This window comes from Mycobacterium intracellulare ATCC 13950 (genome assembly GCF_000277125.1).
Lineage (GTDB): Bacteria > Actinomycetota > Actinomycetes > Mycobacteriales > Mycobacteriaceae > Mycobacterium > Mycobacterium intracellulare.
The window spans coordinates 3,320,252-3,550,937 of record NC_016946.1 but is presented as its reverse complement, the minus strand read 5'-3'; the positions used below and the strand labels follow the sequence as shown (position 1 = coordinate 3,550,937).

At 67.8% G+C, this 230,686-nt stretch carries 203 protein-coding genes and 3 pseudogenes (2 of these 206 cut by a window edge); 130 read left to right on the top strand and 76 right to left on the bottom strand.

Going from position 1 to position 230,686, the window contains the following annotated elements; all coding sequences use genetic code 11:
• From secF to OCU_RS40940, 4 genes are all read left to right on the top strand, one after another.
• Positions 1 to 389, top strand: partial view of a protein translocase subunit SecF gene (gene secF / locus OCU_RS40955; protein WP_009955490.1) — the 3' portion only. It extends 910 nt beyond the left edge of the window; only the last 389 of its 1,299 coding nucleotides appear in the window; its start codon lies beyond the left edge, outside the window; its stop codon occupies positions 387 to 389.
• Between the two features lie 5 nt (positions 390 to 394).
• Positions 395 to 2,086, top strand: coding sequence for an ABC transporter substrate-binding protein (locus tag OCU_RS40950; protein ID WP_014380513.1), 1,692 nt, complete (start codon positions 395 to 397; stop codon positions 2,084 to 2,086).
• Between the two features lie 7 nt (positions 2,087 to 2,093).
• Entirely contained in the window at positions 2,094 to 2,636 is a 543-nt protein-coding gene (locus OCU_RS40945) for an adenine phosphoribosyltransferase (protein ID WP_029384615.1), read from the top strand.
• Between the two features lie 201 nt (positions 2,637 to 2,837).
• Entirely contained in the window at positions 2,838 to 5,150 is a 2,313-nt protein-coding gene (locus OCU_RS40940) for a RelA/SpoT family protein (protein WP_373368571.1), read from the top strand.
• 12 nt (positions 5,151 to 5,162) lie between these two features.
• Here OCU_RS40940 and OCU_RS40935 read toward each other — a convergent pair whose 3' ends face one another.
• Positions 5,163 to 6,053, bottom strand: a complete 891-nt coding sequence (locus tag OCU_RS40935) for a peptidylprolyl isomerase (protein WP_009954372.1) — start codon at positions 6,051 to 6,053, stop codon at positions 5,163 to 5,165.
• A 115-nt stretch (positions 6,054 to 6,168) separates the two neighbouring features.
• Between OCU_RS40935 and OCU_RS40930 the strand changes: the two genes are divergently transcribed.
• Genes OCU_RS40930 through OCU_RS40920 form a run of 3 tightly spaced genes read left to right on the top strand, consistent with a single transcriptional unit; the run spans position 6,169 to position 9,654 of the window.
• On the top strand, positions 6,169 to 6,825 hold the full coding sequence (locus OCU_RS40930; protein ID WP_009954373.1) for an MBL fold metallo-hydrolase: 657 nt from the start codon (positions 6,169 to 6,171) through the stop codon (positions 6,823 to 6,825).
• Between the two features lie 3 nt (positions 6,826 to 6,828).
• Positions 6,829 to 8,091: a histidine--tRNA ligase gene (hisS, locus tag OCU_RS40925; RefSeq protein WP_008258300.1), complete on the top strand. Its 1,263-nt coding sequence runs from the start codon at positions 6,829 to 6,831 to the stop codon at positions 8,089 to 8,091.
• A gap of 54 nt (positions 8,092 to 8,145) precedes the next feature.
• Positions 8,146 to 9,654, top strand: coding sequence for an HNH endonuclease signature motif containing protein (locus tag OCU_RS40920; RefSeq protein ID WP_014380511.1), 1,509 nt, complete (start codon positions 8,146 to 8,148; stop codon positions 9,652 to 9,654).
• A 28-nt stretch (positions 9,655 to 9,682) separates the two neighbouring features.
• On the opposite strand, the gene OCU_RS40915 is transcribed toward OCU_RS40920, so the two are convergent.
• The 3 genes from OCU_RS40915 to OCU_RS40905 all read right to left on the bottom strand — a co-directional run bounded on the left by OCU_RS40915 (position 9,683) and on the right by OCU_RS40905 (position 10,795).
• Complete coding sequence (locus OCU_RS40915) at positions 9,683 to 9,907, bottom strand: hypothetical protein (protein WP_008258295.1); 225 nt, start codon at positions 9,905 to 9,907, stop codon at positions 9,683 to 9,685.
• Positions 9,908 to 9,930: 23 nt separating this feature from the next.
• Positions 9,931 to 10,425 (bottom strand): SRPBCC family protein, encoded by a 495-nt coding sequence (locus OCU_RS40910; RefSeq protein ID WP_008258294.1) that lies wholly within the window; start codon positions 10,423 to 10,425, stop codon positions 9,931 to 9,933.
• A 70-nt stretch (positions 10,426 to 10,495) separates the two neighbouring features.
• On the bottom strand, positions 10,496 to 10,795 hold the full coding sequence (locus tag OCU_RS40905) for a glycosyltransferase family protein (protein ID WP_008258293.1): 300 nt from the start codon (positions 10,793 to 10,795) through the stop codon (positions 10,496 to 10,498).
• Positions 10,796 to 10,936: 141 nt separating this feature from the next.
• On the opposite strand from OCU_RS40905, the gene OCU_RS40900 reads away from it, so the two are divergent.
• Positions 10,937 to 11,962 (top strand): Rv2578c family radical SAM protein, encoded by a 1,026-nt coding sequence (locus tag OCU_RS40900; RefSeq protein WP_008258292.1) that lies wholly within the window; start codon positions 10,937 to 10,939, stop codon positions 11,960 to 11,962.
• 1 nt (position 11,963) lies between these two features.
• Here the strand turns inward: OCU_RS40900 and OCU_RS40895 are convergent, their stop codons facing one another.
• Positions 11,964 to 13,562 carry a purple acid phosphatase family protein gene (locus OCU_RS40895; RefSeq protein WP_176476842.1) on the bottom strand — a complete coding sequence of 533 codons (1,599 nt, stop codon included), beginning with the start codon at positions 13,560 to 13,562 and terminating at the stop codon, positions 11,964 to 11,966.
• 83 nt (positions 13,563 to 13,645) lie between these two features.
• On the opposite strand from OCU_RS40895, the gene OCU_RS40890 reads away from it, so the two are divergent.
• On the top strand, positions 13,646 to 14,089 hold the full coding sequence (locus OCU_RS40890; RefSeq protein ID WP_008258290.1) for a hypothetical protein: 444 nt from the start codon (positions 13,646 to 13,648) through the stop codon (positions 14,087 to 14,089).
• Here the strand turns inward: OCU_RS40890 and OCU_RS40885 are convergent.
• The gene (locus OCU_RS40885; RefSeq protein ID WP_008258289.1) at positions 14,064 to 14,588 is read right to left on the bottom strand and encodes a helix-turn-helix domain-containing protein; all 525 of its coding nucleotides are present in this window, start codon (positions 14,586 to 14,588) and stop codon (positions 14,064 to 14,066) included. The genes OCU_RS40890 and OCU_RS40885 overlap by 26 nt on opposite strands.
• Before the next feature lie 71 nt (positions 14,589 to 14,659).
• Here OCU_RS40885 and OCU_RS40880 point away from each other — a divergent pair, with 71 nt between their 5' ends.
• Positions 14,660 to 15,457 carry an aldolase gene (locus OCU_RS40880; protein ID WP_014380510.1) on the top strand — a complete coding sequence of 266 codons (798 nt, stop codon included), beginning with the start codon at positions 14,660 to 14,662 and terminating at the stop codon, positions 15,455 to 15,457.
• 36 nt (positions 15,458 to 15,493) lie between these two features.
• Positions 15,494 to 16,375, top strand: a complete 882-nt coding sequence (locus tag OCU_RS40875; RefSeq protein ID WP_009957662.1) for a dihydrodipicolinate synthase family protein — start codon at positions 15,494 to 15,496, stop codon at positions 16,373 to 16,375.
• A 110-nt stretch (positions 16,376 to 16,485) separates the two neighbouring features.
• Here the strand turns inward: OCU_RS40875 and ypfJ are convergent, their stop codons facing one another.
• Genes ypfJ through OCU_RS40860 form a run of 3 tightly spaced genes read right to left on the bottom strand, consistent with a single transcriptional unit; the run spans position 16,486 to position 18,768 of the window.
• Complete coding sequence (gene ypfJ, locus OCU_RS40870; protein ID WP_009957661.1) at positions 16,486 to 17,364, bottom strand: KPN_02809 family neutral zinc metallopeptidase; 879 nt, start codon at positions 17,362 to 17,364, stop codon at positions 16,486 to 16,488.
• 9 nt (positions 17,365 to 17,373) lie between these two features.
• Positions 17,374 to 17,871 (bottom strand): SRPBCC family protein, encoded by a 498-nt coding sequence (locus OCU_RS40865; RefSeq protein WP_008258281.1) that lies wholly within the window; start codon positions 17,869 to 17,871, stop codon positions 17,374 to 17,376.
• A 9-nt stretch (positions 17,872 to 17,880) separates the two neighbouring features.
• Positions 17,881 to 18,768, bottom strand: coding sequence for an oxidoreductase (locus OCU_RS40860; protein WP_193375154.1), 888 nt, complete (start codon positions 18,766 to 18,768; stop codon positions 17,881 to 17,883).
• Between the two features lie 62 nt (positions 18,769 to 18,830).
• On the opposite strand from OCU_RS40860, the gene aspS reads away from it, so the two are divergent.
• From aspS to OCU_RS40845, 3 genes are read left to right on the top strand one after another with little or no spacing between them, the layout of a single operon-like run.
• The gene (gene aspS, locus OCU_RS40855; RefSeq protein ID WP_009957659.1) at positions 18,831 to 20,606 is read left to right on the top strand and encodes an aspartate--tRNA ligase; all 1,776 of its coding nucleotides are present in this window, start codon (positions 18,831 to 18,833) and stop codon (positions 20,604 to 20,606) included.
• Complete coding sequence (locus OCU_RS40850) at positions 20,603 to 21,037, top strand: nitroreductase family deazaflavin-dependent oxidoreductase (RefSeq protein WP_014380508.1); 435 nt, start codon at positions 20,603 to 20,605, stop codon at positions 21,035 to 21,037. Before aspS ends, OCU_RS40850 begins: the two co-directional genes overlap by 4 nt.
• A gap of 3 nt (positions 21,038 to 21,040) precedes the next feature.
• Positions 21,041 to 22,108 (top strand): FUSC family protein, encoded by a 1,068-nt coding sequence (locus OCU_RS40845; RefSeq protein WP_014380507.1) that lies wholly within the window; start codon positions 21,041 to 21,043, stop codon positions 22,106 to 22,108.
• 3 nt (positions 22,109 to 22,111) lie between these two features.
• On the opposite strand, the gene OCU_RS40840 is transcribed toward OCU_RS40845, so the two are convergent.
• On the bottom strand, positions 22,112 to 22,501 hold the full coding sequence (locus OCU_RS40840; RefSeq protein ID WP_014380506.1) for an MmcQ/YjbR family DNA-binding protein: 390 nt from the start codon (positions 22,499 to 22,501) through the stop codon (positions 22,112 to 22,114).
• 98 nt (positions 22,502 to 22,599) lie between these two features.
• Between OCU_RS40840 and OCU_RS40835 the strand changes: the two genes are divergently transcribed.
• Genes OCU_RS40835 through OCU_RS40825 form a run of 3 tightly spaced genes read left to right on the top strand, consistent with a single transcriptional unit; the run spans position 22,600 to position 25,276 of the window.
• Positions 22,600 to 23,541 carry a transglutaminase family protein gene (locus OCU_RS40835; protein ID WP_014380505.1) on the top strand — a complete coding sequence of 314 codons (942 nt, stop codon included), beginning with the start codon at positions 22,600 to 22,602 and terminating at the stop codon, positions 23,539 to 23,541.
• Positions 23,534 to 24,589 carry a zinc-binding metallopeptidase family protein gene (locus tag OCU_RS40830; RefSeq protein WP_009955931.1) on the top strand — a complete coding sequence of 352 codons (1,056 nt, stop codon included), beginning with the start codon at positions 23,534 to 23,536 and terminating at the stop codon, positions 24,587 to 24,589. The genes OCU_RS40835 and OCU_RS40830 overlap by 8 nt, the downstream gene beginning before the upstream one ends.
• A gap of 15 nt (positions 24,590 to 24,604) precedes the next feature.
• Positions 24,605 to 25,276 (top strand): DUF6629 family protein, encoded by a 672-nt coding sequence (locus tag OCU_RS40825; protein WP_008258266.1) that lies wholly within the window; start codon positions 24,605 to 24,607, stop codon positions 25,274 to 25,276.
• On the opposite strand, the gene OCU_RS40820 is transcribed toward OCU_RS40825, so the two are convergent.
• Complete coding sequence (locus tag OCU_RS40820) at positions 25,273 to 27,924, bottom strand: circularly permuted type 2 ATP-grasp protein (RefSeq protein ID WP_014380503.1); 2,652 nt, start codon at positions 27,922 to 27,924, stop codon at positions 25,273 to 25,275. The two genes, OCU_RS40825 and OCU_RS40820, sit on opposite strands and share 4 nt — an antisense overlap.
• A gap of 66 nt (positions 27,925 to 27,990) precedes the next feature.
• Positions 27,991 to 28,950, bottom strand: a complete 960-nt coding sequence (locus OCU_RS40815) for a membrane protein (RefSeq protein WP_014382845.1) — start codon at positions 28,948 to 28,950, stop codon at positions 27,991 to 27,993.
• A gap of 118 nt (positions 28,951 to 29,068) precedes the next feature.
• On the opposite strand from OCU_RS40815, the gene OCU_RS40810 reads away from it, so the two are divergent.
• A complete protein-coding gene (locus tag OCU_RS40810; protein ID WP_038536736.1) occupies positions 29,069 to 30,433 on the top strand; it encodes a replication-associated recombination protein A in 1,365 nt (454 codons plus the stop codon).
• The gene (locus tag OCU_RS40805; RefSeq protein WP_009955916.1) at positions 30,430 to 30,765 is read left to right on the top strand and encodes a hypothetical protein; all 336 of its coding nucleotides are present in this window, start codon (positions 30,430 to 30,432) and stop codon (positions 30,763 to 30,765) included. The genes OCU_RS40810 and OCU_RS40805 overlap by 4 nt, the downstream gene beginning before the upstream one ends.
• Before the next feature lie 13 nt (positions 30,766 to 30,778).
• Here the strand turns inward: OCU_RS40805 and OCU_RS40800 are convergent, their stop codons facing one another.
• On the bottom strand, positions 30,779 to 31,402 hold the full coding sequence (locus OCU_RS40800) for a hypothetical protein (RefSeq protein WP_008258260.1): 624 nt from the start codon (positions 31,400 to 31,402) through the stop codon (positions 30,779 to 30,781).
• 152 nt (positions 31,403 to 31,554) lie between these two features.
• Complete coding sequence (locus tag OCU_RS40795; protein ID WP_014382843.1) at positions 31,555 to 32,175, bottom strand: putative quinol monooxygenase; 621 nt, start codon at positions 32,173 to 32,175, stop codon at positions 31,555 to 31,557.
• Between the two features lie 164 nt (positions 32,176 to 32,339).
• Between OCU_RS40795 and OCU_RS40790 the strand changes: the two genes are divergently transcribed.
• From OCU_RS40790 to OCU_RS40765, 6 genes are all read left to right on the top strand, one after another.
• A complete protein-coding gene (locus OCU_RS40790) occupies positions 32,340 to 32,729 on the top strand; it encodes a secondary thiamine-phosphate synthase enzyme YjbQ (protein ID WP_008258256.1) in 390 nt (129 codons plus the stop codon).
• Between the two features lie 131 nt (positions 32,730 to 32,860).
• A complete protein-coding gene (alaS, locus tag OCU_RS40785; protein ID WP_009955913.1) occupies positions 32,861 to 35,575 on the top strand; it encodes an alanine--tRNA ligase in 2,715 nt (904 codons plus the stop codon).
• Positions 35,576 to 36,088, top strand: a complete 513-nt coding sequence (gene ruvX / locus OCU_RS40780) for a Holliday junction resolvase RuvX (RefSeq protein WP_008258252.1) — start codon at positions 35,576 to 35,578, stop codon at positions 36,086 to 36,088. It begins immediately after the preceding gene.
• Entirely contained in the window at positions 36,081 to 37,325 is a 1,245-nt protein-coding gene (gene mltG / locus OCU_RS40775) for an endolytic transglycosylase MltG (RefSeq protein WP_008258249.1), read from the top strand. Before ruvX ends, mltG begins: the two co-directional genes overlap by 8 nt.
• Positions 37,326 to 37,404: 79 nt before the next feature.
• Positions 37,405 to 38,190 carry a shikimate dehydrogenase gene (locus tag OCU_RS40770; protein ID WP_029385085.1) on the top strand — a complete coding sequence of 262 codons (786 nt, stop codon included), beginning with the start codon at positions 37,405 to 37,407 and terminating at the stop codon, positions 38,188 to 38,190.
• 10 nt (positions 38,191 to 38,200) lie between these two features.
• The gene (locus OCU_RS40765; RefSeq protein WP_009955909.1) at positions 38,201 to 38,638 is read left to right on the top strand and encodes a prepilin peptidase; all 438 of its coding nucleotides are present in this window, start codon (positions 38,201 to 38,203) and stop codon (positions 38,636 to 38,638) included.
• 5 nt (positions 38,639 to 38,643) lie between these two features.
• Here the strand turns inward: OCU_RS40765 and OCU_RS40760 are convergent, their stop codons facing one another.
• Positions 38,644 to 39,717 (bottom strand): LLM class flavin-dependent oxidoreductase, encoded by a 1,074-nt coding sequence (locus tag OCU_RS40760; RefSeq protein ID WP_009955908.1) that lies wholly within the window; start codon positions 39,715 to 39,717, stop codon positions 38,644 to 38,646.
• Between the two features lie 163 nt (positions 39,718 to 39,880).
• Here OCU_RS40760 and aroC point away from each other — a divergent pair, with 163 nt between their 5' ends.
• From aroC to aroQ, 4 genes are read left to right on the top strand one after another with little or no spacing between them, the layout of a single operon-like run.
• Positions 39,881 to 41,086, top strand: coding sequence for a chorismate synthase (aroC, locus tag OCU_RS40755; RefSeq protein ID WP_008258240.1), 1,206 nt, complete (start codon positions 39,881 to 39,883; stop codon positions 41,084 to 41,086).
• Positions 41,086 to 41,610, top strand: a complete 525-nt coding sequence (locus tag OCU_RS40750) for a shikimate kinase (RefSeq protein WP_008258238.1) — start codon at positions 41,086 to 41,088, stop codon at positions 41,608 to 41,610. The genes aroC and OCU_RS40750 overlap by 1 nt, the downstream gene beginning before the upstream one ends.
• On the top strand, positions 41,607 to 42,701 hold the full coding sequence (aroB, locus tag OCU_RS40745; protein ID WP_014380499.1) for a 3-dehydroquinate synthase: 1,095 nt from the start codon (positions 41,607 to 41,609) through the stop codon (positions 42,699 to 42,701). The genes OCU_RS40750 and aroB overlap by 4 nt, the downstream gene beginning before the upstream one ends.
• The gene (aroQ, locus tag OCU_RS40740) at positions 42,698 to 43,132 is read left to right on the top strand and encodes a type II 3-dehydroquinate dehydratase (RefSeq protein ID WP_014380498.1); all 435 of its coding nucleotides are present in this window, start codon (positions 42,698 to 42,700) and stop codon (positions 43,130 to 43,132) included. The genes aroB and aroQ overlap by 4 nt, the downstream gene beginning before the upstream one ends.
• Here aroQ and OCU_RS40735 read toward each other — a convergent pair.
• Positions 43,129 to 43,815 (bottom strand): B-4DMT family transporter, encoded by a 687-nt coding sequence (locus OCU_RS40735; RefSeq protein WP_009955904.1) that lies wholly within the window; start codon positions 43,813 to 43,815, stop codon positions 43,129 to 43,131. The genes aroQ and OCU_RS40735 overlap by 4 nt on opposite strands.
• 33 nt (positions 43,816 to 43,848) lie before the next feature.
• On the opposite strand from OCU_RS40735, the gene OCU_RS40730 reads away from it, so the two are divergent.
• The 12 genes from OCU_RS40730 (at position 43,849) to OCU_RS40680 (ending at position 56,642) form a co-directional block, all read left to right on the top strand.
• Positions 43,849 to 44,958, top strand: a complete 1,110-nt coding sequence (locus tag OCU_RS40730) for a M24 family metallopeptidase (protein WP_041787077.1) — start codon at positions 43,849 to 43,851, stop codon at positions 44,956 to 44,958.
• Between the two features lie 35 nt (positions 44,959 to 44,993).
• Entirely contained in the window at positions 44,994 to 45,218 is a 225-nt protein-coding gene (locus tag OCU_RS51120; RefSeq protein WP_142305272.1) for a hypothetical protein, read from the top strand.
• A 127-nt stretch (positions 45,219 to 45,345) separates the two neighbouring features.
• Positions 45,346 to 45,909, top strand: coding sequence for an elongation factor P (efp, locus tag OCU_RS40725; RefSeq protein ID WP_007171952.1), 564 nt, complete (start codon positions 45,346 to 45,348; stop codon positions 45,907 to 45,909).
• Positions 45,906 to 46,415: a transcription antitermination factor NusB gene (gene nusB, locus OCU_RS40720; RefSeq protein WP_008258232.1), complete on the top strand. Its 510-nt coding sequence runs from the start codon at positions 45,906 to 45,908 to the stop codon at positions 46,413 to 46,415. The genes efp and nusB overlap by 4 nt, the downstream gene beginning before the upstream one ends.
• Positions 46,412 to 46,795 (top strand): hypothetical protein, encoded by a 384-nt coding sequence (locus tag OCU_RS40715; RefSeq protein ID WP_014380495.1) that lies wholly within the window; start codon positions 46,412 to 46,414, stop codon positions 46,793 to 46,795. Before nusB ends, OCU_RS40715 begins: the two co-directional genes overlap by 4 nt.
• 95 nt (positions 46,796 to 46,890) lie before the next feature.
• The gene (locus OCU_RS40710) at positions 46,891 to 49,743 is read left to right on the top strand and encodes an aminotransferase class I/II-fold pyridoxal phosphate-dependent enzyme (protein ID WP_014380494.1); all 2,853 of its coding nucleotides are present in this window, start codon (positions 46,891 to 46,893) and stop codon (positions 49,741 to 49,743) included.
• Between the two features lie 188 nt (positions 49,744 to 49,931).
• Positions 49,932 to 50,690, top strand: coding sequence for a GntR family transcriptional regulator (locus OCU_RS40705; protein WP_014380492.1), 759 nt, complete (start codon positions 49,932 to 49,934; stop codon positions 50,688 to 50,690).
• Positions 50,687 to 50,917, top strand: coding sequence for a 4Fe-4S dicluster domain-containing protein (locus OCU_RS40700; protein ID WP_014380491.1), 231 nt, complete (start codon positions 50,687 to 50,689; stop codon positions 50,915 to 50,917). The genes OCU_RS40705 and OCU_RS40700 overlap by 4 nt, the downstream gene beginning before the upstream one ends.
• 25 nt (positions 50,918 to 50,942) lie before the next feature.
• Positions 50,943 to 52,331 carry an ABC transporter substrate-binding protein gene (locus OCU_RS40695; protein ID WP_014382839.1) on the top strand — a complete coding sequence of 463 codons (1,389 nt, stop codon included), beginning with the start codon at positions 50,943 to 50,945 and terminating at the stop codon, positions 52,329 to 52,331.
• A complete protein-coding gene (locus tag OCU_RS40690; RefSeq protein ID WP_026071322.1) occupies positions 52,328 to 53,185 on the top strand; it encodes an ABC transporter permease in 858 nt (285 codons plus the stop codon). Before OCU_RS40695 ends, OCU_RS40690 begins: the two co-directional genes overlap by 4 nt.
• Complete coding sequence (locus OCU_RS40685; protein WP_008258209.1) at positions 53,182 to 53,931, top strand: ABC transporter ATP-binding protein; 750 nt, start codon at positions 53,182 to 53,184, stop codon at positions 53,929 to 53,931. The genes OCU_RS40690 and OCU_RS40685 overlap by 4 nt, the downstream gene beginning before the upstream one ends.
• Positions 53,928 to 56,642 (top strand): fumarate reductase/succinate dehydrogenase flavoprotein subunit, encoded by a 2,715-nt coding sequence (locus OCU_RS40680; RefSeq protein ID WP_014380490.1) that lies wholly within the window; start codon positions 53,928 to 53,930, stop codon positions 56,640 to 56,642. The genes OCU_RS40685 and OCU_RS40680 overlap by 4 nt, the downstream gene beginning before the upstream one ends.
• Here the strand turns inward: OCU_RS40680 and OCU_RS40675 are convergent, their stop codons facing one another.
• Complete coding sequence (locus tag OCU_RS40675; RefSeq protein WP_009951758.1) at positions 56,643 to 57,182, bottom strand: GNAT family N-acetyltransferase; 540 nt, start codon at positions 57,180 to 57,182, stop codon at positions 56,643 to 56,645.
• A 13-nt stretch (positions 57,183 to 57,195) separates the two neighbouring features.
• Positions 57,196 to 58,410, bottom strand: a complete 1,215-nt coding sequence (locus OCU_RS40670) for a serine hydrolase domain-containing protein (protein WP_014380489.1) — start codon at positions 58,408 to 58,410, stop codon at positions 57,196 to 57,198.
• A 453-nt stretch (positions 58,411 to 58,863) separates the two neighbouring features.
• Between OCU_RS40670 and pyrR the strand changes: the two genes are divergently transcribed.
• From pyrR to pyrF, 7 genes are read left to right on the top strand one after another with little or no spacing between them, the layout of a single operon-like run.
• Positions 58,864 to 59,436 carry a bifunctional pyr operon transcriptional regulator/uracil phosphoribosyltransferase PyrR gene (gene pyrR / locus OCU_RS40665; protein WP_009951738.1) on the top strand — a complete coding sequence of 191 codons (573 nt, stop codon included), beginning with the start codon at positions 58,864 to 58,866 and terminating at the stop codon, positions 59,434 to 59,436.
• On the top strand, positions 59,433 to 60,392 hold the full coding sequence (locus OCU_RS40660) for an aspartate carbamoyltransferase catalytic subunit (protein WP_009951741.1): 960 nt from the start codon (positions 59,433 to 59,435) through the stop codon (positions 60,390 to 60,392). The genes pyrR and OCU_RS40660 overlap by 4 nt, the downstream gene beginning before the upstream one ends.
• Positions 60,389 to 61,681, top strand: coding sequence for a dihydroorotase (locus OCU_RS40655; RefSeq protein WP_009951742.1), 1,293 nt, complete (start codon positions 60,389 to 60,391; stop codon positions 61,679 to 61,681). The genes OCU_RS40660 and OCU_RS40655 overlap by 4 nt, the downstream gene beginning before the upstream one ends.
• A complete protein-coding gene (locus OCU_RS40650; protein ID WP_014380487.1) occupies positions 61,678 to 62,193 on the top strand; it encodes a PH-like domain-containing protein in 516 nt (171 codons plus the stop codon). Before OCU_RS40655 ends, OCU_RS40650 begins: the two co-directional genes overlap by 4 nt.
• Positions 62,190 to 63,326, top strand: coding sequence for a glutamine-hydrolyzing carbamoyl-phosphate synthase small subunit (gene carA / locus OCU_RS40645; protein ID WP_020415577.1), 1,137 nt, complete (start codon positions 62,190 to 62,192; stop codon positions 63,324 to 63,326). Before OCU_RS40650 ends, carA begins: the two co-directional genes overlap by 4 nt.
• A complete protein-coding gene (carB, locus tag OCU_RS40640; protein WP_009951745.1) occupies positions 63,326 to 66,691 on the top strand; it encodes a carbamoyl-phosphate synthase large subunit in 3,366 nt (1,121 codons plus the stop codon). The genes carA and carB overlap by 1 nt, the downstream gene beginning before the upstream one ends.
• Positions 66,688 to 67,512: an orotidine-5'-phosphate decarboxylase gene (gene pyrF, locus OCU_RS40635; RefSeq protein ID WP_008258199.1), complete on the top strand. Its 825-nt coding sequence runs from the start codon at positions 66,688 to 66,690 to the stop codon at positions 67,510 to 67,512. Before carB ends, pyrF begins: the two co-directional genes overlap by 4 nt.
• A gap of 56 nt (positions 67,513 to 67,568) precedes the next feature.
• Here the strand turns inward: pyrF and OCU_RS40630 are convergent, their stop codons facing one another.
• Positions 67,569 to 67,991: a TOBE domain-containing protein gene (locus tag OCU_RS40630; RefSeq protein WP_008258197.1), complete on the bottom strand. Its 423-nt coding sequence runs from the start codon at positions 67,989 to 67,991 to the stop codon at positions 67,569 to 67,571.
• A gap of 634 nt (positions 67,992 to 68,625) precedes the next feature.
• Here OCU_RS40630 and mihF point away from each other — a divergent pair.
• The 5 genes from mihF to metK all read left to right on the top strand — a co-directional run bounded on the left by mihF (position 68,626) and on the right by metK (position 72,690).
• Complete coding sequence (mihF, locus tag OCU_RS40625) at positions 68,626 to 68,940, top strand: integration host factor, actinobacterial type (RefSeq protein WP_007171927.1); 315 nt, start codon at positions 68,626 to 68,628, stop codon at positions 68,938 to 68,940.
• 88 nt (positions 68,941 to 69,028) lie between these two features.
• The gene (gene gmk, locus OCU_RS40620; protein ID WP_085981088.1) at positions 69,029 to 69,700 is read left to right on the top strand and encodes a guanylate kinase; all 672 of its coding nucleotides are present in this window, start codon (positions 69,029 to 69,031) and stop codon (positions 69,698 to 69,700) included.
• 73 nt (positions 69,701 to 69,773) lie between these two features.
• Positions 69,774 to 70,100, top strand: a complete 327-nt coding sequence (gene rpoZ / locus OCU_RS40615; protein ID WP_008258195.1) for a DNA-directed RNA polymerase subunit omega — start codon at positions 69,774 to 69,776, stop codon at positions 70,098 to 70,100.
• Positions 70,101 to 70,121: 21 nt separating this feature from the next.
• Entirely contained in the window at positions 70,122 to 71,384 is a 1,263-nt protein-coding gene (gene coaBC, locus OCU_RS40610; protein WP_008258194.1) for a bifunctional phosphopantothenoylcysteine decarboxylase/phosphopantothenate--cysteine ligase CoaBC, read from the top strand.
• Between the two features lie 94 nt (positions 71,385 to 71,478).
• Complete coding sequence (metK, locus tag OCU_RS40605; RefSeq protein ID WP_008258192.1) at positions 71,479 to 72,690, top strand: methionine adenosyltransferase; 1,212 nt, start codon at positions 71,479 to 71,481, stop codon at positions 72,688 to 72,690.
• A gap of 75 nt (positions 72,691 to 72,765) precedes the next feature.
• Here the strand turns inward: metK and OCU_RS40600 are convergent, their stop codons facing one another.
• Genes OCU_RS40600 through OCU_RS40590 form a run of 3 tightly spaced genes read right to left on the bottom strand, consistent with a single transcriptional unit; the run spans position 72,766 to position 75,852 of the window.
• Positions 72,766 to 73,332 carry a pyridoxamine 5'-phosphate oxidase family protein gene (locus tag OCU_RS40600; RefSeq protein WP_008258191.1) on the bottom strand — a complete coding sequence of 189 codons (567 nt, stop codon included), beginning with the start codon at positions 73,330 to 73,332 and terminating at the stop codon, positions 72,766 to 72,768.
• Between the two features lie 20 nt (positions 73,333 to 73,352).
• Positions 73,353 to 74,840, bottom strand: a complete 1,488-nt coding sequence (locus OCU_RS40595; RefSeq protein ID WP_036429282.1) for a flavin-containing monooxygenase — start codon at positions 74,838 to 74,840, stop codon at positions 73,353 to 73,355.
• A gap of 46 nt (positions 74,841 to 74,886) precedes the next feature.
• Positions 74,887 to 75,852 carry an alpha/beta hydrolase gene (locus OCU_RS40590; RefSeq protein ID WP_009955076.1) on the bottom strand — a complete coding sequence of 322 codons (966 nt, stop codon included), beginning with the start codon at positions 75,850 to 75,852 and terminating at the stop codon, positions 74,887 to 74,889.
• Here OCU_RS40590 and OCU_RS40585 point away from each other — a divergent pair.
• The 3 genes from OCU_RS40585 (at position 75,851) to OCU_RS40575 (ending at position 79,328) form a co-directional block, all read left to right on the top strand.
• Positions 75,851 to 76,621, top strand: coding sequence for a lysoplasmalogenase (locus tag OCU_RS40585; protein ID WP_036429014.1), 771 nt, complete (start codon positions 75,851 to 75,853; stop codon positions 76,619 to 76,621). The two genes, OCU_RS40590 and OCU_RS40585, sit on opposite strands and share 2 nt — an antisense overlap.
• 80 nt (positions 76,622 to 76,701) lie before the next feature.
• The gene (locus OCU_RS40580; protein ID WP_014380483.1) at positions 76,702 to 78,714 is read left to right on the top strand and encodes a primosomal protein N'; all 2,013 of its coding nucleotides are present in this window, start codon (positions 76,702 to 76,704) and stop codon (positions 78,712 to 78,714) included.
• 128 nt (positions 78,715 to 78,842) lie between these two features.
• Complete coding sequence (locus OCU_RS40575; RefSeq protein WP_008258186.1) at positions 78,843 to 79,328, top strand: MarR family winged helix-turn-helix transcriptional regulator; 486 nt, start codon at positions 78,843 to 78,845, stop codon at positions 79,326 to 79,328.
• Between the two features lie 18 nt (positions 79,329 to 79,346).
• Here OCU_RS40575 and OCU_RS40570 read toward each other — a convergent pair whose 3' ends face one another.
• Positions 79,347 to 80,174: a class I SAM-dependent methyltransferase gene (locus tag OCU_RS40570; protein WP_041787076.1), complete on the bottom strand. Its 828-nt coding sequence runs from the start codon at positions 80,172 to 80,174 to the stop codon at positions 79,347 to 79,349.
• Between the two features lie 176 nt (positions 80,175 to 80,350).
• Here OCU_RS40570 and fmt point away from each other — a divergent pair, with 176 nt between their 5' ends.
• From fmt to ribD, 4 genes are all read left to right on the top strand, one after another.
• Positions 80,351 to 81,289 (top strand): methionyl-tRNA formyltransferase, encoded by a 939-nt coding sequence (gene fmt / locus OCU_RS40565; RefSeq protein ID WP_014380481.1) that lies wholly within the window; start codon positions 80,351 to 80,353, stop codon positions 81,287 to 81,289.
• Positions 81,286 to 82,755 (top strand): 16S rRNA m5C967 methyltransferase, encoded by a 1,470-nt coding sequence (locus OCU_RS40560; RefSeq protein WP_014380480.1) that lies wholly within the window; start codon positions 81,286 to 81,288, stop codon positions 82,753 to 82,755. Before fmt ends, OCU_RS40560 begins: the two co-directional genes overlap by 4 nt.
• A gap of 152 nt (positions 82,756 to 82,907) precedes the next feature.
• Positions 82,908 to 83,615 (top strand): ribulose-phosphate 3-epimerase, encoded by a 708-nt coding sequence (rpe, locus tag OCU_RS40555; protein WP_085977606.1) that lies wholly within the window; start codon positions 82,908 to 82,910, stop codon positions 83,613 to 83,615.
• Positions 83,612 to 84,637: a bifunctional diaminohydroxyphosphoribosylaminopyrimidine deaminase/5-amino-6-(5-phosphoribosylamino)uracil reductase RibD gene (ribD, locus tag OCU_RS40550; protein WP_014380478.1), complete on the top strand. Its 1,026-nt coding sequence runs from the start codon at positions 83,612 to 83,614 to the stop codon at positions 84,635 to 84,637. The genes rpe and ribD overlap by 4 nt, the downstream gene beginning before the upstream one ends.
• Here the strand turns inward: ribD and OCU_RS40545 are convergent.
• Together OCU_RS40545 and OCU_RS40540 are read right to left on the bottom strand one after the other, a co-directional pair.
• Positions 84,634 to 86,190, bottom strand: a complete 1,557-nt coding sequence (locus OCU_RS40545; protein ID WP_008258179.1) for an MFS transporter — start codon at positions 86,188 to 86,190, stop codon at positions 84,634 to 84,636. The genes ribD and OCU_RS40545 overlap by 4 nt on opposite strands.
• Positions 86,187 to 86,894 (bottom strand): LppX_LprAFG lipoprotein, encoded by a 708-nt coding sequence (locus tag OCU_RS40540; protein ID WP_008258177.1) that lies wholly within the window; start codon positions 86,892 to 86,894, stop codon positions 86,187 to 86,189. Before OCU_RS40540 ends, OCU_RS40545 begins: the two co-directional genes overlap by 4 nt.
• 118 nt (positions 86,895 to 87,012) lie before the next feature.
• On the opposite strand from OCU_RS40540, the gene OCU_RS40535 reads away from it, so the two are divergent.
• From OCU_RS40535 to OCU_RS40520, 4 genes are all read left to right on the top strand, one after another.
• Positions 87,013 to 87,612, top strand: coding sequence for a riboflavin synthase (locus tag OCU_RS40535; protein WP_014380477.1), 600 nt, complete (start codon positions 87,013 to 87,015; stop codon positions 87,610 to 87,612).
• A 123-nt stretch (positions 87,613 to 87,735) separates the two neighbouring features.
• Positions 87,736 to 89,013, top strand: a complete 1,278-nt coding sequence (locus OCU_RS40530) for a bifunctional 3,4-dihydroxy-2-butanone-4-phosphate synthase/GTP cyclohydrolase II (protein ID WP_008258174.1) — start codon at positions 87,736 to 87,738, stop codon at positions 89,011 to 89,013.
• Between the two features lie 49 nt (positions 89,014 to 89,062).
• A complete protein-coding gene (ribH, locus tag OCU_RS40525; RefSeq protein WP_008258173.1) occupies positions 89,063 to 89,545 on the top strand; it encodes a 6,7-dimethyl-8-ribityllumazine synthase in 483 nt (160 codons plus the stop codon).
• Positions 89,542 to 90,012: a PH domain-containing protein gene (locus tag OCU_RS40520; RefSeq protein ID WP_014385263.1), complete on the top strand. Its 471-nt coding sequence runs from the start codon at positions 89,542 to 89,544 to the stop codon at positions 90,010 to 90,012. The genes ribH and OCU_RS40520 overlap by 4 nt, the downstream gene beginning before the upstream one ends.
• Positions 90,013 to 90,104: 92 nt before the next feature.
• Here OCU_RS40520 and OCU_RS40515 read toward each other — a convergent pair whose 3' ends face one another.
• From OCU_RS40515 to OCU_RS40505, 3 genes are all read right to left on the bottom strand, one after another.
• A complete protein-coding gene (locus OCU_RS40515) occupies positions 90,105 to 90,443 on the bottom strand; it encodes a hemophore-related protein (protein WP_014380474.1) in 339 nt (112 codons plus the stop codon).
• 103 nt (positions 90,444 to 90,546) lie between these two features.
• Complete coding sequence (locus OCU_RS40510; protein WP_014380473.1) at positions 90,547 to 92,019, bottom strand: PPE family protein; 1,473 nt, start codon at positions 92,017 to 92,019, stop codon at positions 90,547 to 90,549.
• Between the two features lie 184 nt (positions 92,020 to 92,203).
• Positions 92,204 to 93,376, bottom strand: coding sequence for a cupin domain-containing protein (locus OCU_RS40505; protein WP_014380472.1), 1,173 nt, complete (start codon positions 93,374 to 93,376; stop codon positions 92,204 to 92,206).
• Between the two features lie 104 nt (positions 93,377 to 93,480).
• On the opposite strand from OCU_RS40505, the gene uvrC reads away from it, so the two are divergent.
• The 5 genes from uvrC to OCU_RS40480 are packed head-to-tail and all read left to right on the top strand — an operon-like array spanning position 93,481 to position 99,844.
• The gene (gene uvrC, locus OCU_RS40500; RefSeq protein ID WP_014380471.1) at positions 93,481 to 95,436 is read left to right on the top strand and encodes an excinuclease ABC subunit UvrC; all 1,956 of its coding nucleotides are present in this window, start codon (positions 93,481 to 93,483) and stop codon (positions 95,434 to 95,436) included.
• On the top strand, positions 95,433 to 96,344 hold the full coding sequence (rapZ, locus tag OCU_RS40495; protein WP_008258167.1) for an RNase adapter RapZ: 912 nt from the start codon (positions 95,433 to 95,435) through the stop codon (positions 96,342 to 96,344). Before uvrC ends, rapZ begins: the two co-directional genes overlap by 4 nt.
• On the top strand, positions 96,341 to 97,417 hold the full coding sequence (locus OCU_RS40490; protein ID WP_009956168.1) for a YvcK family protein: 1,077 nt from the start codon (positions 96,341 to 96,343) through the stop codon (positions 97,415 to 97,417). The genes rapZ and OCU_RS40490 overlap by 4 nt, the downstream gene beginning before the upstream one ends.
• Entirely contained in the window at positions 97,414 to 98,391 is a 978-nt protein-coding gene (gene whiA, locus OCU_RS40485) for a DNA-binding protein WhiA (protein ID WP_026071328.1), read from the top strand. The genes OCU_RS40490 and whiA overlap by 4 nt, the downstream gene beginning before the upstream one ends.
• Positions 98,392 to 98,443: 52 nt before the next feature.
• Positions 98,444 to 99,844 (top strand): WS/DGAT/MGAT family O-acyltransferase, encoded by a 1,401-nt coding sequence (locus OCU_RS40480; RefSeq protein ID WP_009954040.1) that lies wholly within the window; start codon positions 98,444 to 98,446, stop codon positions 99,842 to 99,844.
• Between the two features lie 124 nt (positions 99,845 to 99,968).
• Here the strand turns inward: OCU_RS40480 and OCU_RS40475 are convergent, their stop codons facing one another.
• The 4 genes from OCU_RS40475 to OCU_RS40460 all read right to left on the bottom strand — a co-directional run bounded on the left by OCU_RS40475 (position 99,969) and on the right by OCU_RS40460 (position 105,302).
• A complete protein-coding gene (locus tag OCU_RS40475; protein WP_014380470.1) occupies positions 99,969 to 101,366 on the bottom strand; it encodes an HNH endonuclease signature motif containing protein in 1,398 nt (465 codons plus the stop codon).
• A gap of 232 nt (positions 101,367 to 101,598) precedes the next feature.
• Positions 101,599 to 102,870, bottom strand: coding sequence for an alpha/beta hydrolase (locus tag OCU_RS40470; RefSeq protein ID WP_014380469.1), 1,272 nt, complete (start codon positions 102,868 to 102,870; stop codon positions 101,599 to 101,601).
• On the bottom strand, positions 102,870 to 104,489 hold the full coding sequence (fadD12, locus tag OCU_RS40465) for an acyl-CoA ligase FadD12 (protein ID WP_014380468.1): 1,620 nt from the start codon (positions 104,487 to 104,489) through the stop codon (positions 102,870 to 102,872). The genes OCU_RS40470 and fadD12 overlap by 1 nt, the downstream gene beginning before the upstream one ends.
• Positions 104,490 to 104,492: 3 nt before the next feature.
• Positions 104,493 to 105,302 (bottom strand): lysophospholipid acyltransferase family protein, encoded by an 810-nt coding sequence (locus tag OCU_RS40460; protein WP_014380467.1) that lies wholly within the window; start codon positions 105,300 to 105,302, stop codon positions 104,493 to 104,495.
• A 179-nt stretch (positions 105,303 to 105,481) separates the two neighbouring features.
• Between OCU_RS40460 and OCU_RS40455 the strand changes: the two genes are divergently transcribed.
• Positions 105,482 to 107,227, top strand: coding sequence for a DUF3556 domain-containing protein (locus OCU_RS40455; RefSeq protein WP_014380466.1), 1,746 nt, complete (start codon positions 105,482 to 105,484; stop codon positions 107,225 to 107,227).
• Positions 107,220 to 108,647, top strand: coding sequence for a phytoene desaturase family protein (locus tag OCU_RS40450; protein WP_014380465.1), 1,428 nt, complete (start codon positions 107,220 to 107,222; stop codon positions 108,645 to 108,647). Before OCU_RS40455 ends, OCU_RS40450 begins: the two co-directional genes overlap by 8 nt.
• Before the next feature lie 380 nt (positions 108,648 to 109,027).
• Here OCU_RS40450 and OCU_RS51705 read toward each other — a convergent pair whose 3' ends face one another.
• The 4 genes from OCU_RS51705 to OCU_RS40430 all read right to left on the bottom strand — a co-directional run bounded on the left by OCU_RS51705 (position 109,028) and on the right by OCU_RS40430 (position 112,709).
• The gene (locus tag OCU_RS51705; RefSeq protein ID WP_225332077.1) at positions 109,028 to 109,408 is read right to left on the bottom strand and encodes an HPF/RaiA family ribosome-associated protein; all 381 of its coding nucleotides are present in this window, start codon (positions 109,406 to 109,408) and stop codon (positions 109,028 to 109,030) included.
• A gap of 259 nt (positions 109,409 to 109,667) precedes the next feature.
• Positions 109,668 to 111,194, bottom strand: coding sequence for a wax ester/triacylglycerol synthase family O-acyltransferase (locus OCU_RS40440; RefSeq protein ID WP_233425199.1), 1,527 nt, complete (start codon positions 111,192 to 111,194; stop codon positions 109,668 to 109,670).
• Positions 111,195 to 111,570: 376 nt separating this feature from the next.
• Positions 111,571 to 111,753: a DUF6307 family protein gene (locus OCU_RS40435; RefSeq protein WP_009951901.1), complete on the bottom strand. Its 183-nt coding sequence runs from the start codon at positions 111,751 to 111,753 to the stop codon at positions 111,571 to 111,573.
• Positions 111,754 to 111,917: 164 nt separating this feature from the next.
• Complete coding sequence (locus tag OCU_RS40430; protein ID WP_014380463.1) at positions 111,918 to 112,709, bottom strand: TetR/AcrR family transcriptional regulator; 792 nt, start codon at positions 112,707 to 112,709, stop codon at positions 111,918 to 111,920.
• 320 nt (positions 112,710 to 113,029) lie between these two features.
• Between OCU_RS40430 and gap the strand changes: the two genes are divergently transcribed.
• From gap to OCU_RS40400, 6 genes are all read left to right on the top strand, one after another.
• Positions 113,030 to 114,049: a type I glyceraldehyde-3-phosphate dehydrogenase gene (gene gap, locus OCU_RS40425; RefSeq protein WP_009951905.1), complete on the top strand. Its 1,020-nt coding sequence runs from the start codon at positions 113,030 to 113,032 to the stop codon at positions 114,047 to 114,049.
• A 3-nt stretch (positions 114,050 to 114,052) separates the two neighbouring features.
• Entirely contained in the window at positions 114,053 to 115,288 is a 1,236-nt protein-coding gene (locus tag OCU_RS40420; protein ID WP_014380462.1) for a phosphoglycerate kinase, read from the top strand.
• Entirely contained in the window at positions 115,285 to 116,070 is a 786-nt protein-coding gene (gene tpiA, locus OCU_RS40415) for a triose-phosphate isomerase (RefSeq protein WP_014380461.1), read from the top strand. Before OCU_RS40420 ends, tpiA begins: the two co-directional genes overlap by 4 nt.
• A 30-nt stretch (positions 116,071 to 116,100) precedes the next feature.
• A complete protein-coding gene (secG, locus tag OCU_RS40410) occupies positions 116,101 to 116,334 on the top strand; it encodes a preprotein translocase subunit SecG (protein WP_008258126.1) in 234 nt (77 codons plus the stop codon).
• Between the two features lie 38 nt (positions 116,335 to 116,372).
• Positions 116,373 to 119,189, top strand: coding sequence for a phosphoenolpyruvate carboxylase (gene ppc, locus OCU_RS40405; RefSeq protein WP_014380460.1), 2,817 nt, complete (start codon positions 116,373 to 116,375; stop codon positions 119,187 to 119,189).
• 130 nt (positions 119,190 to 119,319) lie between these two features.
• A complete protein-coding gene (locus tag OCU_RS40400) occupies positions 119,320 to 120,309 on the top strand; it encodes an aldo/keto reductase (RefSeq protein WP_009951912.1) in 990 nt (329 codons plus the stop codon).
• A gap of 14 nt (positions 120,310 to 120,323) precedes the next feature.
• Here OCU_RS40400 and OCU_RS40395 read toward each other — a convergent pair whose 3' ends face one another.
• Genes OCU_RS40395 through tkt form a run of 7 tightly spaced genes read right to left on the bottom strand, consistent with a single transcriptional unit; the run spans position 120,324 to position 128,152 of the window.
• Positions 120,324 to 121,253 carry a histone deacetylase family protein gene (locus tag OCU_RS40395; RefSeq protein ID WP_014380459.1) on the bottom strand — a complete coding sequence of 310 codons (930 nt, stop codon included), beginning with the start codon at positions 121,251 to 121,253 and terminating at the stop codon, positions 120,324 to 120,326.
• 13 nt (positions 121,254 to 121,266) lie between these two features.
• Positions 121,267 to 121,665, bottom strand: coding sequence for a hypothetical protein (locus OCU_RS40390; RefSeq protein ID WP_009955772.1), 399 nt, complete (start codon positions 121,663 to 121,665; stop codon positions 121,267 to 121,269).
• 45 nt (positions 121,666 to 121,710) lie between these two features.
• A complete protein-coding gene (pgl, locus tag OCU_RS40385; RefSeq protein ID WP_009955770.1) occupies positions 121,711 to 122,466 on the bottom strand; it encodes a 6-phosphogluconolactonase in 756 nt (251 codons plus the stop codon).
• Positions 122,463 to 123,374 carry a glucose-6-phosphate dehydrogenase assembly protein OpcA gene (gene opcA, locus OCU_RS40380; protein WP_008258116.1) on the bottom strand — a complete coding sequence of 304 codons (912 nt, stop codon included), beginning with the start codon at positions 123,372 to 123,374 and terminating at the stop codon, positions 122,463 to 122,465. The genes pgl and opcA overlap by 4 nt, the downstream gene beginning before the upstream one ends.
• The gene (gene zwf, locus OCU_RS40375) at positions 123,374 to 124,918 is read right to left on the bottom strand and encodes a glucose-6-phosphate dehydrogenase (RefSeq protein WP_009955768.1); all 1,545 of its coding nucleotides are present in this window, start codon (positions 124,916 to 124,918) and stop codon (positions 123,374 to 123,376) included. Before zwf ends, opcA begins: the two co-directional genes overlap by 1 nt.
• The gene (gene tal / locus OCU_RS40370; protein WP_041787075.1) at positions 124,915 to 126,036 is read right to left on the bottom strand and encodes a transaldolase; all 1,122 of its coding nucleotides are present in this window, start codon (positions 126,034 to 126,036) and stop codon (positions 124,915 to 124,917) included. Before tal ends, zwf begins: the two co-directional genes overlap by 4 nt.
• Positions 126,037 to 126,052: 16 nt before the next feature.
• Complete coding sequence (gene tkt / locus OCU_RS40365) at positions 126,053 to 128,152, bottom strand: transketolase (RefSeq protein WP_014380456.1); 2,100 nt, start codon at positions 128,150 to 128,152, stop codon at positions 126,053 to 126,055.
• A gap of 255 nt (positions 128,153 to 128,407) precedes the next feature.
• Between tkt and OCU_RS40360 the strand changes: the two genes are divergently transcribed.
• Positions 128,408 to 129,334 carry a heme o synthase gene (locus OCU_RS40360; RefSeq protein WP_008258105.1) on the top strand — a complete coding sequence of 309 codons (927 nt, stop codon included), beginning with the start codon at positions 128,408 to 128,410 and terminating at the stop codon, positions 129,332 to 129,334.
• Positions 129,335 to 129,685: 351 nt separating this feature from the next.
• Here the strand turns inward: OCU_RS40360 and OCU_RS40355 are convergent, their stop codons facing one another.
• Positions 129,686 to 130,660, bottom strand: a complete 975-nt coding sequence (locus OCU_RS40355) for a quinone oxidoreductase family protein (protein ID WP_014380454.1) — start codon at positions 130,658 to 130,660, stop codon at positions 129,686 to 129,688.
• Positions 130,661 to 130,679: 19 nt separating this feature from the next.
• Here OCU_RS40355 and OCU_RS40350 point away from each other — a divergent pair, with 19 nt between their 5' ends.
• A complete protein-coding gene (locus OCU_RS40350) occupies positions 130,680 to 131,330 on the top strand; it encodes an ATP-grasp domain-containing protein (RefSeq protein ID WP_020188574.1) in 651 nt (216 codons plus the stop codon).
• On the opposite strand, the gene OCU_RS40345 is transcribed toward OCU_RS40350, so the two are convergent.
• The 4 genes from OCU_RS40345 to mptB all read right to left on the bottom strand — a co-directional run bounded on the left by OCU_RS40345 (position 131,280) and on the right by mptB (position 135,769).
• Positions 131,280 to 132,233, bottom strand: a complete 954-nt coding sequence (locus OCU_RS40345) for a COX15/CtaA family protein (protein WP_014380453.1) — start codon at positions 132,231 to 132,233, stop codon at positions 131,280 to 131,282. The two genes, OCU_RS40350 and OCU_RS40345, sit on opposite strands and share 51 nt — an antisense overlap.
• 62 nt (positions 132,234 to 132,295) lie before the next feature.
• Positions 132,296 to 133,072, bottom strand: coding sequence for an ABC transporter permease (locus OCU_RS40340; RefSeq protein WP_014380452.1), 777 nt, complete (start codon positions 133,070 to 133,072; stop codon positions 132,296 to 132,298).
• Positions 133,069 to 134,004 carry an ABC transporter ATP-binding protein gene (locus tag OCU_RS40335; RefSeq protein WP_014380451.1) on the bottom strand — a complete coding sequence of 312 codons (936 nt, stop codon included), beginning with the start codon at positions 134,002 to 134,004 and terminating at the stop codon, positions 133,069 to 133,071. Before OCU_RS40335 ends, OCU_RS40340 begins: the two co-directional genes overlap by 4 nt.
• A gap of 61 nt (positions 134,005 to 134,065) precedes the next feature.
• Positions 134,066 to 135,769 carry a polyprenol phosphomannose-dependent alpha 1,6 mannosyltransferase MptB gene (mptB, locus tag OCU_RS40330; RefSeq protein WP_014385239.1) on the bottom strand — a complete coding sequence of 568 codons (1,704 nt, stop codon included), beginning with the start codon at positions 135,767 to 135,769 and terminating at the stop codon, positions 134,066 to 134,068.
• Between the two features lie 96 nt (positions 135,770 to 135,865).
• Between mptB and OCU_RS40325 the strand changes: the two genes are divergently transcribed.
• The 9 genes from OCU_RS40325 to OCU_RS40285 all read left to right on the top strand — a co-directional run bounded on the left by OCU_RS40325 (position 135,866) and on the right by OCU_RS40285 (position 145,913).
• Positions 135,866 to 136,639 (top strand): helix-turn-helix transcriptional regulator, encoded by a 774-nt coding sequence (locus OCU_RS40325; protein ID WP_009955755.1) that lies wholly within the window; start codon positions 135,866 to 135,868, stop codon positions 136,637 to 136,639.
• Positions 136,636 to 138,084 carry a Fe-S cluster assembly protein SufB gene (sufB, locus tag OCU_RS40320; protein ID WP_009955754.1) on the top strand — a complete coding sequence of 483 codons (1,449 nt, stop codon included), beginning with the start codon at positions 136,636 to 136,638 and terminating at the stop codon, positions 138,082 to 138,084. Before OCU_RS40325 ends, sufB begins: the two co-directional genes overlap by 4 nt.
• Positions 138,084 to 139,268 (top strand): Fe-S cluster assembly protein SufD, encoded by a 1,185-nt coding sequence (gene sufD / locus OCU_RS40315; protein WP_009955753.1) that lies wholly within the window; start codon positions 138,084 to 138,086, stop codon positions 139,266 to 139,268. Before sufB ends, sufD begins: the two co-directional genes overlap by 1 nt.
• On the top strand, positions 139,268 to 140,041 hold the full coding sequence (gene sufC, locus OCU_RS40310) for a Fe-S cluster assembly ATPase SufC (RefSeq protein ID WP_009955752.1): 774 nt from the start codon (positions 139,268 to 139,270) through the stop codon (positions 140,039 to 140,041). Before sufD ends, sufC begins: the two co-directional genes overlap by 1 nt.
• 1 nt (position 140,042) lies before the next feature.
• Complete coding sequence (locus OCU_RS40305; protein WP_009955751.1) at positions 140,043 to 141,359, top strand: cysteine desulfurase; 1,317 nt, start codon at positions 140,043 to 140,045, stop codon at positions 141,357 to 141,359.
• Positions 141,356 to 141,856, top strand: coding sequence for a Fe-S cluster assembly sulfur transfer protein SufU (sufU, locus tag OCU_RS40300; protein WP_009955750.1), 501 nt, complete (start codon positions 141,356 to 141,358; stop codon positions 141,854 to 141,856). The genes OCU_RS40305 and sufU overlap by 4 nt, the downstream gene beginning before the upstream one ends.
• Positions 141,831 to 142,178 (top strand): metal-sulfur cluster assembly factor, encoded by a 348-nt coding sequence (locus tag OCU_RS40295; protein WP_008258091.1) that lies wholly within the window; start codon positions 141,831 to 141,833, stop codon positions 142,176 to 142,178. The genes sufU and OCU_RS40295 overlap by 26 nt, the downstream gene beginning before the upstream one ends.
• Before the next feature lie 367 nt (positions 142,179 to 142,545).
• Positions 142,546 to 142,971 (top strand): MmpS family transport accessory protein, encoded by a 426-nt coding sequence (locus OCU_RS40290; RefSeq protein WP_008258012.1) that lies wholly within the window; start codon positions 142,546 to 142,548, stop codon positions 142,969 to 142,971.
• Positions 142,968 to 145,913 (top strand): MMPL/RND family transporter, encoded by a 2,946-nt coding sequence (locus OCU_RS40285; protein WP_009955747.1) that lies wholly within the window; start codon positions 142,968 to 142,970, stop codon positions 145,911 to 145,913. Before OCU_RS40290 ends, OCU_RS40285 begins: the two co-directional genes overlap by 4 nt.
• A 20-nt stretch (positions 145,914 to 145,933) precedes the next feature.
• On the opposite strand, the gene OCU_RS40280 is transcribed toward OCU_RS40285, so the two are convergent.
• The 4 genes from OCU_RS40280 to OCU_RS40260 all read right to left on the bottom strand — a co-directional run bounded on the left by OCU_RS40280 (position 145,934) and on the right by OCU_RS40260 (position 150,005).
• A complete protein-coding gene (locus OCU_RS40280; RefSeq protein ID WP_009955746.1) occupies positions 145,934 to 146,152 on the bottom strand; it encodes a hypothetical protein in 219 nt (72 codons plus the stop codon).
• 298 nt (positions 146,153 to 146,450) lie between these two features.
• Positions 146,451 to 147,188 carry a DUF5666 domain-containing protein gene (locus OCU_RS40275; protein WP_014380449.1) on the bottom strand — a complete coding sequence of 246 codons (738 nt, stop codon included), beginning with the start codon at positions 147,186 to 147,188 and terminating at the stop codon, positions 146,451 to 146,453.
• A 125-nt stretch (positions 147,189 to 147,313) separates the two neighbouring features.
• Positions 147,314 to 148,102: a DUF5666 domain-containing protein gene (locus tag OCU_RS40270; protein WP_026071332.1), complete on the bottom strand. Its 789-nt coding sequence runs from the start codon at positions 148,100 to 148,102 to the stop codon at positions 147,314 to 147,316.
• Between the two features lie 73 nt (positions 148,103 to 148,175).
• Entirely contained in the window at positions 148,176 to 150,005 is a 1,830-nt protein-coding gene (locus tag OCU_RS40260) for an acyl-CoA dehydrogenase (RefSeq protein ID WP_009953260.1), read from the bottom strand.
• A 145-nt stretch (positions 150,006 to 150,150) separates the two neighbouring features.
• Here OCU_RS40260 and trxA point away from each other — a divergent pair, with 145 nt between their 5' ends.
• From trxA to OCU_RS40240, 4 genes are all read left to right on the top strand, one after another.
• Complete coding sequence (trxA, locus tag OCU_RS40255; RefSeq protein ID WP_009953261.1) at positions 150,151 to 150,504, top strand: thioredoxin; 354 nt, start codon at positions 150,151 to 150,153, stop codon at positions 150,502 to 150,504.
• Between the two features lie 43 nt (positions 150,505 to 150,547).
• Positions 150,548 to 151,357 (top strand): enoyl-CoA hydratase, encoded by an 810-nt coding sequence (locus tag OCU_RS40250; protein WP_008257990.1) that lies wholly within the window; start codon positions 150,548 to 150,550, stop codon positions 151,355 to 151,357.
• Positions 151,358 to 151,384: 27 nt separating this feature from the next.
• Positions 151,385 to 153,022, top strand: a complete 1,638-nt coding sequence (locus tag OCU_RS40245) for an ABC-F family ATP-binding cassette domain-containing protein (RefSeq protein ID WP_014380445.1) — start codon at positions 151,385 to 151,387, stop codon at positions 153,020 to 153,022.
• 183 nt (positions 153,023 to 153,205) lie between these two features.
• Positions 153,206 to 153,403 carry a helix-turn-helix domain-containing protein gene (locus OCU_RS40240; RefSeq protein ID WP_008257988.1) on the top strand — a complete coding sequence of 66 codons (198 nt, stop codon included), beginning with the start codon at positions 153,206 to 153,208 and terminating at the stop codon, positions 153,401 to 153,403.
• Here OCU_RS40240 and OCU_RS40235 read toward each other — a convergent pair.
• Together OCU_RS40235 and acnA are read right to left on the bottom strand one after the other, a co-directional pair.
• A complete protein-coding gene (locus tag OCU_RS40235; protein WP_014380444.1) occupies positions 153,400 to 153,975 on the bottom strand; it encodes a TetR/AcrR family transcriptional regulator in 576 nt (191 codons plus the stop codon). The genes OCU_RS40240 and OCU_RS40235 overlap by 4 nt on opposite strands.
• A 22-nt stretch (positions 153,976 to 153,997) precedes the next feature.
• Positions 153,998 to 156,835: an aconitate hydratase AcnA gene (acnA, locus tag OCU_RS40230; protein ID WP_041787074.1), complete on the bottom strand. Its 2,838-nt coding sequence runs from the start codon at positions 156,833 to 156,835 to the stop codon at positions 153,998 to 154,000.
• A 259-nt stretch (positions 156,836 to 157,094) separates the two neighbouring features.
• Between acnA and OCU_RS40225 the strand changes: the two genes are divergently transcribed.
• From OCU_RS40225 to OCU_RS40200, 6 genes are all read left to right on the top strand, one after another.
• A complete protein-coding gene (locus tag OCU_RS40225) occupies positions 157,095 to 157,667 on the top strand; it encodes an Rv1476 family membrane protein (RefSeq protein ID WP_014380442.1) in 573 nt (190 codons plus the stop codon).
• 202 nt (positions 157,668 to 157,869) lie between these two features.
• Positions 157,870 to 159,306, top strand: coding sequence for an NlpC/P60 family peptidoglycan endopeptidase RipA (gene ripA / locus OCU_RS40220; protein ID WP_044059217.1), 1,437 nt, complete (start codon positions 157,870 to 157,872; stop codon positions 159,304 to 159,306).
• A 25-nt stretch (positions 159,307 to 159,331) separates the two neighbouring features.
• Entirely contained in the window at positions 159,332 to 160,066 is a 735-nt protein-coding gene (gene ripB, locus OCU_RS40215) for an NlpC/P60 family peptidoglycan endopeptidase RipB (protein WP_008257972.1), read from the top strand.
• Positions 160,067 to 160,188: 122 nt separating this feature from the next.
• Complete coding sequence (gene moxR1 / locus OCU_RS40210; protein ID WP_008257970.1) at positions 160,189 to 161,322, top strand: chaperone MoxR1; 1,134 nt, start codon at positions 160,189 to 160,191, stop codon at positions 161,320 to 161,322.
• 38 nt (positions 161,323 to 161,360) lie between these two features.
• Positions 161,361 to 162,272, top strand: a complete 912-nt coding sequence (locus OCU_RS40205) for a DUF58 domain-containing protein (RefSeq protein WP_014380439.1) — start codon at positions 161,361 to 161,363, stop codon at positions 162,270 to 162,272.
• A 7-nt stretch (positions 162,273 to 162,279) separates the two neighbouring features.
• Positions 162,280 to 163,287, top strand: a complete 1,008-nt coding sequence (locus tag OCU_RS40200) for a VWA domain-containing protein (protein WP_008257965.1) — start codon at positions 162,280 to 162,282, stop codon at positions 163,285 to 163,287.
• Between the two features lie 69 nt (positions 163,288 to 163,356).
• Here the strand turns inward: OCU_RS40200 and OCU_RS40195 are convergent.
• Positions 163,357 to 164,197: pseudogene (locus OCU_RS40195) on the bottom strand (hypothetical protein).
• Between the two features lie 148 nt (positions 164,198 to 164,345).
• Here OCU_RS40195 and fabG1 point away from each other — a divergent pair.
• The 3 genes and pseudogenes from fabG1 to OCU_RS40180 all read left to right on the top strand — a co-directional run.
• On the top strand, positions 164,346 to 165,113 hold the full coding sequence (fabG1, locus tag OCU_RS40190) for a 3-oxoacyl-ACP reductase FabG1 (RefSeq protein ID WP_009953266.1): 768 nt from the start codon (positions 164,346 to 164,348) through the stop codon (positions 165,111 to 165,113).
• A gap of 34 nt (positions 165,114 to 165,147) precedes the next feature.
• Positions 165,148 to 165,957, top strand: a complete 810-nt coding sequence (gene inhA / locus OCU_RS40185) for an NADH-dependent enoyl-ACP reductase InhA (protein ID WP_009953267.1) — start codon at positions 165,148 to 165,150, stop codon at positions 165,955 to 165,957.
• Positions 165,958 to 165,963: 6 nt separating this feature from the next.
• A pseudogene (locus OCU_RS40180) lies at positions 165,964 to 167,011 on the top strand (ferrochelatase); the annotation flags it as partial.
• Here the strand turns inward: OCU_RS40180 and OCU_RS40175 are convergent.
• A complete protein-coding gene (locus OCU_RS40175; RefSeq protein WP_008257954.1) occupies positions 166,983 to 167,927 on the bottom strand; it encodes a hypothetical protein in 945 nt (314 codons plus the stop codon). The pseudogene OCU_RS40180 and the gene OCU_RS40175 overlap by 29 nt on opposite strands.
• Positions 167,928 to 167,983: 56 nt before the next feature.
• Between OCU_RS40175 and OCU_RS40170 the strand changes: the two genes are divergently transcribed.
• From OCU_RS40170 to OCU_RS40160, 3 genes are read left to right on the top strand one after another with little or no spacing between them, the layout of a single operon-like run.
• Positions 167,984 to 168,418, top strand: a complete 435-nt coding sequence (locus OCU_RS40170; protein ID WP_008257952.1) for an NfeD family protein — start codon at positions 167,984 to 167,986, stop codon at positions 168,416 to 168,418.
• 35 nt (positions 168,419 to 168,453) lie between these two features.
• Positions 168,454 to 169,584, top strand: coding sequence for an SPFH domain-containing protein (locus tag OCU_RS40165; protein WP_008257951.1), 1,131 nt, complete (start codon positions 168,454 to 168,456; stop codon positions 169,582 to 169,584).
• A gap of 9 nt (positions 169,585 to 169,593) precedes the next feature.
• Entirely contained in the window at positions 169,594 to 169,950 is a 357-nt protein-coding gene (locus OCU_RS40160) for a DoxX family protein (RefSeq protein ID WP_008257948.1), read from the top strand.
• Here the strand turns inward: OCU_RS40160 and OCU_RS40155 are convergent.
• Positions 169,947 to 170,441, bottom strand: a complete 495-nt coding sequence (locus OCU_RS40155) for a nitroreductase family deazaflavin-dependent oxidoreductase (protein ID WP_036459205.1) — start codon at positions 170,439 to 170,441, stop codon at positions 169,947 to 169,949. The two genes, OCU_RS40160 and OCU_RS40155, sit on opposite strands and share 4 nt — an antisense overlap.
• Before the next feature lie 7 nt (positions 170,442 to 170,448).
• Positions 170,449 to 170,865, bottom strand: a complete 417-nt coding sequence (locus OCU_RS40150) for a hypothetical protein (protein ID WP_014380435.1) — start codon at positions 170,863 to 170,865, stop codon at positions 170,449 to 170,451.
• 255 nt (positions 170,866 to 171,120) lie between these two features.
• Between OCU_RS40150 and OCU_RS40145 the strand changes: the two genes are divergently transcribed.
• The gene (locus tag OCU_RS40145; RefSeq protein WP_014380434.1) at positions 171,121 to 171,852 is read left to right on the top strand and encodes a response regulator transcription factor; all 732 of its coding nucleotides are present in this window, start codon (positions 171,121 to 171,123) and stop codon (positions 171,850 to 171,852) included.
• The gene (locus OCU_RS40140; protein WP_014380433.1) at positions 171,849 to 173,330 is read left to right on the top strand and encodes a sensor histidine kinase; all 1,482 of its coding nucleotides are present in this window, start codon (positions 171,849 to 171,851) and stop codon (positions 173,328 to 173,330) included. The genes OCU_RS40145 and OCU_RS40140 overlap by 4 nt, the downstream gene beginning before the upstream one ends.
• A gap of 105 nt (positions 173,331 to 173,435) precedes the next feature.
• Here OCU_RS40140 and OCU_RS40135 read toward each other — a convergent pair whose 3' ends face one another.
• Both OCU_RS40135 and OCU_RS50550 read right to left on the bottom strand, forming a co-directional pair.
• Positions 173,436 to 183,716: a non-ribosomal peptide synthetase gene (locus tag OCU_RS40135; RefSeq protein ID WP_014380432.1), complete on the bottom strand. Its 10,281-nt coding sequence runs from the start codon at positions 183,714 to 183,716 to the stop codon at positions 173,436 to 173,438.
• Between the two features lie 33 nt (positions 183,717 to 183,749).
• Complete coding sequence (locus OCU_RS50550; protein ID WP_009953281.1) at positions 183,750 to 183,947, bottom strand: MbtH family NRPS accessory protein; 198 nt, start codon at positions 183,945 to 183,947, stop codon at positions 183,750 to 183,752.
• A 243-nt stretch (positions 183,948 to 184,190) separates the two neighbouring features.
• Between OCU_RS50550 and OCU_RS51525 the strand changes: the two genes are divergently transcribed.
• Entirely contained in the window at positions 184,191 to 184,964 is a 774-nt protein-coding gene (locus OCU_RS51525; protein WP_193375006.1) for a 1-aminocyclopropane-1-carboxylate synthase, read from the top strand.
• Positions 184,965 to 185,550: 586 nt separating this feature from the next.
• The gene (locus OCU_RS40125) at positions 185,551 to 186,567 is read left to right on the top strand and encodes a fatty acid desaturase (protein ID WP_014380428.1); all 1,017 of its coding nucleotides are present in this window, start codon (positions 185,551 to 185,553) and stop codon (positions 186,565 to 186,567) included.
• Positions 186,568 to 186,613: 46 nt separating this feature from the next.
• Here OCU_RS40125 and OCU_RS40120 read toward each other — a convergent pair whose 3' ends face one another.
• The gene (locus OCU_RS40120; RefSeq protein ID WP_041787072.1) at positions 186,614 to 187,597 is read right to left on the bottom strand and encodes a chymotrypsin family serine protease; all 984 of its coding nucleotides are present in this window, start codon (positions 187,595 to 187,597) and stop codon (positions 186,614 to 186,616) included.
• A 49-nt stretch (positions 187,598 to 187,646) separates the two neighbouring features.
• Positions 187,647 to 188,414, bottom strand: coding sequence for a TVP38/TMEM64 family protein (locus OCU_RS40115; RefSeq protein WP_008257927.1), 768 nt, complete (start codon positions 188,412 to 188,414; stop codon positions 187,647 to 187,649).
• Between the two features lie 180 nt (positions 188,415 to 188,594).
• On the opposite strand from OCU_RS40115, the gene mutA reads away from it, so the two are divergent.
• The 14 genes and pseudogenes from mutA (at position 188,595) to OCU_RS40045 (ending at position 207,173) form a co-directional block, all read left to right on the top strand.
• The gene (gene mutA, locus OCU_RS40110) at positions 188,595 to 190,472 is read left to right on the top strand and encodes a methylmalonyl-CoA mutase small subunit (RefSeq protein WP_041787071.1); all 1,878 of its coding nucleotides are present in this window, start codon (positions 188,595 to 188,597) and stop codon (positions 190,470 to 190,472) included.
• A gap of 6 nt (positions 190,473 to 190,478) precedes the next feature.
• Positions 190,479 to 192,728 (top strand): methylmalonyl-CoA mutase, encoded by a 2,250-nt coding sequence (gene scpA, locus OCU_RS40105; protein ID WP_009953287.1) that lies wholly within the window; start codon positions 190,479 to 190,481, stop codon positions 192,726 to 192,728.
• A gap of 76 nt (positions 192,729 to 192,804) precedes the next feature.
• Positions 192,805 to 193,787, top strand: a pseudogene (meaB, locus tag OCU_RS40100) (methylmalonyl Co-A mutase-associated GTPase MeaB).
• A gap of 54 nt (positions 193,788 to 193,841) precedes the next feature.
• Positions 193,842 to 195,128 carry an esterase/beta-lactamase LipL gene (gene lipL, locus OCU_RS40095; RefSeq protein ID WP_008257920.1) on the top strand — a complete coding sequence of 429 codons (1,287 nt, stop codon included), beginning with the start codon at positions 193,842 to 193,844 and terminating at the stop codon, positions 195,126 to 195,128.
• Positions 195,129 to 195,493: 365 nt separating this feature from the next.
• Positions 195,494 to 196,576 carry an acyltransferase family protein gene (locus OCU_RS40090; protein WP_008257918.1) on the top strand — a complete coding sequence of 361 codons (1,083 nt, stop codon included), beginning with the start codon at positions 195,494 to 195,496 and terminating at the stop codon, positions 196,574 to 196,576.
• A gap of 323 nt (positions 196,577 to 196,899) precedes the next feature.
• The gene (locus OCU_RS40085) at positions 196,900 to 197,814 is read left to right on the top strand and encodes a sulfotransferase family protein (protein ID WP_014380423.1); all 915 of its coding nucleotides are present in this window, start codon (positions 196,900 to 196,902) and stop codon (positions 197,812 to 197,814) included.
• A gap of 360 nt (positions 197,815 to 198,174) precedes the next feature.
• Complete coding sequence (locus tag OCU_RS40080; RefSeq protein WP_014380422.1) at positions 198,175 to 199,167, top strand: sulfotransferase family protein; 993 nt, start codon at positions 198,175 to 198,177, stop codon at positions 199,165 to 199,167.
• A gap of 181 nt (positions 199,168 to 199,348) precedes the next feature.
• Positions 199,349 to 200,455, top strand: coding sequence for an NAD-dependent epimerase/dehydratase family protein (locus tag OCU_RS40075; RefSeq protein ID WP_014380421.1), 1,107 nt, complete (start codon positions 199,349 to 199,351; stop codon positions 200,453 to 200,455).
• 153 nt (positions 200,456 to 200,608) lie between these two features.
• Positions 200,609 to 201,415: a TylF/MycF/NovP-related O-methyltransferase gene (locus tag OCU_RS40070; RefSeq protein ID WP_026071337.1), complete on the top strand. Its 807-nt coding sequence runs from the start codon at positions 200,609 to 200,611 to the stop codon at positions 201,413 to 201,415.
• 92 nt (positions 201,416 to 201,507) lie between these two features.
• Positions 201,508 to 202,776 carry a glycosyltransferase gene (locus OCU_RS40065; protein ID WP_009953297.1) on the top strand — a complete coding sequence of 423 codons (1,269 nt, stop codon included), beginning with the start codon at positions 201,508 to 201,510 and terminating at the stop codon, positions 202,774 to 202,776.
• Between the two features lie 413 nt (positions 202,777 to 203,189).
• Positions 203,190 to 204,476, top strand: a complete 1,287-nt coding sequence (locus tag OCU_RS40060; protein ID WP_080587937.1) for a glycosyltransferase — start codon at positions 203,190 to 203,192, stop codon at positions 204,474 to 204,476.
• A gap of 95 nt (positions 204,477 to 204,571) precedes the next feature.
• A complete protein-coding gene (locus tag OCU_RS40055; RefSeq protein WP_009953300.1) occupies positions 204,572 to 205,378 on the top strand; it encodes a TylF/MycF/NovP-related O-methyltransferase in 807 nt (268 codons plus the stop codon).
• Between the two features lie 115 nt (positions 205,379 to 205,493).
• A complete protein-coding gene (locus OCU_RS40050) occupies positions 205,494 to 206,297 on the top strand; it encodes a class I SAM-dependent methyltransferase (RefSeq protein WP_014380418.1) in 804 nt (267 codons plus the stop codon).
• Between the two features lie 96 nt (positions 206,298 to 206,393).
• A complete protein-coding gene (locus tag OCU_RS40045; RefSeq protein WP_014380417.1) occupies positions 206,394 to 207,173 on the top strand; it encodes an SDR family NAD(P)-dependent oxidoreductase in 780 nt (259 codons plus the stop codon).
• Between the two features lie 7 nt (positions 207,174 to 207,180).
• Here OCU_RS40045 and OCU_RS40040 read toward each other — a convergent pair whose 3' ends face one another.
• From OCU_RS40040 to OCU_RS40030, 3 genes are all read right to left on the bottom strand, one after another.
• Positions 207,181 to 208,437 (bottom strand): glycosyltransferase, encoded by a 1,257-nt coding sequence (locus OCU_RS40040; protein ID WP_014380416.1) that lies wholly within the window; start codon positions 208,435 to 208,437, stop codon positions 207,181 to 207,183.
• A 258-nt stretch (positions 208,438 to 208,695) separates the two neighbouring features.
• Complete coding sequence (locus OCU_RS40035) at positions 208,696 to 209,781, bottom strand: glycosyltransferase family 4 protein (protein WP_014380415.1); 1,086 nt, start codon at positions 209,779 to 209,781, stop codon at positions 208,696 to 208,698.
• Positions 209,778 to 210,830: a GDP-mannose 4,6-dehydratase gene (locus OCU_RS40030; RefSeq protein ID WP_231119622.1), complete on the bottom strand. Its 1,053-nt coding sequence runs from the start codon at positions 210,828 to 210,830 to the stop codon at positions 209,778 to 209,780. Before OCU_RS40030 ends, OCU_RS40035 begins: the two co-directional genes overlap by 4 nt.
• Before the next feature lie 654 nt (positions 210,831 to 211,484).
• Here OCU_RS40030 and OCU_RS51905 point away from each other — a divergent pair.
• Complete coding sequence (locus OCU_RS51905; protein ID WP_196771122.1) at positions 211,485 to 211,697, top strand: CmcI family methyltransferase; 213 nt, start codon at positions 211,485 to 211,487, stop codon at positions 211,695 to 211,697.
• Between the two features lie 43 nt (positions 211,698 to 211,740).
• On the top strand, positions 211,741 to 212,610 hold the full coding sequence (locus OCU_RS50545) for a glycosyltransferase family 2 protein (RefSeq protein WP_231119623.1): 870 nt from the start codon (positions 211,741 to 211,743) through the stop codon (positions 212,608 to 212,610).
• A gap of 123 nt (positions 212,611 to 212,733) precedes the next feature.
• On the opposite strand, the gene OCU_RS40020 is transcribed toward OCU_RS50545, so the two are convergent.
• Entirely contained in the window at positions 212,734 to 213,525 is a 792-nt protein-coding gene (locus tag OCU_RS40020; RefSeq protein ID WP_014380411.1) for a cephalosporin hydroxylase family protein, read from the bottom strand.
• A 458-nt stretch (positions 213,526 to 213,983) separates the two neighbouring features.
• Between OCU_RS40020 and OCU_RS51700 the strand changes: the two genes are divergently transcribed.
• Positions 213,984 to 214,754 carry a formyltransferase family protein gene (locus OCU_RS51700; RefSeq protein ID WP_020188582.1) on the top strand — a complete coding sequence of 257 codons (771 nt, stop codon included), beginning with the start codon at positions 213,984 to 213,986 and terminating at the stop codon, positions 214,752 to 214,754.
• Positions 214,755 to 214,806: 52 nt separating this feature from the next.
• Here the strand turns inward: OCU_RS51700 and OCU_RS40010 are convergent, their stop codons facing one another.
• The 5 genes from OCU_RS40010 to rfbF are packed head-to-tail and all read right to left on the bottom strand — an operon-like array spanning position 214,807 to position 219,530.
• On the bottom strand, positions 214,807 to 215,916 hold the full coding sequence (locus tag OCU_RS40010; protein WP_014380408.1) for a DegT/DnrJ/EryC1/StrS family aminotransferase: 1,110 nt from the start codon (positions 215,914 to 215,916) through the stop codon (positions 214,807 to 214,809).
• Positions 215,913 to 217,115, bottom strand: a complete 1,203-nt coding sequence (locus OCU_RS40005; protein ID WP_014380407.1) for a class I SAM-dependent methyltransferase — start codon at positions 217,113 to 217,115, stop codon at positions 215,913 to 215,915. Before OCU_RS40005 ends, OCU_RS40010 begins: the two co-directional genes overlap by 4 nt.
• A 17-nt stretch (positions 217,116 to 217,132) precedes the next feature.
• Positions 217,133 to 217,696: a dTDP-4-dehydrorhamnose 3,5-epimerase family protein gene (locus OCU_RS40000; protein ID WP_231119624.1), complete on the bottom strand. Its 564-nt coding sequence runs from the start codon at positions 217,694 to 217,696 to the stop codon at positions 217,133 to 217,135.
• A complete protein-coding gene (gene rfbG / locus OCU_RS39995) occupies positions 217,681 to 218,769 on the bottom strand; it encodes a CDP-glucose 4,6-dehydratase (protein ID WP_231119625.1) in 1,089 nt (362 codons plus the stop codon). Before rfbG ends, OCU_RS40000 begins: the two co-directional genes overlap by 16 nt.
• Positions 218,757 to 219,530, bottom strand: coding sequence for a glucose-1-phosphate cytidylyltransferase (gene rfbF, locus OCU_RS39990; protein WP_026071340.1), 774 nt, complete (start codon positions 219,528 to 219,530; stop codon positions 218,757 to 218,759). Before rfbF ends, rfbG begins: the two co-directional genes overlap by 13 nt.
• A gap of 211 nt (positions 219,531 to 219,741) precedes the next feature.
• Here rfbF and OCU_RS39985 point away from each other — a divergent pair, with 211 nt between their 5' ends.
• The 5 genes from OCU_RS39985 (at position 219,742) to OCU_RS39965 (ending at position 224,593) form a co-directional block, all read left to right on the top strand.
• Positions 219,742 to 220,632 (top strand): hypothetical protein, encoded by an 891-nt coding sequence (locus OCU_RS39985; protein ID WP_014380403.1) that lies wholly within the window; start codon positions 219,742 to 219,744, stop codon positions 220,630 to 220,632.
• Between the two features lie 258 nt (positions 220,633 to 220,890).
• Positions 220,891 to 221,913 (top strand): GDP-mannose 4,6-dehydratase, encoded by a 1,023-nt coding sequence (gene gmd / locus OCU_RS39980; protein WP_014380402.1) that lies wholly within the window; start codon positions 220,891 to 220,893, stop codon positions 221,911 to 221,913.
• A 7-nt stretch (positions 221,914 to 221,920) separates the two neighbouring features.
• A complete protein-coding gene (locus tag OCU_RS39975) occupies positions 221,921 to 222,883 on the top strand; it encodes a GDP-L-fucose synthase family protein (RefSeq protein WP_026071341.1) in 963 nt (320 codons plus the stop codon).
• Positions 222,884 to 222,968: 85 nt separating this feature from the next.
• Positions 222,969 to 223,700 carry an FkbM family methyltransferase gene (locus OCU_RS39970; RefSeq protein WP_014380400.1) on the top strand — a complete coding sequence of 244 codons (732 nt, stop codon included), beginning with the start codon at positions 222,969 to 222,971 and terminating at the stop codon, positions 223,698 to 223,700.
• A gap of 95 nt (positions 223,701 to 223,795) precedes the next feature.
• Positions 223,796 to 224,593 (top strand): glycosyltransferase family 2 protein, encoded by a 798-nt coding sequence (locus OCU_RS39965; RefSeq protein WP_014380399.1) that lies wholly within the window; start codon positions 223,796 to 223,798, stop codon positions 224,591 to 224,593.
• Positions 224,594 to 224,647: 54 nt separating this feature from the next.
• Here the strand turns inward: OCU_RS39965 and OCU_RS39960 are convergent, their stop codons facing one another.
• The 5 genes from OCU_RS39960 to OCU_RS39940 all read right to left on the bottom strand — a co-directional run.
• Entirely contained in the window at positions 224,648 to 225,439 is a 792-nt protein-coding gene (locus OCU_RS39960; protein ID WP_080587935.1) for an ABC transporter permease, read from the bottom strand.
• On the bottom strand, positions 225,439 to 226,179 hold the full coding sequence (locus OCU_RS39955; protein ID WP_014380397.1) for an ABC transporter permease: 741 nt from the start codon (positions 226,177 to 226,179) through the stop codon (positions 225,439 to 225,441). Before OCU_RS39955 ends, OCU_RS39960 begins: the two co-directional genes overlap by 1 nt.
• A complete protein-coding gene (locus tag OCU_RS39950; RefSeq protein ID WP_026071342.1) occupies positions 226,176 to 227,123 on the bottom strand; it encodes a daunorubicin resistance protein DrrA family ABC transporter ATP-binding protein in 948 nt (315 codons plus the stop codon). The genes OCU_RS39955 and OCU_RS39950 overlap by 4 nt, the downstream gene beginning before the upstream one ends.
• Before the next feature lie 173 nt (positions 227,124 to 227,296).
• Positions 227,297 to 230,212, bottom strand: coding sequence for an MMPL/RND family transporter (locus OCU_RS39945; RefSeq protein WP_014380395.1), 2,916 nt, complete (start codon positions 230,210 to 230,212; stop codon positions 227,297 to 227,299).
• Positions 230,213 to 230,301: 89 nt separating this feature from the next.
• A protein-coding gene (locus OCU_RS39940) for an MMPL/RND family transporter (protein ID WP_009953332.1) crosses the window boundary here: on the bottom strand, positions 230,302 to 230,686 show its final stretch. 2,510 nt of this gene lie beyond the right edge of the window; only the last 385 of its 2,895 coding nucleotides appear in the window; its start codon lies off the right edge, out of view — the gene reads right to left on this strand; the stop codon is at positions 230,302 to 230,304.

Here is a 230,686-nt window from a genome sequence, read left to right as displayed (position 1 = left end):
TGGCGGTGTGGCTGCTGGGTGTCGGCACCCTGAAGGACCTGGCGCTGGTGCAGTTGATCGGCATCATCGTCGGCACCTACTCCTCGATCTTCTTCGCCACGCCGCTGCTGGTCAGCATGCGGGAACGCACCGAGTTGGTGCGCACCCACACCCGCCGCGTCCTGCGGCGGCGCGCCGGCGGTGCGCGCGCGGGTGCCGAGAACGCGCCGGACGCCGACGACGTCGCCGACGTCCCCGACGAGGATGCCAAGGCCGACGCCGCCGAATCGGCGTCGAGGCCGTCGGGGCCGTCCAAGCCCGCACCGAGCAAGCCTGCGCCGGGGGCCCGTCCCGTGCGGCCGACCGGGACTCGTCGTCCCACCGGCAAGCGGAACGTCGGCCGGCGGTAGACGCGATGGCCACCAGGTACCGGGGAACTGGGGCCGATGGCGCGCTAACCGGCCGGCACAATATCGCGCTGTGGATCAGCGCCGGGCTGGCGGTGGCGCTGGTCGCGGGTTTCGTGGTGACCGCGTGCGCCGGTAGCGCCGCCTCCGAGCTCGATTACGTGGTCGACGGCCCGCTGAGCACCTACAACACCAACACCGTCGCCGGCGCCGCCTCGGCCGGCGCGCAGGCCTTCGCCCGCACGCTCACCGGGTTCAGCTACCACGGGCCGGGCGGGCAGATCGTCGCCGACCGCGACTTCGGCACCGTTTCGGTGGTCGGCGGCACGCCGCTGGTGCTCGACTACCAGATCGCCGACAACGCCGTCTACTCCGACGGCAAGCCGTTGACCTGCGACGACATCGTGCTCGCGTGGGCGGCCCAGTCCGGCCGCTTCCCGGAATTCGATGCGGCCACTCAGGGCGGCTATATCGACATCGCCAACGTCGAGTGCATCCCCGGGCAGAAGAAGGCGCGGGTGTCGTTCGTCCCGGACCGCGGCGTCGTCGACTACAACCAGCTGTTCACCGCGACCTCGCTGATGCCCTCGCACGTCATCGCCGACCAGCTCAACGTCGACGTGACCGCGGCGCTGCTCAGCCACAACGCGCCGCTGGTGCAGCAGATCGCGAAGCTGTGGAACACCATCTGGGACCTCAAACCCGGTGTCGACCTCAAGCGCTTTCCGTCGTCGGGGCCCTACAAGATCGGGTCCGTCCTGGAGGGCGGGGCGGTGGTGCTCGTCGCCAACGACCGGTGGTGGGGGCCGCGGGCCATCACCAAGCGGATCACGGTGTGGCCGCAGGGGCCCGACATCCAGGACCGGGTCAACAACCGCACCGTCGACGTGGTCGACGTCGCCGCGGGCTCGTCGGGAACGCTGGCCACGCCCGACAACTACGAGCGCTCGGATGCCCCGTCCGACGGCATCGAGCAGCTGTTCTTCGCCCCGCAGGGGCCGCTGGCGGCGCCCAAGGCGCGCCGGGCCGTCGCGCTGTGCACGCCGCGCGACGCGCTGGCCCACGACGCGGGGACGCCGATCGCCAATTCACGCCTCAGCCCGGCCGGTGACGACGCCGTCACCGCGGCCGACGGGGCCGCCGAAGCCGGCCCGTTCGGCAAGGCGGATCCGGTCGCCGCGCGCAACGCGCTGGGCGGTGCGCCGCTGGCGTTGCGGATCGGCTACCAGGGGCCCAACGCGCGGCTCGCGGTCAACGTGGGCGTCATCACCAAATCGTGCGCCGCGGCCGGGATCACGGTCACCGGCGTCACGCTGGACAGCTCGGGCCCGCGGGCGTTGCGGGACGGGAAGATCGACGCGTTGCTGGCCAGCACCGGCGGCGCGACCGGCAGCGGTTCGACGGGGTCCTCGGCGCTGGACGCGTACGCCCTGCACACCGGCAACGGCAACAACCTGTCCGGATACAGCAATCCCCAGGTTGACAGCGCGATCGGGGCGCTGGCGGTGTCCGCCGATGCCGCCGAGCGCGTCAGGCTGCTGGCCGAAACCGCGCCGATCCTGTGGGGCGACATGCCCACCCTGCCGCTGTACCGGCAGCAGCGCACGTTGCTGATGTCCAAGAAGATGTACGCGGTGAGCAACAACCCGACCCGGTGGGGCGTGGGCTGGAACATGGACCGATGGGCCCTGGTGCAGTGAGGTTGCCGTGACGGACGTCGGCGGGCGGACGCCCGTGGCGGAGCTCATCGCGTCGCTGACGCGCAAGGTGGCCGACTTCCCCAAGCCCGGGATCCAGTTCAAGGACCTCACCCCGGTGTTCGCCGACGCGACGGCGATGACGGCGATCACCGGAGCGGTGGCCGAGCTCGCGTCCGGCGCCGATCTGGTGGCCGGCATCGAGGCCCGGGGGTTTTTGGTGGCCGCGGCCGTCGCCGACCGGCTAAGCACGGGCGTGTTGGCCATCCGCAAGGCCGGGAAGTTGCCGCCGCCGGTACACGCCGAGCGGTACGACCTGGAATACGGCACCGCCACGCTGGAGATCCCCGGCGAGGGCATTGACCTGCGCGGACGCAACGTGGTGATCGTCGACGACGTGCTGGCCACCGGCGGCACCCTGGCGGCGTCGGCCCGGCTGCTCGAGCGCGCCGGGGCGAACGTGGTGGCGGCGGCGGTGCTGTTCGAACTCGGTGGGTTGGGCGGCCGGGACGCGGTCGCGCCGCTGCCGGTGCACAGCCTGATGTGCGAGTAGCGCTCTCGCCTCCGGCGGCGGTGCGCGCCGCGACGGGGGTACCTCCCGGCCGCGGAGCGGCGACGGGGACGGCGCGAGCAGGAGCCGGGTCATCGGATCGAGAGGACGTATCCTCGAATTCGGAGGTGACCACACGTGGCGGATGACAACAGCGCGTCCCAGGCGCTCGACGCGCCCACCAAAGTCACGGAGCCGCCGGCCATCACGCAGCCCATGGAGGCGCCGGAGCCGCCGACCGAGTCCCTGAAGACGTCCAGCAGCGCGTCGCGGCGGGTCCGGGCGCGGCTGGCCCGGCGGATGACCGCGCAGCGCAGCACGCTCAACCCGGTGCTCGAACCGCTGGTGGCGGTGCACCGGGAGATCTACCCGAAGGCGAACGTGTCGATGCTGCAGCGCGCCTTCGAGGTCGCCGACCAGCGCCACGCCACCCAGTTGCGCCACTCGGGCGACCCGTACATCACCCACCCGCTGGCCGTCGCCACCATCCTGGCCGAATTGGGCATGGACACCACGACTTTGGTGGCCGCGCTGCTGCACGACACCGTCGAGGACACCGGCTACACCCTGGACGCCTTGAGCGAGGAATTCGGCGAAGAGGTCGGCCATCTCGTCGACGGTGTGACCAAGCTGGATCGGGTGGTGCTGGGCAGCGCCGCCGAGGGCGAGACGATCCGCAAGATGATCACCGCGATGGCGCGCGATCCCCGCGTGCTGGTGATCAAGGTGGCCGACCGGCTGCACAACATGCGCACCATGCGGTTCCTGCCGCCGGAGAAGCAGGCCCGCAAGGCGCGCGAGACGCTGGAAGTCATTGCGCCCCTTGCGCATCGGCTGGGCATGGCCAGCGTCAAGTGGGAGCTGGAAGACCTGTCGTTCGCGATCCTGCATCCCAAGAAGTACGAGGAGATCGTCCGGCTGGTCGCCGGGCGCGCGCCGTCGCGCGACACCTACCTGGCCAAGGTCCGCGCCGAGATCGTCAGCACGCTGGGCGCGTCGAAGATCAAGGCGACGGTGGAGGGCCGCCCCAAGCACTACTGGTCGATCTACCAGAAGATGATCGTCAAAGGCCGCGACTTCGACGACATCCACGACCTCGTCGGCATCCGCATCCTGTGCGACGAGATCCGGGACTGCTATGCCGCTGTGGGCGTGGTGCATTCGCTGTGGCAGCCGATGGCCGGCCGGTTCAAGGACTACATCGCCCAGCCCCGGTACGGCGTGTACCAGTCACTGCACACCACGGTCGTCGGCCCCGAGGGCAAGCCGCTGGAGGTGCAGATCCGCACCCGCGACATGCACCGCACCGCCGAGTACGGCATCGCCGCGCACTGGCGCTACAAGGAGGCCAAGGGGCGCAATGGCGTTCCGCATCCGCACGCCGCCGCCGAGATCGACGACATGGCGTGGATGCGCCAGTTGCTCGATTGGCAACGGGAGGCCGCCGACCCCGGCGAATTCCTCGAATCGTTGCGGTATGACCTTGCGGTACAAGAGATCTTCGTCTTCACCCCCAAGGGCGACGTCATCACCCTGCCGACCGGCTCCACGCCGGTGGACTTCGCCTACGCCGTGCACACCGAGGTCGGCCACCGCTGCATCGGCGCCCGGGTCAACGGGCGGCTGGTGGCTCTGGAACGCAAGCTGGAAAACGGGGAAGTCGTAGAGGTTTTCACGTCGAAGGCGGCCACCGCCGGGCCGTCGCGGGACTGGCAGCAGTTCGTGGTGTCGCCGCGCGCCAAGGCCAAGATCCGGCAGTGGTTCGCCAAGGAGCGCCGCGAGGAGGCGCTGGAGGCCGGTAAGGACGCGATGGCACGCGAGGTGCGTCGCGGGGGACTTCCGTTGCAGCGCTTGGTCAATGGCGAGACCCTGTCGGCGGTGGCCCGCGAGCTGCACTACCTCGACGTGTCCGCCCTCTACACGGCGATCGGTGAGGGGCACGTGTCGGCCCGCCACGTCGTGCAGCGGCTGCTGGCCGAACTCGGCGGCATCGACCAGGCCGAAGAAGACCTCGCCGAACGGTCCACCCCGACGACCATGCTGCGGCGCCCGCGCAGCAGCGACGACGTCGGGGTCTCGGTCCCGGGTGCCCCGGGCGTGCTGACCAAGCTGGCGAAGTGCTGCACGCCGGTGCCCGGCGACCAGATCATGGGGTTCGTCACCCGCGGCGGCGGGGTCAGCGTGCACCGCACCGACTGCACCAACGCCGCCTCGCTGCAGCAGCAGTCCGAGCGCATCATCGAGGTGCACTGGGCGCCGTCGCCGTCGTCGGTGTTCCTGGTGGCCATTCAGGTCGAGGCGCTCGACCGGCACCGGCTGCTGTCGGACGTCACGCGCGTGCTGGCCGATGAGAAGGTCAACATCCTGTCCGCGTCTGTGACCACGTCCGGTGATCGAGTTGCCATCAGCCGGTTCACCTTTGAGATGGGTGACCCCAAGCACCTCGGCCACCTGCTGAACGTGGTGCGCAACGTCGAGGGCGTGTACGACGTCTACCGCGTGACGTCGGCGGCCTGAGCCCGCTCGGACTCAGTCGAGCAGCACCGAGGTGATGGTGACCTCGGTCGCGGGTGCCCCGTCCTCGCCGCCGCCGGCGACGCCGGCCTTGGCGATCTTGTCCAGGGTGGCGAGCCCGTCGGGCTGGATGGTGCCGAACACGGTGTATTGCGGCGGCAGCTGGGAGTCCTTGTAGACCATGAAGAATTGGCTGCCGTTGGTGCCGGGCCCGGCGTTGGCCATGGCCAGGGTGCCGCGCGGGTAGAGGACGGGCTCCTGCGCCTTGGGGTCGTTCGGCGGGTACTGGTCGGTGGGGTATTCGTTGGCGAATTGGTAGCCCGGGCCGCCCGTGCCTTCGCCCTTGGGGTCGCCGCACTGCAAGACGCCCAGCCCCGGTGAGGTGGTCAGCCGGTGGCATTTGGTGTTGTCGAAGTATTTCTGGCCGACCAGGCTCGCGAAACTGTTGACGGTGCAAGGTGATTCGTTGTTGGCCAGCATCAGGCCGATGTGGCCCTGGTTGGTCACCATGCTGACGCTCACCTGCGCCGGATCGGTCGGCACCTTGCCGGTGCGCGGCGGCTTGACCTGCTTGGCCGCGGGCTCCGGTGTTGCCGGGTATTGACAGTTGGCGCCGACTTCGGCCGACGGCTTGAACGCCGGCAACGGCGGGGCGGACGGCGCGGGCCCGGCGGGCGTCGTGCTTTCCGGCGAGCTGCTGCTGGTCGTCGTCGCCGCGGTGTTGCTCTTGTGTTCGTGCTTGGTGTTGACGATCGTCAGGACCACCGCCACGACCACGGCCACGGCCACGATCGAGCCGGCCGCGATCAACACGATCCGGCGCGTCTTGGCTTGCTTCGCGCGCCGCTCCAGCTGGCGTTCGAGCTTGCGCTTGGCGTTGGCACGTCGTTGTTCGTTGGTCGGCACGGCCGCTATGCCTCCATGATTGGATCGGAGCCCCATAAACCCGTGAGGTGGCCAGCTCAGGCTAATGTGGGCGCCGCGACTCGTGTCAAGTGGGCCCCATGGGAAAATGGGATCCGTGTTGATCACCGGATTTCCCGCCGGCATGTTGCAGTGCAACTGCTACGTGCTGGCTGAGCGGCCGGGAACGGACGCCGTCATCGTGGATCCGGGTCAGCGGGCGATGGCCCCGCTGCGGCGCATCCTGGACGAGAACCGGCTGACGCCGGCGGCGGTGCTGCTGACCCATGGGCACATCGACCACATGTGGTCGGCGCAGAAGGTTTCCGACACCTACGGGTGCCCGACCTACATCCATCCCGAGGACAGGTTCATGCTCAAAGACCCGATCTACGGCCTGGGCCCACGGCTGGCGCAGCTGGTGGCGGGCGCCTTCTGGCGGGAGCCCAAGCAGGTCGTCGAGCTCGACCGCGACGGCGACAAGCTCGACCTGGGCAGCGTGACGGTCAACGTCGACCACACCCCCGGGCACACGCGCGGATCGGTGGTGTTCCGGGTGACCGGGGACAAGGACTTGGTGTTCACCGGCGACACGCTGTTCGAGCGGTCGGTCGGGCGCACCGATCTGTTCGGCGGCAGCGGGCGCGACCTGCTGACCTCGATCGTCGACAAACTCCTGGTGCTCGACGACGCGACGGTGGTGCTGCCGGGGCACGGCAACGCCACCACCATCGGCGCCGAGCGGCGCCTCAACCCCTTCCTCGAAGGCCTGTAACCGGTGGCGGAATTTTCTGCGCCCAAGGGCGTGCCCGACTACGTCCCGCCGGACTCGGCCCAGTTCGTCGCGGTGCGCGACGGACTGCTCGGGGCCGCCCGCCGCGCCGGTTACGGCGATATCGAGCTGCCCATCTTCGAGGACACCGCGCTGTTCGCGCGCGGCGTGGGCGAGTCCACCGACGTGGTGTCCAAGGAGATGTACACGTTCGCCGACCGCGGCGATCGTTCGGTGACGCTGCGGCCCGAGGGGACCGCCGGCGTGGTCCGCGCCGTCATCGAACACGGATTGGACCGCGGCGCGTTGCCCGTCAAACTCTGTTACGCGGGACCGTTTTTCCGCTACGAACGCCCGCAGGCCGGCCGCTATCGCCAGCTGCAACAGGTCGGCGTGGAGGCGATCGGCGTCGACGACCCGGCCCTGGACGCCGAGGTCATCGCCGTGGCCGACGCGGGTTTTCGCTCCCTGGGGCTCGACGGCTTCCGGCTGGAGATCACCTCGCTCGGCGACGACAGCTGCCGACCGGCGTATCGAGAACTGTTGCAGGAGTTCCTGTTTGGGCTCTCGCTTGACGACGAGACGCGCCGGCGCGCCGAGATCAACCCGCTGCGCGTCCTCGACGACAAGCGACCCGAGGTGCGGGCCATGACGGCCGATGCGCCGGTGCTGCTCGACCACCTGTCCGATGCGGCCAAGCAGCACTTCGACACCGTCCTGGCGCATCTGGACGCGCTCGGGGTGCCCTACGTCATCAACCCGCGCATGGTGCGCGGGCTGGACTACTACACCAAGACCACGTTCGAGTTCGTGCACGACGGGCTGGGCGCGCAGTCGGGCATCGGCGGCGGGGGCCGCTACGACGGCCTGATGCGCGAGCTCGGCGGACAAGACCTGTCCGGCATCGGATTTGGGCTCGGCGTGGACCGCACGCTGCTGGCGCTGCGGGCCGAGGGCAAGAGCGTGGGGACGGCGGCGCGCTGCGAGGTCTTCGGGGTGCCGTTGAGCGAGCAGGCCAAGCTGCGGCTGGCGGTGCTGGCCGGTCAACTGCGGTCCGCCGGGGTGCGCGTCGACCTGGCCTACGGCGACCGCGGGCTCAAGGGCGCGATGCGCGCGGCCGACCGGTCGGGCGCCCGGGTCGCCCTGGTGCTGGGCGACCGCGATATCGAGGCCGGCACGGTCGGGGTGAAGGACCTCGGGACGGGGGAGCAGTCGGCCGTCGCTTCGGAGACCGTTGTCGCCGACGTGCTTGCGCGGCTGGGCCGGTAGCCCGTTTCGGGCCTGGTAGGCGGTTTGTCGGTTGCCTGTGGCATAGTCGAACGTATGTTCGATGAGGTGCGGCGGCGTGCGGTGATCGCGGAGCTTGATGAGCTCGTTGAGCGTTGTCATCCGTCGTCGACGCGGGAGTCGGCGGCGTTGTTGGAGCACCTCGGGGTTGTGGCGCGGGTGGAGAATCGGGCGGCCGCGGCGCAGTTGGTGGCGATCGGGGAGTTGTTTGCCTACCGGCTCTCGCGCTGTGCGGAGACCGAGGAGTGGGCGGTGGACACCGAGGCGGCGGTGGCCGCCGAGGTGGGCGCGCAGTTGCGGATCGGCCAGGGCCTGGCCGCGAGCCGGGTGCGCTACGCCCGCGCGATGCGCGAACGCCTGCCGAAAGTGGGGGCGGTGTTTGCCGCCGGGGATATCGATTACCGGATGTTTCAGACCATCGTGTTCCGCACCGATTTGATCGTCGACCTCGAGGTGTTGCGTTCGGTGGACGCGGTGTTGGCGGCCAATGTGGGCCGGTGGCCGTCGTTGAGTCAGGGCCGGTTGGCCGCCCAGGTCGACAAGGTCGTGGCCAAAGCTGATGTGGATGCGGTGCGGCGGCGCCAGGAGCGCGCGGCCGGCCGGCAGGTGTGGATGGCCGACATGGGCGATGGCCTGGCCCATCTGGAAGCCACCCTGTACGCCCCGGACGCCCACGCGCTGGATCGGCGCCTGGATGGGTTGGCGGCCACGGTGTGTGCGCATGACCCACGGACTCGGGAGCAGCGCCGCGCTGATGCATTGGGGGCGTTGGCCGCCGACGCCGATCGGCTGGGGTGTCGCTGCGGGCGCGCGGATTGTGCGGCCGGGGGGCGGGCCGCGGGCCCGGTGACTGTCCATGTGATCGGCGAACACGCCACCCTGGCCGGCGCCGGCGCCACGCCGGGTGCCGAGATCGGCGCGGAGGGATTGATCCCGCCGGAGGTGCTCGCCGAGCTGGCGGCCTCGGCCACACTGGTGCCGTTGACCCATCCCGGCGACGCGCCACCCGAGGCGGGGTATGTGCCCTCGCGGGCGCTGGCCGATTTTGTGCGGTGTCGGGATCTGACGTGTCGCTGGCCCGGCTGTGATCGCCCGGCTACCGCCTGCGATGTGGACCACACCATCCCCTACGCCGCCGGTGGGCCCACGCATGCGTCGAATCTCAAGGCGCTGTGCCGTACGCATCATTTGGTGAAAACGTTTTGGGGCTGGCAGGAAAAGCAGCTGCCCGATGGCACGCTGATCTTCACCTCCCCGGCCGGGCACACCTATGTGACCACCCCGGGCAGCGCGCTGTTGTTTCCCAGCTTGTGCGCGGCCACCGGCGCGATCGCGGCCCCCGAAGCCGACCCACCCCCGAACCACTGCGCCCAGCGCACCGCGATGATGCCCCAACGCCGCCGCACCCGCACCCAAGACCGCGCCACCCGCATCGCAGCAGAACGCAAACACAACCGAACGGCTCGCCTGGCTGAAAGGCCTTCGTACGCTTGGTATTCCGAATCGACTCACGCCGTGGGGGACGGGGAGCCGCCGCCCTTCTAGCGCGCCGGCGCGGGCCGGCGCGGCCCGGTCATTTCTTGCTGGGAATGACGATCACCACGATCAGGGTGAGGATGGAGAAGAACAGTCCAAGGATTCCCCATCCCAGCGGATTGCGGCCCTTCATCATGGCGATGACGCCGCAGACTATTGCGGCGATGATGCTGCCGATCGCGACGAAAATCCCTTTGATGCCACGCAGAATGAAGCCGGCGGCGACGGGGTCCGAACTCGCCAGAACCATCGAATGCAACATGTCGGTCCCTCCTGCCGCCGGGCTTACAGCACGATTCCCCGCGGATAACCGCGGCGGACGGTGCGGTCGAGAATTCCCAGGGTCGCCCGCAGCGCGCCCTCGGACAGGATCGGGAAAATCCCGGCTTCCCGCCACTTGGGGTCGATGTCCGACCAGTCGTAGAACGAGGTGACCACGGTGGCCGAGGCGTCTTCGGTCGGCGCGAGCGCGTAGCCGTACACATGGCCGATCGGTGGCTGGATCTGACCGAGCACCGTCCACGCGATCAGGCGGTCCTGCTCGAACTGCTTGATCTCGACGGTGACGTCGTACTTGCCCAGTTGCGGAAAGTCGTTCAACGACTCGCGATCCATGTGCACGACGAAGCGGTCACCGACGCCGCGCACCGGATCGCCGTCGGCATCCTGGAGCATCCCGGACGAATCGATCGCCACGTGGCCCTGCGGGTCGCACAGCACGGCGAATATGTCCGACGCCGGTGCGGCGATGGTGCGGGAAGTCTCGATGCGTTCGGTCATAACTCCTCGCGGCTGACGTCCGGGGCGACGATCCGCAGCTTAGCCCCGCGCGGTAGGCGGCAGAAGCGGGCTAATGCGGTGAGTTGACCAGATAACACTGCACGCGGCGAACGGCGTCGTCCCGGTTGACGCCCATGTTCACCAGCCTCTCAACCACTTCGGCGGCCGGCACACCCGAAATGATGTCGTGGTCGATCACATGGACGCTGGGGAACCACACGTCTGCACTCACGCCCGGCGGCGGGGGCTTGGTGTCGCCTCCGACGCATTGGGCATAACCGACGGCGCCGGTTTCCGCGCCGGCCGGCGACGCCCCAATCAGCACAACGACGGGAATGCCAACCGCCGCCGCGACATGGATCAAACGCATGCGTGCAACACCCCGCCTTCGGTTCGGTCACCCGAAAATAATCTGGTTTGCTACCGCGCACAAGGCCGGGCTTCGGCGGCGCAGCGGGGCGGATGGGCCATGGCACTTGACTGTATCTCGAACTGATGTTCGAATAGCGGGATGCGGTGGGCAAGCCAGGCCGTCGCGGTCAACGGGAAACCGGTCGAGGACGGGGCGCTGCCGGGGCTGCAACGCATCGGCTTCGTCCGCAGCGTGCGCTCGCCGCAGTTCGACGGCATCACCTTTCACGAGGTGCTGTGCAAGTCCGCGCTGAACAAGGTGCCCAACGCGTCGGCCCTGCCGTTCCGCTATACGGTCAACGGCTACCGCGGCTGCTCGCACGCCTGCCGGTACTGCTTCGCCCGGCCCACCCACGAATACCTGGAGTTGGACTGCGGCAACGACTTTGACACCCAGGTCGTCGTCAAGACCAACGTGGCCGAGGTGCTGCGTCGCGAGCTGCGCAGGCCGTCGTGGCAGCGCGAGACCGTCGCCCTGGGCACCAACACCGATCCCTACCAGCGGGCCGAGGGGCGCTACGCGTTGATGCCCGGCATCATCGGCGCCCTGGCCGAATCGGGCACCCCGCTCTCGATCCTGACCAAGGGCACCCTGCTGCGCCGCGACCTGCCGCTGATCGCCGACGCCGCGGCGCAGGTCCCGGTGTCGGTCGCGGTGTCGCTGGCGGTCGGGGATGCCGAGCTGCACCGCGACGTCGAGCCCGGCACGCCCACGCCACAGGCGCGGCTCGGCCTGATCGGCGCGATCACCGCCGCCGGGCTGAACTGCCACGTGATGGTCGCGCCGGTGCTGCCGTATCTCACCGATTCCGCCGAGCATCTCGACGCGCTGCTCGGCCAGATCGCGGCCGCCGGCGCCGGCAGCGTGACGGTTTTCGGCCTGCACCTGCGCAGCTCGACCCGCGGATGGTTCATGTCGTGGCTGGCGCGCTCGCATCCCGAACTGGTCGGCCGCTATCGCGAGCTGTACCGGCGGGGCGCCTACCTGCCGCAGGGTTATCGCGACATGCTACGCGAGCGCGCCGCCCCGCTGATCGCCAAGTACCGGCTCGCCGGCGATCATCGCCCGTTCTCCCAAGCGGTTTCGGCCGAAACGCCGCAACCCGTTCAGGAGACGTTGTTTTGAGCTAGCTTTTGTCGCGGCGCGGCTTGGTCAGGGTGAATTCGTCGATCACGACCATGTCGCCCAGCGGGCCCCGCAACGCGTAATGCGTCGCCTTGATCGAGGTATTGCCGCCGGGGCGGCCCGGGTCGACGTCGAAAGCCGCGAAGCCGTAAGGGTTGTCGCGGTCGCGGAACGCCGACCACGGCGCGTCCTCGAGGACGTAGATCGGCGCCTTGCGCCGCAGCCCGGGGTCGAACGCCCCCACGCCGGTGACCACCCGGCACCGGGGTTCGGGAAAGAACATTGCGTTGCTCGGCGCCGAGGTGCCGCCGCCGCCGATGACCAGATGCACCGTGCCCCGGGTGGAGTCGATGAGATCGCTTCGGGTGTCGACGGGGATCGGCGTGCGGGTGTCGGTCCCCAGCGCGCCCCGCACGGGATGCGAGCGTTCGTAGTGGTGCTCGTGGCCGCACAACACCAGGTCCACCTGGTACTGGTCGAACAGCGGCAGCCATTCCTCCCGGATGCCCAGGTCGGCCCCGTTGGTCTTGTCGGCGGTGGAGATCGCCGTCTGGTGCATGCACACGACCACCCAGTCGATATTCGGGTCGCTCCGGGACGCGGCGAGTTCGCTTGCCAGCCAGCGCCTTTGCTCTCCGCCGGAGTAGCCGTGCACGTAGGAGTTGCCACCGTCCTGGTAGGCCACATCGTCGTTGGCCAGGCTGATCACCCGCACCGATCCGGCGGTGAACGAGTACCACAGGCCGCGGGTCTGGGGGCTGGACCCGGAATCGGGCACCGCGAAGTAGGTCTGATAAGCGCCGTAACCGATCGGCCCGTTGCCCAATTCGTTCTCGTGGTTGCCGGCCGCCGGCATCCAGGGCCGGTGGCGGGCCGAGCGGGTGTTGTTGTCGAACCAGTTCGACCAGGTCCGGATCCGGTTCTGGGCCAGGTTGGCGTAGCACAGGTCGCCGTTGACCAGGTTGAACAGCGGGCCGAGGCGCTCGATGGCGATGGTGGTGTCGGCGGCCGCCGGCGAGCCGATGTTGTCGGTCGCATAGCGGCCGTCGGGCATCTTGGCCAGAGCCGGCGTGGACTGGTCGCCGAAGCTGGTGAACCGCAAGGGCTTTCGGCCCGACGGCGCCGTTCGTACGGTGCCCTGTTCCGGTTCGGCTCCGTCGTGCACCGCGGCGTACACGTAGTCGGTGTCCGGGGTCAGGTCGGTCAGCCGGGCGTGGTTGACTCGAACTTCGGTGCCCGACTTGGCGTCCCGGTACGTGCGGGTCTCGGCGGCCACGGTGCGGCCGAAGCCGGATGTCGGCGTACCGAGCAGGACGCGCGGATTGCGGACGGCGTCGGTGGTGTGCCAGGACACCACCACCTCGGTGGCGGCGTCCCTGCCGAATTGCAGGTGCAGCCCGCCGATCGGTGGCGCGCCGTTGCGGTCGGACTGCAGCCAGGCCGCGGGCCCGCGGGGGCCGGCGGGCTGCGACCACAGCAGCGCGGCGCCGCCCACCCCGACGCCGCCGAGAACCGCGGAGGCCGCACTCGATGTGAGTAACCGGCGGCGGCTGATGCCGGCATGTTCCGAATCGTCGCTCACTCCTGCTTCATACCGCAGCCGCGCGACCTGAAGGTGAACGCCCCGCGTGGTAGAGGCCGTTTCCCGGATACGGCGGTAACGGATTCGGTAGCGTTTGAGATATGACGAACGTGCGAATAGCGACCACGGGGATCGCGGCGGCGACGTTTGCCGCGGCCGCTGCGATGATTGCGACGCCCGCCACCTCCCACGCGGATCCCGCCGGCCACCAGGTGACGTACACGATCACCGCCACCGGCAACCTGACCGGCAACGTCAGGTACATGAACAGCGATCCGCCCAGCCAGGCGGCCTTCAACTCGAACTCGTCGCAGTTCCTGAACACCGTGCAGACGGCGTTCACCGCCGGGCAGCCGCTCGTCTACAACGCCACCCTGGCCGACCCCAACCAGTGGGCGTTCGTCAACGCCAGCGGTGGATGCCACTGGCCGGACTGCGACTCGTCGAACATGCCGCAGATTCAGTGCCAGATCGCGGTGGACGGCCAGGTCGTGGTGACCCAGAGCGCCACCACCGGAGTCACCTGCTCGACGCGTCCCTGGTAGCCACGACGACGACCTCGGCGGGTTCGGCGCCGACGGCCCGGACCTGGTGGCCGATCGAGGCGTCGAAATAGGCGCTGTCGCCGGGCCCGAGGGTGAACGTCTGATCCCCGTAGTCGAGCTCGACGGTCCCGGCGTGCACGAACAGGAATTCCTGACCCGTGTGCTCGGGATGGGGGTCGTCGGCCGGCCTCTCGGTCGGGCGAACCACGAACGGCGACATCGACTTTCCCAGCACCGACGAGGCCAGCACCCGGTAGCGCTCACCCTCCGCACTGGCGGCCCGTTCGACGGTGATCTTCTCGTGGGCCGCCTCCTCGGAGAACAGCCGCCCGACGTCGACGTCCAGCGCCTTGGCGACCTTGAGGGCGACCGCGATCGACGGCGTGCTGCGCCGGCGTTCGATCTTGGACAGGTAGCTCTTGGTCAGCCCGGTCTGCTGGGCGAGGGCCTCGAGAGTGAGGCCGCGTTGCTTGCGGACCGCGCGCAGCAGTGCCGTCACCGGCCGCCCCTCTCATGACATAAGGTTTCCTATAGTGATACTATCGTGTCATATCGCCGAGGGAGCCCGTTATGGCCAGCACGTTCACCGATTCGAAATCCGACTTGATGCGCCGCGCGGCCGAGCAGTTGACGACCCTTCAATCCAAGGACGCCGCCGATGCGCCGCTGACCACCCGCCAGAAGCTCGCCCTGACGTGCCGCGCCCTGTTCGACGCCGGGCACGATTCCGGGTTGGCCGGGCAGATCACCGCCCGCGCCGAGCGGGACGGCACCTACTACACCCAGCGGCTCGGTCTGGGCTTCGACGAGATCACCGACGCCAACCTGCTTTTGGTCGACGAGGACCTCAACGTCCTTGAGGGAGACGGAATCGCCAACCCCGCCAACCGCTTTCACAGCTGGATCTATCGCGCCCGCCCCGATGTGCAATGCATCGTGCACACGCACGCGTTCCACGTGGCCGCGCTGTCGATGCTGGAAGTTCCGCTGATCGTGTCCCACATGGACACCACGCCGCTCTACGGCGACTGCGCGTTCCTGGAGAAATGGCCCGGCGTGCCGGTCGGCAACGAGGAGGGGGAGATCATCTCCGCCGCGCTGGGGGACAAGAAGGCGGTCCTGCTGGCCCACCACGGCCACGTCATCGCCGGCGCCAGCGTCGAGGAGGCGTGCTCGTTGGGCATCCTCATCGAGCGCGCCGCGAAACTGCAGCTGGCCGCGATGGCCGCCGGCACCGTCAAAGAGCTACCCGAGGAGCTGGCCCGCGAGGCCCACGACTGGACACTGTCGCCGCAGCGCAGCCGCGCCAACTTCGCCTACTACGCCCGCCGGGCCCTGGCCCGGCACCCGGACGCGCTGACCAGCTAACCCGTTATCCGCCAACCGAATCCGAGGAGCCCGCCTGTGGCGCAAACGTCCGAGCCCAAGATCCACGGCATCATCGCCTACCCGGTAACGCCGTTCTCTGGGGACGGCATCGACACGAAACGCCTTGCGGCGCTGGTCGATCGGCTGGTGTCGGCCGGCGTTCATGCGATCGCACCGCTGGGCAGCACCGGCGAACTCGCCTATCTCGACGAACCCGAATTCGACACCGTGGTCGACACCACCATCGCCACCGTCGCGGGCCGGGTGCCGGTGGTGGTCGGTGTGTCGGATGTGACCACCGCCAAGACCATTCGGCGCGCCACCTACGCGCAGCAGGCCGGGGCCGACGCCGTGATGATCCTGCCGGTGTCCTACTGGAAGCTGACCGAGCGGGAGATCTTCCAGCACTACCGCAGCATCAGCGATGCCATCTCGATCCCGATCATGGCCTACAACAACCCGGCCACCAGCGGCGTCGACATGCCGCCCGAGTTGCTGGTGCGCATGTTCGAATCCATCGACAACGTGACCATGGTCAAGGAGTCCACCGGCGACCTGACCCGCATGCAGCGCATCGCCGAACTGTCCGGCAATCGGCTGCCCTTCTACAACGGCAGCAACCCGCTGGTGCTCGACGCGCTGAAGGCCGGGGCGTCCGGATGGTGCACGGCCGCACCGTGTTTGCGGCCGCAGCCCTGCATCGACCTCTACGAGGCGGTGCGCGCGAACGACCTCGACACGGCGCAGAAGCTCTATGACGACCTCAAGCCGCTGCTCACCTTCATCGTCGCGGGCGGGCTGGCCACCACCGTCAAGGCCGGCCTGGAGCTGCTCGACTTCCCGGTCGGGGATCCGCGCGCGCCACTGTTGCCGCTCGACGAGGCCGGCCGGGGCGAACTGAAAGGCCTACTGGCTTAGCCCGATTGGGCTACTCCTCCTCACCCCGCTGCGCGGGCTGCATCGTCGTAGGGCTAACCCGATTGCCCTACTCCTCCTCACCCCGCTGTGCGGGCTGCATCGTCGTAGGGCTAACCCAAGTCGGGTGCGGAGAAGGTGTCGCACTGCTTCGGATCACCGGTCTGATAGCCGACGGTGAACCAATGCTGCCGCTGCTCGGCCGAGCCGTGGGTCCAGCTTTCGCTGTTGACGCGCCCGGTCGCCTGTTTCTGGATGCGGTCGTCGCCGACCGATGCGGCGGCCGATAGCGCGTCGCGAATGTCCTCGTCGGTCAACGGATTCAGGAACGGCGTGCCGTCCTTCTGGTTGACCGTCGCTGCGTAGTGCGCCCAGATGCCGGCGTAGCAGTCGGCCTGCAGCTCGGTGCGCACGCCGTTGCCGCCGGCGCCCTTGGCCCCCTGCTGGGCGCGGCCCAGGTCGCCCTGCAGCTGCTGCACGTGATGACCGTATTCGTGGGCGACGACGTATTCCTGCGCGAAAGCGCCGTTGCTGGAATGCAGCTGCTTGACGAGCACATCCTGAAAGAAGCTGGTGTCGAAGTACGCCGTCTGGTCGGCCGGGCAGTAGAACGGCCCGACGTCGGTGGTGGCCGGTCCGCAACCGGTGCTCACCTGGTCGCTGAACAGGCGCACATGGGGGCGGGTGTAACCCGGCATCAGCTGATGCCACACCGCGTCCACCGAATTGCCGGTGGCGACCACGCGGCATTGCACGTACTTGTTGGCGTCGGCGCCGGTCTTGCACTGGCTCAGGTCGAAACCGGGCGCGGAATAGCCGCCGGTGTTGGTCTGCGGCTGGTTCATCACGCGACCGGGGTCGACGCCCAGAAACAGCGCCCCGAGCAGGATGATCAGCCCGAGGCCGCCGCCCCCGACGGCCATCCCCATCCCGCCACCGCCGGACGACGATGCTGCGCTGGTGTCGATCTGCATGCCCTCGTTGAAGGTCATGACACGCTCCTAAGGTTGCCGGGTCGCAAGGGAGTCGGTGTAGCTACGCAGGTTGCGCAGGTATCGGCGCAGGGCCAGGTTCAGCAGCGGCCCGACCACGACCATCGCCAGCTTCGCCGGGCCGGCCGGCTTCTGGGCCATGGTCCACGTCAGCCGGCAGCCGCCCGGGATGGCCTCGACGCGGTAGTCCTCGGCGAAGGCCGCCACGGACTTGGTCGAGCATTCATTGAAACGAAAAGCCATGTGCGTGAAGGGTTCCCACGCGAGGAATTCCTCGTTGCCGACGATGCCGCCGCGCATCTCCACGACGCGGGTGGTGCCGACGCCGCGGGGCTCGGGGCTGGTCCAGGTCACCTTCGTGATCACCTTCGCCCAGCGCGGCCAGGATGCCGCGTCGGAGAGCACCTCGAACAGCTGCTCGGGGGTGATGGCCAGGTCGACGCTGTTGCGGAACGCAAATGGCGCCGATTCGATGAAGTTCACGTCGACGCGCTCGCAGGGGAACATGAAATTAATCTAGCCGGGCCCGTCGCTCGCCGCGGCCAACAACGGCACCACGACGTCGCTGATCGGTGTGGCCAGGCCGTGGGCCCGGGCCTTGCGGATGATCACGCCGTTGCGGACGTCCCATTCCATCGGCCGGTGGTTTTCCGCGTCCGTCAGGATCGACGTGCCCATGTCCTCTGGGGCGTTGCGGAACAGGTCGGTCAGCTCGTCGGCGATGCCGTCGGGAAGCCGGGCGCCCTCGGCCCGCGCGACGGCCAGGCATTCGGCGAGGTAGCGGCGCGACAGCGCGGCCACGTCGTCGCGGCGAAACATCCCCGACCGCCGGCGCGACAGCGCCATGAACCCGGCCAGCGCGTTGGTGAGTAGCTTGCGCCAGCCCGCGGTGATGATGTCGGGGTCGCAGTCCACCCGGCAGCCGGCGCCGCGCAGCAGTTCGGCGACCGTCTCCGCCGAGGGCCCGCTGGGCAGCACCAGGGCCGCCTCGCCGCGCAGCCGCACCCAGCCGTCGGGCTGGGTCTCGGCCGAGTACCAGACGATGCCGGGGATGACGGGGGATCGCGGGCAGTGCGGCTGCACGTGCTCGACCTGCTCCACACCGTTTTGCAGCACGACGACGATGGTGTGGACGTCGCAGAGCCGGGTCAGCCAGCCGGCCGCCTGGTTGTTCTGGGTGGCCTTGACGGCCAGCAGCACCACGTCGACCGGGCCGGAAACCTCGTCGGGATCGGTGTGCACCGGGCCGGGGACGACGATCGGGTCGGCGCCGTCGGGCCGCAGTTCGATGCTCTCGCGCGGGGTGCGGCCGCACACTACGACCGAATGTCCGGCCCGCGACAGCAGCGCGGCGACCGTCGTACCGACGGCGCCCGGACCGACGAGTGCGATGTTTGTGGCGATACGAGCGAAACTACACCGCCCCTTAGACTGATCTGTCGTCCAACGTAAAGGGGAGTGTTTTTGTGCTGCGCAGCCACGCCGCCGGGTCGCTGAGGAGTAGCGACGCCGGGCAGCAGGTGACGCTAGCGGGCTGGGTGGCCCGCCGCCGCGACCACGGCGGCGTCATCTTCATCGACCTGCGCGACGCCTCCGGGATCACCCAGGTGGTGTTCCGCGCCGAAGACGTGCTGGCCCAGGCGCACCGGCTGCGCGCCGAGTTCTGCGTCGCGGTCTCCGGCGTGGTCGAGATCCGCCCGGAGGGCAACGCCAACCCCGAGATCGCGACCGGTGAGATCGAGGTCAATGCGACCGCGCTGACCGTGCTGGGGGAGAGCGCGCCCCTGCCGTTCCAGCTCGACGAGCCCGCCGGCGAGGAACTGCGGCTGAAGTACCGCTACCTGGATTTGCGGCGCGACGGTCCGGCGGAGGCAATTCGGTTGCGCTCCAAGGTGAATGCGGCCGCGCGTGCGGTGCTGGCGCAGCACGATTTCGTCGAGATCGAAACGCCGACGATCACCCGCTCGACCCCGGAGGGCGCGCGCGACTTTTTGGTGCCGGCCCGGCTGCACCCCGGCTCGTTCTACGCCCTGCCGCAGAGCCCCCAGCTGTTCAAGCAGCTGCTGATGGTGGCCGGGATGGAGCGCTACTACCAGATCGCCCGCTGCTACCGCGACGAGGACTTCCGCGCCGACCGCCAGCCGGAGTTCACCCAGCTCGACATGGAGATGAGCTTCGTGGACGCCGAGGACATCCTCGCCATCTCCGAGGAGATCCTCTCGGCGCTGTGGGCGCTGATCGGGTACCAGATCCCGACGCCCATCCCGCGGATCAGCTACGCCGAGGCGATGCGCCGGTTCGGCTCCGACAAGCCCGACATGCGATTCGGACTCGAGCTCGTCGACTGCACAGAGTTCTTCAAAGACACCACATTTCGCGTCTTCCAGGCACCCTACGTCGGTGCGGTGGTGATGCCGGGCGGCGCGTCGCAGCCCCGCCGGACGCTGGACGGCTGGCAGGAATGGGCCAAGCAGCGCGGCCACCGCGGGCTGGCCTACGTGCTGATCGCCGACGACGGCACGCTGGGCGGCCCGGTCGCCAAGAACCTGTCCGACGCCGAGCGCGACGGCCTGGCCGCGCACGTGGGGGCCGAGCCGGGGGACTGCGTCTTCTTCTCGGCGGGCCCGCCGAAGCCGTCGCGGGCCCTGCTGGGGGCGGCGCGCGGTGAGATCGCGCACCGGCTGGGCATGATCGATCCGGACGCCTGGGCGTTCGTCTGGGTGGTCGACCCGCCGCTGTTCGAACCCGCCGACGACGCGACCGCGGCCGGCGACGTGGCCGTCGGCTCCGGGGCGTGGACCGCCGTGCATCACGCGTTCACCTCGCCGAAGCCCGGGCATGAGGACGCGATCGACACCGATCCGGGCAACGTGCTCGCCGACGCCTACGACATCGTCTGCAACGGCAACGAGATCGGCGGCGGCTCGATCCGTATCCACCGCCGCGACATCCAGGAGCGGGTGTTCGCGGTGATGGGGCTCGACCACGCCGAGGCCGAGGAGAAGTTCGGATTCCTGTTGGAGGCGTTCACCTTTGGCGCGCCCCCGCACGGCGGGATCGCGTTCGGCTGGGACCGGATCAACGCCCTGCTGTCGGGGGTCGACTCCATCCGCGAGGTGATCGCGTTCCCGAAGACCGGTGGCGGCGTCGACCCGCTCACCGATGCGCCGGCGCCGATCACCGCGCAGCAGCGCAAGGAGTCCGGAATAGACGCCAAGCCCGAAAAGGTTGACCGGGCATGACCGAACACCTGCCGGACACCGACACTATTAATGCCTTCAACCGGGCCATCGTCGACGAGTTCCGCGTCAACGGCGGCAAGGTCGGCGGCCAGTTCGAGGGCGCCAACCTGCTGCTGCTGCACACGACCGGCGCCAAGTCCGGCCAGCCCCGGGTGTCCCCCCTGGCGTACTTCGACATCGACGGCAAGCTCATCGTCATCGGCTCCTTCGCCGGGGCCCCGGTCAGCCCGGCCTGGGTGCACAATTTGCGGGCCAACCCGAGCGCCCGCGTCGAGGTCGGAACGGACGCGTTCGACGTGACCGCGCGCGAGCTGCCGACCGACGAGCGTGACGATCTCTTCGACAAGGTCACCGCCGCGGCGCCCGGGTTCGCCGAGTACCAGGCCAAGACCAGCAGGGTGATTCCGCTGTTCGAGTTAATCCGGAACTAGCCGGTGGGCGCTTCGCGGCCGGCGGTGCCCTCGAGGGTCCTCGCCGCCGCGCGCGCGGGCGGCAAGCGGTTGCGCGCGGTCTGGTTCAACCTGGTGCAGACGTCGGCGGCCGCGGGCGTGTCCTGGTACCTGACCCACGATGTCCTCGGCCACCCGCAACCGTTCTTCGCGCCGATCGCCGCCGCGGTGTCGTTGTCGACCAGCAACGTGCTCCGCGCACAGCGCGCCATCCAGATGATGATCGGGGTGACCCTCGGCATCGGGCTGGGCTCGGCGGTCCAGGGCCTGCTCGGGCCCGGCGCGGTGCCCATCGCGATCGCCGCGTTCATCGCGCTCGGCGCCGCGGTGTTCATCGGGGGCGGCTTCATCGGGCACGGGATGATGTTCGCGAACCAGACCATCGTGTCGGCGATCCTGGTGCTGGCCCTCTACCACGGCGGCGTCGGGCTGGAACGCATCTTCGACGCGCTGATCGGCGGCGCGGTGGCCATCGTCTTCGCCGTGCTGCTGTTTCCCGCCGACCCGCTGGCACTGCTGCGCGGCGCGCGCGTCGGCGTGCTGGCGGTGCTGCACGACGTCTTGGCGCGCGCCGCCGACGTCGCCGCCGGGCGCAAAGCCGCCGCGCCCGACTGGCCGCTGACGGCCGTCGACCGGGTGCACGAACAGCTCAGCGGCCTGCTCGAGGCGCGCACCACCGCCCGCCACGTCGTCGCCATCGCCCCGCGCCGATGGGGCCTGCGCGACGCCGTGCGCGCCTCCGATCACCAGGCCGTGCACGTGGCCCTGCTGGCCGGCTCGGTGCTGCAGCTGGCCCGCGCCGTCGCCCCCGCCCCCGACGTCGGCCCCGAGCCCCCGGCCCCGCACGTGCCCGCGGTGCTGGTCGTGCTCGCCGCCGCGACCGCGCTCGCCGACCGCGACGCCGCCGGCGCCTGCGCATACACCGCGTCGGCCCGCCATCACGCGTCGCAGTTGCCGTCGGGCGCCGGCGCGAAAACCCAGGCGATCCTCGCCGACGCCGTCGGCGCCTGCATCGACGACCTGCAACGGGTCATCGACCTCCGGCCCGTGTGAGCCTCACCGCGAGTCGGCCAAGAACTCCTGCACCAATTTCCGCGGCGCCTGCGTCAGCCACGCCTCGGTGATCAGCTCCTGGAGGTCGCGCACCGAGATCTCGGCGAGGTTGACCAGCACGGCGGGGTAGCCGTCGAAATGCGGAGTGGTGAAGTAGGTTTGCGGCTCGTCGTCGATCAGCGCGAACTTGACTCCCTCGTCGGACACCCGAACGCCGAGGATGTCGCCGCGCGGCGGCTCCGGGCCGTAGCGGGCCAGGGCCTCGCGTTCCGAGGGCCGCAGCGGCCGCTCCCAGGCCAGCAATTTCTTGCCGACCCGCCAGTCGTGCGGCGACGGCTCGGAGGTGAGGGCCAGCTCGCCGACGATGCGGGCGACCTCGTCCCAGGTGGCCACTCCTCGATTGTGCTCCCGTTTCCGGCCCGTTGCCGTCATATCGGCAAACCGCCGCCGCCGGCAGTCCGTAGCGGCCCGGTGTGTGATGTGATCAGCCTGTGTCTGAAGCAGACGCCGGGTCCGCCCGCCGGCATCGAGTCACCCACCGCACCGAATACCGCTACTCCGACGTCGTGACCAGCTCGTACGGCCGCGGGTTTTTGACCCCGCGCGACTCGCTGCGGCAACGCCGCGTCGCCCATCGGCTGATCATCGAGCCCGCCCCCGCCGACAGCTCCACCAGCACGGACACCTACGGGAACATCAGCTCCTACTTCCACGTGACCGAGCCGCACAGCGTCTTGAAGGTGGTCAGCGATTCGGTCGTCGACGTCTATCCGCCGGCGCCGGGCCTGTACGCCGCCGGGGCGGCCGTGCAGCCGTGGGAGGACGCCCGGCCGGCGGGACGGATCGGGGCGCTGGCCGCCGAGTTCACCCTGGACCTGGATCCGCCCGAGATCACCGACGAGGTCCGCGAGTACGCGGCGCCCAGCTTCACGCCCGGACGCCCGCTGATCGAGGTGCTGCGGGATCTGGCGTCCCGGATCTTCACCGACTTCACCTACCGGTCGGGGTCGACGACGATTTCGACCGGCGTCGCCGAGGTTCTGGCGGCCCGGGAGGGGGTATGTCAAGACTTTGCCAGGCTGGCGATCGCCTGCCTGCGCGCCAACGGTTTGGCGGCCAGTTACGTGTCCGGCTACCTGGCCACCGACCCGCCGCCCGGAAAGGATCGGATGATCGGCATCGACGCCACGCACGCCTGGGCCGCGGTGTGGACTCCGCAGGACCCCGGCCAATTCGAGTGGCTGGGGCTCGATCCCACCAACGACCAGATGATCGACGAGCGCTACATCGTGGTGGGCCGCGGCCGCGACTACGCGGATGTCCCGCCGCTGCGCGGCATCATCTACACCGACTCCGAGCACAGCGTGATCGACGTCGCCGTCGACGTGGTGCCCTATTCAGACCCCATCGAAGGCGACTTCTCGCATGCGTGACTTCACCTGCCCCAACTGTGGCCAGCGCCTGACGTTCGAGAACTCGACGTGCCTGAATTGCGGTAGCGCGCTGGGCTTTTCGCTCGAACAGATGGCGTTGCTGGTGATCTCCGACGGCGAGGCCACCGAGCACGCCGGCGTCGTGCCCGCCAGCGAGTACCAGCTGTGCGCGAATCTTCAGGTGGCCGAATGCAATTGGCTGGTGCCGGTCAACACCCCGCGATTGTTGTGCGCGTCGTGCGCGCTGACCGCCGAGCGGCCCAACGACGCCGACGCGGTCGGCCTGGCCGAGTTCGCCCGGGCCGAGGCGGCCAAACGACGGCTGATCGCCGAGCTGCACGAGCTGAAGCTGCCGATCGTCGGGCGGGACAAGGATCCCGACTACGGGCTGGCCTTCCGGCTGCTGTCCAGCGCACACGAAAACGTGATGACCGGGCACCAGAACGGGGTCATCACAATCGATTTGGCCGAGGGTGACGACGTGCACCGCGAGCAGCTGCGGGTCGAGATGGACGAACCGTACCGGACCCTGCTGGGCCACTTCCGCCACGAGATCGGGCATTACTACTACTACCGGTTGATCGCCCCGTACCGCGACCGCCTGGAGCGGTTCAACGAGCTCTTCGGCGACCCCGACGCCGACTACCAGGCGGCGCTCGACCGCCACTACAGCGAGGGCGCGCCCGACGGCTGGCAGGACCACTTCGTGTCGTCCTACGCCACCATGCATGCGAGCGAGGACTGGGCCGAGACGTTCGCCCACTACCTGCACATCCGGGACGCGCTGGACACCTCGGCGTGGTGCGGGCTGGCGGCGGCGTCGGCCACCTTCGACCGCCCCGCGTTGGGGCCCAGCGCATTTCAGACGATCATCGACATGTGGCTGCCGTTGTCGTGGTCACTGAACATGGTGAACCGGTCGATGGGGCACGACGACCTGTACCCGTTCGTGTTGCCGGCCGCGGTGCTGGAGAAGATGAAGTTCATCCACACCGTCGTCGACGAGGCAACGTCGGAGTCCCGGGGACCCGCGTCCGTGGCGGGTTAGCCGATGTGCTTCTCGATGACGGCGGATCTGGTGGTGGGCGCCGCCCTCGTGCCCGTCGCCGTGGCGACCCTGCGCGAGGTGAAGCACTGGCGCGAAGTGCCCTTCGCCCTGCTGCCGACGGTGTTCTCGGTCCATCAGTTCATCGAGGCGGCGGTGTGGCCCAACGACGTCGTCTCCCCGGGGATGAAACACCTGGCGATGCTCGCCTACGTCTTCATCGCGCTGCCGCTGCTTCCCGCGCTGGTTCCGTGGGCGATCCTGGCGCTGGAACCGAGCGGCGCCCGGCTCCGGGTGGCGCCGTTTGCGGTGCTGGGCACCGTCGTGTCGGTCTATCTCGCCGTCGTCGTGCTCACCGACCCGGTCACGGTGACGATGGGTCCCCATGCGCTGCAGTACCAGACCGGCGTTCGGGGCGGCTACGTGTGGGCGGCGCTCTACGTCATCGCCGTCATCGGGCCCGCGGTGATGTCGGGCTATCGCTCCATCGTGGTGTTCGGGATAGCGAACCTGGTGGGGCTGAGCGTGGTTGCCGTCCTCTACGTGCACGCGTTCGCGTCGCTGTGGTGCATCTACGCCGCGACGCTCTCGGTCCTGGCGCTGGTGCACATGGTGCGGCGCCGGCGCCTGCCCGACCCGCACCGCTACCACGGCGTCGCCGCGGAGCGGGAGGCATCGCCGACCGGCTAGGCGGGCATCACCCGGCGCACGTCGGGACCCCAAAGTGGTTGCATCCCACCGGGTAAGGCCAGCTGCGTGGTGGTGATGACGTCGGCCAGGTTGCGCAGCTCGGCGTGGACCGCGCCGAGCAGGTCCGCCAACTCGGCGCGCCGCCCGTCGTCGCCGACCCGTTCCAGCGCCGCGGGATGGGATCGGCGCAGCAGGGTGCCTATCTCGTCCACCAGACGTTCCGGGCGCGACGACCCCGACGAGCCGGGCAGGTCCCCGAGATCGGTGCGCAGCCGGTCCAATTGGTACAGCAGCGATCTCGGGTTCTGCGCGTCGAACAGCATCAGCTCGACCATGGCGGAGACGCTGACCTTGCCCGCGGTGCGGCGCCGGTAGATGACCGAAGACTCGCACGCCACCAGGGTGGATTCGATGACGGTCTGTTCGGCCGCGGCCCCGCGCACCACGGTCAGCGTCGCCCGCAGCAACGCGGTCAGCCACAGGCCGCGTTCGATGCGCTTGCCGATGTCCATCATCGTCCAGCCCACGTCGCGCACCATGGACTCGGCGGCCACCCCCGACAGGGTCAGCATCCCGGCCAGGGTCTGGGCCTGCGCCCGGGTCAGCGCGGCGTCGGCCTCGGCGAGCGAGTCCGGCGGCTCGCTGTCGAGCGCCAGCGCGCGCTCCACCGCGGCCAGCACCATCCACGTGTCGTTGGACATCTGGTCGCGCACCGCGCGGGCGGCCAGCGCCAGGCCTTCCACCGACTGCACCAGGGAGCCGGGGCGGTGCGGGTCGACGGTGAGCGACCACAGCGTCGAGGGGGCGACGGCGATCATCTCGGCGTGGTCGCCGCCGCCGTCGGCCGCGGTGTCGGTTCCGGTGATGCGGCCCAGCGCGGCCATCAGCACCGGCACGCACTCGCTTTCCTCGCTGTGCTGGTGGTGCCGGTACACGTGGAACCTGTCGCGGGCGACGATGAGCAACCGCGCCATGCTTTCGGCGCGCTCGCCGTAGCGGCCGATCCAGAAGAGGTCGGACAACACGCGCGGGGAACTGACGGCCCAGGTGCCCGCGGCCGTCTTCGCCGGCGGTTCCACGCTCGGCGGGCTGACCGCCTCGGCCCGCGCCCGCTCGGTGGGCCGGATCCAGACATCCTTTGCCGCAACGGTTTTCAACGCGTAGGCGGCGTCCCCGGGCGCCAGCACGTAGCCGATGCCGCCGATCATCGGCGCGTAACCGCCCCGCTGGGCGACGGTGAACAAGCGGATGCCGACGCCCGCCGAGGACAACGCTCCGGCGTGATCGGTGGGTGCTGACGAGAACTGCGGCAGCTCCTGGCCGACCCACTGCCACGGCGCCGCCTCGACCTGGGCCGCCAACCGCGCCAGCTGCGGCGACGACAGCGCCGGTCCGACAAGGGTTTTCGCGCCGACCGTCGACCTCACCAGCAGGGACCCCACGTTCGCCAGCAAGTGCGAACGCTCGGAGGCGATGCCGCCCCAGTAGGCCGGCGGGCTGGGCAGCAGCAGGGTCTCCGACAGCAGGTGCTCGGCCATGGCGGGCAGGAAACGCTGCAGCCCAGGGTTTTCCAGGACCCCGCTGCCCAGCGTGTTGACGACGGTCACCGTGCCGCGGTGTTGTGCCTCCACCAGACCGGCCACCCCGAGGCGCGAATCGGCGCGCAGATCCAGCGGGTCCGTGTAGTCGGCGTCGACCCGGCGCAGTACCACGTCGACGCGCTTCAGGGTGCCCAGCGAGCGCATCCACAACATGCCCTCGCGCACCACCAGGTCCGCGCTCTCGACCAGGGGGAAGCCCAGCAGGGTGGCCAGATAGGCCTGATCGAAAGCGGTTTCGGAGTAGATGCCCGGGGACAGGACCACCACCACCGGGTCCTGGGCATCGTCGGGTGCTGCGTCGATCAGCGCCAGCCGCAGCGCCTGGGCGAACGGCGTGGTCGGCCGCGGCGCGATGCGTTCGTAGAGGTCGGGAACGGCGTGCGCGACCACGCGCCGGTCGGCCAGCGCGTAGCCGGCCCCCGAGGGCGCCTGGGTCCGGTCGCCGTTGACGACGAAGGCGCCGTCGGGACGCCGGCTGACGTCACAGGCGTGCATGAAAAGCTGGTGGCGCCCGGGGATCTCGATGCCGTTGGCGGCACGGACGTAGCCGGGGTGGGCGAACAGCAGCTCAGGCGGAAGGACACCGTCGGTGAGTAGGCTGCGCGGCCCGTACAGGTCGGCGAGCACGGCGTCGAGCACCCGGGACCGCTGCAGCAGCCCCGCCTCGAGCACCTCCCAGTCGGCCGCGGACAGCACGAGCGGCAGCGTGTCCAGCTGCCAGGGCCTCGGCTCCTGGCCACGGCCGCCGGGCGCGACGTCGGTGTAGGTGATGCCGTCGTTGTCGATCAGCCCGCGCACCACCGAGCGCAGCCGGTCCAGCCCCGCGCGGCCGCGCTCCGCGATCGCGTCGGCCACCTCGGCCCACGCCGGGCGCACGTTGCCGTCGGGGTCGACGAATTCGTCGTAGCCGCTCGCCGGGCCGCGCCGCAGATCGAAGAGCGCTTGCTGAGCGCGGGCGGCCCGGTAGGCGGCCAGCAACCGGTCCGCGTCGTAGCGGCCGCCGGCCGGGGTCGCACCGGTGCCGAATGTCATGTCCGCAAACGCCATTACTGCTGCACGGTACGCACGCGGCGCAAGCCTCCGATGCCCGGCGCGCCGAATTCGCGCCGAGTGTTACGCCGGCGCCGGACCCGGCGGAGGCCCGGGCTGGTAACCCGCCTGCTGCGGCGCGACCACCTGTCCGCCGGAGAACTTGCGGTAGGCGTAGATCCCGATCAGGGAGGCGACCGGGGCCGCCACCAACAGCCCGACCCCGCACGCGAGCGCGCCCACCACGAACAGCGCCACCTCGACCAGCCACACCAGCAGCGCGTTGCCGAAGTTTGCGGTGACGGTGGAGAAGCTGGAGGTCAGCGCCTTGATGGGCTGCTCCGATCGATCGATGGCGAACGGGATGGTGAACTGGGCGAAAATGCCCAGGATCAGGCCCGGCAAGAAGCACAGCGCCGAGGCGATCGAGGTGAGGATGCCGACCAGCAGCGCGGCCAGGAACACCATGCCGAAGTTGCGCGGCTTGAAGAACGAACCGACGGTCACCGGGCGCCCGTCGGCCAGATCCAGGCAGCCGGACAGGAAGGCGGCTTGGGCGAACGCGCCCACCAGGTAGGCGACGAGGTAGCCGAGGATGAGCAGCGTCATCCCGCCGCCGTTGAGGTTCGCCGTGAAGGTGAAGTAGTCGTCGTCGGAGCCGGTCGTCGTCGTGCCCACGCTTTGGCTCAGGCCGACCAGGGCCGAGGCGACGCCGATCAGGATCCCGTACACCAAGGCCGGAACGATCAGTGCCACAGGGTTTTTGGAGAAGGCGTTCCAGGCCCAGCCGAACGCGTCACCGATGCTGAAGGCCGGCGCGGGTGGGCCGCCGTACCCGGGCGGCGGGGCGCCGTACCCGGGCGGGGGGCCGTAGCCGGGCGGCGGCCCGTAACCCGGGGGAGGCGCGCCATATCCGGGGGGCGGGCCGTAACCCGGGGGCGGCGGGGGAGGCGTGCCGTAACCGGGCGGTGGCGGGTAGCCGGGGGGATCCTGGCCCCCGCCCTGAGGGTCCGGCGGGCCTGGATATTCGGGGGGTTGGCTCATGTCCGTCCTTGCTGTCCTGGGAGGAACGCGCGCTGAACTTGGCAAACCGGAACTTAGCAAAGATGCGGCCGGTGCGCGCGGATCGCCGGGGCCGCAGCGGACGTCCGTCCCTCGTGGTATGCCTGAATCCGTGTCCGACGGTCTGTTTGACCTGCCCGGCGCGCCGCTGCCAGACGATCACGGCTTGGGCGCGTCGAGCGGCTCACCGCTGGCCGTCCGCATGCGCCCGGCGTCGCTGGACGAGGTGGTCGGGCAGGACCACCTGCTGGCGCCCGGCTCGCCCCTGCGCCGCCTCGTCGAGGGCTCCGGCGTGGCGTCGGCCATCCTGTACGGGCCGCCGGGCAGCGGCAAGACCACGCTGGCCGCGCTGATCTCACAGGCGACCGGGCGCCGGTTCGAGGCGCTGTCGGCGTTGTCGGCCGGTGTGAAAGACGTTCGGGCGGTGATAGAAAAGGCCCGAACCGCGCTCCTCCATGGCGAGCAGACGGTGCTGTTCATCGACGAGGTGCACCGGTTCTCCAAGACCCAGCAGGACGCGCTGCTGTCGGCCGTGGAGAACCGGGTGGTGCTGCTGGTGGCGGCGACCACGGAGAACCCGTCCTTCTCGGTGGTGGCGCCGCTGCTGTCCCGCTCGCTGATCCTGCAGTTGCGGGCGCTGAGCGCCGACGACATCCGCACCGTCGTGCAGCGCGCGATCGACGACCCACGCGGCCTGGGCGGGCAGGTCGCGGTCGCGCCCGACGCCGTCGACCTCCTGGTGCGGCTGGCCGCCGGTGACGCCCGCCGCGCGCTGACGGCGCTGGAGGTCGCCGCCGAGGCGGTGCCGCCCGACGGCGAGCTGACCGTCACCGCCATCGAGCAGTCCCTCGACGAAGCCGCCGTGCGTTACGACCGCGACGGCGACCAGCACTACGACGTCATCAGCGCGTTCATCAAGTCGGTGCGCGGCTCGGACGTCGACGCCGCGCTGCACTACCTGGCCCGCATGCTCGTCGCCGGGGAGGACCCTCGGTTCGTCGCGCGCCGGCTGATGATCCTGGCCAGCGAGGACATCGGCATGGCCGACCCGACCGCGCTGCAGGTCGCGGTCGCGGCCGCGCAGACGGTCGCGCTGATCGGCATGCCCGAGGCGCAACTCACCTTGGCGCACTGCACGATTCACCTGGCCACCGCGCCGAAATCCAACGCCGTCACCACCGCGCTGGGCGCGGCGATGGCCGACATCAGGGCCGGCAAGGCCGGCCGCGTGCCGCCCCACCTGCGCGACGGACACTATTCGGGGGCTGAGGCCTTGGGCCATGCGCAGGGCTACAAATACTCCCACGACCAGCCGGATGGTGTTGCGGCGCAACAATACCCACCCGACGAGCTGGTGGGCGTCGACTACTACCGGCCCACCGCCCGAGGCTTCGAGCGCGACATGGCGGGCCGACTGGAGCGGCTGCGCGCGATCATCCGCCGGAAGCGGGGTGACAAGGGATGAAAACCTTCAGCGACGAGGAGATGGGCCAACTGCTGCCCACCGCCAAGCAATACAGCGTCGTCATCCTCAAGCGCGGCCCGAGGTTCGGGGACGAGTCGTCGGCGCAGATCATCTGGGAGCACGGCCGGCGCAACTTCGGACTGCGTGACGACGGCGTGCTCGCGGTGGTGCTGCCGGTCACCGACGAGTCCGACGTCTGCGGCATCGGCGTTTTCGCCGCGACCGTCGACGAGACCGCTGCCATCATGGCCGACGACCCGGGGGTGGCGGCGGGGGTGTTCGTCTACCAGGTGCACGCCTGCCGCGGATTCCCCGGCGACGCGCTGCCCTGACCCGCGTGCGCTCTCAGACCAGCTCGGGCACCCGAAGGTGGGCGATCGCCAGCTCGAATTCCCCGACGTCGATCACCTCGGCCCCCAGTTCGCGCACCCGCCGGCTGCGCAGCTCGGTGGCGCGGTCGCGGTTGCGGGCCATCGCGTCCATCGAGTCGAACGTCGAGCAGGTCACCGCCCGGCGGCAGCTGGGGTGGTCGACCAGCAGGCTGGCGCTGCAGAACCCGTCCAGGTTCTCCATCTCGGGTAGCACCGCCATCCGGTAGAAGTCCAGGGATCTGCTCAGCTGGTCCGGCACCACCTTGAGCCAGGTGGCGCGCACGCACGCGCCCTGGCGGGAGGGGTGGTCGCGGTGCAGCAGGGCGATGTCCCATTCCTCCACCCGCGCGCTGCCGTCGAACATCAGCGCGGCCCGGTCACGGATGGGCGCGACCCGCTCGGCGCTGCCGCGCATGGCCTCCACCGTCTCCCACGAACTGGTGGCGATGCAGGTGCCGGACTGCCGGTCGACCAACAGCGACAACCCCAACCACCCGTCGATCTCCTTGAGGGCGGGCATGACGACGTCGCGAACATGCGCAATTCCGATGTCGACCGAAAGGGGTTGCGCCTGGATGGTGGTAGAGCGTGCGTACACGGTCGACCCCTTCTCTGTCGGGGCGGCACCCCGGTGGCGCCACCGGTCCCACCAGTTACCTTCCTCCTGCCGGCAACTCGCCGCAATGCTTTCGGGACGCGGATCGGCGACCGGCCGAATGCCTGGTTCGGCCGGTCCACCGCCCCTCTCGATCAGACCAGCTCGGGCACCCGCAGGTGCGCCAGCGCCAGCTCGAACTCGCATTCATCGAGTTCCTCGGCGCGCGCCTCTTGCATCGAGGAGCTCTTCAGCGCGGTTGCCTGCTCCCTGTTCCGCTCCATCGCGTCGATGCTGTCGAACGTCGCCGAGGACACGCCACGCCCGGAGGCGCGGTCGATCAGCAGGCTCGCACTGCAGAACCCGTCGAGGCCCTCGAGCTGGGGCAGGACGGACGACTTGTAGTACTCGATGCCTTGGTCCATGGTCTCCGGCGGCACCATGACCCACGTCGCACGCACGCCCGCACCGTCGGGCGCGTGGTGGTCGCGATGCAGCACCGCGATCTCCCACTGCTCGACGTCCGTCGTGCCCCCGAACATTTCCGCCGCCCGATCGCGGATTCCGGTCACGGCTTCACCGCTGGCGCGCATGGCTTCGTCGCTCTCCCAGGCGCTGGTGGCGATGCACCGGCCGGAGCGACGGTCGACCAAAAGGGATACTCCGATGCAGCCCGGCATGCCTTGCAGCGCGGGCATGACCTCATCGCGAACATGCGCTATCCCGGCGTCGATCGACGAGGGTTGCGCCTGAATTGTGGTAGAGCGTGCGTACACGATCCACCCCCTCTTTGTTCGGGGCAGCGCCCCGGTGGCGCCACCGGTCATGAACCACCTTCCTCCTGCGGGTTACGCGCCGCAATGCCCAAATGTGGTCGCGCTCACAAACGATTGGCTGGTCGCGACGCGCGCGCCGTAGGCTGGTTCGGATGCATACCGATGTGCTGGACGTGGACACCTCCCGCCGCCGCATCGTCGACCTCACCGAGGCGGTGCGCGGCTTCTGCTGGTCGCGCGGGGACGGTCTGTGCAACGTGTTCATCCCGCACGCCACGGCGGGGGTGGCCATCATCGAGACGGGCGCCGGCTCCGACGACGACCTGGTCGACACGCTGGAACGGCTGCTGCCGCGCGACGACCGTTACCGGCACGCGCACGGCTCCGAGGGGCACGGCGCCGACCACGTGATGCCCGCGCTCGTCGCGCCGTCGGTGACGGTTCCGGTCTCCGGCGGGGAGCCGATGCTGGGCACCTGGCAGAGCATCGTGCTGGTCGACCTGAACCGCGACAACCCGCAACGCTCGGTCCGGCTGAGCTTTTTGGAGGGTTAGCGGCCCGATAGCCGACGCCACCGAGCAGGTACTGTGAGCGGTCGAAATGCGTCGTTAGACGGGCTTCCCATACCCCGGCGAATAGGCTGGGAACAAGACGTCGAAGTAAGAGAAAGAAGCGGACTGAAAAAGTGCAGACACACGAGATCAGGAAACGGTTTCTTGATCATTTCGTGAAGGCGGGCCACACCGAGGTGCCGAGCGCATCGGTGATCCTCGACGACCCCAACCTGCTGTTCGTCAACGCGGGCATGGTCCAGTTCGTGCCCTACTTCCTGGGCGCGCGCACACCGGAGTACCCGACCGCCACCAGCATCCAGAAGTGCATCCGCACCCCCGACATCGACGAGGTCGGGATCACCACCCGGCACAACACGTTCTTCCAGATGGCCGGGAATTTCTCGTTCGGCGACTACTTCAAGCGCCGCGCCATCGAACTGGCGTGGACCCTGCTGACCAACAGCGTCGAGCAGGGCGGCTACGGCCTGGATCCCGAACGCATCTGGGCGACGGTCTATTTCGACGACGACGAGGCCGTGCAGCTGTGGAAGGAGATCGCCGGGCTGCCCGACGAGCGCATCCAGCGCCGCGGCATGGCCGACAACTACTGGTCGATGGGCATCCCCGGGCCGTGCGGCCCGTCCTCGGAGATCTATTACGACCGGGGACCCGAATTCGGGGTCGAGGGCGGCCCGATCGCCAACGAGGACCGCTACATCGAGATCTGGAACCTCGTGTTCATGCAGAACGAGCGCGGGGAGGGGACCGGCAAGGAGGACTTCGAGATCCTCGGGCCGTTGCCCCGCAAGAACATTGACACCGGCATGGGTGTGGAGCGGGTCGCGTTCATCCTGCAGGGCGTGCACAACGTCTACGAGACCGACCTGTTGCGCCCGGTCATCGACGCCGTGGCCGCGCGGGCCCCGCGCGGATACGGCTTGTCAGGTCCAGAAGGCAACCACGACGACGACGTGCGCTACCGGGTCATCGCCGACCACAGCCGCACCGCGGCCATCCTGATCGGCGACGGTGTCACGCCGGGCAACGACGGCCGCGGCTATGTGCTGCGCCGGCTGCTGCGCCGGGTGATCCGCTCGGCCAAGCTGCTCGACATCGAGGGCCCCATCGTCGGCGACCTGATGGCCACCGTGCGCGACGCGATGGGCCCGTCGTATCCCGAACTCGTCGCCGATTTCGACCGGATCAGGCGCATCGCCGTCGCCGAGGAGACCGCGTTCAACCGCACGCTGGCGGCGGGATCGAAACTGTTCGACGAGGTCGCCGGCACCACCAAAGCCTCAGGCGCGAAGGCGATTTCGGGATCGGACGCCTTCACCCTGCACGACACCTACGGGTTCCCGATCGAGCTCACGCTGGAGATGGCGTCCGAGGCCGGCCTGCAGGTGGACGAGGTCGGGTTCCGGGAGCTGATGGCCGAACAGCGCCGCCGCGCCAAGGCCGACGCCGCCGCCCGCAAGCACGCGCACGCGGACCTGAGCGCGTACCGCGAACTGGTCGACGCCGGCCCCACCGAATTCACCGGCTTCGACGAATTGACGTCCGAGGCAAAGCTTTTGGGAATCTTCGTCGACGGCAAGCGGGTGCCGGTGGTCACGCACGGCACCGAGGGGGTCGACCGCGTCGAACTCGTGCTGGACCGCACCCCGCTCTACGCCGAGGCCGGCGGCCAGATCGCCGACGAGGGCACCATCAGCGGGACGGGCGCCAGCGGGAGCGCCCGCGCCGCGGTCACCGACGTGCAGAAGATCGCCAAAACCCTGTGGGTGCACCGGGTCAACGTCGAGTCCGGGGAATTCGTGGAGGGCGACACCGTCATCGCGGCCGTCGACCCGCAATGGCGGCGGGGCGCCACCCAGGGCCACTCGGGAACCCACATGGTGCACGCGGCGCTGCGACAAGTGTTGGGCCCCAACGCCGTTCAGGCCGGATCGCTGAACCGGCCGGGCTACCTGCGCTTCGACTTCAACTGGCAGGGCGCCCTGTCCGACGAACAGCGCACCCAGATCGAAGAGGTGACCAACCAGGCCGTGCAGGCCGACTTCGAGGTGCACACGTTCACCGAGCAACTCGAAAAGGCCAAGGCCATGGGGGCGATCGCGATGTTCGGCGAACGCTATCCCGACGAGGTGCGGGTGGTGGAGATCGGCGGGCCCTTCTCGCTGGAGCTGTGCGGCGGGACCCACGTGCACAACTCCGCGCAGATCGGGCCGGTCACGATCCTGGGCGAATCCTCGGTCGGCTCCGGGGTGCGCCGGGTCGAGGCCTACGTCGGGCTGGAGTCCTTCCGGCACCTGGCCAAGGAACGCGCGCTGATGGCCGGGCTGGCGTCGTCGCTCAAGGTGCCGTCCGACGAGGTGCCCGCCCGGGTGGCCAACCTGGTGGAGCGGCTCAAGGCGGCGGAGAAGGAGCTCGAACGCGCCCGGTTGGCCGGCGCGAAGGCCGCCGCCACCGACGCCGCGGCCGGCGCGGAGCGCATCGGTAACGTCCGGGTGGTGGCGCAACGGATGACCGGCGGGATGACGGCGGGCGATCTGCGCTCCCTGGTCGGTGACATCCGCGGCAAGCTGGGCGGCGATCCCGCGGTGGTCGCGCTGATCGCCGACGGCGAGGGCGGAAGCGTGCCGTATGCGGTCGCGGCCAATCCGGCCGCCCAGGACCTCGGGCTTCGCGCCAACGACCTGGTCAAGAAGCTGGCCGCGGCGGTCGACGGCCGCGGCGGCGGAAAGGCCGACCTGGCGCAGGGCTCCGGCAAGGACCCGACCGGCATCGACGCCGCCCTCGCCGCAATCCGCTCGGAGATCACCGCGATAGCGCGGGTCGGTTGAGTGGTTTCCGCACAGCACCGCGCGCCCGACCGGCCCGGCGATCCTGACCAGGACCCCGGGCGGGGCCGGCGGCTCGGCGTCGACGTGGGCAGCGTCCGCATCGGCGTGGCCTGCAGCGACCCCGACGCCATCCTGGCCACCCCGGTGGAAACCGTGCGCCGCGACCGCTCCGGCAAACACCTGCGCCGCCTGGCGGCGCTGGCCGCCGAACTCGAGGCCGTCGAGGTGGTCGTCGGGCTGCCGCGCACGCTGGCCGACCGCACCGGTCCCTCGGCGATCGACGCGATCGAGCTGGCGGACGCGCTGGCCGACCGCGTCGCACCCACGCCGGTGCGGCTGGCCGACGAGCGACTGACCACGGTGAGCGCGCAGCGATCGCTGCGCGCGGCCGGGGTGCGGGCCAAAGAGCAGCGTGCGGTGATCGACCAGGCGGCGGCGGTGGCCATCCTGCAGAGTTGGCTGGATCAGCGCCGCGCGACCCTGACCGGGCCCGGGGAGCGTGCCGATGGTTGACAGCGCACGGCGTGAACGCGCCGAACCCGAGGCCGTGGGTCCGCCCCGGCGCAGGTCGAGCCGCACCGCCCGCAATCGGGCGGAGCGGGGCCGCCGGCGCCGGCGCACCGCCCTGCGCACCGCGCTGGCGCTGGTGGCGGTCATCGTGGTGGCGGGTGTTTTCGCCGGCGGCAAGCTGTGGCACGCCGTGTTCGGTCCCGGTGACGACTACACCGGAAACGGCAAGCGCGACATCGTGATTCAGATCAAGGACGGCGACTCGACCACCATGGTCGGGGAGACGCTGCAGAACGAGCACGTGATCAAGACCGTCCGCGCGTTCGTCAACGCCGCGCACGGCAACAGCAAGATCTCCTCGATCCAGCCCGGTTTCTACCGGATGCGCACCGAGATCCCGGCCGCCAACGCCGTCACGCGGCTAGCCGACCCCGACAGCCGGGTGGGCCGGCTGGTCATCCCGGAGGGCCGGCAGCTCGACGACACCACCGACATGAAGACCAACGTGGTCAACCCCGGCATCTTCACCCTGATCTCGCGGGCCACCTGCGTGGATTTCGACGGGAGTAAGCGGTGCGTCTCCGTGGAGGACCTGCGCGCGGCCGCCACCAACAGTTCTCCCTTGGCGTTGGCGGTGCCGCCCTGGGCCACCGAACCCGTCGGTGAGCTCGGCAAGGACCACCGCCGCATCGAGGGGCTGATCGCGCCGGGGACCTTCAACGTCGATCCGTCCGCGCCGCCCGAGACCATCCTGTCGAACCTGATCGGCGCCGGGGCGGTGGAGTACATGAAGTCCGGGCTGGTCGACACCGCCCAGGCCATGGGCCTGTCGCCCTACGACATCCTGGTGGTGGCGTCGCTGGTGCAGCAGGAGGCCAGGTCGCAGGACTTCGCGAAGGTTGCCCGCGTCATCTACAACCGGCTGCACGCCCACCACACGCTGGAGTTCGACTCGACCGTCAACTACCCGCTGGACCGCCGGGAGGTGGCCACCACCGACGGCGACCGGGCCCAGAAGACGCCGTGGAACACCTACGTGTCCCAGGGCCTGCCGGCCACCGCGATCTGTTCGCCCGGTGTCGACGCGCTCAACGCCGCCGAGCACCCCGAACCCGGCGACTGGTTGTACTTCGTCACCATCGACGGCCAGGGGACGACGCTGTTCACCAAGGATTATCAGCAGCACCTGGCCAACATCGAGCTGGCTAAGCACAACGGTGTCCTCGATTCCGCCCGCTGACGGCGATCGCAAGCGCGGCGAAGCCGGGCGCAGCGGGTCGCCGCTCGGTCAAGCCAGCGGCGCACCCCGGAAGGCGGCGGTGCTCGGCAAACCCATCGCCCACTCGAAATCCCCGCAGCTGCACCTGGCGGCCTACCGCGCGCTGGGCCTGACCGGCTGGACCTACGACCGCATCGAATGCGACGCCGACCAGCTGCCCGGGGTGGTCGGCGGGCTCGGCCCCGAATGGGTCGGGGTGTCGGTGACCATGCCGGGCAAGTTCGCCGCCCTGGCGTTCGCCGACGAGCGCACCGAGCGTGCCGAGCGGGTGGGGTCGGCCAACACCCTGGTGCGCACCCCGGCGGGCTGGCGGGCCGACAACACCGACATCGACGGGGTGGCGGGTGCGCTCGGGTCGACGGCCTCTGGATGGGCGCTGGTCTGTGGATCGGGCGGCACCGCGCCGGCGGCCGTCGCCGGCCTGGCGCAACTGGGCGTCGGCGGCATCACCGTCGTGGCCCGCAATCCCGGCAAGGCGGCCCGGCTGGTGGAGCTGGGACACGCGATGGGCGTCGCGACGCGGTTCTGCGACCTCGACGGCGGCGGGCTGGCCGACGAGGTCGCTTCCGCCGACGTGCTGGTCAGCACCATTCCCGCGGACGTGGCCGCCCGCTACGCCGGCACGTTCGCCGGCATCGGTGTGCTGCTCGACGCCGTCTACGACCCGTGGCCGACGCCGCTGGCCGCCGCGGTGAGCGCCGCGGGGGGCCGGGTGATCAGCGGCGTGCAGATGCTGCTGCACCAGGCCTTCGCGCAGGTCGAACAGTTCACTGGGCTGCCGGCGCCCCGCGAGGCCATGGCTTGCGCCCTGGAGGCATCGGATTAGCCTGCCGCGCATGCGGATTGCGGCGGGGTGCCTGGTGCTGGCCTGGTTGGCGGCGTTGGGCTGCTACGACATCCACCAACGGCGCTTGCCCAACGCGCTGACCCTGACCGGCGCCGCGGCGATCCTGGCGGGGGCGGGGGTGGCCGGGCGTGGCTGGTCGGCGCTGGCCGGGGCCGCGGCGTTGACCGCGATCTATCTGCTGGTCCACTGGGTGGCGCCGGGCGGGATGGGGGCCGGCGACGTCAAGCTGGCCATCGGCGTGGGCGCGCTGACCGGTTGTGGCGGCGCCGGCGTGTGGTTCCTGGCGGCGTTCGGTGCCCCGCTGCTGACCGTGCTGGTCGGGATGGTCGCCCGGATTCGCGGCGGCGCTCGGGGCGGCCGCACGGTGCCGCACGGGCCGTCGATGTGTCTGGCCAGCGCGGCGGGCATCGGCCTGTCGCTGCTCTGACGCCTTCAGTTGCCGACGACGGCGGGGCGCAGCAGCGGCAACAGCTCGTCGCCGAGCCGGACCGTCTCCGACTTGTACGGGGTGTCCGACAACACGAAATGGCTGACCCCCAGGTCGGCGTACTTGCGCAGCGCGGCGGCGACTTCGGCGGCCGACCCGACCAGCCACGTCGTCCCGGCGCCTTCCCCGCCGTACTTGCTCGGCGTCGTATACAGACAGGAATCGAGCACCTCACCGCGCGCGGCGAGGTCGGACAGCCGCCGCTGGCCCGCGGATCCCTTCGGGTCGTGCAGCAGCTGCATGGTGGGCGTTCCGGCCAGGGTGGCGACCTTGGCCTCGGCGTCGCGCCAGGCCTGCTCGGAGGTGTCGCGCACCAGCGTGGTGACCCGGAGACCGAATTCCAGCGGCGCGTGCTCGCGACCGAGCTTGGCGGACAACGACTTCAGCCGGTCGATGCGTTCGGCGATCCCGTCCAGCGGCTCCCCCCAGAACAGTTGGACGTCGGCGTCGGTCGCGGCGACCTGCTCGGCGGCCGCCGATGCCCCACCGAAGTACAGCGTCGGGTGCCGGCCCTCGGCCGCGCCGAGCGGGCGCGGCTGCAGGCTCGAGTGTTCGACGGTGTAGAACTCGCCGCGGTGGGTGACGTCGTCCTCGCGCCACAACCGGCGCAGCAACCGGATGAATTCGCGCGTGCGGTCGTAGCGGCGTGACTTGTCGACCTCGGCGTCGCCGTAGGCGGCCGGATCGTCGGCGCCGCTGACGATGTTGACCAGCAGCCGGCCGTCGTTGAGCCGGTCGAGGGTGGCCGCCGCGCTGGCGAAATGCGCCGGATGCCAATACCCGGGACGGACCGCCACCAGCGGCGCGAAGTGGTTGGTGCGCGCGGCGATTGCGGTCGCGACCGTGAAGGTGTCCGGACGTCCCCAGCCGGTGCCGATCAGCGCGCCGTCCCAGCCGTGTTGCTCGGCGCGCTGCGCCAGTTCGACGGAATAGTCGAGGCTTCCCCAGCCGTCGACGGTGTCGTCGCCGCGATGGCCGGGCTCGACGGTATTCGGTATGTACCAAAGAAATTGACCCACCAGACAAGATGCTGGCACACGACCGCGGCGGCCCGGCCCGGCCGCCGACCGAATCGCGTGGTCACCCCTGGAATCAGGGCGGATGAAAGTCCCCGCATCGGTTCCCCGCGGCCGCGGGCTGCGCGAATCGGCTTTCGGAAGCCGCCATGGGAAGATGGGACGCGTGTTGCGTTGGATCACCGCCGGGGAGTCGCATGGCCGTGCGCTGGTGGCCGTGCTCGAAGGCATGGTCGCCGGCGTGGAGGTCACCTCCCTGGACATTTCGGAGCAGTTGGCCCGCCGCCGGCTCGGTTACGGCCGCGGGGCCCGGATGGCGTTCGAGCGGGACGCGGTGAGCGTGCTGTCCGGGGTGCGCCACGGCGTCACCCTGGGCGGGCCCATCGCCGTCGAGATCGGCAATACCGAATGGCCGAAGTGGGAGACCGTGATGGCTCCCGACCCGGTCGACCCCGGCGAGCTGGCCGACAGCGCGCGCAACGCCCCGCTGACCCGGCCGCGGCCCGGCCACGCCGACTACGCGGGCATGCTCAAGTACGGCTTCGACGACGCCCGGCCGGTCCTGGAACGGGCCAGCGCCCGGGAGACCGCGGCCCGCGTCGCCGCGGCGACCGTCGCCCGGTCGTTCCTGCGCCAGGCGCTGGGCGTCGAGGTGCTCTCGCACGTGATCGCGATCGGCCCGTCGGCGCCCTACGAGGGCCCGCCGCCGGGCCCGGGGGACCTGGCCGCGATCGACGCCAGCCCGGTCCGCGCGTACGACGAGGCAGCCGAAAAGGCGATGATCGCCGAGATCGAAGCGGCCAAGAAGGACGGCGACACCCTCGGCGGTGTGGTCGAGGTGGTCGCCCTGGGCCTGCCCGTCGGGCTGGGCTCGTTCACCAGCGGCGACAACCGGCTCGACAGCCAGCTCGCCGCCGCCGTCATGGGCATCCAGGCGATCAAGGGCGTCGAGATCGGCGACGGATTCGAGACCGCGCGCCGCCGCGGCAGCCGTGCCCACGACGAGATGTACCCGGGCCCCGACGGCGTGGTCCGCTCGACCAACCGCGCCGGCGGGCTCGAAGGCGGCATGACCAACGGCCAGCCGCTGCGCGTGCGCGCGGCGATGAAGCCGATTTCCACCGTCCCGCGCGCGCTGGCCACCGTCGACATGGCGACCGGCGACGAAGCCGTCGCGATCCACCAGCGCTCGGACGTGTGCGCGGTGCCCGCCGCCGGCGTGGTGGTCGAGGCCATGGTCGCGCTGGTGCTGGCCCGCGCCGCACTGCAGAAATTCGGCGGCGATTCGCTGGCCGAAACCCGCCGCAACGTCGAGGCCTATCGCAGGGCGGTCGCCGAGCGGGAATCGCCGGCCGCCCGGGGCACGGCGTGATGGCGCCCAAAGCGGTCCTGATCGGGTTGCCGGGGTCGGGCAAGTCCACCATCGGGCGCCGGCTCGCCAAGGCGCTCGACGTCGGCTTCCTCGACACCGACGCGGCGATCGAGCAGCGGACCGGGCGGCGCATCGACGAGATCTTCGCGACCGACGGCGAACGGGAATTCCGGCGCATCGAAGAGGACGTGGTGCGCGCCGCGCTGGCCGACCACGACGGCGTGCTGTCGTTGGGCGGCGGCGCCGTCACCAGCCCCGGCGTCCGCGAGGCGCTCGCCGGCCACACCGTCGTCTACCTGGAGATCAGCGCCACCGAAGGCGTCCGGCGCACCGGCGGCAACACGGTGCGCCCGCTGCTGGCCGGGCCCGACCGCGCCGACAAATACCGCGCGCTGATGGCCGAACGCAGTCCGCTGTATCGCCGGGCGGCGACCATCCGCGTCGACACCAACCGCCGCAACCCCGGCGCGGTGGTCCGCTACATCGTCTCGCGGTTGCAGGCACCGGCGGGGGCGGCCACGTGAGGGCACATGATGACCCGGTCACCATCGAGGTGGCCGTCGACCCGCCGTACCCGGTGATCATCGGCACCGGCCTGCTGACGGAGCTCGAGGAGCTGCTCTGCGACCGGCACAAGGTGGCCATCGTGCACCAACCGGTCCTGGCCGAGACCGCCGAGCTGATCCGAAGCCGGTTGACGGACAAGGGCGTTGACGCCCACCGCATCGAGATCCCGGACGCCGAGGACGGCAAGGATCTGCCGGTCGTGGGCTTCCTGTGGGAAGTGTTGGGCCGCATCGGGATCGGGCGCAAGGACGCGTTGGTCAGCCTCGGGGGCGGCGCGGCCACCGACGTCGCCGGTTTCGCGGCGGCCACCTGGTTGCGCGGCGTCGACATCGTGCACGTGCCCACGACGCTGCTGGGCATGGTCGACGCGGCCGTCGGCGGCAAGACCGGCATCAACACCGACGCGGGGAAGAACCTGGTCGGGTCGTTCCACCAGCCGCGCGCGGTCCTCGTCGATCTGGCGACGCTGCAAACGTTGCCGCACAACGAACTCGTCGCCGGGATGGCCGAAATCGTCAAGGCGGGCTTCATCGCCGATCCGGTGATCCTCGACCTCATCGAGGCCGACCCGAAAGCCGCCGTGGACCCTTCCGGTGAGGTGCTCGCGGAGCTGATCCGCCGCGCGATCGCGGTCAAGGCGGAGGTCGTCGCCGCCGACGAGAAGGAGTCCGAGCTGCGCGAGATCCTCAACTACGGGCACACATTGGGGCACGCGATCGAACGCCGGGAGCGCTACGAGTGGCGGCACGGCGCGGCGGTATCGGTGGGGCTGGTCTTCGCCGCGGAACTGGCCCGCCTCGCCGGGCGCCTCGACGACGCCACCGCGCAGCGCCACCGCACCATCCTGTCCGCGCTCGGCCTGCCGGTCAGCTACGACGCCGACGCGTTGCCTCAGTTGCTGGAATACATGGCGGGGGACAAGAAGTCGCGCGCCGGGGTGCTGCGGTTCGTCGTCCTCGACGGGCTGGCCAAACCGGGCCGGCTGGCCGGGCCCGACCCGTCGCTGTTGGCGGCGGCGTACGCCGGACTCGCGGAGGCGCAATCATGACCACCACGGTGAACGTGATCAACGGTCCCAACCTGGGCCGGCTCGGCCGGCGCGAGCCCGACGTGTACGGCGACACCACGCACGAGCAGCTGGCGGCGCTGATCGAGCGGGAAGCCGCTGGCCTCGGCCTCAAAGCCGTTGTGCGACAAAGCGACAACGAGGCGCAGCTACTGGACTGGATCCACGCGGCGGCCGACGTGAGCGAACCGGTGATCCTCAACGCCGGCGGCCTCACCCACACCTCGGTGGCGCTGCGCGACGCGTGCGCGGAATTGAGCGCGCCGCTGATCGAGGTGCACATCTCGAATGTGCATGCGCGCGAAGAGTTTCGGCGGCACTCCTACCTCAGCCCGGTCGCGACCGGAGTGATCGTGGGGCTGGGCGTGCAGGGCTATCTGCTCGCCCTGCGTTACTTGGCCGCCGTCGACTAGTCCTTTTTCGGCTCCTCGCGGGCCGACGGGATGACCTCGGTCTTCGGGTCGTCCTCGGTCTTGGCGATCGTCTCGGTGGGGGATTCCTCCGTGGGCATCGTCTCCGTGGGCCCCTCGCGCTCGGCGGTGGCGACAGCGGAGGTCCGCTCTTCGGTCTGGGCGCCGGCCGCGGGAATCTCACCGGTGGGCGCGTCGTCGGCGCGCACCGCCGAGAACACGTCGGTGTCGGCGCGTTCCTCGTCAGTGCCGGGCCGGCGCGGCGGGGGATTGCGGTCCACCCGCCAGCGGCCGATGGTCACGCCGATGATGCCGGGCAGGAAGACGCACAACGCGGTGAACGCCGCGAACGTCGTCACCTCGTTGATCAGCCCACCGGTGTACAGGCCGGTGTACACCAGCGCGATCAGCCAGGAGACGGCGCCACTGAGCAGGCCCGCGACCAGGCCGGCCAGCAGCCAGGTCATCGCCAGGTCGCCGCGGCGGTCCGGATCGGGGTTGGCGATGGCGTCGGCCCGGCCGTCCAGAACCCCCCACACGGCGACCCCGATGACGAACAGCAGCAGCAGCACCACGCTGAACAAACCCGCCTGGGTCTGCCACGCGTTGATCAGCGCACCTTGGAACAATCGAACGACGACCATCGCCGCGGCGTACACCAATCCGCGCAGCATCCAGTTACTCATGGCCCAAAAGCGTAGCGAGTACCGTCAAGACCCGTGACACATTCACAGCGTCGAGACAGGCTCAGAGCGCGGCTGCAGACCAGCGGATTGGATGCGCTGCTGGTCACGGACCTGGTCAACGTCCGTTATCTCTCCGGATTCACCGGGTCCAACGGCGCGTTGCTGGTGTTCGCCGACGATCGAAGCCCCCTGCTGGCGACCGACGGCCGGTACCGCACCCAGGCCGCCGAGCAGGCGCCGGACTTGGAGGTCGCCATCGAGCGCGCGCTGGGGCGCTACCTGGTCGGGCAGGCCGCCGCGGCGGGCGCGCGAAAGCTGGGTTTCGAAAGCAACGTGGTGACCGTCGACGGATTCGACGCCCTGACCGGCGAGCTGAACGACCGGAAGGCGCCCACCGAACTGGTGAAGGCCGCCGGAACCGTCGAGGCGTTGCGCGAGGTCAAGGACGCCGGTGAGGTCGCCCTGCTGCGCCTGGCCTGCGAGGCGGCCGACGCCGCGCTCACCGACCTGGTGGCGCGCGGCGGGCTGCGGCCCGGCCGCACCGAACGCGAGGTCAGCCGGGAGCTCGAGGCCCTGATGCTCGACCACGGCGCCGACGCGATCTCGTTCGAGACCATCGTGGCCGCGGGGCCGAACTCGGCGATCCCGCATCATCGCCCCACCGACGCCGCGCTGGCGGCCGGTGATTTCGTCAAGATCGACTTCGGCGCGCTGGTCGGCGGCTACCACTCCGACATGACCCGCACGTTCGTGCTCGGCAAGGCCGCCGACTGGCAGCTGGAGATCTACCAATTGGTCGCCGACTCCCAGCGGGCCGGCCGGGAGGCGCTGCGCGCCGGCGCCGACCTGCGCGGGGTGGACGCCGCGGCCCGCCAGGTGATCGCCGACGCCGGCTACGGCGAGCAGTTCAGCCACAGCCTGGGCCATGGCGTGGGTCTGGAGATCCACGAGGCGCCGGGCATCGGCGCCACGTCCACCGGCACCTTGCTGGGCGAGTCCGTGGTGACCGTGGAACCCGGCGTCTACCTGCCCGGCCGCGGCGGCGTCCGCATCGAGGACACCCTGGTGGTGCCGGAAGAGGGCCGCGCGCAGGCCCCGGAACTGCTGACCAAATTCCCCAAGGAGCTGGCCGTTCTCTCCTAGCCCGGGGGGTTGCGCGCCCGAGTAAGGTCGGGGGCGTGAACGGGGTGGCACGGGGGTTGGCGCGCCTGCGGGATTTCCGGTGGGACATGTACGCCCAGCCCCTACGCGAGACACGGCTGGAGATGGACATCGTCTATTTCGCCGTGCGGCTGCCGTTCGCCAGCGGGGTGACGCTGCGCGTCCCGCTGTTGACGATGATCAAGCCGTTGGCGTCGCCCGAGGAACCATCCCGGGTCGACGGACAACACGCCCACCGCTGACACGTTCCACCCGTCAGCGCCCCCGACCCCGGGCCGCGGGCCCGCGCCGGCGAGCACTCTAAACTGGCCGACAAGTCACAGACAGTTCCCTAGACGACTGTCCATCCCCGAGGAGACGTACCGAACCGTGGCAAGCACTGCCGATTTCAAGAATGGACTGGTGCTGGTGATCGACGGCCAGCTGTGGCAGATCGTCGAGTTCCAGCACGTCAAACCCGGCAAGGGCCCGGCGTTCGTGCGCACCAAGCTGAAGAATGTGCTCTCGGGCAAGGTCGTCGACAAGACGTACAACGCCGGGGTGAAGGTGGAAACCGCGACCGTGGACCGGCGCGACACCACCTACCTGTACCGCGACGGCTCGGACTTCGTGTTCATGGACAGCCAGGACTACGAGCAGCATCCGCTGCCGGAGTCGCTGGTCGGCGACGCCGCCCGGTTCCTGCTCGAGGGTCTGCCGGTGCAGGTGGCGTTCCACAACGGGGCGCCGCTCTACATCGAGCTGCCGGTGTCGGTCGAGATGGAGGTCACCCACACCGAGCCCGGCCTGCAGGGCGACCGGTCCAGCGCCGGCACCAAACCCGCCACCGTGGAAACCGGGGCCGAGATTCAGGTGCCGCTGTTCATCAACACCGGGGACAAGCTGAAGGTGGACACCCGCGACGGCAGCTACCTGGGACGTGTCAACGCGTGAGCCGGCCCGTTAAAGGGCGACATCAGGCTCGCAAGCGCGCCGTCGACCTGTTGTTCGAAGCCGAGGCGCGCGGATTGAGCCCCGCGGAGGTGGTCGACGTCCGCACCGGGCTCGCCGAGGCGAACCCCGAAATCGCGCCCCTGCAGCCGTATACGGCGGCGGTGGCGCGGGGCGTCGGCGAACACGCCGCACACGTCGACGACCTGATCAGCTCGCATCTGCAGGGCTGGACGCTGGACCGGCTGCCCGCCGTGGACCGCGCCATCCTGCGGGTCGCGGTGTGGGAGCTCCTCTACGCCGACGACGTGCCGGAGCCGGTCGCCGTCGACGAGGCCGTTCAGCTGGCCAAGGAGCTGTCCACCGACGACTCGCCGGGCTTCGTCAACGGGGTGCTCGGCCACGTCATGCTGGTGACCCCGCAGATCAGGGCGGCCGCCCAGGCCGTTCGCGGCGCGGCGGGTTCAGACGCCCCCGGCACAGCGGAGGACCACGGACCGCAGCCATGAGCCGGTTGGAGCTGCGCCTGGTCGTTGCGGCCGTGCTGGCCGCGGCGGTGGTGGTGGGTGCCGTGGTGTGCGCCGCCTACGGGTGGACCATCGTCGCCTCGGTGCTCTCGATCTTCGCGCTGGGGGTGGGCGCCTGGCTGTATCACTGCGTCGAACGGGTGGCCGTCGCCCGCCGCATCAGCACGGTGCGTTCGGCGGCCCGGCCGCTGCAGCCGCTGCTGCCGGTGATGGCCGCGATCATGGGCCTGACGCAGGGCGTGGTGCGAGCGCTCAGCGACGTCACCGACCTGCCGGCCCGTAGCCGGGAGCTGCCCGTGCTGCGGTGGGCGGACGCCCGGGCAAACCGGCGGATGATCGAAGGTGACGAGCCGGATCGCTGATCAAGCTCAGGTGAAACGGCCACGGTCGGGGCGCGGCGGGTTGACAATACGAGTTGGACTGCAGCGGCGGCGATCCGAGAAGAACAGGTGAGGTCATGATCCGATACAGCACCCAGCCGCGACGACTTCGAGTCTCCGCGCTGGCGGCGGTGGCCAACCCGTCCTACGCCCGGGTCGACACCTGGAACCTGCTCGACGACGCGTGCCGCCACCTCGCCGAGGTGGATCTGGCCGGCTTGGACAAAACCCACGACGTGGCCCGGGTGAAGCGTTTGATGGACCGCATCGCCGCCTACGAGCGCTACTGGCTGTACCCGGGCGCGGAAAACCTGGCGGTCTTCCGCGCGCACCTGGAGAGCCTGTCCACGGTGCGGCTCACCGAAGAGGTCTCCCTGGCCGTGCGGCTGCTGAGCGAATACGGCGACCGCGCAGGCCTTTTCGACACCTCGGCGCCGCTGGATGACCAGGAGCTGGTGGCGCAGGCCAAACAGCAGCACTTCTACACCGTGTTGCTCGCCGACGACGCCCCCAGCACGGCGCCGGACAGCCTGGCCGAATGCCTGCGGGCGCTGCGTTGCCCGTCCGACGACGTGCAGTTCGAGATCCTGGTCGTCCCCAGCGTCGAGGACGCGATCACCGCCGTCGCTTTGAACGGGGAGATCCAGGCCGCGATCATCCGCGACGACCTGCCGCTGCGCTCGCGTGACCGGCTGCCGCTGATGAACACGCTGCTCGGGCCCAACGAGGACGCGGACGGCGTCATCCCCGACCGCGCCAACGACTGGGTGGAGTGCGGCGAATGGATCAGGGAGCTGCGGCCCCACATCGACCTGTACCTGCTCACCGACGAGTCGATCGCGGCGGGCGACGACAGCGAGCCCGACGTCTACGACCGGACGTTCTACCGGCTCAACGACGTCACCGATCTGCACAGCACGGTGCTCGCCGGGCTGCGAAACCGTTATGCCACACCGTTTTTCGACGCGTTGCGGGCGTATGCGGCGGCGCCGGTCGGCCAGTTCCACGCGCTGCCCGTCGCGCGCGGCGCCAGCATCTTCAACTCCAGGTCGCTGCAGGACATGGGGGAGTTCTACGGCCGCAACATCTTCATGGCCGAAACCTCCACCACCTCCGGCGGTCTGGACTCGCTGCTCGACCCGCACGGCAACATCAAGAAGGCGATGGACAAGGCCGCGAAAACGTGGAACGCCGACCACACCTACTTCGTCACCAACGGGACGTCGACCGCCAACAAGATCGTCGTGCAGTCGCTGACCCGGCCCGGCGACATCGTGCTGATCGACCGCAATTGCCACAAGTCGCACCACTACGGGCTGGTGCTGGCCGGCGCCTACCCGCTCTACCTGGACGCCTATCCGTTGCCGCAGTTCGCGATCTACGGGGCGGTGTCGCTGCGCACCATCAAGCAGACGCTGCTGGACCTGGAGGCGGCGGGACAACTGGACCGCGTGCGGATGCTGCTGCTGACCAACTGCACGTTCGACGGCGTCGTCTACAACCCGCTGCAGGTCATGCAGGAGGTGCTGGCGATCAAGCCGGACATCTGCTTTCTGTGGGACGAGGCGTGGTACGCCTTCGCGACGGCGGTGCCGTGGGCGCGGCAGCGGACCGCGATGGTGGCCGCCGAACGCCTCGAGCACATGCTGGCATCGCCGGAATACGTTGAGGAATACCGGAAATGGGCCGCGTCGATGGACGGGGTCGACCGGTCGGAGTGGATCGAGCGTGAGCTGATGCCCGATCCGGCGAGCGCGCGGGTCCGCGTCTACGCGACGCACTCCACGCACAAATCGCTGTCGGCGCTGCGGCAGGCGTCGATGATCCACGTCCGTGACGAGGATTTCAACGCGCTCACCCGCGACGCGTTCGGGGAGGCGTTTTTGACCCACACGTCGACCTCACCGAACCAGCAGCTGCTCGCGTCGCTGGACCTGGCCCGCCGCCAGGTCGACATCGAGGGTTTCCAACTCGTCCGGCAGGTCTACGACATGGCGCTGGTCTTCCGGCACCGGGTCCGCAAGGACCGGCTGATCAGCAAGTGGTTCCGCATCCTCGACGAATCCGATTTGGTGCCCGAGGAATTCCGGGAGTCGTCGGTCAGTTCGTACCGCGAGGTCAGGCAGGGCGCGCTGGCCGAATGGAACGAGGCATGGCGCTCCGACCAGTTCGTGCTGGACGCGACGCGCGTAACCTTGTTCGTCGGCGCGACCGGGATGAACGGTTACGACTTCCGCGAGAAGATCCTGATGGAGCGGTTCGGCATCCAGATCAACAAGACGTCGATCAACAGCGTGTTGTTGATCTTCACGATCGGCGTCACCTGGTCGAGCGTGCACTACCTGCTCGACGTGTTGCGGAGGGTGGCAATCGATTTCGACCGCACCGAAAAGGCGGCGAGCGTGGCGGACCGGGCGCTGCAGCAACGCCACGTCGAGGAGATCACCGAGGACCTGCCGCACCTGCCCGACTTCAGCGAGTTCGACGTCGCGTTCCGGCCCGTCGACGAATGCAACTTCGGCGACATGCGGTCGGCGTTCTACGCCGGATACGAAGAGGCCGATCGCGAGCACGTGCTGATCGGCATGGCCGGCCGGCGGCTGGCCGAGGGCAAGACGCTGGTGTCGACGACGTTCGTGGTGCCCTACCCGCCGGGCTTCCCGGTGCTGGTGCCCGGCCAGGTGGTCTCCAAGGAGATCGTCTACTTCCTGGCCCAGCTCGACGTCAAGGAAATCCACGGCTACAACCCCGATTTGGGGCTGTCGGTCTTCACCGAGACGGCGCTGGCGCGCATGGAAGCGCAACGCAACGCCGCGGCGGCCGCGGTGGGCTCGGTGACCGCGGCGTTCGAGCTGCCCGCAGACGCCTCCGGCATGAACGGGGCGCGCAACGGCGCCCCGGCGGTGCCGTCGGTCGCCGACAACACCTGACGCGCGCGTCGGGTTCTGCTCATCCAGATCGCAACACCGGCGGATCGCCGCAGGTGGCGCAATGGCGCGTCGGTCCGAGGTTTTTGCTGGTCGGGCGCGAACGGGACCCGGCGCAATGCGGCTGGGCGCCGTCGCCGACGCTGCCCGGCGGCCCGGAAAGGGCCCCTGAGCTGCGTTAGCGTGGCGGCGTGGCGCAACCAGTACCCGTCGGGGATGTTCAAGGCTCGCGGGCCAGCCGCGCCCGCCGGGTCGCCGACGTGTTGCGCCAGCAGATCCACGCCGATGCCTACCCGGACGGCCTGCCGGCCGAACTCGATCTGGCCGCCGAGTTCTCGGTCTCGCGCAACACCGTTCGCGAAGCGCTGACCGTCCTCAAGCACGAGGGGCTGATCGACCGCGGGCCCAGGGTCGGCACCCACGTCGCGCAGCGCAAGTACGCCCACGGGCTCGACGCGCTGCTGGGCCTGAAGGAAACGTTCAAGGATCTCGGCGAGGTGCGCAACGAGGTGCGGGCGGCCATGCCGGTCACCGCGCCGCCGTCGGTGGCCCGCCGGTTGCGGCTGAAACCGGGGGAGCGGGCGGTGTTCGTCGAGCGGCTGCGCTACCTCGGGGACCTGCCGCTCAGCCTGGACCTCACCTACCTCGCCCCGGACATCGGCAGGCAGGTGTTGAACCATCCCCTGGAAACCGACGACCTGTTCGCGCTCATCGAGGAGGTCAGCGGGCAGCGGCTGGGCTCGGCGGCGCTGGCGCTCGAGGCCATCCCCGCCGACGCGCACTCGGCGGCCACGCTGCAGGTGCCCGACGGCGCGGCGCTGCTGATGCTGGAGCGCCTCACCAGCCTCGCCGACGGCACCCCCGTCGACCTCGAGTACATCCGGATGCGCGGCGACCGAATCACCATGCGCGGCAATCTTGTCCGAGCCGAAACGAGGAGCAACCCATGACGCTGATCAACGACACGCGCGCGGACGTGCCGGTGACGATCGACGAGTCGCTGTGCATCGACGGCTGCACGCTGTGCGTGGAGGTCTGCCCGCTCGACGCGCTGGCCATCAACCCCGACACCGGCAAGGCCTTCATGCATGTCGACGAATGCTGGTACTGCGGCCCCTGCGCGGCCCGCTGTCCGACCGGCGCCGTCACCGTCAACATGCCCTATCTCCTTCGCTGAAAAGCGTTTATCCCCAGGATCTTCGATGAGACGACACGCCGTCTGGCCGGCGTCGGTGATGATCGCGATCGCCGCGTTCACCTCCGGGTGCTCGCTGGAATCCCTGTCGCAGTCATCCGGCGTGGTCAACGTGGTGGTGGGATACCAGTCCAAGACCATCAACACCGTCACCGCGGGCACGCTGCTGCGCGCACAGGGCTACCTCGAACACCGCCTTGCCGACATCACCACCCGCACCGGCACCAAATACGCGGTGCGGTGGCAGGATTACGACACCGGCGCCCCGATCACCGCGCAGATGCTCGCCGAGAAGATCGACATCGGCTCGATGGGCGACTATCCGATGCTGATCAACGGCTCCAAGACGCAGGCCAACCCGCTGGCCCGCACCGAGATCGTCTCCATCACCGGCTACAACCCCAAGGGCGCCCTCAACATGGTGGTGGTGACCCCGGATTCGCGCGCCAAGGGCCTGGCCGACCTCGCCGGCACCAAGGTCTCCGCCAGTGTCGGGTCGGCCGGCCACGGCACCCTGGTGCGCGCGCTGGGCAGGGCCGGCGTCACCGGCGTCGAGGTGCTCAACCAGCAACCGCAGGTCGGGGCATCGGCGCTGGAATCCGGTCAGGTACAGGCGCTTTCGCAATTCGTCGCCTGGCCGGGCCTGCTGGTCTATCAGGGCAAGGCCAAGCTGCTCTACGACGGGGCCGAGCTGAACCTGCCCACCCTGCACGGTGTGGTGGTGCGCCGCTCCTACGCGTCGGCGCACCCGGAGGTGCTGGGCGCCTTCCTGCAGGCGCAGTTGGACGCCACCGATTTCCTCAACGACAAGCCGCTGCAGGCCGCCCGCATCGTGGCCAAGGAAAGCGGGCTGCCCCAGGAGGTCGTCTACCTCTACAACGGTCCCGGGGGCACGTCGTTCGACACCACGCTGAAGCCGTCGCTGGTCGAGGCGCTGAAAAGCGATGTGCCGTACCTGAAGTCGATCGGTGACTTCGCCGATCTCGATGTGGCGAAGTTCGTCGTGGACGAACCGCTGCGCGCGGTGTTCACCGCCCGCGGCCTCGACTATGCGGCGTCGCGGGCCCGCACCGCCAACCCGTCGGCGCTGCGCGGCGACCCCGCGCTGGCCAGCGAGCTGTGGCTGGACGGGGCCGACGCCACGCAGACGGTCGCGACCCCGACCGCGCTGCTGCAGGCCGTGCGGGACGCGGTCAGCCGCGGAGCCAAGGTCCGCGCCGCCTACGTTCCCGACGCCGAGCTCGGCACCCGCTGGTTCGCCGACAAAGCGTTCTGGGTCAAAGACGGGCAGAACTACCTGCCGTTCGGCACCCCGGCCGGGGCGAACCGGTACCTCGCCGGTCACCCGCGCGGTGTCGCCATGGATTACCAAGAGGCACTGGGAGGTTCGGTATGACTGCCCAAGTGGTGGCCGATCAAGTCCTCGGCGTTGTCTCGACGCCCGCGGTGGCGCGGCCCCGGCGGATCGCGGCGCGGTGGCAGTCTCGGCTGCTGCGGCTGGCGTCGGTGGCCGCCGCGATCGGGGTGTGGCAGTTGCTCACCGCGGACAAGGTGCGGCTGTTGCTGCGGTTCGACACGCTGCCCACCGTCACCGAGATCGTCAACGCGCTGCACCGCCGGCTCGGCACCGGCGAGTACTGGCTCGACCTGGCGCAGTCGCTGATCCGTATCCTGACCGGGTTCGGGCTGGCCGCCGTCGTCGGCGTCGCGACCGGTGTGCTGCTGGGCCGCTCGCGGTTGTTCGCCGACGTGTTCGGGCCGCTGGTGGAGCTGGCCCGGCCCATCCCGGCGATCGCCATGGTGCCGGTGGCCATCCTGCTGTTCCCGACCGACGAGGCCGGCATCGTGTTCATCACGTTCCTGGCGGCCTATTTCCCGATCATGGTCTCCACCCGGCACGCGGTGCGCGCGCTGCCCACCCTGTGGGAGGACTCGGTGCGCACGCTCGGCGGCGGCCGCTGGCAGGTGCTCACCCAGGTGGTGCTGCCCGGCATCCTGCCGGGTGTGTTCGGCGGGTTGTCCGTCGGCATGGGCGTGGCCTGGATCTGCGTGATCTCCGCCGAGATGATCTCCGGGCGCCTGGGCGTCGGCTACCGCACCTGGCAGGACTACACCGTGCTGGCCTACCCGCGGGTGTTCGTCGGCATCATCACCATCGGGGTGCTGGGATTCGTGACGTCGGCGGCCGTCGAGTTGGTGGGCCGCCGCGTGACCCGCTGGCTGCCGCGCGCCCAGGAGGGCGCACGATGACCGCGACCAAGACCGGGATGGGCCTCGAGCTGGACCGGGTTCGCTTGTCCTACAACGGTCCTGCGGTGATCGACGACCTGAGCCTGGTGGTGCGGCCGGGCGAGATCCTGGTGCTGACCGGGCCGTCGGGCTGCGGCAAGTCGACCGTGCTGCGCGCCCTGGCCGGCCTGCTCTTACCCGACGGCGGCCGCGTGCTGGCCGACGGCGACCCCGTCGAAACCACCTCGGGCGACCGGGGAATGGTGTTCCAGGACAACGCATTACTGCCCTGGCGCACCGTGCGGTCCAACATCGAATTGGCGCTGCGCCTGCGCGGCGCACCCCGGGCCGGCCGGCGCGCCGCCGCCGAACGCTGGATCGACGAACTCGGGCTCACCGGATTCGGCAACTATTTGCCCAAGAGCCTGTCCGGCGGGATGCGCCAGCGCGTCCAGCTCGCGCGGGGCCTGGCCGGGGCGCCCCGGGCGGTGATGATGGACGAGCCGTTCGGCGCGCTGGACACCCAGACGCGCGCCGCCATGCAGCGGCTGCTGATCGACACCTGGCGCACCCACCCGACCACGATCGTGTTCGTCACCCACGACGTCGACGAGGCGCTGGCGCTCGGCGACCGCATCGTGGTGCTGGGCCGCGCCGGTGAGCCGGTGCGTGCCTCGATCGAGGTGCCGGAGCCGCGCAGCGACCGGCCACAGCAGGAGTTGCGCGCGCAGATCATCGCCGCGCTGAACCACGCGGAGGTTCCATGATGCAGATTCCCGACCCGGCGGCTCCGGTCCGGCTCGACTGTGACGTCCTGGTCATCGGCGGCGGCACCGCCGGCACCATGGCGGCACTGTCCGCCGCCGAGAACGGCGCGCAGGTGCTGTTGCTGGAGAAGGCCCACGTGCGGCACTCGGGCGCCCTGGCGATGGGCATGGACGGCGTCAACAACGCGGTGATCCCCGGCAAGGCCGAACCCGAGGACTACGTCGCCGAGATCACCCGCGCCAACGACGGAATCGTCAACCAGCGCACCATCTATCAGACCGCCACCCGCGGTTTCGCGATGGTGCAGCGTCTCGAGCGCTATGGGGTGAAGTTCGAGAAGAACGAGCACGGTGAATACGCCGTGCGCCGGGTGCACCGCTCGGGCTCGTACGTGCTGCCGATGCCCGAGGGCAAGGACGTGAAAAAGGCGCTGTACCGGGTGCTGCGGCAACGGTCGATGCGCGAGAAGATCCGGATCGAGAACCGGCTGATGCCGGTGCGGGTGCTGGTGGATGGCGGCCGCGCGGTGGGCGCCGCGGCGCTGAACACGCGCAGCGGCGAGTTCGTCACCGTCGGCGCCAAGGCGGTCATCCTGGCGACCGGGGCGTGCGGCCGGCTCGGGCTGCCCGCCTCGGGCTACCTGTACGGCACGTACGAGAACCCGACCAACGCTGGCGACGGCTACTCGATGGCCTACCACGCGGGCGCCGAGCTGTCGGGCATCGAATGCTTCCAGGTCAACCCGCTGATCAAGGACTACAACGGGCCGGCGTGCGCGTACGTGGCCAATCCCTTTGGCGGATACCAGGTCAACGCGCACGGCGAGCGGTTCGTGGACTCCGACTACTGGTCGGGGCAGATGATGGCCGAGGTCAAAAGCGAGATCGACTCCGCGCGCGGGCCCATCTATCTCAAGGTGACGCATCTGTCCGACGAGACGCTGACGGCGCTGGAAAACATCCTGCACACCACCGAACGGCCCACCCGGGGCACATTCCACGCCAACCGGGGCCACGACTACCGCACCCACGACATCGAGATGCATATCTCCGAGATCGGTTTGTGCAGTGGGCATTCCGCGTCCGGCGTGTGGGTCGACGAGCAGGCCCGCACCACGGTGCCCGGCCTGTACGCCGCCGGGGACATGGCCTGCGTCCCGCACAACTACATGATCGGGGCGTTCGTGTTCGGCGACCTCGCCGGCACGCACGCCGCGTCCACCCTGTCCGATGTCGCCGCGCCGCAACGGCTTCCGCAGGACCAGGTGCGCGAGGCGCACGAGCTGATCTACCGGCCGCTGCGCCACCCCGACGGGCCGCCGCAGCCGCAGGTCGAATACAAGCTGCGCCGCTTCGTCAACGACTATGTCGCCCCGCCCAAGACGGCGGCCAAACTGTCGCTCGCGATCCGCACCTTCGAGCGGATGAGCGAGGAGATCGCCGAGATTGGCGCCCGCAACCCGCACGAGCTGATGCGCGCGGTGGAGGTGTCGTTCATCCGGGACTGCGCCGAGATGGCCGCCCGCTCCTCGCACACCCGCACCGAATCGCGGTGGGGCCTCTATCACGACCGCGCCGATCTGCCCGGCCGCGACGACGCCCAGTGGGGCTACCACCTCAACCTTCGCAAGGACGCCGGCGGCGATATGGTGTTCCTCAAGCGGCCGGTGGCGCCGTACTTCGTGCCGGTCCCGGAGCTGGACGGCCTGCCGCCCACCGACCGGACCGTGTACCCGGTGGAGGAGCCGCCGCTGATCGGCGGCCAGGCGCCCGCTACGGCGGTGTCCCGAATCGCCCCGGCGACAACGGCTTTCGAGCCGCCCTCGCCCCGCATCGCCGAGGTGCTGGCGCTCGAGGAGCCGACGGTCGCCGACCTGGCGCGCTACCTGGCCGACTCCGATCCCGGCGTGCGCCGCACCGCGGTGGCCACGCTGACCGAGCACATCCCCGACGGGTACGCCCCCGCGCTGTTGGCGGCGCTGGGCGACGACGACGCGGCCGTGCGCCGCACCGGCGCCGACGGGATCCGCGAACTGGTCGAGGTGCTGCCCGAGCCCGAAAAGGCCCGGGAATACCTGGATTCGGCCGACCGCGTGGTGCGGGCGGCGGCGCTGTACGTGCTGGCGGCACGCCGCGCCGGTGACGGCGCCCACTACCGCCGCGCCCTCGCCGATGCCAATCATCGGGTCCGCATCGAGGCGGTGCGCGCGCTGGTGTCCGTCGACGACGTGCAGGGCGTCGTCGACGCCGCCGGCGACGAGAACCGGGAGGTCCGGATCGCCGCGGCCGCCGGTCTGGCGACGCTAGCGGCGCTGGCAGCCCCAGCTAGCCGGGCGGTGCGCGGGCTGGTCGCCGACACCGACCCGTTGGTCCGTGCCGCCGGCCTCGCCGCGCTGGGTGAGATTGGTTGCGGCCAAGACGATTACGCCGCCGTCAAGCAGGCGCTACGGGCCCCGGCGTGGCAGGTGCGCGAAGGCGCGGCGCGCGCGCTGGCCGGCGCGGCCGCGGATTTCGCGGTTCCCCAGCTGTCCGAAGCGCTTAGCGACGCGCACCTGGACGTGCGCAAGGCGGCTGTCCTCAGCCTGACGCGCTGGGCGGCCGAACCCGACGCCCGCGACGCGCTCGGGATCGCGCTCAAGGACAGCGACGCCGACGTGCGGGCCTACGCCCGCCGGGCGCTCGAGCACGACGGCTCGCTGCAGAACGGCTAGTCAGCGCAGGATCTTGGCGTAGAGGAGGCTGTCCTGCGGCTCGGGTCCCATCGTGGGGTAGACGGCGTGCCGGGCCAGCCGGCCCTCCAGGTAGAAGCCGGCGTGCTCGAGCAGGCGCGCCGAGCGTTCGTTGTCGACGCTGCAGGTGGCCCAGACCCGATACACGTCGCGATCGGCGTCGAGCGCGGTGAGCAGCATGCCGAGCACCTCCGACATCAGGCCCTTGCCCCACCACCGCCGGCCCAGGCAGTAGCCGATCTCGACCGAGTGCGCCGCCGTGCGTCGGCAGCTGGCCAGCCCGACGACCTCGCCGCGGTGCCGCAGTTCGATCACCCAGGTCTTCTCGTCGGCGGCCGCGTTGAGCTTTTCGGTGATCACCCGCCGCGTCGCCGCGACGTCGGGATGCGGTGCCCACAGCAGATACTTGGTGACCTGCGGATCGCGCGCGACCCGCTGGTACAGCGGTCCGGCGTCGTCGAGCGTGGGCAGGCGCAGGGTCAGCCGCGGCCCGTTGATGCGGTCGGGTGGGTAATCGGGCATGGCGATGCGCCCTTTAGAGGCCGAGCGCGCGGTAGGTGTTGCGGACGAATCTCGGTTGGGCCGTGCGGAGTTTGGCCAGCGACGTGTTGCCCGCGACAGCCGTGGCCGCGTCGACGGTCAGGTCCGGCAGATTCTGGATGAGGTAGATCAGGACCAGATCCGCGGTGGGATCGGCCTGCCACCAGGTTCCGTAGGCGCCGGGCCAGCTGAACGTGCCGACGCCGCCGGGTCCGAACAGCGGTGTGCTTTTTGCCGGATCGGTCACCACCGACAGGTTCAGCCCGAAGCCGCGGCCGACCCAATACGGCGCGCCGAGGAAGTTGTGCCGCTTCTGCTCGTCGGTCAGCCGGTCGGTGCGCATCAGCCGCACGGACTCCTCCGAGAGCACCCGCACCCCGTCGATCGTTCCGCCGCCGAGCAGCATTCGCACGAAGCGCAGGTAATCGTCGGCGCTCGACCACAACCCGCCGCCGGCATTGCAGAACGACGGCGGCGTGAGGTGCGGCGGGCCCATCACCCCGTGCTGCAGCTGGTGCTCGTTGGTGAGCCGGTACATGGTCGCCGCGCGCCGCCGCGCCTCGGCGGTGACGAAGAACCCGGTGTCGGTCATGCCCGCCGGCCCCAGGATCCGTTCGTCGAGAACCTGATGGAACGGCTTGCCGTCGATGCGGGAAGCGATGACGCCCAGCAGGTCGATGGAGTGGCTGTAGGTGACCCGCTCGCCGGGTTGGTGCACCAGCGGCAGCTTGGCCAGTTCGGCCAGCCACGCGTCCGGGCCCTGGTTGAACGGCAGCCGCATGTAGGCCTTGGCGATCGGGCCGGACACCGAGAATCCGTATGCCAGGCCGCTGGTATGGGTGAGTAGGTCCTCGATGAGGATGGCGCGGTTCACCTGGTGGGTGCGGTCCAACGGGCCATGCGGATCGTCGAGCACCCGCACGCCGGCCAGCTCCGGCGCCCAGCGCACAACCGGATCCTTGAGCGTCAGCTTGCCCTCGTCGACCAGGCTCATGATCGTCGCGACCGTCACCGGCTTGGTCATCGACGCGATGCGAAACAGTGTGTCCCGCTGCATCGGCAGGCCCGCGTCCACGTCGCGGTAGCCGATCTCGTTGACCTGCAGTAGTTCTCCGCGCTGCCATACCACCGTCACCGCGCCGGCGAGCAGGCCGGCGTCGCACACCTCGCGGACGGAGGCCGCGTTGCCGTCAAGGGTCGAGCGATTCACCCGGTCAGGTTAGCGGGCCGGCGCCGCCGCGCGACCGGCGCCGCCGCGCGCGGACGCGGCGCAACGCGCGCGAACGCGGCGCAACGCGCGCGAACGCGGCGCAACGCGCGCCGACGGACCGTCCGATCCTCCTCCCACGCGTCACTGGCGAAGCGATGGGTGTTTTGCCCGCCTCCGAGCGACAACGGGCCGGGACGGCGGGCCGTGGCGGGTGCCGCCCGTAGCGGTGCCGCCCGTGGCGGGTGCCGCCCGGCAACTTGTCGCTGGGAGGTGGGCACACATCGTGTGCCTCCCCGGAGAGACTCGTGGGACGCGTGTGACGAGCGCGACCGGGGAGCGATGCGCGCCACACGCGGCCGGCGCCGCCGCCCCCGAAATAAGTGCTACGCTGCCGTGCAGTCGACATCCTTTAACGATCCGTCCGGTGAGGCGGAGAAGGAGGTCAAGTTTCGTATGGGTGCTGCGGGCGACACGCGCTCAGGCAGTGATTCCCGGGAATTGATGTCGGCGGCCGACGTGGGCCGCACCATTTCCCGTATCGCACACCAGATCATCGAAAAGACGGCCCTCGACGGCCCCGACGCTCCGCGGGTCGTGCTGCTGGGCATCCCCACTCGCGGCGTGATCCTGGCCGAACGCCTGGCCGGCAACATCGGCGAATACAGCGGCGTCGAGGTCGGCCACGGCGCGCTGGACATCACCCTGTACCGCGACGACCTGATGCAAAAACCACCCCGGCCGCTGGAAGCCACCTCGATCCCGGCCGGCGGGATCGACGACGCCTTGGTGATCCTGGTCGACGACGTGCTCTACTCCGGCCGCTCGGTGCGCTCCGCCCTGGACGCGCTGCGCGACGTCGGCCGCCCCCGGGTGGTGCAGCTGGCGGTGCTGGTCGACCGGGGCCACCGCGAACTGCCGCTGCGCGCCGACTATGTGGGCAAGAACGTCCCCACCTCACGCACCGAGAGCGTGCACGTGTTGTTGCGGGAGAGCGACGGTGACGACGGCGTGGTGATCTCGCGATGACCCGACACCTGCTTGCCGCCGGGGACCTGAGCCTCGACGACGCCACCGCCATCCTCGACGACGCCGACCGCTTCGCCCAGGCGCTGGTCGGCCGCGAGATCAAGAAACTGCCGACGCTGCGCGGCCGCACCATCGTGACGATGTTCTACGAGAACTCGACCCGCACCCGGGTGTCCTTCGAGGTGGCCGGCAAGTGGATGAGCGCCGACGTGATCAACGTCAGCGCCGCCGGATCGTCGGTGGGCAAGGGCGAGTCGCTGCGTGACACCGCGCTGACGCTGCGGGCCGCCGGGGCCGATGCGCTGATCATCCGGCACCCGGCGTCGGGGGCCGCGCACCTGCTTGCCGAATGGACATGCGCCGGCGGCGATTCCGGCCCCTCGGTGATCAACGCCGGCGACGGCACCCATGAGCACCCGACGCAGGCGCTGCTGGACGCGCTCACCATCCGCCAGCGGCTCGGCGGCATCGAGGGCCGGCGGGTCGTGATCGTCGGCGACGTCCTGCACAGCCGGGTCGCCCGCTCCAACGTCATGCTGCTGCACACCCTGGGCGCCGAAGTGGTGCTGGTGGCACCGCCGACGCTGCTGCCGGTCGGCGTCGACGGCTGGCCGGTGACGGTGTCGAACGACTTCGACGCCGAGCTGCCCGCCGCCGACGCGGTGCTGATGCTGCGCGTGCAGGCCGAGCGGATGAACGGCGGCTTCTTCCCGTCGGTGCGCGAATACTCGTCCCTGTACGGGCTTTCCGATCGCCGCCAGGCGATGCTGCCCGCGCACGCCGTGGTGCTGCACCCCGGGCCGATGCTGCGCGGCATGGAGATCGCGTCATCGGTGGCCGATTCGTCGCAATCGGCCGTGCTGCAACAGGTTTCCAATGGTGTGCACGTGCGGATGGCGGTGCTGTTCCACGTGCTGGTGGGTGCCGAGTCGGCCGGAAGCGAGGGGGCCGCATGAGCGTGTTGCTGCGCGGGGTTCGGCTGTACGGCGAAGGCGACCGCGTCGACGTCCTGGCCGAGGACGGTCAGATCGCCGAGATCGGCCCGGGCCTGAAGATCCCCGACAGCGCCGACGTCATCGACGCGACGGGCCAGGTGCTGCTGCCGGGGTTCGTCGACCTGCACACCCACCTGCGCGAACCGGGCCGCGAATACGCCGAAGACATCGAAACCGGTTCGGCCGCCGCGGCTTTGGGCGGCTACACCGCGGTGTTCGCGATGGCCAACACCAACCCGGTCGCCGACAGCCCGGTGGTCACCGACCACGTCTGGCATCGGGGCCAGGAGGTCGGCCTGGTGGACGTGCACCCGGTGGGCGCCGTCACCGTCGGGCTGGCCGGCAAGGAGCTCACCGAGATGGGCATGATGGCCGCCGGGGCCGCGCAGGTGCGGATGTTCTCCGACGACGGCATCTGCGTGCACGATCCGCTGGTGATGCGCCGCGCCCTCGAGTACGCCACCGGGCTGGGCGTGCTCGTCGCCCAGCACGCCGAGGAGCCCCGGCTGACCGTCGGCGCCGTCGCCCACGAGGGACCCACCGCCGCCCGGCTGGGCCTGTCCGGATGGCCACGGGCCGCCGAGGAATCCATCGTCGCCCGCGACGCGCTGCTGGCGCGCGACGCCGGCGCCCGGGTGCACATCTGCCACGCCTCCACCGCGGGCACCGTCGAGATCGTGAAATGGGCCAAGGGTCAAGGGATTTCGATCACCGCCGAGGTCACCCCGCACCACCTGATGCTCGACGACAGCCGGCTGTCCAGCTACGACGGGCGTAACCGCGTCAACCCGCCGCTGCGCGAGGCCGCCGACGCGGTGGCGCTGCGCCAGGCGCTGGCCGACGGCGTCATCGACTGCGTGGCCACCGATCACGCCCCGCACGCCGAGCACGAGAAGTGCGTGGAGTTCTCCGCGGCGCGGCCCGGCATGCTGGGACTGCAGACGGCGCTGTCGATCGTCGTGCAGACGATGGTCATCCCGGGGCTGCTGACCTGGCGTGGCCTCGCCCGGGTGATGAGCGAGAGCCCCGCGCGCATCGTGGGCCTGCCCGATCACGGCCGGCCGCTGGAAGTGGGGGAGCCGGCCAACCTGACCGTGGTGGACCCCGACGCCTCCTGGACCGTCGCCGGGCCCGACCTGGCCAGCCGGTCGGCCAACACGCCCTACGAAGCGATGACCCTGCCCGCCACCGTGACCGCGACCCTGCTGCGCGGCAAGGTCACCTGCCGAGACGGGAAGTGCCCGGCATGAATTCGGGCACGCTGGTGGGGTCGCTGATCTTCGCGGCCGTGCTGGTGGTGGTGATCACGGTGGTGATCCAGCTGATGATGCGCAGCTGGCAGCGCCGCGCGCAGCGGCAGGCGGAGCTGATCGGCGACCTGCCGCAGATCCCGGACCAGGTCGGTGCGGCGAGCATCACCACCCGCGGCCACTATTGCGGGTCCATGATGGCGCCGGGCTGGAACGAGCGGATCGCGGCGGGCGATCTCGGTTACCGCAGCAAAGCGGTGCTGACCCGCTACGCCGGGGGCATCATGGTGGAACGCCTGCGGGCCCACCCGATTTGGATTCCACAGGACTCGATCACGGCCATCCGCATGGAGCGCGGAATGGCGGTCAGGCCGGCCCGGATCGGCATTCTGGCGATCCGCTGGCGGCTGCCGTCGGGCGTCGAGATCGACACCGGTTTCCGGGCGGATCACCGCCACGACTACGACCCGTGGCTGGAGGAACGGGATGGCCAGGAGAATGAGGTCGCGTGAGCAGTAAGGCCCTATTGGTACTCGAAGACGGCCGCGTCTTCACCGGCACCCCGTTCGGCAAGATCGGCCAAACACTGGGCGAGGCCGTGTTTTCCACCGGCATGTCCGGTTACCAGGAGACGCTGACCGATCCCAGTTACCACCGCCAGATCGTGGTGGCCACCGCGCCGCAGATCGGCAACACCGGCTGGAACGACGAGGACGCCGAGAGCCGCGGTGACAAGATCTGGGTCGCCGGCTACGCGGTGCGCGATCCCTCGCCGCGTCCGTCCAACTGGCGGGCCACCGGCACCCTGGAGGACGAACTGATCCGCCAGCACGTCGTCGGGATCGCCGGCATCGACACCCGGGCGGTGGTGCGGCACCTGCGCACCCGCGGCTCGATGAAGGCGGGCGTGTTCTCCGGGGACGCGCTCGCCGACCCCGACGAGCTGTTGCAGCGGGTGCGGGGCCAGCAGTCCATGCTGGGCGCCGACCTGGCCGGCGAGGTCAGCACGCCGGACACCTACATCGTGGAACCCGAAGGGGAGCCCCGGTTTACGGTGGCCGCGCTAGACCTGGGCATCAAGACCAACACGCCGCGCAACTTCGCCCGCCGCGGCATCCGCACCCACGTGCTGGCGTCCTCGGCGACCTACCGGCAGATCGCCGACATCAAACCGGACGGCATGTTCCTGTCCAACGGCCCGGGCGACCCCGCCACCGCCGACCACATCGTCGCGGTGACCCGCGAGGTGCTGGGCGCCGGAATCCCGCTGTTCGGCATCTGTTTCGGCAACCAGATCCTGGGCCGCGCGCTGGGCCTGTCCACCTACAAGATGGTGTTCGGTCACCGCGGCATCAACATCCCGGTCATCGACCACGCCACCGGGCGGGTGGCGGTGACCGCGCAGAACCACGGCTTCGCGCTCGAGGGGGAGGCCGGCCAGTCCTTCGACACGCCGTTCGGCCAGGCGATCGTCAGCCACACATGCGCCAACGACGGAGTGGTCGAGGGCGTCAAACTCGCCGACGGGCGGGCCTTTTCGGTTCAATACCATCCCGAGGCCGCCGCCGGGCCGCACGACGCGAATTACCTGTTCGACCAATTCATCGAATTGATGGCGGCCCCAAACCGCGGAAAGGGGCGGTAGTGCCGCGTCGCGCCGATTTGCGTCACGTCCTGGTGATCGGCTCCGGGCCGATCGTCATCGGTCAGGCCTGCGAGTTCGACTACTCGGGCACCCAGGCCTGCCGGGTGCTGCGGGCCGAGGGCCTGGAGGTCAGCCTGGTCAACTCCAACCCGGCGACCATCATGACCGACCCGGAGTACGCCGACCACACCTACGTCGAGCCGATCACCGCCGCATTCGTCGAGAAGGTGATCGCCCAGCAGGCCGAGCGCGGCAACAAGATCGACGCCCTGCTGGCCACCCTGGGCGGGCAGACCGCGCTCAACACCGCGGTCGCGCTCTACGAGAACGGCGCGCTGGAGCGCCACGGCGTCGAGCTCATCGGGGCCGACTTCGACGCCATCCAGCGCGGCGAGGACCGGCAAATGTTCAAGGACATCGTCGCCAAGGTGGGCGGTGAATCCGCCCGCAGCCGAGTGTGTTTCACCATGGAAGAGGTCCGCGAGACGGTCGAGGAGCTGGGCCTGCCGGTGGTGGTGCGGCCCAGCTTCACCATGGGCGGCTTGGGTTCGGGGATGGCGCGATCCGTCGAGGAGGTCGACCGGATGGCCGGCGCCGGGCTGGCCGAAAGCCCCAGCGCCAACGTGCTCATCGAGGAATCGATCTACGGCTGGAAGGAATTCGAGCTCGAGTTGATGCGCGACGGCAACGACAACGTCGTCGTGGTGTGCTCGATCGAGAACTTCGACCCGATGGGCGTGCACACCGGTGATTCGGTCACCGTCGCGCCGGCCATGACGCTGACCGACCGCGAATACCAGCGGATGCGGGACCTGGGCATCGCGATCCTGCGCGAGGTGGGCGTGGACACCGGGGGCTGCAACATCCAGTTCGCGATCAACCCGGCCGACGGCCGGCTGATCGTCATCGAGATGAACCCCCGGGTGTCGCGGTCAAGCGCCTTGGCGTCCAAGGCCACCGGCTTCCCGATCGCCAAGATCGCCGCCAAGCTGGCCATCGGCTACACCCTCGACGAGATCGTCAACGACATCACCAAGGAGACCCCGGCCTGCTTCGAGCCCACCCTGGACTACGTGGTGGTCAAGGCCCCGCGGTTCGCCTTCGAGAAGTTCCCGGGCGCCGACCCCACCCTGACCACCACGATGAAATCCGTCGGCGAGGCAATGTCGTTGGGCCGCAACTTCATTGAGGCGCTGGGCAAGGTGATGCGCTCGCTGGAGACCAGCCGCACGGGCTTTTGGACCAAGCCGGACCCCGACGGCGACGTCGAGGAGGTGCTGACCCGGCTGCGTACCCCGACCGAGGGTCGCCTCTACGACATCGAACTCGCGCTGCGCCTGGGCGCTTCGGTGGAACGCGTCGCCGAGGCCAGCGGCGTCGACCCGTGGTTCGTCGCGCAGATCGGCGAGCTGATCACGCTGCGCGCCGAACTGATCGCCGCCCCGGTCCTCGACGCCGACCTGCTGCGGCGCGGCAAGCACAACGGGCTTTCGGACCGCCAGATCGCCGCGCTGCGACCGGAATTGGCCGGCGAGAACGGGGTGCGCTCGCTACGCGAGCGCCTCGGCGTGCACCCCGTGTACAAGACCGTCGACACCTGCGCGGCCGAGTTCGAGGCCAAGACGCCGTATCACTACAGCAGCTACGAGCTCGACCCCGCCGCCGAGACCGAGGTGGCCCCGCAGACCCAGAAACCCAAGGTGCTGATCCTGGGTTCGGGCCCCAACCGGATCGGGCAGGGCATCGAATTCGACTACAGTTGCGTGCACGCGGCAACGACGTTGAGCCAGGCCGGTTTCGAGACCGTGATGGTCAACTGCAACCCCGAGACCGTGTCGACCGACTACGACACCGCCGACCGGCTGTACTTCGAACCGCTCACCTTCGAGGACGTCCTGGAGGTGTTCCGCGCCGAGCAACAATCGGCCGGGGACGGGCCGGGGGTGGTCGGGGTGATCGTGCAACTCGGCGGTCAAACCCCGCTGGGGCTGGCGCAACGCCTCGCCGACGCCGGCGTGCCGATCGTCGGCACCCCGCCGGAAGCCATCGACCTGGCCGAGGACCGCGGCGCGTTCGGCGACGTGCTCACCGCGGCCGGCCTGCCGGCCCCGAAGTACGGCACCGCAACCACTTTCGACCAGGCCCGCCGGATCGCCGAAGACATCGGATACCCGGTGCTGGTGCGCCCGTCCTACGTGCTGGGCGGTCGCGGCATGGAGATCGTCTACGACGAGGAGACGCTGCGGGGCTACATCACCCGCGCGACCGAGCTCTCGCCCGAACACCCGGTGCTGGTCGACCGCTTCCTCGAAGACGCCGTGGAGATCGACGTCGACGCGCTGTGCGACGGCACCGAGGTGTACATCGGCGGCATCATGGAGCACATCGAGGAGGCCGGCATCCACTCCGGCGACTCGGCCTGCGCGCTGCCGCCGGTCACGCTGGGCCGCAGCGACATCGAGAAGGTGCGCCGCGCGACCGAGTCCATCGCGCACGGCATCGGCGTGGTGGGGCTGCTGAACGTGCAATACGCGCTCAAGGACGACGTGCTCTATGTCCTCGAGGCCAACCCGCGGGCCAGCCGCACGGTGCCGTTCGTGTCCAAGGCCACCGCGATCCCGCTCGCCAAGGCGTGCGCCCGGGTCATGTTGGGCGCCAGCATCTCCCAGCTTCGCGAGGAGGGGCTGCTGGCGGCGTCCGGGGACGGGGCACACGCGGCGCTGGACGCCCCGATCGCCGTCAAGGAGGCGGTGTTGCCCTTCCACCGCTTCCGCCGCATCGACGGCGCCGCCATCGATTCGCTGCTCGGCCCGGAGATGAAGTCCACCGGCGAGGTGATGGGGATCGACCGCGACTTCGGCAGCGCGTTCGCCAAGAGCCAGACCGCCGCCTACGGGTCCCTGCCGGCGCGGGGCACGATCTTCGTGTCGGTCGCCAACCGCGACAAGCGCTCGCTGGTGTTTCCCGTCAAGCGGCTGGCGGACTTGGGATTCCGCGTCCTCGCCACCGAGGGCACCGCGGAGATGTTGCGCCGCAACGGGATTCCGTGCGACGAAGTGCGCAAGCACTTCGAGGACCCGCAGCCGGGGCGGCCCGCGCAGTCGGCGGTGGACGTGATCAAGGCCGGTGAGGTCGACATGGTGATCAACACCCCCTACGGCAATTCCGGTCCGCGCATCGACGGCTACGAAATCCGTTCGGCCGCGGTGTCGGTCAACATCCCCTGCGTCACCACGGTGCAGGGCGCGTCGGCCGCGGTGCAGGGCATCGAAGCGGGCATCCGCGGCGACATCGGGGTGCGCAGCCTGCAGGAGCTGCACAGCCAGATCGGCCAGGGCGGCCTGCCCGGAAACGGGGCCCGGTGACCGGCTTCGGGGTCCGGCTGAGCGACGCGAAAGCCGAACGCGGACCGCTGTGTGTGGGCATCGACCCGCACCCCGAGCTGCTGCGGGCCTGGGGGCTGCCCACCACCGCCGACGGGCTGGCCGCGTTCTGCGACATCTGCATCGAGGCGTTCTCCGGCTTCGCCGTCGTCAAGCCGCAGGTGGCGTTCTTCGAGGCGTACGGCGCGGCCGGATTCGCGGTGCTGGAACGCACCATCGCGGCCCTGCGGTCGGCCGGCGTGCTGGTGCTGGCCGACGCCAAGCGCGGCGACATCGGAACGACGATGGCCGCCTATGCCGCCGCCTGGGCGGGGGATTCGCCGCTGGCCGCCGACGCGGTGACGGCCACGCCGTACCTGGGGTTCGGGTCGTTGCGGCCGCTGCTGGAAGCCGCTGCCGCGCACGACCGGGGGGTGTTCGTGCTCGCCGCGACCTCCAACCCGGAGGGCGCGACCGTGCAGCGGGCCGCCTTCGACGGCCGCACGGTGGCCCAGCTGGTCGTCGACCAGGCGGCCGTGGTGAATCGGTCCGCGACCCCGTCCGGGCCCGGATACGTCGGCGTCGTCGTGGGTGCGACGGTGCTGCAGGCGCCCGATCTCAGCGCCCTGGGTGGACCCGTGCTGGTGCCGGGCCTCGGGGTGCAGGGCGGGCGGCCCGAGGCGCTCGCCGGGCTGGGCGGCGCCGAGCCGGGGCAGCTGCTGCCCGCGGTCGCGCGCGAGGTGCTGCGGGCCGGGCCGGGGGTGGCGGAGCTGCGCGGGGCGGCCGAACGGATGCTGGACGCCGTCGCCTACCTGGCGGTGTGAGCTAGTCCGATGGCGGCGACCCGCTGCGCCCGGCTACGCCGCGCTTGCGATCGCCGCTAGTCCGACGCCAGCGCCGTGCTGGGCTGGGCCGTTTCGACGATGACCGTGGTGGCCTTGACGACGGCCACCGCCACGCTGCCGGGACGCAGCTGCAACTCCTCGGCGGCCTCGGTGCTCATCAGCGAGACGACGGTGAACGGGCCGCACTGCATCTCCACCTGGGTCATCACCTTGTCGCTGACCACCGCGGTGACCAGCCCGACGAAGCGGTTGCGGGCCGAGCTGCCGATGCTGAGCGGGTCGGCCGGCGGCGCGGGCGCGTTGCTGCGGGAGAAGCGGGCGAGGTCCTCGCTGGCGATCACTTTGCGGCCGGCCGCGTCGTGACTGACCTCCAACGCCCCCTGGTTGATCCAGCGCCGCACAGTGTCATCACTGACGCCGAGCAGCTCAGCCGCCTGGCGAATTCGCAGGTTGGACACGCCCCGATGGTATCCGATCCACGACCGCGGATTAGCTGATACGCGGCCGGCGCCGCAGCCTTCCCGCGGGTACGGAACGCTCTCAGGCCACGATCCCGTCCCTGCGGTGACACGTCCCCCGCCGACGCGAATCCGCGGAAGTGACACGCCCGCCGCCGTGAGGCCCGGGCGGCACACACGACCCCGCGGGACCCCCCGCCGCCCGCGCGGTCGCGGGGCGGCGCCGCTGGCCTGCCCTTTGACCGGCCGAACGCGACACGCGCGACACGCCGCGACGAATGCGTGATCCCTCGCACCGCCCCGCCCGGGTGCGCGCCGGCGCGTTTCCGGACGGCCACGTCGTCGCACCCCACGACGGCCCCTTCGGATAAAGCCGCTGGTAGATGGCTTAGCGACGGCCCAAAACGGGCCGCGCCGGGCCCCTCGGCACGGCGTCGCGGCGGGCGCCGTCGACGTCGCGCGGCGGGCCGCTTTGGGGGGACACGCGCCGTTGCATGCTGGGAGTTTGCCCCGTTAAGCAGGGGGGCGGGTTAGATTTCGTCAGGAGGCCTGAGTACGGTCGTCTCCGCTGGCAGAAGAACCGGCGAGACAAAATGAGATCGATTGAAATTGATTGATCAGATACGGAGGAATCGTGGCCCTTCCCCAGTTGACCGACGAGCAGCGCGCGGCCGCGTTGGAGAAGGCGGCTGCCGCACGTCGTGCACGAGCAGAGCTCAAGGACCGGCTGAAGCGTGGCGGCACCAACCTCACCCAGGTGCTCAAGGACGCCGAGACCGACGAAGTCCTGGGCAAGATGAAGGTTTCGGCGCTTCTCGAGGCGTTGCCCAAGGTGGGCAAGGTCAAGGCGCAGGAAATCATGACTGAGCTGGAGATCGCCCCCACCCGCCGCCTGCGCGGCCTCGGCGACCGTCAGCGCAAGGCCCTGCTGGAAAAGTTCGGCTCCTAACCCGGCCGCCGACGATGCAGGCCGAACGGCCTGAGGAGAAGGCGGGCAAACCGACCCGAGCCGTGGGCGCACCCGCCCGGGAGCGCCGATGAACGGCGGCGGGGGACCGGACATCCAGCACGGGGCACGTCCCGAACCATCGCGTGCGGGGCGTGTGGTCGTGCTGTCCGGTCCCTCCGCGGTCGGCAAGTCGACCGTGGTCCGATGCCTGCGCGAGCGGGTCCCGGACCTGCATTTCAGCGTCTCGGCCACCACGCGGGCGCCCCGGCCCGGCGAGGTCGACGGCGTCGACTACCACTTCGTCAGCCCCGCCCGCTTCCAGCAGCTCATCGACGAGGGCGCCCTGCTGGAGTGGGCCGAAATTCACGCGGGCCTGCACCGCTCGGGCACCCTGGCCGAGCCGGTTCGCGACGCCACGGCCCGCGGATTCCCGGTTTTGATCGAGGTGGACCTGGCCGGGGCCAAGGCCGTGAAGAGGGCGATGCCCGAGGCCCTGACGGTGTTTTTGGCGCCGCCCAGCTGGGAGGACTTGGAGGCCAGGCTCGTCGGCCGCGGCACCGAGACCCCGGAGGTCATGCGGCGGCGCCTCGAGACGGCCCGCATCGAAATGGCGGCCCGTGACGACTTCGACCGGGTGGTCGTCAACCGTCGATTGGAGTCTGCGTGCGCCGAATTGGTATCCTTGCTGGTGGGAACTGCCCCGGACCGGCACGACCCGGCTGGCCAGACCGAAAGCCAGACCACATCCAATCAAGATTGAGCACCGACTTTTCGCCGGCGATCAGCCGTTTTGGGCCCTGGCCCGCCTTCGAACGTAGAGGAGATTGACCTCAGTGACTATTCCGCAGTCCGACGCCGCGCTGGCCGCCGTCCCCGACCGGTTCGACCTGTCCGCCGGGGCGCCGGGCGCCTACGACACCCCGCTGGGCATCACCAACCCGCCCATCGACGAGCTGCTGGACCGGGTCTCGAGCAAGTACGCCCTGGTCATCTACGCGGCCAAGCGGGCCCGTCAGATCAACGATTACTACAACCAGCTCGGCGAGGGCATCCTCGAGTACGTGGGGCCGCTGGTCGAGCCGGGGCTGCAGGAGAAGCCGCTCTCGATCGCGCTCCGCGAGATCCACGGCGACCTGCTCGAGCACACCGAGGGCGAGTAACAGGGCCGGGCCGGGCGCGCTGTGGACCGCACGCGGATCCCCAAACGAGTCGTAGTCGGTGTCTCCGGCGGCATCGCCGCCTACAAGGCGTGCACCGTCGTCCGCCAGCTGTCCGAGGCCGGCCATTCCGTCCGGGTCATCCCGACCGAGTCCGCGCTGCGTTTCGTCGGCGCGGCCACCTTTGAGGCGCTCTCCGGTCAGCCGGTGCACACCGGCGTCTTCAACGACGTTCCCGAGGTCCCGCACGTCCAGCTCGGCAAGCAGGCCGACCTGGTCGTGGTGGCCCCGGCCACGGCGGATCTGCTGGCGCGCGCGGTGCACGGCCGCGCCGACGACCTGCTGACCGCCACGCTGCTCACCGCCCGGTGCCCGGTGCTGTTCGCGCCGGCCATGCACACCGAGATGTGGTTGCACCCGGCCACCGTCGACAACGTGGCCACGTTGCGCCGGCGGGGCGCGGTGGTGCTCGAGCCCGCCGCCGGGCGCCTCACCGGGACGGACAGCGGGTCGGGCCGGCTGCCCGAAGCCGAGGAGATCACCACCCTGGCCCACCTGCTGCTGGAACGCCACGACGCGCTGCCCTACGACCTCGCCGGCTGCAAGATGCTGGTCACCGCCGGCGGCACCCGCGAACCGGTCGACCCCGTGCGCTTCATCGGCAACCGCAGCTCCGGCAAGCAGGGCTATGCCGTGGCGCGGGTGGCGGCCCAGCGCGGCGCCGAGGTCACCCTGATCGCCGGGCACACCGCCGGGCTGATCGATCCCGCCGGTGTCGAGGTCGTCCACGTCAGCTCCGCGGCCCAGCTGGGCGACGCGGTGTCCAAGCGCGCCCCGGAGGCCGACGTGCTGGTGATGGCCGCCGCGGTCGCCGACTTCCGGCCCGCGCACGTTGCCGCCGCCAAGATCAAAAAGAGCGCCTCGAACGAGACGGCGCCCCCGACGATCGAGCTGGTGCGCAACGACGACGTCCTCGCCGGGGCGGTGCGGGCCCGCGCCCACGGGCAGTTGCCCAACATGCGGGCCATCGTCGGCTTTGCCGCCGAGACCGGCGACGCCAGCGGCGACGTGCTGTTTCACGCCCGGGCCAAGCTGCAGCGCAAGGGCTGCGATCTGCTGGTGGTCAACGCCGTCGGCGAGGGCCGCGCGTTCGAGGTGGACAGCAACGACGGCTGGCTGCTGGCCTCCGACGGCACCGAGTCCGCACTGCAGCACGGCTCCAAGACATTGATGGCCAGTCGTATCGTGGATGCGATCGCCGCGTTCCTGCACGGGGACAGCGGGTAAAGCGGTCGAGTTCTTCCCGGCACCGGGACGGGGTGCCGGCCGGGCTGATGCGGGCCGATATAATTCGGTTGACTAACTATTTGGAAGGATTGGCATGAGCGAAAAGGGTCGCCTGTTTACCAGTGAGTCGGTGACTGAGGGACATCCCGACAAGATCTGTGACGCGATCAGCGACTCGGTCCTCGACGCCCTGCTGGCGCAGGACCCCCGCTCACGCGTCGCGGTTGAGACCCTGGTGACCACCGGGCAGGTGCACGTGGTCGGCGAGGTGACGACGACGGCCAAGGAGGCCTTCGCCGACATCACCAACACGGTCCGCGAGCGCATCCTCGACATCGGCTACGACTCGTCGGACAAGGGCTTCGACGGGGCGTCCTGCGGGGTCAACATCGGTATCGGCGCGCAGTCGCCCGACATCGCCCAGGGCGTCGACACCGCCCACGAGACCCGCGTCGAGGGAGCCGCCGACCCGCTTGACGCGCAGGGCGCCGGCGACCAGGGCCTGATGTTCGGCTACGCGATCAACGACACCCCCGAGCGGATGCCGCTGCCCATCGCGCTGGCCCACCGCCTGTCGCGCCGGCTGACCGAGGTCCGCAAGAACGGCGTGCTGCCCTACCTGCGCCCCGACGGCAAGACGCAGGTCACCATCGAATTCGAGGACGACGTCCCGGTCCGGCTGGACACCGTGGTCATCTCCACCCAGCACGCGGCCGACATCGACCTGGAGAACACCCTGACCCCCGACATCCGGGAAAAGGTGCTCAACACCGTGCTCAACGACCTGGCGCACGACACGCTGGACACCTCCTCGACGCGGCTGCTGGTCAACCCGACCGGCAAGTTCGTCGTCGGCGGCCCGATGGGCGACGCCGGGCTGACCGGCCGCAAGATCATCGTCGACACCTACGGCGGCTGGGCGCGGCACGGCGGCGGGGCGTTCTCCGGCAAGGACCCGTCCAAGGTGGACCGCTCGGCGGCGTACGCGATGCGCTGGGTGGCCAAGAACATCGTCGCCGCCGGGCTCGCGGAGCGGGTCGAGGTGCAGGTGGCCTACGCCATCGGCAAGGCGGCGCCGGTCGGGCTGTTCATCGAGACCTTCGGGACCGCGACCGTCGACCCGGTCAAGATCGAGAAGATCGTCCCGGAGGTGTTCGACCTGCGTCCCGGCGCGATCATCCGCGACCTGGACCTGCTGCGCCCGATCTACGCGCAGACCGCCGCCTACGGGCACTTCGGCCGCACCGACGTCGAACTGCCCTGGGAGCAGCTGAACAAGGTCGACGACCTCAAGCGCGCCATCTAGGTTGCCCGCCGCCTCGAATGTGACGTCGCAGTCACGTTCGGCGCCGAGCGTGACCACAGTGTCACGTTCGACGGGTCACCGCGGTGGCCCCGGGTGGTCGGAATCGAGCGCGGGCAGCCCGTCGATGCTGCGCCGGTTGCGGTTGATCAGCCGGGTGTAGGCCTCGTCGGGCGCCTTGTGGTGATACGCGTTGAGGACCGGTCGCTCGTCGACCAGCTCGTAGTAGGGCACCGCGAATCCGCACGCGTCGGCGATCCGCTCCACATCGACCACGATGATGGCGCGGATCCCCGCATGCCGGTCACCGAAATGCGTGATGAGATCGGTGAATTCGGCGTCGTCGGGCCGGATCACCCGCCCAGTGCCGAACAGCCGCAGGATCCGCGAGTTGCGGGTGAACGAGCAGAACATGACAGTGATGCGGCCGTTGTCGCGCAGATGGGCGATGGTCTCCACGCCGCTGCCGAACAGGTCCAGGTAGGCCACGGTGCGCTCGTCGAGCACCGCGAACGTGTCGCAATATCCCTTGGGGGACATGTTGATTCGTCCTCCCTCGGAGGGCGCGGTGGCGACGAAGAACACGGCCTGTTCGCGGATGAAGTCGCGCAGCGACTCGTCGATGCTGTCAAATTCCTTCGCCACCCGTGCAGCGTAACCGCTAGCTAGCCGGTGAAGCGGTAGTCGTCCAGATCGAATCGCCGGCTGCGCCAGTACACCTCCGGGGTGGTGCCCGGCCGCAGCGGCACGTCGCCGTTCTTGTCGAAGTAATAGCTGTTGGCCAGCCGGCAACTGTCCTGCCAGAAGATCTGCCGGTGCCGCCGGCGCATCATCTCGGCGAAGTAGCGGTCGTTGGCTTCCTCGCTCACCTCGACGCGGGTCGCGCCCAGGCGCTCCGCCCGCTTGAGGCACCGCACGATGTGATGGGTCTGCGCCTCGATGAGCGCGAAATACGAAGAGCCGACGTAACCGTACGGGCCGAACACCGTGAACAGGTTGGGGAAGCCCGGAACGGTGACGCCCTCGTAGGCCTGCAAGCGGTGCTCGTCCCAGAACCGGCTCAACGAGCGACCGCCGCTGCCCGTGACCGCGAACGTGGGGACGCTGTCGGGGTCCATCACCTTGAAGCCGGTCGCCAAGATGAGCACGTCGATCTCGTGGGTTTCGCCGTCGGTGGTCGCCACCGCGTCGGGCGTGATCTTGTCGATCGGTTCGGTGATCAGGCGCACGTTGTCGCGGTTGAACGTGGCCAGGTAGCCGTTGTGGAAGCCGGGGCGCTTGCAGCCGACGGCGTAGCGCGGGGTGAGTTGCTCGCGCACCACCGGGTCGCGGACCTGCCGCCGCAGATAGGCGCGTCCCAGCGTGGCCATCCTCTTGGCCAGCGGGATCACCGTGAAGTAGTGCGCCGAGATCGGGAAGGTCAGTTCCACGTACGCCTGGCTGAGCAGCCGCTGCAGCGCCTTGCCGCCCGGGATGCGCATCGCCCAGCGCGCCGGCGCGGGCAGCGGGACGTCCAGCTTCGGGAAACACCAGATCGGGGTGCGCTGAAACACGGTGAGCGACGAGACAATTGGCGCGATCTCGGGGATCACCTGCACGGCCGACGCGCCGGTGCCGATCACCGCGACGCGCTTGCCGCGCAAATCCTGGCCGTGATCCCACCGCGCGGTGTGCATCGTGACGCCGGCGAACGAGTCCACGCCGTCGATGTCGGGCAGGTTCGGCACCGTCAGCACGCCGCAGGCGCTGATCAAAAACCTCGCCGTGACTTCGCCGCCGGGGTCGGTCTGCACCCGCCACAGCCCGCGCTCGTCGTCGAAGTCGGCCGCCTGCACCTTGGTGTTGAACCGGATCCGCGAGCGGACGCCGTACTTGTCGGCGCAGTGTTCGGCGTAGGCCTTGAGCTCGCGGCCCGGCGCGTAGGTGCGCGACCAGTGCCGGCTCTGCTCGAAGGAGAACTGGTAGGAGAACGACGGAATGTCCACCGCGATACCGGGATAGGTGTTCCAGTGCCAGGTGCCGCCGACCCCGTCGCCGGCCTCGAGCACCAGGTAATCGGGCAGCCCCGCCTTGTCGAGGTTGATGGCGGCGCCGATGCCGGAGAATCCGGCACCGATGATCAGCGTGTGGTAATCGGGGGTTTCCCCGTCCATCCGGGCGAAGGTGCGCTCCGTCATGAACTCACCGTACGCCCCGGGCTCAGCCCCGCAGGGCGGTTCGCAGCGCCGCCAGGCCGCGCTCGAGCGCCGCGGTGGCCGCGGGCACCACACCGGCGTAGCCCAGGTAGCCGTGCACCAGCGTCTCGGCGTTGTGCACCTCGGCGGCGACCCCGGCAGCCGCCAGCAGTTCGCCGTACCGGATGCCGTCGTCGCGCAGCGGGTCATAGCCGGCGACGCCGATGTAGGCCGGCGCCAGGTTGCTCAGGTCCTTCGCGCGCCCCGGCGCCATGTCCGACGGCGGGTCGGACAGGTCGACTTCGCCCGCGTACCAACGGGAGAACTCGGCGACGGCCCTGACGTCGAGGATCGGCGCGGTGGCGTTCTCGGCGAAGGACGGCAGCGTGGCGTCCCACATGGTCGACGGGTACCACAACAACTGGAATTTCAGGGCCGGTCCGCCGTGATCGCGTGCCCGCTGCGCGACCGCGGCGGCGATCGTGCCGCCGGCCGAATCCCCGGCGACGGCCATCCGGCCCGGGTCGCCGTGCAGGTCGGCGGCGTGCCCGGCGACCCAAAGCGTTGCCGCCCACGCGTCTTCGACCGCGCCGGGGTAGGGGTGCTCGGGCGCGAGCCGGTAGTCGACCGACACCACGATCGCGTCGGCGCCGACGGCATGCTGGCGCGCCGTGCCGTCGTGGGTGTCGAGGTCGCCGATCACGAAGCCGCCGCCATGGAAGAACAACACGACGGGCGCCCCGGTTTGACCGTCGGAATGGCTTGGCGGCCAATAGATCCGGATCGCGACCGGCCCGGCGGGGCCGGCAATCGTGCGGTCCTCGACCCGCAGCTCGGGATGCAGCGGCCTGCGCGGCAGGTCGCGGAACCGCTGGCGCGCCGCGTCGATGCCGTCCTCGGTGGATAGCCGGAAGGGAACCGCGTCCAGTACCTTCTGCAGGATGGGGTCGATCGCGGGTTTCTCGTCGGCTGTGTTATCCAAGCTGGGCATGGACGTACCGTACGCACCTCGTCTGGTGGCCGGCGCCTGGGTGGTGGCCGGCTGGGTGGCCCTCGGCTACGGCATCTACCTGACCGTGCTGGCGCTGCGCTCGCCGCCCGGAATGGAGCTGACCGGGCACTGGGTGCTGCAGCCGGCGTTCAAGGCCTCGATGGCGATCCTGCTGATGCTCGCCGCCGCCGGGCACGGATGCGTACGGGAGCGGCGGTGGCTGATGCCGGCCCTGCTGTTGTCGGCCCTGGGCGACTGGGTGCTCGCGATCCCGTGGTGGACGCTGTCCTTCGAGATCGGCCTGGCGGCATTCCTGTTGGCGCACATGTGTTTCATCGGTGCCCTGCTGCCGCTGGTTCCCCCGCTGTCGTGGTCGTCGCAAGCCGAGCGGCCCGCGGCGCTCCGGATCGCCGCGGTGGTCCTGATGTGCCTGGTGTCGATCGCGCTGCTGGTGTGGTTTTGGCCGCACCTGGGCCCGGACAAGCTGACGTTGCCGGTGACGGTCTACATCGTGGTGCTGACCGCGATGGTGTGCACGGCGCTGCTGGCGAAAATGCCGACGATCTGGACGGCGGTGGGGGCGGTGTGTTTCGCGGCCTCGGATTCGATGATCGCGATCAGCCGCTTCATCCTGGGCAACGAGGCGCTCGCCGTGCCGATCTGGTGGTCGTACGCGGCGGCCCAGATCCTGATCACGGCGGGATTCTTCTTCGGCCGCGAGCTTCCCGGCCAGGACGGCGGGGACGCCGCGGCGCCCGCCGAAGGCTGATCTGTCGGTGGTCGCCGGTACGCTGCGGGCCGGACGGTAAAGGCATTGGATAGCACCATGATTCGCGGCCCGAGGGCGCCGTGAGCCCCAGCGCGCGCACGCCGGTCGAAGTGGAACCCATCGCCCGCGTGCTGCCGATGCTGTCCGTGCCGCACCTGGACCGCGAGTTCGACTATCTGGTGTCGGCCGAGCAGTCCGACGATGCCCAGCCCGGGGTGCGGGTCCGGGTGCGTTTCCATGGCCGGCTGGTCGACGGGTTCGTGCTGGAGCGCCGCGCCGACACCGACCACCCGGGCAAGCTGGGCTGGCTGGACCGCGTCGTGTCGGCCGAACCGGTGCTCACCCCCGAGATCCGCCGGCTGGTCGACGCCGTGGCCGCGCGCTACGCGGGCACCCGTCCCGACGTCTTGCGGCTGGCCGTGCCGGCCCGCCACGCCAGGGTGGAGCGGGAGCCCGCCGTGAGCCGGGACCCGCCGGGCCCGGCGATCCCGGACCCCGTCGACCCCGCGGGCTGGGACGGCTACGGGCGGGGCGCTCAATTCCTGGCCGCGCTGGCCGAGTCGCGGGCCGCCCGGGCCGTCTGGCAGGCGCTGCCGGGCGAGCCGTGGACCGACCGATTCGCCGAGGCCGCCGCCCAAACGGTGCGGGCCGGCCGGTCCGCGCTGGCGATCGTTCCCGACCAGCGCGACCTGGACGCCCTGTGGCGGGCGGCGACGACACGGATCGACGAGGGCAGCGTGGTCGCCCTGTCGGCGGGTCTGGGCCCCGCGGCCCGGTATCGCCGCTGGCTGGCGGCGCTGCGGGGCACCGCGCGGCTGGTGATCGGCACCCGCAGCGCGGTGTTCGCGCCGCTGAGCGACCTGGGCCTGGTCATGGTGTGGGCCGACGCCGACGACAGCCTGGCCGAGCCGCGGGCCCCGTATCCGCACGCCCGCGAGGTGGCGATGCTGCGCGCGCACCAGGCCCGGTGCGCGGCCCTGATCGGCGGCTACGCGCGCACCGCGGAGGCCCACGCGCTGGTGCGCAGCGGATGGGCGCACGACATCGTCGCGGCGCGGCCCGTGGTGCGCGCCCGCACCCCGCGGGTGAGCGCGCTCGACGACACCGGCTACGCCGACGAGCGCGACCCGGCGGCCCGCACGGCGCGCATTCCCTCGATCGCGCTGCGCGCGGCCCGCTCGGCGTTGCAGGCCGGGACTCCGGTACTGGTGCAGGTGCCGCGGCGCGGATACGTCCCGTCGCTGGCGTGTGCGCGCTGCCGCACCATCGCCCGGTGCCGGCACTGCACCGGGCCGCTGTCGCTGCAGGAAGGGGGCGCCGCGCTGCTCTGCCGCTGGTGCGGGCGGATCGACCCGACCCGCCGGTGCGCGCGCTGCGGTTCGGACGCGGTGCGCGCCGTGGTCGTCGGGGCCCGCCGCACCGCCGAAGAGCTCGGCCGCGCGTTTCCGGGCACGGCGGTGATCACCTCGTCGGGCGATGGCGTCGTGCCCGAGGTCGCGCCCGGACCGGCCCTGGTGGTCGCCACCCCGGGGGCCGAACCGCGCGCGTCCGGTGGTTACGGGGCGGCGCTGCTGTTGGACACGTGGGCGCTGCTGGGCCGGCAGGATCTGCGCGCCGCCGAGGACGCGTTGTGGCGCTGGATGAGCGCCGCCGCGCTGGTGCGTGCTCGCGGCGACGGCGGCGTGGTGCTGGTGATCGCCGAATCATCGCTTCCCACAGTGCAATCGCTGATCCGCTGGGATCCGGTGGGGCACGCGGAAGCGGAACTGACCGCCCGCGCCGAGGTGGGCCTGCCGCCGAGCGTGCACATGGCGGCCATCGACGGAACGCCCGACGCGGTGACCGCGCTGCTCGGCGAGGTCCGGCTCGCCGAACTGGAAGCCGACCTGCTCGGGCCGGTGGACCTGCCGGCCGGCGTGCGCCGCCCGGCCGGGACCCCGGCGGGCGTGGCGGTGACGAGAATGCTGGTGCGCGTGCCCCGCCGGCAGGGCCTGGCGCTGGCGGCCGCGCTGCGCCGCGGCGTCGGTGTGCTCAGCGCCCGGCAAACCCATGAGCCCGCCCGGGTCCAGATCGATCCGCTGCACATCGGCTAGCGGTCACAAACCGTTACCCTGGGCGACAGTATGTGCATGCAATATTTCCTGTTTACGACATTCGAAGGTTGCTACACTTTCTATTCCTTAGCCGCCGAGAGGCCGGAAACAATCCGGGGAGGGGCGATATGACAGCGGACAACGCGACCGTTGACGAGTCGTTGGATGTCATCACCGACGCTTTGCTGACGGCCTCCCGTTTGCTGATGGCGATCTCGGCCCGTTCGGTCGGGCAGGTCGACGAGACCATCACCATCGCGCAGTTCCGGACGCTGGTGATCCTGTCCAACCGCGGCCCGGTCAATCTGGCCACCCTGGCGGGTCTGTTGGGCGTGCAGCCGTCGGCCACCGGCCGGATGGTGGACCGGCTGGTCGCCGCCGGACTGATCGACCGCCTGCCGCACCCGACCTCGCGCCGTGAGCTGCTCGCCGCGCTGACCACGCGCGGACGCGACGTCGTCCACCAGGTCACCGCGCACCGGCGCACCGAGATCGCGGCCATCGTCGCGAAGATGCCGCCGCCCGAGCGCCACGGGCTGGTGCGGGCGCTGACCGCGTTCACCGCGGCCGGTGGCGAGCCAGACGTGCACCTGGACGCCGATATCGGCCTGTAGCCGCCGGGTCTACCCCGCCTAGTCGGTCCACTTGGTGGCGGTGAGCAGCAGGTACTCCCACCCCATGGTGCCGTCGGCGAGGTATTGCTGCGCGAGCTCGACGAGTTGGGCGTCGAGCTCGGCGGCCAGCACCCGGTTGTGGCCGATGTTCGCGTAGGCCTCGATCGTCGGGCCGTAGTGCCGCTTGAAGTAGGCGTGGACGTCTTCCGCGCTGGCGAACCGGTCCACCGCCAACATCCCACGCGCCGTGGTGATTTCGCCGACGCGGTCGCCCAGCAGCGCGGTGACGTAGCCGGGCCGTCCCCACAGCGCCGCCGGCGGCACGGGGTGCGACAGGCTTGGGCGATAGGGCCGGATGGTGGCCAGCATCCGCCCGAAGAAGCCCTCCGGGGTCCAGCTGATCACGCCGATCGTGCCGCCGGGCCGGCAGACCCGGACGAGCTCGCCGGCGGCGCGTTGCTGGTCGGGCGCGAACTGCACGCCGATCGCCGACATGACGACGTCGAATTCGCCGTCGCCAAACGGCAGCGCGTGCGCGTTGGCCTCCCGGTAGTCGATCGTCAGGCCCTGCGCCGCGGCCCGGTCCCGCGAGCGCAGGAGCAGCTCGGGGGTGAGGTCGGTGGAGACGACGGCCGCGCCGGCGGCGGCGGCCGGCAGCGAGATGTTGCCCGAGCCGGCGGCGACGTCGAGGACTCGGACGCCGGGCCCGATGCCGGTGGCCTCGACGAGGGCGGGGCCCAGCGGGGCCATCACTTCCTCGGCCATCAGGGCGTAGTCGCCCAGTGCCCAAACCGTGCGGTGTGTGGCGGCGACTCGGGCGTCGCTGATGGTGGAGTCGACGGTCATCAGACCTCCTTGGGGGAACGGAAAGGTTGTCTTCGACGTCGATGTCGACACGCGCGGTTTCACGCCGCTCGGATCATGACTACTAGAAATAGTAGTCATAAGCAATAGTGTACGCGCGCAATTCCGGTCTCCTCGGGTGGGTCCGGCCGGCCTCCGGCGCTTTCTAGACTGGGCCGGTGCGCCTTGTCTTCGCCGGTACTCCCGAGCCCGCGCTGCCCGCACTGCGCCGCCTCATCGACTCGCCACGCCACGACGTGATCGCGGTGCTGACCCGGCCCGACGCCGCCGCCGGGCGACGCGGCAAGCCGGAGCCGTCGCCGGTGGCCCGTGAGGCGCTCGACCGGGGCATTCCGGTGCTGCGGCCGTCGCGGCCCAACTCGGCGGAATTCGTCGCGGAGCTGTCGCGGCTGGCGCCGGACTGCTGCGCGGTCGTGGCCTACGGCGCGCTGCTGCGCGACGACCTGCTGGCGGTGCCCCCGCGGGGCTGGATCAACCTGCACTTCTCGCTGCTGCCCGCCTGGCGCGGCGCCGCGCCGGTCCAGGCGGCCATCGCGGCGGGGGACACCATCACGGGGGCCTCGACGTTCCAGATCGAGCCGAGTCTGGACTCGGGCCCGATCTACGGGGTGGTGACCGAGACGATCCGCCCGACCGATACCGCCGGGGAATTGCTTGAGCGACTGGCCATTTCGGGCGCGGCGCTGTTGTCGACCACGTTGGACGGCATCGCCGACTCGACGTTGACGCCGCGGCCGCAGCCGGCCGAGGGGGTCAGCGTCGCTCCCAAGATCACCGTGGAGCAGGCCCGGGTGCGCTGGGATCTGCCGGCACTCGTGGTGGAACGCCGCATTCGCGCCGTCACGCCCAACCCCGGCGCGTGGACCGTGATCGGCGACCTGCGCGTCAAACTCGGGCCGGTCGACGCCGCCGTCGCGTCCGGTTCGCCAGAACCGTTGCCGCCCGGCGCGATTCACGTCGATCGCAAAGGCGTCTGGGTCGGCACCGGTTCGGATCCGGTTCGCCTGGGTCAAATCCAGCCGCCCGGAAAGAAATTCATGAACGCGGTCGACTGGGCGCGCGGCGCCCGGCTCGACCCCGCGGTGCGGGCGACATGAGCGCCGGCCGTGACGGGCGCCAGCGCAACCGGCCGGACCGCCAGCCGGCCCGGCCGCAGCACCGGCCCGCGCAGCGGGATCGGCGGCCCGCTCCCGCGCAGCGGGATCGGCGGCCCGCCCGCCGGCCGCTGGACCCGGCCCGGGCAGCGGCGTTCGAGGTGCTCCGGGCGGTCAGCGAGCGCGATGCGTACGCGAACCTGGCGCTGCCCGCGCTGCTGCGCGAGCGCGGAATCACCGGCCGCGACGCCGCATTCGCCACCGAGCTGACGTACGGCGCGTGCCGCAGCCGTGGCCTGCTCGACGCGGTCATCGGCGCGGCCGCCGGGCGCACCCCGCAAGCCATCGACCCCGTCCTGCTCGACCTGCTGCGCCTGGGCGCGTATCAGTTGCTGCGCACCCGGGTCGACGCGCACGCCGCGGTGTCCACCACCGTCGAACAGGCGGGCATCGAATTCGATTCGGCGCGAGCGGGTTTCGTCAACGGGGTGCTGCGCACCATCTCCGGCCGCGACGAACAAGCCTGGGTCGCGGAGCTGGCGCCGGACCCGGCGCGGGATCCGATCGGGCACGCCGCGTTCGTGCACGCCCATCCGCGATGGATCGCCCAGGCCTTCGCCGACGCGCTGGGCGCGGCGGCGGGTGAACTCGACGCGGTGCTCGCCAGCGACGACGAACGGCCCCAGGTGCATCTGGCCGCGCGCGCCGGAGCGCTGACCGCCGCCGAGCTGGCGGACGCGGTGGGCGGCACCGTCGGGCGGTATTCGCCGTACGCGGTGTACCTGCCGGGCGGCGATCCCGGGCGGCTGGCGCCGGTGCGCGACGGTGCGGCGCTGGTCCAGGACGAGGGCAGCCAGCTGGTGGCGCGCGCGCTGACCCTGGCGCCGGTCGAGCGCGACGGCGGCCGCTGGCTCGACCTGTGCGCCGGGCCGGGCGGCAAGACGGCGCTGCTGGCGTCGCTGGGCACGGGATCCGGGGCCCACGTCACCGCGGTGGAGCCGGCCCCGCGCCGCGCCGACCTGGTGACCGAGAACACCCGCGGCCTGCCGGTCGACGTGCTGCGGGTCGACGGCCGGCACACCGACCTCGAGCCGGCGTTCGACCGGGTGCTCGTCGACGTGCCCTGCACCGGGCTGGGGGCGCTGCGCCGCCGGCCCGAGGCCCGGTGGCGCCGTCAACCGTCCGACGTGCCGGCACTGGCCAAGCTGCAGCGCGAGTTGCTGGGCGCCGCGATCGCGCTGACCCGTCCCGGGGGTGTGGTGCTCTATGCCACCTGTTCGCCGCACCTGGCCGAAACCGTCGGGGTGGTCGCCGACGCGCTGCGCCGCCATCCGGTGAGCGCGCTGGACACCCGGCCGTTGTTCGAGCCCGTCGACCACCTGGGCGACGGGCCTCACGTTCAGCTGTGGCCGCACCGGCACGGCACCGACGCGATGTTCGCGGCCGCGCTGCGCCGCGAAGCGGGGTAGCGGGGACGCGACACGAAGAACCCCGCCGCGGCCGCGCTGCGCCGCGAAGCGGGGTAGCGGGGACGCGACACGAAGAACCCCGCCGCGGCCGCGCTGCGCCGCGAAGCGGGGTAGCGCCGCCAGATGTGAACCGGCCCGCGCGGCTCAGTAGTCTGGCGCTCATGGCTGGCAACACGGAATCATCGAAGGGGCCCCTGATCGCACCGTCGATCCTTTCCGCTGACTTCTCCCGGCTCGCCGACGAGGCCGCCGCCGTGACCGGCGCCGACTGGCTGCACGTCGACGTGATGGACAACCACTTCGTGCCGAACCTGACCCTCGGGCTGCCGGTGGTGGAGAGCCTGCTGGCGGCCACCACCATCCCGATGGACTGCCATCTGATGATCGAGGACCCCGACCGCTGGGCGCCGCCCTACGCCGAGGCGGGGGCCTACAACGTCACCTTCCACGCCGAGGCCACCCAGAATCCGATCGCCGTCGCGCGCGACATCCGCGCCGCCGGCGCCAAAGCGGGGATCAGCGTGAAGCCGGGCACGCCGCTCGAGCCGTACCTGGAGATCCTGCCGCAGTTCGACACCCTGCTCATCATGTCGGTGGAGCCCGGCTTCGGCGGCCAGAGCTTCATTCCCGAGGTCCTGAGCAAGGTGCGCACGGCCCGCAAGCTGATCGACGCGGGGGAGTTGACGATCCTGGTCGAAATCGACGGCGGGATCAACGGGGACACCATCGAGCAGGCCGCCGAGGCGGGCGTCGACTGCTTCGTCGCCGGGTCGGCCGTCTACGGCGCCGCCGACCCGGAGACGGCGATCGACGCGTTGCGCCGTCAGGCCGCCGCCGCGTCCCCGCATCGGCGTCGATGACCGTTTCCCCGGGCGACGGCCTTGACGCCGCGATGCGCTTGGCGATCGAGCAGTCCACTCTCGTCAAGGGAACGACGTATCCGAATCCCCCGGTCGGCGCGGTCATCCTGGACGCCGGCGGGGAGGTGGTCGGCGTGGGCGGCACCGAGCCGGCCGGTGGCGATCATGCCGAGATCCTGGCGCTGCGCCGCGCCGGCGACCTGGCTGCGGGCGGGACCGTCGTGGTCACGCTCGAGCCGTGCAACCACTACGGCAAGACCCCGCCGTGCGTGAACGCGCTGCTGGACGCGAAGGTGGCCACCGTGGTCTACGCGGTCGCCGACCCGAACCCGCAGGCCGCCGGGGGCGCGGCGCGGCTCGAGGAGGCGGGCGTCGCGGTGCGCTCCGGAGTGCTGGCCGACGAGGTCGCCCGCGGGCCGCTGCGCGAGTGGCTGCACAAGCAGCGGACCGGGCTGCCGCATCTGACGTGGAAGTACGCCAGCAGCGTCGATGGCCGCAGCGCGGCCGCCGACGGCTCCAGCCAGTGGATTTCCAGCGAGGCCTCACGGCTGGACCTGCACCGCCGCCGCGGGGCATGCGACGCGATCGTGGTGGGCACGGGCACCGTGCTGGCCGACGACCCGGCGCTGACGGCCCGCTTGCCCGACGGCTCCCTGGCCGCGCGACAGCCGCTGCGGGTCGTCGTGGGGATGCGCGAAATACCTTCGGAGGCAAAGGTTCTCAACGACGATTCGCGAACCATGCTGATCCGGACGCACGACCCCGCCGAGGTGCTCAAGGCCGTGTCGGACCGCACCGACGTGCTGTTGGAGGGCGGCCCGACCCTGGCGGGCGCCTTCCTGCGGGCCGGGGCGGTGGACCGAATCCTCGCCTACGTCGCGCCGACCCTGTTAGGGGGACCGGTCACCGCGGTCGACGACGTCGGTGTGTCGACGATAACTCGGGCGTTGCGCTGGCAGTTCGACGGAATCGATCGGGTGGGACCCGACGTGGTACTCAGCCTGGTGCCGCGCAGCGCCTAGCGCTCGCTCAGCGAAACTTCTTGCGGCTCAGGGATTTCCGGTTCCTCGGCGTGTTCATTGCGGCCGCCGATCAGCAGACCCAGCAGCGCGCCCGCGATGCAGATCACGACGGTGGCCGCGAAGATGTCGCCGTACATCATGGCGAACGCCTTGAGGTACATCGTTCCCTGCGCGGCGATCCGCTCCAACAGGGTGGCGTCGGGCGGGATCGCGGCCGTCAGGCCCGCCACGATCTGGTTGAACCGGTACAGGCCCCACGCGCTGAGCGCGGCCACCCCGATCAGCATGCCCGTCATCCGGGCCACCACCACGGCCGCCGAGGCGATGCCGTGCTGGGCCGACGGGACGACGCGCAGCGCGGCCGACGTCAGCGGCCCGATCACCAGTCCGAGGCCGAAGCCCGCCACCAGCAGGTCGGCGTGCAGCACCGGGACGTTGAGCAGCCCCAGGATGTTGTGCTTCTGGCTCATCACGTCCTGGCGCCAGTAATGGATCAGCCAGTACCCGTACGCCGCGATGAGCAGCCCGACGAAGGTCACCGCCCGGTCGCCGACGCGGGTGGCGATCCACCCGCCCAGCACCGCCCCGATCGGCAGCGCGATCAAAAACCACAGCAACAGCCCGGCGGCCTGCGTCTGGGTTTGCCCCAGCACTCCCTGGCCGAACAGCTCGACGTCGACCAGGGTCACCATCAGCGCCGCGCCCGCGAACAACGAGGCGCCCAGCGCGGCCAGGAACGGCCGGAAGCGCACGCCGGCCGGTTCGATCAGCCGGGTCCGGGAGAACCGCTCCCACAGCAGGAACAGCACCCCGACCACGGCCGCGCCGATCACCAGCGGCAACCCGTAGCTGGGCAGGATCTGCTTGCCGTCGGGCTGCGGGTTGTACAGGCCGATCACGGCGAGCCCCAGCGCGACCGCGAGCAGCACGCCACCGACCAGGTCGACCTTCTCGGGCGTTTCGGTGCGTTCGTGCGACGGCAGGCTGAACTGGATCATCACCATCGCGATGAGGGTCAGCGGGACGTTGATCCAGAACACGTAGCGCCAGTCGTGGAACAGGAAGACGATGAAGATCCCGTACAGCGGGCCCAGCACGCTGCCGAGCTCTTGGGCGGCGCCGATGCCGCCGAGCACGCCGGCGCGGTTGCGCTGGGCCCACAGGTCGGCGCCCAGGGCGAGGGTGACCGGCAGCAGCGCGCCGCTGGCCACACCCTGGATCGTGCGGCCGCCGACCAGCAGGTGGAAATCGCCCCAATGACCGGCCAGCGCGGTGACCACCGAGCCGACCATGAACAGCGCCAGGCTGACCTGCAGCACCAGCTTGCGGCCGAACCGGTCGGACGCCCGGCCCAGCAGCGGCATGGCGGCGATGTAGCCCAGCAGGTACATCGTGATGATCCACGTGATGCGCTGCAGCTGATTGATGGGGATGTGAACGTCGCTCATGATGTCGCGCATGATCGTCACGACGACATAGGCGTCCAGGGCGCCCAGCAGAACCGCCAGGCTGCCGGCGCTGATCGCGACGCGGCGCCCGGTTTGTGTGGTCACGAGCTCACCGGGGGCTTGGTGACCTGAACCTGCTCGCCCCACTTCGACAGGGTGACCTCGGCGGAATTGCCCGAACTCTTCTCCAGGTTGGCGCGCACCAGCTGGTGGTCACCGGACTCCTGGATCCACACCGTGCTCGGGACCCGCTGGGTCGCGTTGAACTGCGGCACGATCTTGTTCACCGCGTCGGCCGAGACGTTGCCGCTGACCTTGATGGTGCTCTGCCCGTCGATGGTCTCGCGGCCCTCGGCCTTGGCGTCGCTGAAGTTCGCCAGCGCGTTGCCCAGCCCGCTGTCCGGGTTCAGCAGCACCGACACGTCGTAGATGTCGGACGCCTTGCCGAAATCGCTCCACTTGTTGGGGGTCAGCGTGGCGTACAGGGTCCCGTCGACGACCACGAAGTTGGCGTCGATGTCGGAGCCGCCCAAGGTGATGGTGGCGTTGCCCGACGCGGCGGTGGCCGGTGCCGTGGTGAGGTCGCCGTTGAGCGTCTTGATGGGGAGCCCGGGGATCTTGCCCTGGATGCTCAGCGCGATGTGCGCGCTCTGCACCTTCTTGGTGGCGTCGGCCGACTGCTTGACCAAGGTCGTGCCGTCGGGCAGTGGTGCGCCGCTCTGCTTTGAGCCCGACGAGCAGCCGGCGATCAAGGCGGTGGCGAGGGTCAGGGATGCGAGGACGGCCGATAGACGGCGGCGGGTCTGCATACTTCGCATCGTAGAGGGTGCCGGTGACTGCCCTGGTTAACGCGGGGCCCCGGTGTCGCCCGTGCGGTGGTGTTTGCCCTGCTCATCCGCGTGCGGGCGGGCCAATTAGCCTTAGGGGATGTTTACCGGAATTGTCGAGGAACTCGGGGAGGTGACGGGTCGCGACGTCCTTTCCGACGCGGCGCGGCTGACGATCCGCGGAGCCGTCGTGACCGCCGACGCGGGCCATGGCGACTCGATCGCCGTCAACGGCGTGTGCCTGACCGTCGCCGAGCTGCTGCCCGGCGGGCTGTTCACCGCCGACGTGATGGGCGAAACGCTGAACCGGTCCAACCTCGGCGCATTGCAGGTCGGCAGCCGGGTGAACCTGGAGCGCGCCGCGGCCGTCAACAGCCGGCTGGGCGGGCACATCGTGCAGGGCCACGTCGACGGGACGGGGCGGATCGTGGCCCGCTCGCCGTCCGAGCACTGGGAGGTCGTGCGCATCGAGATCCCCGCGGAGGTGGCCCGCTACGTCGTGGAGAAGGGGTCGATCACCGTCGACGGGATCTCGTTGACGGTGTCCGGGCTCGGCAGTGACCCGCGCGACTGGTTCGAGGTCTCGTTGATTCCCACCACCCGCGAACTGACCACCCTGGGCCAGGCTCCGATCGGGACGCAGGTGAACCTCGAAGTCGACGTGATCGCGAAATACGTCGAGCGGTTGATGTCCCGCTGATCAAGCCGTCGCAATAACGGCGCCGCCGGCGTGGTTCATACTGAATGCAACACGTGGGCTTCTCGTGTGGGCCGTTTTGACAGTGTTCCCCCTCGGAAAAGCGGGGACGGCGAGGTAGCAGGGATGACGAGGTTGGACTCCGTCGAGAGGGCGGTTGCCGACATTGCGGCCGGCAAGGCCGTCATCGTCATTGACGACGAGGACCGCGAGAACGAGGGCGATCTGATCTTCGCCGCCGAGAAGGCGACGCCGGAGATGGTGGCGTTCATGGTGCGCTACACCTCGGGATACCTGTGCGTGCCGCTGGACGGGGCGATCTGCGACCGCCTGGGGCTGCTGCCGATGTACGCCGTGAACCAGGACAAGCACGGCACCGCTTACACAGTCACGGTGGACGCGAAAGATGGTGTGGGAACCGGCATTTCGGCATCCGACCGCGCCACGACGATGCGGCTGCTCGCCAATCCCATCAGCGTCGCCGACGATTTCACCCGCCCCGGTCACGTGGTTCCGTTGCGCGCCAAGGACGGTGGCGTGCTGCGCCGGCCCGGTCACACCGAGGCCGCGGTCGACCTGGCCCGGATGGCCGGCCTGCAGCCCGCGGGCGCCATCTGCGAGATCGTCAGCCAGAAGGACGAAGGCTCGATGGCGCAGACCGACGAGCTGCGGGTGTTCGCCGACGAACACGACCTCGCCATGATCACCATCGCCGACCTGATCGAGTGGCGGCGCAAGCACGAGAAGCACATCGCCCGCATCGCCGAGGCCCGGATCCCGACTCGGCACGGCGAGTTTCGTGCCATCGGCTACGCCAGCATCTACGAGGAAGTCGAACACGTCGCGCTGGTGCGCGGCGAGATCGCCGGGCCGGACTCCGACGGCGACGACGTGCTGGTGCGCGTGCACTCCGAGTGCCTGACCGGTGACGTCTTCGGTTCCCGCCGCTGCGACTGCGGGCCGCAGCTGGACGCCGCCATGGCGATGGTCGCCCGCGAGGGACGCGGCATCGTGCTCTACATGCGCGGCCACGAGGGCCGCGGCATCGGCCTAATGCACAAACTGCAGGCCTATCAGCTGCAGGACGCCGGCGAGGACACCGTCGACGCCAACCTCAAGCTCGGATTGCCCGCCGACGCAAGGGATTACGGGATCGGCGCGCAGATCCTGGTCGACCTCGGCGTGCGCTCGATGCGGCTGTTGACCAACAACCCGGCCAAGCGCGTCGGGCTGGACGGGTACGGTCTGCACATCATCGAGCGGGTGCCGCTTCCCGTGCGCGCCAACGCGGAGAACATCCGTTACCTGATGACCAAGCGGGACAAGATGGGCCACGACCTGGCCGGGCTGGACGACTTTCACGAATCCGTCCACCTGCCAGGTGAATTCGGTGGTGCGTTGTGAATCGCGCCGCCGACGATGCAGAACGAAGTGATGCGCAGGAGCGGCGCCCATGAGCCCCGCCGAGGGGGTGCCGGAGGTTCCCCCGCTCGATGCGTCCGGCCTGCGACTGGCCCTCGTTGCGAGTACCTGGCACAGCGAGATCTGCGACGCACTGCTGGCGGGTGCCAGCAAGGTGGCCTCGGAATCGGGTGTCGACGACCCGACGGTGGTCCGGGTGATCGGCGCGATCGAGATTCCGGTGGTGGCCCAGGAGCTTGCCCGCAACCACGACGCCGTCGTCGCGCTGGGCGTCGTGATCCGTGGGCAGACACCGCATTTCGAATACGTCTGCGATGCGGTGACCCAGGGCCTGACCCGGGTGTCGCTGGACACTTCCACACCGGTGGCCAACGGGGTGCTGACCACCGACACCGAGCAGCAGGCACTGGACCGCGCCGGCCTTCCGGAATCGGCCGAGGACAAAGGGGCCCAAGCCACGCTGGCGGCCCTGACCACCGCGCTGACCCTGCGTGAGTTGCGCGCTCGGTCGTGACTGAGCCTCCCGACCGCGAGACCTGGGATGCGGTGTTGCGTCCCCACCGCACGCCGCTGTTCGCCTATGGGGCGGCGGTGCTCATCGCCGGCGCGCACATCGTGGTGGGGCTATTGCTCAAGGCGAGATCGACCGGCGTGGTTTTTCAGACTGCCGACCAGGTGGCGATCGCGGTGCTGGGGCTGGTCATCGCCGGCATCGTGCTGTTGTTCGCCCGCCCCCGGCTGCGGGTTGGGCCGTCGGGCGTATCGGTGCGAAACCTGCTGGGAGACAAGCTGATCGAGTGGCCCGATGTTGTCGACGTCTCGTTTCCGGTGGGCCACCGCTGGGCGCGCATCGATTTGCCGGACGACGAGTACATCCCGGTGATGGCCATCCAGGCCGTCGACAAGGGCCGCGCGGTGGAGGCCATGGACACGGTGCGCGCGTTGCTGACGCGCTATCGGCCGGACCTGCCGGCCTCCTGAGCGCCGTACAGGCCGGCGGGCTCGCTGCGTACCCGCAGCGGCCCGCCGCCTGACTACCTATCGCTTGAGTCGGAGACCCGTATCGGAGGCACTCAGTATCGGGTGCAGTCCGTCATCATCTGCTGGAAAATCGGCAGGGCCTGCTGCGCCCCCTGGTTGTGCTCGATCGCGTGCAGCAGGTTCACGCGCTGATCGGGCGACGACGCCAGGTACTGCTGCAAAAACTGCTGGTTCGGCGGCGACTGGTCGAGGTACTGGGCGGCCATCGGGTTCTCCGCGTGCACGGCCCGCATCGCCTGGTCGTAGCTACAGGTCGTGTTGATCATCGGACCGTAATCGGGGCTGGCCGATGCGACCCCGGCCCCAGCGGTCGACGCCAAAGCCAAGCCGCCGACGGTGACGGCCAGTCTGGCCCACGAGCGCTTCATCATTTACGGACTCCCTCCATTGCTGTGCCCCCACTCTAACGTTGAGTTAGAGGCTTGGTAGCCAGAACCGGCGCCGCCCAAACCGCCGGCAACGCTTACGGGCCGCTCAGGGGGCGTCCGTCTGCCCCGGTTCCGCCCCCTCGCTTTCGGGGCCCCAGCTGCTCGGTAGCAGCGGCATCCGGGGTCCGTCGTCCAAGGAATCGGCGCCGATTGTGGTCAGCCCCACTGGGGCCGCATCGGGCCCGCGGGCGGTGCCGGCGAACCCCAGGGGCCCCGCCCCCCGGTCCGTGGCCGTCGCCGTGGTTTTGCCGGCGGCATCGGGCTCCGGGTCGGCGTCGAGGTATTCGTGGCGGCGGCCGGGGTCGATCAGGCCGGGCCGCTGGCGGCGCCGGCGCCGGGCCTGTTCCCGCCGGGCCGGGGCGGTCGCCGCGGCCGCGGTGCCGGGTTCGGCCGATCTCTGCTCTGATCGCGCGCCGGCCGGGAGGTTCGCACCGGCGCCGATGCCCGGCGGGCCGACGACGTAGGGGTAATCGAAGCCGGCGACGGCGGTCGCGGGTGGCGCCGCGGGCGCCGCGGCGGACGCCGGGGCCGCCGCCGGTGCGGGCGCGGGCGCCGCGGCCGGCGTTGCGGCCGGGGCGGGTGCGCTCAGGCCGGGCGCCATCGCGACGGGCGCTCCGGTGTGGGACGGCGCCGGCGCGGCCGCCACCCCGGGCAGGGTGGGCGCGGGTTGGGCGACGCCGGCCAGCCCGGCCAGCCCGGCCAGGCCGGCCGCCGCGGCGACGGGGAGGAAGGGGACGATCAGCCCGACCGAGAGCTGAGTCAACTGCGGCACTTGGGGAATGAAGGTGTAAAGCGACTCGCCGGCCCAGTGCGGAACCTTGAGGAGTAGCGGGTCAGTCAGCAGGCTGTGGATGGCCGTGGACGGGTTGGACCCAGGCTGGTTCAGGTCCGTGGTGAGTTCTTGGGCGACCATCTGCACGCGATCTACCCACCAGCTCAGCTGATTTGCCCCCCCGCCCGCATCTTGGTTCGGGGGGTTGGTCAGCTGGATCGGCGGGGGTGGCGCGGTGGGCGGGACCCACGTCATCGCGGTCTGGGACACCGCTTCATACATCGCCATCGCGGTGGCTGCCCGCAGCCACATCTGCAAATACTCGAACTCGTTTTGCGCGATCGGAATCGTATTGACACCAAGGAAATTCGTCGCTATCAGGGAGGCGTTCAGGGCTTTGTTGGCTGCTATCTCTGCCAGTGTCGGCATGGCCGCCACCGCGGCGTTGTACGCCGCGATCACGGTGTCGTGCTCGAGGGCCGCCGCCGTGGCGTTGGCGCTGTTCTGTAAAAGCCAGGCCAGGTACGGCACATGCGCGGCCACGAACTTCTCCGCGGTGGGACCCTGCCACGTCCCGGCCTGCACCTCGGCCAACAACTCGCTGAGTTCGGTAGCCGCCGTGTCGTATTCGGCGCTCAAGTTCAGCCACGCCGTCTCCGAGTTCAACAACGAGGCGGGCCCCGGGCCGGTGGTGAGCGCCGCCGAATTCACTTCCGGTGGAAAGGCCGCCCAGATCGGCATCGTCATCGTTGGCCACCCTCGTCGTTGCGACACTGCGATTCGTTCGAAGGCTGCGGTCGCCGATGTCGCGTGGCAGTGACGAGGGCGGCCGCGGTGCGGACAGCGGTCCGCATGTCATGAAGTTTATCGCCAGAGTGTCCGCAAATACGGATACGATTCCCGACTTTCACCGGAAATGCGAAGGTATTTGTCAGTCAGTGGACAGCCGGGCAAGGAACCCGTTCAACAGGAGCGTCTGAACCAACCCCGTCTGCTGCGGGGCGCTCAGGCCGGGCAGCTCGCCGACCCGGAAGGGCTCGGTGCTCGACGCGAGGAACCGCATCGCGGCCTCGTGGTCGAGGCCGGCGGCCACCGACAGCTGAGCGAAGTGCAGGACAACGCGATCGGCGGCGCGGGTCACCCGCGCGTAGAGCGGCTGGTGCTTGCGCACCAGCGTCCGGGCGTCGATTCCGGCCGTGTCGCTCACCCGCCCGACCGGTGGGCATCGGCCGCGCCGGACCAGGACGTCCTCCAATGCGCCGAGGCCGTCGGCGACGATGTCGGGGCCCTCGACGGTGCGCAGGGTGTCGTGCACCAGGTCTTCCAGGCCGGCGCGGGCGCCCGCGTCGTCCAGGTGCCGCGGCGACAGGCGGGTGTGCAGCCGGGGGTCGCGCAAACTCAGCGCGTAGAGCGCGTGCGTGACGAGCGTGAGCACGGTGGGTGCGTGCAGCCCGATCGTCAGATGGACGGATGGCTCCGAGCGCGTTTCGGCCGAATGCACTTGGCCGCGTGGCAGATACAGCACGTCGCCGGCGCGCAGGCACACGTCGGTCGCCGCCGCCGGCCCGTCCGTCCCGACCCCTTTGCGGCTTTCGATCTCGTGTGGCGGCACGGGGGCGCCGGTGGACACATGCCACGTCTTGGATCCCCTGATCTGCAGGACCAGCACGTCGTGCGGGTCGTAGTGCGGGGCAAAGCCGGTGGCGTCGGGCGGCGTGACGTAGGCGTTGACCCGCGTCGGGAAGTTCAGCTCGACCTCGAGGGAATGCGACAGCGTCGCGACCGTGCGCAGGTACCGCTCGAGGCCGTTCAGCACGATGGTGTACCCGTCGGCGAGGCCCTCGCGGGCGCGGTCCGGGTCGAGGCTGCCGTCGCCGCGGCGATAGCTCGCCGGATCCCTGTCCTGGCCGCCCTTCACCAGCCGCACGGCCGACGGCTCCGCTCGCATCTGCTCGAGGAGTTCGTCGGCCGCGGGCAGCAGGCCGTCGAAGTAGCCCGGCTCGCCACGCTGGATGTGGTGGTGCCTGATCGCCCAGATCTCGTCGAGGAACGCCTCGACCGAAACCGGCCGCAGCAACCAGGCGAGCGAGGACTCGGCGGCCAATGTTCCTCCCAACCCTTCCCGGCCTCCCCAACGTTCGTGGGCACCACAGTAGACCGGCGCCCCGCCTTTCTCGGCACGTCGTTCCCGGCTACTAGCCTGGATCTGTGCCAGATCCCGCCACGTACCGCCCGGCGCCCGGGTCCATCCCGGTGGAGCCGGGCGTCTACCGATTCCGGGATCCGCACGGCCGGGTCATCTACGTTGGCAAGGCCAAGAGCCTGCGCAGCCGGCTCACGTCCTACTTCTCCGACATCTCCGGCCTGCACCCGCGAACGCGGCAGATGGTCACCACCGCGGCCAAGGTCGAGTGGACGGTGGTCAACACCGAAGTCGAGGCGCTGCAGCTCGAATACAACTGGATCAAGGAATTCGACCCGCGGTTCAACGTCCGCTACCGCGACGACAAGTCGTATCCGGTGCTGGCGGTCACCCTCAACGAGGAATTCCCGAGGTTGATGGTCTATCGCGGCCCGCGCCGCAAGGGCGTCAGGTACTTCGGCCCCTACTCGCACGCCTGGGCCATCCGGGAAACGCTGGACCTGCTCACCCGGGTTTTCCCGGCGCGCACCTGTTCGGCGGGAGTGTTCAAGCGGCACAGGCAGATCGACCGTCCGTGCCTGCTGGGCTACATCGACAAATGCTCGGCGCCGTGCATCGGCAGGGTCAGTGCCGAACAGCATCGTCAGATCGTGGACGATTTCTGCGACTTCCTGTCCGGCAAGACCGACCGGTTCGCCCGCGAGCTCGAACAGCAGATGAACGCCGCGGCCGAGCGTCTCGATTTCGAGCGGGCCGCGCGGCTGCGTGACGACCTCGGCGCGCTGAAGCGGGCGATGGAAAAGCAGGCCGTGGTGCTCGGTGACGGGACCGACGCCGACGTGGTGGCCTTCGCCGACGACGACCTCGAGGCCGCGGTGCAGGTGTTCCACGTGCGCGGCGGCCGGGTCCGCGGTCAGCGCGGCTGGATCGTCGAAAAGTCCGCCGACCCGGGCGATTCCGGCGAGGAACAGTTGGTCGAGCAGTTTTTGACGCAGTTCTACGGCGAGCAGGCCGAATTGGGCGGCGCCGCAGACGAATCGGTGAACCCGGTGCCTCGGGAGGTGCTGGTGCCCTGCCTACCGTCCAACGCCGACGAGCTGACGAGCTGGTTGTCCGGCCTGCGCGGGTCCCGAGTCGTCTTAAGGGTGCCGCGGCGCGGTGACAAACGCGCGCTGGCCGAAACCGTGCAGCGCAACGCGAAAGAAGCCCTGCAGCAACACAAGCTGAAGCGGGCCGGTGATTTCAACGCCAGATCCGCTGCGCTGCAGAATATTCAGGAAGCCCTCGGGCTGTCCGAGGCGCCGCTGCGCATCGAATGTGTGGACATCAGCCACGTGCAGGGCACCGACGTGGTGGGCTCGCTGGTGGTGTTCGAGGACGGTCTGCCACGCAAATCGGACTACCGGCACTTCAGCATCCGGGAGGCCGCCGGACAGGGGCGCTCCGACGATGTCGCCTCCATCGCCGAGGTGACCCGGCGCCGCTTCGCGCGCCACCTCAGCGAGCAGAACGACCCGAATATGCTTTCGCCGGAAGGGAAGTCCCGCCGCTTCGCCTACCCACCGAACCTGTACGTCGTCGACGGCGGCGCGCCGCAGGTCAACGCGGCCAGCGCGGTGCTCGAAGGGCTCGGCATCACCGACGTCGCGGTGATCGGGCTGGCCAAGCGGCTCGAAGAGGTGTGGGTGCCCTCGGAACCCGACCCCGTCATCATGCCGCGCAACAGCGAGGGTCTTTACCTGCTGCAGCGTGTCCGCGACGAGGCGCACCGGTTCGCGATCGCCTACCATCGCAGCAAGCGATCCAAGCGAATGACGGCATCGGTGCTGGATTCGGTGCCAGGATTGGGCGAACATCGCCGCAAGGCACTGGTAAGCCATTTCGGATCGATAGCCCGCCTCAAGGAGGCCACCGTCGACCAGATCACCGCAGTTCCCGGCATCGGCGTCGCCACCGCCACCGCCGTCCTGGAGGCGCTGCGACCCGAGCAGGCCCCCGACGAGTCCAGGGCCGCGCAATGACGGGTCCGGGCGAGTTGGCGGGGAATCACTCGGTGGACGCCCCGGCCGGTATCGACGTCGTTCTGGTGACGGGGTTGTCCGGGGCCGGGCGGGGTACGGCGGCCAAGGTGCTCGAGGACCTCGGCTGGTATGTGGCCGACAACCTGCCCCCGCAGCTGATCACCCGGATGGTCGACCTCGGCATGGACGCGGGGTCGCGGATCACCCAGCTGGCGGTGGTGATGGACGTGCGGTCGCGGGGCTTCACCGGAGATCTGGATTCGGTGCGCACCGAGCTGGCGACCCGAAACATCGCCCCGCGGGTGGTGTTCATGGAAGCATCCGACGACATGTTGGTGCGCCGCTACGAGCAGAATCGGCGCAGCCACCCGCTGCAGGGCGATCAGACGCTGGCCGAGGGCATCGCGGCCGAGCGCCGGATGCTGGCATCGGTGCGCGCCACCGCCGACCTGATCATCGACACGTCGACGCTGTCGGTGCGGGGCCTGCGCGAGACCATCGAGCGGGCGTTCGGCAATGACGCCGGCGCGACCACCAGCGTCACGGTCGAGTCGTTCGGTTTCAAGTACGGCCTGCCGATGGACGCCGACATGGTGATGGACGTGCGATTCCTGCCGAACCCACACTGGGTCGACGAATTGCGCCCCCGCACCGGGCAGGACCCCGCGGTGCGGGATTACGTGTTGAGCCAGCCCGGCGCGGCCGAGTTTCTCGACGCCTACCATCGACTGCTATCTCTGGTCGTGGACGGCTACCGCAGGGAGGGCAAGCGCTATATGACGGTCGCCATCGGCTGCACGGGGGGGAAGCATCGCAGTGTCGCGATCGCCGAGCAATTGATGCAGTTGCTGAACGCCGATCACCAGCTGTCGGTGCGCGTGCTGCACCGGGATCTGGGTCGCGAATGAGCGAGCCGTTCAACCGGGGCATCGTCGCGCTGGGCGGCGGACACGGCTTGTACGCGACCTTGTCGGCGGCCCGGCGTCTCACCCCCTACGTCACCGCCGTGGTGACGGTCGCCGACGACGGCGGATCCTCGGGCCGGCTGCGCGGCGAACTCGGCGTGGTGCCGCCCGGCGACCTGCGAATGGCGTTGGCGGCCTTGGCTTCTGACAGTCCACATGGGCGTCTGTGGGCGACCATCCTGCAGCACCGGTTCGGTGGCAGCGGCGCTCTGGCGGGGCATCCGATCGGCAATCTGATGCTGGCTGGCCTGTCGGAGGTGCTGGCCGATCCGGTGGCCGCCCTCGACGAGCTCGGGCGCATCCTGGGCGTCAAGGGCAGGGTGCTGCCGATGTGCCCGATCGCCCTGCAGATCGAGGCCGACGTGTCCGGCCTGGAAGGCGACCCGCGGATGTTCCGGGTGATCCGCGGCCAGGTGGCGATCGCGACCACCCCGGGCAAGGTGCGCCGGGTGCGGCTGCTGCCGGACCACCCCCCGGCCACCCGGCAGGCCGTCGACGCCATCATGGCCGCCGACCTGGTGGTGCTGGGCCCCGGCTCGTGGTTCACCAGCGTGATCCCGCACGTGTTGGTGCCCGAGCTGGCGGCGGCGCTGCGGGCGACGTCCGCGCGGCGCGCCCTGGTGCTCAACCTGGTGGCCGAGCCGGGGGAGACCGCCGGGTTCTCCGTCGAGCGTCATCTGCACGTGCTGGCCCAGCACGCTCCGGGATTTACCGTGCACGACATCATCATCGACGCCGACCGGGTGCCGAGTGAGCGGGAACGCGAGCAACTGCGCCGCACCGCCACCCTGCTGCATGCCGAGGTCCACTTCGCTGACGTGTCCCGACCTGGTACACCTTTACATGATCCAGGCAAGCTCGCGGCGGCCCTGGACGGGGTCCGGGCGGCCCGCAAGGGTCCGGAAGCGGCTCCGGCCACGGCCACCGCGGATATTCGGGTCGACGGTGCAAAACCACCACCAGGTGGGGATGGGCCCGCCGGCAGCGGACCAAGGGGTGACGACTCGTGGCGATGACGACCGAAGTCAAGGACGAACTGAGCCGCCTGGTCGTGAAATCGGTCAGCGCGCGCCGGGCGGAGGTCACGTCCCTGCTGCGGTTCGCCGGAGGGCTGCACATCGTGGGCGGCCGCGTCGTGGTCGAGGCCGAGGTCGATCTCGGCAATGTCGCCCGGCGGCTGCGCAAAGACATTTTCGAACTTTACGGCTACACCGCCGTCGTGCATGTGTTGTCCGCCAGCGGAATTCGCAAAAGCACCCGGTACGTGTTGCGGGTGGCCAACGACGGTGAAGCGCTGGCCCGCCAGACCGGGCTGCTCGACAACCGCGGCCGCCCGGTGCGCGGGCTGCCGGCCCAGGTGGTGGGCGGCAGCGTCGGCGACGCCGAGGCCGCGTGGCGGGGGGCCTTCCTGGCGCACGGGTCGCTGACCGAGCCGGGACGGTCCTCGGCGCTGGAGGTCAGCTGCCCCGGCCCGGAGGCGGCGCTGGCGTTGGTGGGCGCGGCGCGGCGGCTGGGAGTCAGCGCGAAGGCCCGCGAGGTGCGTGGCGCCGACCGGGTGGTGGTGCGTGACGGCGAGGCGATCGGCGCGTTGCTGACCCGGATGGGCGCCCAGGACACCCGGCTGGTGTGGGAGGAGCGCCGGATGCGCCGCGAGGTGCGGGCCACGGCCAACCGGCTCGCCAACTTCGACGACGCCAACCTGCGCCGCTCGGCGCGCGCGGCGGTCGCGGCGGCCGCCCGGGTGGAGCGGGCGCTGGAGATCCTCGGCGACACCGTCCCCGACCATTTGGCCTCGGCCGGCAAGCTGCGCGTCGAGCATCGTCAGGCGTCGCTGGAGGAGCTCGGCCGGCTCGCCGACCCGCCGATGACGAAAGACGCTGTGGCCGGCCGCATTCGGCGGTTGCTGTCGATGGCCGACCGCAAGGCGAAGATCGAGGGCATTCCCGACACCGAGTCGGCGGTGACGCCGGATTTGCTGGAAGACGCCTAACTGGTCGCGCGAATCACTGTTCGCAAGGGGTGGCGGGGGCTACGGTCGGGGAATGAAACGGCTTTCGAGCGTTGATGCGGCGTTTTGGTCGGCCGAAACCGCGGGCTGGCACATGCACGTGGGGGCGCTGGCGATCTGCGACCCGAAGGAATGCTCCGAGTACAGCTTTGCGCGACTGCGCGAGCTGATCATCGAGCGGCTGCCGGAATTGCCGCAGTTGCGGTGGCGGGTCACCGGGGCGCCATTCGGCCTGGACCGGCCGTGGTTCGTCGAGGACGAGGACCTGGACCCCGACTTCCACATCCGGCGCATCGCGGTTCCGGCGCCCGGCGGTCGGCGCGAACTCGAGGAACTGGTGGGGCGGTTGATGTCCTACAAGCTGGACCGCGCCCGGCCGCTGTGGGAGATGTGGGTGATCGAGGGTGTCGAGGGCGGCCGGATCGCGTCGCTGACCAAGATGCACCACGCCATCGTCGACGGCGTCTCGGGCGCTGGCCTGGGTGAGATCCTGCTGGACGTCACGCCGGAACCGCGACCGCCGCAACAGGAGACGGTCGGATCGCTGGTGGGGTTGAATATTCCGGGCATCGAGCGGCGTGCGGTGGGCGCGCTCATCAACGTCGGCGTCAAGACGCCGTTCCGCGTCGCGCGGCTGGTGGAGCAGACGGTGCGCCAGCAGATCGCCACGCTGGGGGTGCGCAGCAGGCCGCCGCGCTACTTCGAAGCGCCGAAAACCCGCTTCAACGCGCCGGTTTCGCCACACCGGCGCATCACCGGCTGCCGCGTCGAACTGGCCCGCGCCAAGGTCGTCAAGGACGCCTACGGTGTGAAGCTCAACGACGTGGTGCTGGCGCTGGTGGCCGGCGCCGCCCGCGACTACCTACTCAAACGCGGTGAGTTGCCTGCCAAACCGCTCATCGCGCAGATCCCCGTGTCGACGCGCACCGACGAGAACAAGGATGACGTCGGCAACAAGGTGAGCTCGATGACCGTCTCGTTGGCCACCCACATCGAAGACCCCGGGGAACGGCTGCGGTCCATCCACGAAAGCACCCAGAACGCCAAGCTGATGGCCAAGGCGTTGTCGGCGCACCAAATCATGGGGCTGACCGAGACGACACCGCCGGGGTTGTTGGGGCTGGCCGCGCGGGCATATACCGCCAGCGGTCTGTCGCGAAACCTGGCCCCTATCAACCTGGTTGTCTCGAATGTGCCCGGCCCGTCGTTCCCGCTGTACATGGCCGGCGCCAAGCTCGATTCGCTGGTGCCGCTGGGGCCCCCGGTGATGGACGTCGCGCTGAACATCACCTGCTTCTCCTACACGGATTACCTCGACTTCGGCTTCGTGACGACGCCCGAAGTGGCCAACGACATCGACGACATGGCCGATCGCATCGAGCCGGCGCTCACCGACCTCGAAAAGGCCGCCGCGCGGGAGAACAGCCCCAACTAGGCCTGCTGCCAGGCGATCTCACGACTATGAGGCGCCGCCATTTGACCTAGCGGCGATCGCGAGCGCGGCGCAGCCGGGCGAGGCGGGTCGGCGCCATCGGAGCTAGCAGCGATGGCAAAAAGTGTTATGCGGCGCCGGGATTGTCGGCTTCTGCGTCGTCGTGGTGTTCGTGGTGGAGGAGTTTTTCGGGGTGGTGGTAGGTGTTGGTGCGGGGTTGGCCGCGCTCGAGGTGGGGTGGTGGTTTCCATTCGGTGTCGCCGCGGGGGTTTTTGCGGGTGGTCCAGCCGCCGGGGTTGAGCATGCGGTGATGGGGGCCGCAGGCGAAGGTGAGCTGGTTGATGTCGGTGCTGTGACACTTGCTGTAGTCGGTGGTGTGGTGGACTTCGCAGTAGTAACCCGACACGGTGCAGCCCGGGGCGGTGCAGCCGCGGTCCTTGGCGTACAACACGATTCGTTGTCCCGGGGAAGCCAGCCGCTTGGTGTGATACAACGCCAGGGCCTTGCCCTTATCGAAAATCGCCAGGTAGTGATGGGCGTGGCGGGCCAGGCGGATGACCTCACTCATCGGCAGGATGGTGCCCCCGCCGGTCAGGGCTCGCCCGGCGGCGGCCTCCAACTCGGCCAGGGTGGTGGTGACGATGATGGAGGCCGGTAACCCGTTGTGCTGACCCAACTCCCCGGAGGCCAACAGCCCACGCAGCCCGGCCAGCAGGGCGTCATGGCCGCGCTGAGCAGCCGAGCGGGTATCACGGTCGATGGCGGCTTGGCTGGGCGTCCCGTCGACGCACGGGGTGTCGTCGAGCGGGTTGCACATGCCCGGGGCGCCGAGTTTGGCTTCCACGGCTTCCAGCGTGGCGCGTAGTTCGGGGGTGATCAGGCCCCGCAACTCCGACATGCCGTCGGCCTGTTGTTTGCCTAGGGTCACCCCGCGGCTGCGGGCGCGGTCCTCATCGGTGAAAAGGCCGTCGGGATTGAGGCAATCTTCCAGGACGCGGGCCAGGCCGTCGAGTTCGTCGGGCCGGTGATAGGCGGCGTGGCCGGCCAGGTCGGCCTCGACGCGCTCGCGGGTGGCTGGGTCGATCCAGCCGGGCAGGCGGCGAAAGAATCGGCGGATCACCGCGACATGGGCGGCGCCGAGTTCACCGCGGGCCTGGGCGGCGGCGGTGGCGGCCAACACCGGGGGCAAGGGTTCACCGGTCAGGCCGTGGCGCGGGCCCAGATCGGCGGCGTCTTTGACCCGCCGGGCGGCCTCGGTGTGGCTGATCCGCAGCCGGTCGGCGATCGCCTGATCCAGCGGGCCGCCGAGTTCTTGGATGCTGGCTTGGCGGGCCAGGTGATTGATCAACGCATGCTCAGCCACCGGCAGCCGGCGGCGCGTCTTTTCGCAGCGCTCTAACAGCGCCAGGCACTCCCGAGGAGCCAGCGCATCAAAACTCAGCCCCGCCACGCCCTCGATCGCGGCATCAAGCGCGTCGAAGGCCGCGCTGATCGCGTCCCGATCGATGATGCCGCCCGAACTCATACCACGAACCTATCGAGGCCCACCGACACAAAACCCCGCATTGTGACCACAGAAGCCACAGTGACACAAGGGAATTCAATATCCGTTTCCGATATCCGAAACCGTGTCGGCGGGAGCGCGGGCGGCTCGTGTCGCCGGGAGCGCGGGCGGCTCGGGGCGCGGGAGCGCGCGCGGGCCGCGGCGCCGGAACGCGCACGGCTCGGGGCACCGCCTCGGTCGGCCGAAAGCGGTCCTAGTCGCGCTGGGGCGGACGCGTCGCGTACACCCACGACAAGAACCGCGCCACGGCCTCCGCGGAACGGTGGGCCCGCGGGGAACTGAAGATGTCGAAAGCGTGTTGGGCGTGCGGCAATTCGGCGTAGGCGACCGGTGACTTGGACACCGCGCGCAGCTCCTCGACGAACTCCTGCGCCTCGCCCACCGGGATCAGCGAATCGTCGTGCCCGTGCAGGACGAAGAAGGGTGGCGCGTCGGCGCGGAGCCGACGGATCGGTGAGGCGTCGACGTAGATGTCGCGGTGGGTGCTGAATTTCCGCTTGACGACGAACTTTTGGAGCAACTCCACGAATTCGCGCCGGCCCTCGCCCTCGGTGGAAAACCAGTCGTAGCGCCCGTACACCGGGACCGCGGCGACCACCGACGTGTCGGCCTCCTCGAAGCCGGGCTGGAACGCCGGGTCGTTGGGTGTCAGCGCCGCCAGCGAACACAGATGGCCACCGGCCGAACCGCCCGTGATCGCCACGAAATTCGGATCCCCGCCGTAGCGGGAGATGTTCTCCTTCACCCAGGCCAGCGCGCGCTTGACGTCGACGATGTGGTCGGGCCAGGTGTGCCGCGGCGACACCCGGTAGCCGATGGACACGCACACCCAACCGCGCGCGGCCAGGTGACTCATCAGCGGATAGGCCTGGGGCCGGCGCATTCCGATCACCCACGCGCCGCCGGGCACCTGCACCAGCACCGGCGCCTTGCCGTCGCGCGGTAGATCGTGGCGGCGCCAGATGTCGGCCAGATTGGCGCGGCGGTGCGGCCCGTAGGACACCACGTTCGTCTTCTCGACGTAGCGGCGCCGCGCCACCGTATTCCCCAGCGGCAGGGTGCGACGCCCGCTGCGGGTGGGCTTGGTCTGCGGCAGCTTGTCGAGCGCCTCTTCATAGTCGTCGCCGAGTTGCTCGCGCAGCCCCGCCTCCAGCACCGGCCCGGGGGTCGTCACGCCGCGATACTTGATCACCGCCAGGATGGCCCAGGACGCCGCCGTCAGCGCCAGCGCCACCTTCCCGCGACGTCCCGCGAAGTCGCCGCGCCGCCCGCGCCGCAGCACGTCCAAAAGCGAAGCGGAGAAGTACACGCCCGGCACCTCGGACGCCGGCCACCCGAACCAGAAGACCAGCACCGTGCTGTAGCCCTTGCGGGCCAGCGGCCGTAAACCGTTGGCGGCGTTGGCCAATTCCAGCGTGGCGCGCACCAGTGGCCTGGGCCTTCTGATCATCCGGGTGAACCGCATCAGCCGCCGACCCGTGCTCGCAGCTCCGCGCGCAGGATCTTGCCCGTGCTGCTGCGGGGGAGTTCATCCAGGACCGCGATCTCGCGCGGCACCTTGTAGTTGGCGAGGTTGTCCCGCACGTGTTGCTTGAGGGCGTCGGGGGTAGCGCCGGCGCCCGGCTCCAGCACCACGAACGCCGCCAGCCGCTGGCCGTATTGTTCGTCGTCGACGCCGATCACCGCCGCCTCGGCCACGTCGGGATGTGCTGCGAGCGCCTTCTCCACCTCGATCGGGTAGACGTTCTCGCCGCCGGACACGATCATCTCGTCGTCGCGGCCGACGACGAACAGCCGGCCCGCGGAATCCAGATACCCGACGTCGCCCGACGACATGAATCCGGCGTGAAAGTCTTTCGTGCTGCCCGAGGTGTAGCCGTCGAACTGGGTGTTGTTGCGCACGTAGATGCTGCCGACCTCGCCGGCGGGCAGCTCGTTGAATTCCGGGTCCAGGATGCGGATTTCGGTTCCACCGGCGGGCCGGCCCGCGGTGTCGGGCGCCGCGCGCAGGTCGGCCGGCGTGGCGGTGGCGATCATGCCCGCCTCGGTGGCGTTGTAGTTGTTGTAGATCACGTCGCCGAACTCGTCCATGAACGCGGTGACGACGTCGGGGCGCATCCGCGAACCGGATGCCGCGGCGAACCGCAGGGACCGGCCGCTGTAGCGGCGCCGCACCTCGGTCGGCAGATCCATGATCCGGTCGAACATCACCGGCACCACCACCAGGCCGGTCGCCTTGTGCCGGTCGATAAGGTCCAGGGTGGCCTCCGGGTCGAATTTGCGCCGGGTGATCACCGGGCAGGCGAACGACGCCGCGAGCAGCAGCTGGGAAAAGCCCCAGGCGTGGAACATCGGCGCCACGATCACGATGGGCTCCTCCGCCCGCCACGGCGTGCGGTCCAGGATCGCCTTCAGCGTTCCGATTCCCGCGTTGCCGCCAGATTGCTTGGCGCCCTTGGGCGTTCCGGTGGTGCCGGAGGTGAGCAGGATCATCTTGCCCTTGCGCCCGGTGCGCTGGGGTTGAGCGCCTGCCCGGGCCGCGATCAGCCCCTCGACCGTGCGCTCATGCTCGGCATCGGTCCACGCCAAGATGCGGGTCGCGTCAGGCGTGCCGGCCAGCGCGCGGTCCACCGTCTCGGTGAACTCCTCGTCGTAGATGACGGCGTCGACGCCCTCGCGGGTCACCACGTCGGCCAGCGCCGGCCCGGCGAACGACGTGTTGAGCAGCAGGATGTCCGAGCCGATCCGGTCGGCGGCCACCAACGCCTCGACGAAACCGCGGTGATTGCGGCACATGATCCCGATGACGCGGGGCTGGCCCGACGGCAACCCCTGCAGCGCCGCGGCGAGCGCGTTGCACCGCTCATCGAGTTCGCGCCAGGTCAGGCTGCCCCGCTCGTCGATCAGCCCGGGCCGATCCGGGCAGCGTTGGGCGGCGCTGGCGAACCCTGACGTCATGCCCATGCCTTCGCGGCGCATGGCCGCGGCGATCCGCACGTAGCGATCCGGGCGCATGGGCGCGATCAGTCCGGCGCGGCGCATGGTGCCGATCAGACCAAGGGTCTCGCTCAAAGGGTTTGGCATGACTCAGCCGAGGATCGGGAACCGGCGCTTGGCGGCGAGCTCGGTCAGCGCCTCCTGCATCACCGAGCGCACGTACTCGTCGACCTCGTCGATGTCGGGGTCCTCGCCGAACTTCCCGGCGATGTCGATCGGCTCCAGCACCCGGGTCACGATCTTGGTCGGCAGCGGCAGGTTGGGTGGGATGACCGCACTCAGGCCGAAGGGGAAACCGAACGACACCGGCAGAATCGCGCTGCGCAGCAACCGTTTGATGCCCAGCCGCTCGGCCAGCCAGGTGCCGCGCGTCAGGTAGAGCTGCGTCTCCTGCCCGCCGATCGACACCGCGGGCACGATCGGGACGCCGGCGTCGATCGCGGTGCGGACGTAACCCTTGCGGCCGTTGAAGTCGATGACGTTCTCCGACAGCGTGGGCCGGTAGGCGTCGTAGTCGCCGCCGGGGAACACGATCACCACCCCGCCGGACCGCAGCGCGACGGCCGCGTTCTCCCGATTGGCCCGGATGTATCCGGTACGCCGGAAGAAGTCCGCGGTGGGGCCCGTCATGAGGATGTCGTGGCTCAGCGTGTAGACCGGCCGGTCGTAGCCGAGCTTGTCGTAGAAGTGGGCGCTGAAGATCGGGACGTCCATCGGGAACATGCCGCCCGAGTGGTTACCGACCACCAGCGCACCGCCGGGCGGGAACGAGTCCAAGCCGTGTACCTCCGACCGGAAGTACGTCTTCAAGACCGGGCGCATCACCGCCATCAGGCGCTGGGTCAAGACGGGGTCGAATTTGCCGATGTCCCCGCCATCGGCGTTGTCGCTGTCGGTCACGTTCCTCCCTTAACGCTCGCGCCGGGCCAGGTGCCGAGTCGAGTCCCTCGATGGTAGCGACCAAGGAAGCGCCGACGTCATGGTGTTTCGGCATTTTCGCCCGCGTAAGCCGTTGAGTCGGCTGCGGTGCCGATACATTCGATGGGCCAGCTGGTTTTCCGACAGGAACGAGGCCGCCCATGGGATTCATGTCACCGGAGCTTCCGGACGTCGACCGCAGCACCTGGCCCACGTTGCCCCGGGCCACCCGGCTGCAAGTCGTGACCCGGCACTGGGCGGAACACGGCTTCGGCACGCCATACGCGGTGTATTTGCTCTACCTGCTCAAGATCGCCCTCTACGTCGCCGCCCCCGCCGCGATCATCTCGCTAACCCCCGGCCTGGGCGGTCTGGGCCGCATCGGCGACTGGTGGACGCAACCCATCGTCTACCAGAAGGTCGTCATCTTCACGCTGCTGTTCGAGGTCACCGGCCTCGGCTGCGGATCCGGGCCGCTGACCGGGCGGTTCATGCCACCGATCGGCGGCATCCTTTACTGGTTGCGACCCAACACAATTCGGCTCCCGGCCTGGCCCGGCAAGGTTCCGTTCACCCGCGGCGACACGCGCACCGCCTTCGACGTCGCGCTGTATGCCATCGTTCTGATCGGCGGGGTGTGGGCGCTGCTGTCGCCCGGCCACGGCGGGCCGGTCACCACCGCGGGCGATGTCGGCCTGATCGACCCCGTGCGGGTCGTCCCGACGATCGTGGCGCTGGCCCTGTTGGGTCTACGCGACAAGACGGTCTTCCTGGCCGCCCGCGGCGAACACTATTGGCTGAAGCTGTTCGTGTTCTTCTTCCCGTTCACCGATCAGATCGCGGCCTGCAAGCTCATCATGCTCTGCTTGTGGTGGGGCGCAGCGGTTTCCAAGCTCAACCACCATTTCCCTTACGTGGTGGCGGTGATGACGAGCAACAACGCGCTGCTGCGAAGCCGGGTGTTCACCCCGCTGAAGCACCTGCTCTACCTCGACCACGTCAACGACCTGCGACCGTCGCTGCTGCCCAAGCTGATGGCCCACGTCGGCGGCACCACAGCGGAATTCGTGGTTCCGACGGTGCTGGTCTTCTTCGCCGCCGATCACCCGTGGCGATGGTTTCTGATCGCGTTCATGGTGCTGTTCCATCTCAACATCATTTCCAACCTCCCAATGGGAGTCCCCTTGGAATGGAACGTGTTCTTCATCTTCTCGCTGTTCTATCTGTTCGGGCATTACGGCGCGGTCCGGGCCCCCGATCTTCGCTCGCCCGTGCTGCTCGCCCTCGTGATCCTCGCGGTGGTGGTGGTCATCGTGGGAAACATGTTCCCCGAAAAGATTTCGTTCCTTCCGGCGATGCGGTACTACGCCGGCAACTGGGCCACCAGCGTGTGGTGCTTTCGTGCGGGCGCCGAGGAGAAGATCGACGCCGACATCGTGAAGAGCTCCGCGCTCGTCGTCAATCAGCTGGCGAGGCTCTACGACCCGGAAACCGCCGAAATCTTGGCGGACAAGATCGCCGCCTTCCGCGCGATGCACGTGCATGGCCGGGCGCTCAACGGGCTGCTGCCGCGCGCGATCGACGACGAAGCCGACTACAAGATCCGTGAGGGCGAAATCGTTGCCGGGCCGCTCGTCGGGTGGAACTTCGGCGAGGGCCACCTGCACAACGAGCAACTTGTGGAGGCGGTGCAACGCCGCTGCCGCTTCGAGGACGGCGACCTGCGGGTCATCGTCCTGGAGGGTCAGCCCATCCACGTCCAACGGCAGTCGTATCGCATCCTCGACGCCAAGACCGGCCTGATCGAGGCGGGCTACGTCGACGTCAAGGACATGCTGACCCGCCAGCCGTGGCCCGAGCCCGGCGATGACTGCCCCGTCCACGTCATTGATGACGCCCATGGCTAGGTCAGTCGTCGTCGGCGCCGGGCCCAACGGGCTGGCCGCCGCGATCCACCTCGCCCGCCACGGTGTCGACGTGCAGGTGCTGGAGGCCGGCGAGACGGTCGGCGGGGGAGCGCGCTCGGCCGAGCTGACGGTGCCCGGGGTGATCCACGACGTCTGCTCGGCTGCGCATCCGATGGCAGTGGGTTCACCGTTCTGGGAGGAGATCGACCTGCCGAGCTACGGGCTGACCTGGAAGTGGCCGGAGGTCGACTGCGCGCATCCGCTCGACGACGGCACCGCCGGGTTGCTGTACCGGTCGATCGACCGAACCGTGGCCGAAATGGGCGCCGACGGACGGCGGTGGCGGCTCGCGGTGGGCGATCTCGCCGCCGGCTTCGACGAGCTGTGCCAAGACCTGATGCGCCCGGTCCTGCATGTTCCGCACCACCCCATCCGGCTTGCTGCCTTCGGGCCGCGCGCGCTGTTGCCGGCGACCGTGCTGGCCCGCTGGTTTCGCACCGAGCGGGTGCGCGCGCTATACGGCGGCCAGGCCGCGCACGCTTACACCCGGCTCGACCGGCCGCTGACGGCCGCAATGGCGCTGATGTTCATGGCCAGCGGGCACCACTACGGCTGGCCGGTGGCTGCGGGCGGATCGGGTTCGATCATCGCGGCGCTAGCAGCCGTCCTGGCCGAACACGGCGCTGCGATCACCACCGGCGTCACAGTGACCAGCCGCAAAGACATTCCCGACGCCGACATCGTCATGCTCGACCTCACCCCGGCCGCGACGCTGCGGCTCTACGGCGACGCCATGCCCGGCCGCATCAAGCGCTCCTACCGGCGCTACCGCCAGGGGTCCTCGGCCTTCAAGGTCGACTACGCCATCGAGGGCCACATTCCCTGGACCAATCCCGACTGCGGTCACGCCGGCACCGTGCACCTGGGCGGGACATTCGCCGAGATCGCACACAGCGAACGCGAGCGGTCGCAAGGTCGGATGTACCGGCGGCCGTTCATCATCCTTGGGCAGCAGTACCTGGCCGACCCGTCGCGCTCGGCGGGCAATATCAACCCGATCTACGCCTACGCCCACGTGCCGTTCGGCTACACCGGCGATGCCACCGAGATCATCACTGACCAGATCGAGCGCTTCGCGCCCGGATTCCGCGACCGCGTCGTCGCCACCGTCAGCAGGGGCACCGCCGATCTACAGGCCTACAACCCCAACTTCATCGGCGGCGACATCATCGGCGGCGCCAACGACGGGCTCCAAGTGATCCTGCGGCCCCGCGTCTCCGTCAACCCGTACGCGACCGGTGTGCCGGGGGTATACCTGTGCTCGCAGTCCACCCCGCCCGGGGCCGGCATCCACGGACTGTGCGGCTACCACGCCGCCGAGGCGGCGCTGGGCTGGCTGCGCAAACGCCGCAGCGATTGACGGCGGAGCCCCCTCGACGAGATCGGCGTTCATACCGTGCCGCCGCCGTGTTATCGCGTTGTGCCGCCCAGCGGCACGTCGGCTCTCCACGGCTTGCCTACGCCGCCGTCTGAATCCCAGATCGATTGCCGGGCCATTCCCTTGCGTCTGGCCCTGCGGCGCATGCCCGCACGGAGTACGTCCTGGACCGTCAACGGGCCATTATGGATCAACGAGATACCAGATCCTGTTGAGGGCGTTACGCGCTCCTCGGCAGAGCTGACGACCGAATGCGTCTCAGTGGCGTGCGTCATGTTCGTGCACCTTCCTGCTCGTGAAAGACAGTTGCTGTTTGGTTGGGGTCCTGCATTGCGTGCCGGGCCACCTCGAACGGTGTGCGGCTAGTCCGGATGGCGGATGGTCGCGCGCTTGAGCCGGCGATTGTTCATCGGATCGTGTGTCGACTTCTGGTGTTCAAGCTGCCGGCTCAATTCGCGCTTTGCATCGCACAGGGCACGGGTGATGTCCGGGTTTTCTGCGACTGCTACGAGCAGTGGATGGCCGGGAAGGGTTGTGCGCAATGTGATGCGCTGTTCCTTGCCGCCGCGGTCCTGCAGGGTGACTTCGATGTCCACATCTTTCGGATGCCATCTGCCTAGCTGCGCCTCAAGCGTGGACAACGTCTGTGTGACGTGTGGACGCTCCTTGGCGAGAAAGCCCGCGCCTACGTGAATCACATTCTCGCGGAAAGTGTTTCGCTTTGCGTGGTCAGAGTTCCTCATGGTGGCCCCCATTTCGGGTATTAGGTATCGAGGGTGTTGATTTGAGCTGGTCGACGCGTGGCTGGACGAATGTCATGTTGGCCGGCGACCGAAACAGCCAAGCCCAGGGCGGTCACAATGCCGATCGTGAGAACCAAAGTGCGGTGTGCTGCGGCGAACGCATGAACGCCGATGACCAGTTTCCGGACTAGACCTCCAGTAAACGCCCTGTCAGACGGGTTGTCAACGCTGTTGGCCTACGGCGTGGGCCCTGAGGCCCTCATTCGAGGAAGTGAGCTATGCCGGCATTTCGTGGCGCGAGGCCCCGATCGGGCCAGCCCGCTTCGGCCCCTGCGAATTGCGTTGTGGCAGTGCCATTCATGGTGGGCTCCGGCTCGCTGGGGCGGGATAAACCCGCGCTCTGGCCGGCCTTTTCGTCGGCGGCGATTTTCAGTTCACCGACCACGTCTTCGATGCAGGTCGCGACCGATGCGACGTCATCGACGTTATCGGGGCACGCGACGATGCCCACGCTCAGGGTGCCGCCATAGGACACGGCGGTGATGTTGAGATTCGAGCCCTCAAACAGCGGGGCCAGAGCGTGAATTCCGAGGACATGCGCCCCGGCGCAATAGATTTCGTCGCTGGGGCCCGGAACGTTGGAGGCGATGACATGAGCGACTGGCGAGTGGAACCGCGACAGTTGCAGACCGGTGTACACACCCATCACCCAGCCGATGACGACCGGTGGAACGAGGTCTATGACGTCGGCGAGATTGACGGGCCGCACTGCCCGTCGCCCGTCCTTGATCCTGGATGTCGCATCGTGAATGCTGGCCAACTGCTGTGCCGGGTCGGCCAGATCCACCGGCAATTTGACGACAACAGGCGACCAACTATTGGACGCGTCGCCGTCGACGCCGCGTGTCGAGATCGGCATCATGGTGCGCAGCGGATGACTGGGCACCGTGTCGTGGCTTGCCAACCATCTGCGCAGCGCCGATGTCGTTGCGGTCAAAAAAACATCGTTCACAGTGACATCGAACGCGCCGGCGATGGCGCGCACATCATCCATGGCCACCCCGGCGAACGCAACGGTCCGTCGCGCGGTGAGGGGGGCGTTCAGCAGCGTTCGCGGCGAACTGTCGTCCTCCTCGGAATCCGAACCGTCGGACCGTTGCGGTCCGGCACCCGGGAGGAGTTTGCGTACCGATCTCAACGCGGTTCCTATCGTCGACTTCACCGCGACGGGGCCCAGCCTGACGGCGATCCGAATGCCCACAGCGGTGTTGGCGGCGACCTCGTCGATCACGTCCCACACCCTGGTGGCCGCACCGGGCATCGTGGCCTCGGCCCGCTCTGGCGCCACCGCGAATTCAGCGTCGGCATCGACAGTCATCAGTTCGGGCAACATCGACGTCACTGCGCCCACACCGTCGGTGATGGCGTGGGAGAACTTGATCAACACCACTAGTCTGCCGTCGGCGAGACCCTGCACGACCCAGGCGTCCCACAGCGGGCGGTCGCGGTTCAACGGCTGCCCATGCAACTCGCCGATAAGGGTGGTCAGCTCTCGCATGGTGCCGGGTTCGGCCAGCCGCACACAATGCAGATGGCTTTGGACATCGAATGCGGGGTCCTCGATCCATGACGGCTGGCCCAACCCGAAGGGTCTGGTGAGCAGACGCTGCCGGAAACCAGGGATTGTCGCAGTGCGCTGAGCCAGCAGCTTGCAAATCGCGTCGGCGGTCACTGCGCCGTGCGCCTCGGGGTCGCAAAACAACACGGCCATGACGTGGGTGGGCATCACTGATGTTTCGCCGTGCAGCGTGACACCGTCAAGGCCGGTCAATCGTTTCATCATGCTGTTCCATCCGTATATCCGAGCTGTCAGCTCAAAGCTTGGCCCGCGGCTTTTGCGCCGCGCTCAGCAGCGACGGCCGAAACGCCTGGCCGCAGGGCGATTCGTGATACCCGGCACCGTCTGCCAATTCGTGCCGGCGGCACTTCGGTCAGCCCGCACTGTGCCCATCACCGTACGTCCACACCATCGACACGCGCTGGCGCACAATATCGCTCGCAACATGCCGCCAAGCCATACCGGGATCAGCAGGACGAAATGGATGCGCACCAACGGGAAGGCGTGCGGTCGCTGCGGTGCTGACGCCCAGCCGGACCGTTACTCAGCGCACCTTTTCGGGGATTGAGTTCAACGCAGCCAGGACATGCACGGCGAGTTTGACCGCCGCATCATTGCCCACCTTGGAGTGCGCGCTTATGGTGTCCGTGACGAGTTGGAGACGAATCTCGTAGGGAGTGCGAAACGTTGTGAGCGCTGCCATCGAATTTCCTTTGTAGTCGAGCATGTTCGCTCGCAACCGAGCTGCTCGATATCGATGAGCGTACGCCGATTCGCGGTCGCCGCGTGCGCGACGAGCACGCGGGTCTTGGGTACGCCCGATTTGAAAGAACAAGATCTTCCGTTCCAGCACAGCGGCAGGTGGGGACGAAACGCCTAGCTGATCTCGTGCTACTTCCTCGCGCGTTTGCGGGCCGAGCGCCTTGGCGCTGGCACGGTGGCGGCCAGACCGATGAACAACACATCCAGAGCGCGGTCGAGTTCGGCTGCACCGTCGTAGTCGCCGAGCGCTGGGGCCAGCGCGCGCACCTGAGGGAACTCGGTGATCGCCAGTCGGTGCAACCCGAGGCGCAGCACATCATCGGACTCCTCGGGCCGCTCGACGACCTCCTGCAGCTCGGTGAGGATGTGGCCATATAGATAGCCGAAGAGCACCCGGTAAATATGTAGCGCGTCGACTCCGCTGAAGCCCACCGAAGTGAGCAGCGCGACGACGTCCTCCAGTGGCCGTAGCATGCCCGGGGGTCGCTGCCCCAGCGGCGTGGCTAGTGGCCGAGTCACCAATAGCGGCACCACATTCGGGTGCTCGAGGGCCAGTCGGCGGAAGTCATGCGCCACCGCGCGCAGCTGCTCGGCCCAGTCCGGGTCTGCCGTGTCCACCCGCAATTTGCCCAGCACAATCTCGGCGATGCCGTCGAGCAGCGCCGCCTTGTTCGGCACATGCCGATAAATCACCGTCGGGTCGCGACCCACCGCCTCACTCAGACGCCGCATCGACAATCCATCCACACCGTCACGGTCGACCAATCGCAAGGCGCACTGCAATACCACCGACCGGCTGACCATGCCGTGTTCTGGGCGGTTGGCGGCGGACGCGTCAAGTCCATCGCCGGCAGCTGTGGTTCGCTTCGGCACCGTGGACGTCCCTTCCTCCATGTGTTCTACGCGATTGCGGCGGCCCATCCTAACGCCGCTGGCCAACGTTGTTGACACCCGGCGTGGGGAGCGAGCGGGTGCAGGAGTCCGCGAGGGCTTCCAGCCGGAATTGCAGGCTCGACGGGGCGCGCCGGGCAGGCCGAAGCCGGTCTGGACCCGCAACCGCTCGGGTGATGTTGCGCACACGTTGTGGCGTCTACCGACGACCATCCTGCAAAGGCGATGGTCCACACTCTTACCGGCGCGCCAACCGAGCGTGTCGCTGATCTAGGCTGACCAGAGGCGGTGTCCGCGGACATGGAAAAGACATTGATGAAGACGGCTCAGGAAACACAGAGGAGAGACAAGTGACGGTCCGAGTAGGTATCAACGGCTTCGGTCGAATCGGGCGGAACTTCTACCGGGCCTTGCTGGCTCAACAGGAGCAAGGCACCGCGGACATCGAGGTGGTCGCGGTCAACGACCTCACCGACAACGCCAGCCTGGCGCACCTGCTGAAATTCGACTCCATCCTGGGCCGCCTGCCGCACGACGTCAGCCTCGAGGGTGACGACACCATCGTCGTCGGCAACGCCAAGATCAAGGCGCTCGAGGTCAAGGAGGGCCCGGCGGCGCTGCCGTGGGGCGACCTGGGCGTCGACGTCGTCGTCGAGTCCACCGGCATCTTCACCAACGCCGCCAAGGCCAAGGGCCACCTGGACGCCGGCGCCAAGAAGGTGATCATCTCCGCGCCGGCCACCGACGAGGACATCACCATCGTGCTCGGCGTCAACGACGACAAGTACGACGGCAGCCAGAACATCATCTCCAACGCCTCGTGCACCACGAACTGCCTCGGGCCGCTGGCCAAGGTGCTCAACGACGAGTTCGGCATCGTCAAGGGCCTGATGACCACCATCCACGCCTACACCCAGGACCAGAACCTGCAGGACGGCCCGCACAAGGACCTGCGCCGCGCCCGCGCCGCCGCCCTGAACATCGTGCCGACCTCCACCGGCGCCGCCAAGGCCATCGGCCTGGTGCTGCCCGAGCTGAAGGGCAAGCTCGACGGCTACGCGCTGCGGGTGCCGATCCCCACCGGCTCGGTCACCGACCTGACCGCCGAGCTGAAGAAGTCCGCCACCGCCGAGGAGATCAACGCGGCGATGAAGGCGGCCGCCGAGGGGCCGATGAAGGGCATCCTCAAGTACTACGACGCGCCGATCGTCTCGAGCGACATCGTCACCGACCCGCACAGCTCGATCTTCGATTCCGGGTTGACCAAGGTGATCGACGACCAGGCCAAGGTGGTGTCCTGGTACGACAACGAATGGGGCTACTCCAACCGCCTGGTGGACCTGGTCGCCCTGGTCGGCAAGTCGCTGTAACCCGTGGCCGTCCACACGCTCAAAGACCTTCTCGGCGAGGGGGTTTCGGGCCGAGGCGTGCTGGTGCGCTCGGACCTGAACGTGCCGCTCGATGACGGCAAGATCACCGACCCCGGGCGCATCACCGCCTCGGTGCCGACGCTGAAGGCGCTCGTCGAGGCGGGCGCCAAGGTGGTGGTCACCGCGCACCTCGGGCGTCCCAAGGACGGGCCGGACCCGAAGCTGTCGCTGGCGCCGGTCGCCGCGGCGCTCTCCGAGCAGCTGGGCCGCCACGTGCAGTTGGCCGGGGATGTCGTCGGCACCGACGCGCTGGCCCGCGCCGAGGGGCTGACCGACGGCGACGTCCTGCTACTGGAGAACATCCGCTTCGATGCCCGCGAGACCAGCAAGGACGACGCCGAGCGGCTCGCCCTCGCCCGCCAGCTCGCCGAATTGGTCGGGCCCACAGGCGCTTTCGTCTCCGACGGCTTCGGCGTGGTGCATCGCAAGCAGGCGTCCGTGTACGACATCGCGACCCTGCTGCCGCACTACGCCGGCACGCTGGTGGCCGAGGAGATCCAGGTGCTCCAGCAGCTGACCAGCTCCACCAAACGCCCCTACGCCGTGGTGCTCGGCGGGTCGAAGGTGTCCGACAAGCTCGGGGTCATCGAGTCGCTGGCCACCAAGGCCGACAGCATCGTCATCGGCGGCGGCATGTGCTTCACTTTCCTTGCCGCGCAAGGCTTTTCCGTCGGCAAGTCACTGCTGGAGACCGAGATGGTGGACACCTGCCGGCGGCTGCTGGACACCTACGTCGACGTGCTGCGGCTCCCGGTGGACATCGTGGTGGCCGACAAGTTCGCCGCCGACGCGACCCCGCAGACCGTCGCCGCCGACGCCATCCCGGACGACCTGATGGGTCTGGACATCGGGCCCGGATCGGTCAAACGGTTCGCCACCTTGCTGTCCAACGCCGAGACCGTCTTCTGGAACGGGCCGATGGGCGTGTTCGAGTTCCCGGCGTTCGCCGCGGGCACCAAGGGCGTCGCCGAAGCGATCGCCACCGCGACCGGCAAGGGCGCCTTCAGCGTGGTCGGCGGCGGGGACTCGGCGGCGGCCGTGCGCGCGCTGGGCATCCCGGAAGGCGACTTCTCGCACATCTCCACCGGTGGGGGAGCGTCGCTGGAATACCTTGAGGGCAAGACGCTTCCGGGTGTCGAGGTACTGGACCGTCCGCAACCGACTGGAGGCGCAGCGTGAGCCGCAAGCCACTGATCGCCGGCAACTGGAAGATGAACCTCAACCACTTCGAGGCGATCGCGCTGGTGCAAAAGATCGCGTTCGCGCTGCCGGACAAGTACTACGACAAGGTCGACGTCACGGTGCTGCCGCCGTTCACCGACCTGCGCAGCGTGCAGACCCTGGTCGACGGCGACAAGCTGCGGCTGACCTACGGCGGGCAGGACCTGTCCCAGCACGACGCCGGCGCCTACACCGGCGAGATCAGCGGCGCCTTCCTGGCCAAGCTGGGCTGCACGTTCGTCGTCGTCGGGCACTCCGAGCGCAGGACCTACCACCACGAGGACGACACCGTCGTCGCCGCCAAGACCGCCGCGGCGCTCAAGCACGAACTGACCCCGATCGTCTGCATCGGCGAGCACCTCGAGGTGCGCGAGGCCGGAAACCACGTCATCCACTGCGAAGAGCAGCTGCGGGGGTCGCTGGCCGGGCTGTCCACCGAACAGATCGGCAAGGTCGTCATCGCCTACGAGCCGGTGTGGGCGATCGGCACCGGGCGGGTGGCCAGCGCCGCCGACGCCCAGGAGGTGTGCGCGGCGATCCGCAAGGAGTTGGCGTCGCTCGCCTCGCCCCAGGTCGCCGACTCGGTGCGGGTGCTCTACGGCGGCTCGGTCAACGCCAAGAACGTCGGCGAGCTCGTCGCCCAGGACGACATCGACGGCGGCCTGGTCGGCGGCGCGTCGCTGGACGGCGAGCAATTCGCCACGCTGGCGGCCATCGCCGCCGGTGGGCCTCTTCCGTGATGCGGCCAAGGCACCGGTAGGCTGGCCGTCATGCAGTTGGCTTTGCAGATCACCCTGGTCGTCACCAGCATCCTGGTGGTGCTGCTGGTGCTGCTGCACCGCGCCAAGGGTGGCGGCCTGTCCACGCTGTTCGGCGGTGGCGTCCAATCGAGCCTGTCCGGATCCACCGTGGTGGAAAAGAACCTGGACCGCCTGACGCTGTTCATCACCGGCATCTGGCTGGTGTGCATCATCGGCATGGCGCTGCTGATCAAGTACCACTGACGACCTGACCGCCCCGCGGCACGCCGATACTGGGACGCATGGCTGACGCCTCCGAAGCCCCCGAGGACACCCTGGAACCGATCGGCGCCGTCCAGCGCACCCCGGTGGGGCGCGAGGCGACCGAGCCGATGCGGGCCGACATCCGACTGCTGGGCGCCATCCTGGGCGACACGGTGCGCGAGCAGAACGGGCGCGAGGTGTTCGAGCTCGTCGAACGCGCCCGAGTGGAATCGTTCCGGGTGCGCCGCTCCGAAATCGACCGGGCGGAGCTGGCCCGGATGTTCTTTCGCATCGACATCCACCAGGCCATTCCGGTCATCCGCGCGTTCAGTCACTTCGCGCTGCTGGCCAACGTCGCCGAAGACATCCACCGCGAGCGCCGCCGCGCTGTCCACGTCGCCGCCGGCGAACCGCCGCCGGACAGCACCCTGGCCGCGACCTACGCCAAACTCGATGAGGCACAACTCGATTCGGACACGGTTGCCGACGCGTTGAAGGGCGCCGTGGTCGCTCCGGTGATCACCGCCCACCCCACCGAGACCCGCCGACGCACCGTCTTCGTCACCCAGCACCGGATCACCGAGCTGATGCGGCTGCACGCCGAGGGGCACGCCGAGACCGACGACGGCCGCAACATCGAACTCGAGTTGCGCCGCCAGGTCCTCACGCTGTGGCAGACCGCGCTGATCCGGCTGTCCCGCCTGCAGATCACCGACGAGATCGAGGTGGGTCTGCGCTACTACGCCGCCGCGTTCTTCAAGGTGATCCCGCAGGTCAACGCCGAGGTCCGCGACGCCCTGCGCGCCCGCTGGCCCGACGCCGACCTGTTCGACGAGCCGATGCTGCAGCCGGGATCCTGGATCGGCGGGGACCGCGACGGCAATCCGAACGTGACGGCCGACGTGGTGCGCCAGGCCACCGGCAGCGCCGCGTTCACCGCGCTGGCGCACTACCTGGCCGAGCTGACCGCGCTGGAGCAGGAGCTGTCGATGTCGGCGCGCCTGGTCTCGGTCACCCCCGCGCTGACCGAACTCGCCGGGGGCTGCGCGGAGAAGGCCCGCGCCGACGAACCGTACCGGCGGGCGGTGCGGGTGATCCGCGCCCGCCTCAGCGCGACGAGCGCGGCGATCCTGGACCGGACACCGCAGCAGGTGCTGGATCTGGGGCTACCGCCGTACGAAACCCCGGCCGAACTGGGGGCCGATCTCGACACCATCGACGAGTCGCTGCGCGGCCACGGCAGCGCGCTGCTGGCCGACGACCGCCTGGCGCTGCTGCGAGAAGGCGTGCGGGTCTTCGGGTTCCACCTGTGCGGCCTGGACATGCGGCAGAACTCCGACGCGCACGAAGAGGTGATCTGCGAGCTGCTGGCGTGGGCCGGCGTGCACCCGGACTACCGGTCGCTGCCCGAAGACGAGCGCGTCGAGCTGTTGGCGGCCGAGCTGGGCACCCGCCGCCCGCTGGTCGCCGACGACGCGCAGCTGTCCGACCTGGCCCGCGGCGAGCTGGGTGTGGTGCGCGCCGCCGCGCACGCCATCAAGCGCTACGGACCGTCCGCCGTCCCCAACTACGTGATCTCGATGTGCCGTTCGGTCTCCGACGTCCTCGAGGCCGCGATCCTGCTGAAAGAGGCGGGGCTGATCGACGCGTCCGGTCCCGAACCCTACTGCCCCGTGGGCATTTCCCCGCTGTTCGAAACCATCGACGATCTGCACAACGGCGCGACGATCCTGCACGCGATACTGGAACTTCCGATCTACCGGGCGCTGGTGGCCGCGCGCGGCGAGACCCAGGAAGTGATGCTGGGTTACTCGGACTCCAACAAGGACGGCGGGTATTTGGCGTCCAGCTGGGCGGTGTACCGGGCCGAGCTGGCGCTGGTGGAAGTGGCGCGCAAAACCGGAATCCGGTTGCGGCTCTTCCACGGTCGCGGCGGCACCGTCGGGCGTGGCGGCGGGCCGAGCTACGAGGCGATCCTGGCGCAGCCGCCCGGCGCGGTGAACGGCTCGCTGCGGCTCACCGAGCAGGGCGAGGTGATCGCCGCCAAATACGCCGAACCGCAAGCGGCGCAACGCAATCTGGAAAGCCTGCTGGCCGCCACGCTGGAGTCCACGCTGCTGGACGTCGAGGGCCTGGGCGACGCCGCGGAACCGGCGTACGCGGTGCTCGACGAGGTGGCCGTGCTGGCCCAGCGGGCCTACGCCGAATTGGTGCACGACACACCGGGTTTCGTCGACTACTTCATGGCCTCCACCCCGGTCAGCGAGATCGGGTCACTGAACATCGGCAGCCGGCCGACGTCCCGCAAACCCACCGAGTCGATCTCGGACCTGCGCGCCATCCCGTGGGTGCTGGCGTGGAGCCAGTCGCGGGTCATGCTGCCCGGCTGGTACGGCACCGGATCGGCATTCGAGCAGTGGATCGCGGCGGGCCCGCAGAGCGAGGCCGAGCGGGTGAGCATCCTGCACGACTTGTACCAGCGCTGGCCGTTTTTCCGCAGCGTGCTGTCGAATCTGGCTCAGGTGCTGGCCAAAAGCGACCTCGGCCTGGCGGCCCGCTACGCCGAATTGGTCGACGACGAGGAATTACGGCGCCGGGTCTTCGACAAGATCGTCGACGAGCACGGCCGAACCATCGCCATGCACAAGCTCATCACCGGGCAGGACAACCTGCTCGCCGACAACCCCGCGCTGGCGCGGTCGGTGTTCAACCGCTTCCCGTACCTCGAGCCCCTGAACCACCTCCAGGTGGAGTTGCTGCGCCGCTACCGCTCCGGGGACGACGACGAATTGGTGCAGCGCGGGATATTGCTGACGATGAACGGGCTGGCGAGCGCGTTGCGCAACAGCGGCTGACGACGCGCGTACTTCCCGCGCTGACCACCGGTGTTGCGGCACGCGGTGTCGGCGTCGTTATGGTTGAGTCGTGGCTTGCCTGCGCGGGCCGCGCACGCAGGGACGAACATCCAACGGGGGAGGTTGGCATTTGAAATCCATCACATTCGGCAAGACGGGGCTTGAGGTTTCCCGGTTGGCCTTCGGCACCTGGGCGTTCAGCAGCGACTGGGGCCAAGCCGACGAGGACGCCGCGATCACCATGATCCAACGCGCTCGTGACCTGGGGATCAACTTTTTCGATACCGCCCAGCAATACGGGTTCGGGGAATCCGAGCGCATTCTCGGCAAGGCCCTGCGCGACGATTTCGCGCGGGCCCGCGACGAGTTGGTGATCGCCACCAAAGGCGGGTTGCGCAAAACCGACACGGGACTGGTCCGCGACGCCAGCCGCGAGTACCTGCGCAGCGGTGTCGAGTCCAGCCTCCGCGCGCTGGGCGTGGATTACATCGACCTCTACCTGGTCCACTGGCCGGATCCCACGACTCCGGCGGCCGAGACGGGTGAAGCGCTCGCAGAACTGGTGTCGGAGGGCAAGATTCGGCACGTCGGTGTCTCGAACTACGACACGACCCAGATCGAGGAACTTTCGGCCACGCTTCCGGTGGAAGCGGTGCAGCCGCCATACCACCTGTTCCGCCGTGACATCGAATCCGACCTGCTGCCCTATTGCCACGCCCACGACATCGGGGTGATGGTGTACGGACCGCTGGCGCACGGCCTGCTCACGGGAACCATGAAGCCAGACACCAGCTTTGCCGACGGCGACTGGCGCGGCAAGAGTCCGATCTTCACCGGCGAGGATTATCTGCGTAACCTCAAAGTCGTTGATGACCTGAGCCATTTGGCTATCGATCTCGGCGTCACGACGAGCCAGCTGGCCATCGCCTGGACGCTCGCGCAACCCGGCGTGCACACCGCCATCATGGGCGCGCAGCACGTCACCTACCTGCAGGACAGCGCCGGTGCGGCCGACGTCACGCTGACCGACGCGGACCTGGCCGCGATCGAGGACATCATGAAGTCGGCGACGCCGGTCGGCGGCCCGGCCCCCGAGATGCACGAGAAAAAGGCGAGCTGACCAGGGGAGGGCGCCTAGCCCTTCACCAGCTCGCCGACGTGCGCGGTCACCGAATCGGCCAGGGCTTGCAGGTCATAACCGCCTTCGAGCACCGCCACCAATCGGCCGTCGCACAGCATCTCCGCCGATTTCATCAATTCCCTGGTGACCCAGGCGAAGTCGTCGGTCGTCATGGTCAGCGAGCCCAACGGATCGCGCTCGTGCGCGTCGAACCCGGCGGACACGATGATCAGTTCGGGTGAAAAGGCGTGCAGCGCGGGCAGTATCCGGTCGGCGAAGGCGGCGCGCAGTTCGGCGCCGCCGTCGCCGGGCGCCAGCGGCGCGTTGAAGATGTTGCCGACCCCGGTTTCCCGCGCCGCGCCGGTGCCGGGAAACAGCGGCATCTGGTGCGTGGACGCGTAGAGCACGCTCGGGTCGGAGTAGAAGATCTGCTGCGTGCCGTTGCCGTGATGGACGTCGAAATCGACGATGGCGACGCGCATCAGCCCGTGTTTGCGCTGCGCGTGCCGCGCGCCGATGCTGATGTTGTTGAACAGGCAGAAGCCCATCGCGCGCTCGGACTCGGCGTGATGCCCCGGCGGCCGACACGCGACGAATGCGTTCTGCACGTCGCCGGCCAGCACCCGGTCCACCGCCCGCAGCGTGGCGCCCACCCCGCGCAAGGCCGTCTCCCACGTCGAGGGCTCCATCATGGTGTCGCCGCCGTCGAGATAGACGTAGCCGTGCTCGGGGCGCGCCGCCTCGAGCGCGTCCACGTAGCGGTTGGAATGCACGTAGCGCGCGGCGGCAAGCTCGGCCGGCTCGGCCGTCTCGCGCACCAGCGCGTCGAACCGGGGCTGGCGCAGCGCCGCCTCCACCGCGCGATAGCGGTCCGGCCGCTCCGGGTGCCCGGGGGCCGTACGATGCGCGGCGAAGGCGGAGTGGTGCAGCAGCAGCGTGGCCATCAGGGGTCGGGGCCTACTCCGCGGTCCGGTTGCGCAGCCTGTCCAGCAGACCGCGCACCGCGTGCTCGGTGATCGCCAGGGGCGACATCATGGTCTCGCCCACCTTCACCATCTCGTCGATCCGCGCGACGATGGCCTCCACGGGTTCGACCAGCACGATCAGCCGCTTGGCCAGATCGTCCAGGCTGGCCATGGTGCCGTCCAGGTGATCGAGGCCGGCTTCCAGGCGTTCCACCGTGGCGTTCAGCGCCGACAAGGAGCTGCTGAGCTCTTTCATGGTGTTGCTCAAACCGTCGAGGACGTCTTCGACCTGCTCCACCGTCTTGTCGGCGTTCAAGGCGGCCTGGGTGAGCGTCTTGATCCGGCTTCGCTCTTGCCCCCCGCGCACGGTTCTGTCTGCCATGACCGCCATTATGACCCGGACGGGCCGGCCGGGGACCCCATGGTGGGAATCGCGTCAGGCCACGCCGGACGGGTCCGACGGCAGCTTCGACGCGGCGTCCTCGTCGAGCAGCCAGAGCGTGGTCTCTTGACCGATCGCCCCGGCGGCGGGCACCGACACCGGCGCGGCGCCACCGATGGCCGCGGCCGCCGCGTCGGCCTTCCCGGCGCCCGACACCATCAACCAGACTTCGCGGGAACGCGCAATCGCGGGCAGCGTCAAGGTGATTCGTTGCGGCGGCGGCTTGGGGGAGTCGTCGACCGACACCACCATGCGGGTGGTTTCGAGCACGGCCGGGGTGTCCGGGAACAGCGAGTTGATGTGGCCCTCGGGGCCCATGCCCAGCAGGTGCACGTCGAAGCTCGGCACCGGCTGGCCGGGCGCGGCGTTGGCCGCCAGCAGTTGCTCGTAGGCCAGCGCCGCCGCGGCCAGATCGCCGCCGAATTCGCCGTCGCTGGCCGGCATCGGGTGCACCTGGCTGGACGGGATGTCGACATGATCGAGCAACGCGGCCCGCGCCTGCTTGTCATTGCGCTCGTCATCGTCTTCGGGGACGTAGCGTTCGTCGCCCCAGAACAGGTGCACCTTGGACCACTCGATCGGCCGGTCCACCAGCGACCGCAACAGCCCGATGCCGTTGCCGCCGCCGGTCAGCACGACGAGCGCGCGGCCGCGGGCCGCGACCGCCTTCCCGATGGTGTCCGTCAGTCGCGTCGCGGCGGCGTCGACCAGGGCCTGGCTGTCCGGGAAGATTTCGATGCTGGTGCTCACACGTATTGCACTTTCTCAATGCCTTCCAGCGCGGTTTGGTAAATCTCGTCGGGATCCAGGCGGCGCAGGTCTTCGGCGAGGCACTCGCCGGTTTCCCTGCGCGCCAACGGAAGCAGCGCGTCGGGCCGCGACGTCCGGCTCAGCGTGGCCGTCCTGCCTTCTTGCGGGCGGCTCAACACGATGGTCTCGCTGCTGCGCGTCAATTCGATCTTGAGCTCGCCGACCGCCCTGCGCACCGGGCCGTCGATCCGGCTGGCCAGCCACCCCGCCAGGACGTCGAGCGCCGGCTCGGTGGCCAGGCCGGACACCAGCGCCGACTCGATGGGCTCGTGCGGCGTCAAGTCGACGGCCGAGGTCAGCAGCGCCCGCCAGTAGGTGATGCGCGCCCAGGCGAGGTCGGTGTCACCGGCGGTGTATCCCGGCAGCCGGCTCTTGATCGCCGCCAGCGGATCGACCCCGTTGGTCGCGTCGGTGATGCGGCGAATCGCCAACCGGCCCAACGGATCCTGCGCGGGCACCGCCGGCGCGACGTCGGGCCACCAGGCCACCACCGGGATGTCGGGGAGCAGGAACGGGGTGACGACGCTGGCCGCGTGGCCGGACAGCGCGCCCGACAGCCGCAGCACCACGACCTCGCTGGCGCCGGTGTCGCCACCGGCGCGCAGCTGCGCGTCCAACCGGGGCTTGTCCGCGTACGGATTTCCCCTCATCGTGACGATGATCCGGCTGGGGTGTTCGTGGCTCGCGTCGTTGGCCGCCTGCAGCGACTCCTCGAGGATCTCCTCGCTGTCCGGCGCGATGATCAGCGTCAGGACCCGGCCCATCGCGACGGCGCCGACCCTCTCCCGGAGTTCGTCGAGTTTCTTGTTGACCGCGGTGGTGGTGGCGTCCGGCATATCGATAATCATCAGGGCCGCCGCCATTCCCGGCCCGTGCGGTGCAGCATCTCGAACGCGGAGTCCGGGCCCCAGGTGCCCGCCTCGTAAGGCTCGGGCTTGCCACCGGCCGCCCAGTTATCCAACACGGGATCGAGTATCTGCCAAGCCAATTCGACCTCTTCATTGACCGGAAACAGCGACGGCTCACCCAGCAACACGTCGAGGATCAACTGTTCGTAGGCCTCCGGGGATTCCTCGGCGAACGCCGAACCGTAGGAGAAGTCCATGTTGACGTCGCGGACCTCCATCGCGGTGCCGGGGACCTTGGAGCCGAACCGCAGCGTGACACCCTCGTCGGGCTGCACGCGGATCACCATGGCGTTGGTGCCCAGCTCGTCGGTCATGGTCGCGTCGAACGGCAGGTGCGGTGCGCGCTTGAAGATCAGGGCGATCTCGGTTACCCTGCGGCCCAACCGTTTTCCGGTTCGCAGGTAGAACGGCACGCCCGCCCAGCGGCGGGTGTCCACCTCGAGGGTGATGGCCGCGAACGTCTCGGTGGTCGAGTCCTTGGCGAACCCCTCTTCGTCGAGCAGCCCGAGGACCTTCTCGCCGCCCTGCCACCCCGCGGCGTACTGGCCGCGGCTGGTGGTCTCGTCGAGCGGCTCGGCGAGCTGCGTCGCCGAAAGCACCTTGATCTTCTCGGCCTGCAACGCCCTGGGGCTGAAGCTGACCGGCTCCTCCATGGCGGTGAGCGCCAGCAGTTGCATCAGATGGTTCTGGATGACGTCGCGCGCGGCGCCGATGCCGTCGTAATAGCCGGCCCGACCGCCCAGGCCGATGTCCTCGGCCATGGTGATCTGCACGTGGTCGACGTAGTGCGCGTTCCAGATCGGGTCGAACAGCTGATTGGCGAACCGCAACGCCAGGATGTTGCGGACCGTCTCCTTGCCCAGGTAGTGGTCGATCCGGAAGACCGACTCCTCGGGGAAGACGGCGTTGACGGACTGGTTCAGCGCTTGCGCGCTCTCCAGGTCGTGGCCGAACGGCTTCTCGATGACCACCCGGCTCCACCGCTCGCCCTGCGGGCGGGCCAGGCCGGACTTGTGCAGCTGATCGCATACGACCGGGAAGGACTTGGGCGGGATGGCCAGGTAGAAGGCGTGGTTGCCACCGGTGCCCCGCTCGGCGTCCAGCTTGTCCAGTGTCTCGGCCAGCCGGGCGAACGCCTCGTCGTCGTCGAAAGCGCCTGGCACGAAACGGAATCCCTCGGCCAACCGCTCCCAGTTCTCCTCCCGGAAGGGAGTGCGGCAATGTTCCTTGACCGCCTCGTACACCACCTTGCCGAAATCCTGGGTGCTCCAATCCCGGCGGGCGAAGCCCACCAGCGAAAAGCTCGGCGGAAGAAGCCCGCGATTGGCCAGGTCATAGATCGCCGGCATGACCTTTTTGCGTGCCAGGTCCCCGGTGACACCGAAGATGACCATCCCGCACGGCCCGGCGATGCGCGGCAGGCGCTTGTCGCGCTTGTCCCGTAACGGGTTATGCCATTGTTGCGCGGTGCGGGCTGGGCTCATTTGGAGGCGGAACCCAGCTGCTTCTGCGTTTCCTCCAGCAGCTCGGTCCACGAATCCACGAACTTCTCCACCCCCTCGTCTTCGAGCACCACGAAGACGTCGCTCAGATCGATGCCGAGCGCCGACAGTTTGTCGAACACCTGCTGGGCGTCCGCGGCGGTGCCGGTGACGGTGTCGCCCTTGATCACACCGTGATCGGCGACTGCGTCAATTGTCTTCTCCGGCATGGTGTTCACCGTGTTGGGCGCCACCAGTTCGGTGACATAGAGGGTGTCGGAGTAGTCGGGGTTCTTGACCCCGGTCGACGCCCAGAGCGGACGCTGCACCCGGGCCCCGTCGGCCTTGAGCGCCTGGTAACGCTCGCCGCCTTCGAACACCTCCTGGTAGGCCGCGTAGGCCAGCCGGGCGTTGGCCACACCGGCCTGGCCCAGCAGCGCCTTGGCATCCTCGGACCCGATCTTCTCCAGCCGCTTGTCGACCTCGGTGTCCACCCGGGAGACGAAGAACGAAGCCACCGAATGGATCTTGGACAGGTCGTGTCCGCCTTCGCGGGCCTTCTCCATGCCGGCCAGGTAGGCGTCCATCACGGCCCGGTACCGCTCGACGGAGAAGATCAGCGTGACATTGACCGAAATCCCTTCCGCCAGAACGGCGGTGATGGCCGGAATCCCGGCCTCGGTCGCCGGGATCTTGACGAACAGGTTCGGCCGGTCGACGATCTTCCACAGCTCGACGGCCTGAGCGATGGTCTTGTCGGTGTCGCCCGCCAGCCGGGGGTCGACCTCGATGGACACCCGGCCGTCGACGCCGTCGGAGTTCTCCCACTCGCGCGTCAACACGTCGCACGCGTTGCGCACGTCGTCGGTGGTGACGGTGCGGATGGTGGCGTCGACGTCGGCGCCGCGCTCGGCGAGCTCGGCGATCTGGCTGTCGTAGGCATCGCCCTCGGCGAACGCCTTCTGGAAGATCGACGGGTTGGTGGTCACGCCGACGACGCTCTTGGTGTCGATGAGCTCCTGCAGGTTCCCCGACCGAAGCCGCTCCCGCGACAGGTCGTCGAGCCACACGGAAACGCCCGCGGCGCTCAGCGCCGCGAGGTTAGGGTTCTGAGCGGTCATGTGAATTACCCTTTCCTCAGTTATCCACGACTTGTTCCGCGGCGGCAGCGACGGCTTCGGCAGTGAAGCCGAATTCACGGAATAAGGTCTTGTAGTCGGCGGATTCGCCGTAGTGCTCGATCGAAACGATCTTCCCGGTGTCACCGACCAGTTTGTGCCAGCTCTGCGCGACGCCGGCCTCGACGGCCACCCGTGCCGATACCGACGGCGGCAGCACGCTGTCGCGGTAGTCGTCGGGCTGGGACTCGAACCATTCGACGCACGGCATGGAGACTACCCGCGCCACAATGTCCTTGTTCGCCAACAACTTCTGCGCCTTAACGGCGAGCTGGACCTCCGAGCCGGTGGCGATCAGCACCACGTCGGGATCCTGGCCGGCCTCCTCGCCGTCCGAGGCCAGGATGTAGCCGCCGCGGGCGACCCCCTCGGCGCTGGTGCCCTCGAGCACCGGCACGCCCTGGCGGGTCAGGATCAGCCCCACCGGGCCGCTGCCGTTGCCACGGGCCAGGATCGTGCGCCAGGCGTGCGCGGTCTCGTTGGCGTCGGCCGGGCGCACCACCGACAGCTTGGGGATGGCGCGCAACGCTGCGAGGTGCTCGATCGGCTGGTGGGTGGGCCCGTCCTCGCCCAGCCCGATGGAGTCATGCGTCCACACGTAGATGGTGTCGATGTCCATCAGCGAGGCCAGCCGCACCGCGGGCCGCATGTAGTCCGAGAACTGCAGGAACGTGCCGCCGTACGCGCGGGTGGGGCCATGCAGCACGATGCCGGACAGGATCGCGCCCATCGCGTGCTCGCGAACGCCGAAATGCAGCGTGCGACCGTACCAGTCGGCGGTGTAGTCCTTCGTCGAAATGGACGGCGGGCCAAAGGATTTCACGCCATCCATGGTGGTGTTGTTGCTGCCCGCGAGGTCGGCCGAGCCGCCCCACAGCTCGGGCAGTTTCGGTCCCAGCGCGGACAGCACCTTGCCCGAGGCCGCCCGGGTGGCCAGCTCCTTGGAACCCGGCTCCCAGTGCGGGATGTCGGCGTCCCAGCCGTCGGGCAGTTCCTCGGCGGTCAACCGGTCCAGCAGCGCCTTGCGGTCGGGCTCGCGCTGCACCCACGCGTCGAAATCCGCCTGCCACTTCTCGTGCGCTTCCTTGCCGCGATCGACCAGCTTGCGGGTGTGGGCGATCACCTCGTCGCGCACCTCGAAGTTCTTGTCCGGGTCGAAGCCGAGGATCTGCTTGACGGCGGCGACCTCCTCGTCGCCCAGCGCCGCGCCGTGCGCCTTACCGGTGTTCATCAACTTCGGCGCGGGATAGCCGATGATGGTGCGCAGCTCGATGAACGACGGCCGGTCGGTGACGGCCTGGGCGGCCGCGATGGCCTCCTCGATGCCCACGACGTTCTCGCCGCCCTCGACCCTCTGCACGTGCCAGCCGTAGGCCTCGTAGCGCGCGGCGGTGTCCTCACACAGCGCGATGTTGGTGTCGTCCTCGATCGAAATCTGGTTGTGGTCATAGAAAACGATGAGGTTGCCCAGTTGCTGGACGGCCGCCAGCGACGAGGCCTCCGAGGTGACGCCCTCTTCGATGTCCCCGTCGGAGGCGATCACGTAGATGAAGTGATCGAACGGGCTGGTGCCCGGGGCGGCGTCGGGGTCGAACAAACCGCGCTCGTAGCGTGCGGCCATCGCCATGCCGACGGCGGACGCCAGGCCCTGCCCGAGCGGACCGGTGGTGATCTCAACGCCTTTGGTGTGGCGGAACTCCGGGTGCCCGGGCGTCTTGGATCCCCAGGTGCGAAGCGACTCGATGTCGGAGAGCTCCAGGCCGAAACCGCCCAGGTACAGCTGTAGGTACAGGGTCAGGCTGCTGTGTCCGCACGACAGGACGAACCGGTCGCGGCCCAGCCAGTAGGTGTCGCTGGGGTCGTGGCGCATCGTCCGCTGGAACAGCGTGTACGCCAGCGGGGCCAGGCTCATCGCCGTCCCGGGGTGGCCGTTGCCGACCTTTTGCACCGCGTCGGCCGCCAGCACCCGAATGGTGTCGACGGCGGCCGAGTCGAGCTCGGACCAGTCGTCCGGGAGGTGCGGTTGGGTCAGCGTGGAGATCTCTTCGAGTGTCGTCACAGACTCAGTCCTTGGGTCATCGAGCTGATCAATCCCACCCTAGTGCGGGAGGGCCGGCTCTTGCAGAGCAGGATTTCGGGTACCCGCGGCCGGCAGGTGAGAAAATTACGCGCCCGTCGAAAGCCCTTAACATTCAGTTCGGAAAACTGGGAAAAGTCTGCGGGAACCGACCCACGGGCGGGGCATCGCCGCCACTCGGTCTACCATCGTCTGTAGTAGATGCTGCGCGCCGCTGCGACCCCGAGGAGTTATTGCGTGAGCGTTCGCGGGCGCGCCGCGCCGAGCCGATTGCCAAGCCGGGTGCGAGGCACGGTGCTGGCGTATCTGGCGCTGACCAAGCCGCGGGTCATCGAGCTGCTGCTCGTGACCGCGATCCCGGCGATGCTGCTCGCCCAGCGCGGCACGGTCAACCCGCTGCTGATCGTCAACACCTTGATCGGCGGCATGCTGGCCGCCGGGGGCGCCAACACGCTGAACTGCGTGGCCGACGCGGACATCGACAAGGTGATGAAGCGCACGGCGCGCCGGCCGCTGGCGAGGGCCGCGGTGCCCACCCGCAACGCCCTGGTGCTCGGGCTGGTGCTGACGGTCGGATCGTTCTTCTGGCTGTGGTGGACGACCAACCTGCTGTCGGGGCTGCTGGCCCTGGCGACGATCGCGTTCTATGTGTTCGTTTACACACTGCTCCTCAAGCGCCGCACCTCGCAGAACGTCGTGTGGGGCGGTGCGGCCGGCTGCATGCCGGTGATGATCGGTTGGTCCGCCGTGACGAACACGATCGGCTGGCCCGCCCTGGTGATGTTCGCCATCATTTTCTTCTGGACGCCGCCACACACCTGGGCGCTGGCGATGCGCTACAAGGACGACTACAAAGCGGCGGGCGTCCCGATGCTGCCGGCCGTCGCGACCGAGCGCCAGGTGACCAAGCAGATCCTGATCTACACCTGGCTGACGGTGCTGTCCACCCTGGCGCTGGCGCTGGCGACGGGCTGGCTGTACGCGGCGGTCGCCGTGGTGGCCGGGGTGTGGTTCCTGGCGATGGCGCACCAGCTGTACGCGGGGGTGCGCGTCGGTGAGCCGGTCAAGCCGCTGCGGTTGTTCCTGCAGTCGAACAACTACCTGGCGGTGGTGTTCTGCGCGTTGGCGATCGACTCGGCCATCGGGCTGCCGCACCTGTTCTGACGATCTGGGGCCGCCACTCGGGTGCCGCCAGTCACTTGGGCCACTCCCGTCTCTCCGAGAGAGTGGACCGCGAATGCCCACCTCCCCGCGACAATCGCCCGGCCCGAGTAGTTGCAACCCACACCACGGCGAGTAACGGCAACCCACCACGGCGAGTAGCGGCAAACCCACCACGGCGAGTAAGGGCAACCCCACCGCGCCTAGTAACGGCAACCCCACCAAGGCGGGTAACGGCAACCCCACCGCGCCTAGTAACGGCAACCCCACCACGATGCGTTGTCGCTCGGAGGTGGGCAAAACGCCCATCCCTTCCGCGGCGAGACCAATGTGACCCCTGTGACTCGACAGCCCTCAGGGCACCAGCACGATCGAGCCCGTGGTCTTGCGGCCATGCAGGTCCTCGTGGGCGCGGGCGGCATCAGCCAGCGGGTAACGCCCGCCCACCTCGACGGTGATGTCGCCACGGGCGATCGCGGAGAACAATTCCTCTGCGCGCCAGCTGAATTCCTGCCCGGTGCGGACGAAGTGCGCCAGCGACGGCCGGGTCAAAAACACGGAGCCGGCGGCATTGAGCCGCTGCGGATCGAACGGCGGAACGGGCCCGCTGGCCGCGCCGAACAGCGCGAGCGTGCCCCGCACGGCCAGGCTGGCCAGGCTGGCGTCGAACGTGGTCGCCCCCACGCCGTCGTACACCGCGGCCACCCCGGCACCGTCGGTCAACGCCCGGATCCGCTCGCCGAACTCGTCGGCGTCGTCGGGGTAGGAGAGCACCTCGTCGGCGCCGGCCTTCGCCGACATCCGCGCCTTCCCCGGGGTCGAGACCGTCGTGATCACCCGCGCGCCGAGCAGGTGCGCCCACTGCGTCAGGATCAGTCCGACACCGCCCGCGCCGGCGTGCACCAGCACCGTGTCGCCGGCCTGCACCGGATACACCGACTTCAACAGGTAATGCGCGGTCAGCCCCTTCAGCAGCGCCGAGGCCGCCACGTCGGCGGGAACGCCGTCGGGCACCGACGCGGTGAAAGACGCTGGGGCGGTGGCATATTCGGCATAACCGCCGGAAGCCGTGGCAGTGACCACCCGGTCGCCCGCGGTGAACCCGTCGACGCCCTCGCCGGTGTCCACCACCGTGCCGCTCGTCTCCTGGCCGAGGATGAACGGCAGCTGGCGCGGGTACTGGCCCGAGCGGAAATACGTGTCGATGTAGTTGACGCCGATGGCCTCGGCCTCGATCAGCACCTCGCCCGGGCCGGGGGAGGGTTGCGGCGTATCGACGTAGCGCAGCACCTCGGGGCCGCCGGTTTCGCTGACTTCGATTGCGTGCATGTGCTTATCATGCCCGGGCATGAAGCTCGCTCGTCCGGACGTCTTCCATCCCCGCATCGTGCTGGCGGGGCCCGGCGACGACCCCGACGACGCGGGGCTGGTGCCCGCGCTGCGCCGGCGTGGCCTGCACGCGCGGTGGCTGTCCTGGGACGACCCGGGGACCGCCCAGGCCGACGTGGTGATCCTGCGGGCCGCCCCGGTCGGGCCGGGCCGGCGCGACGAATTCCTGGCCTGGACCCGCCGGGTGCGCCACCTGCTCAACCCGCCCGACGCCATCGCCTGGAATTTCACTGAGCGCTATCTGCGCGATCTCGCGGACGACGGGATCCCGACGGACCCTGGCGCGACGGCCCGCTCGACGTTGATCTTTCTCGGCGGGGAGCGATCCCACGCCTGGCCGGGCGAGCCGGAGTTCGAGTCCTGGGACCTCGCCTATGCCGCGCTGGCGGCGGCCGCCGAACGCGCCGGGGTCGGCGCGCGGGAGCTCCTCTACGCGCGCGCCGACGTGGCGGGGGACCGGTTGGTGAAGCTGGATCTCGTTGCGCCGCAGCTGGGTTGGCGGCACGTGGACGCCGCCACTCGCGAGCTCGCGCAGCGCCGGTTCGCGGTGGCGGTCGAGTCAGGCTGCGAGCGGCTCGGGCTCGGCCCGTTCTCGCATCGACGCCCATAGCGCCGCGGTGGCGGCGGTGGCCGCGGCGGCCCCCGCCACGTGCAGGGCGACGAGCGCCGCCGGGACGCCGGTGTAGTACTGGGCGGTGCCGACGGCGGCCTGCGCACACAGCAGGACGAGCAGCACCCCGAGCCGCCGCAGCACCGGGCGGGTCGCACGCACCGCCAGCAGCCCGAAGCCCAGGCCCACGACCAGCGCGAGGTAGGCGACCAGCAGCGAGGAGTGCACGTGCACCAAAGTGGCGACTTCGACCTTGAGGCGCGGCACGGTCCGGGTGGCGCTGCGGTCACCCGCGTGCGGGCCGGCGGCCGTCACCAGCGTGCCGGTGACCAGCACCGCGGCCAGGTTCACGCCCGAGAGGGCGGTCAGCGCGCGCAGCGGCGCGGGGATCAGTACGCGCACGGCTCCGTCGTCGGGCTCGCCGATCTTGACGTAGAGCAGCACCGCGAGCCACACCATCGTCATCGACGTCAGCAGGTGGATGGCCACCGTCCACCACAGCAGCCCGGTGCGCACGGTGATGCCGCCGATGACCGCCTGGACGACGGTCGACACCGGCATCAGCCACGCATACACCAGGACCTCGCACCGTCGGCGGGCCCGCGTCACCGCGAGCACGGCCAACGCCGCGGTGATCACCACGGCGAAGGTGACCATCCGGTTGCCGAACTCGACGGCCTGGTGGATGCGCGGCACCTCGGCGTGGGCCACCGGGACGAAGCTGCCCGGAAAGCATTGCGGCCAGGTGGGGCAGCCCAGCCCCGAGGCGGTGACGCGCACGATCGCGCCGGTGATGGCGATGCCGCCCTGGGTCAGGATGACGGCCGCGGCGATCAGCCGCTGGACGCGCAGACTGGGATTGGGGAGCAGGTCCACCAGCCGCAACAGCGTTCGTCCAAGCACGGCCCGATCCTAAGGCACCGAAAACTACATGCTGTAGTACGCCCTGGGTCGCCGAGCGGTCGTCAGGTGAACCGGAACCAGCGCAGCGCACTCAGCGCGCCCAGCGTGCCCCAGGCCGCCAGGACGATCACACCGAACCAGTCCACCGACATGGTCATCGCCTGCGACAGCGCCTCGGTCAGCGCGCCCGACGGGGTCAGCCGGGCCGCCCATTTCACCCCCGTCGGGATGATGTCGGTTTCCACGGTCAGCGCGCCCAGGCCGGCGAAGACGAACCACATCAGGTTGGCAACCGCGAGCACGATCTCGGCCCGCAGCGTCCCGCCGAGCAGCAGGCCGAGCGCCGCGAACACCACGGTGCCCAGCGCGATGACCCCCGCGCCCAACGCCAACGCGAGCAACGCGGGTCGCCAACCCAGCGCAAAACCGATGGCGCCCAACAGGATTGCCTGCAAGAACACCACCGTGACGACGGCCAGGGACTTGCCCGCGATGATGCCCCACACCGGCAGCGGGGTGGCCCCGAGCCGCTTGAGCGCGCCGTAGCGGCGGTCGAAGGCGACCGCGATCGCCTGCCCGGTGAACGCGGTCGAGATCACCGCCAGCGCCATGATGACCGGGGTGAACGTGGCGGCGCGGTGCTGGCCGAACGAGCCGAGCGGCAGCAGCGTGAGCCCGACCAGCAGCGTGATCGGGATGAACATGGTCAGCAGCAGTTGTTCGCCGTTGCGCAGCAGCAGCTTGAGCTCCAGACCGAACTGCGCGGCCAGCATCTTGGGCACCGCGCTGGGGCGCGGGTCGGGGGCGAAAGTGCCTGCGGGGAAAGGTGATTCGCTCATGGCCGCAACTTCCTGCCGGTGAGGTCGAGGAACACGTCCTCGAGGCTGCGTTGCTCGACGCGCATGTCGGTGGCCAGCACGTCGATGCGGGCACACCACGCCGTGACCGTCGCCAGCACCTGCGGGTCGACCGGGCCCTCGACGAGGTATTCGCCCGGCGTCACCTCGGTGGCCTTGTAGTCCTCGGGCAGCGCCGCGGTCAACAGGGACAGGTCGAGCCGGGGCGGCGCGCTGAACCGCAACTGGTCCTTGGCCCCGCTGCGCATGAGCTCGGTGGGCGTGCCCGAGGCCACCGTCGCCCCGCGGTCGATGATGACGATCCGGTCGGCGAGCTCCTCTGCTTCTTTGAGTTGGTGGGTCGTCAGCACCACCGTCACGCCGTCGCGGCGCAGCGCGTCGATCAGCTCCCACACCAGCAGCCGCGCGTGGGCGTCCATGCCCGCCGTGGGCTCGTCGAGGAACACCAGTTCGGGCCGGCCGACCAGCGCGCACGCCAGCGCGAGCCGTTGCTGTTGCCCGCCGGAGAGCCGGCGGTAGGTGGTGCGCGCGGCGTCGGTGAGGCCCAGGATGTCCAGCAGCCACGCCGGGTCCAGCGGATCGGCCGCGTAGGCGGCCACCAGGTCGAGCATCTCGCCGGCGCGGGCCGCCGGGTAGCCGCCGCCGCCCTGCAGCATCACGCCGATGCGCGCCCGCAGCCGCGCGTTGTCGGCCATCGGGTCCAGGCCGAGCACCTCGATGGTGCCGGCGTCCGGGCGCACGAAGCCCTCGCACATCTCGACCGTCGTGGTCTTACCGGCGCCGTTGGGCCCGAGCAGGGCCAGCACCTCGGCGGCGTGCACTTCCAGGTCGAGATCGGAGACCGCTGTGGTGGATCCGTAGTGCTTGCTCACGCCGCGCAGTCGAACGACCGTGTCAGGAACGTCGGGACTCACGAGCGCCGCTCCTCCTCATAGGCGCCGCTCATGCGGCGCACGGCTGGGTCGTCGGCGCGGCTCACGTGGAATCAGCGTAGGCGTCATGGGTCGGCGTCGGCCGCGGGGTCGGGGCAGGTTGCGCGGGCGATGACGGGTCGGCGGCCGGTCGACGGTCGGTTTCCCGGGCCTGCACCGGCAGGGGCCGCCAGGGCAACCGGGTGTAGGTCAGCGCGATGAGCAGCACCACGATGACGGTGCTGGCCAGCGTGGCGTCCACGATCTGGAACAGTGCGAACCGGTCGCCGTTGGCGGTCGGGCCGAAGATGCCGACGACGAGGCTGATGACGATCGCCGCCACCCGGAAGCCGGTGCGGGTGGCCCAGCAGGCCAGCGGGATGATCGCCCACAGCAGATACCAGGGCTGCACGACCGGGAACAGCAGCACGCAGATGCCCAGCGCGACGCCGAGGCCGCCGATCGGGTGCAACCGGCCGCGGAAGACGGCCAGCAGCAGCCACGCCACCATGACCGTGATGATCAGCACACCGATCGCACGGGTCAGTCCCAACACCGCGGTGGTGTGATCGCCCAGGCCCAGCAGGATGCCCACCTGCCCGGTGCCGAGCGCCAGCAGCGTCGGGGGCGACATCCAGCTGCGCACCACGTTCGCGGTGCCCAGCGTGTAGATCCAGCCGAAGCCCAGGCCGCTGGCCCAGCCCACGACGGCCATCACCGCCAGCGACAGGGCCGCCATGCCGCCTCCGGTCAACAGCAGGGCGCGCAGGTTTCCTCCCCGCCGGTAGGCCAGGGCCATCGTGACGAAGCCCAGCGCCAGCAGCGACGGCAGCTTCACCTGCGACGACAGCGTGATCAGGACGGCGCCGGCCACCAGCATGCCCAGCGGTTCCCAGTCGGGACCCGGCTTGAGGGAGCGCGGCAGCAGGCGCGGGGTGTCGACACCGCGCAGCGCGAATTCGGCGCCCGCCAGCATCAGGCCCAGCATCAGCGCCTCGTTGTGCACGCCGGCCACCAGATGCATGATCAGCAGCGGATTGGCCGCGCCCAGCCACAGCGCGCTGACCTCGGCGACGCCGCAGCGCCGGGCCAGCCGGGGCGTCGCCCACACGATCAGTGCGACGCCGAGCAGCTCGACGAGCCGGTGGCACAGCACGGCCGCGACGATGTTCTCCCCGGTGATCGCCGAAATGCCGCGCCCCATCCACAGAAACAGCGGGCCGTAGGGCGCGGGCGTCTCGCGCCACAGGGTCGGCACGGACAGGGTGAAGATGTGGGACAGGCCCAGCCCGGAGGCCGGGCCGACCCGGTACGGGTCGAGTCCCTCCAGGGAGATCTGGCTCTGCGCCAGATAGGAGTAGACGTCCTTGCTGTACATCGGTGGGGCGATCAGCAGCGGCAGCACCCACAGCAGCAGGGTGCGGTCCAGGTCACCGCGCGACATCCGCCGGTTGCCCAGCGCGAACCGGCCGAGCATCAGCCAGGCCAGCGCCATCATGACCGCGCCCGTGGTCGTCATCGTCAACGACACGGTCTGGATGCGCGACGGCAGGTTGAGCAGCCGCACCCCGAACGTCGGGTCCTGCACGACGGGCCGCGCCCCGGCGCCCAGCGCGCCGATCGCCATCAGCATCGTGCCGCTGGCGCCGAACAGGCGGATGCGGCGGAGCGAGGTCAGCTCGGTATCGTTCAGCGGCGTACCCACCGCCTGCTCGTCGCCGTGCAGACTCGCGATCGACGAGCTCAGCGTGTGGTGGCGGGCTGACATCTTCAGCAGCGTAGCCGTCCGGCGGTGTGACCAGCGCAACGCCAGGACAGGGGACCCTTGCTAGACCGATCGTCGGAATTGCGTCACACTGGTGTTGTGAAAATCCGAACCAGCCCCGATGGCGTCGCCGCGCCCGACGTCGGTGCTGCGAGCTCGGATCGTCACACCCGCCGCGCCATCGTGCGCCTGCTGCTGGAATCCGGAACGATCACCGCGGGCGAGATCGGTGACCGGCTGGGCCTGGCGGCCGCCGGTGTGCGCCGGCACCTCGACGCCCTGATCGAGGCGGGCGATGCCGAGGCCACGGCCCCCGCGGCATGGCAGCAGGCGGGGCGCGGGCGTCCCGCGAAGCGCTACCGGTTGACCGCCGGCGGTCGGGCCAAGCTTGACCACGCCTACGACGACCTGGCGGCGGCGGCCATGCGGCAGCTTCGCGAGATCGGCGGCGAAGAGGCGGTTCAGGCGTTCGCCCGGCAACGGATCGACGCCATCTTGACCGAGGTCACCGCGGCTGACAGCGCGGCGGACGACGACGTCGAGGCGGCCGCCGAACGGATCGCCACCGCGCTGACCAAGGCCGGCTATGTTGCCAGCACCACCCAGGTCGGCGGGCCGATTCACGGCGTGCAGATCTGCCAGCACCACTGCCCGGTCTCGCATGTCGCCGAGGAATTCCCCGAGCTGTGCGAGGCCGAACAGCAGGCGATGGCCGAGGTGCTGGGCACCCATGTCCAGCGGTTGGCGACCATCGTCAACGGCGACTGCGCCTGCACCACGCACGTCCCGCTGACGCAGAGCAAGGCTTCAAGTACGGCGCCCAGCCCGCGCCACATGACCGACACCACGAGCATCAAAGGAGCGTCTCGATGACACTCACACCCGAGGCCAGCAAGACGGCTACCGCGCCGCTGACCCAGGAAGAGGCGATCGCCTCCCTGGGGCGGTACGGCTACGGCTGGGCCGACTCCGACGTCGCGGGCGCCAGCGCCCAGCGCGGGCTGTCCGAGGCGGTGGTCCGCGACATCTCCGAGAAGAAGAGCGAGCCCGAGTGGATGCTGCAGGCCCGGCTCAAGGCGCTGCGCATCTTCGAGCGCAAGCCGATGCCGACGTGGGGCTCGAACCTGGAGGGCATCGACTTCGAGAACATCAAGTACTTCGTGCGCTCCACCGAAAAGCAGGCGGCGACCTGGGATGACCTGCCCGAGGACATCCGCAACACCTACGACCGGCTGGGCATCCCCGAGGCGGAGAAGCAGCGCCTGGTCGGTGGCGTGGCGGCGCAGTACGAGTCCGAGGTGGTCTACCACCAGATCCGCGAGGACCTCGAGGCCCAGGGCGTCATCTTCGTCGACACCGACACCGGCCTGCGCGAGCACCCCGAGATCTTCCAGGAGTACTTCGGCACCGTGATCCCGGCCGGGGACAACAAGTTCTCCGCGCTCAACACCGCGGTGTGGAGCGGCGGCTCGTTCATCTACGTCCCACCGGGCGTGCACGTCGACATCCCGCTGCAGGCCTACTTCCGGATCAACACCGAGAACATGGGCCAGTTCGAGCGGACGCTGATCATCGCCGACGAGGGTTCGTACGTGCACTACGTCGAGGGCTGCACCGCGCCGATCTACAAATCGGACTCGCTGCACTCGGCCGTCGTCGAGATCATCGTGAAACCCAATGCGCGCGTTCGCTACACGACGATTCAGAACTGGTCGAACAACGTCTACAACCTGGTCACCAAGCGCGCCCGCGCCGAGGCCGGCGCGACGATGGAGTGGGTCGACGGCAACATCGGATCCAAGGTCACCATGAAGTACCCGGCGGTCTGGATGACCGGCGAGTACGCCAAGGGCGAGGTGCTCTCGGTGGCCTTCGCCGGCGAAGACCAGCACCAGGACACCGGCGCCAAGATGCTGCACCTGGCGCCCAACACGTCGAGCAACATCGTGTCCAAGTCGGTGGCGCGCGGCGGGGGCCGCGCCTCGTATCGCGGCCTGGTGCAGGTGAACAAGGGCGCCCACGGATCACGCTCCAGCGTGAAATGCGATGCGCTGCTGGTCGATACGATCAGCCGCAGCGACACCTATCCGTATGTCGACATCCGCGAGGACGACGTCACGATGGGGCACGAGGCCACCGTGTCCAAGGTCAGCGAGGACCAGCTCTTCTACCTGATGAGCCGCGGCCTGACCGAGGACGAGGCGATGGCGATGGTGGTGCGCGGCTTCGTCGAGCCGATCGCCAAAGAGCTGCCGATGGAGTACGCGCTGGAGCTCAACCGCCTGATCGAGCTCCAGATGGAAGGCGCGGTCGGCTAGTGACGAATCTGACCGAAGCGGTCGAGGGGTCGTCGCTTACCGCGCTGAACAAGGGGGAGCTGTTCTCCTCCTTCGACGTGGACGCGTTCGAGGTCCCGCACGGCCGCGACGAAATCTGGCGCTTCACCCCGTTGCGCCGGCTGCGCGGCCTGCACGACGGTTCGGCGCATGCCACCGGCAAGGCGCAGATCACCGTCACCGAACAGCCGGGTGTGCGCACCGAAGTCGTCCGCCGGGGCGACGAGCGGCTGGGCCAGGGCGGCGTTCCCGCCGATCGCGTTGCGGCTCAGGCTTTCTCGTCGTTCAACTCCGCGACGGTGGTGACCGTGGCGCGTGACACCGAGGTCGCCAAGCCCATCGAGATCGTAGTGGACGGGCCGGGCGAGGGCGCGGTCGCCTACGGGCATCTGCAGATCCGCGTCGAGGAACTCGCGCGGGCCATCGTGGTCGTCGACCTGCGCGGCAGCGGAACGTACGCCGACAACGTCGAGATCATTGTTTCAGACTCGGCGGCGCTCGGGGTGATCTGGATCGCCGACTGGGCGGACGACATGGTCAACGTCAGCGCGCATCACGCACGGCTGGGCAAGGATTCGGTGCTCGGCCACGTCAACGTGACGCTCGGGGGAGACCTGGTGCGCACCTCGACGACGGTGCGGTTCACCGCCGCCGGCGGCGACGCTCAACTGCTCGGCACCTACTTCGCCGATGACGGCCAGCACATCGAATCCCGGCTGCTCGTCGACCACGCTCACCCCAATTGCCGCTCGGACGTGCTGTACAAGGGTGCGCTGCAAGCGGATCCGGAATCCGACCGTCCGGACGCACACGCCGTCTGGGTCGGCGACGTGCTGATCCGCGCCGAGGCGACCGGCACCGACACCTTCGAAACCAACCGCAATCTGATCCTCACCGACGGTGCCCGCGCCGATTCGGTGCCCAACCTCGAGATCGAGACCGGTGAGATCGTCGGCGCCGGACACGCGAGTGCCACAGGGCGATTCGACGACGAGCAGGTGTTCTACCTACGGGCCCGCGGCATCCCCGAAGACCAGGCCCGCCGATTGATCGTGCGCGGCTTCTTCGCCGAGATCATCCAGAAGATCGCCGTGCCCGCCGTGCGCGAGCGTCTGACCGAGGCCATCGAACACGAGCTTGAGCTGACCGAAGGAAACAAGAACTGATGACCACGCTCGAAATCAAGGACTTACACGTCAGCGTCGCGCGCACCAACGAGGCCGACGCCATCGGAATCCTCAAGGGCGTCGACCTCACGGTGTCCTCGGGGGAGACGCACGCGCTGATGGGTCCCAACGGATCCGGCAAGTCCACCCTGTCCTACGCCATCGCCGGGCACCCGAAGTACGAGGTGACGTCCGGATCGATCACGCTGGACGGCCAGGACGTGCTGGCGATGAGCGTCGACGAACGCGCCCGGGCCGGCCTGTTCCTCGCGATGCAGTACCCGATCGAGGTCACCGGGGTGTCCATGTCGAACTTCCTGCGCTCGGCCGCCACCGCCGTGCGCGGTGAGGCGCCGAAGCTGCGGCACTGGGTCAAGGAAGTCAAGGCCGCGATGGACGACCTGGGAATCGACCCGGCGTTCTCCGAACGCAGTGTGAACGAAGGCTTTTCCGGCGGTGAGAAGAAGCGCCACGAGATTCTTCAGCTGTCGCTGCTCAAGCCCAAGATCGCCATCCTGGACGAGACCGACTCCGGCCTGGACGTCGACGCGCTGCGGGTGGTCAGTGAGGGTGTGAATCGCTACGCCGAAGCCGAGCATGGCGGCGTCCTGCTGATCACGCACTACACCCGCATCCTGCGCTACATCCAGCCGCAGTTCGTCCACGTGTTCGTCGGCGGGCGCATCGTCGAAGCCGGCGGACCGGAATTGGCCGACCAGCTCGAGGAGCACGGCTACGAGCGCTTCGTGCAGGCGGCGTCTGCGAAGGCCTGACATGACTCGGCGTGATGCAGCGGATTCCGCTCTCGATCTCGCGGCGATTCGTGCCGACTTCCCGATCCTCAAGCGCGTCATGCGCGGCGGAAATCAGTTGGCGTATCTGGACTCCGGGGCGACGGCCCAGCGGCCGCTGCAGGTGCTCGACGCCGAGCGCGAGTTTCTGCTGACGTCCAACGGGGGCGTGCATCGTGGTGCGCACCAGCTGATGGAGGAGGCCACCGACGCCTACGAGCAGGGCCGCGCCGACATCGCGGCGTTCGTCGGCGCCGACGCGCAGGAGCTGATCTTCACCAAGAACGCCACCGAGGCGCTCAACCTGGTCTCCTATGTGCTGGGCGACAACCGGTTCGAGCGTGCCGTCGGCCCCGGCGACGTCATCGTCACCACCGAGCTCGAGCACCACGCCAACCTGGTCCCCTGGCAGGAGCTGGCCCGCCGCACCGGTGCCACGCTGCGCTGGTACGGCGTCACCGACGAGGGGCGCATCGACCTGGACTCGCTGGAGCTCGACGAGCGGGTCAAAGTCGTTGCCTTCAGCCACCATTCCAATGTCACCGGCGCGCTCGCGCCGGTGGGCGAACTGGTCTCCCGCGCCAAAGCCGTCGGCGCGCTCACCGTGCTGGACTCCTGCCAGTCGGTGCCGCACCGCCCGGTCGACTTCCACGCGCTCGACGTCGACTTCGCCGCCTTCTCCGGCCATAAAATGCTGGGTCCCAACGGGATGGGCGTGCTGTACGGACGCGGGGAGTTGTTGTCGGCGATGCCGCCATTCCTCACCGGCGGCTCCATGATCGAGAACGTCGCCATGGACGCCTCCACCTACGCCGCGCCCCCGCAGCGTTTCGAGGCCGGCACCCCGATGACGTCCCAGGTGGTCGGGCTGGCCGCGGCCGCCCGCTATCTCGACGGCATCGGCATGGACGCCGTCGAGGCGCACGAACGCGGGCTGGTCGCCGCCGCCCTCGAGGGCCTGTCCGGGATCGAGGGCGTGCGGATCATAGGGCCCACCGCACTGGAAAACCGCGGCTCTCCGGTGTCATTCGTCGTCGACGGCGTGCACGCGCACGACGTCGGGCAGGTCCTCGACGACGACGGCGTCGCGGTGCGCGTGGGGCACCACTGCGCGCTGCCGCTGCATCGCCGGTTCGGGCTGGCGGCCACGGCCCGGGCGTCCTTCGCGGTGTACAACACCGCCGAGGAGGTCGAGCGGTTGGTCGCGGGCGTGCGCCGCGCGCTGGATTTCTTCGTCGGCGATCGCAAGCGCGGCGAAGCCGGGAGCAGCGGGTCGTCGCCATGGGTTGGGAGACAATGACCTTGCGCCTCGAACAGATGTATCAGGACGTGATCCTTGATCACTACAAGCACCCGCAGCACCGCGGGCTGCGGGAGCCGTTCGGCGCCGAGGTGTTCCACGTCAACCCGGTCTGCGGTGACGAGGTCACCCTGCGCGTCGCGCTGTCCGACGACGGCGAAACCGTCGCCGACGTGTCGTACGACGGGCAGGGCTGCTCGATCAGCCAGGCGGCCACCTCGGTCCTCACCCAGCAGGTGATCGGTCAAAGTGTCGGCGATGCCCTCAAGACCATCACCGCGTTCACCGAGATGGTGTCCTCCCGCGGCACCATCGAGGGCGACGAGGACGTGCTCGGCGACGGGGTCGCGTTCGCCGGGGTGGCCAAATACCCCGCCAGGGTGAAATGCGCGCTGCTGGGGTGGATGGCGTGCAAAGACGCGCTGGCACAGGCTTACTCACGACAAGAACCAGCCCTCGAGGAGGTTACAGATGAGCGAGACCACCACACCGCATGACGAGTTGCTCGCCGATGTCGAGGAAGCGATGCATGACGTCGTCGACCCCGAACTCGGCATCAACGTCATGGATTTGGGCCTGGTGTACGGCTTGGAGGTCGAGCACGGCGAGATGGGCCCGGTGGCGTTGATCGACATGACGCTCACCTCGGCGGCGTGCCCGTTGCAGGACGTCATCGAGGACCAGTCGCGCAGCGCGCTCGTCGGCGCCGGCTTGGTCGACGAGCTGAAGATCAACTGGGTGTGGAACCCGCCATGGGGCCCGGACAAGATCACCGACGACGGGCGCGAGCAACTGCGCGCCCTTGGCTTCACGGTCTAGAACCGGCCCTTTCGCACGCCGCGCCGACGCGCGGCTCCCGCCACGGGTTGTGGAGGGGACGCTCGATCATCCGTCGCGGTTCGCGGCCGCAGTTGTGGACGACGCCACGAAATGCGTTGCGCCGCGGCGCGCCCGGGCTCGTGAGCAGAATTACGTACTGTCCGTAGCCTTTGGATTCAACGTGTCGCGGGTGGATGAAGCGCCGCGACGCCATCGCAACAAAGAGGAGGATGTCTGGCCGCTGCGGCGTCGGTCTGGCGGCCGCCCCCGGGAATCAACTCGACCGCTGTTGCGTTCGGCTAGCCGTGGCGCACGCGAAGAGATGTCTTAATATCAGCCGGTCGAGCATTCCTGATCGGGGGGCACGGTGTTAACGCTTCTCAAGCGGGCATGGGTTCCGCTGGTCGTGGCTGTGGCGCTGGTCATCGGTGGCGTCGCAGTGATCCGACTCAACGGCGTTTTCCCAGGACCCGGGCTGCCCAAGCCCGATCCCCGGGACGCGACCCCGCCGTATGCGGCCAAGACCGCCATCTACGAAATCCTGGGACCGCCCGGGACGACCGGCGTCGTCAACTGGATGGATGCGGAGTCACTGCCGCAGAAGGCCAACTTCACCACCTTGCCGTGGTCGAAGACGATCGTCGCCGAGATGCCCGGCATCTTCGCCTACGTCGTCGCCCAAGGTGACAGTCCCTTCATCGGCTGCCGCATCACCGTCGACGGCAAGTTGGTCGATCAACAACAGGCCACCAACCGGAACGCGCAGGTTTCCTGCTTGGACAAGTCCGCGTGAGCAGCGATAGCAGCGACGCTGACGACACGGCCGAAATCCCCGTCGTGCAGCGCACCGAGGTTGACCGGAAACCGCGGATCGCCCGCACCATGCGTGTCCTGGCGCTGCCGATCATCGTGGTCTGGCTGCTGATCGCGATCGGCGTCAACGTCTTCGTCCCACAGCTGGAAAAGGTTGCCGAGGAAGTCTCGGTGCCGCTCTCGCCATCCGACGCGCCCTCGGTGACCGGGATGAAGCACATCGGGGAGAAATTCAAGGAGTACGACTCCGACAACCTTGTCCTGGTGACCCTGGTCGGTGACAAACCCCTCGGCGAGGATGCTCACCGGTTTTACGACGATCTGGTCAAGAAGCTGCAGCAGGACCACGAACACGTCGAGCATGCGCTGAATTTCTGGGGACAGCGATTCACGTCTTCCGGTGTCGAGAGCTACGACCACAAGGCCGCCTATGTTCAGGTCAACCTGCGGGGTGACCAAGGCGGGGCCGTCGGCGACAAATCGGTTGCGGCGGTTCGCAAAATCGTCGCGGACTCGAAACCGCCGGCCGGGGTGAAGGCCTACGTCGCCGGTCAGGGAGCCCTGACCGCCGACACGATCGTCGTCGGCGACGCGAGCCTGGCCAAGATGACGATCATCACCATCATCATCATCGCGATCATGCTGATGTTCGTCTATCGATCCATCGGCACGGTGTTGCTGACGATGGTCATCCTGTTCGTCGGACTGGCCACCGGTCGCGGCGTCGTTGCGCTGCTGGGCGAAACCGGCATCATGGGGCTGTCGACCTTCGCCGTCAACTTGTTGACGGCACTGGCCATCGCCGCCGGCACCGACTACGCCATATTCATGGTCGGCCGCTACCAGGAGGGCCGCGAACGGGGGCTGGATCGCGAAGCCGCCTATTACGACACGTTCGCCGGTGTCACCAAGGTGGTGCTGGGCTCGGGTTTGACGATTGTCGGGGCGCTGGCCTGTCTGAAATTCACCCGGCTGCCGTACTTCAGTTCGCTGGCGTTTCCGTGTGCGGTCGGTCTGCTGGTGGTGGTGGCCGCGGGCGTCACGCTGACGCCCGCGCTGATCGCCTTCGCAAGCGGCTTCGGCCTTTTCGACCCGAAGCGCGAGTTCAACTACACGCGGTGGCGCCGCTTGGCGACGGCCATCGTGCGGTGGCCGGCGCCCATCCTCGCTACGTCGGTCATCCTGGCGATCGTCGGCGCAATTGGCTTGATGGGCTTCACTCCTCGTTACAACGACCTGTACTACTTGCCGCCGAGCGCTTCGTCGGTGCAGGCGTACACCGCGGCCGATCAACACTTCACCCAGGCCCGGTTGAACCCGGACCTTCTGATGATCGAATCGGACCACGATCTGCGCAATCCGAGGGACATGCTGGTCCTGGACAAGATCGCCGGTGCCATTTTCCGGGTGCCGGGCATCGAACGTGTGCAGAGCATCACCAGGCCTCTGGGCCCGCCGATTCAAGACGGATCGATTCCGTTCCAGCTCAGTGTGCAAAGCGCGCCGATCCGCAGCAACCTGAACTACCTGAAGGATCGCGTCGCCGACATCAAGAAGATCACCGGTTTCCTCGACACCCAGATCGCGCTGTTGGAGCGTCAGTACGCGGTCACACAGAAGCTCGCGAACGCCGCCGACGACAGCTCGAAAACCACGGGGGAGACGGCGGCCATCACGGACGAAATCCGGGATCACATCGCGGATTTCGACGACTTCTGGAGACCGATTCGCAGCTACTTCTACTGGGAGAAGCACTGCTACGACATCCCGATCTGCTGGTCGCTACGGAGCCTGTTCGACGCGCTGGACGGGTTCGATCTGCTGGCCGAAAAGTTCCACGCCCTCACGAGCGACCTCACCAACACGGCCAAGGCCACGCGCGAACTGCTGGCGATCATCCCCGAGAACATCGCCGTCTCGAAGTCGATCCGGGATACGACGCTGACCATCTACAGCTCGTTCGACAGCCTGATCGATCAGTTCGACCGGTTGACCGACACGAACGCCGTGATGGGCAAGTCCTTCAACGACGCCCAGGTGGAGAGCCTGTTCTACCTGCCACCCGAGATCTTCCAGAACTCGGACTTCCAGCTGGGGTTGAGCCTGATGGTGTCGCCGGACGGCAAGGCCGCGCGCTTCATCATCACTCACTCCGTGGATCCGGCGACGTCGAAGGGAATCGCGTCCGTCGATCAGGAGCGCCAAGCGGCCAAGGAGGCGCTGAAACTCACCTCGCTGGAGAACGCGGACATCTACCTCGGCGGCACGGCCGCAACGTTTTACGACATCGCCAACGGCGCCAAGTACGACCTGATGATCGCCGGGGTGGCCTCGATCGTGCTCATCTTCATCATCATGGTGATCGTGACCCGCGCGCTGGTCGCGGCGGGCGTCATCGTCGGCACCATCGTGATGTCGCTAGGGGCCGCCTTCGGGTTCTCGACACTGATCTGGCAGCACCTTGGTGATTTCCAGTTGCACTGGGTGGCAACCGAATTCGCGTTGATCGTGCTCCTGGCGGTGGGGTCCGACTACAACCTGATGCTGGTGTCCCGCATCGAGGAGGAGATCGGAGCGGGGCTGAAAACGGGACTCATCCGCGGCATGGGTGTGACCGGGCCGGTGGTGACGGCCGCCGGCGTGGTGTTCGCCGTCACCATGGGCACGATGATCACCAGCGATCTCCGGGCGATCGGCCAATTCGGCACGACGATCGGCATCGGCCTGTTGTTCGACACGTTCGTCGTCCGATCGCTCATCACGCCGTCGATCATGACGGTGATGGGACGCTGGTTCTGGTGGCCGAAGCGGGTACGGGTCCGCCCGGCCAGTCAGATGCTCCGGTCGGTCGGACCCCGCCCGCTTGTTCGTGCACTGCTGTACCACCCGCAACGCGGGGTGCCGTCGGATGCGCAGACATAGCAGCCGGCGGGACAATCGGTCTACGTTTCGCGATGCGCCGCCATGGCGGCTTCGCGCTGAGCCTTCTCTTTGACGTGGGTCGAGCAGCAATGCACGATCTCGCAATGGTAGCGGTCACTGCACTCGTGCGAACAATAGACCGATGCGGCCGGGAGCCACTCCGGATCGGATAGGTCACGCCGCCGGGCATCCGGGTCGAACGTGTGGCCGCAATGCACGCAGGTCTTGGTCTTGACCATACTGGTCAGAATACGCGCGGCTGCCCTGAATCGGTGCTGGTTTCTTATCGCTAGCGGACAATTTCCGTTGCGCAAAACAGGAGGCGTGCAATTCAAAGTCACTTTATTTCGCTAACGAATTAACTGCCGCCCAAAACCAACTCGGTCGTTTTCGATTCCCGCCGTCACGGCAGATCAGCGAACCGGACGGGTCAAACGGTCGACGCTGCCGGTGCAGCTCAACAATGACTCTGTCTATTCCGACCAGTTCAACGGCTGAACGGCCGGCGACCCGCTGCGCCCGGCTCCGCGCCGCAGGCTAAAGGTGGAACGGCAGGTGGGGCAGATGCAGGTGGTGGTGGTGCGGGTGGCCCATGGGCGGGCACGTCTCCAAGCTGATCATCGCCGCGTGCAGCACACCGCCGTCTTGAGTTCCGTTAGCGCCCAGGCATTTACCGTTGGTGATCGCCTGGGCGTCCGACGGTGTCTGCCGTTGATATGAGGTCGATTCGGTGACGGTCACGGTGGTGGGCGCGCCCGGGCCGCCGGGGCCCAGCCCGGTGACGGTGATGGTGTTGCCCGACACCGACGCAACCGTCCCGTAGAACCCGGCCGGCGGCGGGCACTTGCCGTCCGCGGACGCGGTGACCGTCACCGCTTGCGCGGTGACCGCCCCGGGGGTCGGCGCGCTCTGCGGGGTGGCGCGGACGTTCACGCAGCTGCCGGGGGTCACGTCGGCCAGCTTGGCCGGGGTGACCTGGACAACCCTCGTCTCGGGCGTGTAATCCACACTCGCGGAGCCGGTTCGCGTCCGCAGCGCGATCGTGCCAGCCGACACCGACTGGACCATGCCCTCGACGTAATCCTTGCCGACCGGCGGCGGCGGGGGCGGCGCCGGCGGTGGCACCGCGCTCGGTGCGGCGCTGGGCGGGACGGCCGTGACGGCGGGCGGCGCGTTACTGCTCGACGTGTCGCGCGGGGAGTCGCACATGGCCACGCACAACGCGATGAAAACGATCACCGCGGCGATCGCGATGTGCGTCGGCCGGGGTTTCAACGAAGCGGCACGCACAGACTCTTCTCCATCACATGTTCGCCCTCGTGGCCAATCACCCCCGGCGGGCGCGGTTTTCGCTCGCGCCCGCCGGCGGTGACGGCAATCTCAGCTGGCTCGAGCCTGGGTCATCCACCCTGGCCGGGCTGCTTGGGCTTGCCGCATTTGCCGTCGACGGCCTGTCGTAGCTTGATGCTCGTCGCCTGCAGCGCGCCGCCGCTGTCCGTGGTTCCGCGCGCGGACAGGCACTTGCCCGGCGCGATCGCTTCGGTGTTCGCGCTGGTCTGCTTGGTGTATTTGGTCTTGTCGTCGACCGTGACCGTCGTCTGCGTGGTGTTTCCGCTGGCATCCGTGCCGGTCAGGTTGATGGTGTTGCCCGAAACCGACGCAACCGAACCCCGCACCCAGGCCGGCTTGGCGGGGGCCGGCGACGGCGAGCCGGACGGCGGTGTGCTGCTGGCCCCGCCGGGGGTGGACTCGTGCGGTTTGGGGCAGGTGCCGTTGACGGACTCGCTGATCTTGACCTTCGCGGCCGTCACCGGCTGCCCGGGCGCCGATCCCTCGGTGGGCTTCACGCTGAGGCAGCTGCCCTGGGTCACGTCGGGCAGGCCGGCCGGAACGGCCTCGGTGATCTTGGTGGTCGAGGTGAAGTTCACCGCGGCGGTCGCGTTGTCTTCCTTGGTGACCTGGATGGAGTTGCCGGCCACCGACGCGATAAGGCCGCTGACCTTAGCTTCGGCGTTCGGGGTGGACGAGGGGGCCGCCGAGGTCACGGTGGACGTCGACGTCGAGGTCGAGGTGGAGGTGGAGCTGGATTTGTTCGACGAGCCGCAGGCGGACAGGGACAGGGCGGTGGCCCCCGCGACCGCGAATACCGCGAAGCGCGTGAGCCGGGGCACGGCACAGCTGGCAGACATCAACGTTTCTCCATTCGTCGGTGAGAGCGAACGTCATGGTTTACCCATTTGAGCTGTGCGTAACCTGTGACCGTCAGAAGGCCTCTTCGGGCACCCTCATGATCTCGTCGTCGATGGCCTCGATGACCGTGCGCAGGGAGGTCAGCTTCGGCAACATGTTCTTGGCGAAGAACGTCGCGGTCGCGACCTTGCCCTGATAGAACGGTTCGTCAGCGCCCGCCGCGCCGTCGGTCAGCGCGCGGTGTGCGACGCCGGCCTGCACCAGCAATCGCCAGCCGATCAGCAGATCGCCCACGGCGAGTAGAAACCGCACCGACGCCAGCCCCACCTTGTAGATATCGGTGGGCTGTTGGGCGGCGGACATCAGATACCCGGTCAGTGCGCCCGTCATCGCCGTCACGTCGTCGTACGCGGTCTGCAGGAGTTGGGCGACCGGCTTGAGGGCCTCGTCGCAGTCGTCGATGGTCGCGGTGATCTGAGTCGTCAGGAACTGCAGGGCCTGGCCGCGATCGCGCACGATCTTGCGGAAGAAGAAGTCGAGCGCCTGGATGGCGGTGGTGCCCTCGTAGAGCGAGTCGATCTTGGAATCGCGGATGTACTGCTCGAGCGGGTAGTCGGCCAAAAAGCCGGAACCGCCCAGTGTCTGCAGCGATTCGGTCAGCACCTCGTAGGCCCGCTCCGAGCTCACGCCCTTGACGATGGGCAGCAGCAGATCGTCGATCCGGTGCGCCATGTCGTGATCGGCGCCCGAAACACGTTGGGCCACTGCGTCATCCTGGTGTGCGGCGGCGTACATGTAGAGCGCCCGCAGGCCCTCGGCGTAGGCCTTCTGGGTCATCAGGCTGCGGCGCACGTCGGGGTGGTGGATGATCGTGACCCGCGGCGCGGTCTTGTCGGACATTTGCGTCAGGTCCGCACCTTGCACCCGCTCCTTGGCGAAAGCCAGCGCGTTCAGATAACCGGTGGACAGTGTGCCGGCGGCCTTGACGCCAATCGTCATGCGCGCGTGCTCGATCACGGTGAACATCTGCGCGATACCCCGGTGCACGTCGCCGACCAAGTAGCCGACGGCGGGCACATCGGTTGCGCCAAAGGTCAATTCGCACGTGGGTGAGGACTTGATGCCCATCTTGTGTTCCAGGCCGGTGACGAAAACCCCGTTGCGCGAACCGAGTTCGAATGTGTCCGGGTCGAACAGATAGTTGGGCACATAGAACAGGCTCAGGCCTTTTGTGCCCGGACCCGCGCCCTCGGGGCGGGCCAGCACCAGGTGGAAGATGTTCTCGGCGGTGTCGCCCACGTCGCCGCCGGAGATGAAGCGCTTGACGCCCTCGATGTGCCAGGTGCCGTCGGGCTGTTCGAAGGCCTTGGCGCGTCCGGCGCCGACGTCAGAACCCGCGTCGGGTTCGGTGAGCACCATGGTGGCCGCCCAGCCGCGCTCGACGCCCTCGGCGGCCCAGTGCCGCTGCTGCTCGTTGCCCTCGATGTACAGGGCCTGGGCCATCAACGGGCCGAGGCAGAAGAAGTTCGCCGACGGGTTGGCGCAGATGATCATCTCGTTGACCCCCCACGCCAGCGGCGGGGGTGCGGCCATGCCGCCGATCTCCTCGGCCAGCATCAGCCGCCACCAGCCGGCCTCCTTGATCGCCTGCACCGTCTTGGCCAGCTCGTCGGGCACGCTGATGGTGTGCTCGGCCGGGTCGAACTCCGGCGGGTTGCGGTCGGCGAAGGCGAAGGATTCGGCGACCGGGCCCTCGGCGAGGCGGGCGGCCTCGGCCAATATCGTGCGGACCGTCTCCTCGTCGAGTTCGCTGTAGCCCCCGGTGCCCAGGACGGCGCCGATATCGAGGACCTCGAAGAGGTTGAACTCGAGATCACGGACGTTTGCGATGTAGTGGCCCAACGCGATTCCCTCGCTGGTTCATTGAGGCGGCGGATGGTCAGGCCCAGTCTGTCGGACGCGGGAAAACGTACGCAACCGTAACCAGCGCCGGGCGCGGCGCCGGCGGAGCGGGAACACCGTGTCGGCGCCGGGCGTTACCGCAAATGTGACAACACTCGATCTCACCGCTGAGAAGTTCAACGAAACCATCGAGGGCAACGACATCGTGCTCGTCGACTTCTGGGCGTCCTGGTGTGGTCCTTGCCGCCAGTTCGGCCCCACGTTCCAGGCCTCCTCGGAGAAACACCCCGACATCGTGCACGCCAAGGTCGACACCGAGGCCGAACAGCAGCTGGCCGCGGCCGCCCAGATCCGGTCCATCCCCACGCTGATGGCCTTCAAGAAGGGCAAACTGCTGTTCAACCAGCCGGGTGCGCTGCCTCCCGCCGCGCTGGAGGACCTGGTTCAGCAGGTCCGGGCGTTCGACGTCGACGCCGCCGAAGCCGGCCCGGCCGAGTAAGCGCGACACCGCGCCGGCGTCGGCCACGCGCTAGGTTGCATGGGTGAGTTTGGTACTGGTGGACCACCCGCGGCCCGGCGTCGCGCTGATAACCCTCAACCGGCCCGAGCGGATGAACTCCATGGCGTTCGATGTCATGGTCCCGCTCAAGGAGGCCCTGGAAAAGGTCAGGTACGACAACGCGGTGCGCGTTGTCGTCCTCACCGGGGCCGGCCGGGGCTTTTCCTCGGGGGCTGATCACAAGTCCGCGGGCTCGGTGCCCCACGTCGAGGGGCTGACCCGCCCCACCTATGCGCTGCGCTCCATGGAGATTCTCGACGAGGTCATCCTGGGTTTGCGCCGGTTGCACCAGCCGGTGATCGCCGCGGTCAACGGCCCCGCCATCGGCGGCGGCCTGTGCCTGGCGCTGGCCGCCGACATCCGCGTGGCCTCCACCACCGCGTACTTCCGCGCCGCCGGCATCAACAACGGGCTGACGGCCAGCGAACTGGGGTTGTCCTACCTGCTGCCGCGGGCTATCGGGTCGTCGCGGGCGTTCGAGATCATGCTGACCGGGCGCGACATCACCGCCGAGGAGGCCGAGCGCATCGGGCTGGTGTCCTGCCAGGTGCCCGACAAGCAGCTGCTGGACACCTGCTACGCCATCGCCGCGCGGATCGCGGCGTTCTCGCGGCCGGGCGTCGAGTTGACCAAGCGCACGCTGTGGAGTGGACTGGACGCCGGTAGCCTGGAAGGGCACATGCAAGCCGAAGGCTTGGGACAGCTTTTCGTCCGCCTGCTCACCGCCAACTTCGAAGAAGCGGTTGCCGCACGCGCAGAACGACGACCAGCGGTATTCACCGACGACAAATAGGCGTCTTTTCAACTCGGGAGAGCGATCGTGATCACGGCCACGGACCTGGAGGTCCGCGCTGGCGCGCGCATCCTGCTCTCGCCCGACGGCCCCGATCTGCGGGTCCAGCCCGGCGACCGCATCGGCCTGGTCGGCCGCAACGGCGCCGGCAAGACCACCACCCTGCGCATCCTGGCGGGGGAGACCGAGCCGTACGCCGGGTCGATCACCCGCACAGGCGAAATCGGTTATCTGCCACAGGATCCCAAAGAGGGCGACCTCGACGTGCTGGCCCGCGACCGGGTCCTGTCGGCCCGCGGGTTGGACGTGTTGCTCACCGACCTGGAAAAGCAGCAGGCGTTGATGGCCGAGGTCGCCGACGACGACGCCCGCGACCGCGCGATCCGTCGGTACGGGCAGCTCGAGGAGCGTTTCGTGGCCCTGGGCGGCTACGGCGCGGAGAGCGAAGCCAGCCGCATCTGCGCCAGTCTCGGCCTGCCGGAACGGGTGCTGACCCAGCAGCTGCGCACCCTGTCCGGGGGGCAGCGCCGCCGGGTGGAATTGGCGCGCATCCTGTTCGCCGCCTCCGAGGGCGGAGCGGGAACCTCGGGCTCGGAGACCACGCTGTTGCTCGACGAGCCCACCAACCACCTCGATGCGGATTCCATCGGCTGGTTGCGCGATTTCCTGCGGGCCCACACCGGCGGGCTGGTGATCATCAGCCACAACGTCGAATTGCTCGCCGACGTCGTCAACCGGGTGTGGTTTCTGGATGCCGTGCGCGGCGAGGCCGACGTCTACAACATGGGCTGGCAGAAATACCTCGACGCGCGCGCGACCGACGAGCAGCGCCGCCGCCGGGAGCGCGCCAACGCCGAACGCAAGGCCGCCGCGCTGCGCACCCAGGCCGCGAAGCTCGGCGCCAAGGCCACCAAAGCCGTTGCCGCCCAGAACATGTTGCGCCGCGCCGACCGGATGATGGCCGCGCTCGACGAGGAGCGCGTCGCCGACAAGGTGGCCCGCATCAAGTTCCCGACGCCGGCCGCGTGCGGGCGCACGCCGCTGGTCGCCAAGGGGCTGAGCAAGTCCTACGGGTCGCTGGAGGTGTTCACCGGTGTCGATCTGGCGATCGACCGCGGCTCGCGGGTGGTGGTGCTGGGGCTCAACGGCGCCGGCAAGACCACACTGCTGAGGCTGCTGGCCGGCACCGAGGCCCCCGACACCGGAGGGCTCGAGCCCGGGCACGGCCTGCGGATCGGCTACTTCGCGCAGGAGCACGACACCCTCGACAACGACGCGAGCGTGTGGGACAACATCCGCCACGCCGCCCCGGATTCGGGCGAGCAGGACCTGCGCGGCCTGCTGGGCGCGTTCATGTTCAGCGGTCCGCAGCTCGACCAAATGGCGGGCACGCTGTCCGGCGGTGAGAAAACCCGGCTCGCGCTGGCCGGTTTGGTGGCGTCGACCGCCAACGTCTTGTTGCTCGACGAACCGACGAACAACCTCGATCCGGCGTCGCGCGAGCAGGTGCTCGACGCGCTGCGCAGTTATCGGGGCGCGGTGGTGCTGGTGACGCACGACCCCGGCGCCGCCGAGGCCCTCGACCCGCAACGAGTGGTGCTGCTACCGGACGGCACCGAGGACTACTGGTCCGACGAATACCGGGATCTCATCGAGCTCGCCTGACTTGGCCTGATGGTGGCGACCCGCTGCGCCCGGCTTGGACTCTGCGGCGGTCGCGCTTGCGATCGCCACTGGCGGCAAGCGCCCCAAGGCGATTTGGCGAAATTCGCCCGCGGTCGACGACGGCTTCTTACTCTAGGTTTCTTGCGGTCGTGTCCCGGTGTCGGAGGAGCCATGAGAAGAGCAATGCACAGGTCGGCCAAGGCGCGCGACCAGTTGTTGGACGAGCTGCGCCACGCCTACGAAGGCGGGGCCAGCATCCGCAGCCTGGTTGCCACGACCGGTAGGTCGTACGGGTCGATCCACAGCCTGCTGCGGGAGTCGGGTACCACGATGCGCAGCCGCGGCGGCCCCAACCGGACCGCGAAGGCGGCGCGGGCCTAACCTCGAGAACCGTTGCGCCGCATCGAGTTCTCGACCAGGTCGAGCACCAAGGCCAGGCGTTGCGGGTCCTCGCCGGACGCCAGCCGGGCGACCAGGCCGTCGAGCACCAACTCCAGATAGCACTGCAGTACGTCGCCGGGCACGTCGTCGCGCACCCGGTGTGCCTCCGTCTGCCGGCGCAACCGATCGGTGGTCGCCGCCGCCAGCTCGGCCGAACGCTCCGCCCAGCCGCGGCTGAACGCGGGATCGTTGCGCAGCTTGCGGGCGATCTCCAATCTGGTGGCCAGCCAGTCGAACTGGTCGGGCGCGGCCAGCATGTCCCGCATCACCTGGATCAGTCCCGCGCGGGAGGCCACGTCGGCCATCCGCTCGGCGTCCTCGTGGGCGAGTGCGAAAAACAGCGCGTCCTTGTCCCGGAAATGGTGGAAGATCGCGCCGCGCGACATCCCGATCGCCTTCTCCAGGCGGCGCACCGTCGCCTTGTCGTAGCCGAATTCGGCAAAGCAGCGGCGGGCGCCGTCGAGGATCTGGCGGCGGCGAGCCGCCAGATGGTCCTCGCTGACTTTGGGCACGAGTGGCTGGGCCGGTCTCGCGCTAGTCCGACTTCTGGCCCGACTTCAGCATGTTGCGCAGCACGTACTGCAGGATGCCGCCGTTGCGGTAGTAGTCGGCCTCGCCGGGGGTGTCGATGCGCACCACGGCGTCGAACTCCACTGCGTCCGAACCGTCCTTGCTTGCCTTGACCTTCACCGTCTTCGGCGTCTTGCCGTCGTTGAGCGCCTCGATACCGGTGATGTCGAACACCTCGGTGCCGTCCAGCCCCAGGTCCTTGGCGGACTTGCCGTCGGGGAACTGCAACGGGATCACGCCCATACCGATCAGGTTGGACCGGTGGATGCGCTCGAAGGACTCGGCGATCACCGCGCGCACCCCGAGCAGCCGGGTTCCCTTGGCCGCCCAGTCACGCGACGAGCCCGACCCGTACTCCTTGCCGCCCAGCACCACCAGCGGAATGTCTTGCGCCGCATAGTTTTGCGCCGCGTCGTAGATGAACGCCTGCGGCGCGTCATCCTGGGTGAAGTCGCGGGTGTAACCGCCGGACACGTCGTCGAGCAGCAGGTTGCGCAGCCTGATGTTGGCGAACGTGCCACGGATCATCACCTCGTGGTTACCGCGCCGAGAGCCGAAGGAGTTGTAGTCCTTGCGCTCCACGCCGTGCTCGTCGAGATACTGCGCCGCCGGGGTGCCCGGCTTGATGCTGCTGGCGGGGGAGATGTGGTCGGTGGTCACCGAATCACCGAGCAGCGCCAGCACCCGCGCGCCGGTGATGTCGGCGACCTGCTCGGGCTCGGCGGGCATCCCGTCGAAGTACGGGGGCTTGCGCACGTACGTCGAATCCGGGTTCCACTCAAAGGTGTTGCCGCTCGGCGTGGGCAGGTTGCGCCAGCGCTCGTCGCCCTTGAAGACGTCGGCGTAGTTTTTGGTGAACATCTCCTGGTTGATCGCCGAGGCGATGGTGTCGGAGACGTCCTTCTGCGACGGCCAGATGTCTTTGAGGAAGACGTCATTGCCGTCCTTGTCCTTGCCGAGCGGCTGCTCGTCGAAGTCGAAGTCCATGGTGCCGGCGAGCGCATAGGCGATCACCAGCGGCGGCGACGCCAGGTAATTCATCTTCACGTCGGGGTTGATGCGGCCCTCGAAGTTGCGGTTGCCCGACAGCACGGCGGCCACCGAAAGGTCGTTGTCGTTGATCGCCTTCGAAATGTCCTCGGGCAGCGGGCCGGAGTTACCGATGCACGTGGTGCAGCCGTAGCCGACCAGATAGAAGCCCAACTTCTCCAGATACGGCCACAGGCCGGCCTTGTCGTAATAGTCGTGGACCACCTGGGAGCCCGGGGCCATGGTGGTTTTCACCCATGGCTTGGAGACCAAGCCCTTTTCGACGGCGTTGCGCGCCAGCAGCGCGGCGCCCAGCATCACCTCGGGGTTGGAGGTGTTGGTGCACGACGTGACGGCGGCGATCACCACCGCGCCGTGGTCGAGCACGAACTCGCCGAGTTCGTCGGACTTGACCGTCACCGGGCTGCTCACGCGGCCCTTGGAGTGCGCGGCGGCCGATTGCACCTTGTGGTCGTCGGCGTGGCCGTTGGTCGCCTGCCCCGGGTCACTGGCCGGGAACGACTCATCGACAACCTCGTCGAGCTTGGAGTATTCCTTCTTGTCGGGGTCGTCACCGACGTAGTCGCAAATCTGCTCGCGGAACGTGGATTTCGCGTCGGCCAGCGCGATCCGGTCCTGCGGACGCTTGGGGCCGGCGATGGACGGCACCACGTCGGACAGGTCGAGTTCGATGTATTCGGAGTACTCGGGCTCGTGCTTCGGGTTGTGCCACATGCCCTGTTCCTTGGCGTAGGCCTCGACCAGCGCCAGCTGCTCGTCGTTGCGGCCGGTGAACTTCAGATAAGAGATCGTCTCCTCGTCGACCGGGAAAATCGCTGCGGTGGAACCGAATTCGGGGCTCATGTTGCCCAGGGTGGCTCGGTTGGCCAGCGGCACCTCGGCCACGCCCTCGCCGTAGAACTCGACGAACTTGCCGACCACGCCGTGGTGGCGCAGCATTTCGGTCACGGTCAGCACGACGTCGGTAGCCGTCACGCCGGGCTGTATCTCGCCGGTCAACTTGAAGCCGACCACGCGGGGGATCAGCATCGACACCGGCTGGCCGAGCATCGCGGCCTCGGCCTCGATGCCGCCCACGCCCCATCCGAGCACGCCGAGGCCGTTGACCATCGTGGTGTGCGAGTCGGTCCCCACGCAGGTGTCGGGGTAGGCCACCACTGTGCCTTGCGCGTCCGCGCGAGACATCACCACTTTGGCGAGGTATTCGATGTTGACCTGGTGCACGATGCCGGTGCCCGGGGGCACCACCTTGAAGTCCTGGAACGCCCCCTGGCCCCAGCGCAGGAACTGGTAGCGCTCCCCGTTGCGCTGGTACTCGATCTCGACGTTGCGCTCGAACGAGTCGGCGGTGCCGAACAGGTCGGCGATCACGGAGTGGTCGATCACCAGGTCGGCCGGCGCGAGCGGGTTGACCTTCTCCGGGTCGCCGCCGAGCTCGCCGATCGCCTCGCGCATGGTGGCCAAGTCGACGATGCACGGCACGCCGGTGAAGTCCTGCATCACGACGCGCGCCGGGGTGTATTGGATCTCAATGCTGGGCTCCGCCTTGGGATCCCAGTTCGCGATGGCCTCGATGTGGTCCTTGGTGATGTTGCTGCCGTCCTCGTTGCGCAGCAGGTTCTCGGCCAGGACTTTGAGGCTGTAGGGGAGCTTCTCGGTATTGGGGACGGCGTCGAGGCGATAGATCTGGTAACTCTTGTCGCCGACCTCGAGGGTGTTGCGGGCTCCGAATGAGTTCACAGAATCAGTCACTTCAACTCCCAAGGATTTAGTTCTAGCGCCGACGGGCTGAGTGTCGGCGGATCGTCCAAAACGATCATGCAACTTTAACAGTACGCTTGTCCTGCATTACTACGGCAGTCCTGATTGCAGTCTTATCGCGGTGGCCGCCGGTTAAACCTTCGCGTGCGCCCGAATCTCGCCGGGATGAACGCGGCGCGATCGGCGCCGGGCGCGATGCGGCGCCCGCGCGTCGCGTACGGTGCCTCTAGCACTACCGCAGGAGGCGCAGATGACCGGGCACGTTTCTTTCGGACCGCCGCCGCAAACGGTTCCGGTCCTTCCCGCCTACATTCCGGTGGACGTCGACATGACGATGATCAAGGCCCAGGTCGCCGCCACCGGGGTCAGCGCGCCGCCGGCGGCCATGCCCGGTTTGCTCGAGGTGGTCAACCAGGCGCACGCCGACGGCATCAACCTCAAGATCGTGCTGCTCGACCACAACCCCCCGAACGACACCCCGCTGCGCGACATCTCGACCGTGGTCGGCGCCGACTACCACGACGCCACCGTCCTGACGCTGAGCCCGAGTTACGTCGGCAGCTACAGCACGCAGTTCCCGCGCGTCACCCTCGAGGCCGGCGAGGACATCGCGAAGACGGGCAACCCTGTGGTCTCGGCGCAACATTTCCTGCACGAGCTCGACACGCCCGAGTTTCCCTGGACCGGCCTGACGATCTTCCTGTTGATCGCGGTCTTCGCCGCGGCCGTCGGCACCCGATTGCTGCAGGTGCGCGGCGAGCGCTCAGCAACCTCGGACGAGTCGGCGACCGCTGAGGACGCCGAGGCCAACACCGGGTCCTGACGACTCGCGGCTAATTCGGCAAACGGGCCAGGTCACCGTTCGGTCACATTAAACGCACGTAGAGAGTGCGATTTCGGTGGAGCGTTTGCACGCCCACCTGTGTGACGTACGGTGCAAATGATGCTGGTGTTGTCTTTGGCGCCTTACGAGAATGCTGTGGCCGGCGCCGCCCGTCGCGTCGAGCCGTAGGAGACCTAGTCGAATGAGACGCACACGCTGGGGGTCTTCCGCGCGACCGACCGCAAGATTGCTCCGGCCCGTCGTGCCATCGGTGTTGAGCGTGGCCCTCTTGGTGTGCACCCCGGGACTGGCGGAGGCTGACCCCGCCGCCGACAATCTCGCGGCACTGATCGCGAACGTCGCCAAGGCCAACCAGCGCCTGCAGAACCTGAGCGCCGAAATTCAGACCGAACAGGAAAGCGTCAACAAGGCCCTCGTCGATGTGGAGACCGCCCGGGACAACGTGGCCACCGCCCAACACGATCTGGAGACCAGCCAGCAGGCGGTCAAGGACGCCAACGCGGCGATCGCCGGGGCGCAGCAGCGCTTCAACACGTTCGCCGCGGCCGCCTATATGAACGGACCGTCGAGCAGCTACCTGACCGCCAGCAGCCCCGACGACATCATCGCCACCGAGGCCGCCGCCAAGAGCCTGACCGCCAGTTCGCAGACCGTGATGGCCAAGCTGCAGCAGGCCCGCACCGAGCAGCTGAACAAGGAATCGGCGGCGCGGCTGGCCAAGCAGAACGCCGACAAGGCCGCCGCCGACGCCAAGTCCAGCCAGGATGCCGCCGTGGCGGCGCTGGCCAATTCCCGGCAGAAGTTCGACGAACAGCGCGAGGACATGATCCGGCTGGCCGCCGAGAGGAACCAGGCGCAGGCCAAGCTCGAGGCGGCCAAGCGGGAGGCGGCCGCCCGGCAAGGTTCGGGCGGCTCCCCGGCGTCGGGCGATCGCTGGGAGACGGGAACGCCCGGCGGGGCGGCGCCGTCGTCCGGGGCCCGCCAGTGGGACGGCGCCTGGGACCCCACGCTGCCGATGGTCCCGAGCGCCAACATCCCCGGCGACCCGATCGCGGTGATCAACCAGGTGCTGGGCATCTCGGCCACCTCGACACAGGTCACCGCCGGTCTCGGCCGCAACTTCCTGCAGCAGCTGGGCATCCTCAAGCCCGACGACACCGGCATCACCAACGCGGCGCCGGGCGGGGTCGGGGGGCGCATTCCCCGGGTGTACGGCCGGCAGGCCACCGAGTACGTGATCCGGCGCGGCATGTCGCAGATCGGCGTGCCCTACTCCTGGGGCGGCGGCAACGCGGCCGGCCCGAGCAAGGGGATCGACTCCGGGGCCGGCATCACCGGTTTCGACTGTTCGGGCCTGGTCCTGTACTCGTTCGCCGGGGTGGGCATCAAGCTGCCTCACTACTCGGGCTCGCAGTACAACCTCGGCCGCAAGATCCCGTCCTCGCAGATGCGCCGCGGCGACGTCATCTTCTACGGCCCGGGCGGCAGCCAGCACGTGACGATCTACCTCGGTGACGGGCAGATGCTCGAGGCTCCCGACATCGGGTTGAAGGTTCGCGTCGCCCCGGTGCGCACCAGCGGCATGACCCCCTACGTGGTCCGATACATCGAATGGTGATCCAGTGAGAACTGAACGGGAAGTCATGCGCCGCAAGCGATTCCGTCTCATCAACTTCGCCTGGATCACCACCGTGGTGACCGGGCTGATGCTTTCTGTGGCCGGCCCGGCTCCGGTGGCCGCGGCCGATCCGGGCGCGTGGGATCCCACCCTGCCGGCCCAGATCAGCGCCGGCGCCCCGGGCGATCCGCTCGCCGTCGCCAATGCCTCGCTGCAGGCCACCGCCCAGGCCACCCAGACCACGTTCAATTTGGGCAAGCAGTTTTTGGGCGGGCTCGGCATCAACATCGGCGGCGATCCCGCTCCCAGCGCGGCCACCCCCTCCAACCCCGGCGGCAAGATCCCGCGGGTCTACGGGCGGCAGGCCATCGAGTACGTGATCAAGCGCATGGGGTCGCAGATGGGCGTGCCCTACTCGTGGGGCGGCGGTTCGCTGGACGGCCCCAGCAAGGGCGTCGGCGACGGGGCCAACATCACCGGCTTCGACTGCTCGGGGCTGATGCGCTACGGCTTCGCCGGGGTCGGCGTGCTGATCCCGCGGTTCTCGGGTGACCAGTACAACGCCGGGCGCCACATCCCGCCGGATCAGGCCAGGCGCGGCGACCTGATCTTCTACGGCCCGAACGGCGGCCAGCACGTCACCATGTACCTGGGCAACGGCCAGATGCTGGAGGCCTCCGGCAGCGCCGGGAAGGTTACGGTCAGTCCGGTTCGTAAGCCGGGGATGACGCCGTTCCTGACCAGGATCATCGAGTACTGATCGCGGGGGCCGGCGACCCATCGGCCGGGCGAGCGTCGACGGGGACCGGCAGGCCTGGAATAGTTGGACGAGGGCACGTCGCTGCCCGGCAGTCGTGTCCGATTGAGCGTGGAGGGTTCTTGATGACAGCAGCAGGTGGGCCGCCGCCAGGCGCCAGTGGTTACTCGGGCCCGGGCGGGCAAGCAGGTTCGCCGGCTCACGAAGCGCCGACGGGTGGGGGCAACGGACTGGCCGCCGAGGTCCAGACCCTCGAGCGCGCCATCTTCGAAGTCAAACGCATCATCGTCGGCCAGGACCAGCTGGTGGAGCGGATGCTGGTCGGCCTGCTGTCCAGGGGCCACGTGCTGCTCGAGGGTGTGCCGGGCGTCGCCAAGACGCTGGCCGTCGAGACGTTCGCGCGGGTGGTCGGCGGGACGTTCGCGCGCATCCAGTTCACCCCCGACCTGGTGCCCACCGACATCATCGGTACCCGCATCTACCGGCAGGGCAAGGAGGAGTTCGACACCGAGCTCGGCCCGGTGGTGGTCAACTTCCTGCTCGCCGACGAGATCAACCGCGCGCCCGCCAAGGTGCAGTCGGCGCTGCTGGAGGTCATGCAGGAACGCCACGTCTCGATCGGCGGCAAGACCTTCCCGCTGCCCAACCCGTTCCTGGTGATGGCCACCCAGAACCCGATCGAGCACGAGGGTGTGTATCCGCTGCCCGAGGCGCAGCGCGACCGCTTCCTGTTCAAGATCAACGTCGGCTACCCGTCGCCGGAAGAGGAGCGCGAGATCATCTACCGGATGGGCGTGCGCCCACCGGAGCCCAAGCAGATCCTCAACACCGGCGACCTGTTGCGCCTGCAGGACATCGCGGCCAACGTCTTCGTGCACCACGCGCTGGTGGACTATGTGGTGCGCGTCGTGACGGCCACCCGTCATCCCGAACAGCTCGGCATGAACGACGTCAAGACGTGGATCTCGTTCGGTGCGTCGCCGCGCGCCTCGCTGGGCATCATCGCCGCCTCCCGGTCGCTGGCGCTGGTCCGCGGCCGCGACTACGTGATTCCGCAAGATGTCGTGGACGTCATTCCCGACGTCCTGCGGCACCGGCTCGTGCTCACCTATGACGCGCTGGCCGACGAGATCTCGCCGGAGATCGTCATCAACCGGGTGCTGCAGACGGTCGCCCTGCCTCAGGTGAATGCCGTTCCGCAGCAAGGGCATTCGGTGGCCCCGGTGATGCAACCCGCCGGCGCGGCCAGCGGTCGGTGACCGGGCCCAAGGGGCGGTCGGCTGTCCATCCCCCGTCGATGCAGCGCGGGCAGATCGATGACCCGAAGCTGTCGGCGGCGCTGCGCACCCTCGAGCTCACCGTCAAACGCAAGCTCGACGGTGTGCTGCACGGCGATCACCTCGGGCTGATCCCGGGCCCGGGCTCCGAGCCGGGGGAGTCGCGCGAGTATCAGCCCGGTGACGACGTCCGCCGCATGGACTGGGCCGTCACCGCGCGCACCACCCATCCCCACGTTCGGCAGATGATCGCCGACCGCGAGCTGGAAACCTGGTTGGTGGTGGACATGTCGGCCAGCCTGGACTTCGGCACCACGGTGTGCGAGAAGCGCGACCTGGCGGTCGCGGCCGCGGCCGCGATCACCTTCCTCAACAGCGGGGGCGGCAACCGGCTCGGCGCGATCGTGTCCACCGGCGCGAACATCACCCGGGTGCCCGCCCGCTCCGGCCGCCAGCATGAGCAGACGCTGTTGCGCACCATCGCCACCACGCCGCGCGCGCCGGTCGGGGTGCGCGGCGACCTGGCGACGGCGATCGACGCGCTGCGCCGCCCGGAACGCCGGCGCGGTATGGCGGTGATCATCAGCGACTTCCTCGGGCCGATCAACTGGATGCGCCCGCTGCGCGCGGTCGCCGCCCGGCACGAGGTGCTGGCCATCGAGGTGCTCGACCCCCGCGACGTCGAACTGCCCGACATCGGCGACGTGGTGCTGCAGGACGCCGAGTCCGGGGTCACCCGCGAGTTCACCATCGACGCGCAGCTGCGCGACGACTTCGCCAAGGCCGCCGCGGCGCACCGCGCCGACGTGGCGCGCACCATCCGCAGTTGCGGGGCCCCGGTCCTGACGCTGCGCACCGACCGCGACTGGATCGCCGACATCGTGCGGTTCGTGGAATCCCGCCGGCGCGGGGCATTGGCGGGGCGCCAGTGACTCGCATATGAGCCTGCCGCTCCTGGGCCCGATGTCGTTGTCGGGCTTCGAACATTCGTGGTTCTTCCTGTTCCTGTTGGTCGTCTTCGGCCTGGCCGCGCTCTACATCCTGATGCAGTTGGCGCGGCAGCGGCGCATGCTGCGGTTCGCCAACATGGAGCTGTTGGAAAGCGTTGCGCCCAAACGGCCTTCGACGTGGCGGCATGTGCCGGCCATCCTGCTGGTCGCGTCCCTGGTGCTGTTCACGATCGCGATGGCGGGCCCGACGAACGACGTCCGCATTCCCCGCAACCGCGCGGTGGTGATGCTGGTGATCGACGTGTCGCAGTCGATGCGCGCCACCGACGTGCAACCCAACCGGATGGCGGCGGCCCAGGAGGCGGCCAAGCAGTTCGCCGACGAGCTCACCCCGGGCATCAACCTGGGACTGATCGCGTATGCGGGGACCGCGACGGTGTTGGTGTCGCCGACGACCAATCGGGACTCGACCAAGGCCGCGCTGGACAAGCTGCAGTTCGCCGACCGCACCGCCACCGGGGAGGGCATCTTCACCGCCCTGCAGGCCATCGCGACGGTCGGCGCGGTGATCGGCGGCGGCGACAAGCCGCCGCCGGCGCGCATCGTGTTGTTCTCCGACGGCAAGGAGACGATGCCGACCAACCCCGACAACCCGAAGGGCGCCTTCACCGCCGCGCGCACCGCCAAGGACCAGGGCGTGCCGATCTCGACGATCTCGTTCGGCACCCCCTACGGTTTCGTCGAGATCAACGACCAGCGCCAGCCGGTGCCGGTCGACGACGAGACCCTCAAGAAGGTGGCCCAGCTCTCGGGCGGAAACGCTTACAACGCAGCGTCTTTGCAGGAGCTGAAGGCCGTCTACGCGACCCTGCAACAGCAGATCGGCTACGAGACGATCAAGGGCGATGCGAGCGTGGGCTGGGTGCGGCTGGGCGCGCTGGTGTTGGCGTTGGCGGCGCTGGCGGCGCTGCTGATCAACCGCCGCCTGCCGACTTGAGTCTTCGCCGTCCCTCTGAGCCCGCCTGTAACGCCACGGCGGGATTCCGCGCGATTTTTCGCCCTGGCGTTACAAGCGGCGGTCTCGGGCGTCGCGCACCCGGCGAATGATGTCGGAGGGATGGTGCTCGGCGATGACGCGGACGACGATCCAGCCGTAACGCTCGAGAATCTCGAGCCGGCCGATGTCCTTGGCGTATTGGGTGCGCAGGGACCGATGGTGGTCGCCGTCATACTCGACCGCGACCTTGATGTCCTCCCACCCCATGTCCAAATACGCCTCAGCCCAACCCCATTCGTTGCGTATGGCGATCTGTGTCTGCGGCCGCGGGAAGCCGGCATCGATCAACAACAGACGCAGCCACGTTTCCTTCGGGGACTGAGCCCCGCCGTCGACCAGTTCGAGAACCGCCCTGGCGGCCCTCACGCCGTGGCGGCTGCGGTAGCGGTCCGTGAGCACCTCGACGTCGGCCATCTTCAGCTCCGTCGCTTGCACCAGCGCATCGATCGCGGCGACCGCGATGGCTCTGGGATGACGACGTGCCAAGTCAAGCGCGGTGCGCGCCGGCGTGGTGATGCGCATCTGCTCGACGACGGTGATCTCGTCCGGTTCGATGCGTTCCTCCCAGACGTGTACGCCCGGGGCCGGACGTCGATTGGTATCGATGATCTCGGCGGGTCGGGACGGGTCGATCCACCGAGCGCCATGCATGGCGGAGGCCGAGAAGCCCGCCCAGGACGCCCCGCCGGCGCGATCGCAGCCAGCACGCCTTGGCCCGCAGCATCGCCGTCAGTTCGGCATCCCTCGGCAGGTACACGTCGCGATGCAGGGCGACGTAACGACTCCGCAGCTCATGCCGCGACATCAGTCGCGCGGCCAGGGCTTCGCTGCCGAGGAACGGGTCGGTCATGACGAGAGTGTGCTGAGTCACACCGACACCGGATCGCGCTCGTAACGCCACGGCGGGATTTCGCGCGATTTTTCGCCCTGGCGTTACGGCCGCGTGGTGAAACGGGGGAGGTTACGGCCAGCGTGAGCCGAGGCGATAGGTTGACGGGGTGACTGACACGGCCACCGAGAACACCACCGAAAGTGCTGCCGACTACGGCAGACCCGCATTCGTAGCCCGCTCGGTCCTGGTTACCGGAGGAAACCGGGGGATCGGTCTGGCGATCGCGCAGCGGCTGGCCGCCGACGGCCACAAGGTGGCGGTCACGCACCGGGGATCCGGGGCGCCCGAGGGGTTGTTCGGCGTCGTGTGCGACGTCACCGACAACGAGGCCATCGACCGCGCCTTCAAGGAGGTCGAGGAGCACCAGGGGCCGGTTGAGGTGCTGGTGTCCAACGCCGGCATATCCAAGGACGCATTCCTCATCCGGATGACCGAGGAGCGGTTCGAGGAGGTCATCAACGCCAACCTCACCGGGGCGTTCCGGGTGACCCAGCGCGCCGCGCGCAGCATGCAGAAAAAGCGGTTCGGCCGCATCATCTACATCGGCTCGGTCTCCGGCAGCTGGGGCATCGGCAACCAGTCCAACTACGCGGCCGCCAAGGCCGGCCTGATCGGCATGGCCCGCTCGATCTCCCGGGAGCTGTCCAAGGCCAACGTGACCGCGAATGTGGTGGCGCCGGGCTACATCGACACCGAGATGACCCGTGCCCTCGACGAGCGGATCCAGGCGGGTGCGCTGGACTTCATCCCGGCCAAGCGGGTCGGCACCGCCGCCGAGGTCGCCGGGGTGGTCAGCTTCCTGGCATCCGAGGACGCCAGCTACATCGCCGGCGCGGTCATCCCGGTGGACGGCGGCATGGGCATGGGCCACTGACTTCAAATACGACATACGGACACTAAGGACGGACATGGCTGGACTGCTCGACGGCAAACGGATCCTGATCTCGGGGATCATCACCGATTCGTCGATCGCGTTTCACATCGCCAAGGCGGCCCAGGAGGCCGGGGCGCAGTTGGTGCTGACCGGTTTTGACCGGTTGCGCCTGATTCAGCGCATCGCCGACCGGCTTCCGGAGAAGGCGCCGCTGATCGAGCTCGACGTGCAGAACGAGGAGCACCTGAACTCGCTGGCCGAGCGGGTGACGGCCGAGATCGGCGACGGCAACAAGCTCGACGGCGTGGTGCACTCGATCGGGTTCATGCCGCAGACGGGGATGGGCATCAACCCGTTCTTCGACGCGCCGTACGAGGACGTCTCGAAAGGCATTCACATCTCGGCGTATTCGTACGCCTCGCTGGCCAAGGCGACGCTGCCGATCATGAACCCCGGCGGTTCGATCGTCGGCATGGACTTCGACCCGAGCCGCGCGATGCCGGCGTACAACTGGATGACGGTCGCCAAGAGCGCGCTGGAATCGGTCAACCGGTTTGTGGCGCGCGAGGCGGGTAAGTTCGGCGTCCGCTCCAATCTCGTTGCCGCGGGCCCGATCCGGACCCTGGCGATGAGCGCGATCGTCGGCGGTGCGCTGGGCGAAGAGGCCGGCGCCCAGATGCAGCTGCTCGAGGAGGGTTGGGACCAGCGCGCCCCGATCGGCTGGAACATGAAAGACCCGACACCGGTCGCCAAGACGGTGTGCGCGCTGCTGTCGGACTGGCTGCCGGCGACGACGGGGACCATCATCTACGCCGACGGTGGCGCCAGCACGCAATTGCTTTAGAGCCTAATGGAATTCGACGCCGTCCTGCTGCTGTCCTTCGGTGGGCCGGAAGGCCCCGAGCAGGTGCGGCCGTTCTTGGAGAACGTCACCCGGGGTCGCAACGTGCCGCCGGAACGCCTCGACCACGTCGCCGAGCACTACCTGCATTTCGGCGGGGTGTCACCGATCAACCGGATCAACCTGGCGCTGATCGAGCAGTTGCGCGCCGAACTGACCGACCGCGGCCTGGACATCCCGGTCTATTTCGGCAACCGCAACTGGGAGCCCTACGTCGAAGACACCGTCGCAACCATGCGCGACAACGGGATTCGCCGAGCGGCGGTGTTCACCACCTCGGCGTGGAGCGGATATTCCAGCTGCACCCAATACGTCGAGGACATCGCTCGGGCGCGACGCGCCGCCGGGCCGGACGCACCCGAATTGGTCAAGCTGCGGCCGTATTTCGACCATCCTCTTTTCGTGGAGATGTTCGCGCGGGCGATCGCCGACGCGGCCGAGACGGTTCCCGGCGCGCGCCTGGTGTTCACCGCGCATTCGATCCCGGTGGCCGCCGACGAGCGGCTGGGCCCGCGGCTGTACAGCCGGCAAGTCGCCTACGCCGCAAGCCTTGTGGCGGCCGCCGCCGGATACGCCGACTACGACCTGGTATGGCAGTCGCGGTCGGGGCCGCCCCAGGTTCCGTGGCTTGAGCCCGACGTCGCCGACCACCTGGCGGCCCTGGCGGAGGCGGGCACGACGGCCGTCGTCGTCTGCCCGATCGGTTTTGTGGCCGACCACATCGAGGTGGTGTGGGACCTCGACCACGAGTTGGCGGGACAGGCCGAGGCCGCGGGGATCGTCGTGGTGCGGGCGTCAACGCCCAACGCCCACCCGCGTTTTGCGCAACTGGCCGTCGACCTGATCGACGAATTGCGCCACGGCCGGGCGCCCGAACGCGTGACCGGTCCCGACCCGGTGCCCGGCTGCCTCGCCAGCGTCGACGGCGCGCCCTGCGAGCCCCCGCACTGTGCGGCCCGCTATCAGGACTAGTCCGCCCAGGCCGAATGCAGGATCGCGGTCACGGCGGCCATCCGCGCCGAACGCACCACGGCGGTCAGCGGTCGTAGCGCGTCGCTGGCGATGCGGGCCTCCGACGACGACTGCGTGCCGAGCGGTTCGAGGCCGGCGGCGATGGGCGCGGCGAAACGGTCCGGTGAGTCGGACCGGCTCAGCCCCGCGCTGACGGCGATGATGGCGTCGACGTGCGCGGCGTTCTCCAGCACCCGCAGCGCGCGCGACGGCGCGTGATCCGGAATGCGGTGTTGTCGTGCGGATTCCAGCAATTGTTCGACCAGCCCCCGCGGATCGTCGACGTCGGCCGCGGCCGATCCCAGCCCGATGGTGCCCAGCGCGTCGGCGGCAGAGCGCACGGCGGACCGCAGGGTGTATTCGGCGTCGCCCAGCTCGTAGTGGTCGAGTATCGGGGCGCCGGGCAGCGAGTACACGGTCCACGTCAGTGTGCACAGTTCGGCCAGGCCGGTCTCGTAGTCGTCGGGCGTGTCGTCGTCGTCCTGATAGGAGAATTCGGGGACCAGGCCGACGGCGGTAGCGGGGCTGTGGGGGTTGGCGATGATGATCGCCTCGCCGGCGGACAGCGCGTCCCGCTCGAACTGCGTTCCCGGGGCCAGGCCGCGCACATCGCCGGGTACCGGCAAAACCACGTTGATGGTCCCGCGCATCAGGGGAGGCGCCCCCCGCGTCGACGTGGGGCGGCCCACCGCGGCGCGCAGAGTCTGCAGCAGCGTGACCGTCCCGGCGTCGTTGACATCGGGCCACGGCAGCCCGGTATGACCCGCCGCCACGGCATCATACGCGGTCACCGATTGCTTTGGCGCCCAAACGGATAACGCGTCCAGGACGTCATCGGGCGCGGCCTTACCCGCGAGCCAGGCATTGGCCCACAGGGACAGCGAAACACTGGGACACCACACCAGACGCAGTGTAGTTGTTTTGCCCCGCACAGGCGGATCACGCGTATCCTTGCCGCATGCACGCCGCGCTGCTATGGCTAATATTCGCGCTGGTGCTGGCCGGTGCGGAGGCGCTCACCGGCCATATGTTTTTGGTGATGCTCGGCGGGGGCGCGCTGGCCGCGGCCCTCACGAGTTGGTTGCTGGATTCACCGGTGTGGGTGGACGGCGCGGTGTTCCTGGTCGTCTCGGTGCTGCTGCTGGTGGTGGTGCGTCCGCCGCTGCGGCGCCGGCTGACGCCGAACGTGCCGCGCTTGGGAATCGAAGCGCTGGAGGGCAAAACCGCGCTGGTGCTCGAGCGCGTGGCCCGCGACAACGGTCAGGTGAAGCTCGACGGCCAGGTGTGGACCGCGCGTCCGCTCGACGAGAACGACGTCTACGAACCCGGCGAGCCGGTGACCGTGATGCAGATCGACGGCGCCACCGCGGTGGTCTTCAAGGCCGGCCTGTAGGGCCGCGAGAACGGCTGCGAAAGAAAGGAACTCCGATGCAAGGTGCGGTTGCTGGTCTGGTGCTGCTGGCGGTGCTGGTGATTTTCGCCATCGTCGTGGTGGCCAAGTCGGTGGCGCTGATACCGCAGGCCGAGGCCGCGGTGATCGAACGGCTGGGCCGCTACAGCCGCACCGTCAGCGGACAACTCACACTGCTGGTGCCGTTCATCGACCGCATCCGGGCCCGGGTGGACCTGCGTGAGCGGGTGGTGTCGTTCCCGCCGCAGCCGGTGATCACCGAGGACAACCTGACCCTCAACATCGACACCGTCGTCTACTTCCAGGTCACGGTTCCCCAGGCGGCCGTCTACGAGATCAGCAACTACATCGTCGGCGTCGAGCAGCTCACCACCACCACGCTGCGCAACGTGGTCGGCGGGATGACGCTGGAGCAGACGCTGACATCGCGCGACCAGATCAACGGGCAGCTGCGCGGCGTGCTCGACGAGGCCACCAACCGCTGGGGCCTGCGGGTCGCACGGGTCGAGTTGCGCAGCATCGACCCGCCGCCGTCGATCCAGGCGTCGATGGAAAAGCAGATGAAGGCCGACCGCGAGAAGCGGGCGATGATCCTCACCGCCGAAGGTATGCGCGAGGCGGCCATCAAGGAGGCCGAGGGCCAGAAGCAGGCGCAGATCCTGGCCGCCGAGGGCGCCAAGCAGGCGGCGATCCTGGGCGCCGAGGCCGAGCGGCAGTCCCGGATGCTGCGCGCCCAGGGTGAGCGCGCCGCCGCCTACCTGCAGGCGCAGGGGCAGGCCAAGGCCATCGAGAAGACCTTCGCCGCGATCAAGGCGGGCCGGCCCACCCCGGAGATGCTCGCCTACCAGTACCTGCAGACGCTGCCGGAGATGGCCCGCGGCGACGCCAACAAGGTATGGGTGGTGCCCAGCGACTTCAGCGCGGCGCTGCAGGGATTCACCAAACTCCTGGGCACCCCGGGCCAGGACGGGGTGTTCCGCTTCCAGCCCTCGCCGGTCGAGGACGCGCCCAAGCACAGCGCCGACGACGACGCCGACGTCGCGGACTGGTTCTCCACCGAAACCGACCCCGCGATCGCCCAGGCGGTGGCGAAGGCGGAGGCGATCGCCCGTCAGCCGGCCGAAGGCCCGGGCGAGCTGACTCAATAGGATTGCGGGATGAGTGCGTTGACCTCCCCCAAGACCTATGCGGCGCTTGGCGCCTTCCACGCCGTCGACGCGGTACTGTGCGGCGTCCAGGTGGCCCCGATCAAGAAGGTGCTGGATGACGTTGGCCTGCCGGAGAACGTGCGGCCCGTGTTGCCGGTGGTGAAGGCGGCCGCCGCGGTCGGCCTGCTGTCGGTCACCCGTTTCCCCGTCCTGGCGAGGGTGACGACGGCGATGCTGACGCTGTACTTCGTGGTGGCGGTCGGCGCGCACGTCCGGGTGCGCGACAAGGTCGTCAACGGCCTTCCGGCCGCGCTGTTTTTGGCCCTGTTCGCCGCGATGACGGTCAAGGGCCCGGACCGGGGTTAGTCCAGCTTCAACTCGACCAGCGGCAGCGGGGTATTCGTGTCGGTGATCGGCGCGCCGAGCGTGTCCTCGAGCACGGGGCGCATCCGCTCCCACGTTTTGGGGTGGCGGGTTCGATAGTCGGCCAGCGTGCGGTCGGCCTCGTGTTGGTCGAGGACGCGCGCGGCGGCGGGCCTGGGCGCGTGGCTGCCGGCGTAGACGCGTACTCGAGGGTTGGCCGCAATGTTGCGGAACCACTGGGCTTTTCGGCCAAATCCGGAGGCCACGACGTAGGTGTCGGGGGACGGGTGGTCGATGACCTCCAGCACCGCGTGGCGCGGCGCTCCGGATTTGCGGCCGATGTGTTCGAGCAACAGGATGCGCGAACCGAACAGCGCGCCCGCACGGGCCTTGTAAATCCAGATCGGTGCGCGCATCAGGTGGCGCGACCGTAGCAGCCGTGCGGCGAGCTTGGCGGGGAGCGGAGACGATTGATCTCGTGGCACGCTCCCCATCCTGCACTCAGGGGCGCGGGGCGGGGGACGGTGGCGGCGGGGGCGGCGTCGGGACACCCTCGTGCGGCGGTCCCGGCCAGGCGCCATGCGGCGGTTCCAGCGGGCCCGGCGGGCCGGGCGGGCCGGGCTGGCCGGGCGGGCTGGGCGGCGGCGCAAATCCGAACCCTCCCGGACCGGCCATCGGCGGCGGGGGCGCATGGAACAGCATCGGCGGGGGCCCGGGTGGTGGCGGCGGGCCGGGCGGACCGACGCTGACGATCCAGGCGAAGGCGATGGCCGCGACGGTGCCGACCGCGCCCACCAGCGCTCCCGCCACCCCGGCGGCGATCACCACACCGGTGGGGTGACGGCGTCGCTCGGGCGGACGGTGGGCGGGCGGCGGATTGCTCGGCGGATTGGTGTCGATGTCGTCGTTCGTGGTCATGTCACGGACGGTAGGAGCCGGATCTGAAGTGGATCTGAAGAAACTGCGCCGAGTCCCATCCGCCACTGCCGTCACGAGCGGAAGGAAGCAGTGTTGTGCCCACCTCCGAGCGACAACGGCCGCGACGCCGCGCCGGCAGCGAGATTGTCGCTCGGAGGTGGGCACCGAACACATCGCCGACCTCTTGTGACCAACGAGGCTGCCGTGGCGGGAGAGACCGGCGTCTTCAGGTTCGTTTCAGCACCGGCGCCGACAATGGTGGTCATGACGGATTGCGTCCGCACGGCCGCGGGTCGCGGCGGTCACTTCAGCGTGGGCACACCGCGGGTGCTGGTCGTCGAAGACTCAGAGACCATCCGGGAGATGGTCAGCGAGGCGCTCGCCGATGTCGGCTATCACACCGACGCCCGCTGCGACGGCGGCGGGCTGGAAGAGGTGCTCGACGGCATGCGGCCCGATCTCGTGGTGCTCGACGTGATGCTGCCGGGCCGCGACGGGTTCGCGCTCATCGATGTCATCCGCGAATGGGGCGACATCGGAATCGTCTTGATCACCGCTCGCGACGGGTTGCCGGACCGGTTGCGCGGCCTCGACGGCGGAGCCGACGACTACGTCATCAAGCCGTTCGAGTTGGCCGAGCTCGTGTCGCGGGTCGGCGCGGTGTTGCGCCGGCGCGGACGGCTGCCGCAGGTGGTTCAGGTGGGCGACGTTGCGCTGGACCTCGGCGCCGGGGTCGCCGCGCGCGACGGCCACCGGCTCGACCTGACCGCCACCGAGCTGCGCGTGCTGGCCTTCCTCGTGGAGCAGCGGGGCCGGATCGTCTCCGCCGCCCAGATCCTGAACGGGGTGTGGGGCTACGACGCGTACGACCCCAACCTGGTGCAGGTGCACGTCAGCGGATTGCGGCGCAAGCTCGAGGCCCACGGCCCCCGGATCCTGCACACCGTTCGCGGCATCGGCTACCGGCTGCAACCCGAGCGGCCATGACGGGCGCATCGACGACGCCGACTCCGTCGCTGCAACGGCGCGTGACGCTGGTGGTGTTGGCGCTGCTGGCCGTCCTGCTGGTGGTGCTCGGGGTGACCATCGATGTCACGATGGGCGTCCTCACCCGCCACAATCTGCACGACCGGCTGCTCGCCGCGACATCGCGCGCCGACGCGCTCAGCGCCGCGCACACCTCGGCCGATCGGATCGCGGCCGAACTCAACGGCGGCGGGATTCGCGCGCTCGTCGTCACCGCCGACGGCGCCGCCTACGGAGACCGCGGGATCAGCCCCGACCTGACCGCCGGACCGGTGCAGCCGCCACCGCCGCCCTTTCCGCCACCTCCGCCACCGCCGTATCCGCCTGCGCCCTATGCGTTTCCACCGCCACCGCCGCCGCGACCGCCAAGGCCCGGCCCTCCGCCGGATGCCACCGCGACGGCCGTGGTGCATCCGTTGCCCGACGGCTCCCGGGTGATCCTGGTCGCCGACACCACGCAGACGACGCAGGTCACTCGCCAGCTGCGTGGGCTGCTGATCGCGGTGGGCCTGGTGACCTTGCTGATCGCGGCGCTGTTGCTGATCGCGGTGAGCCGGGCGGCGCTGCGGCCGCTGGATCGGCTCACGGCGCTGGCCAACGCCATCACCACCGGGGACCGCGGCCGCCGCCTGCATCCCGAGCGCACCGACACCGAACTCGGCCGCGCCGCAAGCGCTTTCGACGGCATGCTGGACGCCTTGGAAACGTCCGAGCGCCGCGCCCGGCGCGCCGCCGACACCGCACAGCGCGCGGAGACGGCAACCCGGCGATTCCTCGTCGACGCCGCCCACGAGCTGCGCACCCCGATCGCCGGCATCCAGGTCGCCGCCGAGCAACTCGCCAACAGCGCCTCCGAACACCACGACGGAAGCCAATATCGCCGGGCGGCGCTGCTGTTCTCCGATGCGCGCCGGGCCGGACGGCTCGTGTCCGACATGCTGGACCTGAGCCGCATCGACGCCGGGCTGGCGCTCGAGCGCGATGACGTCGACGTGGCCGCCGTGCTCGATGGCGAAGTCGACCGAGCCGCCATGCTGGCACCGCAGATCACGGTGCGCCGCACCGGATTACCGTCGCTGACGCTACAGGCCGACCCGACCCGGTTGTCGCAGATCGTGTCCAACCTGCTCGACAACGCTCGCCGGTACACGCCGGCCGGCGGCGCCATCACCGTCGACCTGCGCGCCGGCGACGATGTCGCGGAGGTCACCGTGACCGACACCGGGCCGGGCATCCCGGAGCAGGAGCGGGATCGCGTCTTCGAGCGGCTGGTGCGCCTGGACACCGGGCGCGCCCGCGACCACGGCGGCGCCGGGCTGGGACTGGCGATCGCGCGGGCGCTGGCCCGCGCCCACGGCGGCGACCTGGAGTGCCTGCCCCACGAGGGCGGCGCTCAGTTCCGGCTCGTCCTGCCGATCAACGCCCGGCGATCGGGATAGCTGAGTCGGACCGGGCGCGGAACGAGGCCAGGTCAGACAGCGGCATCTACGCTGGATCCGCTTCTGACCCAAGCTGTTTGGCGGCCCGCCGTCCCGCACGGACGCTCATGATTGCTCCGTCACGTCCGCGGTCATGGCTACCAGCACGCGCTTGAAACGTTCGACCAGCTTCTCGATTCTGTCCGCCGTGAACACGTCGGTATCGAATTCGACGCGGAGACCCAGTTCGTGGCCCGGCGCGACTTGCACCGAAAGCGGGTAGTGGTTGTATTCGCGGTTCGTAAAGCCGGTTATCTTCAACTCGTCGATTGCCGACAGCGCGGCGGTGTCGATCGGATAGTTCTCGTACACGAACATCGTGTCGAACAACTGGTCGTGTCCCGTTATGCGGTGTATCTCACTCAGAGCCAGGTGCTGGTGGTCAAGCGTCTTGGTGTAGGCGATCTGCAGCTGCTCAAGCAGGTCGGCGGTGGTCGTCTCCGCGCCGATGGTCGCCCGGACCGGGACCGTGTTGATCAACAGACCGACCATCGATTCCGCGCCGGCCAGGTCGGTCGGCCGCCCGGACACCGCGGTGCCGAACACCACGTCGTCCTGTCCGGTCAGCCACGTCAGCAGCAGCGCCCACGCGGCCTGCAGGACGGTGCTGACCGTGGTGTGGTACGAGCGCGCCAGCTCGCCCAACGCCTTCGTGGTCTCCGCGGACACTCGGAACGACTCCGCACCGCGCAGACCGAGCGCTAGGCCCCCCGGGGGTCCCACCAGGCTGGGAGCGCCGAACCCGTCGAGGACCTCACGCCATGCCGTCTGAGCCGCGCCTCGGTCTTGTTCGGACAGCCAGGTGACAAAGCTGCGATACGACGGGGCGGCGGGCAACCGCACACCGTAATAGCTGGCGAAGATTTCCTGCAGCAGGATCGGCTTCGACCAACCGTCGAGCACGATGTGGTGGTTGGTGAGCACGAACCTATACAGATCGTCTGCGGCGCGGATCAAGGCAGCCCGGAACGGCGGCCGGCCCGCCAGATCGCAGACCGCGACGCGTTCGGCGGTGCACAGCTGCTGTACCTGTTCCTCGAGATCGGCGTCTGCCGAGCTGAGCTCGACGTACTGCCAGGCCAGCGCCGGATCGGCGGGCATGACCTGCACCGGTTCGCCGAAGTCTTCGCAGAAACCGGCCACCAGGTTCGGGTGGCGGGTGACGACGGCGTGCACCGCCTCGCGCAAGCGTTGCGGATCAAGGGCACCACTCACGGTGATATCGAGCTGCACCGCATACAAGTCGTCACCGCCGCGCCCGCTGCCGGCGTAGTACAGCAGGCCCTGCTGCAGCGGCGTTAGCGGCAACACATCGCCGATCCGGTACTGCTGCGCCAGCCTGTCGATGTCGCGCTGGGCGAGACGGGCCGGCGCGATGTCGGACGGGGTCAAGCCGCCCCCACCGCCGCGCACGTGCGCGCAGATGCCGGCCAGCGCGTCGAACCACAGCTCGGCGAGCCGGCTGATCTGCTTGTCGTGCAACGCCGAACGCGCCCAGGTCCAGTTGGCCTGCAGCTGCGGGCCGGCCTCGGTGTCCATCGTGCCGGCATTGAGCTCCACGGTATGCGCCAACGGCATCTCCACGGCGCCCGCGGCGCCGCCCAGCGAGAAACTGTTCTCGCTGAGCCGCCATAGCTCACCGGAGAGCTCGGCCGCCCCACCCAGACGACCTAGGTAGTTGAAGCCGATCACGGGGTCGGACCCACCCAGGTCGACCTCGGGGGTGAGGTAGCGCAGCAGCCCGTAGGTCAGGCCGTCGGGCAGGGCGCGCAGCTGTTCCTTGGCGTCCTTGATCGCAGCGCCCAGTGCATCCTCACCCGCTACCACCTGTCCCCAGGACAGGCCGCCGGCCGGGCGCCTGAAATTCAGCGCCACCGGGTACTTGGTGGTGAACCAGCCCACCGTGCGCGACAAGTCGATATGCGGGGCCAGCTCCTCCTGGCGGCCGTGGCCCTCCACATTGATGCCGATCGGGGCGCTGACGCTCAAGAATTGGGTCCACGCCAGCCCGAACGCGATCAGCAGGATGTCCTGCACCCCGGCATGAAACGCCGCCGGGACCGCACCGAGCAGCAGGCGGGTCGTCTCGACATCCAGGGACACCGACAATTGGCCGGCGCTGACGTAGGTGTCCTCCGCCTGTACCGGCGGCAGCGCGGCCGGGATCGCCGCCACCTGACGCCACGCCTCGGCCTGGGCCATCACCTCCGCGGTCTGCGCGTACTCGGCCAACAACGACGACCACCGCGCAAACGACGTCCCGGTTGCCGGCAGCGCCACCGGCTGGCCACTGCGATGCTGGGCCCATGCAATGTTGATGTCTTCCAACAGGATTCGCCACGACACGCCATCGACGGCCAGGTGGTGAATGATCAACGCCAACTGGTTGGTCGACTCGGCCCACACCGCGCGCAGCAATGCCCCGGTCCCCGGGTGCAGGCGTGACCGGGCCGCCACCAACGCCTCGGCCGACAGCGCGTCGACGGTGTCCGCGCAGCCGCCGGCATCTACCGTCCCGGCTTCGGGCACCCACAACGACCAGCCGCCGGCGCCGTCGTCGTCGACGCGCAGCCGCAACGCGGCATGCCGGTCAAGCAACGCCTGCAGCACCACCATCGCGTCGCCCTGTGCGACACCGGCAGGAGCTTGCAACACCATCGTCTGGTTGAACTGCTCGACCGGACCCTCGACGCTGTGCAGCCAGCGCATGATCGGGGTAGCCACCACCGGCCCGGTGCCCTCGTCGACCACGCCGCCCTCGCCGTCGGCGACCACCGTGGCGACCTGTGCGAGGCGCGCCGCGGTCTGTTCGACGAAAACGTCACGCGGACGGCACATTACGCCGGCCGCGCGGGCGCGGGCCACGACCTGCATCGACAGGATGCTGTCGCCGCCCAGATCGAAGAACGAATCATCGACACCGACCCGCTGCACACCCAGTACCTGGGCATAGATGCCGGCCAGGATTTCCTCGACCGCGCTCGATGGAGCCCGGTAACGGTCGACATCGGAGTATTCGGGTGCCGGCAGGGCGCCGACATCGAGCTTGCCGTTGACCGTCAAGGGCAGCGCCTCGAGCACGACGATCGCGGTCGGCACCATGTAGGCCGGCAACCGTTCACCCAACTGCGTACGGATCTCGGCCGGGTCGGCGGCCCCGGTGATGTAGCCCACCAGCCGCTTGTCGCCGGGGCGGTCCTCGCGCGCGATCACCGCCACATGATCGACCCCGTCCAAATCGGCGAGGGCCGCCCGGATCTCACCGAGCTCGATGCGATACCCGCGGATCTTGACCTGCTCGTCAGCGCGGCCGACGTAACGCAGCTGTCCGTCGGCGCCCCACGACACCAAATCCCCGGTGCGATACATGCGGGCCCCCGGCTCCCCGAACGGGCACGCCACAAACCGCGTCGAGCTCAATCCCGGCCTGCCCACATACCCCGCGGCCAACCCGGCACCGGCCACGTACAGCTCGCCGACCACCCCGGCGGGGACCTGACGCATCCACCCGTCGAGTACGAAGAAGGCAAGGTGGGTCAACGGCACGCCGATGGGGCTGGCATTGCTGTCGACGTCGCCGTCGAGGATCTCGCGGAACGAAGCGTGCACGGTCGTCTCGGTGATGCCATACAGATTGATCAGACGTGGCAGTCCGGGATGGCGGTTCAGCCACGTCTGCAGACGCTGGGGTTCGAGCGCCTCGCCCCCGAACACCACCGCCTGCAACTTCAGCTGCTGACCCAGCTCCGAGGCGAGCCCATCAGCGGTCTGCAGCGCATAAAACGCGGACGGCGTCTGGCTCAACACGTTGACCTGTTCACGAACCAGTAAGGCGTGCAACTCTTCTGGCGAACGCACCACCGAATCGGGCACCATCACCAACCGCCCGCCGTACAGCAGCGAACCGAAGATCTCCCACACCGCGAAGTCGAACGCCAACGAATGACACTGTGTCCACACCTGTCCCAGCGTCAACTGGGTGTCCAGCGAGTCCAGCAATTGGGTGACGTTGCGATGAGGCACCGCAACACCTTTGGGCGTCCCGGTGGTGCCCGAGGTGTAAATGACGTAGGCGATATCGTCCGCAGCCGGCGGCGCCAACGGCGTCTCGGGCTGGGCCGTCACCGCAGGGTCGTCGATGTCGATGAGCGGCAGGCCGGACCCCTCCAGTCGTGACCGCATGTCCGCGTTGGTGACCACCGCGATAGGCGCAGAATCGCCCAACACGAACTCGATCCGCGCCGGGGGCACCGTCGGATCGATCGGCACATAGGCGGCACCGGTTTTGAGCACCGCCAGCATTGCCACCACCGCCTCGGGCGTACGCGGAAGCAACAGGGCCACACGCGTACCCGGGCCCGCACCCTGAGAAATCAGCAAGCGCGCCAACCGATTAGCGAACGTTTCCACTTGACGGTAAGTCCATGACCGATCCCCATAGCTGATCGCCACCGCCTCCGGGTCGCGGACCGTCGCCTGAGCGGCGAACAATTCGGGGATCGAGACCGCGGACGTCTCCGGCTCGGCCAGCACCGCCCGATTGCCCCACTCGTCGAGGCGGTCGTGATGGCAGCGGTCGAGCAGATCGATCGACGACAACCGCCGGGCGGGATCGGCGGCCATTGCCACCAGCGCGCGCCGCAACCGGTCGATCAGCGTGTCGATGGCCGCACGGTCAAATGCGTCCGTGTCGAATTCGACGCGAACACTGAGTTCGTGGCCCGGCGTCGCCACCACCGAAAGCGGATAGTGGTTGAATTCGCGGCTGTCGAACGCGGTAATGGCCAGCTCATCGGCGCCCGACAGGGCACCGGCGTCGATCGGATAGTTCTCGTACAGGAACAGCGTGTCGAACAGTTGATCGTGGCCGGTGGCGCGGTGTATCTCAGGGAGAGCCAGATACTCGTACTCGAGGGTTTCGTTGTGGACGCGCTGCAGCTGCTCCAACAGATCGGCCACTGTGGTCCGGGTGGTGACGTTCGCCCGCACCGGCACCGTGTTGATCATCAGTCCCACAATGGATTCCGAGCCGCTCAGCTCGGTCGGCCTACCGGAGACCGCGGTGCCGAACGCCACATCATGCTGACCGGTCAGCCACATCAGCAGCTGCGCCCACGCGCCCTGCAACACGGTGCTCACGGTGGTGTGGCACAAGCGGGCCAACTCGGTCAGGGACGCCGTGGTCTCGGCGGACATCCGGAAGGACGCGACGTCGTGGCGGCCTACCTGGCCAGGCGTGCCCACCAATGTCGGCGCGTCGAAGCCCGCCATCACGTCGCGCCAAACCGCCTGTGCGGCACTGCGATCCTGCCGATCCAGCCAGCTGACAAAGCTGCGGTACGACGGGGCCGCGGGCAGCCGCTCGCCGTAGTAGCTGCCGAACACCTCCCGCATCAGGATCGGCAGCGACCAGCCGTCCGCCACGATGTGGTGAATGGTGAGCACCAACCGGTATTGGTCTTCTGCGACGCGGATCAACGCCGCACGGAACGTCGGCTTGTCAGCCAGGCCGCAGACCGCGGCGCGCTCAGCGGCACACAGGCGTTCCACCTGCTGATCGGCGTCCGCGCCCGCGGGGTCCAACTCGACGTCCTGCCACCCGATCACCGGCTTCGCCGGGATGACCTGCACCGGCTCGCCGAAGTCTTCGCGGAACCGGGCCAATAGGTTGGGATGGCGGTTGACCACCGCCTGCACGGCCTCGCGCAGGCGGTGCGCATCGAGGGGGCCGTGGAGCGTGATACCGAGCTGCACGGTGTACAGGTCGTCCAGACCCGGCACGAAGCTGGTGTGGAACAGCAGACCCTGCTGCACCGGGGTCAGCGGCAGCACGTCCACGACGTCGCCCTGCGAGCAGAGTTCGTCGATCTGCTGTTGGCTGAGTCGGGCGGGAGCGATATCGGATGGGGTAAGTCCGCCGCCGCCGGCTTTGACGTGCGCGCAGATACCGGCCAGAGCCTCAAACCACAACTGGCTCAGGCGGCCGACCTGCTCGTCGTTCAGCGCCGAGTGCGCCCACGTCCAGTTCGCCTGCAGCTGCGGCCCGGCGTCGGTGTCGATGGTGCCGGCATTGAGCTCCACCGTGTGCGCCAACGGCAGGGGCACCGCCGCAGCCATGCCGGCAAACGACAGGCTGTCCTCGTTGATCCGCCACAAATCGCCGGGCAGGTCGGCACCCGCACCGAGACGGCCCAGGTAGTTGAACCCGATCGTCGGGTCAGACGCACCGAGATCAACCTCTGGGTTCAGGTAGCGCAGCAGACCATAGGTCAGCGGATCGGGTAGGGCGCGCAGCTGTTCCTTGGCGTCCTTGATCAGTGCGCCGAGTGTGGCCCCACCGGTGACCACCTGTGCCCACGACAGGCCACCGACCGTCACGGCGACCGGATATTTGGTGGTGAACCAGCCCACCGTGCGAGACAGGTCCACGGCGGGAGCCAGCTCCTCGTGGCGCCCGTGACCCTCGACGTCGATACCGATCGGCACAGCCGCGCCGGCGCCGAGAAACTCCGCGAACGCCAGCCCGAAGGCGATCAGCAAGATATCGCCGACCCCGGCGTGGAACGCCGCCGGCACCTCACCCAGCAGCAGGCGGGTTGTCTCGACATCCAGCGACGCCGACAGCTGGCCCGCGGACTCGTAGGTGTCCGCCTCTGGTTGCACCGTCGGCAACGCGGCCGGTATTGCCGCCACCTGTCGCCAGGACTCGGCTTGCGCCACTACCTCGGGGCGACACGCATGGTCGGCAAGCAGCGCCGACCACCGCGCAAACGATGTCCCGCCGGCGGGCAACGCCACGGGCCGGCCACCGTGATGCTGTGCCCAGGCGATGTTGAGGTCCTCCAACAGGATTCGCCACGACACCCCGTCCACGGCCAGGTGATGAATGATCAATGCCAGCTCGCCGGTGGACGTCGCCCACACCGCGCTGACCATCACTCCCGCCCCAGGGTTCAACCGCGACCGGGCCTGTGCCAGCGCCTCATCCGACAACACATCGACGGTATGCAGGCATCCGCGCGCGTCCACCGACCCAGCTTCGGGTGCCTCCAGCGACCAGCCGCCGGCGCCGTCATCGTCGATGCGCAGCCGCAACATCGCGTGCCGATCGAGCAGCGCCTGAAGGACAACCGCCACGTCGGCTGCCGTCACACCCGCCGGGGCGGCGACCACCATGGTCTGGTTGAACTCGTCGATCGGGCCCTCGACGTCGCGCAGGCAGCGCATGATCGGAGTGGCCACCACCGGGCCGATTCCCTCGTCGACGACGCCGCCTTCGGCACTGGACACCGTCGCGACCCGCGCCAGTCGCGCCACCGTCTGTTCGACGAAAACGTCACGCGGGCGGCACATCACCCCGGCTGCGCGCGCGCGGGCCACGACCTGCATCGACAGGATGCTGTCGCCGCCGAGGTCGAAGAACGAGTCATCGACCCCTACCCGCCGCATCCCGAGGACTTGGGCGTAGATCTCGGCCAGGATTTGTTCGACCGCGCCGGCCGGGGCCCGGTACTCACCGGCGGTGAATTCGGGTGCGGGCAAGGCACGCTTGTCGAGTTTGCCGTTGGCCGTCAATGGGATTGCCGGCAACACGACCACTGCGGCGGGGACCATGTAGGCGGGGAGCCGATCAGCCAGTGCCGCGCGGATCTCGGCCGGGTCGGCGGTGCCGGTGATGTAACCCACCAGCTGCCTGTTGCCCGGGCGGTCCTCGCGGGCGATGACCGCCGCCTGGTCCACCCCGTCGAGAGCAGCCAGGGCTACCTGGATTTCACCGACTTCGATCCGGTACCCGCGGATCTTGACCTGCTCGTCGGCGCGGCCCAGGTGTCGCAGCTGCCCGTCCGCGCCCCAGGAGACCAGGTCGCCGGTGCGATACACCCGTGTTCCGGGGGCCCCGAACGGGCACGCCACAAAGCGCGACGCGGTCAAACCAGCACGCCGCACATACCCGACGCCCACGCCACGACCGGCCAGGTACAGCTCACCGACCACCCCGGCCGGCACCGGCTGCAACCACTTGTCGAGCACGAACATTGCCGCCCCGGGTATCGGCGACCCGATCGGCACCAGGCCCGGTCCCGGCGTGAGAGGCGTACTCATCGATGCACACACTGTCGCCTCGGTCGGGCCGTAGGCATTGATCATCACCCGCCCGGGTGTCGCCCAACGATCCACGACGTCGGTCGGGCAGGCCTCACCGCCCACCACCAACGCCGTCGACTCCAGCCCTTCCGGTGACAGCATCGCCACCGACGACGGAATCTGAGTCAGGACGCTGACGTGTTCCGCGACCAGCAACGCGTGGAGATCTTCCGGGGACCCGGCGACTGCCTCCGGCACCACCAGCAGCCGCCTACCCCGCAGCAGCGCACCCCAGATATCCCACACCGATAGGTCGAAGGCCGAGGAGTAGCACTGCGCCCACACCCCGCCCGGCGGCAGGAGTTCGTCGAGCGCCTCGATCAGCCACGTGACGTTGTGGTGCGTGATGGCTACGCCCTTGGGTGTTCCGGTGGTACCGGAGGTGTAGATGATGTAGGCGACATTTTCGGGGGCGGGATATGGAAGTGGGGTGCCGGGTTGGGCCTCGATGGAGGGATCGTGGACATCGATGACCGGCAGGTCGGATTTGTCCAGCCGTGAGCGCAGTTCGGCCGTGGTGATCACGGCGGTCGGTGCGGCATCGGCAAGCACGAACTCCATCCGCGCCGACGCATGCGCCGGGTCGATCGGCAGATACGCCGCCCCGGTCTTGAGCACGGCCAGCATCGCCACGATCGCCTCCGCGCACCGGGGGAAAAGCAGCGCTACACACTGCCCTGGGCCAACCCCACGGCCGGCCAGAAGATGGGCCAACCGGTTCGCGGCCTCATCGAGCCCCCGATACGTCATGGCGCGGCCGTCGAACGTCACCGCTATTGCCTCGGGGGTGCGGTCGGCGTGCTCGGCGAACACCGCCGGAATCGACGCCGGCGCGGTGACCGGCCGGGCTGACGCCGCGCGATGCGACCACCTGTCGAGCCGGTCGTTCTCTTCCGCGTCGAGGATTTCGATCGAGGAGATCGGCCGTTGTGGATCGGCGGTCATTTCCATCAGCACCTGCTGCAGGCGTGCCGCCAGATAGGGAACGCCAAAGCTCGCAAAGGGTTGTCCGACCCCCGCCGTGCTGAGAAACAGCTGATCGGCGGCCCCGATGAAGAACAGGCCGAAGTGCCCGGCCGGGCCGTTGTTGGTGTACGTCGCGGTTGCCGGAGCGCCTCCGAGCTCCAGGGTCAATCGAGATGGGATGAAATTGACACCTACCCGGTTCGATGGCTCTCTGAGGCTGCGGGAGCCGACTTCACCGTCGAGCTGGTGCACCGGAAACCGTTGATGCTTCAGCAATTGTCGTATCTGGACGTCAACGTGCTGACAAAAATCGGCGACCGTTGTCTGCGGTGACGTCTGCAGGACCAGCGGCACAACTCCGGCGAGCATCCCTGGGAGCGTCTTCGACTCGGGACGTACGCGCCGGCTGACCGGGAAATCCAGTGCCACCTCCGAACCGCTTCCCGACCATGCATGCACCACGAGTGCGGACGCCGCGGTGATGACCGAATAGCGACGGATGCGCAGCTTCTTTGCCAACGCTTGCATCCGGGCGACGGCGGTCGCGTCCAATTGGACTGAGGCCGAAGGCGAACACGGGTCCCCGCTGGCGTCGGTCTGGGGGAGCTGATAGTCGTGTCCGCCCTCCGGCGGAAGGTTCTTGCGCCAGTACGCCTCGTCTTCCAGATAGTCGGTGGATGCTTCGTATCCCGACTCGAGGTCAATCAAATCCTGCGCCGAGCCGAAATAAGCGTCGGGAACGGGCGATCCAGCCACCATTGCCGAATAGATGGTGGCAACCCGACGGGACACCAGCGCCATGCCCAACCCGTCCAAAACGATGTGGTGGCAGCAGCCGAACAAGTAAAACTCCTCGGCCTGCGTCTGGAACAGGACGAATCTGAATAGCTGGCCGTTCAACGCCATCGGCGTGCGCTGGATGGAGGAAGCACTCCGACGGACGTCCTGCAGGGGATCGAGCGAGCCGGTCAGGTCGTGAAACTCGACCTCGACGTGCGGGCAATCGATCGGCCGTTGGAGCACCTGCCCGTCGATCTCGAAGAATGAAACCCGGAGCGGCTCGGCTTCCGATACCGCTTGGCGGATCGCCCGCTCGAGGACATCCCGGCGTATCGAGCCTTCGATCTTTATCAACAGGCCGAGTTGCCAATCCGTGCCGGCATAGCCCGATTCCTGCGAGAGCCAGATGTCCAGTTGTCCGCGTGTCAGCGGTAACGCCAGGCCATCACGCCCCATCGACTCCCCCAGAGCTCCACCCACTCGCCCCGCTTACCTCGAGTGGTTACTGGTCAAAATCCTGCCCGTCGCCTGCCGGTCGCGCAGAGATTTCGGCCGAATGTCCGGCCAATTCTTCTCGATGCGAATGCAGGAACGCCGCGCGTCGGCTCCCGTAGCGATCATCCGCCATCCAGTTGGGACATCGGCGGAGGCCGGCCACAGGCCGTGTCGCTCTTGATCGTTCGCCACATCACCCCGGAAGCCCGGCGCACGTCGTGTCTCCGGATCGGTGTGACGGTTGCCAACCGTGCCGGGAGATAACAGTGTCGCCGCGTATCGGCGATTTTGCGAACGTGCGGGGCGGACCACGGTTACACTCCGTTTCGATTCGGGGGATTTACCGCCGGCGACGCACCTGATCTCGGGCGATCAACGTGAGCGCAGGCACCGGTAGGACGTGGGTGTTGAGTTTCGCCATGGGGAGGGGCGTCAATGAACCGACGATCGGATTATGTCTTCACTGAACTCAGCCATCACACGGACGACTGCGTGCCGGTAATACAACAATATCTTGATTTTCTTGTCCGTGGCGACGGTCGAAAAGCTCATTGTCCATTCACCGAGACGATGCTCGGAAAGCGCCAATTCTACTACGATACGAGCGATTTTCTCCTGGATGAGGAGGAATTTTTCCGGGCTATCTCGGAGATGCGTGAATTTCACGCTAGACATTCTGATCGTTATTTGGTTGTCGGGGTCGCGTATCAGAATGTCGATAATTTCCTGCAAGCGGTCGCTGCCCAAGGCGAAGTGTGGCGACAGAAAATGAGACTCGAGCTTATAGCCGCTGGCCTGACGATTGCGTGGACTCATCCGAAAAATCCACTCGGTACCCATACGGATCGCGATAAGCCTGTCGAGCCTCTTTGGGTGAGCGATATTCCACTTCTTATGCTCAGGAATCTCGACAAGGGCGATGAACCGTTCATGGTGAGCGCCGATTCCAAGACCGCGTTCGTGCTGGGCATGAAATATCGCGAAACAATACCAATCGCAATACGTCCTGGTGCAATGAGTCCGCAGCTGGAATCGCACTATAAGTTGAACGCCCTGGCGGATCTCATGAATCATGTTCGACTTTCCTCCGTCAGATCGGTAACGGCCGATTTGGCCGGAGACCTCACGGTGCTTTTGAAAAGCGGAAAAACCTGCGCGCATGCGTGGAGTCCGGAGCCCGCGACATCGGAGGTAATGCAAAATGCTTGAGCTTCCGTGCACCCGGATTGTCGAAAGGCGGGAACGCCCCGTCCATCTGAAGTGACCAACTTTGGGGCAGGAAAGCTTAGCAACTTCGACCTGAGGGGAGCGCCAGGCGACGACATCTGGAAATCAACCATGAACGCCGCTTTCCGGCAGTAACAGTGTTGCTTCTTAGCGACTAGGTCACAAACGTTTGTCCTGGTGAACGCCCCGGTTTAATCCGGGCGGACATCCTGTGACTTCGCAATCCCCATGGACAAAGAAAGACTCGATTGGATCTGCGCGGCAAGGAGGACGTGAATGTACTTACGCTCAACCGCGTGGATCCGCGCGCAATGGCTTACGTATACCCGCGCATTTATTGTGTTCACCCGCATGTCGAAATCGGCAAATAATTTATTGCCCGAAGAAATATGACTAGCAAAGTCGGAACAAGGTGGTGCCACATGGTCTTCTTTGCAGTGCATCGGCGGAGTATTCCTCGTCGGGCGCCGTGGTGACGGGGGTCGAAATGCTTGCCGCCACAGAGCTAAGGTCACGGGGCGCCGGTGATGTGGCCGCAATTCCGCGGGGCCCCCTAGCTCCCAGGTTCGTGCGGCCGACCATTGCGGTGCCGACCGTGCTGGTCTGGCTTGGGTCGCTCGTTGCGTGGTTGGGGGCGACGGCGGCGGTTCTGTGCGGAGTGAGTCGTTGGTGGTTGGCGGTCACCATCGTCGTTCAGGGTCTCGTAACGTTTTCCATGTTCTCGGTGCTGCACGAAGCGATTCACCACACCGTCGGCCGGCCAAAGTGGATCAACCAGATATTCGGTCGCTTGTCGATGCCGTTCGTCTCATTGTTCGGAACTTTCCCCATGCTCGCGTATACGCATCTGGCGCACCATCGCAACACCAACGAAGGTATCCATGAGGATCCGGACGCGTGGAGTCTCACGGGTCCGCGTTGGCAGCTGCCGTTGCGCTGGTTGACGATCGATGCCTGGTATTGCCGCTTTTACTTAATGCGCCTGCGCCGGCGCCCCCGTAAGGAAGCTGTGGGATTTGCCCTATACCTCACTCTGGCCCTTGCCTTCGTAACCACCATCCTGATTCTCGGCTACTGGCGAGAGCTGGTGCTTATCTATTTCATCCCACAGCGGATCGGCATGGTCATCCTCGCGTGGTGGTTTGACTGGCTGCCTCATCACGGCCTTGTTCCGATAAAGACCAATCGATTCCAGGTCACCCGCGCTCGGGTTGGCTGGGAGCGTGTTCTGTGTCTGTTATTGATGTATCAGAACTACCACGTAGTTCATCACCTCCATACTGCGATTCCTTTCTACCTGTACGTAAAGGCATGGCGGGCCGCAGAATCGGAGTATCTGGATCGAAACGTGCCGATCAGCACCGCGTGGGGCCAGGACATGACGCCTTCGGAGTACCGCAGATGGCGAGGGGTCAGTAGCGGCATCGTCGAAGCGGATCGCGGAGATCGGTGGGTAGCGGTTCGACCACACCTCGACGCGGCTGGCGCACCCCCGCCCTCATCATCCCGGCGGCGCAACGGACCGCCAAGCGCCTGTCCCGGCGGCGCGAAATCGTCCTTCTCGCACCGCTTGCCGCGACGTTAGGAACTCAGCGCGAAGCTGGCCTGAAGAAGGACGGGGCCGAGAGTGTTCAGCGTGGGGACGACGGCGCGGTGATCGCGGTCAGACGCCACGTGTCCAGCCACGGCCGCACCAACTCGGCGACGGAGAATTTGGCGCGGGCGGCGCACCCGGCCTTGGGCGTGTAAGGATCACCGCCGCGGATGAGGATGCCGACGGCGCTGACGGTGCCGTCGCGTTCGTAGTGGTACACCGGCCCACCCGAATCGCCGCACTGGCCACTCGCCAGGAACACGACCTTGCTGGCGGTGATCTCCACGATCTGCCCGCAGGCGTCCGCGCCCGAACCCATGCCGAACTTGCACAACTGTTGTCCGACTTGAAGATTGGTGGCTACGCCGGTGACCGGTAGCGACGCGGCGACCGCCGCGGACTGGGGAACGCTGTCACCGTCGAGCGTGATCAGGCCGATGTCGTGCTGTTCGTCGTGGACCCCCTCGCTGATCGTCTCGGTGAACGTGCCCAGCGTGGTGTAGGGAAGGACCCCGCCCAGGTTCATCGTCACCTTGCTCCGCTGACCGGGGCGATTGCAATGACCGGCGGTGAGGATCCCGGCCCGACCGCCCCCGGTATGCACCAAAAACCCTGCGGTGCAACCCATTCCACCGGATCCATCGGCATACTCGACGTAAATGCCGGCACCCGGGCCGATGGCGCTGGCCGCGGGCAGATCGATCGGCGCCAGGGTCGGCGGCGGCGGTAGGGGAGGCTGCCGCGCCGGGGTCGCGGCCCTGGGGTACAGGCAGACGGCCGCCACCAGGGCGGCGGTGCTGCACACCGCCGCCAGGATGAGCAGTGTGGTGTGCAGTTTGGCGCGCTGCGGCACATCGGAGAAACGGCTCTTCGGCTTGCGCCGGCGCTGGTCCCGGCTGGGCAGAAAGCCCAACACGGCCAGCACCGCCAACACCAGGGCACTGAGCGGCAGCGCGACGGTACGAGCCGGCGAATAAGGCGACCCCCAGCTGGCGAACTCCAGCGCGTACACGCCCCCCATTAGATCGGTCTTTGCCGCCTCGCGCGGCGCTCTCGACAGAGTTGGTGGATCAGCCGACGGTGGCCGGCTCGGGGGAGGGTTCGTCATCGACGCGACGGTGTGCGCGGCGGTGGTGCCGACGGAAGTGGCGGACCTCGATGATCAAGCCCGCCAGGCCAAGCGCGCTGGTGATCGCCGACACCAGGTAAAGCAGCGAGCTCGGGTGACCGGCCAGCGCGTCGCCGAGGACGACGACGGCGGTGGTGCCGGGCAGCAGGCCGGCCAGCGTCGCCAGGCCGTACGGCAGCACCCGCACGCTCGACGCGCCGGCGGCATAGTTCAGCGCCGAGAACGGCACCGCCGGAATCAATCGCAGCGACACGATCGCCAGCCAGCCCCGCCGCCGCAGCCGTTCTTCCACCGTGTCGATCGATCGGTGGCGCACCAGGCGGTTCAACCGCCACCCGAGCGCCCGCACCAACAGCAGGGCGATCATCGCGCTCGCCGTGCTGGCGACCACCGCGATGGCGACGCCCAGCAGCGGGCCGAAGAGCAACCCGGCCGCCAGCGTGAACGCGGTCCGCGGGATGGGCACCACCGTCACGACGATGTGGGCGACCAAGAACGCCAGCGGGAACCACGGTCCGAGGGACTGCGCCCAGTCGCGCATCTGCACCGGCGAGGGCAGCGGAAGCCACGACGCCAGCACCAGCAGCGCTGTGATGCCCACCACTGTCCAGACGATCCGCGACCGAGACACACTTCGCGCCGCCGCGCCGATGGCGCAGCCGAGATCGCGAAGCGTCGCGGTGATTTTGCTGGTGGCGGAACCCGTCACGGCATCCAAGGTTACGGGGCGCAGATGAATTGGGCGTTGCCCGCGGCTGGCGTTTCGTCCAGAACCCGGTCGGGTGGCGGCGCCTGGCGGTTTTTAGCGGAGAGCTCCCATCAATTAGCCTCAATAGCTAAGTGGTATCCCCAAAGCTGTAGCCCAAATGCTGGGAAAAGGGAGCAATCGGTGTCCATTGATGTACCCGAGCTCGCCGGCCTAGAACAGGTTCGCGGGCGTTGGCGCAGTGCGGTCGCCGGAGTGCTGGCCAAGAGCACCCGGAAGGACCCCGAGCAGTTGGGGGACGCGCCGGAGCGCCTGCTGGAGACCCCGACGTACGACGGGATCGCGATTCGCGCGCTCTACACCGCGCTCGACGAGCTTCCCGAACCGCCGCTGCCGGGCGAGTGGCCCTACGTGCGAGGCGGCGACGCGCTGCGCGACGTCAAGACCGGCTGGCGGGTCGCCGAGGCGTTCCCGGCCACCCCGGTGCCCGGCGTCGCGGCGGCCGACGTCAACTCCGCGGTGCTCGACGCGCTCGGCAACGGGGCCAGCGCCCTGGTGCTGCGGATCGGGGAGTCGGGCGTGGCGCCCGGCCAGCTGGCCGACGCGCTGCAGGGTGTCTACCTGAGCATGGCGCCGCTGATCCTCGAAGCCGGCGCCGACTACGCGGCGGCCAGCGACGTGGCGCTGGCGCTGACCGAGGGGGTGGAACCCGATCAGCGCGCCACCGTGTCGATCGACCTCGGCGGCGACCCGCTGACCGCGGCGCTCAGTGAGCGTGCCGCCCCGAAGATCGAGGACGTGGTCGCCGTCGCCAAGCGGGCCGCCGAGCACACGGGCGTGCGGGCGATCACCGTCGACGGACCCGCGTTCCACAATCTGGGCGCCAACGCGACCTGGGAGCTGGCCGCCGGTGTCGCGGCCGCGGTGAGTTACCTGCGGGTGCTCACCGAGGCGGGGATGCCGATCGGCCAGGCGTTGCGCCAGATCAGCTTCCGGTTCGCCGCCGACGACGACCAGTTCATGACGATCGCCAAGTTCCGCGCGGCGCGCAACCTGTGGGCGCGGGTCGCCGAGGTCGTCGGCGACCCGGACGCCGGTGCGGCCGTCATCCACGCCGAGACCTCGCTGCCGATGATGACGCAGCGCGACCCCTGGGTGAACATGCTGCGCTGCACCCTGGCCGCCTTCGGTGCCGGCGTCGGCGGCGCGGACTCGCTGCTGGTGTTCCCCTTCGACGTGGCGATCGACGGGGGATTCCCGGACACCGCAACCAGTTTCGCGCGGCGAATCGCCCGCAACACCCAGCTGCTGCTGCTCGAGGAGTCGCACGTGGGTCGCGTGCTGGACCCGGCCGGCGGGTCGTGGTTCGTCGAGGACCTCACCGCCCGTCTGGCCGAACAGGCCTGGCAGCATTTCCAGGCGATCGAGGCGCACGGCGGATTCACCGAGGCCGTCGATTTCATCGCCGCCCAGATCGGCGAGATCGCGGCCCGCCGCAGCGATGACATCGCGCACCGCCGCACGGCGATCACGGGTGTCAACGAGTTCCCGAACCTCACCGAACCGCCGCTGCCGCAAAGCGACTCGTCGTATTCGCCGCTCGCCGCCGGGAAGCTGGTGCGTTACGCCGCGGAGTTCGAAGCGCTACGCGACCGCTCCGACGCCTTCGTGGCCCGCACCGGCTCGCGCCCCCAGGCGTTGTTGCTGCCGCTGGGCCCGTTGGCCGAGAACAACATTCGGGCAACCTTCGCGTCGAACCTGTTGGCCTCCGGGGGCATCGAGGCGGTCAACCCCGGAACCGTCGATGCCGCCGGCGTCGCGGCGGCCGTGGCGGATGCGGGGACGCCGACGGTGGCGGTCATCTGCGGCACCGACAAGCGCTACCAGGACGAGGCGTCCGGCGTCGTGCAGGCGGCGCGCGCCGCCGGCATCGACCGGGTTTATCTGGCCGGACCGGAAAAGGCCGTGGCCGACGCCGAGCACCAACCGGACCAATTCCTGACCGCGAAAATCAATGCGGTCGAAGCACTGTCGGATCTGCTCACGAGGCTGGGGGCGTAGCCAGTTATGACGACCACTGCACCTGCTGTCGGCAGCTTCGCCGATGTGCCGCTGCACAGCGAACGGACCATAAAACCGGCGACCGAAGCCGCCGTCGAAGAACACGTCGCCGCGGCCGCGGCCGCCCACTGGTACACGCCTGACCAACTGCAATGGCACACACCGGAAGACATCGACGTCAAACCGGTCTACATCGCCGCCGACCGCGCCGCGGTCGAGGCCGACGGCTATCCACTGCACAGCTTCCCCGGCGAACCGCCGTTCGTGCGCGGACCGTACCCGACGATGTATGTCAACCAGCCGTGGACGATTCGGCAGTACGCCGGGTTCTCCACCGCCGCCGAATCCAACGCCTTCTACCGACGCAACCTGGCGGCCGGGCAGAAGGGCCTGTCGGTGGCGTTCGACCTGGCCACCCACCGCGGCTACGACTCCGACCACCCGCGCGTGCAGGGTGACGTCGGAATGGCCGGTGTGGCAATCGATTCCATCCTCGACATGCGGCAGCTGTTCGACGGCATCGACCTGTCGACGGTGTCGGTGTCGATGACCATGAACGGCGCGGTGCTGCCGATCCTGGCGCTGTACGTGGTGGCCGCCGAGGAGCAGGGTGTCCCGCCGGAGAAGCTGGCCGGCACCATCCAGAACGACATCCTCAAAGAGTTCATGGTGCGCAACACCTACATCTATCCGCCCAAGCCGTCGATGCGCATCATCTCCGACATCTTCGCCTACACCAGCGCCAAGATGCCGAAGTTCAACTCCATCTCGATATCCGGGTACCACATCCAGGAGGCCGGTGCCACAGCGGATTTGGAGCTGGCCTACACCCTGGCCGACGGGGTGGACTACATCAAGGCCGGCCTGGACGCCGAGCTGGACATCGACAAGTTCGCGCCGCGGTTGTCCTTCTTCTGGGGCATCGGGATGAACTTCTTCATGGAGGTCGCCAAGCTGCGGGCGGGCCGGCTGTTGTGGAGCGAGCTGGTCTCCCAGTTCGACCCGAAGAGCGCCAAATCGTTGTCGCTGCGCACACATTCGCAGACCTCGGGCTGGTCGCTGACCGCGCAGGACGCCTTCAACAACGTCGCGCGTACCTGCATCGAGGCGATGGCCGCCACCCAGGGGCACACGCAGTCGCTGCACACCAACGCGCTGGACGAGGCGCTGGCGTTGCCCACCGACTTCTCGGCCCGCATCGCCCGCAACACCCAGCTGGTGCTGCAGCAGGAGTCGGGCACCACGCGGCCCATCGACCCGTGGGCGGGCTCGTATTACGTGGAATGGCTGACCCATCAGCTCGCGCAGAAGGCCCGCGCCCACATCGCCGAGGTCGCCGAGCACGGCGGCATGGCCCAGGCCATCAGCGACGGGATCCCCAAGCTGCGCATCGAGGAGGCGGCCGCGCGCACGCAGGCCCGCATCGACTCCGGGATCCAGCCGGTGATCGGGATCAACAAGTACCAGGTCGAGGAGGACCAGGAGGTCGAGGTCCTCAAGGTCGAGAACAGCCGGGTGCGCGCCGAGCAGCTGGCCAAGCTCAAGGAGCTGCGGGAAAGCCGCGACCAGCAGGCCGTCGACGCCGCGCTCGCCGAGTTGTCACGCGCCGCGGCCGCGCACGGTCGTGCGGGTGAGGACGGGCTGGGCAACAACCTGTTGGCGCTGGCCATCGACGCGGCCCGCGCCAAGGCCACCGTCGGCGAGATCTCCGACGCGCTGGAGAAGGTCTATGGCCGTCACCAGGCGGAGATCCGTACCATCGCCGGCGTCTACCGCGACGAAGCTGGAAAGGCCGGAAACATGGCCAGCGCAACCGAACTGGTCGAGAAGTTCGCCGAGGCCGACGGCCGCCGCCCCAGGATCCTGGTGGCCAAGATGGGGCAGGACGGCCACGACCGGGGCCAGAAGGTGATCGCGACGGCGTTCGCCGACATCGGCTTCGACGTCGACGTCGGATCGCTGTTCTCCACGCCCGAGGAGGTGGCCCGCCAGGCCGCCGACAACGACGTGCACGTGGTAGGGGTGTCCTCGCTGGCCGCCGGTCACCTGACGCTGGTGCCGGCGCTGCGCGACGCGCTCAAAGAGGTGGGGCGCCCCGACATCATGGTGGTGGTGGGCGGCGTCATCCCGCCCGGCGATTTCGACGAGCTGTACGAGGCCGGGGCCGCCGCCATCTTCCCGCCCGGCACGGTGATCGCCGACGCCGCAATCGGCTTGCTGCACAAGCTCGCCGAGCGGCTGGGTTACGACCTCTAATGATGCGCGCGAGACGGCAACTACCGACAGGGTTACTCGGGAAATGCGTCGCCAGTTGCGGTCTCGCGGTGTGGAAATGAACCCAGAGCAGCTGGCCAAGGCGGTCCGCAGCGGTGACCGCGCGGCGTTGCCGCGCGCCATCACCCTGCTGGAGTCCACCCGCAAGGACCATCAGGAGAAGGCGCAGCGGCTGCTGTTGGAGCTGACGCCGGACTCGGGCAAGGCGCACCGGGTGGGGATCACCGGGATTCCCGGGGTGGGCAAGTCCACCACCATCGAGGCCCTCGGCATGCACCTGATCGAACTGGGCCATCGCGTCGCGGTGTTGGCCGTCGACCCGTCGTCGACGCGCACCGGCGGCTCGATCCTCGGTGACAAAACACGGATGGCGCGCCTGGCGATGCACCCGGATGCATACATTCGGCCGTCGCCCACGTCGGGCACCCTCGGCGGGGTGGCCAAGGCCACCCGCGAAACATCGGTGCTGCTGGAGGCCGCCGGGTTCGACGTGGTCCTGATCGAGACTGTCGGCGTCGGGCAGTCCGAGGTGGCCGTGGCCAACATGGTCGACACCTTCGTGTTGCTGACCCTGGCGCGCGGGGGCGACCAGCTGCAAGGCATCAAAAAGGGCGTGCTGGAGCTGGCCGACATCGTGGTGGTGAACAAGGCCGACGGGAATCACCTGCCCGAGGCGCGGTCGGCGGCCCGCGAGCTGTCCGGGGCGATCAGGCTGATATATCCGCGCGAAACCCTTTGGCGCCCGCCCGTTCTCACGATGAGCGCTGCGGAGGGGACCGGCCTCGACGAACTGTGGGAGACCGTCGAACGCCATCGTCAGGTGCTCAGCGAGGCGGGGGAGTTCGAGGCGCGCCGCCGCGGCCAGCTGGTCGACTGGACGTGGCAGATGGTGCGCGACACGGTGCTGGACCGGCTGGCCTCCAACCCGGCGGTGCGCAAGATCCGGGCCGACGTCGAGCGGAAGGTCAAGGCGGGGGAGCTAACTCCGGCCCTGGCCGCCCAGCAAATATTGACGGCCGCGTCTGGCTAACGGATAGGTAAATAATCGGGGGGTTTCGCTCCTGCCCGGTGTGTAATCCAAGTAAATTCAAAAGTGTGACGGTGGATAGCCGAGTCAATCGCCGCGCGGTCCGTGTCCACGATGACCTTGACGCAGGTCACCGTGTGTCCGGCGCGGCGGACTCACACTTCGGGTGCGTCGTTCGTAGCTTTTCCAGCATGTTTCCGGCCCGCCGGTTCGGTGGCGGGGCGTTGGCCGTCTATGTGGACGGCCAGCCCGTCGTGGACGTCTGGACGGGGTTTGCCGACCGGGGCGGGCAGCGGCCGTGGTCGGAGAACACCGCCCCGATGGTGTTCTCCGCGACCAAGGGAATGGCCGCCACCGTCATCCACCGGCTCGCTGACCGGGGGCTGATCGACTACGACGCCCCGGTCGCCGAGTATTGGCGCGAGTTCGCCGCCAACGGCAAGGCCGACATGACCGTGCGCCAGGTGATGAGCCACCAGGCCGGCCTCTCGGGGCTGCGCGGCGCCACCAAGGAAGACCTCCTCGATCACGTGGTGATGGAGGAGCGGCTGGCGGCGGCGGCTCCGGGGCGGCTGTTCGGCAAATCCGCATACCACGCGCTGACCTTCGGCTGGCTAATGTCGGGTCTGGGCCGGGCGGTGACCGGTAAAGGGATGCGGACGCTGATTCGCGAGGAACTGGCCGAGCCGCTGGGCGTCGACGGCCTGTACCTGGGCCGGCCGCCGGCCGGATGCCCGACGCGGGTGGCCGAGATCGTCGCGCCGCAGAACCTGCTGGGCAGTTCGCTCGTCAACTACGTCTCCCGCAAGGTCGCCAACGAGCTCTCCGGCGGCTTCCGGTCGATTTATTTCCCGGGCATGGTCGCGGCGGTGCAGGGCGACACCCCGCTGCTCGACGCCGAGATCCCGGCGGCCAACGGTGTGGCCACGGCGCGCGGCCTGGCGCGGATGTACGGCGCCATCGCCAACGGTGGCGAGGTCGACGGCATCCGATTCCTCTCCCGCGACCTGACGGCAGGCCTGACGGGCGAGCGCAGCCTGCGGCCGGACCGAAACATCTACGTGCCGTTGGCATTCCACCTCGGTTATCACAGTCTGCCGATCGGCGGCGTGATGCCCGGCTTCGGTCACGTCGGGATGGGCGGTTCGGTCGGATGGGCCGACCCGGCCTCGGGGGTGGCGTTCGCGCTGGTGCACAACCGTCTGCTGACGCCGCTCGTGATGAGTGACCACGCGGCGTTCGTCGGGATCTATGCGCTGATCCGCAGGGCCGCGGACAAGGCCCGCAAACGCGGATTCCGCCCGGTCACCGAGTTCGGGGCGCCGTTCTGCGAGCCGGGGGCCGTCGCGGGCTGAAAGCGCGCGGACGGTGAGTTCCGGCGATGCAAATGACCGCGTAATTTACGGGGGCGCTTAAATCGACCCGCCGGTTCGAATGACGGTGGTCGAAAGCCCATGTGCGGTTGTTCGCATGCGATGTAATCTGTGCGGGATGTTTGCTCAGTTCATTTCCGCAAATTGCCGCGGCGTTGCCCGAAAGCAATGCTCGCCGGTAATCCCGCTTTTGCGGGTGTGCTGATGCCTCGACCGCGATTTTGGCACCCGGGCGCCGGGCAGCGAGAATCGTTCAGGTGAGCGCGCACCCGACAGTCTCTGGCCCCGATGCAACCGTCAACCGCCGGCCAAAGCGGCGAGGGTCGGCGGGCTCGACGCTCGCCCAGGTGTTCGACACCCGAAACAACGCGCTCAACGTTTGGCGCCTGGTGCTGGCTTCTGGCGTCATCCTGCAACACTCCTGGTCTCTCACCGGCCGCAAGATCTACCCGCCGGTGGAACAGCTGCTCACCCAAGTGTGGGTGGACGGATTCTTCGCGATATCGGGGTTCCTCATCACGGCGAGCTGGGTGCGCAACCCGCGCCTTCGCGAGTACTTCGTCGCCCGTGTTCTTCGCATCTTCCCCGGGCTGTGGGTCTGCCTGGCCGTGGTGGCATTTGTCATCGCCCCGCTCAGCGTGGCGATCCAAGGAGGCTCGCCCGCCAGGTTGCTGCTGTCTCCCGCGCCGTTCGCGTATGTGCTGAACAACGCCGTGCTGAACGTCTATCACACCGGTATCGACGGAACACCCCGAAACGTCCCCTTCCCGGGCGTCTGGGACGGCGTCCTGTGGACCCTCGTATTCGAATTCCTCTGCTACATCGCCATCGCTGTTGCCGGTGTGGCCGGACTCCTCAAACGCCGCTGGCCCGCTCCGGTGGTGTTCGCACTGTTCTTGGTGGGTGCGGCGCTTGTGTCTTACCCGGTGGGAGCGGTGGAGACGATCCCGCAGATGATCACGCGTTTCGCCCTCGTCTTCGCCGCGGGAGCGGTTCTGCATCAATTCCAAGACATGATTCCCGCCCGGTGGTCACTTGTTGCCGTGAGCGCGGCCATCGTGGTGGTGGCCGGCTTGCTGGTGCCGAACTATCGGGTAGTGGCGGCCATCCCACTGGCCTATGCCGTCATCGTTTCGGGAGCGCTGATCCACAACCAGCGCATGCGTTTACGCACGGACCTGTCCTATGGCGTGTACATCTACGCGTGGCCCATTCAGCAGCTGTTGGTGATCTGCGGACTGGGTGTCCTCCCTCCAGTCGCGTTCGCCGTTCTTGCCGCCGTCGCCACCCTGCCACTGGCCGCACTGAGCTGGTTCCTGGTGGAAAAGCGTGCGCTTGCGCTCAAATCCCGCTTCAAGCGCAAAGCGCCTGAACGGGACGGCGTGGTCGCTGACGCGCAACCGTCCGCGCACATCGTCACCGGCGACTAGGTCCCTTGCGGATTCCGCGCCGCATTAGCCTCGATCTCACCTTTACCTAGAGATGCAAAGTCGTCCAGACCGAATGATTAATGCGCGTTGCTGAACGCGCCTCGTGGTCGGCGACGGCGTTGCCGGAAGCGCGTAATTGAACTTTGCCCCACAAATTGCAAACTCATGGATAATGACCCGTGATCCCGGGGGCCACATGACGCGCAACTGAAAGGTGTGGGCCACCGATGACAGCTTCCCGGACGAGCCAACCCGCCGATCTAACAGGGTCATCCGCCCGCCAAGCAACCGCCGTCCGTCCGGTTGCGCTGTTCGTGTTGGGAATGGCGCGGTCCGGAACGTCGGCGCTGACCCGGGTTTTGTCGCTGTGCGGTAGCACGCTCCCGGCCGGAATGTGTGGCGCCGACGGGAACAATCCGCGCGGTTATTGGGAGCCGCGGGCGGCGATCATGCTCAACGAGACGATCATGCGCCGCCACGGCAGCAATTGGTACGACCCGACGCTGCGCCTGCAGGAGGAGTGCGCGTTCGGCGCCGACGAGAAGGCGGCCTGGATCGCGGAGATCGCGGCGTATCTGGGCACACTGCCGGCGGCGCCGCTGGTGGTCATCAAGGAGCCGAGGATCACGGCGCTGTCGGGCCTGTGGTTCGAGGCGGCGCGCCAGGTCGGCTTCGACATCGCCGCCGTGATTGCGGTGCGCCATCCGCAAGAGGTTGTCGCCTCGGCGGCGAAGTACGTGGACACCTCGCCGGAGCTGTCCAGCGCATTGTGGCTGAAGTACAACCTGCTCGCCGAGCGGCACACCCGCGGGATCCCGCGCGTGTTCGTCGACTACGGCAACCTTCTCGACGACTGGCATCGAGAGGTGAAGCGCGTCGCCGCCGCGCTGGAAATCGATCTGGACACCGTCGACGAGAGCGCCGTCGAGGAATTTCTCACCCCGGAGCTTCGACGCCAGCGATACGGCGGCCCGGTGGCGGACCATTTCGGTGCGGACTGGGTCTCCGCCGTCTACGAGGCGCTGCACGGGGCCGCGCAGGACAACCCCCTGCACGCAGCGACTTTGGACCGGGTTTTCGAGTCGTATCAGGCCGGCGAGCGTGATTTCCGCATGGCCTTCACGGAATTCCACGCCCGCACCAACAGCCTGCTTCGCCGGGTGTTTCGGCCGTTCATCGTGAAGCGGATCCTCGAGATCGCCGCGGTGGTGCACCGGCACCGCGGGGCCTGGGCGTAGGTCACGCCGTCAAAGATTAAGTAAGAAAAACAGGTTCGTAAAAAGGCCGCCTTGGTCCATCGCACGGGGCTATAGTCCTTAGCGGGCGAAATGATTCGAAGGTTCTCACCGGGGGGCAGAAGTTGCCGGTCACAAGTCAGCCGTGACTCGTGTGAGGAGCGCGGTATATCGCTTCCTCTTTGCCAAAGTTGTTGAGCAGGCTGCGATCTAGCTCTCTGACACCGTAGTGTGCGCGACGGTGTCGATTCCCAACGGTTGCTACGCGCATGGATCGCGCGGGCACCAAGTCGGAAACCCCTGGATATCAACCGAACTCCGAAAGTCGTTCAGGCGCACGGCCAGTGAAAGGTTGGATTCGCGATGAGATTGGCCCGGATGACCAAGCCCGTCGATCGCCCCGTCGGCTCCGGGAACCGCCCGGTTGCCCTCTTCGTGCTGGGACCGCAACGGTCGGGAACGTCGGCGCTCACTCGGGTGCTCTCCCTGTGCGGTGGCACGCTGCCGGCTGCGATGCTGGGCGCCGACGCCAACAACCCGCTCGGGTATTGGGAACCGCGAGCGGCCATTTCGCTCAACGAAACGATCCTGCGCCGTCTCGGGACCAATTGGTACGACCCCTCGCTTCGCTTCCTGGACGACGTTTTACCCACCAAAGAAAAGAAGGCCTGCATCGCCAAAGTCGGGGAGTACCTGTCCACGCTGCCGGCGGCGCCGCTCGTGGTGATCAAAGAACCCAGAATCACGACACTGTCCGACCTGTGGTTCGAGGCGGCACGCGTGGCCGGATTCGACGTCGCCTCGGTGATCGCGGTACGTCATCCGCAGGAGGTCATTTCGTCGATCGCGAAGTCCTGGCACGTCTCACCCGCGCTAGCGAGCGCCTTGTGGTTGAAATGCAACATCCTCGCCGAACGAAATTCGCGCGGCGTACCGCGGGTATTCGTCGACTACGCGAACCTGCTCGACGACTGGCGCCGGGAAATGAAGCGCATCTCCGCGGAGTTGCCGGTCGAACTGCATGCCGAGGACGAGGACGCCATCGAGGGGTTCCTCACGCCAGGCTTGCATCGGCAGCGGCACTGTGGCGCGGTGACGGATCTGTTCGGCGCCGATTGGATTTCCACGGTCTATGAAGCGCTTCGCGATGGCGCGCAGGACGATCCGATCGACATGTCAGCGTTGGACCGCGTTTTCGAGTCCTACCGGTCCAGCGAGCGTGATTTCCGTAAGGCGTACGAGGACTTTCACGGCTTGTCCAACAGCATGCTGTTCCGGCTTCTCCGGCCGGCCATCGCGAGGCCGGTGATGGAGGTCGTCGCAATGGCCCACCGGCACAGGGGGACTTGGGCGTAGCGCCTTTCGTGCATGCGGCGTGGCCTCGCGCCGCCCCTGATGCGCCGCCTATCCGCAAGGAATCCCCTGATGCGGCGGTAAGTCCCCGTTATGATCGACCGGACCGCGATCTCGGCGAGCGTGCCGATCGCATGTTTTCCTCAGCATCGCAAACGGGAGGCGTCGATTCGTGTCAGCGTCCGTGCTCATCACCGGTGGGGCGGGATTCATCGGGTCGGCGCTCGCCCGCCGTCTCATCGAGGCCGGATACGACGTCGCCGTGATGGACGTGCTGCATCCGCAGGTGCACGGGGGAGATCGGCCGATCGAACTGCCGCCTTCGGCGCGGTTGTTCACCGGCGACGTCACCCACGCGCCCGACTTCGACGCGGTGCTGCGGTTGTCCCGCCCGTCCCAAGTCATCCACCTGGCCGCCGAGACGGGAACCGCGCAATCGCTGTCCGAGGCGACGCGGCACGGCTCGGTGAACGTCGTCGGCACCACCCAACTCCTGGACGCCTTGAGCCGCTCGGGACACGTGCCCGACCAACTCGTCCTGGCGTCATCGCGGGCGGTGTACGGCGAGGGCTCATGGCAGTCCGGCTCGCACATCTTCTACCCGCCGCCTCGCAGCCACGCGCAGCTCGTCGCGGGCCGCTGGGATCCGCAAGGCCCCGCGGGCGAGCAGGCGGTGCCGCTGCCCAGCCGCGCCGACCGCACCGAGCCGCGGCCCACCAACGTGTACGCGGCGACCAAGCTCGCCCAGGAACACCTGTTGGCCGCCTGGACCTCCGCGCACGACACCAACCTCAGCGTGCTGCGTCTGCAGAACGTCTACGGCCCCGGGCAGTCGCTGACCAACTCGTATACCGGAATCGTCGCCCTCTTCGCGCGGTTAGCTCGCCAAGGGCTCGCGTTGGAGGTATACGAAGACGGCCGCATCGTGCGCGATTTCGTCTACATCGACGCTGTCATCGACGCCTTGTTCGCGGCGGTCGAGCGCCCGGCAACCCAGCCGCGCTGTCTCGACATCGGGTCCGGTCAGGCCACCACCATCCACGAGCTGGCCAACAAGATCGCCGCCATGTGTGGCGCGCCCGAACCGACCGTCGTCCCGAAATTCCGCGACGGCGACGTGCGCGCAGCGAGCTGCGACATCGAGCCGGCGATCAACGAGCTCGGCTGGCGCCCCGAGCGTTCGCTCGATGACGGTTTGCGCGCGCTGCTCGACTGGATCGCCGAGCGGCCCGAAGCCGCCGGATCGAACGAATCGGGCCGCCCCATCGTTGAACAGGCGGGACGCCGCTGAGAACTGCGGTCTGGTGTGACTGCTGCAAGCGGGGGCAGTGCTTATTAACGCCTATGATGGTTGCTACTCCCCGGTAGGGGCAGGGACGGGACCACCCACGCCAGTCCTTTCATTTTGAACCAGGGGGCAGCTTTGACCGTGGCCGATCGTGACATGCGATCTCCGTTCCTCGACACCCGATCCGCCTACCTTGACCTGTTGCGACGTAACCTCACCCGGTACGGCAGCGACGAGTTGGTGCCGGTGGGCTGGGACCGTCTGGGGCGCCCTCTTTTCAGCACCCGCAACCTGATGCTGGTCCGCAAGCGTCCGTTCAACGAGCATGCGCGAAAGTTGGGCCTGGATTGGCCGGCGGATGCCTTGACGATGATCGGCATGCAGCGGTTGACCAGCCTGCAGCGCTGCGTGGAAACGGTTCTGACGGAAGACGTCCCCGGTGACCTGGTCGAGTGCGGTGTGTGGCGCGGTGGGGCGTCGATTCTGATGCGCGCCGTGTTGTCCGCCTACGGGGACGAGAAGCGATCCGTGTGGCTATGTGATTCGTTCGAAGGGGTGCCGCCGCCGGACGCCGCGCACTACGAAGCCGACAAAGGCATCAATTTGCATCGCGCCGCCGGGGTGCTCGCGGTGTCCGAAGCGCAGGTCAGGGCGAATTTCGAACACTACGGGTTACTCGATGACCGCGTTCGTTTCGTACCGGGCTGGTTCAAAGACACCCTGCAGGACGCCCCGATCGAAAGCATCTCGGTGTTGCGGCTCGATGGCGACCTTTACGAGTCGACGATCCAGGCCCTCGACGCCCTCTACCCGCGGCTCTCATCCGGCGGGTATTGCATCATCGACGATTACCACGCCATCGACGCATGCCGGCAGGCCGTGGCGGATTACCGCACTGCGCACGGCGTGACCGCGGAGATCGAGGAGATTGACGGCACCGGCGTGCTGTGGCGCAAGCCGTGACGATCGCGCAAACCGGTGCAGTGGGGATTCGGCGCTATCTAAAGTGATCGGTGCATCTGTGTGATGGCGCAACCGAAGGGCTTGGATCCGCGATGAAATGTGTGCTGGCCAGCTACGGAACGCGCGGCGACATCGAGCCCTCCGTGGTGGTCGCCCGCGAACTGCAGCGCAGGGGCCATGACATGGTCATGGCCGTCCCGCCCGACTCGGTGAGCTTCACCGAAGCGGCAGGGCTGACCGCGGTCCCTTACGGGCTGGACTCGCAGACCTGGCTGGACGTCTACCGCAACTTCTGGACCTCGTTCTTCCGCGGATTCTGGAAGATCCAGGAGATGCGCGGCATGTGGCGCGAGATGTGGGATCTCAGCGACCAGTGCTGGGCGCAGATGAACACGACGCTGATGTCGCTCGCGGACGGCGCCGACCTGCTGTTCGCCGGCCAGAGCTACCAGGAGACCGCCGCCAACGTGGCGGAGTTTTACGACCTTCCCCTGGCCACCTTGCATCACGTCCCCATGCGGCCCAATGGCCAGGTCGTTTCGATCCTGCCGCCGCCGTTGGCGCGCTCGGCGATGACGGCGTTCGACTGGTACTGCTGGCGCCTGAACAAGAAGGTCGAGGACACCCAGCGCCGGCAACTCGGGCTGCCGAAGGCGACTGCGCCGTCACCGCGGCGGATCGCCGAGCGCGGATCGCTGGAAGTCCAGGCCTATGACGAGGCCTGCTTCCCCGGGCTGGCCGATGAATGGGCGAAATGGGACGGCCTGCGACCCTTCGTCGGAACGTTGACGATGGAGTTGACCACCGAGGCCGACGATGACGTGATGTCCTGGATTCACGCGGGGACACCGCCGATTTGCTTTGGCTTCGGCAGCATGCCGGTGGAATCTCCGGCCGATACCGTCGACATGATCAGCTCCGCCTGCACGCAGCTCGGCGAGCGAGCGTTGATCTGCGCCGGGAGGAGCGACTTCAGCGGCGTCCCGCTCGCCGATCACGTCAAGGTGGTGGGGCCGGTGAATTACGCGACGATCTTTCCCGCCTGCCGCGCGGTCGTTCACCACGGCGGGTCGGGAACCACGGCCGCCAGCCTGCGCGCCGGGGTGCCGACGCTGATTCTGTCGATGGATGCCAATCAAACCATCTGGGGAGCTCAGCTCAAGCGGCTGAAAGTTGGTACCACGCGGCGGTTTTCGGCCACCGATCGCAAAACATTGGTGGAGGATCTGAGCCGGATCCTCGCCCCGGATTACGCACGGCGCGCTCGCGAGATCGCCGCCCGGATGACCAAGCCGGCGGACAGCGTCGTCAAGGCCGCCGATGTGGTGGAAAAGTTTGCCAGCTCGCGGAGTCGCGCCTGACGCAGCAAACAGGTTCAGGACCGTTGTACTGGGGGAATAGTCGATTTTGCTATCGGTTTCGGTGCGCGGATGGATCCGGGTCGACTTCCCGTTTTCGCGGACACGATGTCGATAGTCTGGCAGACTACGGAAAGATCAGGCGACGACACCTGGGCTTCAGCCACACTGCCCACGGGTCGTCATAGTTCTACGGTCGGGGGGAAAGGCCGATGAGGTTGGCTTTGTCGCACTCGGCTACTCCGGTGCGCCGTTACCATCCCGTGTGGCCGCGGGGTGCCAAATCCGTTGCGGAACAACGACAACCAATGACGCCGACTGCGCCCCAGGGTAAATGGCGGGCCGTAGATTACCGAGCGGAAACGCCGCAGTCAAAGTTGCCCGCGCCGTCGGAGATTGACTAAGGTAAAGTCGCGATGAAATTTGCTGTGGCAAGTTATGGAACGCGTGGCGATATCGAGCCTTGCCTCACCATCGGTCGTGAACTGATGCGCAGAGGCCACTCGGTACGCATGGCCGTGCCGCCCAATCTTGTCGATCTGGCCGAGGAGGCCGGTGTGCCGGCGATTCCGTACGGGCCGGACATGCATGACTTTTGGAGCGACGAGTTCATCCGCGACTTCTTCAAGAACTTCATCCGGGGCCCGGTCAAGTTGATACGGGAAGCCTGGGAACCGGTACTGAAAAACTGGCAGGAAATGAGCGCGGCGCTGATGTCGGTGGGTGCCGGAGCCGATTTGCTGTTCACCGGGCAGCTTTACCAGGATTTGGCGATCAACGTCGCCGACTATTACGGCATTCCGATGGCCACACTGCACTACATCCCGATGCGGCCCAACGGCAGGGTCGTACCGGGGGTGCCCGCGCCCATGGTCCGCACCGGAATGGCCGTGTACGACTGGATGTGCTGGCGGATGAACAAGAAGGCCGAGGATCGTCAGCGGCGCGAGCTCGGCCTTCCCACTGCAACGGTGGCCTCGCCGCGGCGGATCGCCGAGCGGGGTTCGCTGGAAATCCAGGCCTACGACGACGTGTGCTTCCCCGGGCTGGCCGACGAATGGGCGAAGTGGGGTGGTCAGCGGCCGTTTGTGGGCTCGTTGACCATGGAACTGACGACCGATTGCGATGACGAGGTGTTGGCGTGGATCGCCCAGGGCACGCCTCCGATCTGCTTCGGTTTCGGCAGCATGCCGGTCGCCGAATCACCCGCCGACACGGTGAGAATGATCGGCGCCGCCTGCGCGGAGTTGGGGGAGCGGGCGTTGATCTGCTCCGGCTGGAGCGACTTCAGCGACGTCCCCCAGTTGGAACACGTCAAGGTCGTCGGCGTGGTCAACTACACGAAAATCTTCCCCGCCTGTCGCGCGGTCGTTCATCACGGCGGCTCGGGGACCACGGCCGCCGGTCTGCGCGCGGGGATCCCTTCGCTGATCCTCTGGACGGCCGGCGACCAGCCGATGTGGGGGTCGCGTGTCAAGCAACTGAAGGTAGGCACATCCCGACGGTTCTCGAGCGCCACCCCTGAAACTCTGATTGCCGATCTGCGGACGATCCTTGCCCCGGAGTACACCACCCGCGCCCGTGAGCTGGCGACCCGGATGAGTAAACCCGCCGAGAGCGCAGGGCGCGCCGTCGATCTGTTGGAAGAATTCGCTCGTTCGGGGCGCTGTGTTCGCGGGGTATCCACCGAGCGAAGTCGCTGAGCAACTGGTGACGGATACAGCGAAACGTATTGATGGCGTGGAGGGGCGTCTAGGCTCTCTACCGGTATTACTGGCACGCGGAGTTAGGGGCAGTTATGGCGGTGACTGATCACGACACGCGGTTTGCATACCTCGATCTGCTCCGGCGTGACCTCACCAGGTATGGCAGCGACGAGTTGGTGCCGGTGGGGTTGTACCGCTTGGGACGTCCCCTCTTCAGTACCCGTAACTTGCTGCTGGTGCGCAAGCGGCCATTCAACAAGGATGCCCGCGACTTGGGCCTGGATTGGCCGGCGGATGCCTTGACGATGATCGGCATGCAGCGGTTGACCAGCCTGCAGCACTGCGTCGAGACGGTTCTGGAAGACGACGTGCCGGGCGATCTGGTCGAGTGCGGTGTGTGGCGCGGCGGCGCCTCGATCTTGATGCGCGCCGTATTGGCCGCCTATGGAGACGAGAAGCGAACCGTGTGGTTGTGCGATTCGTTCGCCGGAGTGCCGCCACCCGACACCGTCAATTACAAGGCGGATAAAGGAATCCGGCTGCATCGCCACGCGCGCATCCTGGGTGTGCCGCAAGAGCACGTCAAGGCCAATTTCGAGCGCTACGGGTTGCTGGATGACCAGGTGCGTTTTCTTCCGGGCTGGTTCAAGGACACCCTGCAGGACGCCCCGATCGACCGGATTTCGGTGTTGCGGCTTGACGGCGACCTTTACGAGTCGACGATTCAGGCGCTCGACGCGCTCTACCCGCGGCTGTCGCCCGGTGGCTTTTGCATCGTCGACGACTACCACGCGATCAAGGCGTGCGCGCAGGCGGTGACGGACTACCGCGACAAGCACGGCGTGACCGACGAGATCGTCGAGATCGACGGCACCGGCGTGCTATGGCGTAAGTCCTAAAGAGATCGCTGAAACTCTAGGTGTACGAGACGATTTGCCCTTTGGTGCGGGATGGGCGGAACACGATCATGATGAACCGATTCCGTTTGCACCGGACGGGGTACGTGCCGATGCTATGGTTGCCGCCGTGGCACCAGGGCTGACAACCGGCACCCGCCTGCGGATGTGGTGGGTGCGCACCGAATACTGGCTCGCGCGCGCACTGTTGCCCGACGTCTACGCCAACGACGCGTTGATCACGTTCAACAACTTTCACGCATTTCTGGATGATCCCGAATTCCAGCGCGCTTACCAGCGTGGCGCCCGCTCCCTGGGCAACGAGGATTGGTACCAGTGGCAATGGCGCGTGCACGTGGGGCTGTGGGCGGCGGCCAGCGCCAGCAAGCTCGAGGGCGATTTCGTCGAGTGCGGCGTCAGTTACGGGTTCTTGAGCAGCGCCATCATGGAGTACCTCGACTGGGATCGGCTGGGCAAGACGTTCTATTTGCTTGACACCTTCGCCGGTCTCGATCCGCGGTTCGTCACCGAGAACGAACGGCGGGCCGGGGCGCTGGAGACTAGCAAAGGGCATCTGCGCAACGGGATGTACGTGAACGGCGTTGACAGCGTCCGCGCCAATTTCGCGCAATGGAAAAACCAGCGCATCATCGTCGGCGCGGTTCCCGAGACACTGGAGCAGGTCGATGCGCCGTCGGTGGCGTATCTGCACATCGACATGAACTGCGCTCCCCCCGAAGTCGCTGCGCTCCGGTTCTTTTGGCCGCGGCTCACCCCGGGTGCGTTCGTGCTGCTGGATGACTACGCCAACCGGGGACGCGACGAGCAGCGCGCCGCCATGGACGAGGTTGCCGGCGAGCTGGGTGTGAAAATCTGCACATTGCCCACGGGCCAGGGCCTGCTCATCAAGCCTGCACGCTAGGCGAACCAGGCCTTCTCCCAAGGGTTTTAGCGCGCCGAACCTCGAGTTGCCCGCGCGATCTGGTTTCACGTTCTTTCACACGGGTAGGCCTCTGCTATGGCATTAGCATTGATCACCGGCGCGTCCAGTGGAATTGGTCTCGAGCTAGCGGAGCTGTTTGCCGAGCGGGGATATGACCTGGTGGTGGCGGCCGAAAACGACGGGATCTACCCAGCGTCCACCACGTTGTCGCGGTGGGGCGTCGATGTCCGGCCGGTACAGGTGGACCTACGCACCCCGGAAGGCGTCGAAAAGCTCTATCGGCAGGCCACAGAGGGTGATCGTCCGATCGATGCGGCCGCGCTGAACGCCGGCATCGGCGGCGGGGGAAGTTTCGTCGAGGGCGACCTGGCGCACGATATGTCCATCATCGACCTCAACGTGCGCTCGACCGTGCACCTGGCCAAGCTGGTGCTGCGCAACATGACCCGGAGCGGCGCGGGGAGGGTGCTGCTCACGTCGTCGCTGGCGTCGATGGCGCCCGGGCCTTTCGAGGCGGTTTATCACGCCTCCAAGTCGTTCGTTCAGTCCTTCGCCGGGGCCTTGCAGGACGAATTGCGTGATACCGGAATCACTATCACCTCCCTGTTGCCCGGCACCATCGAGACCAACTTCTTCAACCGCGCGGGTATGGACGAGACGCGTGCGGGGCAAAAGCCGAAGGATGACCCGGCCGAGGTTGCCAGGCAGGGTTTCGAGGCGATGATGCGCGGCGACCGCAAGGTCGTCGGCGGATCTCTGACCACCAAGACCGTGGGTGTGGCCCTGCGTTTCCTGCCCGATTCGCTCAAGGCGGTCGCCAGTCGGATAAATTCTACCCCCGCCGGGCGGCGATAAGGCGGCCTCAGCCAACCACTTTCCGGCGGACGGCCTCCTCCAAGAGGTCGGCGGTGGTCCCGATGCTCTCGGCGGGCTTGCTCATCCGGGCGGAGAGTTCCCGGGCTCTGGTCGCGTAGTCCGGGGCGAGGATGGTACGCAGGTCCGCCACCAGCGAGCGCGGGGTGGTGGCCGAAAAGCGTCGGGCGGCACCTACTTTCAAGCGTTTGATCTGGGCCGCCCAATACGGCTGATCGGCCGAACTCCACAGGGCCAAGGTGGGGATTCCCGCGCGCAGGCTCGCGGCCGTGGTGCCCGAACCACCGTGATGAACGACGGCACGGCAGGCGGGGAAGATGGACGAGTAGTTGACCGGGCCGACGACTTTGACGTGGTCGAATTGCGGCACGTCGCTGAAATCTGTGCCGCCGAAGCAAATGAGCGCCCGCTCGCCCAGCTGTGCGCAGGCCGCCCCGATCATTTCGACGGTGGCGGTGGGGGATTCGACCGGTATGCTCCCGGACCCGAAGCAGATGGGTGGTGTTCCCGAGGCGATCCACGAGGCGACATCGTCGTCGGCGTCGGTCGCCAACTCCATGGTGAGTGCGCCGACGAACGGACGGCGGCTACCCCATTTCGCCCATTCGGCGGCCAGGCCGGGAAAAAACACGTCGTCGTAGGTTTGGATTTCCAGCCAACCGTGGTCGGCGATTCGTCGCTGCGAACGATGTGTCGCCTTGGGCAGTCCGAGTTCTTGGCGCTGCGCGTTGTCGACCTTCTTCGTCGAGCGCCAAAACAGCCACTCGATCGCCGTCATCGTCGAGCGGACCAAAGGGGCCGGCATGCTGGGCACCAGGCGGCCGTTGGCGCGCATGGGGAAGTGATGCAACGAGGCCAACGGAATGTCGTAGTACTCAGCCACATTGGCGGCGGCCTGCTCGAAATTCAGGCCGGTGGTGAGCAAGTCGGCCCCATCCGCGAGCGACTTCAGCGTCGTGCTCACGTCCGGCCAATACTTGATGATCGGGTCCCAAACTTTGGGCAGCTGCCTGATCGGATTGCGGAAGAAATCCGCCCACATGTTCCGCAGGAATTCCTCGTCGAGGAACTCCTGCACTTTGGGGCCGTAAGGAACGGCTACCAGCCCGGTCGATTCGACGAAGGCAACCAGTTCCGGGGGGACGGCCAGTCGTACGTCGTGCCCTCGGCGCACCAGTTCGCGGCCCACGGCGGCGGAAGGCTCGATGTCGCCGCGAGTTCCGTAACTCGCCAGGGCAAACTTCATTGTGGGTCCCAGCCTTGTGTTCCTTGACTTCGAATCGGTCTGGTCGTTGTGCTGAGACTAGCTAATCAGCGCATCTCCAGCGTGAAGAAGACTGTGAAATCAGCGGGCAGCTTACCGCGTGAGCGATGTCGCCCCTGTGTCGTCGACACTGTCCGCGACGGCGGCGCCGATTACTGATGGTGCTCGGAAGTGGTTGACCGCGGAGAATGGGCCAAGTCAACAGGTTGCCCAGGCATCGGGTGTCGCACGGCTCTTCAGTCAGACGATTTCGCGATAGATTCGTGCCGTGTCTGCGGCGCACTTGTCCCAGGAGAAGGCGGCGAGGCGTTCATATCCACGCGCTCGCAGGTCTGCTTGCAGGGCCTCGTCGGTTGCGACGCGCTCAAGAGTAGTGCGTAATTCCTCGGGGCTATTGGGATCGAAATATGCGCCTGCGTCTGCGACTACTTCGGGGATCGATCCTGCGTTGCTGCACACAACCGGGCACCCGTGGCTCATGGCTTCGAGGGGTGGAATCCCGAATCCTTCGTATTTTGAGGGGCAGATGAACGCGGCGGCCGCCTGGTAATGTGCCGCGAGTTCGCGGTCGGTGCCTGACTCGAAACGCACCTGGTCGCCGATCCCCAGCCGATTGATTTCTTCCTGCTCGTCGCGGCGCAACGGGGGTCCGCCGAAGGCTATCAATTCGAATTCCCGCAGTACCGGAGAGCTGCTATACGCCTGCAGCAACGTGCTGAAATTCTTATATCCCCCTCGCAGTCCGACGTACAAGAGCGTCGGTCTTTGTCCGCGTAAACCGTCCTGTGCCGAGTCAGCTTCGGCAGTCAGCGAATAGCCAAGGTGCACGACACTGGTGCGCGCTGGGTCGATATCGTGAAGACGTACCAGGTCTTGCCTGGTGTTCTCGGAGATGCAGATGATGTGGTCGGCGCGTTTGACCGCCGCGCGCTTGGCGGCGATCGCAAGTTTGGCGTTAGGCATGAAGAGCTCGTGGATCATGTCGTAGACCGTGACGACGCGGCGCCGTGCCTTACCCAATGGTTTGGCGGAGAAATAGGTTTCGTGCACGATGTCGGGATTGGCTCCCCTCCATGCTAGGGGCGCAGCCAACCGGTTTGTCAGTCCGAGCGCAAGGGGGATGCCTGCGAATTCGGAGCGCACGTACTTGCCCCGCGTGAGGCCGCGGGCGGAGTCGTTCGCCAGGTAGTTGTTGATGTGCAGTGGGGCGATGACCGATGCCTCCACGCCGTGCGCGGGAAGGCGGCTTGCCAGTTCGACGAAATAGCGTGAAACAACACCGTATCGCTGGTAAGCGAAGATGTGATGGTCGAATGCGACTTTCATAGGGGCTGGACTCCCGTGTGTTCGGCCTCAACCATGGCTTTGACGACGTCGTGCATTCGGTAGGTCGGCGACCAGCCGAGCACGTCTCGTGCTCGGGACGCATCGCCGAGCCCTCCGGTGAGATCAGAAGGGCGCCTAAGCGCCTCGGAAAGATCGGTATGTTCTCGCCAGTCAAGACCGAGGTGATTAAAGGCGGTCTGTGCGAATTCTTCGAGAGTGTGGCTTTGTCCGGTGGCGATCACGAAGTCTGAGCCGCTGGGTTGTTGCAACATGCGCCACATCGCGTCGACATATTCAGGTGCCCATCCCCAGTCTCGTTTGATGGCAATGTTGCCCAGCGTCAAACGTGAGCGCTCGCCTTTGGCGATGCGGACCGCGGCGGCCACAATCTTCTTGGTCACGAAACGCTCGGGGCGCAACGGCGATTCATGGTTGAACAATATGCCGGTGCTGGCGTGCAGCCCGTATGCCTCCCGGTAGTTGGCGACCAGCCAGTGTGCTGTGCTTTTCGCTACGGCGTAGGGGCTGCGGGGGCGGAAGGGGGTTTGCTCATTTGCCGGCTGGCCTTCGGTGTCTCCGAAGCATTCACTGGAGCCGGCGCTGTAAAAGCGGACGGGCTTATCCAGAAAACGTATCGCTTCGAGCAGATTGATCGTGCCGACGGCCATGCTGTCCAGGGTTTCCACCGGCTGTTCAAACGATAGCCCGACTGAGCTTTGGCCGGCTAGGTTGTAAATCTCTTGGGGTTCGGTTTCCCGCAGTACGTTGAGCACGCTGCGGAAGTCATTGGCCGCCATGGATTCCAGGCGAACATGATCCCGGACTCCGAGCCGCACCAGGTTGGGGAAGCCACCGATCTGAGCGTCTCGCGACGTGCCGATTACCTCGTAACCTTTGTCGAGCAGCAGGCGCGCCAGATAAGCGCCATCTTGGCCTGAAATGCCGCAGACAAGCGCTCGCAATAAACCCTCCTGGGGATCGCCCGCACCACCAAAGGTACCGAAGGAAAGAACAGTCCGAACGTACGCCACGGTTGGACCGATGAGCAATCCAACCTCCGTCGGTGCGCTGGCGAAAGATCGTGATCGTGCACCTGTCGTTGCCGCAGGTGAAGCCGGGTAGGCGCACCCGCAACCGGGTCGATGGCCCACCACCGGCAGATTGGCACTCGTTCGACATGATCATGCAGTTGGCCGGTCTCACCGCAGTCGATCCAGGTCAGCTCCTGGGCGATCGCCGCACCAGTGATCGTCACCAAACTCAATCGTGCGCATGATCGTGTCGGCAACAACGTTGAGCGGGCAGGCACTGGCCTCAGACACGGGCAACCCCGCGGGTGTGGCGGTCGAGTGTAGGAACCCGAATCGTCACGCACCGAGGTCGCACCTCAACTCAGCGACACGCATTCACCGTTATCAACCAACCAACCACGCACTCTCATTCGGAAGAGCCGTTAAACTCGTGGGGTCATTGCGCATCGCCAACCCGGCTCTGGTGATCTACATGGCGGCGCAGGCGTTTGTACGGCGAAGTTATGCTGAGCCGTTCGAGGATGTTGGTTTCGGGATAGGGAGAAGAGTACGGAGTGCGAATTGAAATAGGAAAGCGCCCGTGAACGAGCACGAAAAGTTGACGCTGAATGTGCCGAGGAAGTCGCCGAACAGGGCAAAACCCAAGAGCTTACCCTCCTCTCTTCTCACAGGATTTCCGCGTCCACTAGTGCTCGATACTCATACCATTTCGCCGCGCTTGGCGGCCCGCAGGATATTGCGGCGACGATTGTCGAAGACCTGCCGGTCGGTGCCCATCCGGATCGTCCCTGGGGGCACAGTGACAACCCGAAAACCGTCGTTTGGAAGTACCTTAGAACCATGTGGAGTTCGAGATCGATGACTCCATGGACAATAAGCTGCTGATGTCAGTGGCGCCTCGCGGGTTCCTGCGCAGAAAGATGTGAACGTGAATGGCCAAGTTCGAATAAGTGTCGGCATTCCCGTCTACAATGGCGGGGCGTCTCTTGAGCAGGCTCTCAGATCTATAAGTTCTCAGTCGTTTCGTGACTACGAGGTGATCATCTCTGACAATGCGTCCACGGATAATACGGCTCAAATCTGTCGAGAAATGGCTGCAATTAATCCACGAATAAAATACTTTCGCCAGGAAAAAAATATTGGCGCCGCTGCCAATTTCAAGTTCGTTTTGGATAAAGCAGTCGGTGAATATTTTCATTGGCTTGCTGCAGACGATACGCGGTCAGACAATTTCTTGGAGTTGAATATCAACTTCCTGGAGGAAAATGTCGACTATGTAGCGTCAACCTGCCCGAACAGGTTCATAGGGCAGGCTGAAGCGGACAATGTCACCTTCTCGCTTGTCGGCACTCCGGGCGAACGCTTTGCGGGCTTTATGGACCATTGCTGGCAATCTCAAGCTGTGTACTACTCTGTGGTTCGGACCGCGATCCTGCGCCAATGTGATGTCATCGGTCAGTCATTCTGGGCGGCAGATTGGGCGATCGATCTGTTCCTTGCCTCGCGTGGAAACATAAATCGAACCGATGACGGCTGGTTGGAACTCGGTGTGTCGGGAGCCAGTAGCCGCGCGGACGCATACCGTGTTCTCCGAGGTCGGCGCATCGAAGCTGTACTGCCGTTCTTCACTTTCTCGGCCTATGCGCTCAAATTGGCTAAGTCTTTCCCCCTGACCGACAGGGTGTCACTATTGTCTCGGCTCGTGGCACTCAATTGGCGCGTGGCCTATGGGAGAGTATTCACCGCGTTGTATCAGCGGTACAAGGCCGGTCTACGCCCAATGCCGAGGGGCAACTGAATGCTGCGCAGCATCAAGTAAATCTAATCTGTTATCGCCTGGGTATCAAAGCTGTTGGTTCAGCTGCCCACGGTCTCCTACAGAGCTTGCCGGGCTGTCGCAGCCTTGCTAAGAAGCCGCACGTCACCGGATCCTGCGCAGAAACCCGTCCGGCGCCATGGTTACTTGTAATCTTTGCGGAATTTTGCGGTCAATCTCGAACTCGGAATGCGACTTGAGAAATTCCCAGACTGCCGTCTTCGGGTTGTTGCCAGGGCCCCACGGCCGGTCGGGGAACTTGTCCGCGCCCAAGTCCTCGATGATGGTATCGAAAACCACGCAATAGCTATCCGGCGTCACTAGAGGTGCATAGGCCGACAATTCGGCGAGGACATGCTCATGCGTGTGGTTGCTGTCGAGACAGACGAGCACAGGGCCATCACAGCGCGCCAGATCGTGAACCTGTTGAATGATGTCCGGGTCGATGCTGGATCCTTCGATCATCGAAATGTATTTATACATCGGGTGGGCTTCGATCGCAGCCCGATTATGAGGCCGTATCTCGATATCGACGCCGACGACTTGCCGGCTGGGAGTCCGCACGTCAAGAGGTGTGTCATTGGTGATCGCGTCGCACACGTCAAGCAGCGAGAGCATGGAAGCGCTGAGGATCAATGAACCTCCATGCGCGATTCCCGTCTCGACGATCACGCTAGGCTTAATCCTCCAAATCAATTCCTGCAGACAGACCATGTCCTGCGGGTATTGGATGATCGGCCGGCCGAGCCACTCGAAGTTGTACGAATAGCGGCGCGTGAGGCTTCGGTCGGTCCATTCGGAAGTTAGGCGAGCGATTTCTTGGTCGTTGGCCAGAGCCTCCACATTCTCGACCACGCTCCGCTGATGTTCTGTCTGAGTGTGTTCGGACACGTTCATGCTCCTAAGGTGATTCAAGGCCCCAGCTCAAAGCGGGGTCGAGACCCGAGCCCCACCGGTGAGGATGATACTTGTGTCGATTTTCAGGGTCTTCCTGCCCGAGACGGCGTCGATTCGAGCCGGCAGTGTCCGCACCCGGAATTTGCGCCGGGAAGCCATGCCGGCCCGACGATTGGCCCGAAGTACAAGATGCGAGCCGGTCGGGGCCACGCAGCCTTGGCGATGCGTGATCGATTGCAGGAAACCCTCAGCGCTGAGAAGATCGATGCGCGGTTGTCCTTCTTGCCCGCCGGCTCGATGCCGGCGTGCGAGTCCCTTCCCGCGAATGAAGTTAGCTACGATCTCCGGACGGCCCGACCAACTTGCCGAGCAAACACGAGATGACGGAGGACGACGTGAAGCACGTCCTGGACGCTCCGCACCGGGTTGCGAAGAAGACGGTCTGACCGGCAACGAAGATGGAGAACAGCGACCGTTTCAGTGACAGGGCAACGAAGCGCATCGGCATTTTTGCGAATGGGAAGGCCGGCTATTCCTGTCTCGAGAAATTGCTCGCTTATGCGCCGGAAAGTGTCATTGCGCTGATAACCGACAACGAAGCGATCCCCGATGAGTTCGACATCCCCGAGGGATGTGAAGCGAAACTCTGGCAGGAACAGGGTGAATCGGAGAGAGCGAACTGGCTTCTCTCTAAGCAGCTCGACGTCATCATTCTGGCTTGGTGGCCGTATTTGCTCAAAGGAGGGATCCTGGATGCGGCGCCAGTCATTCTCAACACTCACCCAAGCCTGCTTCCGTATTGTCGGGGAAAAGATCCCAATTTTTGGGCAATTGTCGAAAGCGTCCCCTTTGGCGTGACACTTCACCACGTGAATGCCGCGATCGATGCTGGCGAAATCGCCTTCCAGAAGGAAATACCGGTGTCCTGGTCGGACACGGGAGGAACGCTCTACCACAAGGCCCTCACCGAAATGGTGGAGCTTTTTGCAGAAGCCCTCCCGACGATCGTGCACGGCGAAATCCCACGGATTCCGCAGTCAGACGTCGGCAGTCTGCACTATCGCAAGCAGCTCGAGCCGGCCAGCGTCATCGACCTCGATGCGCCGACTACGGCCAGAGAGGTGCTGAACCGCCTGCGTGCCCGGACCTTTCCTCCGTATCCTGCGTGCCGCTTTACCGACGGCGAGGATGTTTACGAGGCCAGGGTCACCATCGACAAGGTTACGTAGACCTAATCGACGTCACCCTCGGGTTATCGATTCCGATCGCCCGGACGCACTCTCATGCACCACGAATCGCCCTAATTACCTGGACAACTCGGCGCTGCTCCGCGTCGGTGATGTCATGGAAACTGGGAATGTTGATGGCGCGGTTGGGGATATCGCCGGACCACTTCCCTCCCAACGATCCTGCGAAAGGTGGGATCACCGACAACGGATGGAAGAAAACCCGGGCATCAATGTTCTCCGCGGCAAAAGCCGCGGTCAGATCCGCTGCGGTGATGCCCGTCGCTTCATCGAAAACGACGGTCGGCATCCAGAATCCGTTTTGCGTCCCCGCCGGCTCGGGGTTCATCGATATGCCTTCGACGCCGGCCAGCCCATCGATGTAAGCGTGGAAGATTTCTCGTTTCCGCGACGTCAAGGCTTCGATGCGTTCCATTTGTGCGCATCCGATCGCCGCCTGGATATTGGACATTTTGTACTTGAAGCCCACTACGTCTGGCCAGAACTGCTTGGTCTGGCTGCGTGCGCGTCCGTGGTTGCTCAAGGTGAGCACTTTCTCATACAGATCGTCGTCGTTGGTGACGAACATGCCGCCCTCACCGGTGGTGACCGTCTTGGTGCCATGAAACGAAAAGGTTCCAAAGCAGCCCATCGAACCGGCGCGCTTGCCGTAGTAGATCGAACCGATGGCTTCGGCGGCATCCTCGATGACCGGGATACCGTGCTTCTCTCCGATAGCCAAGAGGCGATCCATCTCGCAGAGGTTTCCGTACAAATGCACCGCGAGAATGGCTTTGGTGCGGGGCGTGATGGCGGCTTCGGCCAATTCCGGGTCGACGCACCAACTCTCGGGCAGGATGTCAACGAAGACGGGCTTGGCCCCCAGGTGGACGATCGGCGCCGCCGAGGCGATCCAGTTGGTGTCGGCCATGATGACCTCGTCGCCGGGCCCGATTCCGAGCGCAGCCATGCCCATGTGCAGTGCGCCCGTGCAACTCGACGTGGCGATCGCGTGCTTGATGCCGAGGTGCTCCTTATACGAGTTCTCGAACCTCCCGATGTACGCATAACACTGCTCACCCCAGCCGTTCGCGGCGGCATCGGTGGCGTAGCCCACCTCGAGGTCGGTGATCGACGGCTTGGTGTACGCGATACGGGGCTTCACAGGAAGCTCAATTCAGGAACCGCCGTCACGAAAATCGCACCTGCCTCGGCAAGATCTTTCAGTTGCGTCCGCACTTCTTGAGCGATGTTCCTGGGGAGGATCACCACGTAGTCTGGCGAATTTTCCCGCAGCGCCTGCGGCGCGCGGATTGGAATGTGGCTTCCCGGCAGGAATTTCCCTTGCTTGGATGGTGCGGCGTCACAGACGTAGGGCAACAGGTCGGGCCTGATACCGGCGTAGTTCAGCAAGGTGTTGCCTTTGGCGGCCGCTCCGTAGGCGGCCACTCGTCGGCCGGCACGCTTCTGTTCGATCAGAAAGGCCACCAGATCGTCCTTCACCCGGTCGGTTCGCTTCTGGAATTCGGTGTAGGTCTCCAGCCGAGTCACCCCGAACTCGGCCTCGCGCGCGAGCAGCGCCGCGACGCGCTCCGTTGTGACGATCGCTGCGTCGGTGTGGCAGCCATATACCCGTAGGCTACTGCCGTGAGTTGGCAGCTCCTCGACATCCCACACGCGCAGGCCGGCTTCGGCGAAGATGCTGGCCACCGCGGTGAGTGACAGGTAGGAGAAATGCTCGTGGTAGATCGTGTCGAACTGGGTCTGCTCGATCAATGGGACAAGGTGCGGAAATTCCAGTGTGACAGTGCCTTCCGGTTTAAGCGCTGCAGCCAATCCCCGGGTGAAGTCGTTGATATCGGGCACGTGTGCGTAAACATTATTGCCGGCGATCAGATCCGCCGACCGTCCTTCATCTGCCAGCCGGCGGCCTAGGGCTTCACCGAAGAATTCCCGCATGACTGGGATGCCCAGCGCCTCGGCTGCCGCGGCCGTGCTTGCCGTCGGCTCGATTCCCAGGCAGGGAATCCCCGCTGCCACAAAGTTTTTCAGAAGATAGCCGTCGTTAGAGGCGACCTCGATGACGAAACTCTCGGGCCCAAGCTGCAACCGGTCGGTGATCATGCGCGCGTAGTCGGCGGCGTGATCGAGCCAACTGCTCGAAGTGCTGGAGAAGTAGGCGTAGTCGGCCCTGAACAATTCCTCAGCCTGGGCGTAGTCCTCGGTCTGCACCAACCAGCACCGGTGACACACCCTCACGCGCAGCGGGTAGTGCACCTCGGGATCGGACAGCTGCTCGGCGTAGACATAGGCGTTGGAGGGCGGTGCAAAGCCCAGGTCCACAAAGCTGTGTTCCAACGCCATGTCGCAGTGTCGGCATTTCATAAGGCGACTCCGGTGAAATCGGCACTCAATAGCGGATGGGAAAGGTCACGGGGCGAAAGGTCTTGTGGCGGCAATGGCCACGTGATGGCGAGCCGCGGATCGTCGTGCCGTAGACCGCCCTCGGAGGCCGGGTTATAGAACGCGGTGTGCAGGTAGAGCAACTCGCTGTGGGGCTCCAACACCTGGAAGCCGTGGGCGAAACCCTCAGGAATGACTAGCATTTGCGCGTCATCCTGGGTCAGTTCCACGGCGTGCCACTGCAAGAAGGTCGCGGATCCGGCGCGCAGGTCGACCGCGACGTCCACGACCCGACCGCGAAGGCACCGGATCATCTTCATCTCCGCGTGCGGCGGGTGTTGGAAATGCATGCCGCGCACGGCGCCGACGCTGCTGGTACGGGAGTGATTGATCTGCACGATCTGGCGCTGGCCCAGCACGGGCTGCAGTTCCTCGGCACAGAAGAGGCGGGTGAAGGCGCCGCGGGCATCCCGGTGCGGTACCGATTGCGCAATCTTGACGCCGGCCAGCGGCGTGTCAAGGATTTTCATGTTGTCGCCCAACCTAATCCCGCGCTGGCCGCATCGGCGACGTAGGTCTCCAGTTCCTCGGCGCTCGGCAGTGCACCCGATTCCATCAGAAGGCGATACCAGATGGCTGTGTGATGGATTGCCTGGTCCAGCTTCCACACGGGACGCCACCCCAACTGTATCCGCGCCTTGGAGCTGTCGAGTTGCAGTAGGCCTGCCTCGTGCGGCTGGGGATCAGATGTCACTTGCCAGCGCAGCTGCGGCCAGGTGTGCGCAAGTTCGTGGAGTACCTGGTCGACGGTCCGGTTTCCTTCGCCGTCCGGCCCAAAGTTCCACGCGTCGGCGCAGGCAGTGTCGCCCGCCACGAGTCGCTGACCCAGCACCAGATAACCACTGAGGCAATCTAATACGTGCTGCCACGGTCGCGTCGCGTGCGGCGAGCGAATGACGAGGGGCTCGCGGGCGGCAACCGAACGCACCAGGTCTGGAATCAGTCGGTCCTCGGACCAGTCGCCACCGCCAATCACATTGCCGCCGCGGGCCGTTGCGAGCAGCGGTGCCGACGGCTGTTGCAGAAACGCGGTCCGATAGCTCGCAGCCACCAACTCGGCGCCGGCTTTGGACGCGCTGTAGGGATCGTGACCTCCCAGGCGGTCTCGTTCACGGTACGCCCAGGGCCATTCGCGGTTTTCGTAACACTTGTCGGTCGTGACGACGACGATGGCACGCACGTCCGGTGTGCGGCGGGCGGCCTCGAGCACGTGCGCAGTGCCCATCACATTGGTGGCCCAGGTGGCGATCGGCTCGCGGTAGGAGCGACGGACCAAGGGCTGTGCTGCCAAATGGAATACGATCTCGGGTTTTGCAGTGTCGAATACCCGACGGACTTCCGCTTCGTCGCGGACGTCGATGCGGTGATCCTGGATCGCTAGTTGCAGTAGGTTCCAATGGCTCGGCTCGGACGTCGGATCTAGTGCGATGCCAGTGACTTCGGCGCCCAGGGATTGCAGCCACAGACACAACCAGCTGCCTTTGAAGCCGGTATGACCGGTAACCAACACGCGGCGCCCGCGATACGCCGATCCGAAAGCGTTCAATTCCAGCATTTCCACGGCGCTTCGCCGCTACTCCAGAGTTCTTCGAGCATGTTCTTGTCCCGCAGCGTGTCCATGGGCTGCCAGAAGCCGGAATGCTCGAAGGCCATCATTTCGCCATCGGCAGCGAGACGGGTCAAGGGTGGGCCTTCCCACGAGGTCTGGTCGCCCTCAATGTAATCGAGTACCGAGGGCGACAGGACGAAAAATCCGCCATTGATGAGGCCGCCATCACCTCGCGGCTTCTCGACAAAGCCCGTTACTTGTTCACCGGCGCACTCCAGGGCCCCATAACGTCCCGGCGGGAGCACCGCGGTAACCGTGGCGCGGCGGCCGTGTTGGCGGTGGAATTCGACGCTCGCGCCGATGTTCACGTCGCTCAGCCCGTCACCATAGGTAAAGCAAAACGCTTCGTCATCCCGGATGTAGGCTTCCACTCGCTTGAGGCGCCCGCCCGTAAGGGTGTTCTCACCCGTATCCACCAGCGTCACTCGCCAGGGCTCCGCATGGTGCCGGTGGACTTCCATCTTGTTGGCGGACATATCAAAAGTGACGTCCGACATGTGGAGGAAATAATTGGCGAAATATTCCTTGATCACATACCCCTTGTAACCGCAACACACAATAAAATCGTGGATACCGTGGTGGGAGTAGAGCTTCATGATGTGCCATAGGATTGGCCGTCCGCCGATCTCCACCATGGGTTTGGGGCGGATCGTGGTTTCTTCGCTCAGGCGAGTACCAAACCCGCCGGCCAACAATACGGCTTTCATCGGCATCCCTTTCGACAGCTCCGTCGGCTACTTCCGGATCTAACGCGCCGCACCAGGCCCACTGTGCCACGAGACATCTGACTGACTACCTAGATCCAGTGTGCGGGCGCGGCGCGCCCCCTTGGGCCGACGCTTTGCTAAGAATAAAGTTGCTGACCGAGAGATCGCGGATCGGCCCGCGACGGGTGTGGGCAGCGGGAATAGGACTCACGTGGAACTCAATCTCAATCCGCTGGCCCTCCTCGCGCAAGCCCTGACGGCGGGCGAAGCTAGGCAGCGCACTCTGGTTGGCCGCGGGCTCGCGTGGCAGGTGCGCGAACGGGAAGTCGTCAACGGCCTAGCCGACGTGGAATTCTCGGTGTTCAGTCAATTCGGCGACGACGGCATCATTCAGTGGCTCATCCATCGGCTTTCGGGATTGAGCGAGACCTTCGTAGAATTCGGCGTCGGGGACTACCGAGAGTCCAACACCCGGTTCCTGCTGCTGAACGACAACTGGCGCGGACTGGTGATGGATAGCTCCGATCGAAACGTCGCCGTCATCAAGCGCGACGAGATTTCGTGGCGCCATGATCTCCAGAGCGCATGCGCCTTCGTGACGGTAGAAAATATCAACCAGTTGATGCTGGATCATGGGTTCGAAGGCGAGATCGGACTTCTTCATATCGACATTGACGGCAACGACTACTGGATCTGGCGTGGCCTCACTGCCGTACGACCCGCGATCGCGATCATGGAGTACAACAGCGTGTTCGGCGCCGAACGCGCGATCACGATCCCCTACGACCCGAATTTCAGTAGAGAACGCATCAACAATCTGTACTTCGGCGCCTCTCTGCCGGCTATGTGCGACCTCGCTACTTCCAAGGGATATGACTTCGTCGGTAGCAACAGTGCAGGGAACAACGCTTATTTTGTTCGCTCCGACCTGCAGCACGGACTGAAGGTGCTGACCGCTGCGGAGGGCTACGTGACGTCCAAGTTCGCCGAGTCCAGGGACAGCAAGGGCCGGCTGACCTATCTGCGCGGCGAGCGGCGGCTGGCTTCCCTGAAAGGATTGCCCGTGGTCAATACCCGGACGGGCGCCGAAGAGGAGCTCTGAGTGTTGATCGACCCCTCGCCGTGTGACTGTGCTGGGCGATTACGACCCAGAAGGTTTTACCTGCGCGACCGGTAAACAGCCTGGAACAGAAGCGTGAAGGGAGCCTAAGCAACGCGGGCAGGGACGTGACCCACCTAAGAGAATCGTGCATTCAAGCTCGGGCTCGTACCATGACCTCTTGACGTAGCAGGGACGACTTCGATGATGGGATGCCAGACGTTTGGGTGACGAGCATGCATCGACAGAAGTAAGGATCTTATGAAGCGAGCGCTCATAACCGGAATCACCGGACAGGACGGCTCGTATCTTGCCGAGCTGCTGCTAGGTAAGGGATACGAGGTCCACGGGCTCATCCGTCGAGCTTCGACGTTCAATACCTCCCGGATCGATCATCTCTACATCGATCCACATGAATCGGGTGCGCGACTGCTCTTGCACTACGGCGACCTCACCGACGGCACCCGATTGGTCACTTTGCTCAGCACCATCGATCCCGACGAGGTTTACAACCTTGCTGCGCAGTCGCACGTGCGTGTCAGCTTTGACGAACCGGTGCACACCGGCGATACCACGGGCATGGGATCGATCCGACTGCTCGAGGCCGTTCGCCTCTCTCGAATCGACTGCCGCTTTTACCAGGCATCCTCGTCGGAGATGTTCGGTGCGTCGCCACCACCGCAGAACGAGCAGACACCATTTTATCCGCGCTCACCATACGGCGCGGCAAAAGTCTTCTCTTACTGGGCGACACGCAACTACCGAGAAGCGTACGGTTTGTTCGCGGTGAACGGCATCTTGTTCAATCACGAATCGCCCAGGCGCGGCGAAACATTCGTGACCCGAAAGATCACGCGAGCAGTTGCGCGCATCAAAGCCGGCGACCAGTCAGATGTCTATCTAGGCAACCTCGATGCCGTTCGTGACTGGGGGTACGCGCCAGAATATGTCGAGGGTATGTGGCGGATGCTGCAGGCTCCTGAGCCCGATGACTTCGTCCTGGCGACAGGTCGTGGTTACAGCGTGCGCGAGTTTGCCCAGACCGCATTCGAACATGCCGGCCTCGACTGGCAAAAGTATGTGAAATTTGACGACCGCTATCTGCGTCCCACCGAAGTCGATTCACTGATCGGCGATGCCACCAAAGCCGCCCAGTCGCTCGGATGGAAGGCTTCCGTGCACAGTGGCGAATTGGCGCGGATCATGGTCGAGGCGGACATCGCCGCTTTGGAATGCGACGGAAAGCCATGGATCGACAAGCCGGTCCTCGCCGGCTGGAAATGACCCGAGTATGAACTCTGCACCGGGCGTCCTTGACCGCACTTCGCCGGTATACATCGCAGGGCACCGCGGCTTGGTCGGCTCCGCCTTGGTCCGCAGATTTCAGTCCGAAGGGTTCACGAATCTTCTTGTGCGGTCGCACAGTGAGCTCGACTTGATGGACCGGGCCGCAACGTTTGACTTCGTTCTCGAGTCAAGGCCGCAGATCGTCATCGATGCCGCGGCCAGGGTCGGTGGCATCATGGCCAATGACACCTATCCCGCCGATTTCCTGTCCGAAAACCTGCAGATCCAGGTCAACCTGCTCGACGCCGCGGTGGCGGCGAGGGTGCCACGGTTGCTGTTCCTCGGCTCCTCCTGCATCTACCCGAAATTCGCTCCTCAGCCGATCCAGGAGAGCGCGCTGCTCACCGGCCCCCTGGAGCCGACAAACGACGCCTATGCGATTGCAAAGATCGCGGGAATCCTTCAGGTGCAAGCGGTTCGGCGTCAATATGGCTTGTCGTGGATTTCGGCGATGCCAACCAATCTCTATGGACCCGACGACAATTTTTCTCCTTCGGGTTCGCACCTGCTGCCGGCGCTCATCCGCAGATACGAGGAGGCGAAGGCAAGCGGAGCCCCAAGCGTGACGAACTGGGGCACCGGCACCCCACAGCGAGAGTTGTTGCATGTCGATGACTTAGCCAACGCGTGCCTGTACCTTCTCGAACATTTTGACGGCCCAGATCACGTCAACGTGGGTACCGGTGTCGATCACAGCATCAGCGAGATTGCCGAGATGGTTGCCGCCGCGGTTGGCTATGCGGGCGAAACGCGCTGGGACCAAACGAAACCGGACGGAACGCCGCGCAAGCTGCTGGACGTCTCAGCGTTACGAGGCCTGGGATGGCAGCCCAAAATCTCCCTGCGCGACGGCATTGAGGCAACGGTGGCGTGGTACCGTGCGAACGCAGCTGCGGCCCGGCAATAGAGCAGAGCGCGTACGAGACGCATATCTGGACGTCGGTTCCCCGAAGGGGCATTCTCCTCGGCCATTCGCATGTTAGTGTTATGCGATGCAATTGCTGGATCAGGTTCGTTTGATCGCGCGTGCCGCGCCTTCCGAATTGTTGCGCTACTTCTCCGAACGCAATTGGAAACGCAAGTTCGTCAAACAACTCGAATCGCTTAATGTGAATGTAGTTTTCGACATAGGCTCAAACACGGGGCAATACGCTGCCGGCCTCCGCAAAGCGGGCTACCAGGGTCGCATGATCTCGTTCGAACCCCTCTCGCAGCCTTTTGCGACGTTGGAAAGAAGGGCGTCAAAGGATCCACTTTGGGATTGCCGGAGGCACGCGCTGGGGGACGCCGACGGCACAGTGTCGGTGAATATCGCAGGCAATGCTGCTCAGAGTAGTTCCGTGTTGCCGATGCTGAAAAGCCATCAAGATGCCTTTCCGCCAGCGAATTACGTTGGCGTCGAAGACGTCGCCGTGTATCGGCTTGACTCTGTGGCGTCAGAAATTTTGCGGCCAACCGATGTGACTTTCCTGAAGATCGACGTCCAAGGTTTCGAGAAGCAAGTGCTCGCCGGTAGTGAAACGACGCTCGCCAACAGTTGTGTGGGCATGCAACTCGAACTTTCTTTTCTGCCCTTGTATGAAGGGAGCATGCTTATCCCGGAAGCGCTCGAGTGGGCCTATTCCATGGGTTTCACGCTAACCGGATTACTACCCTGTTTTATCGACCCGCGGGACGGCCGGATGCTGCAGGCAGACGGTGTATTCTTGCGTGAGAAGGATTGACTTGACAATGCATTTGTTCTGTCGCCTGAATCGAATCCAGATAAAGTGCCTATGGCTCCGACCGACAGCCAATTCGAAAGCCGTGAAGTAGCGTCATGAGTGCACCAACGTTTTCGATCATCGTCCCCACGTTCAACTCGGCCGCGACTCTACAGGCGTGCATCGAAAGCATTGCCCGCCAGACGTACACCGACTACGAACTGGTACTCGTAGACGGCGCTTCGACAGATGGAACCCTCGACATCGCGAATGGTTTTGGCGCTGACCTTGGTGAACGCCTGGTCATCCACAGCGGCCCAGACCAAGGCCCCTACGACGCCATGAATCGTGGCGTCGGAATGGCCACCGGGGAATGGGTGCTCTTCCTGGGATCCGATGACACCCTGCTGGAGTCGGCCACTCTGGAGCTTGTGGCCGCCTTCATTCGCGGGCATGAGCCCAGCGACCTGGTCTATGGCGATGTCGTCATGCGCTCAACCGGAGCCCGACACGCCGGCGCCTTCGATCTCGATCGTCTGCTGTTTGAGACGAACCTGTGCCACCAGTCAATCTTCTACCGCCGCAAGCTCTTTGACGGCATCGGTCCCTACAGCTTGCGCTATCCGGTTTGGGCTGATTGGGATTTCAACATCCGCTGCTTCTCCAACCCGGCGCTGGTGACCCGATACATGGACATCGTCATCGCGGAATACAACGACATGACCGGGCTCAGTATGAGGCAGAGCACCGATAAAGAATTCAGAAAGAGGCTGCCGATGTATTTTTGGGTGGCCGCCTGGGAGACGTGCGGCCGGATGCTGGTGTTCTTCCGGAAAAAAGAGAACCGGCGACTGGCGTTGCGCGCCTTGATGATCAGGTCCAGAGCCGCATCGAAGGCGCGGGCACAGCAGTAGCGCAGGTTCGTTGCCATGCCCGTTCGTCGGGCCGCGATCGTGTGTCGCGGACGTCTAAGCGCTGGCTTCGGCGGCCAGCCGATAGCCGCGCACGGCTACCGGAATGAACACCGCGAGCAGCACGACTGCCCAGGCAACGGTTATCGCGAACGGCAACGCGAGCGGCCCCCCGTAAGCCAATGCTCGCATCGTCTCAATGGGTGGCGAGATTGGTTGCATGCGGATCAAAGGACGGACCCAGCCCGGGAATGTGCTGATTGGAGTCGCGCCCGGGTTGACGAACGCCATGGTGAATGTGAGTCCCAACAACCACGTCATTGCGGTCCGACCGTTGTTGCGGACAGCCAGTGCCATCACCAACGCAGTGAACCCGCTCACCACGACCGACGGGATCAGAACAAAAAGCAATGCCGCAAGCCAGCCCTGATTAAAGCGGAGCCCTAACCCGAGCCCGATCACGGTAATGAGGATCGTGCCGATAAATGCCCGCACGACCTCGGCGGTTAACCACCCGATGAGCGCGCTCGCCCGATGTATCGGCAGAATCCACATCCGGCTGATCAGCCGCGACTCGCGGTCCATGGTGATGCCGACGGAATTGCCAAGCGAGCCGAACAAAGCGGATATCACCGCGCACATGGGGACCACGCCGTAAACGCTGTCGACGCCGGTGACTTTGTGCACCTGCTCGCCTAGCACGATTTGGTAGCAGAACAAGAGGAAGACTGGGAGCAACAGCGACCCCATTAGGACCGCTTGGTCGCGCCGCCACCTGAGAAGGAGCCGAGCGGCCTGCACCCAACTCTCGGTCACCAACGACCCCTGGGTCTCGAGTCGATGCGTCACTAGCCACGCCTCTGCATCCGCAACGTAAGCGTCCCAAAGACCAGCACCATGCCCAAACACCACGCCAGAGTGGCTGCCATATTGCTAAATATCACATGCCCGCTCGCCAGGCCACGCAATGTTTCGGCGAACTGTGACACCGGCTGGTTGCGAACATAGGGGCGCAACCAGCCGGGGAAGGTTTTCTCGGGGGCGATCCCGGTGGACAGCATGAACAACAACAGTTGGGGCACGAAGAGGAGGTGACTGGCGCCTTGGACAGTTTGTGCGCGCGATCCCAGCGCGTCGGCGCCGAGCGTTACGGCTAAGCACAGCAGCAGCGCAATGATCAGGAAAGCTATCGCGTTGCCCAATCCACCGGTTAAGCGGAAACCGAACGCATAGCCGGCCACCATCGCCACTACGAGGCAGAGCGTGCCCCGCATCAGAGTGGCTGCTACGCGGGCGGTCACCGTGGCTGCCGCTGCGACCGGCAGGGTCCGTATTCGCTCACCGAGCCCATACAGACGGTCACGCGCAGCACGATCCGCCGTCATCAACCCTACGAAAATCATCGACTGGGCGACCACCGCGGGCAGAAAGTACTGCGTATAACTGACGGACCCAGTGTCGATCAGGCCGTGTAGCGCCACACTGAACCCCGCCAAATACGCTGCGGGGGAAAGGACTTCAAAGATCATCTCACCGTCGCGTGCCGCTGACATCAGCGACCGTTCGGTGAGGGCGGCAAGGGCGCTCATGGCCGGATTGCGGTCTGCTCGGTGAGGTGTAGGAATGCTTCGTCGAGCGAGGGCTTACGCAGCGAGATATCCGCGAGTTCGAGCCCGAGCGCGTCGACCCGACGGAATACTTCGACCAACGTCGCCACGCCGTCGGGCGCGAACACCGACACCGAACTCGAGTCGGTGTCGATATCGACGCCGTCGAGGCCGGTAAGCGCTTCGGCGACGCGGGGGAGATCGGCGGGATTGGCTGGCGTCACCTGGCAGTAGCTGGCACCCACTGCGCGCTTGAGTTCCTCGGCGGTGCCGCTGGCGATCACCTGCCCGTGGTCGATGACGACGATCGAGTCGCTCAACACGTCGGCCTCTTCCAGGTACTGCGTGGTCAGCAGCACCGTGATGCCCTCCACAGTCAGCGAACTCACCAGGGCCCATACGTCACGGCGGCTGCGTGGGTCCAGCCCGGTGGTCGGTTCGTCCAGGAAGAGCACCTGCGGCGGCACCACCAACGCACTGGCCAAATCGACGCGCCGAAACATGCCGCCGGAGTAGGTCGACATCCGACGGTCGGCGGCGGCAGTCAGGTCGAACTGCTCAAGCAGTTCGTCGGCGCGCGCCTTCGCCTGTCGCCGATTCAATCCGCGCAGCCGGCCAAACAACACCAGGTTCTCCCGGCCCGTCAGCATGGGATCCATTCCGGTGAACTGTCCAGCCATTCCGATGCTGGCCCGCACCTCGGCGGGCTGGCGCGCGAGGTCATACCCGGCAACGCTGGCGCGACCCGAACTGGGGCGAATCAACGTGGACAGGATGTTGATCGTGGTGGTCTTGCCGGCGCCATTATGGCCCAGCAGCCCGCACACCGTCCCGGCCTGAACCGAGAAGTCCACGCCATTGAGCGCGATCGTGTCTCGCCCGAATGTCTTTGTGAGGCCTACAACCTCAATAGCAAGTGGGCTCACGGTAGGAGTATTTCACGGTGCGTAACGGCGTGCTGACGGTATCGACAGATGACGACGTGGGGGAGGGGATGGGCTTGAAGCAAACTCATTGGCGTCCAATCTTTCTCGCCGCGCTATTGCGCGGAGGGCATCGACCGCCTCGCTATCCGGGACAGCGAAACGACTAGGAACACCTAGACGGTCGGCCTGGCAATCGGGATCTCGGCCGTGGGGGCGTCCGCGTCGTCGTCCTCGCGCAGCAGGGTGCGCACCGAGGGGCGCGTGCCCACCGAGCGGAGCAGCAGGCTTGCCGGCCGCGGCCGAACCAACAGCGGCCACCAGAACCACCGCCCGAGCAGGGCAGCGATGGTAGGCGTCATGAACGAGCGCACGATCAAGGTGTCGAACATCAGACCCAGCCCGATCGTGGTACCCACCTGACCAATGATGCGCAAGTCGCTGACCACCATCGATGCCATGGTGAATGCGAACACCAGGCCCGCGTTCGTCACGACCTTCCCGGTGCCGCCCATCGCCCGAATGATGCCGGTATTGATGCCGGCGGCTATTTCCTCTTTCATGCGGGACACCAGCAGCAGGTTGTAGTCCGAGCCGACCGCCAGCAAGACGATGACCGACATCGGCAGCACCATCCAATACAGCTCGATGCCGAAGATGTACTGCCAGATCAGCACCGACAACCCGAACGAGGCGCCCAAGGACAGGGTCACCGTGCCCACGATGACGAGGGCGGCGATAAAGCTTCGGGTGATGATGAGCATGATGATGAAGATCAGACACAGCGCGCCGACGCCGGCGATCAAGAGGTCGTAGGTCGAACCGTCCCGGAAGTCCTTGAAGGTCGACGCGGTGCCCGCGATATTGATCTTGGCGTTTTCCAGCGGCGTGTTCTTGAGGGCTTCTTCAGCCGCCTGCCTGATCTTGTCGATGCGGGCCACGCTTTCGGACGTTGCCGGGTCGCCGCGGTGGGAAATGATGAAGCGGGCGGCCTTTCCATCGGGCGACAAGAATTGGCTCATCGCTTTCTTGAAGTCCGCATTCTCGAAGATGTCCGGCGGCAGGTAGAACGAGTCATCATTCTTGGAGGCGTCGAACGCCTCGCCCATGGCAACGGCGTCCTTGTTATTGCTGTCCATCTGGCCGATGATCCCGGACATGGTGCTGTGATTGGTCAGCATCATCTGTCGCATGTCCTCCGACATGGCGATCATCGGCGGGTACTGCTCGAGCAGCTGCGGCATCAGCTTGTCCATATTGTCGAGATCTTTGAGAAGATCCGTCAGTTTGTCGCTGAGTGTATCGATGCCGTCGAGCGTGTCGAATATGCTTCTCAATGACCAGCATATCGGGATGTCATAGCAATGCTTTTCCCAATAGAAGTAGTTGCGCAGCGGCCGGAAAAAATCCTCGAAGTCGGACACATGGCCTCGTAGGTCATAAATGACTTCGGCCATTTCCTTGGTCTTCTCGATGGTATCGTGCGTGATGTCGGTCATGCGCGATTGCAATTCGTAGATGCGCTTCATGATCTCGATTTGTTTCGCCATCATGTCCGCCTGGACGAGCATGTCATCCATACGCAGCTGCATGTACTTGATGTCCTGGCTCATCATCGCCTGTTGCATGCTGAGCAAAAACGGAATCGACGTGTGCTGGATCGGCGTTCCCTCCGGCCGCGTGATGCCCTGCACCCGAGAAATACCGTGAACCCCGAAGACTGCCTTGGCAAGCCTGTGCAGCACCAGGAAGTCCGCCGAATTCCGCATGTCGTGATCGGCCTCGATCATCACGATTTCGGGCATCATCCGCGATTGATTGAAATGACGATCGGCGGCCGCGTACCCGACGTTGGCGGGAACGCTGTTGGGCATGTACAACCGGTTGTTGTAGCTCGTCTTGTATCCGGGCAAAGTGGCCAGGCCGACAATGGCGATCGCTATCGTCGCGCACAGGATAGGTGCGGGCCAGCGGACGATTGCCGTGCCGATGCGGCGCCAGCGGCCGAACCCGATCGTGCGCTTCGGGTCGAATAACCCGACACCACCGCCGACGGTCAGAACCGCCGGAACCAGCGTCAAAGCGATCAGGACCGAAATCAGCATGCCCAAAGAGCAAGGCAGACCCATGGTTTGGAAGATGGGCATGCGGGTGAAGCTCAGGCACAACATCGCCCCGGCGATCGTCAGACCCGAACCCAGGACCACGGGGGAGACGCTGCGATAGGTGGTGAAAAACGCGGTTTCCCGGTCCTCGCCGGCCTGGCGCGCCTCTTGATAGCGGCCGAAGAAGAAAATGGCGTAGTCGGTCCCGGCGGCCATCGCCAGCGCGACCAGCAAGTTCACGGCAAACGTCGACAGGGCAATGAAGTTGTGATCGGCGATAAAGGCGATGACACCCCGCGCGGCAAAAACTTCGACGCCCACCGTCAGCAACAAAAGAATGACGGTGATGACCGAGCGGTACACGAAAAGCAGCACGATGAAAATGATCAAGGCGCCGATCATCGTCATCTTCAGAATGGATCGGTCACCGGCGAGCTGCATATCGGAAAAAAGCGCCGCCGGGCCGGTGACATAGGCCTGAATGCCGGGAGGCGGTGGCGTCCGCGCGATGATGTCGCGGATCGCCGCCACGGATTCCTGACCCTGCGTGGTGCCCTGATTGCCCGCCAGGTTCAACTGCACATAGACGGCCTTGCCGTCGGGACTCTGGGCACCCGCCGCGGTGAGGCGGTCTCCCCACAAATCCTGCACGTGCTCGATGTGCTTGGTGTCGCTCTTGAGCTCGCGAACCAACTTGTCGTAGTAGGCGTGTGCCGAGTCGCCGAGCTGCTGCTGCCCCTCGATCACCAGCATCGCGAAGCTGTCGGAGTCCGATTCCTTGAAGTCCCGGCCCATGCGCTGCATGGCCTGGACGGCCGGGGCGTCCTGTGGGGCCAGCGGCACCGAATGCTGTTGGCCCACGATCTCGAGCCGCGGGACGCCGAAGGTCACCAGCAGGGTCAGCGCTACCCACCCGATGATGATGAGCGCCGAAAAGCGACGGATGTTCCGCGCGATGCGGGGAGGCCGAGTTCCTTGGGTCGTCATGCGGCCCCCAGCGTGTCTGCGGCGCTATCGCCCTGCGTCACGATGTTCCCCACGGTTGCTGTTCCCATCCTGAAGTGGAAAGCCGCCACTTACTGCGACTGCTTCAGCAGCAACGAACGCACCAACGGACGAGGCCCCGTGGGCCGCAGCATCGTGCTGGCGGGGCGGGGACGCACCAGCTGTGGCCACCAGAACCAACGTCCCAGCAACGCAGCCACAGAGGGCGTCATGAACGCACGCACCACCAACGTGTCGAACAACAGTCCCAAACCGATCGTGGTGCCCAATTGGGCGATGCTGCGCAGGTCGCTGACCACCATTGAGGCCATGGTGAACGCGAACACCAGGCCGGCGTTCGTCACGACCTTGCCGGTGCCGCCCATGGCGCGAATGATGCCGGTGTGGATCCCGGCGGACAATTCCTCCTTCATACGGGAGACCAGTAGCAGGTTGTAGTCGGAGCCGACCGCCAAC

Coding starts and splice junctions, on each gene's coding strand:
- pyrR (WP_009951738.1), top strand. CDS start 58,864: ATGGGTGCTGCGGGCGACACGCGCTCAGGCAGTGATTCCCGGGAATTG.
- OCU_RS40540 (WP_008258177.1), bottom strand. CDS start 86,894: ATGCAGACCCGCCGCCGTCTATCGGCCGTCCTCGCATCCCTGACCCTC.
- ypfJ (WP_009957661.1), bottom strand. CDS start 17,364: ATGACCTTCAACGAGGGCATGCAGATCGACACCAGCGCAGCATCGTCG.
- OCU_RS40390 (WP_009955772.1), bottom strand. CDS start 121,665: ATGGCGGTCATGGCAGACAGAACCGTGCGCGGGGGGCAAGAGCGAAGC.
- OCU_RS40240 (WP_008257988.1), top strand. CDS start 153,206: ATGCACAGGTCGGCCAAGGCGCGCGACCAGTTGTTGGACGAGCTGCGC.
- OCU_RS40535 (WP_014380477.1), top strand. CDS start 87,013: ATGTTTACCGGAATTGTCGAGGAACTCGGGGAGGTGACGGGTCGCGAC.
- rfbF (WP_026071340.1), bottom strand. CDS start 219,530: ATGAAAGCCGTATTGTTGGCCGGCGGGTTTGGTACTCGCCTGAGCGAA.
- OCU_RS40270 (WP_026071332.1), bottom strand. CDS start 148,102: ATGTCTGCCAGCTGTGCCGTGCCCCGGCTCACGCGCTTCGCGGTATTC.
- OCU_RS39965 (WP_014380399.1), top strand. CDS start 223,796: ATGAGTGCACCAACGTTTTCGATCATCGTCCCCACGTTCAACTCGGCC.
- OCU_RS40905 (WP_008258293.1), bottom strand. CDS start 10,795: ATGCGTTTGATCCATGTCGCGGCGGCGGTTGGCATTCCCGTCGTTGTG.
- mptB (WP_014385239.1), bottom strand. CDS start 135,769: ATGTCAGCCCGCCACCACACGCTGAGCTCGTCGATCGCGAGTCTGCAC.
- OCU_RS40035 (WP_014380415.1), bottom strand. CDS start 209,781: ATGAAAGTCGCATTCGACCATCACATCTTCGCTTACCAGCGATACGGT.
- OCU_RS40435 (WP_009951901.1), bottom strand. CDS start 111,753: ATGCTCGACTACAAAGGAAATTCGATGGCAGCGCTCACAACGTTTCGC.
- OCU_RS40205 (WP_014380439.1), top strand. CDS start 161,361: ATGCAGCGCGGGCAGATCGATGACCCGAAGCTGTCGGCGGCGCTGCGC.
- OCU_RS40710 (WP_014380494.1), top strand. CDS start 46,891: ATGATCCGATACAGCACCCAGCCGCGACGACTTCGAGTCTCCGCGCTG.
- OCU_RS40560 (WP_014380480.1), top strand. CDS start 81,286: ATGAGCGCCGGCCGTGACGGGCGCCAGCGCAACCGGCCGGACCGCCAG.
- OCU_RS40585 (WP_036429014.1), top strand. CDS start 75,851: ATGGACGTACCGTACGCACCTCGTCTGGTGGCCGGCGCCTGGGTGGTG.
- OCU_RS40865 (WP_008258281.1), bottom strand. CDS start 17,871: ATGTTCCCCTGCGAGCGCGTCGACGTGAACTTCATCGAATCGGCGCCA.
- OCU_RS40060 (WP_080587937.1), top strand. CDS start 203,190: ATGAAATTTGCTGTGGCAAGTTATGGAACGCGTGGCGATATCGAGCCT.
- ribH (WP_008258173.1), top strand. CDS start 89,063: ATGAGCCCCGCCGAGGGGGTGCCGGAGGTTCCCCCGCTCGATGCGTCC.
- OCU_RS40305 (WP_009955751.1), top strand. CDS start 140,043: ATGACTCGGCGTGATGCAGCGGATTCCGCTCTCGATCTCGCGGCGATT.
- sufB (WP_009955754.1), top strand. CDS start 136,636: ATGACACTCACACCCGAGGCCAGCAAGACGGCTACCGCGCCGCTGACC.
- zwf (WP_009955768.1), bottom strand. CDS start 124,918: ATGAGCCCAGCCCGCACCGCGCAACAATGGCATAACCCGTTACGGGAC.
- OCU_RS40655 (WP_009951742.1), top strand. CDS start 60,389: ATGAGCGTGTTGCTGCGCGGGGTTCGGCTGTACGGCGAAGGCGACCGC.
- OCU_RS40750 (WP_008258238.1), top strand. CDS start 41,086: ATGGCGCCCAAAGCGGTCCTGATCGGGTTGCCGGGGTCGGGCAAGTCC.
- OCU_RS51705 (WP_225332077.1), bottom strand. CDS start 109,408: ATGAGGAACTCTGACCACGCAAAGCGAAACACTTTCCGCGAGAATGTG.
- OCU_RS40825 (WP_008258266.1), top strand. CDS start 24,605: ATGACGGCGGATCTGGTGGTGGGCGCCGCCCTCGTGCCCGTCGCCGTG.
- rapZ (WP_008258167.1), top strand. CDS start 95,433: ATGACGGGTCCGGGCGAGTTGGCGGGGAATCACTCGGTGGACGCCCCG.
- OCU_RS40160 (WP_008257948.1), top strand. CDS start 169,594: ATGAGTGCGTTGACCTCCCCCAAGACCTATGCGGCGCTTGGCGCCTTC.
- OCU_RS40140 (WP_014380433.1), top strand. CDS start 171,849: ATGACGGGCGCATCGACGACGCCGACTCCGTCGCTGCAACGGCGCGTG.
- OCU_RS40765 (WP_009955909.1), top strand. CDS start 38,201: ATGCGGATTGCGGCGGGGTGCCTGGTGCTGGCCTGGTTGGCGGCGTTG.
- OCU_RS40810 (WP_038536736.1), top strand. CDS start 29,069: ATGCCTGAATCCGTGTCCGACGGTCTGTTTGACCTGCCCGGCGCGCCG.
- OCU_RS40145 (WP_014380434.1), top strand. CDS start 171,121: ATGGTGGTCATGACGGATTGCGTCCGCACGGCCGCGGGTCGCGGCGGT.
- OCU_RS40155 (WP_036459205.1), bottom strand. CDS start 170,441: ATGGGGAGCGTGCCACGAGATCAATCGTCTCCGCTCCCCGCCAAGCTC.
- OCU_RS40395 (WP_014380459.1), bottom strand. CDS start 121,253: ATGGCCACGCTGCTGCTGCACCACTCCGCCTTCGCCGCGCATCGTACG.
- OCU_RS39970 (WP_014380400.1), top strand. CDS start 222,969: ATGCAATTGCTGGATCAGGTTCGTTTGATCGCGCGTGCCGCGCCTTCC.
- OCU_RS40135 (WP_014380432.1), bottom strand. CDS start 183,716: ATGGGGCGTGATGGCCTGGCGTTACCGCTGACACGCGGACAACTGGAC.
- OCU_RS40595 (WP_036429282.1), bottom strand. CDS start 74,840: ATGGACGGGGAAACCCCCGATTACCACACGCTGATCATCGGTGCCGGA.
- OCU_RS40650 (WP_014380487.1), top strand. CDS start 61,678: ATGAATTCGGGCACGCTGGTGGGGTCGCTGATCTTCGCGGCCGTGCTG.
- OCU_RS40530 (WP_008258174.1), top strand. CDS start 87,736: ATGACGAGGTTGGACTCCGTCGAGAGGGCGGTTGCCGACATTGCGGCC.
- OCU_RS40355 (WP_014380454.1), bottom strand. CDS start 130,660: ATGCACGCAATCGAAGTCAGCGAAACCGGCGGCCCCGAGGTGCTGCGC.
- OCU_RS40515 (WP_014380474.1), bottom strand. CDS start 90,443: ATGATGAAGCGCTCGTGGGCCAGACTGGCCGTCACCGTCGGCGGCTTG.
- opcA (WP_008258116.1), bottom strand. CDS start 123,374: ATGATTATCGATATGCCGGACGCCACCACCACCGCGGTCAACAAGAAA.
- fadD12 (WP_014380468.1), bottom strand. CDS start 104,489: ATGCCAAACCCTTTGAGCGAGACCCTTGGTCTGATCGGCACCATGCGC.
- OCU_RS40715 (WP_014380495.1), top strand. CDS start 46,412: ATGAGCCGGTTGGAGCTGCGCCTGGTCGTTGCGGCCGTGCTGGCCGCG.
- OCU_RS40590 (WP_009955076.1), bottom strand. CDS start 75,852: ATGCCCAGCTTGGATAACACAGCCGACGAGAAACCCGCGATCGACCCC.
- ppc (WP_014380460.1), top strand. CDS start 116,373: ATGGCTGACGCCTCCGAAGCCCCCGAGGACACCCTGGAACCGATCGGC.
- OCU_RS40675 (WP_009951758.1), bottom strand. CDS start 57,182: ATGCCCGATTACCCACCCGACCGCATCAACGGGCCGCGGCTGACCCTG.
- OCU_RS39945 (WP_014380395.1), bottom strand. CDS start 230,212: ATGACGACCCAAGGAACTCGGCCTCCCCGCATCGCGCGGAACATCCGT.
- OCU_RS40080 (WP_014380422.1), top strand. CDS start 198,175: ATGAGATTGGCCCGGATGACCAAGCCCGTCGATCGCCCCGTCGGCTCC.
- aroQ (WP_014380498.1), top strand. CDS start 42,698: ATGACCACCACGGTGAACGTGATCAACGGTCCCAACCTGGGCCGGCTC.
- moxR1 (WP_008257970.1), top strand. CDS start 160,189: ATGACAGCAGCAGGTGGGCCGCCGCCAGGCGCCAGTGGTTACTCGGGC.
- OCU_RS40430 (WP_014380463.1), bottom strand. CDS start 112,709: ATGGGCCGCCGCAATCGCGTAGAACACATGGAGGAAGGGACGTCCACG.
- OCU_RS40040 (WP_014380416.1), bottom strand. CDS start 208,437: ATGAAGTTTGCCCTGGCGAGTTACGGAACTCGCGGCGACATCGAGCCT.
- OCU_RS40700 (WP_014380491.1), top strand. CDS start 50,687: ATGACGCTGATCAACGACACGCGCGCGGACGTGCCGGTGACGATCGAC.
- OCU_RS40735 (WP_009955904.1), bottom strand. CDS start 43,815: ATGAGTAACTGGATGCTGCGCGGATTGGTGTACGCCGCGGCGATGGTC.
- OCU_RS40020 (WP_014380411.1), bottom strand. CDS start 213,525: ATGAACGTGTCCGAACACACTCAGACAGAACATCAGCGGAGCGTGGTC.
- OCU_RS40950 (WP_014380513.1), top strand. CDS start 395: ATGGCCACCAGGTACCGGGGAACTGGGGCCGATGGCGCGCTAACCGGC.
- OCU_RS40685 (WP_008258209.1), top strand. CDS start 53,182: ATGACCGCGACCAAGACCGGGATGGGCCTCGAGCTGGACCGGGTTCGC.
- sufU (WP_009955750.1), top strand. CDS start 141,356: ATGACCTTGCGCCTCGAACAGATGTATCAGGACGTGATCCTTGATCAC.
- OCU_RS51525 (WP_193375006.1), top strand. CDS start 184,191: ATGAACCGACGATCGGATTATGTCTTCACTGAACTCAGCCATCACACG.
- scpA (WP_009953287.1), top strand. CDS start 190,479: ATGACGACCACTGCACCTGCTGTCGGCAGCTTCGCCGATGTGCCGCTG.
- OCU_RS40575 (WP_008258186.1), top strand. CDS start 78,843: ATGACAGCGGACAACGCGACCGTTGACGAGTCGTTGGATGTCATCACC.
- OCU_RS40805 (WP_009955916.1), top strand. CDS start 30,430: ATGAAAACCTTCAGCGACGAGGAGATGGGCCAACTGCTGCCCACCGCC.
- rfbG (WP_231119625.1), bottom strand. CDS start 218,769: ATGCTGGAATTGAACGCTTTCGGATCGGCGTATCGCGGGCGCCGCGTG.
- whiA (WP_026071328.1), top strand. CDS start 97,414: ATGACGACCGAAGTCAAGGACGAACTGAGCCGCCTGGTCGTGAAATCG.
- OCU_RS39955 (WP_014380397.1), bottom strand. CDS start 226,179: ATGAGCGCCCTTGCCGCCCTCACCGAACGGTCGCTGATGTCAGCGGCA.
- OCU_RS40480 (WP_009954040.1), top strand. CDS start 98,444: ATGAAACGGCTTTCGAGCGTTGATGCGGCGTTTTGGTCGGCCGAAACC.
- OCU_RS40830 (WP_009955931.1), top strand. CDS start 23,534: ATGCGTGACTTCACCTGCCCCAACTGTGGCCAGCGCCTGACGTTCGAG.
- OCU_RS39975 (WP_026071341.1), top strand. CDS start 221,921: ATGAACTCTGCACCGGGCGTCCTTGACCGCACTTCGCCGGTATACATC.
- OCU_RS40005 (WP_014380407.1), bottom strand. CDS start 217,115: ATGGCGTTGGAACACAGCTTTGTGGACCTGGGCTTTGCACCGCCCTCC.
- OCU_RS40680 (WP_014380490.1), top strand. CDS start 53,928: ATGATGCAGATTCCCGACCCGGCGGCTCCGGTCCGGCTCGACTGTGAC.
- OCU_RS40890 (WP_008258290.1), top strand. CDS start 13,646: ATGACGAACGTGCGAATAGCGACCACGGGGATCGCGGCGGCGACGTTT.
- OCU_RS40915 (WP_008258295.1), bottom strand. CDS start 9,907: ATGTTGCATTCGATGGTTCTGGCGAGTTCGGACCCCGTCGCCGCCGGC.
- tal (WP_041787075.1), bottom strand. CDS start 126,036: ATGACCGCTCAGAACCCTAACCTCGCGGCGCTGAGCGCCGCGGGCGTT.
- ripA (WP_044059217.1), top strand. CDS start 157,870: ATGAGACGCACACGCTGGGGGTCTTCCGCGCGACCGACCGCAAGATTG.
- OCU_RS40470 (WP_014380469.1), bottom strand. CDS start 102,870: ATGCGGTTCACCCGGATGATCAGAAGGCCCAGGCCACTGGTGCGCGCC.
- OCU_RS40280 (WP_009955746.1), bottom strand. CDS start 146,152: ATGGTCAAGACCAAGACCTGCGTGCATTGCGGCCACACGTTCGACCCG.
- OCU_RS40450 (WP_014380465.1), top strand. CDS start 107,220: ATGGCTAGGTCAGTCGTCGTCGGCGCCGGGCCCAACGGGCTGGCCGCC.
- OCU_RS40070 (WP_026071337.1), top strand. CDS start 200,609: ATGCGATCTCCGTTCCTCGACACCCGATCCGCCTACCTTGACCTGTTG.
- OCU_RS40510 (WP_014380473.1), bottom strand. CDS start 92,019: ATGACGATGCCGATCTGGGCGGCCTTTCCACCGGAAGTGAATTCGGCG.
- mltG (WP_008258249.1), top strand. CDS start 36,081: ATGGTTGACAGCGCACGGCGTGAACGCGCCGAACCCGAGGCCGTGGGT.
- OCU_RS40690 (WP_026071322.1), top strand. CDS start 52,328: ATGACTGCCCAAGTGGTGGCCGATCAAGTCCTCGGCGTTGTCTCGACG.
- OCU_RS40490 (WP_009956168.1), top strand. CDS start 96,341: ATGAGCGAGCCGTTCAACCGGGGCATCGTCGCGCTGGGCGGCGGACAC.
- OCU_RS40900 (WP_008258292.1), top strand. CDS start 10,937: ATGCGGTGGGCAAGCCAGGCCGTCGCGGTCAACGGGAAACCGGTCGAG.
- OCU_RS40695 (WP_014382839.1), top strand. CDS start 50,943: ATGAGACGACACGCCGTCTGGCCGGCGTCGGTGATGATCGCGATCGCC.
- OCU_RS40910 (WP_008258294.1), bottom strand. CDS start 10,425: ATGACCGAACGCATCGAGACTTCCCGCACCATCGCCGCACCGGCGTCG.
- inhA (WP_009953267.1), top strand. CDS start 165,148: ATGGCTGGACTGCTCGACGGCAAACGGATCCTGATCTCGGGGATCATC.
- OCU_RS40820 (WP_014380503.1), bottom strand. CDS start 27,924: ATGGCGTTTGCGGACATGACATTCGGCACCGGTGCGACCCCGGCCGGC.
- OCU_RS40170 (WP_008257952.1), top strand. CDS start 167,984: ATGCACGCCGCGCTGCTATGGCTAATATTCGCGCTGGTGCTGGCCGGT.
- OCU_RS40225 (WP_014380442.1), top strand. CDS start 157,095: ATGACCGGGCACGTTTCTTTCGGACCGCCGCCGCAAACGGTTCCGGTC.
- OCU_RS51700 (WP_020188582.1), top strand. CDS start 213,984: ATGGAGAACAGCGACCGTTTCAGTGACAGGGCAACGAAGCGCATCGGC.
- ripB (WP_008257972.1), top strand. CDS start 159,332: ATGCGCCGCAAGCGATTCCGTCTCATCAACTTCGCCTGGATCACCACC.
- OCU_RS40045 (WP_014380417.1), top strand. CDS start 206,394: ATGGCATTAGCATTGATCACCGGCGCGTCCAGTGGAATTGGTCTCGAG.
- OCU_RS40455 (WP_014380466.1), top strand. CDS start 105,482: ATGGGATTCATGTCACCGGAGCTTCCGGACGTCGACCGCAGCACCTGG.
- OCU_RS40120 (WP_041787072.1), bottom strand. CDS start 187,597: ATGGGGGGCGTGTACGCGCTGGAGTTCGCCAGCTGGGGGTCGCCTTAT.
- gmk (WP_085981088.1), top strand. CDS start 69,029: ATGAACGGCGGCGGGGGACCGGACATCCAGCACGGGGCACGTCCCGAA.
- OCU_RS40570 (WP_041787076.1), bottom strand. CDS start 80,174: ATGACCGTCGACTCCACCATCAGCGACGCCCGAGTCGCCGCCACACAC.
- secG (WP_008258126.1), top strand. CDS start 116,101: ATGCAGTTGGCTTTGCAGATCACCCTGGTCGTCACCAGCATCCTGGTG.
- OCU_RS40150 (WP_014380435.1), bottom strand. CDS start 170,865: ATGACCACGAACGACGACATCGACACCAATCCGCCGAGCAATCCGCCG.
- OCU_RS40850 (WP_014380508.1), top strand. CDS start 20,603: ATGACCGAACACCTGCCGGACACCGACACTATTAATGCCTTCAACCGG.
- OCU_RS40295 (WP_008258091.1), top strand. CDS start 141,831: ATGAGCGAGACCACCACACCGCATGACGAGTTGCTCGCCGATGTCGAG.
- OCU_RS40920 (WP_014380511.1), top strand. CDS start 8,146: ATGTTCGATGAGGTGCGGCGGCGTGCGGTGATCGCGGAGCTTGATGAG.
- OCU_RS40165 (WP_008257951.1), top strand. CDS start 168,454: ATGCAAGGTGCGGTTGCTGGTCTGGTGCTGCTGGCGGTGCTGGTGATT.
- OCU_RS40660 (WP_009951741.1), top strand. CDS start 59,433: ATGACCCGACACCTGCTTGCCGCCGGGGACCTGAGCCTCGACGACGCC.
- gmd (WP_014380402.1), top strand. CDS start 220,891: ATGAAGCGAGCGCTCATAACCGGAATCACCGGACAGGACGGCTCGTAT.
- OCU_RS40815 (WP_014382845.1), bottom strand. CDS start 28,950: ATGAGCCAACCCCCCGAATATCCAGGCCCGCCGGACCCTCAGGGCGGG.
- OCU_RS40475 (WP_014380470.1), bottom strand. CDS start 101,366: ATGAGTTCGGGCGGCATCATCGATCGGGACGCGATCAGCGCGGCCTTC.
- metK (WP_008258192.1), top strand. CDS start 71,479: ATGAGCGAAAAGGGTCGCCTGTTTACCAGTGAGTCGGTGACTGAGGGA.
- ribD (WP_014380478.1), top strand. CDS start 83,612: ATGACCGTTTCCCCGGGCGACGGCCTTGACGCCGCGATGCGCTTGGCG.
- OCU_RS40050 (WP_014380418.1), top strand. CDS start 205,494: ATGGTTGCCGCCGTGGCACCAGGGCTGACAACCGGCACCCGCCTGCGG.
- sufC (WP_009955752.1), top strand. CDS start 139,268: ATGACCACGCTCGAAATCAAGGACTTACACGTCAGCGTCGCGCGCACC.
- OCU_RS40200 (WP_008257965.1), top strand. CDS start 162,280: ATGAGCCTGCCGCTCCTGGGCCCGATGTCGTTGTCGGGCTTCGAACAT.
- OCU_RS40340 (WP_014380452.1), bottom strand. CDS start 133,072: ATGAGCGAATCACCTTTCCCCGCAGGCACTTTCGCCCCCGACCCGCGC.
- OCU_RS40085 (WP_014380423.1), top strand. CDS start 196,900: ATGGCGCGGTCCGGAACGTCGGCGCTGACCCGGGTTTTGTCGCTGTGC.
- OCU_RS40055 (WP_009953300.1), top strand. CDS start 204,572: ATGGCGGTGACTGATCACGACACGCGGTTTGCATACCTCGATCTGCTC.
- OCU_RS40350 (WP_020188574.1), top strand. CDS start 130,680: ATGAAGCTCGCTCGTCCGGACGTCTTCCATCCCCGCATCGTGCTGGCG.
- OCU_RS40880 (WP_014380510.1), top strand. CDS start 14,660: ATGGCCAGCACGTTCACCGATTCGAAATCCGACTTGATGCGCCGCGCG.
- OCU_RS40440 (WP_233425199.1), bottom strand. CDS start 111,194: ATGCCCACCCACGTCATGGCCGTGTTGTTTTGCGACCCCGAGGCGCAC.
- OCU_RS40065 (WP_009953297.1), top strand. CDS start 201,508: ATGAAATGTGTGCTGGCCAGCTACGGAACGCGCGGCGACATCGAGCCC.